Genomic DNA, 230,686 nt, shown 5'->3' on the forward strand with positions numbered 1-230,686 from the left:
ATACCGGGGCAGTGATCACCGACGATAGCGGCAACGTCATCAGCGACGGCGACACCATCACCGACAATACCCCGACCCTGAGCGGCAGCGGCCAGACGCCGGGCTCGACCGTGGTGATCAGCGACGGCGATACCGTGCTGGGCGAAGTGACGGTGGATGAAGACGGCAACTGGAGCTTCACGCCGGAAGAGGCGCTGACGGACGGCGAGCACGATCTGACGGTGACCATCACCGATCCGGACGGCAACACCAGCAGCGACACCATCCATGTGATCGTCGACAGCACGGCCAGCGACGATACCGCCACGGACGACGAAGCCGGCGATACGTCTGAAGACGCGGGCACGGATAACAGCGGCAGCACCAGCGGCGCCAATACCGGAGCAGTGATCACCGACGATAGCGGCAACGTCATCAGCGACGGCGACACCATTAGCGACAATACCCCGACCCTGAGCGGCAGCGGCCAGACGCCGGGCTCGACCGTGGTGATCAGCGACGGGGATACCGTGCTGGGCGAAGTGACGGTGGACGAGGACGGCAACTGGAGCTTCACGCCGGAAGAGGCNCCAGCAGCGATACCATCAATGTAGTGGTTGACACCGTGGCGCCAGAAGGGGTAGACCCGGAAACCGTGTCGATCCTGGATGATAGTGGCGCAGCTATTGCTGCAGGCAGCACAACGGCGGACAACACGCCGACGTTCAGCGGCGAGGGGCTGGAAGCGGGCACCACGGTGGTGATTCGCGACAACGGCACCATTATCGCAGAAGTGACGGTGGGCGAAGACGGCACTTGGAGCTATACGCCGGATGAGGCGTTGGCTAACGGCGAGCACAGCTTTACCTTCGAGGTGGTCGATGCCGCTGGGAACAGCAGCGGCGAATCCGCGGCAATCGTCCTTGTGGTCGACAGCGGCAGCACGGGGCTGGTGATCACCGATGATAACGGAAACGTCATCAGTGACGGTGACATCATTACCGACAACATGTTGACCCTGAGCGGCAGTGGTCAAACACCGGGCGCGACCGTGGTGATCAGCGACGGGGATACCGTGCTGGGCGAAGTGACGGTGGACGAAGACGGCAACTGGAGCTTCACGCTGGAAGAGGCGCTGGCCGATGGCGAGCACGATCTGTCGGTAACCATCACTAATCCAGACGGTACTATCAGCCGCGATAGCATTTCACTAACCATAGATACGTTGGCGCCGGACGTTATTGATATCGCTTCCGTCACGATGACAGATAGCGATGGCAACGTCCTCGAAAGCCTGACCAACGTCAACCAGCTAACCATTAACGGCAGCAGCGCCGAAGCTGGCGCAACGGTTACGGTTTATGACAATGGTGAATTGATTGGCGAAGCCACTGTGGATGAGGACGGCAACTGGTCGCTGGCTCTGAATGAGGCACTGACAGACGGCGAACATGCGCTGACTTTCGTTATAACCGACGTGGCGGGTAACAGCAGTGAATCTTCTGCCGTGCTGGCACTGACGGTCGACACCATCGCACCTGAGGGTGTTAATACCTCGGATGTGGTTATCACGGACGAAGCAGGTCAAGTGGTAAGCAGTAGCGATACGCTGACCGACAGCAAGCTGACCTTCAGTGGTTCTGGTCTGGAGGTGGGTACAACGGTCACTATCATGGATGGCGATACAGTAGTCGGCCAGGCTACGGTGGCTGAAGATGGCACATGGACTTACACCGCAGAGGAGGGATTATCCGACGGCGAGCATAACCTTACCTTTACGGTAACCGATGCCGCGGGCAACAGCAGCACCTCAGCGGCGCTGAATATTACCGTTGCGGCCATTACCCTGACAGCGGCGGATAACGTGAACTCTAGCGCGACGGTTGACTTCACCTATCCGTCAACAGTGACGGAGTCGGAAGATATCATGGACGGCGGTAGTTTGCTTGTCATCGGCTCCGCCACGCTTGATAGTTCGGAGATCCTCGTTGCTGAAGGTACCGTGGTCGATCTGACCGTCACCGTGACAAGCAGTTCATTCTTGAGCATGTTTAGCGGCGCAACGCTGACCCTGTACAAGTACAACGCCTTTAGCGGTGAGTGGGAGGAGGTCTCTTCTGATTCTTCAGGTAGCCTGATTGGGCTATTCGGTCTGGGTGGCGATAGCGCGTCCGTTACGCTCACTGGGCTGGATGCTGGCACCTATAAAATTGTTTACACCAGTACCGGCCTTAGCCTGGGGTCAGGATTCACCCTTTCCGCATACCAGACGGTTTATACACTGGCAAGCGAAGGGACGCCGGGTGACGTCACCTCGGCTACCGGTAACGTGATTACTGACAGCGATTCCCTGAGTGGTACGGATAGCATTGCCCATGCCGACACCACTACGGTAACCGCAATAAGCTTTACCAGTAGTGGCGGCACTGTCACGACGGTGGTAGTTACCGCAAGCGGCACGACGGTTAGCGGGGATTACGGTACCCTGACTATCTACGCTAACGGCGACTATGAGTACACGCCGAATGCAGACATGGATGCAATTGGTAAGACGGAGACGTTCAGTTACACCTTGACGGATTCCGCCACCGGAGCGACGTCTACAGCGAATCTAAACATCCAGATCAACAGTGGCAATGATGCTCTGACGGTTACCTGGGATGAAAGCGATTCCACCGCTAATGGCATCATCGATGCGATAAGCTCTGATTCGGCGGTAGCTAACATCACGCTGGTCAATACGGTATTGTCGACCACAGAGGTTATTTCCGATGGGTCGCTGACCAGTAGTTCGACCATTACGACCAATTCAGTCTTGGTTTCTGAAGCGGGCAGTATTGTCTCCGGTGTTGTGTCGCTGACCACGGGGGGATGGCTTTTCAACGAGACGTACAGCTCGAACTTTACGGTCAGCGCTACGTTACAGATGTATACCTCAAGTGGTTGGGTGGATGTCAGCACCAGCACGTATACCATGCTTGCTGGTAGCTATAATCAGGACACTTTTGGCTTTACGGTATCGACAGATGGTGCGGGCACCTATCGTCTGGTGGTCAGTTCGACAGGGAGTTATACGCTAACCGTGAATGCCGAGGTTGTTGTCTCTGATGCTGCGGCCTATACCATCACGGACAGTACGAACGTGACGGGGAATATACTGGACAACGATACGATCAGTTCAGTGTACTCCACGCTGTACATTGCTTCTGGTAATACAACTACCGATACGGATACCGGCGATTATACTGCGGTGACGGCAGCGGGCATTTCCGTCGTCGGGAAATATGGGACGCTGTGGATTTACAGTACGGGTGACTATATCTATGTTCCTTCATCGGAAACGTTACCGACTGATGGTGATACGGATGTCTTTACCTATGCAATACAAAGCTCCAATGGTGATGTGCAAACGGCAACGCTGACCATCTATCTCGGTGTAAGCGTCGAAGATGCCGGCGGTAATACAGTTGAAAGCAGTACGCTTTCCGATACGGTTGAGGATGCAACTGATGCAACTGATGCGACCGATACCGATGATACGAGCGTGAGCACATACTCCTTGTCCATTGAGGACAGCGCCACTACCGACAGTGAAGACAGCTCAACCGCTGACACCACTACTTCTGAAGACAGTTCAACCAGCACTACGGGAGTCGAAGTGGACGGCAGCGCTGGCGGTGAAATCACCTTCACCGGTACGGCGGGCGATGATGTGTTTAATGTCTATGACACCAACTTCGTTTCCATTACGGGCGCAGATGGTAGTGATACCTTGGCATGGCACAGCAGCATAACGCTTGATCTGAGTGCTATCTCGTCCAAAGTGAGCGATATCGAGGTGATCGATTTGCTCGATGACGGTGAGAACGACAACGTCGTTATCAGCGCGCAGAGCCTGATGGATGTGACCGATGATAACAATACCTTGTATATCAAAGGTGCAGACGGCGATACGGTTACGCTGAATGGTACCTGGGAAGCTGCTGGTTCATCATCGGTTGATGGGGTGACGTATAACCATTACACCAGTTCCACGTCTGATGGCACTGTGGTTCAACTTTATGTTGAGGATGATGTCACTATTGGTTAACCACTGTTAATAGGCAGTAAGAAAAACAGGCTGGCATTTAATGCCAGCCTGTTGTTGTCATTTGTATATGTGGTTTATACCCTTCATACTTCAAGTTGCAGGTGTGTTGGCTTTCCTCGCTCACCCCAGTCACTTACTCAAGTAAGCTCCTGGGGACTCGCTGCGTTGCCGCCTTCCTGCAACTCGAATTATTTTGGATATATACATCCATTGGATAATTCAGGTTGTTTCAGAAACGTTATGATAAAAATATTAGTTACTGCGCTATGCTTTATTAGCATACCGTGTTCATTCGCCGGAGAAGGCCGTTTTCTCTCTTCTTCCCACGATGTGAATAACGAGGAGCCTGGTGGTTTTTGGGGGGCGTTTTCCAATATACCCACCCCAGACAGTATGCCGGCCGGTGGTAATGAATTGGCAGAGAAACTAAAAATCTCTCCTGCAGAAATTGAATTGCGGCCGTCAGAAAAAAAACAGCAAGGCCAACAGCCTAATCATATTATTAATTGGCAGGATGCTATTCACGTTGCTGTTAATCGCCATCCTTCTATTATTAGCAGCATCGCTTCCTTGGAATCGACTGGCTTTGGGGTTGAGGTGGCGAATGCCGGCTATCTTCCCGCTATTTCCGCGGGGGTGACTTCTGGGCGCCAGGAGGATGACGGTTCCGGCCAGATAGCGACCATTGGCCTATCGCAGATGCTGTATGACTTTGGCAAAACCGGCAGTATGGTGGATCTGGCCAGCGCAAAGTTTTTGCGCCAACAGGCCAGCGTGTTAGAACAGATTGATACTATTATTCAACAGACGGCCTTGGCGATGAATGAAGTATTGCGCTATACGCAATTAGTGGAAAACGCTGAGGATCAGGTTAACGCCTTACGCAATATTTTGAAATTAACGCAAATGCGCGTCCAGGCGGGAGCCAGTTCCCGTATCGATCCTGTGCAAGCACAGGCGCGGGTCGAAGCGGCACAGGCTCAGCAGCAAGAAATGGAGATCAAACTGCAACAGGAAAAATTACGGTTGCAATCGTTGCTTGGGCGGACGGTGGACGAAAAGCAGCTTTCTGTGCCGCAGGCGCTGTTGCCGTTAATTCAGAGCCAGGGGGAACGGATCGATCTGAATAAAAATCCCACTGTGCTGGTGGCGCAAGCAGATGCGGCGATTGCCAAGGCGGAATTACGTAATTATAAGTCACAGCAGTATCCCACTATTTCTCTTGAAGCCAGCTCAAATAAATATGTCGGTAATATCGCTGACTACCAGTCTCGCAGCCAATATAATAATCTCTATTTATCGCTAAAAAGCTCAATTTATCAGGGGGGGGCTTTGGTAGCACAGCAGAGCGCCAGCGCCAAAGCGTTGGAAGCCGCACAGGCAACTATCGACAGTAAGAAAATAGAAGTCACCGACCAGCAACGTAGTTATTACCATAATATTATTGGTTTGCAGCGTAATATCGAAATATTGCAACAACGCATGGAAACTATTACCGAAACTCGTGAGTTATATCGTGAGCAATATTTGTCATTGGGAAATAGAAATGCGTTGGATTTGCTTAATGCTGAGCAGGAAATTAGCAAGTCTCGGTTGGATCTTATTAACTCTGAGCGTGACCTATGGGCATCTGAATTAAATTACATTGTATTGGTCGGTATGGCCAGGGATGCTTTTCAACTCAACAATAAGACTATTCATGGTTTACGTATTGCTCCGTAGAATAATGGAAGTTTGCTGAAGGTTAATATAATGGAAAAAGAAAATAATAACGAGCGGGCTTCCGCCTCATCGGGCCAAAAAATGCATTATGCTCCCTGGCTTGATGCGTTATTGCTGGTAGCGAAGCATTATCGCCTGGATGGTTCGCCCGAACGCGTGCGGGGTGAAGCCGAATGGCATTTACGGCATCAGTCACAAGAGACGCTAATTGAAAATATGGCACGCCAACTCGGGTTGCTGGCGATTTTCGAGCGTTTTCATCCCGGTATGTTGGATCCCTGGCGCTTGCCGTTGATCGCCGATTTTGGTGAGCGAGGCGTGGGGGTCATCACCACCTGTGGTGAAGAAGGCATGGTCACCGTCGTTCTCAACGGTGAAAAGCAACTGCAAACGGTGCTGACTTTTGATGAAGTGGGCCAAAACGTCAAACGTGTACTGCTAGCCAAACCGGAAACCTCAATACCAGACGCCCGGGTGGATGACTATATCAAACCCTATCGCGCGGACTGGCTGTGGCAAACCATCCTGAAGGAGTGGCCGGGCTACGTTAACGTCATGTTTGCTTCGCTTATTGCCAACGTGCTGTCGCTGTCGGCCATGCTGTTCACCATGCAGGTTTACGATCGGATTATCCCTTCGCAATCCGAGCCGTCGCTGTGGGTACTGTTCGGCGGTGTAATGATCGCATTGACCTTTGTTTTTATCATGCGCATTACCCGCACCCATATTTCAGACACCATCGGCAAACGCGCCGATCTGCGCATTTCCGATCGGGTTTTCGGCCACGCGCTGCGTATTCGTAATGATTTGCGGCCAAAATCGACCGGCTCGTTCATTGCACAAATTCGTGAACTGGAGCAGGTGCGTGAACTGATCACCTCTACCACCGTTTCGGCCATCGCCGATCTGCCTTTTTTATTGATTTTCCTGTTTATTCTCTGGATGTTAGGGGGCTGGCTGGTGTTGGTGCCGCTGGCGGCCATTCCGCTGATTGTGATCCCCGGCCTGTTGGCCCAGCGAGCATTAGCACGGCTATCGAGGGATACCATGCGCGAGTCTGCTGTTCGTAACGCCATGCTGGTGGAGTCGGTTCAGGGCATGGATGACATCAAACTGCTGCGTGCCGAACCCTACTTCCAAAATCAATGGAACCACCTGAACGAGGTCATCAGTAAGTCATCCAAGAAACAACGGTTTATCAGCGGATTACTCATGAGCTGGACCAGTGAAGTGCAAACCCTCACCTATGTTTGTGTGGTGCTGGTCGGCGCCTTTCTGGCAATGGCGGGGGATATCTCAACCGGGGTACTGATTGCCTGTTCAATGCTCTCCTCGCGCATGATGGCGCCGCTTGGCCAACTGGCGATGATCCTGTCGCGTTGGCAGCAGGCGAAAGTGGCGCGTGAAGGGCTGGAAAGTCTGTTGCAGTGCGAGGTCGATCAGCCTGAACGCAGCGTACAGATTCACCGGCCGAAAATTTTTGGCGACTACAGTCTTTCGGCAATCAGTTACCGTTATGATCCAGAGGCGTCGAAACCGGTGATCGCCGTGCCGCAATTGACGATTAAGCAGGGTGAGAAGATTGCGTTGCTGGGCCGTAATGGCTCGGGTAAATCAACCCTGTTGCAAATGCTGGCTGGTCTGCTGCAGCCCAACGACGGGGTGATTCTCTTGGACGGTATCCGCTTGTCCGCCCTCGATCCCCTGGATGTCCGGCGCGACGTGGGCCTGGTGGGGCAACAGTCTTCGCTATTTTTCGGCACCCTGCGTGAAAACCTGTTGATGGGCATGCCGTTGGCGACAGAAGAAGAGTTGGCGCAGGCGCTGGAGATCAGCAGCGCGATCGACTTTATCCGTAAGCTGCCGGAAGGGCTGGATTATGTGCTGCAAGAAGGGGGGAAAGGTTTGTCCGGCGGGCAAAAACAGCAATTGCTATTGGCGCGAGCGCTATTACGCCAGCCCAGTGTGCTGCTCTTGGATGAGCCGACGGCCTGGCTGGATGACGCTGTTGAAAAGCACCTGATCGAAAAACTGAGCGCCTGGATGGGCAACCGTACGCTGATTATCGCCACTCACCGCCCGGCGGTGATGCAATTGGTGGATAGGATCATTCTGCTTGATAACGGGAGGATTGTGCGTGACGGTACGAAAGCGGAAATGTTGGTGCCGCCGCCGGTGAAACCGTCAGACAGTTCGAAAACCAATCCCGCTGCGCAGGGGGCATCATCATGAGCCGTTTTACTCTCAACCGATTTTCATCATTATTGCCACGTATCAAAGCCGCCTTGCCGCGGATTAAAACTTTCCTAAATGGCGTGTCGTCATCGGGCGCGTTAATTATCTGGTCGGTGCTGCTGCTGCTGCTGATATTATTCTTATGGGCTTCAAACTTCGAATTGGATGAAGTCACTGTTGGTATCGGCAAAGTCGTGCCCAGCTCACATGAACAGGTTGTGCAATCGCTGGAGGGGGGGATCCTGAAAGAGTTGATGGTGCATGAAGGGGATGTGGTTGAAGCGGGGCAGGTACTGGCGTTGCTGGATCCCACACAGATCGAATCCGGCGTACAGGAAAGCACCTCACGCCTGCGAGCCGCACTGGCGACGGTGGCTCGCCTACAGGCGGAAACGGAGAACCGTGAACTGCAGTTTCCGCCTGAAGTTTCCGAGGATGAGCATCTGGTGCTGGCGGAAACCGCGCTTTATCACTCGCGTAAAGAAAACCTGGCAAAAAGCCTTACCGGGCTGCGTGAAGCGCTTGATCTGGTTAACCGTGAGCTACGGTTAACCTCTTCTCTGGTGGCGAAAGGGGCGGCAAGCGACGTGGAAGTGTTGCGCTTGAAGCGCCAGGCGAATGAATTAGAGACGAAAATCCACGATACGCAGAACCAATATATGGTGCGCGCTCGCGAGGAATTGGCGAAGGCGAATGCTGAAGTGGCGGCCCAGCGTTCAATTATCTTCGGCCGCGCCGATTCCCTGAAGCGAACCACTATTATCGCGCCAGTGCGTGGGATTGTGAAAAATGTCGAAATCAATACGGTCGGCGGTGTGATTCCGCCGCGCGGTAACCTGATGGAAATTGTTCCGTTGGATGAGCAATTGATGATTGAAGTAGAGATTGCTCCGCGCGATGTCGCATTTATCACGCCCGGCCAGCGTGCGGTGGTTAAACTCACCGCCTACGATTACCACATTTACGGTGGGCTGGAAGGCAAGGTCGCTTTTATTTCCCCGGATACCATTCAGGATGAAGTGCACAGAGACAAATATTTTTATCGTGTCTATGTACGTACCGAAATGGATTATTTAGTGAATGCCGCAGGGAAAAAATTCCCGGTTTACCCTGGGATGATTGCAGTGGCGGAGATTCACACCGGCAGTAAGACCATCATTGATTATCTTCTGAAACCGCTGAACCGCGCAAAAGAGGCGTTACGCGAAAGATAATGCGTTCAGGCAAGGGGGAAATGTGCGTTTCCCCCGGCGCCGAGATGTTGGCTTCACTCTTTGGGATGTGTGGCGCCGCCGGAGCATCGGGGCTTATCATATTGCCCCTGATGAATCAGGTGAGAGGCCGATAAATCACCGTCTTGCAGGCTTGGCCTTCCGGGCAGCCCCGGCAACTGCCAGCCAGGCAGCTATCGGGGGATTGCGTAATGCGTTCTGCTTTGCCCAGCAAGGTGAGTTGATCCAGCATTGCTTGCACCAGCGGCAACGGCGCCGCCAGCTTTTCACTCAACTGGCGGGCTTCTACGCTGCCATACAGCGCCAGCGCATCGCGCACTTGCAGCAACCCTGCCATCAGTGGCATGCCCGCTGGCGGTTATCGCAACAGCTGGCAGCCGCCGCCGGTGCCGCCAGGTGCACCGTCACCCGGTTACGCGCCCGGCGCAGGCCGAACCATATCAGCAGGTTCACGATAACCACCGCGGCTATGGCCGTCAGGCTGTAGGTGGGGTGCTGGTGGAAGGTCGCCGTCTGGTAGAACAGGGTCGCCAGCGAATAGGCGATGTTCAGCCCCCACAAAATGGAGAACATCATCCAGCCGCGGTTTGCCTCGCGGGCGATCGCCCCCATTACCGACACGCAGGGAACGTACAGCAGCACAAAAATCAGATAGCTATAGGCGGCTAGCGGGCTGCCGAATTTGCTGCTCATGGTGCCCATTGAGCTGGCTTCCATTTCACCGTCACCTTTGCTGGCTTCTATCGGGTTGGCCAGCACGCTCAGGCTAAAGGTGTTCTTTAGCCCCTGCCAGGTTTCATCTACTGCGCCGCCCAAGGCTTCCAGCAGGTTAAAGCTGGCGGGATCGAACGGCTCATTCGTCAGATGCTCGGCGGTGTACAGGGTATTCAGGGTTCCGACCACCACTTCTTTCGCCATCGCGCCGGTAATCAGACCAACGGTTGCCTGCCAGTTGTCGCGCTGCACGCCCATCGGTTGCAGCAGCGGGGTCAACACCCGCGAGACGGAGGCCAGCGCCGAATCATTAATGTTATCCGCAGGTTTGCCGCTAAAGGTGAAGCTGTTCAGCCCGCCGATAAATACGCAGGCGATAACGATCACCTTGCCCGCGCGCAGCACAAAGCCTTTCAGGCGTTGCCAGGTTTGCAACAGCAGGCTTTTTATCAACGGCACGTGATACACCGGCAATTCCATCACGAACGGGGTTGCTTCCCCGCGCATAACGGTATGTTTCAGCACCAGGCCGGTGAGAATAGCGGCCATAATCCCTAGCAGGTAAAGCGAGAACACCACGCCGGCGCCGTGTTGGCCGAAAAAGGCGGCGGCGAATACGGCGAAAATAGCTAACCTGGCGCCGCAGGACATAAACGGCGCCATCATGATAGTGAGCATGCGTTCACGCGGTGCATCCAGGGTACGGGTGCCCATGATCGCCGGCACGTTGCAGCCGAAACCGACGATCAATGGCACAAAGGATTTGCCGGGCAGGCCGAGCGCCTGCATCAGCCGATCCATGACGAACGCGGCGCGCGCCATGTAGCCGGAATCCTCCAGAAACGACAGAAACAGATACATCATGCCAATCTGTGGCACCAGGGGCAGAACGGTATTGATGCCGCCGCCGATGCCCTGGGCAAGGAACAGGGTCAGCCAATCGGGGAAATGCAGGGTGAAACCCAGCCACTGGGTGCCCTGGATAAACAGGGCGGCCGAGCCAGTATCAAATATCGGCTGTAGCGCGCCGCCGATGTTGATGGCCAACAAGAACATCAGGTACATCACCAGCAGGAAGATGGGGATCCCCAGCCAGCGGTTGAGGATCACCTTATCCAGGGCTTCGGTCAGGCGATTGGGCGTTGCTTCGCGTGGGTTGCTGACCTCTTCACAGATGGCGGCAATCGACCGGTAACGGGCATCGGCGATCATCAAACCCGGATCTTCATGCTGTTGCAGTTGCAGCCCCTTGCGGATGGCGGGCAACTGCTCCGTGGCCTGGCCGGCCAGCGCGTGGCTGTAGATATCGCCTTCCAGCATTTGCAGCGCCAGCCAACGGCGGCGGCCGGGGGACAATGCCGGCGGCATGGCCTGGCTCAGCTCATCGATGGCGTTCAGCAGCGGTGCCGGGTAGCGTACTAACGCTTTAAGCTGGTTGATGCGGTGGGTGTCAATCATCTGTTTGAGCACCCCGATACCGTCGGCGCGGGTAGAAACCATGGGCACTACCGGGCAGCCCAGGCGTTCAGACAGCGCCGCAACGTCAATTTCAATGTGCTGGCTATGGGCGATATCCAGCATATTGAGCGCGATAATGCAGGGGATGCCGAGCTCCAGCAACTGCAGCGTCAGGTAGAGGTTGCGCTCCAGATTAGCGGCGTCAACCACGTTAATCAGCAGATCGGCATTGCCGCTAAGGATGTAGTGGCAGGCGATCTGTTCATCAAGCGAGGTTTGTTCGGAAATGGTTGTCAGGGAATAGGTGCCGGGGAGATCGACAAGCGTCACGTCGGCCATTGGGGTGGTGAAATGGCCTTCTTTGCGTTCTACCGTGACGCCAGCCCAGTTGCCGACACGTTGGCGAGCACCGGTGAGCTGATTAAACAGGGTGGTTTTGCCTGAGTTGGGGTTGCCGATAAGGCCGATTGTCAGTGCTTTCATCAGATAAATTCTTTCATTATTCAGTCAGTCGTTCAGCCATGAGATCGGCTGTATACGAGCACAAAGCGTTATGGCGGCGTAAGGCGTTAAGAACGTTCGTCCAGTTGCAACAGCGCCAAATCTTTTTTGCGTAATACCAGGTTGACCGAGCGTGCTTTTATTTCTACCGGATCTCCCAGTGGGGCAATGCGCACAATCTCAATGGATGAACCCGGCAATATACCGAGGGATAATAATTTTTGCCGATAGGCCGGGCTTATCTCGCTGGTGAACCCAATAACTTTATAGGGTTTGTTAATTGCAATAATCATGTTCTTCCTTAACTGATTAATACGTCATATGGCATATTTTATTCAAGCCTGGCGGAAATAAATGATGCGTGTGAAAGGAAATAGCCCAGGCAGCCACAGAGAACATTTTTTATTCTCGTTAGGTTAAATGGTATTGAGCATCATTATCAACGGCAACAGAAAAAACGCTGTATTAGTAACTGTATGTAAGTATTGTCATATCCGGTAGTGCGGCTCATTTGTTGTGAACCCATTGTTATATGCAGGAAAATATATAGTGTGATTTGTTACTGTGTAAAAAATTATTCATAAGCTTGCGGAGCGAACTAGAATATTTATTGAAGGATATTGTCAAGCTTTGCTGCTATAGGATTATTCATTAGCAATAAAATAAATGATTCTGGTTTAGTTCTTGTTGATATTATTATGGGGCTATACGTATTTCGCTCTTTTTTTGATTGTGCGCCTATTGTTCCTAAATATGCCTGAGCAGTTACGACCCTATCCCCTTCGGGCTCTCTGCGGTAATTGGCCAAGCGGAAAGTATAGGGTGGGCAGTGCCCTGGTGCGGGTGCCTGGTTGAACTTTGAGCGCTTGGCGTGATTTATCGCATAAAGATCTTGCCATCAGGCAGCGGCCAGTACATAATTGCGCTCGCTCCAGACGATGGGGCTAGGGAAGTTGTTTGTTATCAGTGTGTTATATGTGGCAGCAACAATCCTTACTACGCTTTCAACGTAGTGCTGTTATAGCATTAACGGTTTTTCGGGTTTTACACCCAATGCGACGCGGGAATAGCTCAGTTGGTAGAGCGCAACCTTGCCAAGGTTGAGGTCGCGAGTTCGAGCCTCGTTTCCCGCTCCAATTTCTCTCCAAAGAAAATCCATTTGGCCCATAGCGCCAAGATGGCCTTTTCGCCTTTTTATTCGTCCCTCAAAAATGTTGTGAACAGAGTTATCCACAGCTTGTGCGAATGCCATGGCCTGCCTGAAAACATGCACCAAATAAAGAAAAATATGTAATTCATTGATAATTATGTATATTTTTTTATTGGAAAACGTTATGCCGATCCCTTGCTCTTTTTGTTGCAGTTGAAAGACAAGGCATTTTTATTTTTATGCACAAGTCCACAGGCTGAGTAAGTGGGGGGAATATCGGGGGATAAAACCCGCTTCAGGCATCTCTCGGCAATCCCTTTTCAACGGCACGGATAAGGCGTTTTTTCTGCGTGGTCAATACGGCAATTCCCTGTTCGGCGCGCCGTGCCAACTGTTGTTCCAACGCCCAGGTGATATGCTCATCCAACATGGCGCTTTCCCCTTGCCGTGCGCGCAGTGCCAGAACGGCTCTGTCCAAATAGGGCGCATTGCCGAGCGCTACCGCAATGTTGCGCAGCCAACGCTGGTGGCCGATGCGCCGGATGGCAGAGCCTTCCGTGATGCGCAGGAACTTCTCTTCGCTCCAACCGAACAGCTCAACCAATTCGGGGGCATGCAGCGCGGCGCGCGGGCTGAAGTCATCCTCATCCGTGAGCTGGGAAAAGCGGTTCCACGGGCAAATCAACTGGCAGTCATCACAGCCATAGATCCGGTTGCCCAGCAACGGGCGGAACTCAACCGGGATAACGCCTTCTAACTCAATGGTCAGGTAAGAGATGCAGCGCCGGGCATCGACGGTGTAGGGGGCAACGATGGCGCCGGTTGGGCAGGTGGTGATGCAAGCGACGCAGCGCCCGCACTGTTCTTGCTGCGGCTGATCGACAGGCAACGGCAGATCGATCAACAGCTCGCCGAGAAAGAACCAGGAGCCAGCTTCACGGTTTAATATAAGTGAGTGCTTGCCAACCCAGCCAATGCCGGATTTGGCGGCTAAAGCCCGCTCCATGATCGGTGCGGAATCCACAAAGGGGCGGAAATTCAGTTCGCCGCAGTAGGCTTTGATCTGCTCGCCCAGCTTCTTCAACCGCTGCCGCAATAGCTTGTGATAGTCGCGGCCAAGCGCGTAGCGGCTGACATACCCCAGCTCGGGGTTGCGCAGGGTGCTGGCGAAAGCCGCCTTGGCCGGCAGGTAGTTCATCCGCACGCTGATCACCCGCAGCGTGCCGGGCAGCAGCTCATGTGGGCGGGCGCGCAGCATTCCATGGCGCGCCATCCATTCCATCTCGCCGTGATACTGTTTGTCCAGCCACGCCTGCAATTTGGGTTCTTCGGCGCTGAGATCGGTATCGCAGATTCCAACCTGCTGGAATCCTAGCGATTGCCCCCATTGCTTGATATGTTGGGCGAGTTGATTGAGATCGAGGGGATTGGTCATGACGAATCACAATGAGAAACCATACGATAACAGTCTACCACACTCTGTCTGGCCAGCAGACTGGTTGCGGCGCGCGGAACCCAAGGCGGCTGCCTGGCTGGGCATTACCCTTTATGATCTGATGCAGCGTGCCGGCCAGGCCGCCTATGCTCTGGCGCGCGATGCCTATCCGGCCTCCCAGCATTGGCTTATCCTGTGCGGCCACGGCAACAACGGCGGCGACGGCTATGTAGTGGCGCGCCTTGCCGCCGCGGCCGGCATCAAGGTGACGCTGATCGCCTGCGACGGCAGCCGCCCTTTACCGTCGGAAGCCACCTCGGCGCGCCAGGCCTGGCAGGCCGGCGGCGGCGAGATCCACCCTGCCGGCAGCCCGTGGCCTGCCGATATCGATCTGATTATTGATGGCTTGCTGGGCACCGGCCTGGCGGCCGCGCCGCGCGCACCTTATGACGCCCTTATTGAGGCCGCCAACCGGGCTTCGGCGCCGGTGGTGGCGCTGGATATTCCCTCTGGTCTGCTGGCGGAAAGCGGTTCGGCGCCGGGGGCGGTGATCCGCGCGGCCCATACCATCACCTTTATTGCCCTCAAGCCAGGGTTGCTGACCGGGCAGGCCCGCGATTGGGTTGGGCAACTTCATTATGGCTCGCTGGGGTTAACGGCCTGGCTGGCGCAACAACCGGCGGCAATCCAGCGCATCACCGCTCGGGATTTAACCCGCTGGCTTCATCCACGCCGCCCCTGTTCCCACAAGGGTGAACATGGCCGCCTGTTGCTTGTCGGCGGCGATCTGGGCTTTGGCGGGGCGATACGTATGGCGGCAGAAGCCGCGTTGCGTAGCGGTGCTGGATTGGTGCGAGTGCTTACTCACATTGAGCATGTGGCGCCGCTGTTGACGGCGCGCCCGGAGCTGATGGTGCAGCGGTTAACGGATGATTCGCTGCAGCAGGCGGTAGAATGGGCTGATGTTGTGGCGATTGGGCCCGGTCTGGGCCAGGGCGCATGGGGTAAGAATGCACTGAAAATCGTGCAATCCAGCGATAAACCTGCGTTGTGGGATGCGGATGCACTGAACTTACTGGCATTAAATCCTGAGAAGCGGCAGAATCGCGTGATAACACCGCACCCTGGCGAAGCGGCAAGGCTTTTGGGCTGCAGCATCGCCGATATTGAGAGTAATCGCTTACTTTCGGTGCAACGCCTGGTGGAACACTATGGCGGCGTGGCGCTGCTGAAAGGCGCCGGCACGCTGATCGCCGATGAGTACGGCGCCATGTCCATCGCTGACGTCGGCAACGCCGGCATGGCGTCTGGCGGCATGGGCGATGTGTTGTCCGGTATTATCAGCGGTTTGCTGGCGCAGAAGATTCCGCTGTATGATGCCGCTCGCGCAGGTTGTGTTGTGCACGGCGCTGCCGCCGATTGCGTGGCTGGCAGACAAGGAACGAGGGGGCTATTGGCAACCGATTTGCTGCTGCAGATCCCTCACTACGTTAATCCCGAGTTGATAACAGATATTATCGAATGAAAGAACTCGTTCTACCTTTGCCGGATGAGGCAGCGACTGTCGCACTTGGGGCCGCTTTGGCCAACGCATGCGATCGCGCCAGCGTAATTTATCTTTATGGTGATTTGGGCGCCGGTAAAACCACGTTCAGCCGTGGTTTCCTGCAGGCGTTAGGGCACCAGGGCAATGTGAAAAGCCCGACTTACACTTTGGTGGAGCCTTACGCGCTCACCCCTTTTGCGGTATATCACTTCGATTTGTACCGCCTGGCCGATCCAGAGGAGCTGGAGTTTATGGGGATCCGTGATTATTTCGCACAGGATGCGATTTGTCTGGTGGAATGGCCGCAGCAGGGCGCAGGCGTATTACCGGCGCCCGATCTTGCGTTGCACCTGCACTATGTCGACGCCGGTCGCCAGGCGCAGCTTGAGGCGCTTTCTGCCTATGGGCACCAACTGTTAGACCGAATTCACAATAAACAGGGATGATGCCGCAATGATGTATGGGTTAAGAAGATTATTCGCCATTGCCCTGCTTGTTGTGTTGGGGCCGTTGAGCGTTGTGGCTGCGCAGGCGGCGTCCTCGTTATCCGATATTCATGTCACTAACGCCAAGCGTGAGGCGACGGTCTCGGTCAGCTTTAACGGGCCGCCCGCCTATGCTTTTTTCCCGTTGCATGGCCCGGAAAGGGTAGTGTTGGACGTGAATCAGAGCAGCAAGGTCAGCGGCCTGCCGCTGAATTTTAGCGGCCAAAACCTGGTGAAAAGCATTCGCTCTAGCCAGCCGAAAGATGCACAAAGCGTCAGGCTGGTGTTTGATCTGACCGCGCGTGCCAAGACCCGTGCGGTCACGCGCCAGAATGGCGACGTTCATACCGTAGTGTTTACCATTGTGGCCGAAGGCAACGCGCCCGCAACCCGGGTGGTTCGCCAGGCGCCGGCGCCAGCTCCGGCTCCGGTGTTTACGCAGGCACCAACGCCGGCGCCTGCCCCGGTAGTGAATGAGCCGGTCAAGCCGGCGCAGAAAGCGCCTAGCGGCAGTAACCCCTTTAAGAATAAACCGGTGGTTGCCGGCGTTGCCACATCCAGTACGCCGCGCAGCAGCCGGGTTTCAGCCGGTTCCGGTAACCGCGTGGTGGTGGCGATCGATGCCGGCCACGGTGGGCAAGATCCCGGCGCCATCGGGCCCAACGGCCTGCAGGAAAAAAGCGTGACCATTGCCGTAGCCCGCCGCCTGCAAGCGCTGCTGGATGACGATCCGCGTTTTAAACCGGTTTTGACGCGCAACGGCGACTATTTTATTTCGGTTATGGGGCGTTCAGACGTTGCGCGTAAGCAGGGGGCCAACGTGCTGGTTTCCATCCATGCGGACTCGGCGCCCAACAAAAACGCCACCGGCGCCTCCGTATGGGTGCTGAACAATCGGCGCGCCAACAGCGAAATGGCCAACTGGCTGGAGCAACATGAAAAACAATCGGAACTGCTCGGCGGCGCGGGCGATCTGCTGGCGAACAGCCAGGCAGATCCGTACCTGAGCCAGGCGGTGCTGGATTTGCAGTTCGGCCACTCGCAGCGCGTTGGTTATGACGTGGCGGTTAAGGTGTTGCGCGAAATGCAGACCATTGGCCTGCTGCATAAGAGCCGCCCGCAGCCCGCCAGCTTGGGGGTATTGCGCTCGCCGGATATTCCTTCCCTGCTGGTGGAAACCGGCTTTATCAGCAATCCTTCGGAGGAGCGGCTGCTTGGCAGCAGCGCGTATCAGGAAAAAATAGCCCAGGCGATTTATCGCGGCCTGCGCAATTACTTCCTGACGCACCCGCTGCAAGCCGACCCAAAGGAGGAAAACCGCCCGCTGGAGGCTTCAGCGGCGGTTAGCAACCCAATCACCACGGTCAGCCAGCCCGAACCTGTTGCGGCCACGGCGGCCAGCGAACCACGCGAGGGTTACAGCGGCAAGACCCAGGTTCACGTGGTGCAGCGGGCTGAAACGCTGTCCGGCATCGCTGGGCGTTACGGCATCAGTATGGCGGCCCTGCGCGATCTGAACAAACTGAAAAAAGATGGCGTGTGGGTGGGCCAACGGCTGAAAGTGCCGGCCGGGCATGCCGAAGCAAGCGTGGCGAAAGCCGCGCCGGCAAAAGCTCGGGCGCAAAAAGTGACCAGGCATAAAGTTGTGAGCGGTGATACGCTATCGTCTATTGCCGCGCGTTATGGTGTCAGCGTTAGCGAACTGAAAAGTGCCAACCGGTTGAAATCCGATGTGGCGCCGCTCGATCGCACGTTGACCATCCCACAAGCCTAATGCTAACCGAAGGAGCCCGTATGCCGATCCAGGTGTTGCCACCGCAGCTTGCCAACCAGATTGCCGCCGGTGAAGTGGTTGAACGGCCGGCGTCGGTGGTCAAGGAACTGGTGGAAAACAGCCTGGATGCCGGCGCCACGCGTATCGATATTGATATTGAGCGCGGCGGCGCCAAGCTGATTCGCATCCGCGATAACGGCTGCGGCATCGGCAAGGCCGATCTGACGCTGGCGCTGGCGCGCCACGCAACCAGCAAGATCAGTTCGCTGGACGATCTGGAGGCGATCGTCAGCCTGGGGTTCCGCGGTGAGGCGCTGGCCAGTATCAGTTCTGTTGCCCGGCTAACGTTGACGTCGCGCACTGAAGAGCAGCAAGAGGCCTGGCAGGCCTATGCGGAAGGGCGCGATCAGGCCGTGACGGTGAAACCGGCGGCGCACCCGCAGGGCAGCACGGTTGAAGTACTGGATCTGTTCTACAACACCCCGGCGCGGCGCAAGTTTATGCGCACGGAGAAAACCGAGTTTGGCCACATTGATGAAGTGGTGCGGCGCATTGCGCTGGCGCGCTTCGATGTGGCAATCAACCTGAGCCACAACGGCAAATTGATGCGCCAATACCGTGCTGCCAAGGATGAAAGCCAGCATGAACGCCGATTGGGCAGCATTTGCGGCGCCGCGTTTTTACAGCATGCGCTGCGGATTTCCTGGCAGCACGGCGAGCTATCGATCCGCGGTTGGGTGGCCGATCCCAGCGGTGCCCGCCAGTTGGGCGAGCTGCAGTACAGCTACGTTAACGGCCGCATGATGCGCGATCGGCTGATCAACCACGCCATCCGCCAGGCTTATCAGGATCAACTGCAGGAAACACAGCAGCCCGCCTATGTGCTATATCTGGAGGTGGATCCGCATCAGGTGGACGTGAATGTGCATCCGGCCAAGCACGAAGTGCGTTTCCATCAGGCGCGCCTGGTGCATGATTTTATCTATCAGGCGGTCACTACCGTTTTGCAGCAGGCGGGTGATACGGCACAACTGCCGTTGGCGCAGCAAGACGGCGCCGCCCCTGTGCCGGCCTGGCAGCCGGAAAACCGCATCGCCGCCGGGAGCAATCATTTCTCGCAGCCGGCGCCGTACCGCGAGCCTTCGCCCGCAGCGAAACCGCCCGTCGCGCGTGAGCGTGCGCCACAGCCGGCTTATCCCAGCGGCGGCGGCTATCAAAAACGCGAAGGGGAGCTGTACGGCAAGCTGCTGCAGGCCGCTGCCGAACCGGCGCCACAGGCAAAGCAGCCATTGTTCCCACCCGTGGCGCCAGCCGCCGCGCTGGCCGGCAGCCCGCTCAGTTTCGGCCGCGTGCTGATGATTCACCCGCCGTGCTACGCCGTGTTGGAACAGCGCCAACGGCTGGCGTTGCTCAGCCTGCCGGTTGCCGAGCGCTGGCTGCGGCAGGCGCAGCTAAACCCGCCGGCCGAAGGGCTGAAGCCGCAGCCGCTGTTGATTCCACTCAAGCTGGCGCTGCATAAAGAGGAAGCGGCAGCCTGCGCGCGCCATCAGCAACTGCTGGTGACCATGGGGCTGGATCTGCAATTTGAACATGGGCGTGTGACGCTGCGCGCGGTACCTTTACCGTTACGCCAACAAAATTTACAAAAACTGATACCGGAACTGTTAGGCTATCTGGCCAAATCTGAAGAGATATCGCCCGCCGCGCTTTCTGGCTGGCTTGCCCGTCACCTGGGCAGCGAGCATGAGCAGTGGAATACGTCCCAAGCGATACAATTATTGGCCGACGTTGAACGACTTTGCCCGCAGTTGGTCAAATCACCACCGAGCGGCCTTTTACAACCTGTTGATTTACAGGCTGCGTTGGCAGCCCTTGAGCATGACTGAAACTGACATAACACACCGTCCCCCGGCGATTTTTATCATGGGGCCGACAGCGTCGGGCAAAACGGCCCTGGCGATGGCGTTGCGTGAGCATCTGCCTGTTGAACTGATCAGCGTGGATTCCGCGTTGATTTACCGCGGTATGGATATCGGCACCGCTAAACCGAGCAAAGAAGAGCTGGCGCGAGCGCCGCACCGCCTGATTGATATTCGCGATCCGGCAGAGGCATACTCCGCCGCTGATTTTCGCGCCGATGCCTTGCAAGAGATGGCCGCGATCACCGCATCTGGGCGTATCCCGCTGCTGGTCGGCGGCACCATGCTGTACTTCAAAGCATTATTGGACGGTTTATCGCCGCTGCCGCCGGCCGATCCGCAAGTGCGCGAGCGGATTGAGCAGCAGGCGCAGGCGCTTGGGTGGGATGCTTTGCATCGTCAGTTGCAGGCCATTGATCCGGTTGCAGCACTGCGAATTCATCCGAATGATCCGCAGAGACTGTCAAGAGCACTGGAAGTTTTTTTTATTTCAGGTAAAACTCTAACGGAAATGACTAAAATTTCGGGTGAATCGTTGCCGTATCATGTTCACCAGTTTGCGATAGCACCGGCCAGCCGGGCGCTGCTTCATGAGCGCATCGCGCTGCGGTTCCATCAAATGTTGGCGGCAGGGTTTGAAACGGAAGCGCGTGCGCTTTTCGCACGGGGAGATTTGCATACGGATTTGCCTTCCATTCGCTGTGTCGGTTACCGCCAGATATGGGCATATTTGTCTGGCGAGATTGGTTACGATGAGATGGTTTATCGTGGTATTTGCGCAACACGTCAGTTGGCCAAGCGCCAAATGACCTGGTTACGGGGTTGGGAGTCTGTCCACTGGTTGGATAGCGAAGCGCCGCAGGCGGCTCTGGACTCGGTCATACAGGTTGTTAGTGCATAGGTTGGGTGAATGTGTACAATTGATGAGTATTCAGCGCGCAAATTTTTTTAGGTCGTTTATTTTAGAGCCGACAGGTTCTTAGTTACAAACAACAAGCAAATAAGGAAAAGATAGAATGGCTAAGGGGCAATCTTTGCAAGATCCGTTCCTGAACGCATTGCGTCGTGAACGTGTTCCGGTTTCTATTTATTTGGTGAATGGCATTAAGCTGCAAGGCCAGATTGAGTCTTTTGACCAGTTTGTCATCCTGTTGAAAAACACGGTAAGCCAGATGGTTTATAAGCACGCTATCTCTACCGTTGTTCCGTCTCGTCCGGTTTCGCACCACAGCAACAACCCAAGTGGCGGCACCAGTAATTATCACCATGGCAACAACCCGTCTGCGCAGCAACAGCCGCAGCAGGAAAGCGATGACGCTGAGTAAAGCGCGTCGCGGTTTGTTGACGATGTCGGGGAGCATAAGCAGCAGGGTTCTGTTTATGTACCCCGCAACAACGGTTTATATCCGTTTGAGAGGTTGCACGCTTGTTTGACCGTTATGAAGCCGGTGAGCAGGCCGTACTGGTTCATATCTATTTCTCGCAAGACAGAGATACAGAAGATCTCAGTGAGTTCGAATCGCTGGTTTCCTCTGCGGGTGTTGAAGCTTTGCAAGTGGTTACAGGCAGCCGCAAAGCGCCACACCCTAAATACTTTGTAGGTGAAGGAAAGGCCGAAGAAATTGCGGATGCGGTAAAGGCCAGTGGCGCATCTGTTGTCCTGTTTGATCACTCCCTTTCTCCGGCGCAGGAGAGGAACCTCGAACGCCTGTGCGAATGCCGGGTTATTGATCGCACCGGATTGATTTTAGACATCTTTGCCCAGCGGGCCCGTACCCATGAAGGTAAGCTGCAGGTCGAGCTGGCGCAGCTGCGCCATATCGCTACGCGCCTGGTTCGCGGCTGGACGCACCTCGAACGCCAAAAGGGCGGGATAGGGTTGCGTGGGCCTGGTGAAACCCAGTTGGAAACGGACCGCCGTTTGCTGCGCGATCGTATCAGCTTGATCCTCAAGCGCCTAGAGCGCGTCGAGAAACAGCGGGAACAAGGCCGCCGTTCGCGTACCCGGGCTGATGTGCCGACCGTATCGCTGGTGGGCTACACCAACGCCGGTAAATCCACCCTGTTTAACCGAATTACGTCCGCCGAGGTTTATGCGGCGGATCAGCTATTTGCCACGCTGGATCCTACCCTGCGCCGTATTTCCGTCGCAGACGTCGGTGATACCGTCCTGGCGGATACCGTAGGCTTTATCCGGCATTTGCCACACGATCTGGTCGCCGCCTTCAAGGCGACGCTGCAGGAAACGCGGCAGGCATCTTTGCTGTTACATGTGATCGACGCCGCAGATCCTCGCGTTGACGAGAATATTGACGCGGTAAATACCGTGTTGGCAGAGATCGAAGCGGATGAAATCCCTACACTGTTAGTGATGAACAAAATAGATATGCTGGATGACTTTGTGCCGCGTATCGACCGCAACGATGAAAATGTCCCGGTCCGAGTGTGGCTGTCCGCCGCCAGTGGAGAAGGAATTCCGTTGCTGTTTCAGGCGTTGACGGAGCGCTTATCGGGGGAGATTGCGCATTACAAGCTGCGTTTACCTCCAGAGGCAGGCCGTCTTCGTAGCCGTTTCTATCAGCTTCAGGCCATTGAAGACGAATGGAACGAAGAGGATGGCTGCATTGGCATGATGGTGCGTATGCCCATTGTCGAGTGGCGCCGCCTCTGTAAGCAGGAACAGGCTCTGATTAACTTTATCGTATGATCATATCCTGTTACATTTAGCCTGAAGTACCCAATCATAGAATAATGGAGCTAAAACATGGCGTGGAATCAGCCCGGTAATAACGGACAGGACCGCGACCCGTGGGGGAGCAGCAATAATAACGGCGGCAACTCTGGCGGTAACAATAAAGGCGGGCGCGATCAGGGCCCACCGGATCTGGATGACATTTTCCGCAAGCTCAGCAAAAAACTGAGCAGCCTGGGGGGCGGGAAAGGCGCTGGCAGCAATAACAGCGGCGGCACGGGGTCTAGCGGTTCGAATTTCAGCGGCCGTATCTTCGGTATTGCCGCGGTTGTGGTCGTGGTGATTTGGGCCGCCAGCGGTTTCTACACCATCAAGGAAGCTGAACGTGGGGTTGTTACTCGCTTCGGTAAATTCAGCCACCTGGTGCAGCCAGGCCTGAACTGGAAGCCGACGTTCATTGATGAAGTTCGCCCGGTCAACGTTGAATCTGTGCGCGAACTGGCGGCATCCGGGGTGATGCTCACCTCCGATGAGAACGTGGTGCGTGTGGAAATGAACGTGCAATATCGCGTGACCAACCCGGAAGCGTACTTGTTCAGCGTCGTCAATGCCGACGACAGCCTGAGCCAGGCCACCGACAGCGCCCTGCGTGGCGTGATCGGTAAATACTCCATGGATCGTATTTTGACGGAAGGCCGTACCGTGGTGCGTAACGATACCCAACGCATGCTGGAAGAGACGGTTCGTCCTTACAACATGGGCATCACGCTGCTGGACGTCAACTTCCAGGCTGCGCGGCCGCCGGAAGAGGTTAAAGCGTCCTTCGACGATGCGATCGCCGCGCGTGAAAACGAGCAGCAATACATCCGTGAGGCGGAAGCCTATGCCAACGAAGTCCAGCCGCGCGCCAACGGCCAGGCCCAGCGTCTGCTGGAAGATTCCAAGGCGTATAAGGATCGTACCATCCTGGAAGCCCAGGGTGAGGTAGCGCGCTTTGCCAAGCTGCTGCCGGAGTATAAGTCTGCGCCTGAAATTACCCGTGAGCGCTTGTACATCGAAACCATGGAAAAAGTCCTGAGCCAGACCCGCAAGGTGTTGGTCAATGACAAAGGCAACAATCTGATGGTATTACCGCTGGATCAAATGCTGCGCGGCCAGGCCGGTGCGCCGGCAGACGGCGCAAACAAAGACACCAGCATGATTCGTCTCAACCCGGCGGCGCCGTCCAGCAGCAACACCAACGCGGGCAGCCAACGTAGCAGCACCAGCAGCGGCTCGATCATGGATCAGCGCCGCGCGAATGCGCAACGTGACGACACCATTCGCGTAGGGAGAGAATAATCAATGCGTAAGTCTTTTATCGTAATCCTGATCGTGGTGCTGGTGGCGCTGTATGCCTCACTGTTTGTGGTGCAGGAAGGCCAACGCGGTATCGTGCTGCGCTTTGGCAAGGTGCTGCGCGATGGCGAAAACAAACCGCTGGTGTATGAGCCGGGTCTGCACTTCAAGATCCCATTCATTGAATCCGTGAAAAACCTGGATGCGCGCATTCAGACCATGGATAACCAGGCCGATCGCTTCGTCACCAGCGAGAAGAAAGATCTGATCGTCGACTCTTACCTGAAATGGCGTATCAGCGATTTCAGCCGTTACTACCTGGCCACCGGCGGCGGTGACGTTTCGCAGGCTGAAGTGCTGCTCAAACGTAAGTTCAGTGACCGTCTGCGTTCTGAAATCGGCCGCCTGGACGTGCGCGATATCGTGACTGATTCCCGCGGCAAGCTGATGTCCGACGTGCGCGAAGCGCTGAATACTGGCACCGTGGGTGAAGGTGAAGAAGTGGCGACCACCGAAGCCGATGACGCTATCGCCTCCGCTGCGGCGCGCGTTGAGCGGGAAACCACCGGCAAACAGCCGCAGGTGAACCCGAACAGCATGGCGGCACTGGGTATTGAAGTGATCGATGTGCGTATCAAGCAGATCAACCTGCCGGTAGAAGTGTCTGATGCTATCTATCAACGTATGCGTGCAGAGCGTGAAGCCGTTGCTCGCCGCCTGCGTTCACAGGGCCAGGAAGAAGCCGAGAAGCTGCGCGCCAGCGCAGACTATGAAGTTTCCCGCACGCTGGCAGAAGCGGAACGCCAGGCGCGTATCACCCGTGGTGATGGCGATGCGGAAGCAGCCAGGCTGTTCGCCAATGCGTTCAGCCAGGATCCGGACTTCTACGCCTTTATCCGTAGCCTGCGTGCTTATGAAGCCAGCTTCAAAGGCAATCAGGACGTTATGGTGCTGAGCCCGGACAGCGATTTCTTCCGTTATATGAAATCGCCTGAATCCACACGGCGCTAACCGGCAACCAGGCAATCAAGGGCCCGTTTGATGCGGGCCTTTTCTTTTTTTGGGGGATGCATGAATCCAACGATTTGGCTGGCGCTGGGCTTAGTGCTGATACTGGAAGGGCTGGGGCCGATGTTGTTCCCACGCGCCTGGCGCAAAATGATTTCGGCGCTGACCCAGTTGCCGGACGCCACCTTGCGGCGTTTTGGCGGTGGAATAGTGGTTGCGGGCTGCGTGATCTACTATATGTTGAGCGTGCGCCTCGGGGGGTGAAGTCTAGCCCAAAAAATACGCAATCGTATGCTAAAAGTGCTGAAACTCAAAAATTACGATGTTAGAATCCTTTTTTAAGCAACCGGTGATTTCGAAAAATGGGTAAGAACGTCGTCGTACTGGGCACCCAATGGGGTGACGAAGGTAAGGGTAAGGTCGTAGACCTGCTGACCGAACGGGCTAAATACGTTGTGCGCTACCAAGGTGGCCATAACGCTGGCCACACTCTGGTTATTAACGGTGAAAAAACCGTTCTTCATTTAATTCCATCAGGTATTCTGCGTGAAAACGTGACCAGCATCATCGGCAACGGTGTTGTTCTGGCGCCAGATGCACTGATGAAAGAAATGAAAGAGCTTGAAGCACGCGGCATCCCGGTACGTGAACGTTTGTTGCTGTCTGAAGCTTGCCCGTTAATCCTGCCTTATCACGTTGCGCTGGATAACGCGCGTGAAAAAGCGCGTGGCGAGAAAGCGATTGGCACCACCGGTCGTGGTATCGGCCCGGCTTATGAAGACAAAGTTGCCCGCCGCGGTTTGCGCGTTGGCGATCTGTTCGATAAAGCCACTTTCGCCACCAAGCTGAAAGACATCATCGACTACCACAACTTCCAACTGGTTAACTACTACAAAGTGGATGCGGTTGATTACCAGAAAACGCTGGATGAAGTGCTGGCTATCGCCGACATTCTGACGGCGATGGTGGTTGACGTTTCCGAACTGCTGGATAGCGCGCGCAAACGTGGCGATCTGATCATGTTCGAAGGCGCCCAGGGCACCCTGCTGGATATTGATCACGGCACCTATCCGTATGTGACCTCTTCCAACACCACCGCAGGCGGCGTTGCGACCGGTTCCGGCCTTGGCCCACGCTACGTGGACTATGTGCTGGGTATCGTGAAGGCCTACTCCACCCGCGTTGGCGCCGGCCCGTTCCCGACCGAGCTGTTTGATGAAACCGGCGAATACCTGTGCAAACAGGGTAACGAATATGGCGCCACTACCGGCCGCCGCCGCCGCACTGGCTGGTTGGACGCGGTTGCGGTGCGCCGCGCAGTGCAGATCAACTCACTGTCTGGCTTCTGCCTGACCAAGCTGGACGTGCTGGACGGCCTGAAAGAAGTGAAAATTTGCGTTGGCTACCGTATGCCGGATGGCCGCGAAATGGAGACCACGCCATTGGCGGCGGAAGGCTGGGAAGGTATCGAGCCGATTTACGAAAGCCTGCCAGGCTGGAGTGAAAGCACTTTTGGCGTGAAAGAGCACAGCAAGCTGCCGCAGGCGGCGCTGAACTATATTAAGCGCATTGAAGAAGTGACCGGCGTTCCGGTAGACATCATCTCTACCGGCCCGGATCGCAGCGAAACCATGATCCTGCGCGATCCGTTCGACGCGTAATCTGGCCGTTTACGGTTGGTGATCAGACAAACCGGGCATGGCCCGGTTTGTTTTTATCTGCTTTATACCCTTCATATTTCAGGTTGCAGGCTGGCGCCAACCTTATCGTTGAGGCCGGGTTTGCTAGATTATGGCGACATAACCCCGCTCTGAGTCTTTCTGTGCGCTAATATAAATGGCGGCGAACTCTCCGCCTGGTTTATTATCCAATAGGCAGGCCGCGCTCCATAATGATACATCAATGCTGCTGTGGATTATTTGGGTTTGCAGCAAGGCGCATGTCGCAAGATGGGGTGGGCCAAAAGCGCCGCCGTTTCTTTTCGGTATGCCGTAATGCGGTGTATCAAACGGGTAAAGTCATACCCAGAGGTAGGATGTGCAGTTAACAAGCTTTACTGATTATGGCCTGCGGGCATTGATCTACATGGCATCATTGCCGGCGGATAAAATGACCAGCATTTCGGAAGTGACCGATGTCTATGGCGTTTCCCGTAATCATATGGTGAAAATTATCAATCAATTAAGCCGGGTTGGGTTGGTGGCCGCGGTGCGGGGTAAAAATGGCGGTATCCGGTTGGGCAAGCCGGCAGAAACCATCCGTATCGGCGATGTCGTGCGGGCGCTGGAACCGCTTTCTCTGGTTAACTGCAGCAGTGAGTTTTGCCATATCACCCCTGCGTGCCGCCTGAAACAGGTGCTGCATCAGGGCGTACAAAATTTCCTTGAAGAGCTGGATAGATACACGCTGGCCGATATGATCGAGGACAACCCCCCGCTCTACAAGCTATTGCTTGTCGAATAAAATGTTGCTGAGCAGACAAGACTCGGCAGCACCCTGCTGATGACAACGGAGGAACCGCAATGTCACAAGATCCATTCTTGGAACGAGAAGCAGAAAAATACGAATCCCCAATCCCCAGTCGTGAATTTATTCTTTCCCATCTGGCGAAAAGAGAAACCCCGGCCAGCCGTGACGAGCTGGCGAAAGAACTGGATCTGACCACGGAAGAAAAGCAGGAGGCGCTGCGACGCCGTCTGCGCGCCATGGAGCGCGATGGCCAACTGGTGTTTACCCGCCGGCAGTGCTATGCCCTGCCTGAGCGCCTGGATCTGCTGCGCGGTACGGTCATTGGCCACCGTGACGGTTATGGTTTTCTGCGCGTAGAAGGGCGCAAGGACGATCTGTATCTTTCTGCCGAACAGATGAAAATGGCGATCCACGGCGATGTGGTGCTGGCCCAACCGCTGGGCGCCGATCGCAAGGGCCGCCGCGAAGCGCGTATTGTGCGCGTACTGGTGCCGAAAACCAGCCAGATCGTCGGCCGTTACTTTACCGATGCCGGCGCCAGCTTCGTTGTTCCTGATGATAGCCGCCTGAGCTTTGATATCCTGATCCCGGCCGATGCCGTCAGCGGCGCCCGTATGGGTTACATGGTGGTGGTGGAACTGACCCAGCGCCCGACGCGCCGCACCAAGGCGGTGGGCAAAATCGTCGAGACCCTCGGCGATAAAATGGGCACCAGCATGGCGGTGGATATTGCGCTGCGCACCCATGAGATCCCGCATACCTGGCCGCCGCAGGTGGAAAAGCAGGTTGCCGACCTTAGCGAACAGGTGCCGGAAGAGGCGAAAAAAGGGCGTGTCGATCTGCGCCAACTGCCGCTGGTGACCATCGACGGCGAAGACGCGCGCGATTTCGATGACGCCGTCTACTGTGAGAAAAAACGCGGCGGCGGCTGGCGCCTGTGGGTGGCCATTGCCGACGTCAGCTACTACGTGCGCCCGCGCACCGCGCTGGACGACGAAGCCTGCAGCCGCGGCAACTCGGTATACTTCCCTTCCCAAGTGGTGCCGATGCTGCCGGAGGTGCTGTCTAACGGCCTGTGCTCCCTGAACCCGCAGGTGGATCGCCTGTGTATGGTGTGCGAGATGACCATCTCTGCCCAGGGGCGGCTGTCGTCTTACAAATTCTATGAAGCGGTGATGAATTCGCACGCCCGCCTGACCTACACCAAGGTTTGGCACATTTTGCAGGGCGATCAGGAACTGTGTGAACAATATCGCCCGCTGGTCAAGAACCTGCAGGAACTGCACACCATGTACCTGATACTCGATCAGGCGCGTGCGGCGCGCGGCGGCATTGCGTTTGAAACCGAAGAAGCCAAGTTTATCTTCAACGCCGAACGCCGCATTGAGCGGGTAGAGCCGACGGTGCGTAACGATGCGCACAAGCTGATTGAAGAGTGCATGATCATGGCCAATATCGCGGCGGCGCGCTTTGTTGAGAAAAGCAAAGAGCCTGCGTTGTTCCGCGTGCATGATCGTCCAAGCGATGATCATATCTCCGCGCTGCGTAGCAACCTGAGCGAGCTGGGCCTGACGCTGGGCGGCGGCCTTAAGCCACAGCCGGAAGATTACGCGGATCTGATGGATGAGATTGAAGATCGCCCGGATCGTGAAATGCTGCAAACCATGCTGCTGCGCTCGATGAAACAGGCGATTTATGATCCGGAAAACCGCGGGCACTTTGGCCTGGCGCTGTCTTCGTATGCCCACTTTACCTCGCCGATCCGGCGTTATCCGGACCTGTCCTTGCACCGTGCGATCAAATACTTGCTGGCGAAAGAGCACGGCGAGCCGGCGCACCGTTGGACGCCGACCGGCGGCTGGCACTACGACTTTGAAGACATGCTGCAACTGGGCGCGCATTGCTCGATGACCGAGCGCCGGGCCGATGAAGCCACGCGCAACGTTGCCGACTGGTTGAAATGCGACTTTATGCAGGATCACGTTGGTTCGGAGTTCAGCGGCGTTATCTCCAGCGTGACGGGCTTCGGCTTCTTTGTGCGCTTGAACGATCTGTTCATCGATGGCCTGGTGCACGTATCAACACTGGATAATGACTATTATCGCTACGATAATATTGGCCAACGCTTGATTGGTGAGTCTTCCGGTACGGTTTACCGGCTGGGGGATACGGTGGAAATCCGTGTGGAAGCGGTGCATCTGGACGAACGTAAAATCGATTTCGCGTTGGTTTCCAGCAGCCGCAAACCGCGCGGTGCCGGCAAAACCGAGCGCGACCGTGCGAAGAAGGGCGGGAAACCGCAGATGCGCGACGGCGGCAACGGCCGTAAACGCCGCGGCGGTAAGCCACCAGCCAATTTCGAACCGGACAGCGCGTTTCGCAAAGAGGGCGCTAAGCCCGGCGCAGCGGTGAATAAAGACAAAAAGGCGAAGCCTAAAAAAACGTCTGAAAAAACCAAAAAAATTGCGGCAGCGACGAAGGCCAAGCGCGCCGGTAAGAAAAAAAACGCTGAGCAGGGCTAACCTGCCGCAGATCATTATCACCGGCCGGCACTTGCCGGCTGCACAGTCAAAAGAGTCTCATGAGCGAAATTATTTACGGCATTCATGCCGTTAAAGCCCTGTTAGAACGCGATCCCCAGCGCTTTCTGGAAGTCTTTATCCTGAAAGGGCGCGACGATCGCCGCCTACAACCGTTGATCGCCGAACTGGAAGCCACCGGTATCGTGATCCAGGTGGCTAACCGCCAATGGCTGGATGAAAAGGTGGAGGGCGCAGTGCATCAGGGCATTGTCGCCCGAGTGCGTGAAGGGCGGCAGTACCAGGAGAACGATCTGCCGGCGCTGCTGGAGAGTACGGCGACCCCTTTCCTGTTGGTGCTGGACGGCGTTACGGATCCGCACAACTTGGGAGCCTGCCTACGCAGCGCTGATGCGGCCGGTGTTCATGCGGTTATCGTGCCGCGCGATCGTTCCGCCCAGTTGAACTCCACGGCGAAAAAAGTGGCCTGCGGCGCGGCGGAAAGCGTGCCGTTAATCCGCGTCACCAACCTGGCCCGCACCTTACGTTTGCTGAAAGAAATGAACGTTTGGGTGGTGGGGACCGCCGGAGAGGCTGACCATACCCTGTATCAAAGTAAAATGACCGGCCCAATGGCGCTGGTGATGGGCGCCGAGGGCGAAGGCATGCGCCGCCTGACGCGCGAACACTGCGACGAACTGATCAGCATCCCGATGGCCGGCAGTGTGTCTTCGTTGAATGTCTCCGTGGCGACGGGCATTTGCCTGTTTGAAGCGGTGCGCCAGCGCAGCTGATCGCCACGCGGCGGCGTCCTCTCCCGCCCGTGGGGGAGGGTAGCCATCGGCCCAAGCCACTGGCTGCGAATGAAGAAACAGTGGCTCTTAATGCGAAAACCTTTTAGATTCACTATCCGGCCTGTAAAGGGCGTTACTGACGATAACAGGAGCAGGGCATGGATATTATTGGCGCATTAGGTGCGTTTGCTGCTTATTTCTTTAGCGGCTTTGCTATGGTGCTGGTCTTCCTGTTCGTCTACACCCGTATCACCCCGCATGATGAATGGACGCTGATCAAACAAGACAATCAGGCCGCCGCTTTTGCGTTTATCGGCGCTTGCCTGGGCTATGTGATCCCATTGGCCAGTGCGGCGGTGAATTCAATCGGCATTCTGGATTATCTGCTGTGGGGCGTGGTTGCGCTGGTGGTGCAATTGCTGTTGTTTGCCGCCGTGAAGCTCTACATGCCGCGCGTGAGCACCAAAATAGAGGCTAACCATGTGGCGGCCGGGATTTTCCTGGGCGGCGTCTCCATCAGCGGCGGCGTGCTGAATGCCGCTTGTATGAGCTATTGAGCCTAACGGTACAAGATGGCCTGTGAATACCACTGGCCAGGCGTTAGCTTGCTTTCCGTATACATCACGATCAAATAATAACTCGCCCCGCGGGCATTCGCCTGGCGGGCGATCTCTGCTTGGATATCCATCGGGCTGCCATATACCCAGGCGCTGACGTTGGCGATCTTTTCCAATCCATAAGTTTGCGCGCGGGTCACTTCCTGCGCCTGGCCGGCAATGGCGGCCGGCGGCTGCTTCGGCGTGGTCTGGAAGACGCTGCAAGCGCAGAGTAGGCTGATCGTGCATAACAGCGTAACGATGCGGGAAAATTTCATCTATGGCCTCGGCGGCTCTGGCGAATATAGCTCCAGTCTAACGTAATACCGGGTGTTTAAGCATATATTGGAACCGATTGAACTAATGATTTTTTCCCGGTTTTGCCATGATAAAGAGATGTGGATAGACAGGAGTAGCGAGATGATCGAGATTTATGACGAACACGCGGGGGATATCGCGTTAATTCACGCCGTGCCGGCCGGGCAGTACGCACAGCCGCTGCCAACGGTATTTTTCTATCATGGTTATAGCTCGTCGAAAGCGGTGTATTCCTATTTCGGTTATGCGCTGGCCAAAGCGGGGTTTCGCGTGGTGTTGCCGGATGCCGATTTGCACGGCGAGCGTTTTAACGGCGACGAACCGCAACGCTTGGCGCACTTCTGGGAAATACTGAAAAGCAATATTGACGAACTGTCGGCGCTGAAGGCGCATTTTGAGCAGCGTGGGCTGATTGCCGATGGCCGCATTGGCGTTGTCGGGGCCTCCATGGGTGGGATGACCACCCTGGGGGCGCTGGTACGCTACCCGTGGATCCGGGCGGCGGCCAGTCTGATGGGCTCGGGGGATTTTTTCCAACTGCCGAAAACCCTGTTCCCGCCGCTTGGTACGGATGGCCAGCCGTTGCCGGCAGCGCAATGGGCGGCGCGTCTGGCCCCGCTGGCCGACTATAGCCCGGAGCAGCAGGTGGAAAAACTGGCCGGGCGGCCACTGCTGCTTTGGCATGGGGAAGCCGACGATCTGGTGCCGACAGCGGAAAGCCTGCGGTTGGCGCAAGCGCTACGGGCGCGGGGCCTGGCGCAACAGCTCACGCTACTGACCGAGCCGAATGTAACGCACCGCATCACCCCGTTGGCGCTGGACGCCACGGCGGCGTTTTTCCAACGCGAGCTGTAACCTCTTCTTGCCCCCCGGCGGCGTTCAGACGCCGCTTTTCGCGCGCACGCGGAAATAAACAAAGAAAATGCACTTGTTCCTTGAGTTTCCCGCGCAGCGTCAGTATGATTACGCGTCATTTTTCAGCCGCACACAAACACGTTCCTTGCTTCCATGGGCCGCGGTTGACCCTGACAGGAGGCTGAATAATCCGTAAGGAGCAATTCGATGCGTCATTACGAAATCGTTTTTATGGTCCATCCTGACCAAAGCGAACAGGTTCCGGGCATGATCGAGCGTTACAGTGCGACTATCACTAACGCGCAAGGTCAGATTCACCGTCTGGAAGACTGGGGCCGCCGTCAGCTGGCTTATCCGATCAACAAACTGCACAAAGCTCACTACGTTCTGCTGAACGTTGAAGCACCGCAGGAAGCGATCGATGAGCTGGAAACTAACTTCCGCTTCAACGACGCCGTTATCCGTAGCATGATTATGCGCGTTAAGCACGCGGTAACCGAAGCATCCCCTATGGTTAAAGCGAAAGACGAACGTCGTGGCGATCGCCGCGAAGATTTCGCTAACGAAACCACAGATGATGCAGATGCTGGGGATTCTGAAGAGTAATTGCCACCGTGACGGCTAATCGTCTGGTCTTGTCGGGCACTATATGCAAGACGCCGGTTCGAAAAGTGAGTCCGTCCGGTATACCCCACTGCCAGTTTGTGCTTGAGCACAGATCCCAGCAGCAGGAAGCCGGATTCAGCAGACAATCATGGTGCAGAATGCCCGTCGTTGTCAGCGGACAAACGTCACAAGCATTAACTCAAAGATTAACGGTCGGCAGTCAGATCACCGTTACCGGCTTCGTCAGTTGCCATCAAGGGCGCAACGGGCTGAATAAACTGGTGCTGCATGCCGAGCAGATTGAATTGATAGATTCTGGAGACTAGCCAAATGGCACGTTATTTCCGTCGTCGCAAGTTCTGCCGTTTCACCGCGGAAGGCGTTCAAGAGATTGACTATAAAGACATCGCTACGCTGAAAAACTACATCACTGAAAGTGGTAAAATTGTCCCGAGCCGTATTACCGGTACTCGCGCCAAATATCAGCGCCAGCTCGCCCGTGCTATCAAGCGCGCGCGCTACCTGTCTTTGTTGCCGTACACTGATCGTCATCAGTAATCGGCCACTGTCCATTAACGACTTTGAGAGGATAAGGTAATGCAAGTTATTCTGCTTGATAAAGTAGCAAACCTGGGCAGCCTGGGTGATCAGGTTAACGTTAAAGCGGGCTATGCTCGTAACTTCCTGGTACCACAGGGCAAAGCTGTTCCTGCTACCAAGAAAAACGTTGAGTTCTTCGAAGCACGCCGTGCAGAGCTGGAAGCCAAACTGGCTGAAACTCTGGCTGCTGCCGAAGCTCGCGCAACCAAGATCAACGAACTGGGTTCAGTTACCCTCGTGTCTAAAGCAGGCGACGAAGGCAAACTGTTCGGCTCTATCGGCACCCGCGACATCGCTGACGCAGTAACTGCTGCTGGCGTTGAAGTTGCCAAGAGCGAAGTTCGTCTGCCGAACGGCGTTCTGCGTACCACCGGTGAGCACGAAGTGCACTTCCAGGTACACAGCGACGTATTCGCGCAGTTGAATGTAGTTGTGGTTGCTGAAGCTTAATCGCTTTTTGCATCGCCACGGTTAAAACGCCAGCCTTGTGCTGGCGTTTTGCTTTTCTGTTCCCGGCAAAACGCGCTACCCTGATGGCAACAGGGAGGAACGGTTATGGCACAGATTGTGTTACAGCGTGTCTATGCGTTTAGCGGCCCGGCGCCGCAACATACTTTTCTTATCGATCGGCTTTGGCCGCGCGGCGTCAGTAAACAACGGCTGGCCGGCGTGCAATGGCTAAAGCAGATCGCTCCAGACACGGCGTTGCGCCAGTGGTTCCACCATCACCCAGATCAATGGGATTCCTTTGTTGAGCAATACCGTCGTCAACTGGCGGAAAATGGCGCCTGGCAGCCGCTGGTGGCGCTGCTACGGCGTGGGGAAACCTTGACCCTGCTCTACGGCAGTAAAGACACGCAGCACAACCATGCGGTTGTACTGCGGGATTTTCTGCTGCAACAGCTGCAGCATTGAGGGGGCATGACGTTAATACGGTAGGGCGTTAACCGTCAGGGCGCGCGGCGATAGCTGCCATCGGGTTGGCGCTGGAAGGTGATCTGGCGATTATCGACGGTGGTGATCGACAGCGCCGTGACGACCCCGGCGGCATCGCGTGCGATACGGACTTCCTGCCCGGCCTTCAGGTTGCTTAGCGGCTTGTCGTCGCCTTCCACCTGCGCCATGGCGAAGACGTCATTCACCGGCAGGCTGTTGTCACGAAACAGCTGCGCCAGCGTCTGTCCCGGTTGGATCTGGTAGTTTAGCCAATTGCCCTGTTCTGGCTGTGCCGCTGCGCTGCCGCCCTGCGGCGGCTCCTGTTGCGGCGTGTGCTGCTGATTGCCGGCCAGGGTATCCCGGCTGCCGGTTTCTGGCGAGTATGGCCACAACAACGCCAGCAACAGCAGCGCGCCGATGATGATGACCCAGCGGCGGTGGAAATTTGGCAGCGGCTCCATCCAGTGGAAGGCGTCCGGGGCATGCCAGATTTTAAGCAGCAACGCTTTTATTGCCTGCCCTTTACCCTGTTCAACGGCGGGTTGCTGTGTTTCCGCCTCTTCCGGCGTAGCCGCAGCCTCCCGTTCCGTATCTGGCTTCAGGCGTGCGCTGACATTAAGCCAGGTGCGCAGCATCGGCATATATATGCGGGTGGTTTTCCTTTTCCTGGGCGTGATTCTGCCCATGGTGACCTCTCTTTAAGCAGCGTAAAATACCGCAGTATCCATGGTGTAGCGCCAACCCGAGAGCCCGTTTCCGCATAATCCGCTAACTGATTGAATTAAGCTGTGTCCGCGATAGGCAGGGCAAGACGGCCAACGGCCAATTGCGACAGCCTAAAGGGCACTAAGGGGTAACGGCGCCTGATGTTAGCATGCGGGGTATTGTTTCTTTTTCTAGCATAAAAGTCACCATTATCCACACAAGATTTTACCCGGCTTTGCCGCGCTGTTATGCTGCTCCTTGTCTTTTCACCGATTAAAGGAAACCCCCCAATGACAACCCCTTCTTTTGACAGCGTTGAAGCGCAGGCAAGCTACGGGATTGGTTTACAGGTCGGCCAGCAGTTGCAAGAGTCCGGTCTGGAAGGTTTACAACCGGAAGCCCTGCTGGCCGGTCTGCGTGATGCGCTGGAAGGGAATGCCCCGGCGGTTCCAGTAGACGTAGTGCATCGTGCGCTGCGTGAAGTGCACGAGCGTGCGGATGCCGTGCGCCGTGAGCGCCAGCAGGCGCTGGCGGTTGAAGGCCAGAAATTCCTGGAAGAAAACGCCAAGCGCGCCGAAGTCACGCAGACGGAATCCGGCCTGCAGTTTTCCGTGCTGGAGCAGGGCAACGGGCCAATCCCATCCCGCCAGGATCGTGTGCGTGTACACTATACTGGCCGCCTGACTAACGGCGACGTGTTTGACAGCTCCGTAGAGCGCGGCCAGCCGGCCGAATTCCCGGTCAGCGGCGTGATCCCAGGCTGGATCGAAGCGCTGACGCTGATGCCGGTTGGGTCTAAATGGCAACTGTATATCCCGCATAACCTGGCCTACGGCGAACGCGGCGCCGGCGCTTCAATCCCGCCGTTTAGCGCGCTGGTGTTTGACGTCGAGCTGCTGGAAATCCTCTGATTTCTTTCCCGCTATTCCCTGGGCGCCGGTTGGCGCCCTTATTTTTTGTGCATTGCCGCGTTTTGGCGTTGTGCGCTGATGCCCGCAGGTTGCGTTTGCTACACTATAGTATCGGCGGGGGATGGCTATTTGGCGTAAAGAAAACTAGTCTGGCAATAAAATAGGTGGTTTAGCATACCTGAGGTGGATGATGTTAGAGCAAATTTGCCAGTTGTCCCGTGAAGCGGGCAAGGCAATCATGGCGGTGTATCACGGCGAGCAACCGCTCGAAGCAGCCAAGAAAAAAGACGATTCGCCGGTGACGGCCGCCGATCTGGCGGCACATGACGTTATCAAGCGCGGCCTGGCGGCACTGACGCCGGATGTGCCGTTGCTGTCGGAGGAAGATCCCCCCGCCTGGGAGGTGCGCCGCCACTGGTCGCGTTATTGGCTGGTCGATCCGCTCGACGGCACCAAGGAGTTTCTGAACCGTAACGGCGAGTTTACCGTCAATATCGCCCTGATTGAAAACGGTGAAGCGGTCATGGGCGTGGTGTACGCCCCGGCGATCGACGTGCTGTATCTGGCTGAGCGCGGCAACGCCTGGAAAGAGGAAAACGGTGCACGGCGGCAAATCCACGTCAGCAACGGCCAACCTCCGCTGGTGGTGGTGAGCCGTTCGCATATGGATGCAGAATTAAAGGATTACCTGAAACAGTTGGGTGAGCACCAGACGGTTTCCGTCGGTTCGTCGCTGAAGTTCTGCCTGGTGGCAGAGGGCACAGCGCAGCTTTACCCTCGCTTTGGGCCAACCAATGTTTGGGATACGGCGGCGGGCCATGCTGTGGCCGTTGCCGCCGGCGCGCAGATCCGCGATTGGCAGGGCAAAGCGTTGCTCTACACGCCGCGCGAGTCGTTCCTCAACCCGGGGTTCCGGGTTTCTCTGTTTTAATTAATTCGCCAGTAACTGGTGCAGCATGTTCATCACTTGCTGCACTTCTTCCGGCGTAAGCGCGCCGTCTTTGGCAAACTGAATCTTCCCTTGTTTATCCAGCACGATAATTGCGGAGCCTTTCGGCTGCAACTGCCAGGCCTTCTGCACGCGGCCGTTGTCATCGACAATAAACTGCGACCACGGGAATTCCTTTTTGCTGTCCTCAATACTGCCGCGTACAAAAATCCCGCTACCGACAATGGCATCATCCATATTGATGATTGTCGTCGTTTGGTAACGATCGTGCGGTAGATTTGCCTCCTTGAGCGCTTCAATCAGCGGTGCGTTCATCGCTTTGGCGGAGCTGCGGCCCGCAATATGCTGAATGACGCGCACTTTGCCGCTGAGCTGCGCACTGTTCCAGTTGCCGTAGCTGAATGCACCATTGGTGTAGCGCAGTTCGCCTTCTTCGCTGACGCCAACCGGCGCGACGCGTTGTTGGGGCTGGAAATTATGTGCTGAAGATAAAAGCGGGGTAAGCAGCAATGATATGGCGAGCAGGCTGCTTGTTTTCATAGGTTCTCCTTGCTGGAAAAAATTACCGTCACAACCTAAATAGCAGAAAGCATAGGTGGTGATAGGCGGTCTGTCCTGTTAGCGGGATCGCAGTTTTTTCCTTTGCAGGATATCACCTGCTTTGTGAATGGATATACTGAAAATTAAGGTAATCACTATATGTAACTCTGTCAAAAAGTGTAAATCTAGTGAATAAGTTCACTGAATGGGAACCAAGTCACCGGAATCCGGTCTACACTAGTGCTATGAAATTGCGTTCAGTCTGAAATACCGCCACGTTGGCGGCCTATTGAACGCGTGGTCCAACGGGAGGAGAGTAATATAATGAGAATCTTCCATCGCTATAACCCATTGAAAGTGGCCAAGTACGTCAAAACCCTATTCCGCGGGCGCCTGTATATCAAAGACGTCGGCGCATTTGAGTTCGATAAGGGCAAGATTTTGCTGCCTAAAGTGCGCGATAAACGCCACTTCAGCGTGATGAGCGAGGTTAACCGCCACGTATTGCAGCTGCAGTCAGAAATGTGCTGATGCTCTTGGGGCGGGGAACCGCCCGGTACAGTTGGGCGGTTTGTTACCCGCCCCTCGCGATGGCGAGGGGCGGGCTGCAGGAATCAGGAAGGGATATGTTCATCCGCGGCTTTTGGCAAAACTGCCGCTGGTTTGTCGCTTAGCTTGGTCACCAACAGCTGGTCAATCTTGTAGCTGTCGATATCCACCACTTCAAATTTGTACCCGGCGTATTTCACAAAGTCTGTGCGCTTGGGAATCTTGCGCAGCATATACATCATAAAGCCGCCGATGGTTTCGTAGTTGCCCGCCTGCGGGAATTCATCGATATGCAGTACCCGCATCACGTCGTCAATCGGCGTGCCGCCTTCAATCAGCCACGAACTTTCATCACGGGCGACAATCTGCTCTTCCTGGCCCTGGCCGACCAGATCCCCCATCAGGGTGGTCATGACGTCGTTCAGGGTAATGATGCCAACCACCAGCGCGTATTCATTAAGGATAACGGCAAAGTCTTCGCCCGCGGTTTTAAAACTCTCCAGCGCTTCTGACAGCGTCAGCGTGTCCGGCACAATCAGCGCCGAACGAATCTGCACGCCGCTGCTTAACGCCAGGCTCTGGTTGCCGAGCACCCGGTTCAGCAGATCTTTGGAATCCACATAGCCCACCACTTGATCGATATGGCCATCGCACACCAGGAATTTGGAGTGCGGGTGAGTCAGCACCTTCTGTTTGATGTTCTCTTCGCTTTCGTGCAGATCGAAGAAAATCACGTTTTCCCGCGAGGTCATGGAGGAGGGCACGGTGCGCGATTCCAGCTCGAACACGTTTTCAATCAGCTCATGCTCCTGCTTACGCAGCACCCCGGCCAGGGCGCCCGCCTCCACCACGGCATAGATATCGTCGGAGGTGATGTCGTCTTTGCGCGCCATCGGCAGTTTGAACATGCGGAAGATCAGGTTCGCCAGGCCGTTGAATAACCATACCAGTGGGCGGAAGACCATGATCGAGAAACGCATCGGGTTGATGATCCGGACGGCAACCGTCTCTGGTGCAATCATACCGATGCGCTTCGGGGTTAAATCGGCGAACAGAATGAACAGGCTGGTCACCAGGACGAAAGAACAAATGAAGCTGATCTGCTCAGCCAGTTCCGGGGAAACAATGCGCTCAAACAAAGGCTTAAAGGTGGGAGAGAAAGCGGCGTCGCCGACGATACCGCCAAGGATGGCGACGGCATTCAGGCCGATTTGTACTACGGTAAAGAAGATACCCGGCGTCTCTTGCAGTTTGAGCACTCGAGCGGCGTTAATATTCCCTTCGTCGGCCATCAGTTTGAGCTTGATCTTGCGCGATGCGGCCAATGATATTTCCGACAGGGCGAAAAAGGCGCTCACGGCGATCAGAAAAAGAATCAGTAATATACTGTCTAACATAGTTTATCCATTCGTGCCGGCGGATGCCGGCGCTTTTGAGGAGGGTGGTAATTCATTAAAAAAACGTGTAATAACAACCAGAAAAGCGGCTACCAGGCCGTTTGCACGGCCCGCGCATAGTATAACAGCAGCTCACTGAAAGCCGCCAGCGATGAAAAATGACAGCATTAGCCCTGTGGTGGCAGGCACACCCCGATACCGCCCAGGCCGCAGTAACCTTCCGGGTTTTTGTGCAGATACTGCTGGTGATAGTCTTCCGCATAATAGAAAGGCTGAGCGGGGGTAATTTCGGTGGTGATGCGGCGCGCGTCGCCTGCGGCGTCCATCGCCTGCTGGAAACGTTGCTGGCTGCTTTCCGCTTCGGCCTGTTGTTGCGGGCTTAACGTATAAATGGCAGAGCGGTATTGCGTGCCGATATCGCCGCGCTGGCGCATGCCTTGCGCCGGGTCGTGGTTTTCCCAGAACAGCTGCAGCAACTGTTTATAGCTGACGGTCTTGGGATCAAACACCACGCGCACCACTTCCGCATGGCCGGTCTGCCCGGTGCAGACTTCTTCGTAGGTGGGGTTCGGAGTAAAACCACCACTGTAGCCGGAGGCCGTGCTGTAGACGCCCTCTTGTTCCCAGAACAAGCGCTCGACGCCCCAGAAACAACCCATGGCGAACATAGCCACTTCCATGCCTTCCGGCACCTGAGTCATCGAGTGGCCGGTGACCACATTAAGGGTTGCTACGGGCATTGGGGTGGTGCGGCCTGGTAATGCATTCGCTTTATCAATCGGTTGAGACTTATCAAAAGATGGCACCACGGTTGACTCCTGTTATCACGATAATTATTGGGCCAAGACGCCCTGGCGTTAGTTGTATCTGAACGCCTCTTTGCCCACAATAGGCAATATGTTGCGTTTCTGTGTAAGTTTAACGCAGTATATAGGGCGCAAAAAGCAGAGAATGTGTCTTGTTTGCGGCTGGGCATGCCGCTTAATGGTGCCTTGGTGGTTGATAAATCATCGTGTTATCCCGGTGTAATCCCCGGCACCAGTGCTAAGGTTGTATAGGAAAAGTAGAATAATCTAAGGAGAACGCGTGCCACGATACCGTGCCCTTTGCGTTTTATGCGTGTTATTTACTGCGCCGCCGGCATTGGCGGCCAACGTACGCTTGCAGGTGGAAGGTCTTAGCGGGGAGTTGGAACAAAATGTTCGGGTACGTTTGTCCGCGATTGGCAGCGATGAAGTCAGCGCCGACGGGCGCTTTCGTGCGCGCGTGGATCAAGCTATCCGCCAGGGGCTGCGGCCGCTGGGCTATTATCAGCCGACCATTGATTTCTCGCTGGATAACAACCCAAACCTGTCGCGGCCGGTGCTGCATGCGAAGGTCAACCCCGGTGAGCCGGTGCGTATCGCTGGCGCCGACATTGTGTTGCAAGGCGGCGCCAGAACCGATGAGGACTATCTCGCGGCGGTGAAGCGCGGGCGCCCGGAGATTGGCACTATTTTGAACCACGGCACCTACGACAGCTTTAAAAGTTCCCTGACCGGCCTGGCGCTACGCAAAGGGTATTTTGATGCCGAGATGGTCAAGAGCCAGCTTGGGGTGGCGGAAGATTTGCACCAGGCCTACTGGGATATCGATTTTAACAGCGGTGAGCGTTATCACTTCGGCGACGTTAAGTTTCAAGGCTCGCAAATCCGCGAAGATTATCTGCAAAATCTGGTGCCTTTCCATAAAGGGGATTATTACAGCTCGGGCGATCTGGCCGAGCTGAACCGCCGTTTGTCTGCCACCGGTTGGTTTAACTCGGTGGTGGTATCGCCGGACTTCAAGGATTCAAAAGCGAGCAAAGTGCTGCCGCTGGACGCGGTGGTTTCCCCGCGCAGCCGTAACACCATGGAAGCCGGCGTTGGCTATTCCACCGACGTCGGCCCGCGCGTAAAAGGGGTGTGGAAAAAACCGTGGTTGAACGATCGTGGTCACAGCCTGGAAACCAGCGCCTATGTTTCGGCGCCGGAGCAACAGCTCGATCTCTCGTATAAAATCCCGCTGCTCAAGAGCCCGCTGGAGCAGTATTACCTGCTGCAGGCCGGTTTCAAAAGCCAGGACCTGAACGATACCAAGGCGGACAGCACCAAGGTGGTGGCATCGCGCAACTGGGATCTTTCCAGCGGCTGGCAGCACGCTGTTAACTTTACCTGGCGGCTCGACCACTTTACCCAGGCGAACGTCACCGATACCACCATGCTGCTGTATCCTGGGGTGAGCGTGGCGCGTACCCGTTCACGCGGCGGGTTGATGCCAACCTGGGGCGACTCGCAGCGCTATTCCCTCGATGTTTCCGACACCACCTGGGGCTCTGGCGTTGATTTTGCCCTGTTGCAGGCGCAGAACGTGTGGATCCGCACCCTGGCGGAGAAACACCGCTTTGTGGCGCGCGCGCAGGCGGGTTGGATTGAAACCAATAACTTCGATAAGATCCCGCCGGATCTGCGCTTTTTTGCCGGGGGCGATCGCAGCATCCGTGGTTACAAATATAAAAACATTTCACCGCGTGACGATGACGGTAAGCTGACCGGTGCGTCGAAAATGTTCACCGGCTCGCTGGAGTACCAATATAACGTGACGGGCAAATGGTGGGGCGCAGTGTTTGTTGATTCCGGTGAAGCCGTGAACGACATCAGAAAAAGTGATTTCAAAACCGGGGCGGGCGTCGGCGTGCGCTGGCAGTCGCCGGTTGGGCCAGTGAAGCTGGATATTGCCGCCCCTGTGGGGGACCAGGAAACCCACGGGGTGCAGTTCTATATCGGTTTGGGGCCTGAACTATGAGCCTGATAAAAAAGATTTCTCTTGGATTTTTAATCGTACTGCTGCTGATCGTGGGCAGCGTGGCGTTTTTGCTGGGCACCACCACCGGTTTGCATATGGTGATCAACGGCGCCGCACGCTGGGTGCCCGGCCTGGATATCGCCAGCGTCACCGGCGGCTGGCGCGATCTGACGTTGAAAGGCGTCAAGTATCAGATGCCGGGCGTTACCGTCAACGCCGGCCAATTCCACCTCTCGCTCGATCTGTCCTGTTTCAGGCGCAGTTCACTGTGTGTTAACGCGCTGACCGCCGACGATGTCGACGTCGCGGTGGATACCGCGAAAATGGCGCCTTCGGCGCCAGCGGAGGAGAACAGCGAGCCCACCACCAACCTGAGTACGCCGTATCCAATCACGCTGCGCATGTTGGCGCTGAACAATGTCAACGTGCGAGTGGACGAAACTGCGATTTCGCTGGCGCAGTTCCATACCGGCGCACAGTGGCAAGAGCGCGCATTAACGCTGTTGCCGACCAAAATCAGTTCGCTGCTGATCGCCTTGCCGAAAACTCCGCAGAACCCGTTGCCGGAAGCGGTGCAACCGGCGGTGGATATCGCTAAGCAGGCCGCGGAGAAAGCCAGCGATACGCCAACACCAGCGCCGAAGTTGGAAGAGAAGCCGCTGGGCGACACGTTAAAAGAACTGTTTGCCAAACCGCTATTGCCGGATCTGCCGGAAATTCGCCTGCCGCTAGATATTACCGTGCAGGAAATCCGCGGTGAGCAGCTGCGCCTGACCGGCGATACCGATGTGTTGATTTCCAGCCTGCTGTTGCAGGCCAGCACCCAGGATCAGCACATCAAGCTGGATAATTTCACCGTCCAGTCGCCGCAGGGCTCGCTGTCGGCGCAGGGGCAGGCTTCACTGACCGGCATCTGGCCGGTGACGATGGCGGCGAATGCGGCGTTAAACGTTGATCCGCTGAAAGGCGAGAAGATCAAGCTCGATATCGGCGGCGGCCTGCGTGAAGCGCTGACGGTGGCGCTTAACCTTTCCGGCCCGGTCGGCGCTCAACTCGACGTGCAGACCCAGTTGGCGGAAGCCGGCCTGCCGTTGGCGCTGACGTTGCAGAGCAAACAGCTCAAGTGGCCGCTGGCCGGCGCCGCGCAGTATCAGGTAGATGATTTCCAACTGCGCTTTAGCGGCAAAGCGACGGATTATGCGTTGTCGACCCGCGCCAATATCAAAGGCCAGGATTTGCCGCCGGCGGTGCTGACGCTGGATGGCAAGGGCAACATTGAACAGTTCAAGCTCGATCGCTTGCGCCTGGCGGCGCTGCAGGGCAATACCGATCTCACGGCGCTGGTGGACTGGAGTAAAGCGATCAGTTGGAACTCGCAGCTTACGCTGAGCGGCATCAACACCGCCAAACAGTGGCCGGAATGGCCGGCGAAGCTGGAGGGGAAAATCACCACGCGCGGTAGCCTGTATGGCGGCAGTTGGCAGTTGCAGGTGCCGCAGTTGGATCTGCGCGGCAACGTGAAGCAAAACAGTGTGTCGGCGCACGGCTCGCTGAGCGGCAATGCGGCCGGCCAGTGGACGATCCCTGGCGTCAATCTGGCGCTGGGGCGCAATACGCTGAACGTGAAGGGCCAGTTGGATGAAAAGAGCTGGAACCTGGATGCGAATATTGATGCGCCGCGCCTTGATGGCGCGCTGCCGGGGCTGGGCGGCACCGCTAAAGGGGTGCTCAAACTGCGCGGCAACCTGCAGGCGCCACAGCTGTTGGCGGATCTGGTCGCTTCCGGCCTGCAATGGCAGGCGCTGCGCATTAACCGGGTGAAGATCGACGGCGATGTGCGCTCCAGCGATCAAATCCAAGGGCAACTGGCGGTGCGGGTGGAACAGCTCAAGCAGGATGCGCTGGAAGTTAACCTGCTGACGCTGGAAGCCAAGGGCAGCGAGAAACAGCATACGCTGCAACTGAAAATCGATGGCAAGCCGGTTTCCGGGCAACTGGCGCTGGCCGGCAGCTTTGATCGCCAGCAGCAGCGCTGGCGCGGCAATCTGAACAACACCCGTTTTGATACCCCAGTCGGCGAATGGCGCCTGACGCGCGCTATCGCCCTGGATTACCTCAATACCCAGCAGAAAATCAGCGTTGGGCCACACTGCTGGCAAAACCCGGATGCGGAACTGTGTGTGCCGAACACCATTGAAGCTGGCGCCAGCGGGCAGGCAAGCGTGGTGCTTAACCGCTTTGATCTGAACATGCTCAAACCGTTCCTCGGCGAGGAAACCGCGCTGAGCGGGGTGTTTAACGGCCGTGCCGACGTAAGCTGGAAAGCGGGCGAAGCACTGCCGCAGGCAAAAGTCTCACTGGTGGGCAACGGCGTGAAGGTGGTGCAGCAGGTGCAGGGCAAGCCACTGCCAATCGCCTTTGACCGGCTGAACCTCAACGCGGCGTTGAACAATGGCCGCGCCCAGGCGGACTGGCTGATTAAGCTCACCAACAACGGCCAACTGGAGGGCAACGTGCAGGTGGCCGATCCGCAAGGGCGGCGCAACATCGCCGGCAACGTCAACATCACCAATATTTCACTGGCGCTGCTCAACCCGGCGCTGACGCAGGGTGAGAAGGCGGCGGGGATGCTGAACGCCAACCTGCGCTTGGGCGGCAGTGTGCAAAAACCGCTGGTGTTTGGCCGCCTGGCGCTGGATCAGGTGGATATCGACGGCAACTGGATGCCGTTTGATATGACCAATGGCCGGCTGGTGATCAACTTCAACGGCATGAGCTCAACGCTGGAAGGGCTGATCGCGACGACCCACGGGCAGCTGAATTTGACCGGGGACGCGGACTGGCGCGAGCTTAACGCCTGGAACGCGCGCATCGCCGCCAAGGGAGATAGGCTGCGCGTTTCAGTGCCACCAATGGCCCGTGTCGATGTTTCGCCTGACATCGTGTTTGAAGCCACGCCGCAGCTATTCTCGCTTAACGGCAAGGTGGATATCCCGTGGGCGCGCATTACCGTCCAGGAACTACCGGCAAGCGCGGTGGGCGTCTCTTCCGATGAGGTGATGCTGGACGACAAGCTGCAGCCGATACACGAGCAAACCGCGTCCATCCCGATCAACAGCAACCTGATGATCCACGTGGGCGATGACGTGCGGCTTGATGCCTTTGGCCTGAAAGCCGGCCTGAAAGGCGATCTGAAGGTGGTGCAGGACAGAAACGGCCTTGGCCTGAATGGCCAGATTAATATCCTGAACGGGCGTTTCCACGCCTATGGTCAGGATCTGATCGTACGCAAAGGCCAACTGATGTTCTCTGGGCCGCCGGATCAACCCTACCTGAACATGGAGGCGATCCGTAATCCGGATTCCACCGAGGACGACGTGGTGGCCGGGGTGCGCGTGACCGGGCTGGCGGATGCGCCGAAGCTGGAAGTGTTCTCCGATCCGACCAAATCACAACAGGAAGCCCTGTCTTATCTGCTGCGTGGCCAGGGCCTGAGTAGCTCTGGCGCCGATGGCAACGCCATGACTTCAATGTTGATCGGTATGGGGGTTGCACAAAGTGGGCAACTTGTGGGTAAAATCGGCGAGGCGTTTGGCGTAAGTAATTTGGCCCTTGATACCCAGGGAGTTGGCGACAGTTCCCAGGTTGTAGTGAGCGGTTATGTCCTCCCTGGCTTACAAGTAAAATATGGGGTGGGTATTTTCGACTCGCTGGCCACGCTGACGTTGCGTTACCGCTTGATGCCCAAGTTGTATCTGGAAGCGGTGTCTGGTATCGACCAGGCATTAGATTTGCTCTATCAGTTTGAGTTTTAGCGATGCGAATAATTGTCTACGGCAGTTTAAGGCGCAAACAGGGGAACAGCCACTGGATGACCAATGCCCAGTGGCTGGGTGAACATGAGCTCGACGGCTACCAGATTTATAATCTGGGCCATTATCCGGCGGCCATCGTGGGGGAGGGGATGATACATTGCGAAGTGTACCGCATCACCTCTTCGATTCTGGCCGAACTGGATGAACTGAAAAGTAATACCAAAGACTACCGGCGCGAACTGATTCAAACGCCTTATGGGAGCGCGTGGATCTACCTGTATAAACACAGTGTGGAAGGGTATCCGCTGATCGAAAGCGGCGACTGGCTAAAGCGTGACGAAGAATAAGTAGCACGGCAATAAAAAAAAAACACCGCCCACTGGGCGGTGTTTTTTCATGGCGGGCGGCCTTATTTTTTGGCAGCGCGCTCAAAAGAGGCGATGATTTCGGCTTTGGCCGCGGCGGCGTCTGCCCAGCCTTCGACTTTAACCCATTTGCCTTTTTCCAGATCTTTATAGTGCTCGAAGAAGTGGGCGATTTGTGCCTTCAGCAGTTCAGGCAGATCGTTCACGTCTTTGATGTGATCGTATTCTTTGGTCAGTTTGCTGTGCGGAACGGCAACCAGTTTCGCATCTTCACCGGCTTCGTCGGTCATTTTCAGAACGCCGACCGGGCGGCAGCGGATCACGGAACCCGGCTGCAGTGGGTATGGCGTTGGCACCAGCACGTCAACCGGATCGCCATCCAAAGACAGGGTGTGGTTGATGTAGCCGTAGTTGCACGGGTAGAACATTGCGGTGGACATGAAACGGTCAACGAACAGCGCGCCGGTTTCTTTGTCGATTTCGTATTTGATCGGATCGGCGTTAGCCGGGATCTCAATAACTACGTAGATGTCTTCTGGCAGGTCTTTGCCCGCAGGGACCAGGTTCAAGCTCATGTCGGTTTCCTTTCATCAAACCAGAAATGGAGTGGCGGCTATTATAGCGGACTCTCTTACGATTTCCTGCCCTTTTCATCACCGGCACCGAGTGGCTTTGGCCTGGCGGCGTTTTCCGGATTAATCCGGCGCCGGCCTGGGCTAGCATGCATCGTTAGCCCCTGGCAGCGCCGGCTCGGCGGGGGGATTATTCGTCTGGGAATTCGGCGATAAAGCGTTCTGCGTCTTCGACCATCGATTTGGTGCCGACGAAGAACGGCGCCCGCTGGTGCAGCTTGGCGGGAATGATATCAAGAATACGGTTTTTGCCGTCGCTGGCCTTGCCGCCGGCCTGTTCGGCCAAGAATGCCATCGGGTTGCATTCATACAACAGGCGCAGCTTGCCTTTTGGGTGGCTGGCAGTGCTGGGGTATATATAAATACCGCCTTTTAGCAGGTTGCGGTGGAAGTCGGCAACCAGTGAGCCGATATAGCGTGAGGTATAAGGACGTAACGTCGCTTCATCCTGTTCCTGGCAGTATTTGATGTATTTCTTCACGCCGAGAGGGAACTTGATGTAGTTGCCTTCGTTGATGGAATACATATTGCCGGTGTCCGGGAATTGCACCCGTTCGTGTGAGAGGCAGAACACCCCCAACGACGGATCGTAGGTGAAAGCATGCACGCCGTGGCCAGTAGTGTAGACCAGCATGGTTGAAGAACCATAGACCACGTAACCGGCTGCGACCTGGCGGTTGCCGGGCTGCAGGAAATCTTCTTCGGTGACGGGGGTACCGACAGGCGTTACACGCCGGTAGATAGAGAAAATAGTACCGACAGAGACGTTAACATCAATATTTGATGAACCGTCCAAAGGATCCATCAGCACGACATATTTGCCGTTTTCTGCACGCTCGCCGTCGAAAATAACGATCTCGTCTTCTTCTTCAGAAGCGATGCCGGCCACTTCGCCGCGCGCTTTTAATGCTGCCTTCAGTTTTTCATTCGCGTACAGATCCAGCTTCATCTGGACTTCACCCTGTACGTTTGAAACGCCGCTGGTGCCGAGGATATCCACCAGGCCCGCTTTATTGATGTCGCGGTGGATAATCTTGGCGCCCAGCTTGATGGCGGAGAGTAACGCAGTCAGCTCACCGGTGGCGTGAGGAAAGTCGTGTTGTTTCTCGACGATAAATTCGCCTAACGTTTTCATGACACATTCCCTGAATCGACAGATGGACAGCGATTTGGTAACAAACCGCTTACGTTTTCTTCAGCAGTGTAGCCCAAAGCGAAACGCTATTCATAGGCAAATCCATTTCTTCTGGACTAATCTGAGGGTTAGAATAAGCGCTAATTCGACGTCACTAAATGAGAAACCTATGCGCATTCACATTCTTGGGATCTGTGGCACCTTTATGGGGGGGTTGGCGATGCTGGCCCGCTCGTTGGGGCATGAGGTCACCGGCTCAGACGCTAACGTCTACCCGCCAATGAGCACGCTACTGGAGAACCAGGGAATCGATCTCATTCAGGGTTACGATCCGGTCCAGTTGGATCCCGCTCCCGATCTGGTGATCATCGGTAATGCTATGACGCGCGGCAATCCTTGCGTGGAAGTGGTATTGGAACAGGGGATCCTGTATGTTTCCGGGCCGCAGTGGCTGCACGATTATGTGCTGCGCGATCGCTGGGTGCTGGCGGTGGCGGGCACCCATGGCAAGACCACCACGGCAGGCATGGCGACCTGGATCCTGGAAGCCTGCGGCTATCAGCCGGGGTTTGTCATTGGCGGTGTGCCGGGCAACTTTGAGGTCTCTGCACGCTTGGGCGACAGCCCGTTCTTTGTGATCGAAGCCGATGAGTATGACTGTGCGTTCTTCGACAAACGATCGAAATTCGTGCACTACTGCCCGCGGACCCTGATCATGAACAACCTGGAGTTTGATCACGCAGATATCTTTGACGATCTGAAAGTGATCCAGAAACAGTTCCACCACCTGGTGCGTCTGGTGCCGGGCAAAGGCCGGATCATTGTGCCGGAGAATGATGCGCACCTGAAGCAAGTGATGGCGATGGGGTGCTGGAGTGAACAAGAACTGGTTGGGGAAGACGGCACCTGGCACGCACGTAAGCTGACGCCGGACGCCAGCCATTATGAAGTGTTGCTCGACGGTGAAAAAGTGGGTGAAGTCAAATGGGCGCTGGTGGGTGAGCATAATATGCACAACGGCCTGATGGCGATCGCCGCCACCCGGCATGTAGGCGTGTTGCCTGCGGATGCCTGCCGTGCGCTGGGGGATTTCATCAACGCCCGCCGCCGCCTGGAACTGCGTGGTGAAGCCAATGGCGTGACCGTCTATGACGATTTTGCCCATCACCCAACCGCCATTCTTGCCACCCTGGCGGCTTTGCGTAGCAAGGTCGGCGGCACGGCGCGCATTTTGGCGGTGCTGGAGCCACGTTCCAACACCATGAAAATGGGCATCAGCAAGAATGAACTGGCGCCGTCATTGGGGCGCGCTGACGAAGTGTTCCTGTTCCAGCCGCACCATATTCCGTGGCAGGTTGCCGAAGTGGCGGAAGCCTGCGTGCAGCCAGCGCACTGGAGCGCCGATCTGGATACGCTGGTGGAGATGATCGTAAAAACTGCTCAGCCTGGCGACCATATACTGGTGATGAGCAACGGCGGTTTTGGCGGTATACACGATAAGCTGCTGGCGGCACTGGCGAAAAAAGCCGAGCTGAAAGCGCATTATTGATTGCTGCAGGCTCCAAACTGAAACCGCCATTCGGCGGTTTTTTTACGCGTTGCAGGCCCCATTTTGCCGCCTCTGTCCCTGTCCGAGTGGTTTACGTGCATAAAAAAGCCCCCGCGAGCGGGGGCAAAGGGGTTCGTCGGATAGGACGACGAGTTTTTTTAGGAAACTTGGTTTGGGTTGTTTTGTGCAATAGCCGGGAGGAGCCGGCGATTGCCACCATGGTGACTACTTGTAGATTTCGGCCGTAGCGTGCCAGTTGCCGTTTTCGTTAACTTCGATAATGCGATAGGCGGTTGCGCCTTGCTTATCGGCTTTTTCAGAAAGCGCCTGGCGTACATCGGAAGGTGCGCCGATGATGCCGCCTACGCTGATGGTGCCGATTGATTGCAGGGTTTCTGCCTGTTGGTTATTCACCAGGGTGGCGGCTGACGTACCGAAAGCCAACATGGATAAGGCGCTGAGCGCTAAAACGGTAGCTTTAATTTTCATTTTTAACCTCACTGTATTCTCGGATCTATTCACATAACTTGTGATCCACATCGTGGAAATGAGTATACATCTAGTAACCATGAAAATTAATAGCAAGCTAACAATTTGCAATAAGGCTTTTCTATTAGCGTTTGCATGGTAATAATCAGAAAGAATAAAAAACGAACACTAAATAATCATTCCATGTTAAAAACATGTAATTTCAATAGACTGGCAACTTTTGATTAATTGTGCGTAACAATCAGGCCGCTAAAGGGGAGGGGGTGGCTGTTATGAGAAACCGGGAAAGGGGGCTTGCGGTGAAGCTGACGAACGGGGAAGTGCAAGAACGCGGCTCACACCGCGTTTTTTGCTGCCCTCTGGCGCTATAATTCCTGTTCGAACAGTGCCAGGATAGCTTCGAATAGCTGATGGGCGGTAAAATTACTGGCAGGCGTCACGAAAATAGTGTCATCACCGGCGATGGTGCCAAGGATACCTTCCGATTTGCCGAGTGAATCAAGCAGGCGGGCGATCAGCTGCGCAGCGCCGGGGCTGGTGTGGATAACAACCAAAGCATCATTATGATCGACATCCAGCACCAAATTTTTAAGCGGGCTGGTGGTGGTCGGGACGCCAAGCTCAGCGGGAAGGCAGTACACCATTTCCATTTTGGCATTGCGCGTGCGTACAGCGCCGAACTTTGTCAGCATACGCGATACCTTGGACTGGTTGATATTTTCGAAACCTTCTTCTTGCAGCGCTAAAACGATCTCGCCCTGAGAGCTGAATTTTTCTTCTTTCAATAACGCTTTGAACGCTTTGATCAGATCTTCCTGTTTTGCGGGATTACGCATTTTGCACCGTGGAATGTTGGGAAACAGAAGTCATTATTATGCATTTATTTGCATTTTTATGCAATAAGGGTGCGCTGGAATGTGGGGTTACGTGGTATGGCGAGCGTAGAGCGCGCTATGCTAGCAGCATCGGCTGCGGATGAATATGCCTTTTGGCACCGATGCCATATCACTCAAAAAGTGAACAAAATGTTATAGAAGTGATATTATTGTGATGTGAAGGAAGGGTGTAATGTGACGTTCTGACCAGTCTACGCGTGCTTTAGCATGTATTATTTCTGGTTAATGCGCGCTATGCCCTTAATGCGTAAGTGATTTCATCTAGAATGGAAGCCATATTCTGCTTCCATCGTGCTTGAGCCTCGTAAACCCTACAGTTAAGAGATTGTTTTTACAAGCGTAATAAATTAAGGTTCGCACCCCATGAATTCACGGCGCTTTTATATTTAAGATAATAAAGGAGTATAGGATGAAAGTTGCAGTTCTCGGTGCTGCTGGCGGTATCGGCCAGGCCCTCGCCCTTCTACTCAAGACCCAACTTCCTTCAGGTTCTGAACTCTCTCTGTACGACATTGCTCCTGTCACCCCAGGCGTGGCCGTTGATCTCAGCCATATTCCTACGTCGGTCAGCATCAAAGGCTTCTGTGGTGAAGATGCCACTCCGGCGCTGCAGGGGGCGGACGTGGTGCTGATTTCCGCCGGTGTGGCGCGTAAGCCGGGGATGGATCGTTCCGATCTGTTTAATGTTAATGCCAGCATTGTGCGTAACCTGATCGCGCAGGCGGCAAAAACCTGCCCGCAAGCCTGTATCGGCGTTATTACCAACCCGGTGAATACCACGGTGCCGATTGCGGCCGAAGTGTTGAAGAAAGCCGGGGTGTATGACAAGCGTAAGCTGTTCGGCGTCACCACGCTGGACGTCATCCGTTCCAACACCTTCGTGGCGGAGCTGAAAGACAAGCAACCGGAAGCACTGGAAGTGCCCGTTATCGGCGGCCATTCCGGCGTGACCATTCTGCCTCTGCTTTCGCAAATCCCTGGTGTTAGCTTCAGCGAGCATGAGGTGGAAACCCTGACCAAACGTATCCAGGATGCGGGTACCGAAGTGGTGGAAGCCAAAGCCGGCAGCGGCTCGGCAACCTTGTCGATGGGCCTGGCCGCGGCATGCTTTGCGCTTTCCCTGGTGCGCGCCATGAATGGTGAAAAGGGTGTGGTGGAATGTGCTTACGTTGAGGGGGATGGCGAATATGCCCGCTTCTTCGCGCAACCGTTGCTGCTGGGGAAAGACGGTATCGAACAATATCAGGCTATCGGGCCATTGAGCGCTTATGAGCAAAACGCGCTGGACGATATGCTGGACGTGTTACGTAAAGATATTGAGCTGGGCGAGAAGTTTATCCATAACGCCTAAGCCCCCTGCCTTTAACCTCATAACATTGCCGCCGGCATGAAACCGGCGGTTTTTTTCTTTATTGCACTTACTGCTTAATACGGCTCTTGCGATCCAGCAAATGGTTGGTTTGTGGATCAAAATAGCGGCTTGGCCAGATCTCCGCCGGATGAATATCCAGCGCTTCAGCGATCAGCCATTCGCCTTTTGGCCACGGTCGGGAAAGGGCATTTGCCAGGGTGGAGGAACACAGGCCAGCCTTGCGCGACACCGCTGCCAGAGTGGTGCCCTTTTTACGTAATGCCGCAATAACATCCGCTGGGTGCCAGTCAGGTTTCCTTGAATTCATGTTTACATTCCTTTTTTGGTTAGCCAAAGTCATGTTAGTGGTATAAATAACCTGTATAACTTAAACGTTTTCATCAACTAAAACGTTTATACGGAAACCAGAATATCACTAAGTTTTCTGGAAAATATCTAAATAATTTCTGAAATTCTTTTCGCTACACTATCGTCAGAGAACATGGCTATGAAAAATGAGTGGTTTGCTGCCAAGGAGCTTATAGGCGTTGCGGGGTTACCTTCTTCACCACAAGGAATTAATTTGATGGCCCGTCGTGAAGGTTGGGTTAGCCGTCGCCGCAAAGGTGTTCAGGGAAAGGCGCTGGAGTATCACGTAGATAGCTTGCCGAAAGATGTCCGCCACCTCTTGTTACTGAAAGAAGAACCTGCGAGTTACGATCTGGATCGCAAAGATCCGCTGGTAGTTTGGGTTGAATACTATTGGCATATGTCGGAGGGTGAACGCGAAAAGGTGTTGGCATTCCTGATGCGCGAAGGGATAGGCAGCCTGTTAAAACGCATTAGCGGGGAAAATGGCGCTGAGGAAGAGACATAGGCCCGGGCTGCGGACCTATGAAAACTGACTGTCGTATTACGCTCTTAATGGTTTCTCTGTACCGCCATATGAGCCAGGCCTTCCAACGCTTGGCGGTATGGCGATGCCGGTAAAACCTGTAGGGCGGCGATAGCCTTGTCGGCTTCTTCCTCGGCGCGCTGGCGGGTGTATTCTAACGAACCGCATTGCTGCATGGCCGCCAAGACCGGCTCCAGTAAATGGCGGCCGTTGCCCTGTTCAATCGCCCCGCGGATGAGCGCCGCCTGTTCGCTGTTGCCATGGTGCATGGCATGCAGCAGCGGTAGCGTCGGTTTTCCTTCGTTAAGATCGTCGCCGGTGTTTTTGCCCAGCGTGACGCCGTCGGCGCTGTAATCGAGCAGATCGTCGATCAGTTGGAATGCGGTGCCCAGGTATCTGCCGTAATCGCGCAGGCTGCTTTCTTCGGCTTCGCTGGCGCCCGCCAAAATCGCGGAAGACTGGGCAGCGGCTTCAAACAGGCGCGCGGTTTTGCTGTAGATCACCCGCATATAGCTTTCTTCGGTAATGTCGGGATCGTGGACGTTCATTAATTGCAGCACTTCGCCCTCGGCGATTACGTTGACCGCTTCCGACATTAGCGCCAGCACGCGCAAGGATTCCAGGCTGGTCATCATTTGGAAAGCGCGGGTATAAATGAAATCGCCAACCAGCACGCTGGCGGCGTTGCCGAACGCGGCGTTGGCAGTCGCCTTGCCGCGGCGCATGTCGGATTCATCGACGACATCGTCATGCAACAGGGTGGCGGTGTGGATGAATTCAATCAGCGCAGCGACGGTAACGTGCTTGTTGCCTTCATACTGTAGCGCCCGTGCCGCCAACACGGCGATCATCGGGCGAATGCGCTTACCGCCGCCGCTGATGATGTAATAGCCAAGCTGATTGATGAGCGTGACTTCGGAATTTAACTGTTCGAGAATGATTGCGTTCACGTCCGCCATATCTTGCGCGGTTAAATCGGTAATTTGTTCTGGTTTCATTGTATTTTTTTCAGCTGTGTTTCTCTTCACAGCGATCAGATCGCTGTTCACATCGGTGCATGGCGGTAACTGTTTCCTGATTGTACTTGAAAAACGCCCCAGATAAATGCCACGAAAGAAACTGTGTTTTTTTTCTTCTTTTTTCTACTTCAGGCCTGATTCTGCTCTTGTCATGCGCGGGATTATTGCGTAGAATTCGCGCCCTATTGTGAATATTTATAGCGCGCTCTGTACTGAACAGTTAAGCACGCGGAAAGCGGAGTTTTATATGTACGCGGTTTTCCAAAGTGGTGGTAAACAACACCGAGTAAGCGAAGGTCAGACCGTTCGCTTGGAAAAGCTGGACATCGCAACTGGTGAAGCGGTTGAGTTTGACCAGATTCTGATGATCGCAAATGGCGATGATATCAAAATCGGCGTTCCTTTCGTCGATGGCGGCAAGATCAAAGCTGAAGTCGTTGCTCACGGTCGTGGCGAGAAAGTTAAAATCGTTAAGTTTCGTCGCCGTAAACACCACCGTAAGCAGCAGGGCCACCGTCAGTGGTTCACTGATGTAAAAATCACCGGCATCAGCGCTTAAGTTAGGAGAGCAGATTAATGGCACACAAAAAGGCTGGCGGCTCGACTCGTAACGGTCGTGATTCCGAATCCAAACGTCTGGGCGTAAAACGCTTCGGCGGTGAAGCAGTACTGGCTGGCAGCATCATCGTTCGTCAGCGCGGCACCAAATTCCACGCTGGTACCAACGTGGGTTGCGGCAAAGATCACACTCTGTTCGCTTTGAAAGACGGCAAAGTCAAATTCGAAGTGAAAGGCCCGAGCAACCGTAAATTCATCAGCATCGAAGCTGAGTAATTTTTCGAGCCGGTCCTACATAGATAAAAGCCCCGCAATTCGTTGCGGGGCTTTTTATATTTATGGACACCTCTCCCTCCTGGTGCTTATACGGGTATCATGGAAACAAAACAGCAGGCTGGCATAGGCATTTTTTTGGCGCTGACAACGGCTGTTTGTTGGGGCGCGCTGCCAATTGCAATGAAAGAAGTGCTGGAGACGATGGCGCCGTTTACCATCGTCTGGTACCGCTTTACCCTTGCCGCAATCGGGCTGTGCCTGATCTTGGCCGTGCGGGGTAGGCTGCCGCCGTTGCAGCTCTTTGCGCGGCCACGTTGGCTGCTGCTGCTGGCGATAGCTACAGCGGGTTTGTTGGGGAATTTCGTGTTTTTTAGCTCCTCGTTACAATACCTGAGCCCGACGGCTTCACAGGTGATCGGGCAGCTCTCGCCGGTGGGCATGATGTTCGCCAGCGTGTTGATCCTGAAAGAGCGCATGCGTATCACCCAGGTGATTGGCGCATTGATGCTGATTAGCGGGCTGATGCTGTTTTTTAACGTTAGCCTGGTTGAGATTTTTACTCGCTTGACGGATTACACCCTGGGGGTGCTGTTGGGCGTATGTGCGGCCATGGTGTGGGTCGCCTATGGCGTGGCGCAGAAAGTGTTGTTGCGCCGTCTGGCTTCACCACAAATTCTGGTATTGCTGTACACTTTATGTGCAGTGGTGTTATTCCCGTTGGCCGAGCCCGCGGTGATTTTCCAGCTTAGCGGCTGGCAATTGGCTTGCCTGCTGTTTTGCGGTGCGAATACGCTGATTGGTTATGGCGCGCTGGCTGAAGCCATGGCGCGCTGGCAGGCGGCACAGGTAAGCGCGCTGGTGACGCTCACTCCGTTGTTTACCCTGTTATTATCTGATTTATTGGCTTTGGCATGGCCACAGATGTTTGCTGCTCCGCCCCTGAACCTGGTTGGTTATATTGGTGCATTTGTGGTGGTGGCGGGCGCTATGTTTTCCGCAATCGGCCACCGTTGGTGGCCGCGTCGGACAGAAATAAATCGGGTTGCTCCTTTGAAGCCGCCCGGTGAATGAGTTACGGAGACGGTAAATGAAGTTTGTAGATGAAGCGACGATTCAGGTCTTTGCTGGTGACGGTGGTAATGGCTGCGTCAGCTTTCGCCGCGAGAAATATATTCCTAACGGTGGGCCGGACGGCGGCGATGGCGGCGACGGCGGCGACGTCTATCTGCTGGCCGACGAGAACCTGAACACCCTGATTGACTACCGCTTTGAGAAGTCGTTCCGTGCTGAACGTGGCCAGAACGGCCAAAGCCGCGATTGCACCGGCAAGCGTGGTAAAGATATCACTATCAAAGTGCCGGTCGGTACCCGCGTGAAAGATCTCGGCACCGGTGAAATCCTGGGTGACATGACGCGCCATCAGCAACGCCTGATGATCGCCAAAGGCGGCTGGCATGGCTTGGGCAACACTCGCTTCAAGTCATCGGTGAACCGTGCGCCGCGCCAGAAAACCAATGGCACGCCGGGGGAAGAACGCGACATTCTGCTGGAATTGTTGTTGCTGGCCGATGTCGGGATGCTTGGCCTGCCGAACGCCGGTAAATCCACCTTTATCCGTGCGGTATCCGCCGCCAAGCCGAAGGTTGCCGACTATCCGTTTACCACTCTGGTGCCAAGCCTGGGTGTGGTGCGTATGGACAGCGAGCAAAGCTTCGTGGTGGCCGATATTCCCGGGCTGATTGAAGGCGCGGCCGACGGAGCTGGGCTGGGTATCAGGTTCCTGAAGCACCTGGAGCGCTGCCGCGTGCTGTTGCACCTGGTGGATATTGCGCCGATCGATGAGTCCGATCCGGTGGAAAACGCGAAAATCATCATCAACGAACTGCAGCAATACAGCGAGAATTTGGCGCACAAGCCACGCTGGCTGGTGTTCAACAAAGTTGACCTGATGGGTGAGGAAGAGGCTGCCGAGCGCGCCAAGGCGATTGTAGAGGCTCTGGGCTGGGAAGATAAGTACTACATGATCTCTGCCGCCAATCGTGCCGGCGTCAACGCCCTGTGCTGGGATGTGATGAACTTCATCAATACCCAACCGAAGGAAATGGCGATCGAAGAAAGCGCGCCGGAGAAAGTCGAGTTCATGTGGGATGATTATCACCGTGAACAGCTTGCCGAAGCGGAAGCTGAAGCCACGGACGATGATTGGGATGACGACTGGGACGAAGATGACGAAGAAGGCGTTGAAATCATCTACCAGAAGTAAGAAGCTTCCCTACTGCGTGCCTGCTTATCGGCACGCTTAATGACAAGCCCCGCTTCCCATTGGGAAGCGGGGCTTGTTTGCATTGGCTGGGGGGCAACCGGTGGCTTGCCTTAGTTGTTTTGGTAGATATCCCGGTATAAGCGGCTTTCAAAGCGCACCAGCGGCACTCGGCGCTGTTTCTGATCTTCCGGCGGCACGGCGTAGCCTGACAGATACTGCACGAACGCATAGCGTTGGCCGCTCGCGGTGGTAATAAAGCCCGCCAGGTTGTAAACGCCCTGCAATGCACCGGTCTTGGCCGAGACTTTGCCGTCGACGCCGGCCTCGTGTAGGCCGCCGCGGTAGCGCAGCGTGCCGTCATACCCCGCCAGCGGCAGCATGGAGATAAAGTCCAGCTCGTTGTCATGCTGGGCGATGTACTGCAACGCCTGCATCATGGTGGCCGGCGTCAGCAGGTTGTGGCGCGAGAGGCCGGAGCCGTCGACCACGATGTTGTTGCCCAGATCCACGCCGGCTTTTTGGCGCAGCACCTGGCGCACCGCGTCCGAGCCTGCACGCCAGGTGCCTGGCACGCCGAAGCGCTCGTGGCCAATGGTGCGGAACACCGTGTCGGCAATCATGTTGTCCGATTTTTTCAGCATGATTTTCAGCAGATCGTGCAGCGGCGCCGACTGGGTCTGCGCGATAACTTCGCCCTTCATGCCCGGTTGGGTTTGGCGTTTCAGGTGGCCTTTGATCACGATACCGGCCTGCGTCAATTCATCTTTCAAAATCGCGCCGGCATAGCTGGCGCCATCCTGGACGGCAAATGCCAGCGGCAACGGTTCGCTACGCTGCGTCAGGCAGCCGGTCAGGGTGAAGCGGTTCAGTTCCCCCGGCGCCACGTCCAGCTCGCAGTACTGGGCATCCGGCGAGCCTTTTGCCAGGGTGCGCACCTGGCTGAACATGTTCACCGGGTAGTAGGAGGCTACGCGGATAAACGCCATTTCCCCTGGCGTCGGCGCGCTGTAAAGCGAGACCGAGAAACAGTTGCGATCGACGATCGCCGCCGCCGGCGGCGCGCTGAAGCACTGCGTCAGGTCGTTCCAGGGCCAGCCGGGCGCTTTGTCGTGGCTGGCGAACACGGATGTGTCGATAAGCACATCGCCGCTAATTTCCTGCACGCCCTGTTTTTTCAATGCCGCTACCATGTTGCGCAGATTTTGGCGTTTAAAAGTCGGATCGCCGCCAAAACGCGCAATCAGGTTGCCGCGCAGGGTGCCGCCGCTGATGCTGCCCTGGCTTTCCAGCGTGGTGGAAAACCGATAGTCAGGGCCAAGCTGCAGCAATGCCGCCAGCGCGGTCAGCACCTTTTGCGTACTGGCCGGCAGGGCCATCTGCTGCGAGTGATAATCGATGATGGGCGTGGTGGCCCCAATCTTCTGAACGACCAGGGCAAGGTTGGCCCCATCAGGCAAATATTGTGTGTAATCTTCAACCGGGGCCGCATTTGCATTAAGGGCAAACGCACAGGCCAATGCACTGACAATTCGTGGAAAACGCATAATCTCGGGCTAACTGCTGGATAACGTGCCGTCATACTACGGTGCATTAAGGGAAAAAGTAAACGATGACCCCTAAGGAACTCTACGGTAAAATACGTATCAAAATGCAAAACCGAACCTGACTCGGGCACTTGGCCCGAGTCAGGCTTCTTTTGTTTGTCGCCTGGAAACGGTGGTGTGTAACCCTCCGTTTTTTCATACGAATACGTCAGGATGACGGTTATTTGAACAGGAATGATTTAGAGGTATTGATACTATGAAACAGATTCCGATGACCTTGCTTGGCGCAGAAAAGCTGCGTGAAGAACTTGAACATTTGAAAACCGTGCGCCGGCCGAAAATCATTGCCGACATCGCGGAAGCCCGTGAACACGGCGATCTGAAAGAAAATGCGGAATACCATGCGGCCCGTGAACAACAAGGGTTCTGCGAAGGGCGCATTCAGGAAATTGAAGCCAAACTGTCAAACGCGCAGGTGATCGACGTCACCAAGATGCCCGCTAACGGCCGTGTGATTTTTGGCGCTACCGTATCGATATTGAACCTGGATACCGAGGACCAAGTGACATACCGCATCGTGGGTGACGATGAGGCCGACTTCAAGAAAAATCTGATTTCGGTAAACTCACCGATGGCGCGCGGTTTGATCGGCAAAGAGCAGGATGATGTGGTGGTGATTAACACCCCGGGCGGCGACGTTGAATATGAAATCCTGAAGGTCGAATATCTTTGATCGCGCCGGCTCTGGTTATAAGTTAGCCAGCTTTTTGTAAAGAAAGGAAAAAGGCCGCACGCGGCCTTTTATCTTGAACCGGTGCATGGCACCTTTTCGCTAAACTGGCGGCGTTTAACGCGGTAAACTGATTTTTCGCTCTTTGCTTGGGCGATAAAGCACGAGCGTACCACCGATAACCTGTACGTTGCAGGCGCCGGTTTCACGAACGATAGCGTCGGCGATCAGGGACTTGGTTTCGCGATCTTCAGCTGCGATCTTTACCTTGATCAGCTCATGGTGCTCCAGAGCCTGTTCTATTTCAGCCAGCACCCCTTCGGTCAGACCGTTATTACCCAGCATGACTACCGGTTTTAACGGGTGCGCCAAGCCTTTCAGGTGCTGTTTTTGTTTGTTATTCAGATTCATTGTCTTTTTTGCTTAAGTTGGGATTGAAAACGGTACATTCTACCGCCATCTCATGTATATCACCAAATCGGTCTGTGACCTGTGGGAGTCTACGTGAGTCGCGAACTTGGCATAAGGCTCTTTTTAGGATAGTTGGAAAACGAGATGGCGAATAAAAAGCGTTCGGCCAGTTCCAGTCGCTGGTTACAAGAACACTTTAGCGATAAATATGTGCAACAGGCGCAGAAAAAAGGGCTGCGATCTCGCGCCTGGTTTAAACTTGATGAAATACAGCAAAGTGACAAACTGTTTAAACCGGGAATGACCGTCGTGGATTTGGGCGCAGCGCCAGGTGGCTGGTCGCAGTACGTCGTCACCCAGATCGGCGGCAGCGGGCGCATTATTGCCTGCGATCTTTTGCCGATGGATCCTATCGTCGGCGTCGATTTCCTTCAGGGCGACTTTCGTGATGAACTGGTGCTAAAAGCCTTGATGGAACGTGTAGGTGAAAGTAAGGTTCAGGTGGTCATGTCCGACATGGCCCCGAATATGAGTGGCACCCCGGCAGTCGATATACCAAGATCGATGTATCTGGTTGAACTCGCGCTTGATATGTGTCGTGATGTTCTCGCACCAGGTGGAAGTTTTCTGGTGAAGGTGTTCCAGGGAGATGGCTTTGACGAGTATCTGCGGGAAATTCGCTCCCTGTTTACGAAGGTTAAGATTCGTAAGCCAGACGCTTCTCGCGCACGTTCGCGTGAAGTGTACATTGTAGCGACAGGGCGCAAACTGTAGTACCCTAACGCTGTTTGTTAACACAGTTGTAATATGAGGTTAATCCCTTGAGTGACATGGCGAAAAACCTAATTCTCTGGTTGGTCATCGCGGTCGTATTGATGTCCGTATTCCAGAGCTTTGGGCCCAGCGAGTCGAATGGCCGTAGGGTAGATTACTCTACCTTCATGTCCGAACTGACCCAAGATCAGATTCGTGAAGCACGAATTAACGGACGTGAGATCAACGTTACCAAGAAAGATAGTAACCGATACACGACTTTTATCCCTGTTAACGATCCAAAACTGTTGGATACGTTACTGACCAAGAATGTGAAAGTTGTCGGTGAACCGCCTGAAGAGCCGAGTTTGCTGGCTTCTATCTTTATTTCCTGGTTCCCGATGCTATTGCTGATCGGTGTCTGGATTTTCTTTATGCGGCAAATGCAGGGCGGCGGCGGCAAGGGCGCGATGTCCTTCGGCAAGAGCAAGGCCCGCATGCTGACGGAAGACCAGATCAAAACTACGTTTGCCGACGTTGCGGGCTGTGACGAAGCCAAAGAAGAAGTCAGCGAACTGGTGGAATACCTGCGCGAGCCGAGCCGTTTCCAGAAGTTGGGCGGCAAGATCCCGAAAGGTGTGCTGATGGTGGGGCCGCCGGGTACCGGTAAAACCCTGCTGGCGAAAGCCATCGCCGGTGAGGCTAAAGTGCCGTTCTTCACCATTTCCGGTTCCGACTTCGTTGAAATGTTCGTCGGTGTGGGTGCTTCCCGCGTACGCGACATGTTCGAGCAGGCCAAAAAGGCCGCGCCGTGCATCATCTTCATCGATGAAATCGATGCCGTCGGTCGCCAGCGTGGCGCCGGCTTGGGCGGTGGCCACGATGAACGTGAACAAACGCTGAACCAGATGCTGGTTGAGATGGACGGTTTCGAAGGCAATGAAGGCATTATCGTGATTGCCGCGACCAACCGCCCGGACGTGCTGGACCCTGCGTTGCTGCGTCCTGGCCGTTTTGACCGCCAGGTTGTGGTTGGGCTGCCGGATGTGCGTGGCCGTGAGCAGATTCTGAAGGTGCATATGCGCCGCGTGCCTTTGGCAGCGGATATCGACGCCTCGGTGATTGCGCGTGGTACCCCTGGTTTCTCCGGCGCCGATCTGGCGAACCTGGTGAATGAAGCCGCCTTGTTTGCCGCCCGCGGTAACAAGCGTGTCGTGTCGATGGTGGAGTTTGAGAAAGCCAAAGACAAGATCATGATGGGGGCCGAACGCCGCTCCATGGTGATGACCGAAGAGCAGAAAGAATCGACCGCGTATCATGAAGCAGGCCACGCCATCATCGGCCGCCTGGTTCCAGAACACGATCCGGTGCATAAGGTAACGATTATTCCACGTGGCCGTGCACTGGGTGTGACGTTCTTCCTGCCGGAAGGCGATGCGATCAGCGCCAGCCGCCAGAAGTTGGAGAGCCAGATTTCCACGCTGTACGGCGGCCGCCTGGCCGAAGAGATCATCTACGGGCCGGAAAAAGTGTCTACCGGTGCGTCGAATGACATTAAAGTCGCCACCTCCATCGCGCGCAACATGGTGACCCAATGGGGCTTCTCCGAGAAGCTGGGGCCGCTGTTGTATGCTGAAGAGGAAGGCGAAGTGTTCCTGGGCCGCTCGGTGGCCAAGGCGAAGCACATGTCTGATGAAACGGCGCGCATTATCGATCAGGAAGTGAAGTCGCTGATTGAACGCAACTACACCCGTGCGCGTACGCTGTTGATGGAAAACATGGATATCCTGCACTCAATGAAGGATGCCCTGATGAAATATGAAACCATCGACGCGCCGCAGATCGACGATCTGATGAACCGTAAAGACGTGCGCCCGCCGGCAGGTTGGGACGATGCGAGCAAAAACAACAGCTCTGACAACGGCGGCAGCCCAAAAGCGCCGACGCCGGTTGATGAGCCACGCACGCCAAACCCAGGTAACACCATGTCTGAACAGCTCGACAAGTAAGTTGGCTGTGCAATAACATCAAACCCCGGCCAGCCCGGGGTTTTTTATTGCCCAATGGGCGATGAATTCGGAACAGTAAGGTAGATTTATCATGCAGTTGACCGTGCGCGACATGACTCTTGACCTCACCCGTCCGCAAGTGATGGGCATTCTCAACGTCACACCTGACTCCTTCTCTGACGGCGGCCGCCATAATTCGCTGAATGCTGCGCTGCAGCATGTGCAAGCGATGATTGCCGCGGGCGCGACGATGATTGACGTTGGCGGCGAATCAACCCGCCCCGGAGCGGCCGATGTTAGCGCCGACGAAGAGTTGGCGCGCGTGGTGCCGGTGGTTGAAGCGCTGGCGCGGCGTTTTGAGGTCTTTATTTCGGTGGATACCTCGAAGGCGGCGGTGATCCGCGAATCCGCAAGCGCGGGCGCGCATTTGATCAACGATGTGCGATCGTTACAGGAACCGGGCGCATTGGCCGCGGCGGCACAAAGCGAACTGCCGGTGTGCCTGATGCACATGCAGGGCGAACCGCGCACGATGCAACAGGCGCCGCAGTATGACGATTTGATCGGTGATGTGAATACGTTTTTCCAGCACCATATTGCCCGCTGCAATGCGGCGGGGATAACAAATCAGAAATTGCTGCTCGACCCAGGCTTCGGTTTCGGTAAGAATCTGGCGCATAATTATCAGCTTCTGGCACGGTTATCCGAGTTTCATCATTTCGGTTTGCCGCTATTGGTGGGCATGTCACGTAAATCCATGATTGGCCAACTGCTTAATGTACCGCCTGAACAACGGCTTATCGGCAGCGTTGCCTGTGCGGTTATCGCTGCGATGCAGGGCGCGCAGATTGTCAGAGTGCATGACGTTAAAGAAACCGTCGAGGCGATGCGTGTCGTCGAGGCAACACTTTTAGCTAAGGGACAGTAGAGACTATGAGCGAGCGTAAATATTTTGGCACCGACGGCATCCGTGGCAAAGTCGGTGACAGCCCGATAACCCCGGACTTCGTCCTTAAGCTCGGTTGGGCGGCGGGGAAAGTGCTGGCGCGTCATGGCTCTCGCAAGATCATCATTGGTAAAGATACCCGTATTTCCGGCTATATGCTGGAGTCGGCGTTGGAAGCCGGCCTGGCGGCTGCGGGGCTGTCCGCTTCGTTCACCGGCCCGATGCCGACGCCTGCGGTGGCATACCTGACGCGGACTTTCCGCGCCGAAGCCGGCATTGTGATTTCGGCTTCGCACAACCCGTTTTACGATAACGGCATCAAGTTCTTTTCCATCGACGGCGCCAAGCTGCCTGATGAGGTTGAAGAGGCGATTGAAGCCGAGATGGAAAAACCATTGACCTGCGTTGAATCCGCCGAGTTGGGTAAGGCCAGCCGCATCATCGACGCCGCCGGCCGCTACATTGAATTTTGTAAGGGCACCTTCCCGAGCGAACTGAGCCTAAAAGGGCTGAAAGTGGTGGTTGACTGCGCGAACGGCGCCACCTACCACATCGCGCCGAGCGTGCTGCGCGAGCTGGGGGCGAAAGTGATCGCCATCGGCGTTGAGCCGGACGGCATGAACATCAACGAAAAATGCGGCGCGACCGACGTGCGCCAACTGCAGGAGCGCGTGCTGGCGGAAAAAGCTCACGTCGGGCTGGCATTTGACGGCGACGGCGATCGCGTCATGATGGTTGACCACCTGGGCAACAAGGTCGATGGCGACCAGATTCTGTATATCATCGCCCGTGAAGGGCTGCGCCAGGGCCAATTGCGCGGCGGCGCCGTGGGCACGTTAATGAGCAACATGGGCCTGGAACTGGCGCTGAAACAGCTGGGCATTCCTTTTGCCCGCGCGAAAGTGGGTGACCGCTACGTGTTGGAAAAAATGCAGGAATTGGGGTGGCGCATCGGTGCCGAAAACTCCGGCCACGTGATTTTGCTGGATAAAACCACCACCGGTGACGGTATTGTCGCCGGCCTGCAGGTGCTGACGGCGATGGTGCGCAACCATATGTCGCTGCACGATCTGTGCAGCGGGATGAAACTGCTGCCACAGGTGCTGGTCAACGTGCGCTTTGCCGGCGAGCACAACCCACTGGAATCTGCCGCGGTGCTGAAAGAAGCCGAAGCGGTCGAAGCGGAATTGGCCGGCCGTGGCCGCGTGCTGCTGCGTAAATCCGGCACCGAACCCCTGATCCGCGTGATGGTGGAAGGGGAAGACGAGCAGCAGGTTACCGCGCTGGCAAACCGTATTGCCGATGCGGTGAAATCCGCAGGTTAAAACAGGTGGTTACCCGGCGGCGTCGGGTCATGCCGCCGGTGAAAAGCTTTTTGGCGTTTTTTTCCGCAAACGCGCTGGTGGCAGCAAATTGCCCTTGCGCGCTTTGACGGCTTTGGTTAGTATTCACACCCGCTTCAGTGGGTAGTTGATAAAAACGCCTGCTTTTTTGGTGAGAAGCCTTTGGTTCGCGGTGAACCCGCAAGGATACAGGTACAACTATGTACGAAGCTCTTTTGGTAATTTTCCTGCTGATCTCAATCGGGCTTGTGGCTCTGATTATGCTGCAGCAAGGTAAAGGTGCTGATATGGGAGCCTCATTCGGCGCAGGTGCTTCCGGCACGCTGTTTGGTTCGAGTGGTTCCGGTAACTTCATGACCCGTATGACGGCGGTACTGGCGACGTTGTTTTTCGTCATTAGCCTGATTTTGGGCAACCTGAGCAGCAACCAAAGCAAAAAAGGCAGTGAGTGGGAAAATCTGGGCCAGCCAGTAAAAACTGAGCAGGCGCCTGCACCGGCCGCACCAGCCAAGCCAAGCAGCGATATCCCGCAGTAAGCCGGTTATACAGTGTTTGAAAGCGGTCGTTAGTCAACATTCGGCGGCCGCTGCAGTAGAAGTAAACAGTACCGAGGTGGTGGAATTGGTAGACACGCTACCTTGAGGTGGTAGTGCCCTAACGGGCTTGTGGGTTCGAGTCCCATCCTCGGTACCAATCCTAAGATAACTTGCAATTTTGCGATTATCAGCGTAGTATTTGCCACGTTTTCGGACGCGGGGTGGAGCAGCCTGGTAGCTCGTCGGGCTCATAACCCGAAGGTCGTCGGTTCAAATCCGGCCCCCGCAACCACTTTCCTTCAAGTGTTTATTTTCAAATACACTTTTCGATTGAAATCCGCTTTTCTCGAACAACATTTGAAAATGATACTTGTATCGGAAGTTGTACCGAAGCCGCTGTGCGGCAAACAGGGTCCAGTTGCATAAAGCCCCGAATTTTCGGGGTTTTTTGTTATTTGGCAACAGAATCACTGGGCTATTAGGCCCTTTTTTTATGTCTTGGGGGTGGGCTTGTCCACATTAGAGCAAAAATTAACAGAGATGCTTTCGGCACCGGTAGAGGCGTTGGGCTTTGAGCTTGTAGGCATCGAATTTATTCGTGCGCGCCAATCGACGCTCCGCATCTATATTGATAGTGAAGACGGTATCACTGTTGATGATTGTGCTGATGTCAGCCACCAGGTCAGCGCCGTGTTGGATGTTGAAGATCCCATCACTGTCGCTTACAACTTGGAAGTCTCCTCTCCTGGCCTTGATCGTCCAATGTTCACCGCAGAGCACTATACTCGCTTCCTCGGTGACGAAGTCAGCATGGTCTTGCGCATGGCGGTACAGAACCGCCGCAAATGGCAGGGCATTATCAAGTCTGTCGAAGGCGAAATGATCACGGTTACTGTGGATGGGAAAGATGAAGTGTTCGCGCTGAGCAATATTCAGAAAGCGAACCTGGTACCCCACTTTTAAAGAGTTTGGATGAGGCAACTAGGATGAATAAAGAGATTCTGGCTGTTGTTGAAGCTGTTTCCAATGAGAAAGCTCTGCCGCGTGAGAAGATCTTCGAGGCGTTGGAAACCGCATTAGCGACTGCAACCAAGAAAAAATACGAGCAGGAAATTGATGTTCGCGTCAGCATCGACCGTAAAACCGGCGATTTTGACACGTTCCGCCGCTGGCTCGTGGTTGATGAAGTGACCCAGCCAACGCGTGAAATCACCTTGGAAGCGGCTCAGTTTGAAGAACCGTCCATTGATCTGGGCGGCTATATTGAAGATCAGATTGAATCTGTGACCTTCGACCGCATCACCACCCAGACTGCTAAGCAGGTTATCGTACAGAAAGTGCGTGAAGCCGAGCGCGCGATGGTGGTTGACGCCTTTCGCGAGCACGAAGGTGAAATCGTTACCGGTGTGGTCAAGAAAGTTAACCGCGACAGCATTTCGCTGGATCTGGGCAGCAATGCCGAAGCCGTCATCGGCCGTGAAGACATGCTGCCGCGTGAAAACTTCCGCCCGGGCGACCGTATTCGCGGCGTGCTGTATGCCGTGCGCCCTGAAGCACGCGGCGCTCAACTGTTCGTCAGCCGTTCCCGCCCGGAAATGCTGATTGAACTGTTCCGCATCGAAGTGCCGGAAATCGGCGAAGAAGTGATCGAAATTAAAGCGGCAGCCCGCGATCCGGGTTCCCGTGCAAAAATTGCCGTGAAAACCAATGATAAGCGTATCGATCCGGTCGGCGCCTGCGTTGGTATGCGCGGTGCGCGCGTACAGGCCGTATCCAGCGAACTGGGCGGCGAGCGCATTGATATTGTGCTGTGGGATGACAATCCTGCGCAGTTCGTCATCAACGCCATGGCGCCGGCCGACGTGGCCTCGATCGTCGTTGATGAAGATAAGCACACCATGGATATTGCCGTTGAAGCCAGCAACCTGGCACAGGCGATTGGCCGTAATGGCCAAAACGTGCGTTTGGCCTCTCAGCTTAGCGGTTGGGAACTGAACGTGATGACGGCGGAAGATCTGCAGGCCAAACATCAGGCCGAGGCTCATGCCGCCATTGATACCTTCACCAAGTATCTTGATATCGACGAAGATTTCGCCACTGTGCTGATTGAGGAAGGCTTCTCCACGTTGGAAGAGTTGGCCTATGTGCCAATCAACGAGCTGCTGGAAATCGACGGTCTTGATGAAGATACGGTTGAAGCGTTGCGCGATCGCGCCAAAGCTGCATTGACCACATTGGCCCTGGCCCAGGAAGAAAGTCTGGGCGATCAAAAGCCTGCTGATGATTTGCTCAACCTGGCAGGGTTGGAGCGTAGCATGGCTTTCAAGCTGGCCGCACGTGGGGTTTGTACGCTGGAAGATCTTGCCGAGCAGGGTGTTGACGATCTGGCTGATATTGAAGGGCTTAGTGATGAGCAAGCCGGTGAGCTGATTATGGCTGCACGTAATATCTGTTGGTTTGGCGACAACGCGTAATAAACTGTAGCAGGAAGGAACAGCATGACGACAGATGTAACCGTAAAATCGCTGGCAGCAGAGATCCAGACCTCGGTTGATCGCCTGGTACAGCAGTTTGCTGATGCAGGGATCAACAAGTCTGAGGCAGACTCTGTGACCCAGCAAGAGAAAGAAACTTTATTGGCGCACCTAAACCGTGAACACGGTAGTGCGCCGGGTAAGCTGACGTTGCAGCGCAAAACGCGCAGCACCTTGAACATTCCGAGCACCGGCGGTAAAAGTAAATCGGTGCAAATTGAGGTCCGCAAGAAACGCACTTACGTAAATCGCGATGCACAAGAAGCCCAACAGGCTGAAGCGGCTGAGCAGGCACGGCGTGAAGCGGAAGAGCAGGCACGGCGCGAAGCGGAAGAGAAAGCGAAACGCGAAGCAGAAGCGAAGCGCGCAGCCGAAGAGCAAGCCAAACGTGAGGCCGCAGAGATCGCGAAGCGTGATGCAGCGGAAAAAGAAAAAGTGACCAATCAACATACCGACGAAATGACCAAGCCAGCTCAGGCAGAAAAAGCACGCCGCGAAGCCGAAGCCGCAGAACTGAAACGTAAAGCGGAAGAAGAAGTGCGCCGTAAGGTCGAAGAGGAAGCCAAACGCGTGGCTGAAGAAGCACGCCGTATGGCGGCAGAAAACGGTGAGAAATGGGCCCAGGCCGACGCAGCAAGCGAAGCGGTAGAAAGCGCAGATTATCACGTGACCACCTCACAGCACGCTCGCGCTGCCGAAGACGAGAACGACGCCAAAGTTGAAGGCGATCGTCGCAGCCGCAGCCGTGGCGGTAAATCAGCCAAGCAGAAGAAAGGCAACAAACTGTCTGAATCCAAGGCCGATCGTGAAGAAGCGCGCGCGGTCACCCGCGGCGGCAAAGGCCGTCGTAAGCCAAGCACGCTGCAGCAGGGTTTCAACAAACCGGCGCAGGTGGTTAACCGTGACGTGGTGATCGGCGAAACCGTCACCGTGGCTGAACTGGCCAACAAAATGGCGGTTAAAGGTTCCCAGGTTATCAAAACCATGATGAAACTGGGTGCGATGGCAACCATCAACCAGGTTATCGATCAGGAAACTGCACAACTGGTGGCTGAAGAAATGGGTCACAAAGTGATCCTGCGCCGTGAAAACGAGCTGGAAGAAGCGGTCATGAGCGACCGTGACACCGGTGCGGCGGCCGAATCGCGCGCGCCAGTGGTGACCATCATGGGCCACGTTGACCATGGTAAAACGTCACTTCTGGACTACATTCGCTCCACCAAGGTGGCGTCTGGCGAAGCCGGCGGCATTACCCAGCATATCGGTGCGTACCACGTTGAAACCGACAACGGTATGATCACCTTCCTGGATACCCCGGGCCACGCCGCGTTTACCGCCATGCGTGCACGTGGTGCGCAAGCGACCGACATCGTGGTGCTGGTTGTTGCCGCCGATGACGGCGTGATGCCGCAGACCATTGAAGCTATCCAGCACGCCAAAGCGGCGAAAGTGCCGGTAGTGGTTGCGGTGAACAAGATTGATAAGCCGGAAGCCGATCCGGATCGCGTGAAAAACGAACTGGCGCAGTATGGCATCATCCCGGAAGAGTGGGGCGGTGAAGCGCAGTTTGTTCACGTTTCAGCCAAGGCCGGTACCGGCATCGACGAGCTGCTGGACGCTATCCTGCTGCAAGCTGAAGTACTGGAGCTGAAAGCCGTGCGTAAAGGTATGGCCAGCGGCGTGGTGATCGAGTCCTTCCTAGATAAAGGCCGTGGCCCGGTTGCTACCGTTCTGGTGCGCGAAGGCACCCTGAACAAGGGCGACATCGTGCTGTGCGGTTTTGAATATGGCCGTGTGCGTGCGATGCGTGATGAAACCGGCCGTGAAGTTCAGGAAGCCGGCCCGTCTATTCCGGTTGAGATTCTGGGCCTGTCCGGCGTGCCGGCTGCTGGTGATGAAGCGACCGTAGTACGTGACGAGAAAAAAGCGCGTGAAGTGGCGCTGTATCGTCAGGGCAAATTCCGTGAAGTTAAACTGGCTCGTCAGCAGAAATCCAAGCTGGAAAACATGTTCGCCAACATGACCGAAGGCGAAGTGTCCGAAGTCAATATCGTGCTGAAAGCCGACGTACAGGGCTCGGTCGAAGCGATATGCGATTCGCTGCTGAAACTCTCCACCGATGAAGTGAAGGTGAAGATTGTGGGCTCCGGCGTTGGTGGTATCACCGAAACCGACGCGACCCTGGCTGCGGCATCCAATGCGATTCTGGTTGGCTTTAACGTGCGTGCCGATGCTTCCGCCCGCCGCGTGGTTGAGTCCGAAAGCCTGGATCTGCGTTACTACTCCGTGATCTACGATCTGATCGACGAAGTGAAACAGGCGATGAGCGGTATGTTGGCGCCTGAGTACAAGCAGCAGATTATCGGCTTGGCCGAAGTGCGCGACGTCTTTAAATCACCGAAGTTTGGTGCCATCGCTGGTTGTATGGTTACCGAAGGCGTGGTCAAACGCCACAACCCAATTCGCGTGCTGCGTGAAAACGTGGTTATCTATGAAGGCGAGCTGGAATCCCTGCGCCGCTTCAAGGATGACGTGAACGAAGTCCGCAACGGCATGGAATGTGGTATCGGTGTGAAAAACTACAATGATGTTCGCACTGGCGACATGATTGAAGTATTTGAAGTCATCGAGATCCAGCGTACCATCGCTTAAGCTTCGAATAACGCTTACATTTGCTTTGGGGGGCCTTGTGCCCCCCGATTTGTCTGGAGGATTTCCACATGGCAAAAGAATTCAGCCGCGGCCAACGTGTGGCGCAAGAGATGCAAAAAGAGATTGCGATCATTTTGCAGCGTGAAGTTAAAGATCCGCGCGTCGGTATGGCGACCGTATCCGGCGTGGAGGTTTCCCGCGATTTGGCCTATGCCAAAGTTTACGTCACCTTCCTAAATGTGTTGACCGATAACCACGATCCTGAGCTGGTTACCAAGGGGATCAAGGCATTGCAGGACGCTTCTGGCTACATTCGTACCCTATTGGGCAAAGCGATGCGCCTGCGCGTGGTGCCGGAACTGACCTTCGCCTACGACAACTCACTGGTTGAAGGCATGCGAATGTCCAACCTGGTGACCAACGTGGTGAAACACGATGCCGAACGCCGTTCGGCATCAGGCGATGACGAGGAGGCTTAATGAGCCGCCCTCGTCGCCGCGGCCGTGATATTCACGGCGTCCTGTTGTTGGATAAGCCGCAAGGCTTGTCATCCAACGATGCCTTACAGAAGGTCAAGCGCCTGTATAACGCCAATCGGGCCGGCCATACCGGCGCGCTCGATCCCTTGGCGACCGGCATGCTGCCTATCTGCCTGGGCGAAGCGACCAAGTTTTCCCAGTTTTTGCTCGACTCCGATAAGCGTTACCGCGTTATCGCCAAGCTGGGCCAGCGCACGGACACGTCTGATGCCGATGGTCAGATAGTGCAGGAACGCCCGGTAGCCTTTAGCCGTGAGCAACTGGATGCCGCATTGGCGCAGTTCCGCGGCCCGCTCCAACAGGTGCCGTCGATGTATTCGGCGCTGAAGTATCAGGGCAAAAAACTGTACGAGTATGCGCGTCAGGGCATTGAAGTGCCGCGTGAAGCGCGCGCCATCACGGTGTATGAACTGCTGTTCATCCGTTGGGAAGGCGACGAACTGGAATTGGAAGTTCACTGTTCCAAGGGCACCTATATTCGCACCATTGTTGACGATCTTGGCGAAGTGCTCGGCTGTGGCGCGCATGTGATTTATCTGCGCCGCCTGCAGGTCGCGAAGTACCCGATTGCGCGTATGGTGACGCTGGAACAGCTGGCTGCGCTGCAGCAACAGGCGCAGGAGCAGGATATGGCGCCGGGCGAGCTGCTGGATCCGCTGCTGATGCCGATGGATAGCCCGGTGGAAGATTTTCCTGAGGTGAACCTCCTGCCGGCGGTGGCGGGGTATGTCAAACAGGGGCAACCGGTTCGTTCCGCGGCCGCGCCTGCTGCGGGCATGGTGCGCATCACCGAAGGCGATGAACGCAAATTTATCGGCGTTGGTGAGATTGCCGATGACGGCCGTGTGGCGCCCAAACGCCTGGTTGTCGAGTACGCCGACTGAACGTGGCTTGGTCATTTTTCCCCCTTTTAGTAACGCGCCTACAGCTTGAAGGATCGCGGGGATAAGGGTAGAATGGCGCAGCCTATGCATGGGTTGCTGAATTAGAGATCGGCGCCCGTATTTTTTATCTATAATTTGGAGTGTTACAATGTCTCTAAGTGTTGAAGCTAAAGCTAAAATCGTAGCGGACTTCGGTCGTGATGCTAATGACAGCGGTTCTACCGAAGTTCAGGTTGCCCTGTTGACTGCACAGATCAACCACCTGCAAGGTCACTTTGCAGAACACAAAAAAGATCACCACAGCCGTCGTGGTCTGCTGCGTATGGTTTCTCAGCGTCGTAAGCTGCTGGACTACCTGAAGCGTAAAGATGTAGCGCGTTACACCAGCCTGATCGAGCGTCTGGGCCTGCGTCGCTAATCGAGCAAGTTTCAGTGGAAAGGGGCCTATTTAGGCCCCTTTCTTCTAGGAAGCATAAGCAAATCAGGTTAATGTATACCCGATTGATTTCAACTTTCAGGAAGGTGGCAAGCGAGTCAATCCGATGCGTTTACTTAGGTGAATGAAGCGGGTAAACGAGCGCAGCCAATCAGCCTGTAGCTTGAAAGACGAAGGGCATACCATCTGAAATGGTAAAAAATGGTCTTCTATTACAGAGGTTCGCGCGGCTAATGAGAGACTTTACTCCGGGCGTGAGTAAGGATTGTCATTAGTCGCGAGGATGTGATGAGAAGGCAAATCAAGTCACTGGCGTTGTTTGAGTCGTCATTACGATTGCGCGCCTAATTTAAGGATTGTATTTTGCTGACACCGACTATCCGCAAATTCCAGTATGGCCAGCATACCGTCACGATTGAGACCGGTATGATGGCGCGTCAGGCCACTGCCGCCGTTATGGTAAGCATGGATGACACCGCAGTATTCGTTACCGTTGTAGGCCAGAAGAAAGCGAAGCCTGGCCAGGGCTTCTTCCCGCTGACCGTGAACTACCAGGAGCGTACTTACGCTGCCGGCCGTATTCCGGGCAGCTTCTTCCGCCGTGAAGGCCGCCCGAGCGAAGGTGAAACCCTGACCTCGCGCCTGATCGACCGCCCAATCCGCCCACTGTTCCCGGAAGGCTTCCTGAATGAAGTTCAGGTTATCGCCACCGTAGTTTCCGTTAACCCGCAGGTGAACCCGGATATCGTTGCGATGATCGGGGCTTCTGCTGCGCTTTCGCTGTCCGGTATCCCGTTCAACGGCCCAATCGGTGCGGCACGCGTAGGTTACATCAATGACCAGTACGTGCTGAACCCAACCGTTGACGAGCTGAAAGAAAGCCGTCTGGATCTGGTTGTTGCCGGTACCGCTGGTGCGGTGCTGATGGTTGAATCCGAAGCGGACATCCTGAGCGAAGATCAGATGCTGGGCGCCGTGGTATTTGGCCATGAGCAACAGCAGGTGGTGATCGACAACATCAACGCGTTGGTGAGCGAAGTTGGCAAACCAAAATGGGATTGGCAGCCGGCGCCGGTTGATGAAGCGTTGCATGCTCGCGTGGCCGAGCTGGCAACCGCTCGCCTGGGCGACGCTTACCATATCACCGAGAAACAAGAGCGCTATGCGCAGATCGATGCAATCAAAGAAGATGTGGTTGCCGCGCTGCTGGCGCAGGATGAAACACTCGATGAAGCGGAAATCAACGATATTCTCGGCCAGGTAGAGAAAAACGTGGTGCGTAGCCGCGTGCTGCGCGGTGAGCCACGTATCGACGGTCGTGAAAAAGACATGATCCGCGGCCTGGACGTGCGTACCGGCGTGCTGCCACGCACCCACGGCTCCGCACTGTTCACCCGTGGTGAAACGCAGGCGCTGGTTACCGCCACGCTGGGCACTGCCCGCGATGCGCAAACGCTGGATGAGCTGTTGGGCGAGCGCACTGATAATTTCCTGCTACACTACAATTTCCCTCCGTATTCTGTTGGCGAAACCGGTATGGTGGGTTCACCGAAGCGTCGTGAGATCGGCCATGGCCGTCTGGCGAAGCGCGGTGTTATGGCTGTGATGCCTAAAGGCGATGATTTCCCGTATACGGTGCGTGTGGTTTCTGAAATCACCGAATCCAACGGTTCTTCATCCATGGCCTCTGTCTGCGGCGCGTCTCTGGCGCTGATGGATGCTGGCGTTCCGATCAAAGCCGCCGTTGCTGGTATCGCAATGGGCCTGGTGAAGGACGACGAAAACTTTGTGGTTCTGTCCGACATCCTCGGTGACGAAGATCACCTGGGCGACATGGACTTCAAAGTAGCCGGTAGCCGTGAAGGTATCACCGCGCTGCAGATGGACATTAAAATTGAAGGTATTACCCGCGAAATCATGCAGGTAGCACTGAACCAGGCCAAGGGTGCGCGTCTGCATATCCTGGGCGTGATGGAACAGGCTATCAGCACGCCACGCGGCGATATCTCTGAGTTCGCACCGCGTATTCATACCATCAAGATCAATCCGGACAAAATCAAGGATGTGATCGGTAAAGGCGGTTCTGTGATCCGTGCGCTGACCGAAGAAACCGGCACCACCATCGAAATCGAAGATGACGGTACAGTGAAGATCGCGGCGACCGACGGCGATAAGGCGAAACACGCAATTCGCCGCATCGAAGAGATCACCGCAGAGATCGAAGTTGGCCGTATTTACCAGGGTAAAGTCACCCGTATCGTTGATTTCGGTGCCTTTGTGGCCATCGGCGGCGGTAAGGAAGGCCTGGTGCATATTTCTCAGATCGCAGACAAGCGTGTTGAAAAAGTCACCGACTATCTGCAGATGGGCCAGGAAGTACCGGTTAAGGTGCTGGAAGTTGACCGTCAGGGCCGTGTGCGCCTGAGCATCAAGGAAGCAACAGCGCCAGAAACCGCTGCTGCGCCTGCGCCTGAAGTAGAATAAACTGTAATTACACAGTTTTGGCAGCTCCCTTCCATCGGTTGGGAGCTGTTCGTACCCCGTGGGCAGGATGCTCGCGTTTTAAGCAGGCGGAGAACAGGATGTTCATCCAATGTTTGTCTTCGGGAGTGGGAAATGAAGTCTTTCTTGCGCTGGTGTTATGTTGCGACAGCAATCATGCTGGCAGGATGCAGCAACTATGATTGGCGTAAAGACGAGGTTCTGGCTATTCCGTTGCAGCCCACGCTGCAGCAGGAAGTGATCCTGGCGCGCATGGAACAAATACTTGCCAGCCGGGCACTGACGGACGATGAGCGCGCGCAGCTTTTATATGAGCGCGGAGTGCTGTATGATAGCCTTGGGTTACGTGCGCTGGCGCGTAACGATTTTTCGCAAGCGCTGGCAATACGTCCTGATATGCCGGAAGTTTTCAACTACTTGGGCATATACTTAACGCAGGCAGGCAATTTTGATGCTGCCTATGAAGCGTTTGATTCGGTACTAGAGCTTGATCCAACTTACAATTACGCGCGTTTAAACCGGGGCATCGCACTGTATTACGGCGGTCGCTTTCCGTTAGCGCAGGATGATCTGCAGGCGTTTTATCAAGACGACCCAAACGATCCCTTCCGTTCGTTGTGGCTGTACCTTGTGGAGCGAGAAATCGATCCCAAGAAGGCCGACGTAGCGCTCGAACAGCGTTATGAAAAAGCGAACCGAGGGCAATGGGGATGGAATATTGTCGAATTCTACCTGGGCAAAATCAGCGAAAAAACGCTGATGGAACGCCTCAAGGCAGATGCAACGGATAACACTTCGCTCGCTGAGCATCTCAGTGAAACTGACTTCTATTTGGGTAAACACTACCTGAGTCTGGGGGACAAGGACATCGCTTCGGCGTTGTTCAAACTGACGGTGGCTAACAACGTTCATAACTTTGTTGAGCACCGCTATGCATTGTTGGAATTGGCGCTGTTGGGCCAAGAGCAAGACGACCTATCGGAATCGGACCAGCAATAGCTGACGAACACTTATCAGCCTGAACGACATTGGTTTAACCGCCAAAGTTATCGCCTTAACGGGCGAGGGCCTTTTGTTCGTTTTATAATCTAATTTGAGCCGGTTCACACTTTTCAATGAAAATGACTGAAAATTTTCGCGACGAGTTATGTAGACTGGCAGCCATTATTAATGAGGCACGTGTACATGACTACTGAGTTTGAAACCTCTTTTGTTGACCTGGGGCTGTCAGCTCCGATCATTTCTGCCCTGACCGATTTGGGCTACGAAAAACCATCACCGATCCAGGCTGAGTGTATTCCTCACCTGTTGAATGGCCGCGATGTGCTGGGTATGGCACAGACCGGTAGCGGTAAAACCGCAGCGTTTTCGCTGCCCCTGCTGCACAACCTGGATGCAGCCCTGAAAGCACCACAAATCCTGGTGCTGGCGCCGACCCGCGAACTGGCGGTTCAGGTTGCTGAAGCAATGACCGATTTCTCCAAGCACATGCATGGCGTTAACGTTGTGGCCCTGTACGGCGGCCAGCGTTATGACGTACAGCTGCGCGCCCTGCGCCAGGGCCCACAGATTGTTGTGGGCACGCCAGGCCGTCTGCTAGATCACCTCAAACGCGGCACGCTGAACCTCTCCAGCCTGAAAGGCCTGGTGCTGGACGAAGCCGACGAAATGCTGCGCATGGGCTTTATTGAAGACGTTGAAACCATCATGGCTGAGATCCCTGCGGATCATCAGACTGCACTGTTCTCAGCCACCATGCCGGAAGCGATCCGCCGCATCACCCGCCGCTTTATGAAAGAGCCGCAGGAAGTGCGTATTCAATCCAGCATCACTACGCGCCCGGACATCAGCCAGAGCTACTGGACTGTGCACGGCATGCGCAAAAACGAAGCGCTGGTACGTTTCCTGGAAGCGGAAGACTTTGATGCCGCCATCATCTTCGTGCGCACCAAAAACGCCACGCTGGAAGTGGCCGAAGCGCTGGAGCGCAGCGGTTACAGCAGTGCTGCGCTGAACGGCGACATGAACCAGGCGCTGCGCGAGCAAACCCTGGAGCGCCTGAAGGATGGCCGCCTGGATATTCTGATAGCCACCGACGTGGCCGCCCGCGGCCTGGACGTTGAACGTATCAGCCTGGTAGTGAACTACGATATCCCGATGGATTCTGAATCCTACGTTCACCGTATCGGCCGTACCGGCCGTGCTGGTCGTGCCGGCCGCGCGCTGTTGTTCGTGGAAAACCGCGAACGCCGCCTGCTGCGCAACATTGAACGCACCATGAAGCTGACCATCCCGGAAGTGGAACTGCCGAATGCAGAACTGCTGGGCCAACGCCGCCTGGCCAAGTTTGCCGCCAAAGTGCAGCAACAGCTGGAAAGCAGCGATCTGGACCAGTACCGTGCACTGCTGGCTAAACTGCAGCCGGAAGAAGAGCTGGATATGGAAACGTTGGCCGCCGCGCTGCTGAAAATGGCGCAGGGCGAACGTCCGCTGATCCTGCCGCCGGATCCGGTCTTCAAGCCGCGCCAACGCCGTGAGTTCAACGACCGTGATGATCGCCGCCGTGACAGCAGCGATCGTCCGCGCCGTGAACGCCGTGACGTGGGCGAAATGCAACTGTACCGCATTGAAGTTGGCCGTGATGATGGTGTGGAAGTTCGTCATATCGTTGGCGCTATTGCTAATGAAGGCGACATCAGCAGCCGTTATATCGGCAACATCAAGCTGTTCGCTTCCCACTCCACTATCGAGCTGCCAAAAGGCATGCCGGGCGAGATCCTGAATCACTTCACCCGCACGCGCATTCTGAACAAGCCGATGAACATGCAACTGCTGGGCGATGCTCAATCGCATGAGCGTCGCGATCGTGGCAACGGTGAACGCCGTGGCGGCCGCCCATTCAATGGCGAACGCCGTGAAGGCGGCCCGCGCCGTTCTTTCGGTGAGCGCCGTGAAGGCGGTAACGGCGAACGCCGTGGCGGTAACTTCAACCGTGACGGCAAACCTGCCGCACGCCGTGATGATGCCGAGCCAGCCGCACCGCGCCGTCGCTTCGGTGACGCATAACATCAGGCGCTAACGCGCTTTCCGCCGCCGTATGGCGGTGGGGAAACTAAAAAGGGCCCATGATTAATCACGGGCCCTTTTTTATTCGCTTTCAGCTGCGAGCGTTCCGCTGGTTAGCTGCCGCAGGCGGCGTTCGCTCTGTTCATCCGCCGGCATATACACCATCATCCGATCGCCATTTCTTGCTGCCGACCACCAGTTATTCTGGTGTAGGCTCATCACGCCAACCTGGGCGTTTTTAAACCGCTTGATATTATTATTGATCGCGCGCACTTCGTAGCGTTCCCAGGTAGAGCGGAAATCCGCCGATGTGGCCATGTAGCGCTCCAGCTGTTTTTCCCACAGCGGATCGCCAAGATGTTCGGCCATCTGCGCGCGGAACATTGCCACCATATTCGGCATTACCTCATCCCAGTCCAGCAGGCTGGCGCGCCAGGCTTTATTGGTGAAAGCCAGGTAGATGCAGTTACGATCCTCCGGGGGGATTTGCACCAGATCAACCCCCACCAGCAGGCAGTAAGCGCGGTTAAACCCCAGAATGTCGAAGCGTGCGTTATTAATAATCGCCGGCATCGGATCCAGTTGATCCAGCATTTGCTGCCCACAAATGGAAACCTGCTTGCACAACGGGCGTTGGTGCGCCGGGGGCAGGCTTTGCCCCGCCAGCATAAACAGGTGATGGGCTTCAGCTTCGTTGCACTGCAGTGCATTGGCGATGGCGGTCAGGGTTTTGATCGAGGCCTGAATCGGCCGGCCCTGTTCCAGCCAGGTGTACCAGGTAATGCCAACGTCGGCGAGCTGGGCTACTTCTTCACGGCGCAGGCCGGGAGTGCGCCGTTGGCGCATACGCGGCAACCCCAGGCGGTTTGGATCCAGGCTTTCGCGCCGTGCGCGCAGGAAAGCCCCCAGCAGTTTGCGGTTGTCGATGTTGGATTGCGGATGTGTTTGTTCTGATAGGTTTGAATCATCAATTAAAGACATACGCTGTTTCCTCCGCCGAGCGTGACCGGTAGTTTTTATACCATGATAATCAAGCACTGGTACCGGTTTAATTTAAGGGTGATGCTAGCCCCATTGTTGAATTAACTCAATGGTTGAGCACAATGAGCACACTGTCTTTTGGTACCCAATTAGGGCGTGGCGGCCTGATTATTTTACTGGCGGGCCAGCTACTGCCGATGATTGATTTTTCCATCGTCAATGTTGGTCTGGATTCCATCGCGCAATCGCTGCGGGCCAGCCCGGCACAGTTAGAACTGGTTGTAGCGGTGTATGGCGTAGCATTTGCCGTTTGCCTGTCGATGGGGGGGCGCATGGGCGATAACTTCGGGCGCCGCCGGGTGTTTTTATGGGGCGTGCGGTTGTTTACCGTATCTTCATTGATTTGCGGCCTGGCCAACAGCATCGGGTTGTTGCTGCTGGCCCGGGCGTTGCAGGGTGTTGGCGCGGCGCTGATCGTGCCGCAGATCCTGGCGACTATTCATGTTTGTTTGCGTGGTCGTGAGCATACTCGGGCGTTGGGCATGTATGGCGCCATCGGTGGGCTGGCATTTATTGTCGGCCAAGTACTGGGCGGCATGCTGATTGCTCTGAATGTTGCCGGTTCGGGCTGGCGCAGTGTGTTTTTGATTAATATTCCGGTGGGGCTGTTGGTGCTGTTTTGTACGCGCCGTTGGGTGCCAGATACCCGCACTGAACGGGCGGTCAGCCTTGATTTACCCGGCACATTGCTGTTGGGGCTGGTGATTGCCTGTCTGTTGTTCCCGCTGGCGCTAGGGCCGGTTTGGCACTGGCCATGGCAATGCTTAGCGCTGTTGGCCACGACCATTCCGTTGCTATTGGCGCTGTGGCGGGTGGAACGCCGGCAGGAACAACGCAACCTGCATCCATTGTTGCCGCTGGCGCTGATGCGCCTGCCGAGTGTGCGTTTTGGCCTGCTGGTCGCCATTTTGTTTTTCTCCTGCTGGAGCGGTTTTATGTTCGCCATGGCGCTGACGCTGCAGGCCGGCGCCGGCCTGAGCTCATTCCAGTCCGGTAATGCGTTTATTGCACTGGGTGCGGCCTATTTCGTGTCATCGTTGCTGAGCAGCACGGTGGTTGAACATGTCGGTATGGTTCGCACGCTGCTGTTCGGCTGCCTGATTCAGATGACGGGGTTATTGGCGCTGATGTTGAGCGTCAAGATGGTTTGGCCGCAGTTGGGCGTGCTGAATCTGATCCCGGCAACGGTGCTGATTGGCTTTGGGCAGGCGTTTATCGTCAGCAGTTTCTTTCGCATTGGGTTATCGGATGTGCCGGCCGCCCAGGCGGGTTCCGGCAGTGCTATGCTGGCTACCGTCCAGCAGACGGCCTTTGGGCTTGGCCCGATCCTACTGGGGATGGTGTTTGTCCAGGCGTTGCACCTGCACCACGGGAACTATCTGGATGCGCTGCAGGCAATGCTAACCGCCGAATTCTGCCTGATGCTGATCCTGCTCGGCCGCACCTTGTGGTATCTGCGCACCAGCCAGCAGCGGCGCACGCGGGCGACTGCTGAATAAAACGCGGGGAATATCCCGGCGGTATTCCCCGGCGCCTGAAATAGCCCTCATGAGAGGGGGGCTGGCTTCTCCTGCTGCAGATCGTTTTTCACCCCGGCGACGATCTCAAACGAATGCAGCCGCGCCTGATGATCAAAGATCTGGCCATTGACCATGATTTCATCGGCGGCGGTTTCGCGCAGCAGCGCCTGCATCCCTTCACGCACGGCGTCTTTACCGCCGACGATCGACATACGCAGCACCTGCTCAACGCCATATTGCTCCGCGGCGCTCCACAACGCATGGATATTTTGCACCGGTGGCGGCAGCGGGCCGGGCGCGCCCCGGCGCAGGTTGATGAACTGCTGCTGCATCGAGGTGAACAGGAAGCGTGCATCGCGCTCGCTGTCGGCGGCAATCACGTTTACGCACACCATGGCATAGGGCTGCGGCCAGCGCTCGGAAGGCTGGTAGCTTTCGCGATAAATCCGCAGCGCCTGGAATAGCATATCCGGCGCAAAGTGCGAGGCGAAGGCGAACGGCAAGCCCAACTGGGCGGCCAATTGCGCGCTGTACAGGCTGGAGCCCAACAGCCAGATGGGCACATGTAGCCCCTGGCCGGGCACCGCCTGTACCGCCTGATTGGGTTGGACATCGCCGAAGTAAAGCTGCAGTTCCTGCACGTCACGCGGGAAGTTATCCACATCGCCGGAAAGATGGCGGCGCAGCGCCAGCATGGTGCGTTGGTCGGTGCCGGGCGCGCGGCCCAGCCCCAGATCGATACGGCCGGGATAGAGCGATTCCAGCGTGCCGAACTGTTCAGCGATCACCAACGGTGAATGGTTGGGCAGCATCACACCGCCCGAACCCAGGCGGACCGTACTGGTGCCGGCGGCCAGATACCCCAGAAGCACCGAGGTGGCCGCGCTGCCGATGCCGGTCATATTGTGGTGTTCCGCCAGCCAGTAACGCTGGTAGCCCCATTGTTCGGCATGCTGCGCCAAATCTAACGAAGCGTGGAATGCATCGCGGGGTTTCGCCCCCTGTGGAATAGGGGAAAGATCAAGCACCGAAACCGGTACAGGTTTTTTTTCAGTCATCATATCGTCCATCAGGCCAGAAAGGGGATCGCTTAAAGGGCGAGTGCAGAGATCTGCAAGTTAGTGTTAAAAGCATAATGCAGTTTAACGGTATAAAAGAGGATATACGTGCTTGTGATATTGTTATAACGAACGGCCTTTGGTGAGCACCGCCAATATGGATGTGTGCACAGGTGCCTGCGCTTTATCCCAGGGAGTTGGATAGATGAAGAAAAAAACCTTGTTTACCCTGCTGTTGGTGGCCGTTGCCATCGCGATGGCGGTGTTGTTCCGTGCGCATAATCAGAATTTGTTATTGCAGGGTGAAGTTGACGCGCCGGAAGTGATCGTGGCGTCCAAAGCCAAAGGGCGGGTGATTGAACGCCGGGTAGAGCGCGGGGATGATGTGCGAGCTGGGCAGTTGCTGATCCAGCTCGATAGCCCGGAGCTGATGGCGCAGTTGCATGCCGCACAGGCCACCCGCGATGAGGCCAAAGCGCAGTTGGATCAATCATTGCACGGCACGCGGGAAGAAAGTATCCGCAACCAGCGCGCCACGCTGGCACAGGCGCAGGCGGAATATCGCAATGCGCAGCAGGAGTATGAACGCAACCAGGACGTGTTCCGCCGCGGTTATATTTCAAAATCGGAAATGGACAGCGTGCGCAGCACCCGCGACACCGCCTATCAGCGCGTACAGGCGGAGCAGGCCACGTTGGATGAGGCGATCAACGGCGATCGTGTCGAACTGCGGCAGAAATACGCCGCCGAACTGCGAGCGGCGGAAGAAGATCTGCTGGAAATCAAAGCGCAAACGGACGATCTGCAGGTGAAGGCGCCGGTGGATGGCGAAGTCGGGCCGATCCCGGCGGAAGTAGGGGAGTTGCTTAGCGCCTCCAGCCCATTGCTGACGCTGATCCGCATGCCTGATGCCTACTTTGTGTTTAACCTGCGTGAAGACATTCTGGCGCACGTGCGCAAAGGCGATAAGGTGCAGCTTCGGGTGCCGGCGCTGCAAAACAAAATCATTGAAGCGGAAGTGCGCTATATCGCACCGCTGGGTGACTACGCCACGAAACGCGCAACGCGTGCCACTGGCGATTTCGATCTGAAAACGTTTGAGGTTCGTCTGTACCCGGCCCAGCCGGTTGAAGGATTACGCCCAGGGATGAGCACGCTATGGCAATGGCAAGAAGACTGAAAGCGGGCTGGCGCTGTTTTAGCCATGCGTTCGACAACGAGTGCAGGGTTAGCTTACGCAAGCCGGTCATCCATTGGTTATGCTGGATATTCCCGCTACTGCTGTTCGCCCTGATCGGCAGTAACTTTTCTGCGGGCACGCTGATGGATCTGCCGGTCTCGGTGGTGGATAACGATCGCAGCCCGTTGTCCAAGTCGTTGATCCGCAAATTGGATGCCGGCCCACATGCGCACGTCGAAGCCTATGACGGCGGGTTGGACGAAGCGTTACACCGGCTGCGCAGCGCTCAGGATTACGCGCTGCTGTATGTGCCGCCCGATTTTGCCGCGGATGCGCTGGCGGGCAAGCAACCGACCATCGCGCTTTATTACAACGCCCTGTTTTACGGCGCTGGTCTGTATTCCACCCAGGATTTCAGCGCGCTGATCGCTGAAACCAACAGCAGTTATCGCTCGCTGCTTGCCCAAGAGATGGGGAACACGCTGCCCGCGCTGTCGGACGTAACCCTCAGCTACGGCAGCCTGTTCAATGCCAGCGGCAGCTACATTTACTATCAGCAATTTGCCGCCACGATTCATCTTCTGCAGGTGTTTGTCGTGACCTGCATGATCTATGTGCTGGCACGCAGCCAGGCGCTGCTGAAAGCCAAACCCTTCAGCCTGGCGCTGTTGGGCAAGCTGGCGCCGTATACGCTCTGTTTTACCGTGCTGCTGATGGTGGAGATCGCCGCGCTGGTCGGTATCTTTGATGCGCGCGTCACCGGCAACCCGTTGTTTATGCTGTTGATCGGCTTTTTCTATGTGATGGCCGCGCAGAGTATCGGTTTGCTGCTGTTTACTTTCACATCCAACGCCATTACCGCCTACAGCCTGATCGGTATTCTGGTCAGCATCGCGCTGACCTTTTCCGGTATGGCAGTGCCGGAACTGTCGATGCCGCTGCCGGCGCAGATCATCGCCAACATTGAGCCGCTGACCCACGCGCTGAACGCGATGTTTGACGTCTTCCTGCGCCAGGTGCCGGCCAGCACCATTCTGAGCATCTGTTCCTGGCTGCTGGTGTATCCCCTGATTGCGGCGTTTTTGGTGCGCAACCGGCTGGCGGCGCGCTTGGCGAAAGAGGCGGCGATAATATGAAAAGCTATTGGCAAACCTTTTGCCGGGTGCTGATTGGCATGCTGGAGCGGCCGATGTGGCTGATGCTGATCCTGTCGCTGTGCCTGATGAGTATGGTGTACGCTAACCGCAGCGTGTGGGATCTGCCGGTCGCGGTGGTGGATCAGGATCACAGCGCCGCCAGCCGGCAGATCATCCGCCAGTTGGACGCCACGGCCAAGATCGCCATTAAAACCTATGACAACCTGGAAGAGGCGAAAGACGATCTGGGCTGGCGCCGGCTGTTTGCGGTGATCATCATGCCGGTGGATCTGGAGAAACGGATCCTGCACGGCGACAGCGTCGTCATTCCCATGTATGGCGATGCGACCAACCGCCTGGCTAATGGCCAGATCCAGCAGGACGTCACCGCCGCCTATCAGCAGATCCTCAACCAGTACAACACAACGCTGCTGCTGCGCAACGGCTTTAGCGAACAGCAGGTGCAGGTGTTGCTGACGCCAATCCGCGGGCAAACGCTGGATGTATTTAACCCCGGCATCAGCTTTGCGGCGATTGTTTTCCCTGGGCTGTTGGTGATGCTGCTGCAGCACTCGCTATTGATTGCTTGCGTGCGCGTGAGCATTACCCTGAAAGGGGCGCCCGGCGGCAAGCCTGCGATTCCGGTGTACCTTGGCGGGTTGTCGGCGCTGCTGCCGATCTGGCTGTTTTTGTCTATTGTGCTGTTTGTGCTGTGGCCGTGGGTTTTGGGCTACCGGCAAACGGCGGCGATCCCGGAAATCCTGCTGCTGACCTTTCCGTTCCTGCTGGCGGTGCTCGGGTTGGGCAAGCTGGTGACCGAATGCCTGCGTAGCGTGGAGATGATCTACCTGACGCTGTCGTTTATCACCACCCCGGTATTCTACCTTTCCGGCACTCTGTGGCCGTTGCAGGCGATGCCGGGCTGGGTGCGCGCCATTTCATCCGCCTTGCCTTCCACCTGGGCGACTAAAGCGATTGCTGGCGTTAACCAGATGGGCCTACCGCTGCGGGATGTAGGTTGGGATGTGGTGATGCTGTTGCTGCTGGGGGCGGTGTATACCGTGATTGGTATCGGCATTGGGGCAATACGCAACCGGGTTGCCTTGCGCAGCCTGTTCCGCCGGCGCCGGGCTTGATGACAGTGCTGGTGGAACACCCATCCCATTGCAGAATGGTTCACCTATGTATTACATTTCAATGAGTTAATGTTATTTAAAAGCGTGGGATTGTTGGTGGTTTTTTTCTTGTTTAAAAATATTATGTAATTCGATCAGGTATATTTAGAGTGTTCCCCGCGCTAGCGGGGATAAACCGTCAGCGTTAGATACGGCGGCGCAGTGGGTGAAGTGTTCCCCGCGCCAGCGGGGATAAACCAGCGGGGGGACCACTCCTCGCCTTTTAACATCTGTGTTCCCCGCGTGAGCGGGGATAAACCGACTAAGGGAGCAACGGTGGGCACGGGAACACTCACGCTGCGAGTGCTTTTCATATCCGCTGTCGATATTGGGTATATGATGTCACCTCTATTTTGGTTCACATATTTGTTGGAATGTTAACGCCAGCCATAGTTTTTGCCAGTAGTTTTAAAAATAGTTTGGATGAATTTACAGTAAGTTGTTATAAATAATGTAATCAGATTCGCAAAATTCAGAGTCAAAGTGATGAAATTATTATTGTGAATAATTTCAATTTGTTAACCTGATTGTGGTCATTAAGTAATATGAATTGTTATTCGTATGTTACGCGTGTGCGAGCTTTCCACCATCGTGGAAATGAATTGTAGACGGACGTTCTGGAGTCTTTCTTTTGAATCGGCTCTCTTAGCGTATTGGGTACGACGGAAGCACCTCTGACAAGGAATATATATGCATGGAATAATGCCTCCTTGCTATATGCGCTACTGGGGCAAAGCGAATAGATCCCAAGATACCGGTGGTGACGATTATCATTTATTACCCTATCACTGTCTGGATGTCGCGGCCTGCGGCTATCAGTTGGTTATGCATAACCGCTTTCATGCTGCGGATATTTTTGCTGAATTGGGTTTTTCGCAATCCGATGGAGCTAATTGGTTCGCGTATTTTTTGGCTATGCATGATATTGGTAAATTTGCGCGTGGTTTTCAGCAACTTTATCAGCATGATGATGTTTTTTTGGTGCCAGATGCTGGTCGTGCTTACCATTCTCGGCATGACTCGCTGGGATATTGGGTTTGGTGTGAGCATCTGTTACCCCGTTGGCTTAATGATGACATTCCTCTATTCCCTGGGGATGAGAAAAAGAAACAATGGAAAGGCAGCCTAGATATCTGGTGGCAACTGGTTACCGGCCATCATGGTATCCCGCCGGAAATCACCAACGGGGCATTGGCCTTTACTCAGGATGATATAGCGGCTGCCGAATGTTATCTGGTTGCGTTGCGGCATATTTTCCCCCAGACGGCTTTCCCTCCCCAGTTTGCTGATAAAACATGGCGTGCGGAGTTAAAAAAACAAAGCTGGTTATTGGCTGGGTTAGCTGTGTTGGCTGACTGGTTGGGATCGAATCAGGATTATTTTCCTTTTGTCGCTAAGCCAATGTCGTTAGCGGATTATTGGGTTCAAGCTCGGTGGAAATCGGAAAAAACGATTGCCTCTCTACCGTCGCCTTCGGCGGTGAATACTTTTCATGGTTATTCTGGCCTTTTCCCTTTTATTCAGCAGCTTACTCCATTACAGCAATATGCTAACGATCTGGATATCAGCCTGTCTGGAGCTCAATTACACATTCTGGAAGATGTCACTGGCGCAGGGAAAACAGAAGCCGCATTGATTCTGGCTAATCGTTTGATGGCGCAGGGGAATGCCGATGGTTTATATGTTGGTTTACCCACCATGGCAACGGCAAATGCGATGTATCAGCGTTTAGCCAATGCTTATCGAGCCTTATTTCATCCATCTGCTCATCCCTCTTTGGTTTTAGCGCATGGTGCCAGCAAAATGTCTCAGGCATTCAGTCAATCTGTTTGGCAGGGAGATAATCATGGTCAGCGCAGTTACACTGCTACGGAGTCTGGTGCTAGCAGTGAATGTAATCGTTGGTTTGCAGATTCGCGTAAAAAGTCATTATTAGCTGAGGTTGGGGTAGGCACGCTGGATCAATTATTAATGGCGGCTATGCCATATCGGCATCAATCCTTGCGCCTGCTTGGCATCAATAACAAAGTGCTGATATTAGATGAAGTACATGCCTATGACGGCTATATGGTCCGTTTGTTGGAAGGGTTGTTGTTGTTTCATGCCGCACAGGGGGGAAGCACCATCATTTTGAGTGCGACATTACCCTTTTCATTACGCAGTAGATTATTAACCGCCTTTTCTCGTGGTGCAGGATGGGCTGCTCCTGCCCCGGAAAAAGATGCAGGCTACCCGTGGGCATCATATTTGCATTGCCATGGTTTGGTTGAACGGCAATTGGCTACCCGAGCGGCAGTCAAGCGACATGTCACAGTACATTGGCTAACGCAATTGGACGAAGCGATTGCCATGATTGAAAAAGCCGCGGCAGAACAACGCTGTATTTGCTGGATACGTAATAGCGTTGATGACGCGATGCTGGTTTATCACCAATTACGGCTGCGGGGCACTATTCCGGAAGAAAACCTGCTGTTGTTCCATAGCCGTTTTGCTTTTATCGATCGTATGCGTATTGAACAAACCGCATTGGATTGGTTTGGTAAGAACGCTGATCCACATGCCCGACGGGGCAAAGTTCTTATTGCTACACAAGTAGTAGAGCAAAGTCTGGATATCGATCTGGATATGATGATCAGCGATCTGGCCCCAATAGATTTGCTCATTCAGCGGGCTGGTCGGTTGCAGCGCCATATCCGTGATAAAAACGGCAAGGTTGCCACCGCATTAAACGATGCGCGCCCTGCGCCGGTATTATCGATATTGGCTCCCGTATGGCAGCCTGACGCTCAACTCAATTGGTTAGGTGAATCTTTACGGAATACCGGTTATGTGTATGCCGATCACGCCTGTTTGTGGCGTACCCAGGCGGTGTTACGCGATCTGGGGGCAATAACGATGCCGGAACAGGCCAGAACGCTGGTGGAAAGTGTGTATGAAGAGGTGATTGACGCCCCGCTAGCACTACGAGATGTGGCGGATCAAGTGTATGGCAAAATGCTAAGTGCGCGTGCGGCGGCAGGGCAGAACGTGCTATCCCGCGATAAGGGCTATGACCGACGCGCCAGCGATACGCTGTGGAGTGATGCAGTTGAGTTATCAACCCGTCTGAGTGAGCCTACCCTGGATATTTATCTTGCCTATCGTACACCCGTAGGCATTAGCCCCTATGCAGGAACGGAAGATTTCCCGTGGGAAAAAAGCCGTGTGCAGGTACGGGAGAGCTGGTGGCAAGCGCATTGCGCGACGTTGCCGCAGTTGCAGGAAGAGGAGCTGGAACTGTTCAGGCAACAGCAGCATCGGCCGCAAGGCAAGGTATTGCTGTTAGCTATCGACGAGGAGTGTGATTATTACCGCAAGGATTTAGGGCTGTTGGGGATAAATAATAACTAAGGAGAAAAAATGTCATCTTTTTCATTGCTCACAGAACCCTGGTTGCCGGTGATCACGCATGCTGGGTGGAATAAAAAAATCTCGCCGGTGCAGATCACCGATGATGATATTGCCGATCTGGCCTACCCCAGAGCAGATTTTCAGGGGGCGGCTTATCAGTTGTTAATCGGCCTGTTACAAACGGTTTATGCGCCGGAAGATGAAGAAGGATGGGAAGAGGTTTGGGACGACGGCATTGATGCCGCAGCATGGCGGCAGGCTCTGGCGACGATAACTGAAGCAATGCAATTTGGCCCGCAAAAACCGGCTTTCTTGCAAGATTTTTCCTCCTTGGAAAGTGAAAATACGTCCATTTCCGGCCTATTGATTGATGCGCCGGGCGGCAATACGCTGAAGTTAAACAAAGATCACTTTATTAAGCGCAATAGCTATCAGCGTTTTTGCCCGCATTGCGCAGCCATCGCATTGTTCACCGTGCAGACGAATTCCCCGGCGGCAGGGGCCGGTTTTCGCGTGGGCATGCGCGGCGGTGGGCCAATGACCACGCTGGTGATGCCGCAAAAGAATGAAAACCCGCTGTGGAAAAAATTATGGCTGAACGTTATTCCACAGGAACAAAAGCCGCGTCCCGATGAACTCCCGCTGATTTTCCCTTGGTTGGCGCCCACGCGCACCAGCGAGAAAGCCGGGAATAGCGTTACGCCGGAAAACGCCCATCCGTTGCAAGCCTATTGGGGTATGCCCCGCCGCATTGAAATCGATTTTTCCCTCACGGAGCCAGGTTGCTGCGATCTCTGTGGTGAAGAACATGAAACGCTGCTTACGCAAATACGCAACAAGAATTATGGCGTGCAATATGATGGCTGGTTGCACCCGCTATCCCCCTATCGCCAGGCGCTGAAAGAAGGATCTCCGTTGCTGGCATTGAAGGGGCAACCCGGTGGGCTGGCCTATAAAGATTGGTTAGGGTTGGCGTTAGGGGCGGAGGACAAGTTTAACCGCACCCTGCCGGCACGGGTAGTTCGGGAACGGAATGCCACCCGGGGGAGCATTGGGGAGCAAACTTACCTGTGGTGCTTTGGTTTTGATATGGATAATGCCAAGGCGCGTTGTTGGTATGAACACCGGGTGCCCCGTTTTTCTTTGGCGAAACTTGAGCGCCAGCAGTTGGCGGCTGTGCTGGAGCGAGTGGTGGTCCTGGCCGTTGGGTGTTTGCCGCTGCTGCGGCAGGCGCTGAAAGAAGCATGGTTTTCCACGCCGAAAGAGGCCAAAGGGGATTTCAGCACAGTAGATATTGCCTACTGGCAGGAAACCGAACCCTTCTTTCGCCTGCTGTTACCCCATGTAATACAGGATCCTGCCTGTGTGGCGGCGGCCCGCACGGCGCTAAAACACTGGGTATCGTCCCTGCATCAGCAATTATTTGTGATGTTTGATCGCCTGGCATTGGCTAACCCGGATGACAGTGAGGATCTGCTACGGATTCTGCGTGCCCGGCGCATGCTGGATAAAAACTACACCAAATTGAAAGTGCTAAAAGATTTACAACCGTTGATGGCGGAGCGTAAGGAGGTGCAAGGTGCTTGACAGCAATACACGCAAGGAATTGGTTTTTACCCAGAAAGTTGCACAGGATGTATTAACGAATTGGTTTTATGACCTACAGCAACGCGATCGTGACAAATCTTTCAATGGGCGTTTATGGCGGGCAGAACTACGGAGGGTGAGGGGATCATATGGCGCCCTTACCTGTGAAGGTTTTCATGTGTTGAACCAGCGGTTGAGCAAAGTAATGGCGCTACAGCCTGGCGATCTGCTAGCGCTGGCCGTATTTGCCAGTGTGGTTGTTCATGCGCGCAGAGCGAATGCGCAAGGGAGCTTTGCCGCCCAGTTGGGCGCCGAGTTAAAGGGGCGCCCTTGCTTGTCCCGATTGCGTTTTGAACGTCTGCAGCAGGTTCGGTCGCCAGAAGAGTTATGTGGCCAGCTTATCAAAGCAGTAAAGCTCCGGGCGGATGAAGGCGTAAATATCGTTTCGTTGGCCGACGGTATTTTCCTGTGGGTGCGTGAATGGCTGGCGCGTGAGGAACATTGTGCCGCAGAAGTGAACCCCTTCCGGCGAAATAACGTACGGTGGGCGAGTGAATATTTAATGGCATCAGAAAAATAATCAATAAACAAGGATTGAACAATGACAACGTTTATTCAGCTTCACTTATTGACCGCTTATGCACCGGCAAACCTGAACCGTGATGATACCGGGCGCCCGAAAACCGCCATCATGGGGGGCGTGGAGCGTTTACGGGTTTCGTCACAAAGTTTAAAACGTGCCTGGCGCACATCGGAAACCTTTCAACAGGCACTAAGTGGCCACATCGGTGAACGAACCCGCCGCTTGGGGCGTGAGGTTTACCAGCAGCTTATTTCCGGCGAAGTGAATGACAAACTGGCCTTGGCTATTGCCGGCAAAATCGCTGCTCAATTCGGCAAGATAAAAGCGGATAAGAATGCCTATGCGGTAGAAAACCTGGATATTGAACAACTGGTGCATATCAGCCCGGAAGAAAAAACGCTGATTACGCAATTGGTTGGGAAATTAATTGGTGAAAAACGCGAACCGCATGACGACGAGCTGAAATTATTAAGGGCGCAGGCTCAGGGGGTGGATATTGCGCTATTCGGTCGAATGTTGGCATCCAGCCCGGAGTTTAATGTTGAGGCTGCTTGCCAGGTTGCCCATGCGTTGGGGGTCAGCGCAGTCACGGTGGAAGAGGACTTTTTTACCGCTGTTGATGATTTAAACCGTAAGGAGGAAGATGCCGGTTCTGCACATATGGGGGAGCAGGGGTTCGCTTCGGCATTGCTGTATAGCTATATCTGCATCAGCCGCGATCTGTTGTTGCAAAATCTGAACGGTGACGAGGCGCTGCTGAAATGCACGTTGCGCGCGTTGACGGAAACGGCAATTACGGTTTCGCCTACTGGCAAGCAAAACAGTTTTGCTTCACGCGCTTATGCGTCTTACGTGCTGGCTGAACGGGGAGATAAACAACCGCGCTCGCTGTCAGTCGCATTTTTTAATCCGGTTCGGGGGGAAGATCAGCTTAACCAGGCCATTTCTTGCCTGAAGGCGCAATATCAGAAGTTTGATCGTGCTTATGGCGTAAGCGCGCAGCGTAATGAGCTGAATGTGGAAACCGGGAAAGGCACGTTGTCTGCATTGTTGGATTTTGTTGCGCAGTAAGGAGGCTGTATGTCCCGCTATTTATTATTCCAGCTCTATGCGCCGCTTGCCTCTTGGGGCGCCGCCGCTGTGGGTGAGGTTCGCCATACTGATGTGATACCAACGCGTTCTGCTTTACTGGGGTTGCTGGCCGCTGCGCTTGGGATCTCGCGGGAGCAGGAGGCGCGGTTGAACCAATTCAACCAGCATTATTGCTTTGCCGTGTTGCCGCTTTCTTCCCGTGAACAGTGGTTACGGGACTACCACACTACGCAAGTGCCTAAAGAAAATAGAAAGCGCAGTTATGTTACCCGGCGTGATGAGTTAACCATGGCGCCGGAAGAAGTGGGTACCCTGTTATCGGTAAGAGAATATCGCTGTGATGCCTATTATCTGATTGCGGTTGAAGCTACGGCAGGCGCGCCTGAAACGTTGGATGCCCTGGCCCTGGCACTGAATGCTCCGGACTTTCCTCTTTATCTTGGGCGTAAGGCATGCCCGTTGGCACTGCCTTTGGCGCCGAAAATTGTTGAAGGAAACCTGGCGGAAGCATTCCGGCAGGGGGAAAAATCACTGGAGCAGGATCTTGCCTTATTGTTTGCTCAACCGGCCCCTGAAGTGATGTGCTACTGGGAGGGTGAGCAGGAAGGTGTTGAATTATTAGGGGCGCAGCAGCGTAGCGATCGGCCGCTTAGCCGCCGGCGTTGGCAATTTGGCCTGCGGGTGCAGCACAGTGGGAAGTATCGGAGGGAGGCGTAATGTTTCTTTCTCGTGTTACGTTGGATGTAGCAAAACTGCCACCTACCATGTTGCATAAATGGTTCAGCGAGCAACAACCCTATGCAAGCCATCAATGGCTATGGCAGCTCTTTCCCGAGGAGCGAGAGCGGAGCTATTTATTTCGTCAGGAGAAATCGGTTTCTTCTAACGGGCTGTTTTACCTTTTGTCTGCGCGCAGACCCAACCAGGAACATAACCTGTTCCGGGTTGAAACTAAACCATTCTCCCCGCTGTTGTACCAAGGGATGCGGCTACATTTTTGTTTGCGAGCCAATCCGGTTGTTACTCGTAATAATAAGCGCAGCGATGTGATGATGGACGCCAAATTTCATGCCCGGCAACAGGGTATTGCTACTGATGTATGGTGGCAGTTACAAGAACAAGCAGCCCAACGATGGCTAATTGAGCAGGGGCAGCGTAACGGTTTCCGCTTGTTACCTATAGCTGATGGTTTAACTAATGTTGTGGCCTATAAATCTCAAAGGTTTGTACGGCGAACTGGGGAAAGGCCAATTACGTTTAGCACCGTTGATTATGCGGGGTATTTAACCGTGACGGAGCCAGCGCTTTTTTTAGATGTTTTGCACTCTGGGCTGGGAAAAAGCAAAGCGTTAGGTTGTGGGCTGTTAATGATAAAAAGAGGATAACTTATGGGTTTTATTCCTCTTAATCCTCTTCCGCTGAAAGATAGAACGTCGATGGTGTTCCTGCAATATGGGCAGATCGATGTTATTGATGGTGCGTTCGTTTTGGTGGATAAAACCGGCGTACGTACGCATATTCCATTAGGTAGCGTTGCCTGTATTATGCTGGAGCCGGGAACACGAGTTTCACACGCCGCAGTCAGGTTAGCAGCAACCGCAGGGACGCTCTTGGTTTGGGTGGGGGAAGCAGGTGTTAGAATGTATGCCAGTGGGCAACCTGGTGGTGCGCGTTCAGATCGTTTGTTATATCAGGCCAAGTTGGCCTTGGATGAGGATCTGCGTCTGAAAGTGGTGCGCAAGATGTTCGAATTACGATTTGGCGAACCTGCGCCGAGCCGTCGTTCAGTTGAGCAGTTGCGTGGCATAGAAGGTGCCAGGGTAAGGCAAACTTATTCCATATTGGCTCAGCGTTATGGCGTGAAGTGGCATGGGCGGCGTTATGATCCGAAGGATTGGGAAAAAGGTGATGTTGTTAATCAATGTATCAGTGCGGCAACGTCTTGCTTATATGGTATTACTGAAGCCGCCGTGCTAGCGGCGGGTTATGCTCCTGCCATTGGTTTTGTACATACCGGAAAGCCATTATCTTTTGTTTATGACATTGCAGATATAATTAAATTTGAAGGCGTTGTTCCAAAAGCCTTTGAAATTGCAGCTGCTTCTCCCCTATTACCAGATAAAGCAGTACGTTTGGCCTGCCGCGATATTTTTCGCAGCCAAAAAACATTAGCCCGTTTGATCCCGTTGATTGAAGAAGTATTAGCCGCCGGTGAAATTGAAATGCCTAAACCATTTGAAGATGCGCAACCACCGGCTATTCCTGAGCCGACATCATTGGGTGACGTCGGCCATCGGAGTCGTAACTGATGGGTATGTTGGTGGTTGTGACTGAAAATGTGCCTCCTCGTTTGCGGGGGCGTTTGGCTATTTGGTTGCTTGAAGTCCGAGCCGGGGTTTATATAGGAAATACGTCCCGCAAAGTTAGAGAGATGATCTGGCAACAAATCACTGCGCTAGCGGATGACGGCAATGTTGTTATGTCTTGGGCAACGAACAATGAGTCGGGTTTTGACTTTCAAACCTTGGGTGAGAACAGGCGCATGCCGGTAGATCTTGATGGATTAAGATTGGTATCCTTCTACCCTTTTGAAAATCAATAGGTTATGGTTCTTTAAAAACAGGGAAAAGTTGGTGAATTTTTAATGCTTGAAAAAGTTATTATATAACAGTTATATACGTTTAGAGTGTTCCCCGCGCCAGCGGGGATAAACCGTTGCTGCAGGCCATTGGTCATCTGTTTGACGAGTGTTCCCCGCGCCAGCGGGGATAAACCGCGTACTTTCCGCCATATCGCCGCCCTGGTTTGGTGTTCCCCGCGCCAGCGGGGATAAACCTGAGCGTATGCAGTACATCAAGAAAAACCCTTCGTGTTCCCCGCGCCAGCGGGGATAAACCGGGTGACACGTTCACAGCCGGTAAAGAGTATGTGTGTTCCCCGCGCCAGCGGGGATAAACCGCGAACCAAACTGTGGGACGAGTTTGGTTATCCGTGTTCCCCGCGCCAGCGGGGATAAACCGATGATGAGATGGCGGAGTTAGCCAAACGGCTGGTGTTCCCCGCGCCAGCGGGGATAAACCGCTCGATAACATGAGCAAGATGGCTGACATCGCGTGTTCCCCGCGCCAGCGGGGATAAACCGGAGAGACTGAATGTTTGTATTTTCCACCCGACGTGTTCCCCGCGCCAGCGGGGATAAACCGCCCGAATGGTCCATGAAGCTGCCGGGGATTTCGTGTTCCCCGCGCCAGCGGGGATAAACCATATGCGGGATAGGTTCATATCATCTTTAGGGAGTGTTCCCCGCGCCAGCGGGGATAAACCGCCGGCCGAGATGATGGAGCACATCATCACCAGGTGTTCCCCGCGCCAGCGGGGATAAACCGTTGGATTTGGTTGCCTCGCCGCAGCTGTTGGAGTGTTCCCCGCGCCAGCGGGGATAAACCGGTGGGTGAAAAATAATGGCTCGCTCAGTCAATGTGTTCCCCGCGCCAGCGGGGATAAACCGCCGTTCCTGGCTGAGCGCCTATCACTGGATGGGTGTTCCCCGCGCCAGCGGGGATAAACCGTTGTCCGCTTGCCACCATTTTGATAACGACCAGTGTTCCCCGCGCCAGCGGGGATAAACCGCAACTCGTTTGGTGACGGCACCGCGCAACACGGTGTTCCCCGCGCCAGCGGGGATAAACCGGAACGACTTTCCATCAACGTTGGCAAACGCCAGTGTTCCCCGCGCCAGCGGGGATAAACCGTCGAACGGGAATGGGATCGGCATATCGTGAAAGTGTTCCCCGCGCCAGCGGGGATAAACCGACAGCGCGCGGATCGCCTCTCCGCAGGAGTCTGTGTTCCCCGCGCCAGCGGGGATAAACCGATCCCAGCCGACGGCAATGGTCATCAGGAATTGTGTTCCCCGCGCCAGCGGGGATAAACCGACTTTCCCCCTGCAAATTTCTCAGAATTCACGGTGTTCCCCGCGCCAGCGGGGATAAACCGTGCGCCGGTTGCATTGACATAACTGTCAACGAGTGTTCCCCGCGCCAGCGGGGATAAACCGCGCGTGATTGAAGAAAATGAGGCGACCAATGGGTGTTCCCCGCGCCAGCGGGGATAAACCACCAAACCCCGCCGTCGTTATCCGGGGAATCACGTGTTCCCCGCGCCAGCGGGGATAAACCGTGCTCGTTTTATATCTACCCGGAGCGCAATGCGTGTTCCCCGCGCCAGCGGGGATAAACCGGCCACTGCTGCTTTTTGTCATTAACGAAATGAGTGTTCCCCGCGCCAGCGGGGATAAAACGGAAACCGAGGGCATTTGGTGGAACGCGTTCCGGTGTTCCCCGCGCCAGCGGGGATAAACCGACTATGGAATATGGTGTGGATTCCCTAACGCAGTGTTCCCCGCGCCAGCGGGGATAAACCGGATTCGCAGCTAATGGCGCTACTGCAAAAACTGTGTTCCCCGCGCCAGCGGGGATAAACCGTACATGCGGGTGCCGATGGGAGCGGGTAACTCGTGTTCCCCGCGCCAGCGGGGATAAACCGATACATCTGAACCTCATCAACCATACGCTCTCGTGTTCCCCGCGCCAGCGGGGATAATCCGTTTTACGCCAACTCCGAAAAGTCACAAGCACAGTGTTCCCCGCCGCGGCGGGGAACATACCTTATTGCTGCACCAGCTCCAGCCCGGCCAGGCGGCGCCAGTAGCCGTTACAGTCGGCGCGATCGGCCAGCGCCAGCGGCTGTTGGCCCTGTTGGTTGGCGCGGAAATGATCGACCATCGCCAGCGTGTCTGGCCCCTGCGGTGACAGGCGCACAATGTCCACCAGTTCCTGCATTGCCGCCAGTTCGTTGCCCAGGTTGTAACAATAACCGCTTAAGGTTTGGATACCGTTTAGCACGAACACCTGCTGGTTTTCCTGCGAGCGCATGGCGCGCCCCTGCGGGTATTTGATACAGCAGGTTTCACATTCGTCTTTGCCGCGGTTTTCCGAACGGGCGGTAAAACAGCGTGCCGAATAGGCCAGCGGTAGGTGGCCATAGCCCATCACTTCCACCTCAAACTGATGGCGGAACCCCAGTTCGTCGCACTGCGCCAGCAGGTTCGCCAGCCAGTCGCGCGAAAGCTCCACCGGCATGCACCAGCGCACCATGCCCTGTTTGTGCAGCAGGCGCAGCGTGTAGGCGTTGTAGCAGTTCAGCGCATGGCCGGCGACGAACGGCAGCCCGCGCTCCGCGGCCATATTAACCGTGCCCAGATCGTTGGCTTCAATCAGAAACTCGCCGTTTTCCACATAGCGTTTCAGCTCGTTCAGTTCAGAAGGCGCCTGCAACAGCGCCAGCGTGGTGATCACCACCTGCTTGCCGGACTTGGCCACTTCCTGCGCCAGTGCTAGCCAGTCGCCCACTTTCATCTCGCGCCGCTTGGGGCAGACGTGTTCGCCCAGGTAAATGATGTCGGCGCTGCTGTCTTTGGCCTGCTGGTAAAAGGCTTCAGTTTGCGTTTTCGGCCAGTAGTAGAGCACTGGCCCGAGTGCGTATTTCATGCGTCCTCCTACTGCCATTTGCGGTGATAGGCACCGAGCGTGGTTTGGGTGCCTTCGGCCATCGCGCCCAAGGCTTCCATCCAGCGAGGATCGGGCTGATAGGCGCCTGGGTTGGCTTTACAGCGATCGATGGCCTGGCGCCATACCCGTGCCACCTGGCTGACGTATGCCGGGCTGCGTTGGCGGCCTTCAATTTTCACCGAAGCAATGTTGGCGGCCAGCAGGTCCGGCAACAGTTCTAACGTATTGAGGCTGGTGGGCTCTTCCAGCGCATGGTAACGCACGTCGTCCACCAGGTAGCGGCCCTTACAGAGCGTCGGGTAGCCGGCGTTTTCCCCATCCTGATAGCGGTCGATCAGCACCTCGTTAAGGCGTGATTCCATGCCCTGCGGCGTTTGCTGCCAGCGCACAAACCGCGCCGGCGAACAGGCGCCAACGGTATTGGGGGATTCACCGGTCAGGTAAGAGGAGAGGTAACAGCGCCCTTCGGCCATGATGCACAGGCTACCGAAGGCGAACACTTCCAGCGGCACCGGGCTGGTGCGAGCCAGTTGCTTCACCTGGTGCATCGACAGCACGCGCGGCAGCACCACGCGGTGTACGTCGAAGTGGCGCTGGTAAAAGCGAATCGCTTCCTCGTTGGTGGCGGAAGCCTGCACCGAGACGTGGCGTTCTACCTGCGGATAACGCTCCGCGGCATATTCCAGCATGGCCAGATCCGCCAGGATCAGCGCATCCGCACCCAACTGCGCAGCCATATCCACCGCCCGTTGCCAGCGGGCATAGCCGTCCGGGTGCGCGAAGGTATTGATGGCGATATGCAGCTTGCGGTTATACCGATGCACGTAGTTCACCGCTTCCTGTAGCTTTTTCTCGGTGAAATTGAGCCCGGCGAAATGGCGCGCATTGGTGTCGTCCTTCAGGCCGATGTAAACGGCATCGGCACCATTATCCACCGCGGCTTTCAAAGCCGGCAGGTTGCCGGCGGGGCAAAGCAGCTCCATAGATTTATCCTGATCCAGCGGGCTTATTCGCTGTGATAATTGTTGCCGGGTATACTCTGATTTTTCGCGCTGCGGCTCTAAGCCGCATGGGGATAAGCATTTTTACCGGCAGTAATTGAAACAAGAGGCTAATTTTAGTGAAGCCGTGGCCAACAGGCTTTGATTTGGGGCAGTTTCTGGCGTATTGATAAACGGGGTGTCACGGTGTTGAAATGCCGATTTGTTGATATAAGCCGCGGTACCTGGGCACCGATGTGGCAAAATACTGGCAATCTGTATTGAAAGGAGTGAATGACTGTGTTGGAAAAACTACGAGCACGCCTTGTGCGTCAGGGGCCAGCGCTGTTGCGCGTACCGTTAAAACTCACGCCGTTTGCTCTGCAACGCCAGGTTTTACAGCAGGTGCTGAGTTGGCAGTTCCGCCAAGCGCTGGCCGATGGCGAACTGGCGTTTTTGGAATCGCGCTGGCTGAAGATCGAAATACGCGATCTGGCGCTGAGCTGGTTTATGAGCGTGGAGAACGATCGGTTGGTGGTGAGCCAGCATGCGCAGGCGGATGTCAGCTTCAGCGGCGATGCCAACGATCTGATCCTGGTCGCGGCGCGCAAGCAGGATCCCGATACGCTGTTTTTCCAACGCCGGCTTCAGATCGAAGGGGATACCGAGTTGGGCCTGTACGTCAAAAACCTAATGGACGCCATCGAGCTTGAATCCATGCCGGCGCCGCTGCGTATTGGCCTGCTGCAACTGGCCGATTTCGTTGAGGCTGGCTTGCAAGATTGCGTCGAACAACCTCCGCAACGGGTGGCGCCATGCTGATACGCGTGGAAATTCCTGTGGACGCCGCGGGCATTGATGCCCTGCTTCGCCGCGCCTTTGGCCGTGATGACGAGGCCGAACTGGTTCACCAACTGCGTGAAGATGGCCTGCTAACGCTGGGGATTGTTGCCACGGACGACGAAGGCGGGGTGGTGGGTTACGCCGCCTTTAGCCCGGTGGACGTTGCCGGCGAAGATCGCCAATGGGTGGCGCTTGCGCCGCTGGCGGTGGAGGAAAGCCTGCGCGGCCAGGGGCTGGGCGAGAGGCTGGTGTATGAAGGGCTGGATGCGCTCAATGAATTCAGCTATGCCGCCGTGGTGGTGCTGGGCGAGCCGGCCTATTACGCGCGCCTGGGCTTTAAAAATGCGGCGCAGTACGATTTGCACTGCCGTTGGCCCGGTGGCGAAAGCGCCCTGCAGGTTTACCCGCTGGCTGAAGACGCATTGGCTGGCCCCTGCGGGCTGGTGGCGTATTCAGCGCCGTTTAATCGTTTTTAGCGCCAGGCAACAGGTGCACCAGCGAAAGGGGCGGGTGGCTTACCAGCCGCTCTTTTTGCTGTTTGCTAAGCTGCTTTACCCGGTATTCCAGCCGCAATGCCAGCGAGCGGTCGCCAATCTGGCAGTGGTATGCCAACGCCAACGGCCCTTTGCCGCGCAGGGCCTTGGCTCCTTTGCCCGCCTGGTGCTGCGCCACGCGCCGTGCCACATCGGTAGTGATCCCCGTATAGAGCATGCCGTTAGGCAACCGCAGCATATAAAGGTGCCAGGAAGTGCTTTCTTTCACCCGCTATCCCTTTGTGATTTCCAATATTTTCGCTCAGGTTACTATAGGGAATGCCGCCGGGTTTCTGTACCCTTTTTTACGCCCCTGCTGGGGTGCCAACTGAAAATCACCGGCGTGACCTTAACCAAGTACAGGGAACCGGAGCCAGTATGAGCGAAGACCTATCACTGATCGCCCGTTTTTTGAATAAGCAACACGTACTGACGCTGTGCGCTGGCAACGGCGAAGACATGTGGTGCGCTAACTGCTTTTACGTGTTTGACGCCGAGCGCATGGCGCTGTGGCTGATGACGGAACCGCACACCCGCCACGGCGAGCTGATGCAGCAGCGGCCACGGGTCGTCGGCACCATCGCGCCACAGCCGAAAACGATCGCGCTGATCCGCGGGGTGCAGTACGGCGGTGATATCGCCCGGCTTTCCGGGGAAGAAGAGGCATTGGCGCGCGCCCGCTATTGCAAGCGCTTCCCGATCGCCAAAGTGATGAAGGCACCAATCTGGCAACTCACCCTGCAGGAGGTCAAAATGACCGACAATACGCTGGGCTTTGGCAAAAAACTGCACTGGTCCCGCAGCGAATAAGGAGACGCATGATGAAGGTTTTACTGGTTGGGGCTACCGGCCTGGTCGGCAGTGCGCTGTTGCGGCAGTTGCAGGCCGATGAGCGGGTTACGGCGATCGTCGCACCGACGCGCGTGCCCTTGCCGCCGCACGCCAAACTGGATAACTCGGTCGGCGGCGATTTGCATGCGCTGTTGGCCGGCCTGGAAGCGCCGGTCGACGCCGTGTTTTGCTGCCTGGGCACCACGCGCCGGCAGGCGGGCAGCGCCGAGAAGTTCCGTGATGTGGACTTTTCGCTGGTGGTGGCGAGCGCGCAGGCCGGGCGGCGGCTGGGTGCGCGGCACTGCCTGGTGGTCAGTGCGCTGGGGGCTAACCCACGCTCCGGTTTTTTCTATAACCGCACTAAGGGTGAGATGGAGCAAGCGCTGCGTGAACAGAACTGGCCGCGCCTGACGCTGGTACGGCCATCAATGCTGTTGGGGGAGCGCGCAACGCCGCGTGGGCTGGAGCGCCTGACGGCGCCGTTGTTCAAGCTGCTGCCGGGAAAATGGCGTGCGGTGGCGGCGCAGGACGTGGCGCACGCCCTGTTGGCGCAGGCGTTTAGCGCTGGGAGCGGGGTGAATATTCTGGAGTCCGACCAACTGCATCGGCGCTAAGGCCGGTTTAGAGGCGATGTGCGGGAAACGGCCTTAGCGCAGCCTGTGCACCACTTGGTTGCTGCTGCCGCGCCAGATCAACATCGGATCTTTCAGATCCTGCACGAATTTCCCATCGATCAAGACGTTAATCCGATCCACCACTCGCATTTGCGCAGCGTCTAATTCGGCAAGCTGATAGCCGGTCCACACCCAGATATCCTTGCCGGGGCATTCTGCGCGCACGCGTTTGACCAACTGCAAGATGAAAGGCACGTTCTGCGGGTGTAGCGGATCGCCACCTGAAAGCGACAGCCCCTGGCGAGGGATGCGGGGGTCGTTGAGATCGTTGATGATCTGATCTTCCATCGCCGCGGTAAACGGTAGGCCCGAGTTCAGCCGCCAGGTGCTTTTGTTGTAGCAGCCAGGGCATTGGTGCACACAGCCGGCAACGAACAGGGTGCAACGTGTTCCGGGGCCGTTGACGACGTCAATTGGGTAGTACTGGTGGTAGTTCATAATATTGGCTTCTGTTTGTATTTCCCTCACCCCAACCCTCTCCCAGTGGGAGAGGGGGCGGAGCGGTACCAGTGTTCTCACCCCAGCCCTTTTGCAAGGGGAGAGGGGGCAGGGCGGCGCAGTTCCCTCACCCCAGCCCTCTCCCAAGGGGAGAGGGAGCAGGGCGGTGCAAGTTTCCCCACATCAACCCTCTCCCTGGGGGAGAGGGCCAGGGTGAGGGCGGGGTTAACCTAACTGCCCATTGTTTAAATGCTTGACCCGGCGTTTCACCTCTTCTTGCTTGCCGGCGTTGAACGGCCGTGCGTCCGGGCTGCCCAGGTAGCCGCATACGCGGCGGATCACCGAAACCTTGGTGGAGTCATGGTTGCCGCATTTCGGGCAGGTGAACCCTTTGCTGGTGCACTCAAACTCACCGGTGAAGCCACATGCATAGCATTCGTCGATTGGCGTATTGGTGCCGTAGTACGGCACGCGGGTATAGCTGTAATCCCAAACGTCTTCGAGCGCTTTCAGGTTGTGCTGCAGGTTCGGGTATTCGCCGTAGCAGATGAAGCCGCCGCTGGCGAGCGGTGGGTAAGGCGCTTCAAAATCCAGTTTGTCGTACGGGTTAACCTTTTTCTCCACGTCCAGGTGGAAGCTATTGGTGTAGTAGCCTTTGTCGGTCACGCCGGGCACCACGCCAAATTCGGCGGTATCCAGCCGGCAGAAACGATCGCACAGGTTTTCGCTGGGGGTGCTGTACAGGCTGAAGCCGTAGCCGGTTTCTTTCTTCCAGCTTTCGGTCGCGGCGCTGAGCCGTTCCACGATGGCGATGCCTTTGGCGCGTAGCGCGTCGTCGTCATACAGGTGTTTTTCCGTGCCGAACAGCGCGTTAATGGTTTCATGAATACCGATATAGCCCAGCGAGATAGACGCGCGGCCATTGCGGAAGATTTCGGCAATGTCGTCGTCGGCCTTCAGCCGCACGCCGCAGGCGCCTTCCATATACAAGATGGGAGCGACGCGCGCTTTGATCCCTTCCAGCCGCGCGATACGCGTCATCAATGCCTTCTTGGCCAGGTTCAGGCGATCGTCCAGCAGCACCCAGAAGCGTGACTCATCGCCCTTGGCCTCCAGCGCGATGCGCGGTAGGTTCAGGCTGATCACGCCCAGGTTATTACGGCCATCGTGGATCAGTTCGCCGTTCTCTTCATAGGTGCCCAGGAAGCTGCGGCAGCCCATTGGGGTTTTGAAAGAACCGGTGACTTTAACCACCTGATCGTAGTTCAGAATATCCGGGTACATGCGCTTGCTGGCGCATTCCAGCGCCAGCTGCTTGATATCGTAGTTCGGATCGTCGAAGCGGTGGTTCAGGCCATCGCGAATGGCGAATACCAGCTTCGGGAATACCGCGGTTTTACGGTTTTTGCCAAGCCCGGCGATACGGTTTTTCAGGATCGACTGTTGGATCATACGCGACTGCCAACTGGTGCCCAGACCGAAGCCGAAGGTCACGAACGGCGTCTGGCCATTGGCGGTGTGCAGGGTATTCACCTCATATTCCAGCGACTGAAAGGCGTCGTAGCACTCTTTTTCGGTCCGCGCCATGGCGTAGCCTTCCGCATCCGGGATCTGCCATTGTTCGGCCACTTTCCGGTGTTTGTTGTGGCTTTCGCTAACAAACGGTGCCAGCACTTCGTCAATTCGATTGATGGTGGTGCCGCCGTAAATGTGGCTGGCAACCTGGGCGATAATCTGCGCCGTCACGGCGGTGGCGGTGGAGATCGATTTTGGCGGTTCGATCTCGGCATTGCCCATTTTAAAGCCGTTGGTCAGCATGCCTTTCAGATCGATCAGCATACAGTTGAACATTGGGAAGAACGGCGAATAGTCGAGATCGTGGTAGTGGATTTCGCCACGCTCATGCGCCAGCACCACGTCACGTGGCAGGATATGCTGCTTGGCGTAGTGCTTGGCGACGATACCGGCCAGCAGATCGCGCTGGGTTGGGATCACTTTGCTGTCTTTGTTGGCGTTTTCATTGAGCAGCGCCACGTTGCTTTGCTCCACCAGGCCGCGGATTTCCTGGTTGAGGCGGCCGCGTAACTCACGCGAGATATCGCGATCGTGGCGATATTCGATATAGGCGCGCGCCAGTTGTTTGTAAGGGCCGGCCATCAGCTGGTTTTCCACCGCCTGCTGAATTTCGTGAATATCGACGCGTTGGCGTTGTTCCATCTGTTGAGCGACCACCCGGGCAATGGTGGCGCAATAGTCGGCGTCGACAATCTCGGCGGCCAGCGCCGCTCGTTCCACCGCCTGGCCGATACGCGCCTCGTCAAAAGGTACCTGGCAACCATCCCGTTTGATCACTACTGGTTTCACGTTGTTTCTCCTTGCCCGGATGTGGAGCGTTATGCGAATTTTGGCTTATCCACAGGCCAAACCCGCGGCGCACAAGGGGTGCGGCGGTTGTGGATGATTTTGTGGATAAATACTATATATAGTTTAATTTAGATATGTCTGCACTATATATTGGGATTGGGCGGATTTTTTTGACCTGGGACAAAGAATTCAAATGACCGTCGGATTGCTGTACAGCACCCATTTTGTGATCGCTTGTGCCATGCGCTCTGGCAGCTCAACTTACAGGAAAGGGTAAAAAGTGAAAGCTGTGATGTTTGTCACATTATAGTCTGTTTGGGCTGTCAGGTTGTGCTCTTACGTGGGTGCCAGTGGGGGTAAACAGGGGCGCGGTTGCGCCCCTGGGGATTATTTGAAGGCGATGCGAATCACGTCATCTGGATCCGTCGCTTCTTTATCACGGGTTGAAGCCTGCTTCACGCTGACGTACAGCGTTTGGCCATCCGGCGACAGCGCCAGGCTGTTCGGATAAACCGGGGTTTTGATGGTGTGCAACACGTTGTAGGTTTTGGCGTCGATCACGCTGACTTCACCGGTTTTACGGTGGGTCACGTAAACTTCATTACGCGTTGGGTTAAACAGCACCGCCAGTGATTCCGGCACGTCGATGGCTTTGAGAATATTGCCGTTGCGGGTGTCGACCACCAGCAGTTGGGCCTGCTTCGAGTCGGTCAGGAACGCGCGGTGCGTTGCCGGATCCAGGCTGATATTCAGGAAGAAGTGTTCTTTGGCTTCGTCGATTTTCTTGCGGGTGAGGATTTTGTTGGTTTTGGTGTCGATGGTAATCAGTTCACCGTCGCCATTGGTGACGTACAAGCGGTTTGCCGCCGCATCCAACGCCAGGCCGGTACCCATTTTGCCGGTATCGGTAATGGTGGTGCGCAGTTTCAGGTCTTTGCCGTCAACCACCCACACTACGCTGGATTCCCCCAGGCCGGTGATATAAACGGTGTCGGTACTGGCATCGGCGACCAGTTCACGCGGCGCCAGCGGCCGAACTGTTTCAGAGCGTTTGCGCGCGTCCAGCACCAGGCGGCCTTTTACGTCACCGGTTTTGGCATCAATGGCGGTCAGTGAGTTGTTAACGGTATTGCCGAAATACAGCGTATCGGTTTGCTGATTAATCGCGGCACCAAACGGTTTGATGTCGTTGTGAATAGCTTGCGTGATATCCAGCGTTTTCGGATCCAGACGATAAACCACACCGCCTTTATCCAGACGGCGGCTTTGCGACGTTGCCAGATACAGTGCATCCTGGCCCTGGCTGTAAACCATTTCATAGGCGCCTTTGGCGACCGGTTTGCGCAGCACTTCCGGCTCGGCCTGTGCATAAAGCGCGGTGGAAAGCAGCATTGTGGTCAGCAGTACCAGAGGGGACACCGCGCGTTTTGCAAACCGCGAGCGGGCACTTGTGATCAAAGAAGTCATAGTATCTCCGTATAGTCCATATCAAATTGCCGCGGGGCAGATGCCGGACGGCGAAACAGGCTCAACATTGAATAACAAGTAAAATGTTTCCGGGCACGTTTTTGCGCGCCACTTCTCACTTAAGAATAATAATCATTATTTTTATCAAATGGGAGCTATTTTCTTTTCATCATCCGTATGCGACATGACGCGTTTTTTTCGTTAGGCGGCACGCTTTTTTCGGCGCCTAGGCCTGAACCCGCCTGAACTGCCGGTGCGGCGCCGGCTCTGGCGGCTTAACAAAAATACCGTAGTAAGCAGTACCGGGTTACAAAAAAGTGCGATATGAAACCGGGAATGTTTCACTCTTTGGGCCAAGTGAACATATAATGCGCATCCGGTCTTTATGGCCGCCCATAACCGATGTCTATTACCGCCAGTGCGGCCACCACTACACGAAGATGAAAATGAGCATTCGCGCGTTATTAACCCTGTTTACAGCGCTGGTTGCATTCAGCCAGGCTGCCTTTGCCGTTGTCTATCCGCTGCCTCCCAAGGGCAGCCGCCTGGTGGGGGAGAATATCCAGATCCAGGTGCCGGCAGACAGCAAGCTGCCGTTGGAAAGCTTTGCCGCCCAGTATCAAATGGGTCTGAGCAACATGTTGGAAGCCAACCCCGGTGTGGATCCGTTCCTGCCGCTGCCGGGCAGTACGCTGACTATCCCGCAGCAGTTGATTTTGCCAGATACCCCGCACCAGGGGATTGTGGTCAACAGCGCCGAGATGCGTTTGTACTACTACCCGAAAGGCTCTAACACCGTCGTGGTGCTGCCGATCGGTATCGGCCAGTTGGGCAAAGACACGCCGCAGAACTGGGTAACCAGCGTGCAGCGTAAGAAAGATGGCCCAACCTGGACGCCGACCGCCAAAATGCGCGAAGAATACGCCGCCCAGGGGGAAATCCTGCCAGCGGTGTACCCTGCCGGCCCGGATAACCCGATGGGGCTGTATGCGCTGTACGTAGGCCGCCTGTATGCCATCCACGGCACCAACGCCAACTTTGGCATTGGGCTGCGCGTCAGCCACGGCTGCGTGCGTTTGCGTGCCGATGATATCAAGTATCTGTTTGATAACGTGCCGGTAGGTACCCGCGTGCAGTTTATCAACGAGCCGGTAAAAGCGAGCGTTGAGCCGGACGGTTCCCGCTATCTGGAAGTGCACAACCCGCTGTCTGCCAGTGAGGAAGAGCTGCAGTCCAAAGAGCCGGTGCCTATCACCATTTCCGCGCCGGTCGGCAAAGTGCTGATGGATGCGGGGGTTAACCAGAATAACGTGGACGATGCCATTAAAATGCGTTCCGGTATGCCGGTGAAGGTGAATTGATTCGTTAGGGTACAGCCCGAAGGATTGTTATTAAATGGGGCGCTGATTGCGCCCCATGTCGATCTTATAAGCCTTCAGCGATCCTTTTTCTTGTCGAAAATCTTCATCAGCGCCCCGATAATCAGGCCCACGGCGATGCCGGTCAGGATCCAGTCGATAATGCTCATCTTCGCTCTCCTATGCGTTAACGGGGGAGAGTATACCCGCCATTCGCCGTGTTGTGCTGAAAGCCGACACGCTACTCAATACGAAATGCCGCCGCAATCATCGCCTGGCGCTGCGTGGCCGAATAGCCGATCAGCGAATTTTTGCTATTGGATTTTTCCAGGCTGATGGCCAGCTCCCGCTGGCTGAGTGGCAGATCGTCCTGCCAGAACGGGACGATCGCATCATGGGTGATGGTGGCGCTCAGGTAGCGAGCCGGATGGTCTTTGGCATGGGGGAATAGGCGCTGCGCCAGTTCCGCCAGCCGCGTTTGTTGCTGTGGCTCGGTACCTTGCTCCAGCAGCGTTAAAAACGGTAGCAGCAAGCGCCCGCATATGTGGCCGTGGTGATAGGCTCGCAGCGCGCCGACTTCGCCGGCGATACCGTGGATCATCCCCAGACCGGCCATACTGAGCGTCAGGCCGCCCAGATAAGCGGCCTGCATAATCTCTTCACGCGCTTCATCGCTGCGGTTTAATGCCGGCCAGGCATTGAGAAAGTGGCGGATGCCTGCCAGTGACATTTCGCGCGACATGCGGCTGGCGGTTTTTGACAGATAAGATTCGAACAGATGGGTAAAGGCGTCAATGGCGCAATAGGACAGCACCGTATCCGGCGCGCCTTGCAGCAGTTGCGGATCCAGGATCGCGATCTGCGGCACGAAATTGGGGTGGCGCAACGACGCTTTGACTTTGTGCTGTTGGGTATCAGTGACAACGGCGTTTTGCGTGACCTCGCTGCCGGTGCCCGCCGTGGTAGGGATGGCAATTAGCGGCAACGTTGCGCCACTGACGCTGCTGTCGCCGATTTTTTCCAGATAGCGCAGCGTGGGCAGCGGATGTTCAACCATGGCGGCAAACGCTTTGGCGGCATCCAGCACGCTGCCGCCGCCGATGGCTACCACGCGCTGCACCCGGCCACGCCATTGCGCCACCCATGCATCGATCTCCTGCGGCGCCGCTTCGTTGCTGACGATCTCGATCCCCGCCAGCAACGGCGCCAATGCCTGTTCCAGGCTGGCATACACCGCGCCGTTAAGGAACGAGCGGCAACTGAACAGCAGCGTGGGCTGAGGATTGGCCTTCAGTAGAGGAATCAACTGGTTAATGGTTTCGTTGCCGAACCAGGTTTGCCGGTTGGCGATCATCAGGCTGGTGAGCATAGCGGTCGGCTCCTTGTCGCACGGTAAACTTTCAGCATAGTGCAGCACGGTAGGGGAAACCACGGTTTTTGGCCGGGAGTGTGAGCGCTCCGCGGTTGTTCCTCCGGGAATATGGCCCGGAGGAACACGCAGGGAGAGGAATGGTTACCCGTGGTTTGCCACCAGATCGCCGACCAGCCGGTTGACTGGATCGCTCATGTTGGTGAATTTGCTCAGTTCAGAGCGCGTGACGACGACAAACACGCCAATGTTTTGCTGAGGCACCATCGCCATATAGGTAATGAAGCCGCCTCCGCCGCCGGTTTTCTGGATGATGCCCGGCAGGCCATCCTTCGGCGCCATGTAAACCCAACCCAGCCCCAGGGCATCGGCCTGGCCCGGCACATCCATGCCTTTCAGCGAAACCAGATCGTTGCGCTGGAAATACATGGTTTGCTCACTGGCGGCGGTGGTTTTGCGTGGCCCGCTATTGTTGGACGCCAGAAATTGTTGCATCCAACGCTGCATATCGCGCGGCGTTGAGTAAATGCCGCCGCTGCCGGCCGCGGCGGTCGTATCGCGGCAGGCGCTCGGGCCGGCTGCCGGCACCATCAGGCGCGAACATTGCTCGGCGCTGGGGCTGAGCGTGGTGTCCACCATGCCCAGCGGCGCGGTGACTTTTTCCCGCAGCAGCGCGTTATAGGGTTTTGCCGCGGCGCGCGACAGCGCATCGGCCAGTAAATCATACGCCAGGTTGGAATAGGCTGCTCGTACACCCGGCGGGACAGTAATGGAGGCCTGCGCCAGCCACTGCCAACGTTGGGTCTTGGTTGGCCAGGTGAATACCGGCGTTTTCGGCGGCTTCTGGCCCGGCTGTTCACGCGGCAGCCCGCTGGTGTGGGTCGCCAGGTTGAGCAAGGTGATCGGCTGCCTGCTGTTATAGCCGGGTACGCGGGTGCCGCGCGGTGCGTATTTGCTTAATGGATCTGTCAGTTTGACCTTGCCTTCCGCCGCCATTTTTACCATCACCTCACTGGTCATCAGCTTGGTGATTGATGCGATGCGGATTAACGAATCTGGGCGCGGGCGCAGGTTATTCCCCGGCCTGGTGTCGCCAAAGCTGCGGTTGACAATCTGGTTACCGTCGATCACCACCAGCGCCATACCGACAGCACCGCTATTATAGAAAATATGCTCGGCATACTGATCGACGATTTGTGAAGCCAACTGGGGGGGAGCGGCCTGGCTGGCCAGCGGCATGGCGCAAAGGCCCAGCGCCAGCAAAGATGCGGAGAATAGGTTCTTCAACGGTAGTTATCCATATTAAAAATAGCAGTCGGGTAGGCTTACTGGCTTGTTAGTGTAATGTGCCCGGGCCGCTGTGGCATGTGGAAAAAGAGCGGCGAGGTAAAGTTTTTTCGCTGTGTTGATGGCCGCCCCTAGGAAGCCATAGTGCGGATGTTTTTCGCCAGTTCAATGGTGTTGCGGCCGTTATTTTTCGCCAGATAAAGCGCCGTGTCCGCCGCGCGGATTGCCGCATCCATATCTTGCCCATCCAGTTCTGCTACCCCCACGCTGAGTGTGACGGTGGTGGTTTCCAACTGGTTGAAATAATGTGGTATTTCTAACTCTACTACCCGTCGGCGCACGCGTTCAGCCAGCTGTGAGGCATACTCCTCGTTGACGTTGGTTAACAATACCAGGAACTCTTCCCCGCCATAGCGCACAACAATATCACGGGAACGCACGGCGTCACGGATCGCGGCGGCCACGCGCACCAGGGCCTGATCGCCCATGGTATGGCCATAGTTGTCGTTATAGGCTTTGAAGCGATCGATATCGAGCAATAGCACGTAATGCTGGCCTGGGTTTGGCGCCGGCAGCGCCTCTAGTTTGCTTTTTAGCCCGCGGCGGTTATACAGGCCGGTCAAAGGATCGAGCATGCTTAAATCACTGTACCTGTCACGTTCGTCGAACAGGTTGGCGACCAGATCCTGCGTAAAGTTTTCGCTGCGTTTGAGCAGGATATGGTGCATCGAGACGGCAATAATCGGCAGCACCAGAGTGAACAATACGCGCAACGTGTTGTGCATGCCGTCAAGCCATAAGATGGTAATGGCCGAAGGCATGGCATGCAGGCAAAAGGCCAATAGGTTGCTGGTCAGTGTGATGGCGCTAAGCAAAAACAGGCTGATGAGACTAATCATTAGGAAATTTTCAGCATCATCAGTGATATATCGGCTTTTAATATAGACATGGGCTGCCCACAGCAGGCCCAGCACCAGCGCGAACATATGGATTTTATTGGCGTACTCCACCGGCGAAAGCAGTGAATACAACAATGCCGCCAGGCAAAACAACAGAATGCCCAGCAGTGCCAGCGTGATGGAAGGCGTACCTTTAAAGGGGGCGAATAACGCAAAGACTGCAGAGGCTGCATTCATTAACAAGAACAGCAGTAATAACAAACGGTGTTTACTGTTCAATAATTCCTGATAAGAACGCGCGTTCATACGGGGGCACTCTTTACAAAAACAGCATGTCGGAAAATAAAGTGTCGGTCATTCCCGGCGCGTGAATCAGTTGCCGAATTTGGCACTCTTTTGTGTGGCTGTACAACACGCAACCAGATTTGGGAATTTTCTTAGGGCAAGCTAGCATTTTTTCGCCAGTCTGTCATCCGCGTTTGGCCGGCATTGCGAAAATGATGCGCACTGAAAAAAAGTGATATATGATATTGGTAATCATTATCACTTGGAGCCTGTCATGATTGCAGCCATGATTGCCGCGTGTGGGCTATGGGGCGTCAGCTGGTGCCTGGGCCGCAGGATGGCCAGCGCCTGGGGCGTGTTGTTACCCTGCGCATTAATGCCGCTGTTGGCGTTGGTTGATCTGAATATGATGCAACTGCGTACGCTGATCGTGATCGCGATGCTGGTAACGCTGGTGATGTTGTTTAACAGCCGTTGGCGCCACTATCTGCTGTTGCCTTCCTGTATGGCGCTGGCCGGTGGGCTGGCGGCAATCAGTCTTAACTTCAGCTTTGGTTGATACGCGCCGCATTAATTGGGTCGTTGTATTTAAGCTGGGGGAATAAAGGCTGTAACGGGAGAGGGGATAAAACAGGCCATCAATTGGTGCGAAGAGAGGGACTTGAACCCTCACGTCCGTAAGGACACTAACACCTGAAGCTAGCGCGTCTACCAATTCCGCCACCTTCGCACAGTCGATGTTGTTGCTTTGATTTATATCACCAGCGTGGTGCGAAGAGAGGGACTTGAACCCTCACGTCCGTAAGAACACTAACACCTGAAGCTAGCGCGTCTACCAATTCCGCCACCTTCGCACAGATGCTGTGCAATATAAATCGCGTGGTTTTTGGTGCGAAGAGAGGGACTTGAACCCTCACGTCCGTAAGGACACTAACACCTGAAGCTAGCGCGTCTACCAATTCCGCCACCTTCGCTTGCCAGAAACATTACCGTAGTAATACAACCACGGAGGCGAATTCTAGAGATTTTGGCGAGCACGTCAACAGTTATTTCCCTGATTCTGGGCGTTTGCTGGAAAAAACGGCATCTCCCTACATTTGCTGTTCCGCGAACAGCGCCACCAGCCAATCAATCAATACTCTGACGCGCGGCGCAAGGAAACGGCCGGGCGGGTACATAATATAAACCGGCATCGGCGGCGGCGGGGTATCCGCCAGCACTTCGACCAATTCCCCTGTTTGCAGGCTGGCCGCCAGTGAGCTGCGTTTCGCCTGTATCAGGCCCATCCCGGCCAACGCGCCGCTGACGTAGGCATCCGCGCCGCTGACGCTGAGCACCGCGGGCAGTTCGCGCAGTTCCACCTTGCCGCCACGGCAGAACTCCAGCGGGTAGTTGCGGTTGCTGATCAGGGAAAAATACCCCACCGCTTGATGGTGCTGCAGATCATCAAGCGATGCCGGCACGCCATGTTTGCGCAGATAGGCCGGAGAGGCGCAGGTGATCTGCGGGAACTGTGCGATACGCCGGCCAACCAGGTTTTCGTCTTCGGTATGCCAGGCGCGCAGCACACAGTCCACGCCTTCGCGCAGCAGATCGACGTGGGTATCGTTGGCACCGATGGCCAGTGTAATGGCCGGGTAACGCTGATAAAAATCCTCCAACGCAGGGATCACGATCTCGCGCGCCATCGAATGGGGCATATCGATGCGCACTTTGCCGGCGGGTTGCTGCTTATGGCTGTGGAACAGAGTGTTGGCTTCTTCCAGCGCATCAAGCAGTTGCAGGCAGCATTGGTAATAGCGCGTGCCTTCGGCGGTTACCTGCACATGGCGTGTGGTACGGATCAGCAAACGCACGCCGAGCTGTTGCTCCAGGCGTTTTAGCGTATTGCTGGCCGTGGCTCGGGGGATCTGCAACTGTTCCGCGGCGCGGCTGAAGCTCTCCAACTCCACGATGCGGATAAAGATGCGCATCGCCTGTATCTGATCCATACCTTTGCCCTGATTGTTGGTTTTTTATAAACAGTGATGTCAGATTTCCATTATTTATCTTTTTTCTGATAACAACCAGACTCTTTGTCATCACACAGGGGTTCATCGCCCCAAAGGCAAACCCAAAAAGATGAGGTAAGGCAAATGCAACAGCGCAAATTAGGTATCCACGGCCCGTCGGTTTCTGCCATTGGCCTTGGCTGCATGGGGATGAGCGATTTTTACTTTACCAATGCGGATGAGAAAGAGGCGATCGCTACGCTGCATCGCGCACTGGAGCTGGGCGTCACCTTGCTGGACACCGCGGATATGTATGGGCCGCACACCAATGAGCAACTGGTGGGCAAGGCGATCAAGGGTAAACGCGATCGGGTTTTCCTGGCAACCAAGTTTGGCATCGTGCGCGATCCGGCCGATCCTACCGCGCGCGGCGTTAATAGCCGCCCGGAATATATCCGCCGGGCAGTTGAAGGCAGCCTGCAGCGCCTGGGGGTTGAAACCATCGATCTCTACTATCAGCACCGGGTTGATCCCACCGTGCCGATCGAAGAGGTGATCGGCACCATGGCGGATCTGATCAAAGAGGGCAAGATCCGTTATATCGGTATGAGCGAAGCGTCCGTCGCCACGCTAGAGCGCGCCCACCACGTGCACCCGATTACCGCATTGCAAACGGAATATTCGCTATGGACGCGCGACGCGGAACAGGGCGTGTTGGCCGCTTGCCAGCGGCTGGGCATTGGTTTTGTGCCATACAGCCCATTGGGGCGCGGGTTCCTTACTGGCGCCATCCAGCGCCCGGAAGACCTGGCCGATGATGATTTCCGCCGCGCCAATCCACGCTTCCAGGGCGAGAATTTTGCCCGCAATCTGGAACTGGTGAAAACCGTACAGGGGCTGGCGCAGCAGAAAGGCGTAACGCCGGCGCAGTTGGCGCTGGCGTGGGTGTTGGCGCAGGGCGAGCATATTGTGCCGATCCCTGGCACCAAACGCCGCCGCTATCTGGAAGAGAACGTCGCCGCCGCCGATATTACGCTGACGGCGGCCGAGCTGCAGGCGATTGACCGCGTGTTTTCGTCCGGGGCCGTGGCCGGCGAGCGCTATACGCCGGATTCAATGACATATCTCAACGGCTAACGGCCCGCGGCACAGTATGCAAAGCCTCCCTGATGCGGAGGCTTTTTTTGGCGTTATTTCTTTTTGCCGCTGCGCGGCGGGCGGCCCACCACGGCTTTGTACACTTTGAAGCGGCCATTTTGCGCCAGCACCTCATGGCTGCCGAAGGTGGCATCGAGAATATCCGGGTAGGGCAGGAAGGCGTTGGCGACGATGCGCAATTCCCCGCCGATCGGCAGGTGCTTCACCGCCCCGCGGATTAGCGTTTCTGCGGCGGTCAGGCTGGTTTGCAGGCCATCGTGGAACGGCGGGTTGGAGATAATCAGATCAAAACGGCCACTGATGTCGGAATAGACATTGCTGACGATGACTTCCCCTTCGATACCGTTAGCGGCTAACGTAGCGCGGCTGGATTCCACCGCAGCCGCGTTCACGTCGCTGAGAGTCAGCTTCACTTTGGGCGACAGCCGGGACAGCACGGAAGCCATCACGCCGGCGCCGCAGCCGATATCCAGCACTTTGCCCTTCATGTGTTTTTCCAGCGTCGACAGCAGCAGTGAACTGCCTACGTCCAGGCCGTCGCGGCTGAAGACCCCCGGCAGGGTTTTGACGTCCAGATCGTACAACTGATAGCTTTCCCACCAGTCTTCCAGTGCGAACGTGGTCTGGCTATCCAGGCGCCCATGGTACAGGCCACAGCGGCGGGCGCTGTCGATTTTTGCCAGTTGGGCGTAGCCTTCGAGGGTTTGCTCCGCGCTGCGCACGCCGCTGCGGTTTTCGCCGACCACAAAGATATCCGCGCCGATCGGCAACAGTGAAAGCAGGTAACACAGCTGGAACTGCGCTTCCTGTTTGCTTTTCGGCCAGTAATAGATCAGCGTGTCGCATTCCGCGATGAATGCCGGACTTACCGTCAGGCCGAACTGGGCATGGTCGCCCATCGTCCGGTTCAGCAACTGCCAGTGATGATATTGTTGGGTATGGGCACGCACGTCAGCCGCGTCGAACTGCGCCGGCAGCGTATCCTGCAGATCGCCGGCAAACAGTACGCGGCGCGCGGTAAATTCATCACTGTGGCGCAGCATGACTTCACTGGCGGGGGTTAATGCAGACATCAGGTTTTGGCTCCTCGAAAATAGATCGGGGATTATAGAGGTTTGTGGCGCTATGTTCGACGGGTTTGTTGGCGTGGTTGGCGTGGGTTTGTTAGCATAGCGCGGCGCATGGCGCGCAATGACGGGTAGCTCTTCACAGGAATCGGCATGGCATCGAAACGCGACTGGCTGTTACAGCAACTGGGCATTACGCAGTGGATCTTGCGCCGCCCGGCCGTGTTGCAGGGCGAAGTGGCCGTGAGCCTGCCGGCGGAAACGCGGTTGTTGGTGGTGGCGCAAAGCCTGCCGGCGCCGAACGATCCGCTGTTTTGCGACGTATTGCGCAGCCTGCATTTAACGCCGGCGCAAACTTACGCGCTGACGCCGGAACAGGTGTTGATGCTGCCGGAAGGCACCGCGTGCAACAGTTGGCGGCTGGGTATCGCGGAGCCGCTTGCGGTGCCCGGTGCACAGCTATACAGCCCGGCGCTGGCCGAGCTTTCTCATGACGTGAGTGCGAAACGCGCACTCTGGCAGCAGATTTGTCACCATGAACAAGATTTCTTCCCTGACAGCGGCCGATCTGGCCACAGCCTTCACCATTGAACAAGCCAGTCATGCCTTTCCCTGGTCGCAGGCGACCTTTGCCAGCAACCAGGGCGATCGTTACCTTAACCTGAAGCTGGAGGCGGATGGGCAGTTGGCCGGGTTCGCCATTACCCAGATCGTGCTGGATGAAGCCACGCTGTTCAATATTGCCATTCACCCGCAGTGGCAGCGCCGGGGTTTTGGCCGCGCGCTGTTGGACGCGCTGATAGCCGAGCTGGAAACGCGTGGCGTGGTCACCCTGTGGCTGGAAGTGCGCGCCTCTAACCGTGCTGCGCTTGCGCTGTATGAAGAGATGGGGTTCAACGAAGTCACCCTACGCCGTAATTACTACCCGAGCGCCAACGGGCGCGAAGATGCGATCGTGATGGCATTGCCGCTGGCTTAGCGGTTTATCTATATTCTTCGCTGGGAAAAGCATTGATTGTCACCGGTTGACAAATCAGCGAAAATACCCGGCTATTATCTTTTATTCGCCGCTTTGCCTGGCGCCGGTTCGGCGCATTCGCTGATGCGCAGGGCGGATTAACCGTAGAAACCAAAAAACATGTCTCCTAGTGAATTCGCCCGCGAAGTCGCAAAACGCAGAACTTTCGCTATCATCTCGCACCCCGATGCCGGTAAAACCACCATTACTGAAAAGGTGCTGCTGTTCGGGCAGGCGATCCAGACCGCCGGTACGGTAAAAGGGCGCGGCTCCAGCCAGCACGCCAAGTCCGACTGGATGGAAATGGAAAAACAGCGTGGGATTTCAATCACCACCTCGGTGATGCAGTTCCCGTATCACGATTGCCTGGTCAACCTGCTGGATACCCCAGGGCACGAAGACTTCTCCGAAGATACCTACCGCACCTTGACCGCCGTCGACTGCTGTTTGATGGTGATCGACGCTGCGAAAGGGGTTGAGGATCGTACCCGTAAGCTGATGGAAGTTACCCGCCTGCGCGATACGCCGATCCTGACCTTCATGAACAAACTGGACCGCGACATCCGCGATCCGATGGAAGTGATGGATGAAGTTGAACGTGAGCTGAAGATCGCCTGCTCGCCGATCACCTGGCCGATTGGCTGCGGCAAGCTGTTCAAAGGGGTTTATCACCTCTATAAGGATGAAACCTACCTGTATCAGAGCGGCAAGGGCCATACCATCCAGGAAGTCCGTGTGGTCAAGGGGCTGGATAACCCCGAGTTGGACGCGGCCGTGGGTGACGATCTGGCGGCTCAACTGCGTGAGGAGCTGGAGCTGGTGCAGGGCGCTTCGCATGAGTTCGAGCAGGAAGCCTTCCTGGCGGGTGAACTGACCCCGGTGTTCTTTGGTACGGCGCTTGGCAACTTCGGCGTTGACCATATGCTGGATGGGCTGGTGGCATGGGCGCCGGCCCCGATGCCGCGCAAAACCGACACGCGTGAAGTGGTCGCGGCGGAAGAGAAGTTCAGCGGCTTCGTGTTCAAGATCCAGGCCAATATGGATCCGAAACACCGTGACCGTGTAGCCTTTATGCGCGTGGTGTCTGGCCGTTACGAAAAAGGCATGAAACTGCGTCAGGTGCGTACCGGCAAAGACGTGGTGATTTCCGACGCGCTGACGTTTATGGCCGGCGACCGTTCTCACGTTGAGGAAGCCTACCCGGGCGACATCATCGGTTTGCATAACCACGGCACTATCCAGATCGGCGATACCTTTACCCAAGGTGAAGATATGAAGTTCACCGGCATCCCGAACTTTGCGCCAGAGCTGTTCCGCCGTATTCGCCTGCGCGATCCGCTCAAGCAGAAGCAACTGCTGAAGGGGCTGGTGCAACTGTCTGAAGAAGGTGCGGTGCAGGTATTCCGCCCCATTTCGAACAACGATCTGATTGTGGGCGCCGTCGGTGTGCTGCAGTTTGATGTGGTCGTGGCGCGGCTGAAAACCGAATACAACGTGGAAGCGCTGTATGAATCCGTCAACGTATCCACCGCCCGTTGGGTAGAGTGCGGCGACGTGAAGAAGTTCGAAGAGTTCAAGCGCAAGAACGAACAGCACCTGGCGCTGGATGGCGGCGACAACCTGGCCTACATTGCGCCGACGATGGTTAATCTCAACCTGACCAAAGAGCGCTTCCCTGACGTTGCGTTCCGCCAAACGCGCGAACACTGATCCCGCCGGCCTGGCTGGGGGGCGCCGAATAGGCGCCTCCCAGCCAGGCCCAATCCTCTACGCCGCACGGCTTTTCCCCCTGGGGCTTTTCCCCAGATTCATCAATTGCCCTCATCGACATAACAGCACGTATTGCGTCTATTTTGTCCTGCAAGTTTTGCCTGATGGTCTATCTTTATCAGGACGTATGGTTTCATATAAGTAAAAAAAGCTGATTTTTTTCTCATATGTAGAGAGTTATATTGAGGTGTTGCCGATTGGCGACGGTATGGTTCTTTACACATCAATAACATAGCGTAAATTTCACTATCCGGGCCTTGGGTTGTAGCCAATTAGCGACACTTTTATGCTCAAGTGTTATCGCTATGTTTAATGTTGGTTGATTTTAAACGGTTTTTTATGTTGGCATGGGTGTTGCAATACTTTCTACGTCAACGTTTGATTGTATAGATGTCGTTAAGTCTCCTATCGTGGAACGGCGATGTCTCGACGACAAGAATCCGAGGTTTCAATACAGGATTCATAACAAAAGGAAGAGAACGATGAAAAAGACCAAGTTCGCACATTCACTGATGGCCGTTGTTCTGGGCTCCGTTCTGGTAAGTGGGAGCGTACTGGCTGAGGGATCGCTGCTCAATAAAGCCTCTAGCGCGACCGACAGCGCTGGCGCGAAAATCGATAGCTCGATGAAAAAAGTCGACAATTACATGGATGACAGCGCAATAACGGCTAAAGTTAAAAGTGCGCTGCTGAATGATGACAGTATCAAAAGCACCGACATTTCCGTGAAAACGGAAAAAGGCGTGGTGACGCTGAGCGGGTTTGTCACCAGCCAGGCGCAGGCTGAGCAAGCCGTTAGCGCTGCCGGTAAGGTTGAAGGCGTAGCGTCAGTGAGTGACAAACTGCACGTGAAAGATGCGTCGAGCCAATCGGTGAAAGCTTATGCCGGTGATGCGGCGACGACCAGCACGCTGAAAGCCAAACTGCTGACCGACGACATCGTCCCTTCACGTAACGTTAAAGTAGAAACCACAGACGGTGTGGTTCAGCTTTCCGGCGAAGTTAAAACACAGGCGCAGGCTGAACGTGCCGAAAGCATCGCCAAGTCAATCGATGGCGTGAAAAGCGTGAAAAACGATCTGACCGTGAAGCCGTAACGCGCATTCATCTCTGCCCGCATCAATAAGCATGACGCCCAGGGGTAACCCTGGGCTGCACCATCCAGAAATAAAAATAATCTGCCGCCTTTTTAACGTACTCCCGGTAGTGCTGGGGCAGGTGTAATGTGTTTTTCACTATGGTAAGGAGAAGCTTATGTTTCGTTGGGGCATTATCTTTTTAGTTATCGCATTGATCGCGGCGGCATTGGGTTTTGGTGCGCTGGCGGGTACCGCTGCCTGGGCCGCTAAAGTGGTGTTTGTCGTCGGTATTATCCTGTTCCTGGTGAGCCTGTTTACCGGCCGTAAGCGCCTTTAGCTGGTATCTCTGACTGTAACAAAGCTTAATTCTTTATTTTCTTGATGGGAGGTGCGTGATGAATAGCGACATTATCCTCGGGCGATGGAAACAGCTGAAAGGCCAGCTCTGGCAGGCCTGGGGGCAGGTTTCCGGCAACGATTGCGCATGGTTGGGCGGCAGTAATGATGTCCTTTCCGGCGTGCTTCAAGAAGATTACGGAAAAGAGCAAGAAGGAGTATCTTCAGAAAAGGCACCTACCACACCATACTGAGGATACGCCGTTGGGACAGCGGATACCCATCACGCTCGGCAATATAGAACCGCTGGCGTTTAAACCATACCGGCCCGGTAAAACGGTGTTGGTCTGTGAAGGGGGCGGGCAGCGCGGCATTTTTACTGCCGGCGTGCTGGATGAATTCCAGCGCGCCCGCTTTAACCCTTTTGAGCTGTTGATTGGCACCTCTGCCGGTGCGCAAAACCTGTCCGCCTTCGTTTGCGGCCAGATGGGCTATGCGCGGCGTGTCATTACCCGTTACACCACCTCGGCTGAATTCTTTAACCCGTTGCGCTTTGTGCGTGGTGGGCACCTTATCGATCTCGACTGGCTGGTGGATATCACTTCCCGGCAGTTGCCGCTGGCGATGGACGTGGCTGAACAGCAACTGATCGATGGCCGTGAATTCCTGATGTGTGCCTGCCGCAGCGACAATTTTGCGCCCACCTATCTGCCGGCACGGCGTGACAGCTGGCTGCAGGCGATTAAGGCCTCCAGCGCGATCCCAGGCTTCTACCGGATGGGGGTAGAACTGGAAGGCGTGAGTTACCAGGACGGCGGCATCAGCGATGCTATTCCGGTGGAAGAAGCCTACCGGCGCGGCGCCGACACCATCGTGGTGATCCGCACCGTGCCTTCGCAAATGTTCTATACGCCCCAGTGGATGAAGCGCATGGAGCATTGGTTGACCGACAGTAGCCTGCAGCAAATGGTGCGCATCATGCAGCAGCATGAGCAAAGCTACCACCGTATTCAGCAGTTCATTGAAAAGCCCCCGGGCGATTTGCGCATCTTTGAAATCTTTCCACCCAAGCCGCTGGCAAGCCATGCGCTCGGCAGCCGCATTTCCGCGTTGAACCTTGATTATCATCTTGGGCGGCGCTGCGGGCGCTATTTCCTGGCGACAGTCGGGCATTGGCTGCAGGTGCAGGCAAACAATGATGGCATCCGGGTGCAAAAACCGTTCTCGCGCCGCCTGTTGCAGCCTGAGAACCGGCGTCGCGTGCCTACGCCGCCTGCCGCCATGCCGGCAGTCAACGTGCCGGTTGGCGACGCGCTGATCGCCAACGACAGCATCGGGCCTGATGCCGCGACGGGCGGCGAGGGCAAGGCGGTATGAGCTATCGCTTTACGGATACTCATTGCCACTTCGATTTTCCGCCGTTTTACGGCCAGGAGGCGCAAAGCCTGGCGTTGGCGCAGCAGGCCGGCGTCCGGCAAATTATCGTCCCCACCGTTACTGCCGATCGTTTCGCGCGCGTGCTGCGCCTGACGCGTGAATACCCGCCGCTGTATGCCGCCCTTGGCCTACACCCGTTGTATATCGCTCAGCACGGCGACGAACAGCTGGCGCAGCTGGCGGATGTTCTCGCCAGCAAACCGGCCAAGCTGGTCGCAGTGGGGGAGATAGGCCTTGATCTGTACATGGCCGAACCGCAGCTGGCGCGGCAGCAAAGGCTGCTGGCGGCCCAGCTTAAACTTGCCGGCCGGCATGATTTGCCGGTGATTTTGCATTCGCGGCGTAGCCATGATCAACTGGCGGCCATGCTGCGCCGGGCCGATGTGCCGCGCCGCGGCGTGGTGCACGGTTTTGCCGGTAGCCTGGCGCAGGCGCAGGCGTTTGTTCGCCTGGGCTACTTTATCGGCGTTGGCGGCACCATCACCTACCCACGGGCGCAGAAAACCCGTGGCGTCATGGCGCAGTTGCCGTTGGCGGCGTTGCTGCTGGAAACCGATGCCCCGGATATGCCGTTGGCCGGCTATCAGGGCCAGCCTAACCGCCCCGAGCGCGCCGCAGACGTTTTTCAGACGCTTTGCCAGCTGCGGCCGGAACCCGCCGAAACGATCGCCACACAACTGCAACAAAATACCCGCACCCTGTTTGCTATCTGAAGCGGGCCGCCCATCTTTGCCCCAGCGCTAAACTGGTGGCATACCGTGGACTGACGCCTGCGCAGCAACCATAATTGCAGTATCCGGCCTGGCTCTTTTGTGAACAAAAGAGCCTTTAAATGTGATGAAAATCACATATAATTCGGACTTGTTACACGGATATTTCATATAATGTGAATCAGAACACAAACCCTCCGTGGTCCTTGTGTTCCAATTGCCTTGATGGTTATTACAATTGAATAGCCATACGCGGTGAGAAGGATCTCAGTTGCCGCCGGGGGGAAACCCTTTCCCAGCGCTATCTTCAAGGAACCAAGTCCGCTCGCCAACATAATGAGCGAAGCAAACAGGCTGGCTCATGATGACCTACTCAACCCGGGCGCGATTGCCCTGGGTTGTACTCGTTGGAGAGTTCTATGACCGAATTTACCGCAGCAGCGCAACGTGCGCTGAGTTTGATGGATTTAACCACACTGAATGATGATGACACCGATGAGAAAGTGATTGCGCTGTGTCGTCAGGCCAATAGCCCGGCAGGGCATACGGCTGCCATCTGTATCTATCCACGTTTTATCCCGATTGCGCGTAAAACCCTGCGACAACAGGGTACGCCGGATATTCGAATTGCCACCGTGACCAATTTCCCGCACGGCAATGATGATATCGACATCGCCGTGGCGGAAACCCGCGCGGCGATCGCCTACGGTGCCGATGAGGTGGACGTGGTGTTTCCTTACCGTGCGCTGATGGCCGGCAATCCGCAGGTGGGCTTTGAACTGGTGAAACAGTGCAAGCAAGCCTGTGCCGCCGCGGGCGTTCTGCTGAAAGTGATTATCGAAACCGGTGAGCTTAAACAGGCGGATTTGATTCGCCAGGCGGCGGAAATTGCCATTAACGCCGGTGCCGATTTTATTAAAACCTCGACCGGTAAGGTCCCGGTTAACGCCACGCTGGCCAGTGCTGAGCTGATGCTTGGTGTGATCCGCGATATGGGCGTTGGCGAGCGGGTCGGTTTTAAACCGGCGGGCGGCGTGCGCACGGCGCAAGAGGCGCAGCATTATCTGCAACTTGCCGACCGTATCATGGGCGCCGGCTGGGCCGATGCGCGCCACTTCCGCTTTGGCGCTTCAAGCCTGCTGGCCAGTTTGCTGGCGGCGCTGGGGCATGGCGCTCAGGCCGGCGGCGGCGATTATTGATTTCGTCTGCGGCCGCCTGCCGCAGCAATTGTATGGCCCGACACTCGGTCAAACAGGGGGATGCCTTGTTCCTGGCACAAGAAATTATTCGTAAGAAGCGTGACGGCGAGCCATTAAGCGAGGCAGAAATTCGCTTTTTTATCAATGGGGTCCGCGATAACTCGGTGTCCGAAGGGCAGATCGCCGCGCTGGCGATGACCATCTATTTCCACGATATGACCATGACTGAGCGCGTGGCGCTGACCATGGCGATGCGCGATTCCGGTACCGTGTTGAATTGGCAAGGGCTGGGGCTGAACGGCCCGGTGGTGGATAAACACTCCACTGGCGGCGTGGGTGATGTGACGTCGCTGATGCTTGGGCCGATGGTGGCCGCCTGCGGCGGCTATGTGCCGATGATTTCCGGCCGCGGGCTGGGGCACACCGGCGGCACGCTGGATAAGCTGGAAGCGATTCCGGGCTTTGATATTTTCCCGGACGATAGCCGCTTTCGCCAGATTATTAAAGAAGTCGGCGTTGCTATCATCGGCCAAACCAGCTCGCTGGCGCCGGCCGATAAGCGCTTCTACGCCACGCGCGACATCACGGCCACGGTGGATTCGATCCCCTTGATCACCGCCTCTATCCTGGCGAAAAAGCTGGCCGAGGGGCTGGACGCGCTGGTGATGGACGTGAAGGTCGGCTCGGGCGCCTTTATGCCAACCTACGCGCAGTCGGAAGATCTGGCCCGCGCCATTGTCGGCGTAGCGAACGGTGCCAACTGTAAGACAACGGCACTGCTGACCGACATGAATCAGGTGCTGGCTTCCAGCGCCGGCAATGCGGTGGAAGTCCGCGAGGCGGTGCGCTTCCTGACCGGCGAGTACCGCAATCCGCGCCTGCTGGAAGTGACAATGGCCTTGTGTGTGGAAATGCTGCTGTCCAGCGGCCTGGCGCAAAGCGCTGCCGAAGCGCGCGCCAAACTGCAGCAGGTGCTGGATAACGGCAGCGCGGCGGAAACCTTCGGCCGCATGGTGGCGGCGCAACAGGGGCCTGCGGACTTTATTGAGCGCTATGACAGCTACCTGCCGGCGGCGACGCTCAGCAAGCCGGTCTATGCCGAGATGCCGGGGATCGTCAACGCCATGGATACCCGTGCGCTGGGTATGGCGGTGGTGGCGCTGGGCGGGGGCCGTCGCCGTGCGAACGACAGCATTGATTACAGCGTCGGCCTGACGGAGATGGCGCAGGTCGGCGATGCCGTCGACGGGCAGCGCCCGCTGGCGGTGATTCACGCCAACGATGAAGCCAGCTGGCAACAGGCGGCCGATACGCTGCGCGCGGCGATGAAGATCGGTGAGCGGCCGCCGGCGGCAACGCCGGTGGTTTACCAGCGGATAACGGAATAAGCGGCGCCGGTGATGGCACCTGGCGTTGACAGAAGCATTAACAGCGGCGGCGAGCATTGCCACCGTTAACGCGTGAAATCACGCAGGAGAACATAATGAAACGTACTTTTATCATGGTCCTTGACTCATTCGGCATTGGCGCCAGCGAAGACGCCGAACGTTTTGGTGACAAAGGCGCCGATACCCTCGGCCATATTGCCGCCGCCTGCGCGCGTGGTGAAGCCAACGTGGGCCGCAGCGGCCCGCTGACGCTGCCCAACCTCAGCCGTCTGGGCCTGGGCAAAGCAGCCGAAGAGTCTACCGGGCGCTTCCCGGAGGGGCTGGATAAACATGCCGATATCATCGGCGCCTACGCCTATGCCAGCGAGCTGTCTTCCGGCAAGGATACGCCGTCAGGCCACTGGGAAATCGCAGGCGTGCCGGTGTTGTTTGACTGGGGTTACTTTAAGGATCAGCAGAATAGCTTCCCGCAGGCGCTGCTCGACACACTGGTTGAACGTGCCGAACTGCCTGGCTACCTGGGCAACTGCCACTCTTCTGGCACCGTGATCCTCGATCAATTGGGCGAAGAGCACATGAAAACCGGCAAGCCGATTTTCTATACCTCGGCCGACTCAGTGTTCCAGATCGCCTGCCACGAAGAAACCTTTGGGCTGGAGCGCCTGTACCAACTGTGCGAGATCGCCCGTGAAGAGCTGACCGAAGGCGGCTATAACATCGGCCGTGTGATTGCGCGCCCGTTCATTGGCGACAAACCGGGCAACTTCCAACGCACCGGCAACCGCCACGATCTGGCCGTAGAGCCGCCGGCGCCGACCATCTTGAAAAAACTGGTGGAAGAAAAAGGCGGCAATGTGGTTTCGATCGGTAAAATCGCCGATATCTATGCGAACGTCGGCATCACCAAAAAAGTGAAGGCGACCGGTATTGATGCGCTGTTCGACGCCACCGTGGCCGAGATGGAAAAAGCCGGCGATAACACCATTGTGTTCACCAACTTCGTTGACTTTGACTCCGCCTATGGCCACCGCCGCGATGTGCCGGGCTACGCCGCGGCGTTGGAGCTGTTCGATCGCCGGCTGCCGGAATTGCTGAAGTGGGTGAAAGATGACGATATGATTATCTTCACCGCCGACCATGGCTGCGATCCCACCTGGAGCGGCACCGATCATACCCGTGAGCACATCCCGGTGTTGATCTATGGGCCGAAGGTGAAACCGGGTTCGTTGGGCCACCGTAAAACCTTTGCCGATATCGGCCAGACGGTAGCCAGCTACTTTGGCCTGTCGCCGATGGAGTATGGCAAATCCATGCTGTAAGCTGCCGTGAGCCTGTGACTTGAAGCTTATGGGTTTAGACGTTTTTTTATTTAATACGATTTGAAGGAAGACAACTATGGCTACGCCGCACATTAATGCTGAAATGGGTGATTTTGCTGACGTGGTACTGATGCCGGGCGATCCGCTGCGTGCAAAATACATCGCGGAAACCTTCCTTGAAGGGGCCGTAGAAGTGAACAATGTGCGTGGGATGCTGGGTTTCACCGGCACCTACAAAGGCCGCCGTATTTCTGTGATGGGGCACGGGATGGGGATCCCTTCCTGCTCGATCTACGCCCGTGAATTGATCGCCGAATTCGGCGTGAAGAAAATCATCCGCGTTGGCTCCTGCGGCGCCGTGCGTGATGACATCAAACTGCGGGATGTGGTGATTGGTCTGGGCGCCTGCACCGATTCCAACGTTAACCGTATGCGTTTTAAAGGCCACGACTTTGCAGCGATTGCGGATTTCGACATGGTGCGCAATGCGGTGGACGCCGCGGCGGCGCAGGGTATTCCGGCGCGCGTGGGCAACATCTTCTCGGCCGATCTGTTCTATACGCCGGATGTGGATATGTTCCAGGTGATGAAGAAATACGGCATCCTGGGGGTGGAAATGGAAGCGGCCGGCATCTACGGTGTGGCGGCAGAGCTGTATGAAGAGTTTGGTTGTAAAGCGCTGACGATTTGTACCGTTTCCGACCATATTCTGCGCCAGGAAGAGACGACGGCCGCCGAACGCCAGACGACGTTCAACGACATGATCGTGATTGCGCTGGAATCGGTGCTGCTGGGCGATAACGCCTGATTTGCCTACCGTTGGGCGCCATGCGCGCCCAACGGTATTGTCCCGCCTCAATTCCCCCCGCCAAACGGCCGGCCGATTTGTTATGATGGCCGTTCGGGCGCGTTTTTCTCGTTTTCCCGATCGTCATCTTCTACCGTGTTGCCTTCGGCCAGCGGTGTGTTGGCGGTTAGCAAGTACGGTGACTGCTGCCAGCGGCTGCGGCGCCCTTGCAGCAGGGTGCGTGCCAGAATAATGCCGATTGCCAGCGCCAGCAGGATCATCAGGCGCAGCAGGTTGGTGGTGTTGTCCACCTGCTTGGATTCGGTGGCCAGCACGTGGGTATCCAGCGTGACCCGGATGAAGCCTAGCGGGCCGTCTTTGCCCTGAATAGATTCCACTATCTGGTGGTTAAAGTAGCTGCCGGCGCGTTTGCCATCCAGCGCCAGACGATCGCGGATACTGATCTGCTCGCCGGCGTGGGCAACCAGCGTGCCGTCCAACTGGTAGACACTGGCGTCCAGAATGCGGCTGTGGTCGGTGAGTTGCTTAAGGATCGCGTCGATGCGTTGATGATCGATATCGTTATCGTCATCCAGCAACGGTGCCAGGCTGAAGGCCACCTGGCGGGTCAGGGTCTGCGCCAACTCTTCCACCTGTTCTGAGCGTGCGATCTGGTGGCTCAGGCTAAAATAAGAAGCGCCCTGCATTAATAAAACTAATAATGCCAAGCAAATCAAAATAATAGCCGTGCGGTGCAGGCGGAATTTCAGTTTGGCGCGTGCCATGCGGCTTCCTTAGGTTGTCGGATACTTTATGTTGCCAGAAGCAATAGCGATAGGATAGCTTGATGCGTCGTTTTATTATGCGCTGGCTGATGTGTATCCCTTTCAGGAGTTAATGATGTCAAATAGTCTGACCTATTGCGATCTTCCGGCGGAGATCTCCCAATGGCCGGGTCTTCCTCTTTCACTAAGCGGCGATGAAGTGATGCCGCTGGATTATCGGGCAGGCCATACGGGCTGGCTATTGTATGGCAAGGCGCTGGATAAGGCGCGCATAACCCAGTTCCAGCGCCAACTGGGCGCGGCAATGGTGATTGTGGCCGCCTGGTGGGTCGAGGATTACCAGGTTGTGCGCCTGGCAGGCTCTCTGAGCCCACGCATCATAACGCTGGCGGCGGAAAACGGCCTGGACGTCGCGCCGCTAGGCAAGATCCCGCATTTACGCACGCCGGGCCTGTTGGTGATGGATATGGACTCCACGGCGATCCAGATTGAATGCATCGATGAGATCGCCAAGCTGGCCGGCGTCGGCGAGCAGGTGGCGGAAGTGACCGAGCGCGCGATGCGCGGCGAGTTGGACTTCACCGCCAGCCTGCGCCAACGTGTGGGCACGCTGAAGGGCGCTGATGCCAATATTCTGCTGCAGGTGCGCGATAGCCTGCCGCTGATGCCGGGGCTGACCAGCCTGGTGCGCAAGCTGCAGGCGCTGGACTGGCATGTCGCCATCGCTTCCGGCGGGTTCACCTTTTTTGCCGAACACCTGCGCGATAAGCTGAAGCTGGTGGCGGTGGCGGCCAATGAGCTGGGGATCCGCGATGGCAAACTGACCGGCGAGGTGCTGGGGCCGGTGGTGGATGCGCAGTTCAAAGCCGATACGCTGGTGGCGCTGGCGCAAAAGCTGGGTATCCCGCCGGAGCAAACGGTCGCGATTGGTGATGGCGCCAACGATTTAAAAATGATGCAGGCCGCCGGGCTGGGCATCGCTTATCACGCCAAACCCAAAGTGTATGAAAAGGCGCAGGTGGCGATCCGCCATGCCGATTTGCGCGGCGTGCTGTGCGTGCTGACCGGCAGCCTGAAACACGAAGTGCGTTAACGCACGCCAGGTGTGTGCAATGGCGTAAAGCCGTAAGCGGCTATCCTGTCTGTATAGAGCGTAATTTTTTAAGAGGTTATTCGTGGCAAAAGCAGTAAAACGGGCGTTTGTATGTAATGAGTGTGGTGCGGACTACCCGCGTTGGCAGGGGCAGTGCAGCGCGTGCCATGCCTGGAATACCATTACTGAAGTCCGCTTGGCTGCCGCCGCGTCTTCTTCTTCCCGCACCGAGCGTTTTAGCGGTTACGCCGGGGATGCCGGCGTCAGCAAAGTGCAGAAGCTATCTGATATCAGCCTGGAAGAGCTGCCGCGTTTTTCCACCGGTTTCAAAGAGTTTGACCGCGTGCTGGGCGGCGGTGTGGTGCCGGGCAGCGCTATCTTGATTGGTGGTAATCCCGGCGCCGGCAAAAGTACGTTGCTGCTGCAAACCCTGTGTAAACTCGCCGAACAGATGAAGACCCTGTACGTCACCGGCGAGGAGTCGCTGCAGCAGGTGGCGATGCGTGCCCACCGTCTGGGGTTGCCCACCGCTAATCTGAACATGCTGTCGGAAACCAGCATCGAACAGATCTGCCTGATCGCCGAGCAGGAGCAGCCTAAGCTGATGGTGATCGACTCGATCCAGGTTATGCATATGGCGGACATTCAGTCTTCACCGGGCAGCGTGGCGCAGGTGCGTGAAACCGCCGCTTACCTGACGCGCTTTGCCAAAACCCGGGGCGTGGCGATCGTGATGGTCGGCCACGTGACCAAAGACGGTTCGCTGGCCGGGCCGAAAGTGCTGGAGCACTGCATTGACTGCTCGGTGCTGCTGGACGGCGACGCCGATTCCCGCTTCCGCACCCTGCGCAGCCACAAAAACCGCTTTGGCGCGGTGAATGAGCTGGGGGTGTTCGCCATGACCGAACAGGGGTTGCGCGAGGTGAGCAACCCGTCGGCGATTTTCCTCAGCCGCGGCGATGAGATCACCTCCGGCAGTTCGGTGATGGTGGTTTGGGAAGGCACTCGCCCGCTGTTGGTGGAGATCCAGGCGCTGGTGGATCACTCGATGATGTCCAATCCCCGGCGCGTGGCGGTAGGGTTGGAACAGAACCGGTTGGCGATCCTGTTGGCGGTGCTGCATCGCCACGGCGGTTTGCAAATGTCGGATCAGGATGTATTTGTCAACGTGGTGGGCGGGGTGAAAGTCACGGAAACCAGCGCCGATCTGGCTTTGCTGCTATCGCTGGTGTCCAGCCTGCGCGATCGTCCGTTGCCGCAGGATCTGGTAGTGTTTGGCGAAGTGGGGCTGGCCGGTGAAATTCGCCCGGTGCCGAGCGGCCAGGAACGTATTTCCGAAGCGGCCAAACACGGCTTTAAGCGCGCCATTGTGCCGCACGCCAACGTGCCGAAGCGCCCGCCGGCCAATATGCAGGTGTTCGGCGTGAAGAAGCTGGCGGATGCATTGAGTGTGTTGGACGAATTTTAAGTGATCGCCCAGCGCGGAGAATATGTTATCTTGTTTAGCATACTAAACAGGAGGTGCTATGCGGCAATTCGATTACCTGAAGGCGGCAATTAAGCAAAAAGGCTGTACGCTGCAGCAAGTGGCCGATGCCAGCGGTATGACCAAGGGCTATCTTAGCCAGTTGCTGAACGATAAAATCAAAAGCCCAAGTGCGCAAAAGCTGGAAGCGCTGCACCGTTTTCTTGGCTTGGAATTTCCGCGCCGGGAGAAAAAAGTGGGTGTTGTGTTTGGTAAATTTTACCCGTTGCACACCGGCCATATTTATTTGATTCAGCGCGCCTGCAGCCAGGTGGATGAGCTGCACGTGATCATGTGCCACGATGAACCGCGCGATCGTCAGCTGTTCGAGAATAGCTCCATGTCGCAGCAACCGACGGTCAGCGATCGTCTGCGCTGGCTGCTGCAAACCTTCAAATACCAGAAAAACATTCATATTCACTCCTTTGATGAACACGGTATGGAGCCTTATCCCTATGGCTGGGGGGCATGGAGCGGCGGCATGAAAAACTTCATGGAGCAGAAGGGCATCGTGCCGAGCGTGATTTATTCCAGCGAAGAGAAAGACGCGCCGCGCTACCGTGAATATCTGGGCATCGAAACGATGCTGATCGATCCCGAACGCTCCTTCATGAACATCAGCGGCAGCCAGATCCGCCAGGATCCTTTCCGCTACTGGGATTACATTCCCACCGAAGTGAAACCGTTCTTTGTGCGCACCGTGGCGATCCTCGGCGGCGAATCCAGCGGGAAATCAACGCTGGTCAACAAGCTGGCGAATATCTTCAACACCACCAGCGCTTGGGAATACGGCCGCGATTACGTGTTCTCACACCTGGGCGGCGATGAAATGGCGCTGCAATACTCCGATTACGACAAGATTGCCCTCGGGCAGGCGCAGTATGTGGATTTTGCCGTGAAGTACGCCAACAAGGTGGCGTTTATCGATACCGATTTTGTCACTACCCAGGCGTTTTGCAAAAAATACGAAGGGCGCGAACATCCGTTCGTTCAGGCGCTGATCGATGAGTACCGTTTTGATCTGGTGATCCTGCTGGAAAACAATACCCCGTGGGTGGCTGATGGCCTGCGCAGCCTGGGCAGCCCGATCGATCGCAAGGCGTTCCAACAACTGTTGGAAGAGATGCTGCGAGCCAACAATATTGAGTATGCGTACGTGGAATCCAGCGATTACGATGAGCGCTTTCTGCGTTGTGTGGAGCTGGTCAAGCAACTGCTGGCTGCCGATCCCAACCGTTTGGCGCCTGCGCCGGAGCAGCAATTACTCACCCGGTGATTTGCATAACCACGGGCCAGAACCGTGCCTGCCCGTGGTTCACGCAAGTATTATGCGGAGCCGTGTATTAACGTCAAGGACGTAGATGCTGGTTAGGATTTGGCATTAATATTGGGTATTTGGTCTGCTACAATTATTTGGTTGTTTATGGATTTAACGAAAAAGGAATTAACCTAATGTCTTTACAAGGAAAGTTTGTCGTTAATGACGCAGACTTCAGCCCTCTATTGATGTATGGCGTCGGCACATTCATGGCTTATTCGGGGAAAGACCAATACCGAAATCGTGCAGGCTGTATCGGTGTGCCTAGCCTCGGCCCAATTCCTGATGGGCGCTATCATATCGTCAATCGGCCAACTGGCGGCTGGAAAGGCGTAATTCGCACTGACCTTCATAATCTTTATTCTTGGGTAACTCCAACGCCAGTTATCAAATATGAGTGGTTTGCTCTTTATCGTGACGACGGTAAAATTGATGACCATACTTGGGTTAATGGTGTAGAGAGAGGAAACTTTCGGCTTCACCCGCCAGGCCCAATGGGGGTTTCTTTGGGCTGTATAACCCTTCAGCATCGCACCGATTTTTTGGCGATACGCCAAGCATTACTCTCTACTCCACGGGTTAAATTGTTCAATGGTCTGATGTCATACGGCATGATAGAGGTAATATTAAATGGAAGCTCGACGTGTTCCAGCGGGATTTAAAATTCTCCTTGGTGTTGGGATCTATGTTTTGACGTTTCTTCTGGCTAGGCCATCAGACCCCGTTACAAAAGGTGAATACGCGTTCTGGAACAAAGCAGCTCGCTTATTTGGTGAGAATGATATTGATGGTTTTGTTGGCATTTCACTTCTCATCGGCTGCAGCATAGTTACTCTAGTGGGCTACCAGATTGCGGTTCGTCTGATAGAGAGAACGCTAAACAAAACCCAATGAGGAAACCGGGCTTTGCCCGGTTCTTTTATGCTCTATCTCACATCAAATCAACGCCGTGGCGCATCGCCGTTTACTGGCCTAGTAGGCGATCACCAGCTTGCCTTGCATATGGCCTGCCAGCACTTTTTTATGTGCGGCGAGCAGGTTCTCTACCGTCAGCCCATGCAGCGTTTCGCTCAGCGTAGTGCCCAGTTTGCCGTTATCTACCATTTCAGCCACCTGCTGCAGGATTTCGCCCTGGCGGGCAATGTCCGGTGTGGTATACATGCTGCGGGTGAACATGAATTCCCAATGCAGGGCGGCGCTTTTTTGTTTGAGTATGTCCTGATCAAGCGGCTGGGCGTTTTCAACAATGGTGCAGACGTGGCCCAGCGGAGCGATCAGATCGCTGATGGCGGCCCAATGCCCGTCGGTATCGTTCAGGCACAAAATATAATCCACCTGTTTGATGCCTTCCTTCGCCAGGTTGCCCTTCAGATCGTGATAGTCCACCACCAGTTTGGCGCCACGCTCACGGCACCAGTCGGCCGAAGCCGGGCGTGAAGCGGTGGCGATCACGGTGGCCGGGCTAAGCTGGGCCGCGAAGGGGATCGCCAATGAGCCCACGCCGCCGGCGCCGCCAATGATCAGTAGGGTTTTTTCTGCGCTGGCTTCCTGGATCTTCAGGTGTTCGAACAGCGCTTCCCAGGCGGTCAGCGCGGTGAGCGGCATGGCCGCCGCCTGCGCCCAGTCCAGGCTTTTGGGCTTGTGCGCGGCAATGCGCGCATCCACCAATTGGTGAGTGCTGTTGCTGCCGGGGCGGGTGATGTCGCCGGCATACCACACTTCATCGCCCACCTTGAACCCGCTGACGTTGCTGCCCACTTCTTGGACGATCCCGGTCGCGTCCCAGCCCAGAATACGCGGATGCTGCAGGCCGTTCTTTTGCAGGCCGGCGTGGACTTTCGTATCCACCGGGTTGATGGATACCGCTTTGACCGCCACCAGCAGGTCATCTTTGCCCGGCGTCGGTTGCTCCGGGGTGATTTCGATGAAAGTGGCTGGGTGCTTTGGATCTACGGCAATAGCTTTGATCGACATACGTGTACTCCTTTCGAATAGAGACTTTTAGTCTAGTCCCCGCTGGGGTAGGTGATAAGATGGACAATAGGTAACTGAGTGTTCATCTAAGGCGAACAATAATGTTTAAACAGTTGCAGGATATGGCGCTATTCGCGCTGGTAGCCGAATGCGGCAGCTTTACCGCCGCCGCCCAGCGGGCGGGGCTGCCAAAATCCAGCGTTAGCCAGCGTGTCAGCCAGTTAGAGCAGAAGCTGGGGCTGCGCCTGCTCAACCGAACTACCCGCCAGCTTAACCTGACCTTTGCCGGCGAGCGCTATCTGGAACACTGCCAGGCGATGCTTTCCGCTGCGGAGCGTGCCGATATGGCGCTGCAACGCCTGCGCGACAACCCCAGCGGCAGGCTGAGGATCACCGCGCCTGCCGGGCTGGGGGCGACGTTGCTGCCCCGGCTGGCGGCGGATTTTCAGCGGCAGTATCCGGATGTCTCACTGGAGATATCGGTTTCTGACGCGATGGTGGATCTGGTGCAAGAGGGGGTTGATGCCGCGCTGCGCACCGGTAAACCGCAGGACTCCACCCTGATTGGCCGCCGACTGGGGTATGCGCCGCGCTATCTGTTGGCCGCGCCGGACTATTTGGCACAGTACCCAAGCATTGAACACCCGCAGCAGCTTCAACAGCACCGTTGCATTGCGCATCGCGCCTGGTCAGCGCTGATCCTGCGGAGCGGGGCGGAGTATTTCCGTTGGCAACTGCCATTGGCACACACCACCGACAACCTGTTCTATGCCCGTGAGTGTGCGATCGCCGGCGCGGGCATCACACTGCTGCCGGCGTTTCTCAGCCGCGAAGTGGTGGCGCAGAAAAAACTGGTGCCGGTATTGCCGGCGTGGCAGGCGCAAGGCAATGCGCTTTATCTGGTTTATCCAAGCCGCAAGCTCAACTCACCGGCCCTGGCGTGTTTTATCGACGTTGTGGTGCAACACCCGATATTTGCCGACTACGATCGGGCGTTGCCGCTGCCATAAAAAAGCCCGCGGCTGCGGGCTTTTTCTAAAGCAACAGGCTTATTTGGCGATCTTTTTGTACTTGATGCGTTTAGGTTCCAGCGCATCGGCGCCCAGCGTACGCTTCTTGTATTCTTCGTATTCGGTAAAGTTACCTTCGAAGAACTCAATCTTGCCTTCATCCTGATAATCCAGAATGTGCGTGGCGATACGGTCGAGGAACCAGCGGTCATGCGAGATCACCATGGCGCAGCCCGGGAACTCCAGCAGGGCGTTTTCCAAGGCGCGCAGAGTTTCAATATCCAGATCGTTGGTCGGTTCATCCAGCAACAGCATGTTGCCGCCAACCTGCAGCAGCTTGGCCAGGTGTAAACGGCCACGCTCACCGCCGGACAGTTCGCCAACCCGTTTACCCTGATCGACGCCTTTAAAGTTAAAGCGGCCGACGTAGGCGCGGCTTGGCATTTCGGTATTGCCGATGCGCATGATGTCCTGGCCGCCGGAAACTTCTTCCCACACGGTTTTGCTATTGTCCATGTTGTCGCGGAACTGATCGACGGACGCCAGCTTGACGGTATCCCCCAGCACGATGCTGCCGGAATCTGGCTGTTCTTTGCCGGACATCATGCGGAACAGCGTTGATTTACCGGCGCCGTTCGGGCCGATGATGCCGACAATCGCGCCCTTCGGTACCGAGAAGGAGAGATCGTCAATCAGCACGCGGTCACCGTAGGACTTACGCAGGTTACTGACTTCCAACACTTTATCGCCCAGGCGCGCGCCAGGTGGAATAAACAGTTCGTTGGTTTCGTTACGCTTTTGGTACTCGGTGCTGTTCAGCTCTTCAAAGCGGGCCAAACGGGCCTTGCCTTTGGACTGGCGGCCTTTAGCGCCTTGGCGTACCCACTCCAGCTCTTTTTCAATCGATTTACGGCGGGCGGCTTCGGCAGAAGCTTCCTGCGCCAGGCGCTGGTCTTTTTGCTCAAGCCATGAGGAGTAGTTGCCTTCCCATGGGATCCCTTCGCCACGGTCAAGCTCCAGGATCCAACCGGCCACGTTGTCGAGGAAGTAGCGGTCATGGGTAATCGCCACCACGGTGCCTTCAAAGTCGTGCAGGAAGCGTTCCAGCCAGGCCACGGATTCCGCATCCAGGTGGTTGGTCGGTTCATCCAGCAGCAGCATGTCCGGTTTTTCCAGCAGCAGGCGGCAGAGTGCGACGCGGCGGCGTTCGCCCCCAGAGAGGTTGGCGATTTTGGCATCCCAGTCCGGCAGGCGCAGTGCATCGGCTGCACGTTCCAATTGGGTATTCAGGTTGTGGCCGTCGTGTGCCTGGATGATCTCTTCCAGCTTGCCCTGTTCAGCCGCCAGCTTGTCGAAATCCGCGTCTTCTTCCGCATACAGCGCGTACACTTCGTCCAGGCGTTTCAACGCACCTACGACTTCAGATAGCGCCTCTTCCACCGATTCGCGCACGGTGTGTTCCAGGTTCAACTGCGGCTCCTGCGGCAGGTAGCCGATTTTGATCCCTGGTTGCGGGCGCGCCTCGCCTTCAATTTCTTTATCAATGCCGGCCATGATGCGCAGCAGCGTAGACTTACCGGCGCCATTCAGGCCCAGCACGCCGATCTTGGCGCCAGGGAAGAAACTCAGGGAGATGTTTTTCAGTATATGCCGTTTCGGCGGAACCACTTTGCCGACGCGGTGCATGGTATAGACGTATTGAGCCACGTTGCTCTGAGCCTCTCTATATCAGTTTGACAAAAATGTCTGGAGCTGAAGTGTAGCCCGTTTCAGTAACGGGGCACAGCCTAACATCTCGCGATCATGACGATATCCCGGCCAGACTTCAAGTTGCCGCCTGCCGGGAGCGCGAATTATTTTCGCCATCACGCCGCATGCGCCGGTTCATGGCTAGGGCGTGATGATGATAGCCACGCGCCGGTTTTCCGCCCGGCCGCTGGCGGTGCGGTTATCCGCGACCGGCTGGCGTTTGCCCATGCCGCGGGTGGCGATGTCGGCGCGGGGAATGCCGACGCTGGCGAGCAGATCGGCCACTTTATCGGCACGGCGTAGTGAGAGCCGATCGTTATAGCTGTCTTCGCCGTAGTTATCCGTGTGGCCATCCAGGCGGAACTGGGTAATGTTGACGCTGAGCAGCGCGCGCCCCATTTTTTCCACGATCGCCGCGCTTGCCGGCGTCAGTTCATCAACGTTATTGCCGAACAGCACTTTATTGGAAAAACCAAACTCCCAACCATTATCCGTCAGTTTGAACCCCTGGGATTGCAACAGGGCGATCTGCTCCGGCGTTAATCCCTGGTGTTTGCTTTGGCAAGCGCTCAGAAGCAACAGGGCGCTAAATAAGAGTGCCAACAATGAAAATGGCCGTATGCGTGTGTCTCTTAACATAATCAATCCCCAGGTTTTTATTTTATGGTTGTTTTATTTGCGCGTTGCGGCCTGCCAGCCCCCGTTATCAAGGCTTTTAGCCTGGTACATCATGCTATCGGCGCGCTCTAACAATGCCTGTGGCGTGGCGGCATGGTCGGGATACAGTGCAATGCCGATACTCAACGAGGTGGTGATCTTCACCCCGTTGGGCAACAAAATCGGCTGTTCCATGCTGCTGATAATGTTGTCGGCAATGCGTGTGACGTCGGCCAGTTTGTCGATCGGCGCCAACAGAACGGCAAATTCGTCGCCGCCCAGCCGTGCAACCAGGTCGCTCTCACGCAGCTGGGCGCGGATCCGCCCGGCGACCGAAACCAACACTTCATCACCGGCGGCGTGGCCGTAGGTGTCGTTCACCTCTTTGAAACGGTCGCCATCGATGAACAGCAGTGCGACTTTTTGCGGCGCTTGGTTATTGCGCAGCGTACGGCTAAGGCGCCCTTCGAAGAAGGCACGGTTTGCCAGCCCAGTCAGGCTGTCGTGGGTTGCGCGGTGGGTCAACGAGTCGTTTTCCTGTTTCAGCTTGGCTTCCCAGGCTTCCAGTTCGTCCAACAGGCCGTTGAAATCACAGCTCAGCTCATGCAGTTCGGCGATGGGCGCCGAAGGTACGCGCAGCCCGAAGGTACGGTTACTGCGCACCGCGTGGGCGACGTTGGCGATGTCGTCAAGCGAACGGACAATGCCCCGCAGCATACGGCGTGACAACACCAGCGCGCACAGGGTACTGAGCACCATACACGCGATCATTCCGCTTATCCCCCGCAGCAGAAAACGCAGCAGGCTGCTTCCGTTGCCGCTTAGGCAAACTTTACCGACCAGTTTGCCCTCATGGACGATCGGCAATGTCACCGGTTCCGGCAGCACCCAGTGGGCGACTACTTCCTCCAGGCCGTGCAGCGGGCCGTTTTGCGGGTGCAGCCAGGAAGCCAGTACCCTGTCGTTGCTATCCAGGATGTGGGCATCCAGCACCTCTTCATTCGAGGCGATCAATGCCAGCGCTTCGCGTGCGGCGTTACGGTCTTCAAACACCACGGCGGCTTCCACGGTATAGCTGATGGAGCGCGCGATCAGATGCAGGTTATGGTTGGCGTAAGCCCGCAGCGCGAACAAGGCTACTAGCGTCAGGAATACGCCCGCGGTGCATACGGCGATCAGCGCCAGCCCCAGGTTCATCCGCTGTAACACGTTGCCCAGCGTGGGGCGTGGGGCGGGCGATTGTTTTTGGCGTAATGGGCTCATAGCGGCAGCTCCGGACCCTTTGCCAGCTGTAGCACATTCGGGTGCACATGCACCCCGCTGCGCGCTAGGGCGTCCAGGTTGACTTTGAAGCTGGCGTAATCGCCGTCTATCTGCAGGCAGAAAGCGTTGCCCACGGAACATTCGCTATCATTTTCACTGATGCTGAGAATCGCGTGGCCGCTTATGCGATGGAGCAACGCCTGTTGCTGGCTGGCGCTGATCTTCCCCAGGTAAATCACATCGCATTGGCCAGGCAGAAACTGGCTGTTTAACGGCATGAGTACCGTTTTGATAGGCCGGGGGGCCGTGAGCAGTACGGGATCGAACAGCCGCTCGGCGTATTGTGGGTTGGCGGTGATGCACAGGCGAATCGGGTTAGGCTCAACGGGCCAGCGGGTATAGCTGATGATGCCGATCACCACCGTGGCGACGGAATGCGTGCGTTTTTGATAAAGCTCGTTGGTGCCAGGGCGCGCCTGGCCAGACAATGACAACAGCGCAATCAGCACGACGATGAGTTGGCGAAAAAACCGGAAGCGTGCGGCGCCCTGCCTTGCGGTGGAAACCCGTAGTGGGGAAGTGGTTACTCTTTTCATCAGCCATCCTGGTCAACTGGCCCCAACGCGTTGCAGCCGTATAACAATAAAAAATTCGGCTCAGTTGACGTGATCAAGCACAATGTCGTTTGCGCGCAACCGCATAACGGTATCAATACTCTCTGAACCAAACAGGCGCGGATTGTATTATAAGCGGTATCTGATGTGCGCTTTTTGTGCTGCTTTCTAGGATTAATCTTAGCTATTTTTCATCTTTTCACGCTGTCTCAAGAAGATACTTTCGCCAGTGGCCGGCAAAAGGGGGCGCCAGCGTAAACTTCGGCTACATTAATGAATGGATAAGCGATTGTGTTGTCTATGTTAGGCTGTGCTTCGGCTACGCAGGCACGGCGGTGTGTGGCTTTCACAGGGCTGGGCCGCGGGGAAGAAAACCAATGAGGATAAAGTAGGTATGGTCAAGGTGGACAAGTGGCGGCGTTGGGCGGTTGGGCTGTGCCTGGCGGCGCTTTCAAGCGCCGTATGGGCTGATTCGCTGGATGCCCAGCGCCAGCGTTATCTGCAGATCAAGCAGGCATGGGATAGCAATCAGATGGATGTTGTGCAGCAACTGATGCCGACGCTGCAAGATTATCCGCTTTATCCGTATCTGGAATATCGCCAACTGACGCAGAATCTGAGCACCGTTGGCGTTTCCGAGGTCAGCGCCTTTATCAAGCAGCACCCAACGCTGCCGCCGGCGCGTTCGCTGGCGCCCCGCTTTGTCAACGAACTGGCCCGGCGCGGCGATTGGGCCGCGCTGCTGGCGTTCAGCCCGCAGGAGCCGAAACCTATTGCCGCCCGTTGTAACTACTATTATGCAAAATGGGCCACCGGTGACCAGCAGGCCGCCTGGGCGGGGGCCGATAATATCTGGCTCACCGGCAAGCCATTGCCGGGGGCTTGCGACAGGCTGTTTGGCGTGTGGCAGGCGGCGGGTAAACAGACCCCGCTAACCACCTTGGCGCGGATGAAGCTGGCGCTGGAAGATGGCGATGCCAAACTGGTCAACACGCTGGCCCGGCAACTGCCTGATGACTACCGCACGATGGGGGATGCGCTGGTCACCCTGCAAAACGATCCCACCTCGGTGGAGGGCTTTGCCCGCCGCGTCGGCCCGACCGATTTTACCCGCTCGGCTACCCGTATCGTGTTTACCCGCCTGGCGCGGCAGGATGTGGAAAATGCCCGTGCCATGCTGCCCACGTTGGTTCGGTTGCAGAAAATGAGCGACAGCGAAAAGCTGGCGCTGGAGGAAGTCGTCGCATGGCGCCTGATGGGCAATGACGCCACCGGCGAGCAGGCGCAATGGCGCGATCGGGTTATTCTGCGCAGCCAGTCGCCGCAGTTGCTGGAGCGGCGCGTGCGCATGGCGCTGGGCGCTGGCGACCGGCAGGGGTTACGAACCTGGCTGGCGCGCTTGCCGGAAGAATCACGTAATAAAGATGAATGGCGCTACTGGCGTGCAAGCGTGATGCTGGAAGACGGCGATCGCACTCAGGGTGAAGAGATGCTGCGGCGTTTGGTTAACGATCGTGGTTTCTACCCGATGGTGGCCGCACAAAAGCTTGGCGTTCAGTATCCGGTGATGGTGGCTATCGCCGCCAAGCCGCGTACGGCGTTGGTCAGCGGCCCCGAGGTTGCCCGGGTGCGTGAACTGATGTACTGGAATATGGATAACCTGGCGCGCAGCGAGTGGGGCGGTTTTGTCGCCAGCCGCAGTCGGCCGGAGCAAGAGGCGCTGGCGCGTTATGCCTTTGAGCAGCACTGGGCCGATCTCAGCGTGCAGGCGACGATTGTGGGTAAATTATGGGATAACCTTGAAGAGCGCTTCCCGATGGCCTGGGCGCGTGAGTTCCGCCAGGCGACCGACGATAAGGGGATTACGCAGAGCTATGCGATGGCGATCGCCCGCCAGGAAAGCGCCTGGAACCCAAAAGCGCAATCGCCGGTGGGGGCCGCCGGCCTGATGCAGGTGATGCCGCGCACGGCGCAGCATACGGTGCAGATGAGTAACATCCCAGGGTATTCCAGCCCGAGTCAACTGTTTGATCCGCAAACTAATATTGCCATTGGCACCAGCTATCTGGAGTATGTGTACCAGCAGTTCGGCCGCAACCGTATCCTGTCTTCGGCGGCATACAACGCCGGCCCGTCGCGGGTAAATACCTGGTTGGGCAACAGCGCGGGGCGGATTGACGCGGTAGCGTTCATTGAGAGTATTCCGTTTTCGGAAACCCGCTCTTATGTCAAAAATGTCCTGGCGTATGATGCTTTCTACCGCTATTTCATGCATCAACCGGTAAAAGTGCTGACCGATGCCGAATGGCAGCGGCGTTATTGATTTTGACAGCGCTATGGTATGCTGCTGTACTCGTTAAATAGTATGGTGGCTGCCATGACGCAAGTATCGCGTAACGATCCCGCTCTTTCAGAACACGGCAACGAAGACTGGCAGCACTTTATTGCGCTGCTGCAGGGGGCGTTTGAACGGGATTTGCATCAACCGCTGCTGCAGTTGTTGTTGACGCCGGATGAGCGTACCGCACTGGGTACGCGCTTGCGGATTATTCAGGAACTGATGCGCGGCAAGATGAGCCAGCGCGAGCTGAAGAATGAACTTGGCACCGGGATCGCCACCATCACGCGCGGCTCCAATAGCCTGAAGGCGGCTTCCCCGGCGCTGAAACAGTGGCTGGAGCAGCAGTTGCTCGGTGATGCGCCCGAGTAACCCTATTGGGTAAGGCGCCCGGTGTGATGCTGTTGGTAAATCGGGTTGTGGAATGGCACCAGTGCCAACAGCAGGGCCTGATAATAAACGCTGGAGCGGCTTAAACGCCCGTTGGTAAACACGCCGATGGCGCCGCCCTGCCGTTTTACGTCGCTGTTTCCGGTCAGCGCCGCCATTTCATTTCCCAGTTCGCTCCCTGCCCGGATCCCTTGTAAAATAGTTTCCGGCAGCATCAGGCTGGCAGAGCGTGATTCGCCGCGGGTATGCGGGTTTTCTACCACCATCCAGGCAAAGGTCATGTTCTCTTCGATCCCGGCTTCCACGCCCACCCAGAAGTCGGCTTCCGGCCGGACCTGGCGCGCTTCCATCACGCGCTGGCGTGCGCCGGTGCGGGTTTCTACGTTGCCGATAGGCTGCAGCGATACGCCGCTGGCGACGTCGACGGATTCAATGCGGCACTGTTCTGCGCCAAAAGTGTCGGCAAAGGCCTGCTGGATGGCCTTGATCTTTGCCGGGTTGGTAGTTGCAGCGACAACATGGTACATAGCGGGTCTGGCATCCTTAAAGTGAGGCCGCAGCGTTTCTGCGGATGAGCGCGGTAGGCGCCCATGAATGCAGATACAAGCTACGGGCCGGGAAGTTTGGCTCAGCCAAACGGGTTGCAGCCTGAAGCGTTCTCCGATGCGCCGGGGTTACCGCGGGCGCCGGCAAAAACAAACACAAATTTCACGCAGTATAACGGAAAACAACAATGTTACAGGTATACCTTGTTCGCCACGGCGAAACGGAATGGAACGTTGCCCGCCGTATCCAGGGCCAGTCCGATAGCCCGCTGACCGCGGCGGGTGAACATCAGGCCCACCTGGTTGCCAGGCGCGTCAGTAAAGAAGGCATTACGCACGTTATCACCAGCGATCTGGGCCGCACCCGCCGCACCGCGCAGATTATTGCCGATGCCTGCGGTTGTGAGGTGATTGACGATGCGCGCCTGCGCGAGCTGCATATGGGCGTTCTGGAAGAGCGCCTGATCGACGGCCTGTCGCCGGAAGAAGAAGGCTGGCGTAAACAGATGGTTGATGGTACTGCTGATGGCCGCATCCCTCAAGGTGAATCGATGGTGGAGCTGGGCGCACGCATGCGTGCTGCGCTGGACAGTTGCCTGTCGCTGCCGGCAAACAGCAGGCCGGTGCTGGTCAGCCACGGCATCGCCCTGGGCTGCCTGATCAGCACTGTGCTCGGGCTGCCGCCCTACGCCGAGCGGCGCCTGCGGCTGCGCAACTGTTCGCTGTCGCGCATCGATCACCAGCAAAGCGCGTGGCTGGCGGCCGGGTGGATCGTCGAAACCGCGGGCGATGTCTCGCATTTGGATATGCCCGCGTTGGACGAACTACAGCGCTAGCGGCGGATCGGGATCAGGTATTCGCACTCCACTTCTTTGTGCGGTGAATTGCGCTCGCCTTTTGGGTAAAAACGTTCAATATCGTGGCCCTTGCGGCGCGTTAGCTTCAGCGCCGGCAAGCAGGTGCCGTAGAGCGTTAGGATAAAATCCTGCAGGCCGTCGGTGGGCCCTTTGTAACGGAACAGCACGTATTCGCCGCCCTGCAGGATCAGCGGCTGGCCTTCCTGCACGTGATCCGACAGATAGCGTGGCTCCATTGCCGTGGTGTAGAGCACTTCCTGCTCGTCGTCTTTTTCCTGGCTGGGATGGGCGTGATGCAGCCCGTAAAGCACCGGCGGCAGCGTCTTGGCCTCGCCAAGATATTGGCGCCAGAACTGCATGCGCAGTTCGCTGCGGAAGCTGGATATTTGCTCCAACGTGCAGGAATAGCTCTGCGTCAGGCCGATCAGGTGCTGTTCCGGCAGCGTGATGTACTCCGGCTGCGGCAGGGTAAACGCGCCCAGGCGGATCGGCGGGCAAATACCGAACGCGCTCCAGTCCTCGGCCCGGCGGTACAGGGCCGGCGTCTGCGCAAACTGCTTCTTGAAGGCGCGGGTAAAGGTTTGTTGCGAATCAAAGCGATATTGCAAGGCAATATCCAAAATCGGCCGGCTGGTTAAACGCAGTGCCACGGCCGCTTTGGAGAGTCTCCTGGCCCGGATATAAGCGCCGATGGCGTTACCGGTAATATCTTTGAACATCCGTTGAAGATGCCATTTCGAATAACCCGCTTTTGCCGCCACGTTATCCAGCGATAAAGGTTGGTCCAAATGGCTTTCCAGCCAGCTTAGTAAATCACGAATGATACCGGCTTGATCCATAGATCTTCCTCGTAAAACTTTTTTAGGGTAAAAACCCAAACTGTTTATTCATTACGCGGGTGCCTGTGCTCGTTGGGCATGTCCATAGCCGTCGGAGTGGTGCACGCTTTGCCGTGGGTACGTACGTTGCGCAATGCACTGAGTTGGAGTGCGCCCAACCGCAGGCGCAAAAATAACGATGCCGCATAATAGCAATTTTTTCCATCCGCGACTGCCAAAGATTTTTTCCGTGGGCTGTGATAAAAAGGGGCCGACTGAGCCAGAGCATTCCCCGCTTTGCGCCTGCCGGTTCTCTTCGTGCGGCGCCGGGCCAACGGTTTGCCCGTGTGAATATTATGGGAGTTAAGTAAATGAATAAGGGATGGTTATTGCTATTAGGCCTTGCCTGCGCAGCGGTAAATAGCGCTCAGGCAGAGCAGATAGGATCGGTGGATACGGTATTTAAACTGTTTGGCCCAGACCACAAAATCGTGGTGGAAGCCTTCGACGATCCGGATGTCAAAAATGTAACTTGTTATATCAGCAGGGCAAAAACCGGCGGGATCAAGGGAGGCCTGGGGCTGGCTGAAGATACTGCCGACGCGGCGATTTCCTGTTCACAGGTTGGGCCGATTGCGCTGAACGATAAGATTAAAAACGGTAAGGATCAGGGCAGCGTGGTGTTCCAAAAACGCACGTCGCTGGTGTTTAAAAAGCTGCAGGTTGTGCGTTTTTACGACGAACAACGCAATGCGCTGGTGTACCTGACCTATTCAGACAAGGTTGTGGATGGATCGCCGAAGAATGCGATCAGTGCCGTGCCCATTATCCCCTGGGGTGAAAACCGCTAAAGCAATACCGCCGGGAGCGGCGTAAGCGGCTCCCGGGGTGGCGAAACAGGCGGTTTACTCTTCCAGATCGCCGCAGAAGCGGTAACCTTCGCCGTGGATCGTGGCGATGATTTCCGGGGTATCCGGCGTTGATTCAAAATGCTTGCGGATACGGCGGATGGTCACATCAACGGTGCGGTCGTGCGGTTTCAGTTCGCGGCCGGTCATTTTCTTCAGCAGTTCGCCACGGGTTTGGATCTTGCCCGGGTTCTCACAGAAGTGCAGCATGGCGCGGAATTCACTGCGCGGCAGCTTGTACTGCTCGCCTGCAGGGCTGACCAGCGAACGACTGTTGATGTCCAGTTCCCAACCGTTGAATTTGTAGCTTTCAACCAGTTTGCGCTCTTCGCCAGTGCTGTTCAGGTTCATGGTGCGCGACAGCAGGTTGCGGGCGCGAATGGTCAGTTCGCGTGGGTTGAACGGCTTGGTGATATAGTCATCGGCGCCGATCTCCAGGCCGAGGATTTTATCCACCTCGTTGTCACGGCCGGTCAGGAACATCAGTGCGACGCTGGCTTGTTCACGAAGTTCGCGCGCCAACAACAGGCCGTTTTTGCCTGGCAGGTTGATGTCCATAATGACCAGATTGATATCATTTTCAGACAGAATGTTGTGCATTTCTGCACCATCATTGGCTTCATGAACGATGTAGCCTTCCGCCTCAAAAATGCTCTTCAGGGTGTTACGAGTAACTACCTCGTCTTCGACAATCAGAATGTGCGGGGTCTGCATATTTGCTACCTAAAATTGCCAACAAAATAGAAAATAGGAAGTACAGAAGTCTTTGTTTTTTTAACCAAGGGCAGAGATAGCGCTCGGATCCCTCTTACCAAATGACTAAAGTACGTAAACTCGTTCTTGATGCACTTTCCATCAATGTCAACAAGATCGCTAGCTAGGTGGGGATGTTATTCCCTATAACCCCAAAGGTGCCAAAACGGCGCATATCCTAACCCTATTAACAGCAATATAACAGTGTGTGACGAAATCATCACCCAACAAAACTACGGTTTGTTGACATATATCAAATTCAATTGTAGCACGTTAACAGATTTGTGAAAAACACTTACAGGAATGCCACCTTATGCCACAGAATAACAAATTCTCTGAACGATTCAGCAATATTATCGTTAATAATGCTCAGTTAGGGCATAATGCGAAATCTAAATTTATATGCTATTGATTTTAATTGATAAAAATAATAAATGATTTATTTTTGCCGATTATTGGTTATTCCTGGCTCAACCACGTTATTTGATGCCGAACATTAGCGCTGCTTTATGTGATGTTGTTTTTTTGTAAAATTAATAAGCGATTTTGTATAGCCTGGATATTATCCTACCTGATTTTCTGGAGTGTTGATGCAGTTTCATATTGTTCTGGTGGAGCCGGCACGGCCGGAAAACGTCGGCGCGGCAGCGCGGGCGATGAAAACCATGGGGTTTAGCTCGCTGCGGATTGTTAACAGCGAAGCCCACTTGCAACCGGCGGCGGGCTGGGTGGCGCATGGTTCGGGCGATATCCTTGATAAAGCACAGTGTTACCCAAGCCTGGAGGCCGCACTGGCCGGCGTGGATTTCACCGTCGCCACCACCGCGCGCAGCCGGGCGCGCTTTCACTATTACTGTACGCCGCAGGAATTGTCGCAGGTGATGGCGGAGCGGCAAGGCTGGGTCCAGCAGGCTGCGCTGGTGTTCGGCCGTGAAGACTCTGGCCTAAGCAACGAAGAGCTGGCGTTGGCGGATCTGCTGACCGGTGTGCCGATGCAGGCAGATTATCCCTCGCTTAACCTTGGTCAGGCCGTGATGGTGTATTGCTACCAACTTGCACAACTGATGAATGTGGCCGCGCCATCAGAGCCGAGCGCCGACGTGGGGCAACTTTCGGCGTTGCGCCAGCGCGCCGAGCGACTATTGCAGTGCCTGGAAGTGGCCGATGACCAAAAATTGCGCGATTGGCTGCATCAACGGCTGGGGAGCCTCCAGCAGCGGGATACGGTGATGTTGCACCGATTATTGCACGACATAGAAAAAAAACTGGCGAAGTGATTCTCGTGTGGAATCGCATTTTGCTGGTGATATAGTCCATGAAACCCTATGAGCATCTGATTTTTATCCTGCTTTTTTTGCATTTTTGTTGTTATCTCCACTGAATCGGCCTGTGCGTGCCGAATAAACAAAAACGCGAAATAATTTGACTTGGCGGGCCGATTGCTTTAACCAATAGAGGGGACAGAGTTTCTAATGAGACAGACAGAACAGATGCGCTATATCAGCCTGAACACCACAATTATTACCACCACCGGTACCATTGGTAACGGGGCGGGCTGACGCGTACAGGAAACACTAGAAAAAAGCCCGCGCCTAACCAGTGCGGGCTTTTTTTTCGGCTTAAATTCGGGAGATAAACGAAAAATGCGAGTGCTGAAATTTGGCGGAACCTCGGTGGCGAATGCGGAACGTTTTTTGCGCGTTGCCGATATTATGGAAAATAATGCCCGTCAGGGCCAGGTGGCCACGGTCTTGTCCGCGCCCGCTAAAATCACCAATCACCTGGTGGCAATGATTGATAAAACAGTAGCCGGGCAAGATATTCAGCCGCACATGAGCGACGCAGAGCGCATCTTCGCCGAACTGTTGAGCGGGTTGGCGCAGGCGCTTCCCGGTTTTGAGTACGATCGTTTGAAAGCATTGGTGGATCAGGAATTTGCTCAGCTAAAACACGTGCTGCATGGCGTGGCGCTGCTCGGGCAGTGCCCGGACGGCGTGAATGCCGGCATCATCTGCCGCGGTGAAAAGCTGTCTATTGCCATCATGGAAGGGGTTTTCAAAGCCAAGGGCTACCCGGTGACGGTGATCAACCCGGTAGAAAAACTGCTGGCGCAGGGCAGTTATATGGAGTCTACCGTCGACATCGCCGAATCCACCCGGCGGATCGCCGCGGCCGCTATCCCCGCCGACCACATCGTACTGATGGCCGGCTTTACCGCGGGCAATGACAAAGGCGAGCTGGTGGTGCTGGGGCGCAACGGCTCTGACTACTCGGCGGCTGTGCTGGCAGCCTGTCTGCGTGCCGACTGTTGCGAGATCTGGACCGACGTCGACGGCGTTTATACCTGCGATCCGCGCACGGTGCCGGATGCCAGGTTACTGAAGTCGATGTCGTATCAGGAGGCCATGGAGCTTTCCTATTTCGGCGCCAAAGTTCTTCACCCCCGCACCATCACCCCGATTGCCCAGTTCCAAATTCCTTGCCTGATTAAAAACACCTCCAACCCACAAGCCCCCGGCACGCTCATCGGCGCGGAATGTCAGGATCCGGATATGCCGGTAAAAGGCATCACCAATCTGAACAATATGGCGATGATCAATGTCTCCGGGCCGGGTATGAAAGGAATGGTGGGCATGGCCGCCCGCGTGTTCGCCGTGATGTCGCGCGCCGGGATCTCGGTGGTGCTGATCACCCAATCCTCTTCGGAATACAGCATCAGTTTCTGTGTGCCGCAAAACGAGCTGCAGCGGGCGCGCCGCGCGCTGGAAGACGAATTCTTCCTGGAGTTGAAAGATGGGCTGCTGGAGCCGCTGGACGTGATGGAAGGCCTGGCGATCATCTCGGTGGTGGGCGACGGCATGCGCACCCTGCGCGGCATCTCGGCCCGCTTCTTCTCCGCGTTGGCGCGCGCCAACATCAATATCGTCGCTATCGCCCAGGGCTCTTCCGAGCGCTCCATTTCGGTGGTGGTCAGCAACGATGCCGTGACCACCGGCGTGCGCGTTAGCCACCAAATGCTATTCAATACCGATCAGGTGATTGAAGTGTTTGTGATCGGCGTTGGCGGCGTGGGTGGCGCGTTGATTGAGCAAATCTATCGTCAGCAGCCGTGGTTGAAGCAAAAACATATCGATCTGCGCGTCTGCGGTATCGCCAACTCGCGCGCAATGTTGACCAATGTGCACGGGATTTCCCTGGATGGCTGGCGCGATGGGCTGGCGCAGGCGAAAGAGCCGTTCAACCTGGGCCACCTGATTCGCCTGGTGAAAGAGTATCATCTGCTCAACCCGGTGATTGTCGACTGTACCTCAAGCCAGGCGGTGGCGGATCAGTATGCCGATTTCCTGGCCGACGGTTTCCACGTGGTGACGCCAAACAAAAAGGCCAACACCTCGTCGATGAATTATTATCAGCAACTGCGCAGCGCCGCGGCGGGTTCACGCCGCAAATTCCTGTACGACACCAACGTCGGCGCCGGTTTGCCGGTTATCGAGAACATGCAGAACCTGTTGAACGCCGGTGATGAGCTGGTGCGTTTTTCTGGTATTCTGTCCGGTTCTCTGTCGTTTATTTTCGGTAAGCTGGACGAAGGCATGTCGCTGTCTGCCGCCACGCTGCAGGCGAAAGCCAATGGTTATACCGAGCCGGATCCGCGTGACGATCTGTCCGGGATGGACGTGGCGCGCAAACTGCTGATCCTGGCGCGCGAAGCCGGCTACAAGCTGGAGCTGGACGATATCGACGTAGAGTCCGTATTACCGCCTTCCTTTGACTCGACCGGGGATGTCGACACCTTCCTGGCGCGCTTGCCGGAACTGGACGGCGAATATGCGCGCCGCGTGGCCGCCGCCAGCGCCGAAGGCAAAGTACTGCGCTATGTCGGGGTGATCGAAGAGGGGCGCTGCCAGGTGCGAATTGATGCGGTCGACGGTAACGATCCATTGTATAAAGTGAAAAACGGCGAAAATGCCTTGGCTTTCTATAGCCGCTACTATCAGCCGTTGCCGCTGGTATTGCGTGGCTATGGCGCCGGTAATGATGTGACCGCGGCAGGGGTATTTGCCGATCTGTTGCGCACATTGTCATGGAAGTTAGGAGTTTAATATGGTTAAGGTGTATGCCCCGGCCTCAATTGGCAACGTTAGCGTCGGTTTTGATGTGCTGGGTGCGGCGGTTTCACCGATTGATGGCACGTTGCTGGGGGATTGCGTCAGCGTTGAAGCGGCAGACGCGTTCAGCCTGGAAAACGCCGGGCGTTTCGTCAGCAAACTGCCGGACGATCCGAAAGAAAACATTGTGTACCAATGCTGGGAGCGTTTCTGCCAGGCTATCGGCCGCGACGTGCCGGTAGCCATGCGGCTGGAAAAAAACATGCCGATCGGCTCTGGCCTTGGCTCCAGCGCCTGCTCGGTGGTCGCCGGCCTGATGGCCATGAACGAATTCTGCGATCGCCCGTTGGATAAAATGGCCCTGCTTGGGCTGATGGGTGAGTTGGAAGGGCGCATTTCCGGCAGCGTGCACTATGACAACGTGGCGCCATGCTATCTGGGCGGTTTGCAGCTGATGCTGGAAGAAGACGGCTTTATCAGCCAGCAAGTGCCCTGTTTTAATGATTGGCTGTGGGTGATGGCCTATCCGGGCATTAAGGTGTCGACGGCCGAAGCGCGCGCGATCCTGCCCGCACAGTATCGCCGCCAGGATTGCATCAGCCACGGGCGCTACCTGGCGGGCTTTATCCACGCTTGCCATACCCAGCAGCCGCGTTTGGCGGCCAAGCTGATGCAGGATGTGATTGCCGAGCCGTACCGTACCCGCTTGTTGCCGGGCTTTGCCGAAGCGCGCAAGGCCGCTCAGGGCATCGGCGCACTGGCGTGCGGCATTTCCGGCTCCGGTCCGACGCTGTTCGCGGTCTGCGACGGTGGCGCTACGGCGCAGCGGATGGCCGACTGGCTGAAAAATAATTATCTGCAAAACGACGAAGGTTTTGTTCATATTTGCCGTCTGGATACCGCAGGCGCACGACAACTGGGATAACGCATGAAACTCTATAACCTTAAGGATCATAACGAACAGGTCAGCTTTGCACAGGCGATCAAACAAGGCTTGGGTAAACAGCAGGGGCTGTTCTTTCCGCTGGAACTGCCGGAATTTGAACTGACCGAGATCGATCGCCTGCTCGAACAGGATTTTGTTACCCGCAGTGCGCGTATCCTGTCGGCGTTTATCGGCGATGAAATCAGCGAAGACGCGCTGTACAAACGTGTTAAGGCGGCGTTTGAATTCCCGGCACCGGTCGCGCCGGTAGAAGCAGACGTTGCCTGCCTGGAGCTGTTCCACGGGCCGACGCTGGCGTTCAAAGACTTCGGCGGCCGTTTTATGGCGCAGATGCTGGCGGAAGTGGCCGGCGATCAGCCCGTCACCATTCTGACCGCCACGTCCGGCGACACCGGTGCGGCGGTGGCGCATGCGTTTTACGGCCTGAAAAACGTGCGCGTCGTGATCCTGTACCCACAGGGCAAAATTAGCCCGCTGCAAGAAAAACTGTTCTGTACACTGGGTGGCAATATTCAGACCGTGGCGATCGACGGCGATTTTGATGCCTGCCAGGCGCTGGTGAAACAAGCGTTTGACGATCAGGAACTGAAAGATGCCCTGCACCTCAACTCGGCCAACTCCATCAACATCAGCCGCCTGCTGGCGCAGATCTGCTACTACTTTGAAGCGGTAGCGCAACTGCCGCAGGAAGCCCGTAATCAGTTGGTGGTGTCGGTGCCAAGCGGCAACTTCGGCGATCTGACTGCTGGCCTGCTGGCGAAGTCTCTGGGCCTGCCGGTGAAACGCTTTATCGCCGCCACCAACGCCAATGATACCGTTCCGCGCTTCCTGGCCAACGGCCAGTGGCAGCCGCATGCCACGGTGGCTACGCTGTCGAACGCCATGGACGTTAGCCAGCCGAACAACTGGCCGCGGGTGGAAGAACTGTTCCGCCGCAAAGACTGGCAGCTGAAAGATCTGGCCTATGCCGCGGTTAGCGATGACACCACCAAAGAAACGATGAATGCGTTGGCGGCGCTGGGCTACATTTCCGAGCCGCACGCGGCGATCGCTTATCGCGCGCTGCGTGATCAACTGCAGGACGGGGAGTTTGGTCTATTCCTGGGCACCGCGCACCCGGCGAAGTTCAAGGAGAGCGTAGAAGCGATTCTCGGCCAGGAACTGCCGTTGCCAAATGCATTGGCGGTGCGGGCGAATCTGCCGTTGTTGTCGCATACGCTGCCGGCTGATTTTGCCGGGCTGCGTAAGTTCCTGCTGGCGCTGCCGGCCTGATGGGCAACTGGGCGGCGCATTGGCCGCCCGGATACGTTCTGGCAAACAGGCTGGGCCCGATGGCTTACTGCTCCGGGCGTTTGAACACCAGCTCATTGCCTTGCGAGCTGGCTTCATCAAAGGCATATCCTTCAAGGTTAAAGTCGGCCAGTTGTTCGGCTTTGGTCAGGCGGTTTTTGATGATGAAACGGCTCATCAGCCCGCGGGCCTTCTTGGCATAGAAGCTGATCACTTTATATTTGCCGTTTTTCTCATCCAGGAAGACCGGTTTAATCAGGCTGCCGTGCAGGCCGGCCGTTTTGACTGACTTGAAGTATTCATCCGAAGCCAGATTCACCACCACGTCATCCCCTTGCTGTTCCAGCGTCTGGTTCAGTTTTTCGGTAATGGTATTCCCCCAGAAGCTGTAGAGATCCTTACCCTGTGGGTTTGCCAGCTTGATCCCCATTTCCAGCCGGTAGGGCATCATCAGATCCAGCGGGCGCAGCACGCCATACAGGCCGGAAAGCATCCGCAGGTGCTGCTGGGCAAAGTCAAAATCCTCTTCGCTGAAATCCTGCGCCTGCAGGCCGGTGTAGACATCGCCTTTAAACGCCAGCAGTGCCTGGCGCGCATTCTGCTGGGTGAATTTAGGCTGCCAATCGTGGAAACGTGCGGCGTTTAACCCGGCCAGTTTGTCACTGATCCCCATCAGGCTGGAGATTTGCGCCGGGGTCAGTTCGCGGCAGATGGCGATCAGCGCCTGCGATTTATCCAACAGTTCGGGTTGGGTAAAGCGTTCGGTTGCCAGCGGGCTGTCGTAGTCGAGCGTTTTAGCAGGGGAAATAATAATCAGCATGGCCAGATCCTGTTAATCAATGTGAGGTTACTGTAGCAAAAAGTGTGGAAAAAAGGGGCAATAGGTTTGATAGGGGGCATGATGGGAATACCGGCGACGGAACGGGAAAATCGGGCGGTTTTCATGGCATTGCGTTTTCCTTGCCTGTTGGGCGGCGTTTCCGGCGCCGGGAACCGGGGTTTTATTCCTGCGGCGCGGCGGATTTTTTTATGCTTAATTGGTGCCAGTTCGTGGCGTAAACGGTTGCCATCGCAGGGATAAATTCCTTCCAACCGGGCCCGGGCTTTCCGGCCTTGCGCCGGGCTTTGCGCATGTTATTATCAGGTGAAGGCAAGGTTGTATAGTGCCCCCAGTTCATGCACAAACGATGAGATAATACTAACATGACCGATAAATTAACTTCCCTACGCCAGCTCACTACGGTGGTTGCGGATACGGGTGATATCGCCGCGATGAAGCTGTATCAACCGCAAGACGCTACCACCAACCCTTCGCTGATCCTCAACGCAGCCCAAATTCCTGAATACCGCAAACTGATCGATGAAGCCATTGCCTGGGCGCGCGAGCAAAGCAGCGATCGCGAGCAGCAGATCGCCGACGCCGCCGATAAGCTGGCGGTCAACATTGGCCTGGAAATTCTGAAACTGGTGCCCGGCCGTATTTCCACCGAAGTGGACGCGCGCCTGTCTTATGACACCGAAGCTAGCGTGGCCAAGGCCAACCGCCTGATTAAACTGTATAACGAAGCCGGTATCAGCAACGATCGTATTTTGATCAAGCTGGCCTCTACCTGGCAGGGGATCCGCGCGGCAGAGCAACTGGAAAAAGCCGGCATCAACTGTAACCTGACGCTGCTGTTCTCCTTCGCGCAGGCGCGCGCGTGCGCAGAAGCCGGCGTTTACCTGATTTCGCCGTTTGTTGGCCGTATCCTCGATTGGTACAAAGCCAATGGCGATCAGAAAGAGTTCGCACCGCAGGAAGATCCGGGTGTGGTTTCCGTCACTCAGATTTATCAGTACTACAAGCAGCATGGCTACCAAACCGTAGTGATGGGCGCCAGTTTCCGCAACCTGGGCGAAATTATCGAACTGGCCGGCTGCGATCGCCTGACCATTGCGCCTGCGCTGTTAAAAGAACTGGCGGAAAGCGAAGGCCCGCTGGAGCGCAAACTGTCTTACACCGGTGAAGTGAAGGCGCGCCCTGCGCCGCTGACCGAATCCGAGTTCTATTGGCAGCACAACCTGGATCCGATGGCGGTGGAAAAACTGACCGACGGCATCCGCAAGTTTGCCGTCGACCAGGGAAAACTGGAAAAAATGATCGCCGATCTGCTGTAATGGGCGGGGGGCAGCCGCTGTGCGGCTGCCCTTGCTTGGCCCGATGCCTTTCCTTCCTTTTCTCACCACCAACCACGCTCGCCTTTATTTCCGAAGGCGCCGGCCGTTTTTTATTTTGCCGTACCGCGCAAGAGAAAGACCAGACGCCGTATACTTTCTGGATAATTGGCTGGGCGAAAACCCCCTTAACCTTTTATGGAGGTATGCATGGACACATTACGTATTGGCCTGGTTTCGGTTTCCGATCGCGCATCCGGCGGCGTTTACCAGGATAAGGGGATCCCGGCGCTGCAGGCGTGGCTGGGCAGTGCGCTGGCCACGCCGTTTAAACTGGAAAGCCGCCTCATCCCTGATGAGCAAACGCTGATTGAGCACACGCTGTGCGAGCTGGTGGACGAAATGGGTTGCCATTTGGTGCTGACTACCGGCGGCACCGGGCCGGCGCGGCGCGATGTCACCCCAGATGCCACGTTGGCGATTGCCGATCGCATCATGCCCGGCTTCGGCGAACAGATGCGCCAAATCAGCTTGCACTATGTGCCCACGGCGATCCTGTCGCGCCAGGTGGGGGTTATCCGCAAACAGGCGTTGATTATCAACCTGCCGGGGCAGCCAAAGTCGATCAGGGAAACCCTGGAAGGGATAAAAGACGATCAGGGCAAAGTGTTGGTGCCCGGTATTTTCGCCAGCGTACCATATTGTGTACAGCTGTTGGAGGGCCCGTATGTAGAAACGCATGCGGCCGTGGTAGCAGCTTTTCGCCCGAAAAACGCCCGGCGCGAAATAAACCTCTGAAATTAGGCTAACCGAAGAATAACGCTCAACTGTGCTGGTGTGAAAATAATTTGCCGCTATAGTAATGATTCGTTTACAGTGGCGCGGTGCCCAACATCCGCCCGTAGCGGGAAGGCGGCGCGGTGGTTCCGGCGGTTCAAGCTGCCGGGCGGGGCGCGTTTTGATTCCCTACAGTTTGCTCTGACGGTAGCCTATGCATCACGATAATCATCGCCGGTTGAACCGGCAGGACTATAAAACTCTGTCGCTGGCCGCGCTCGGCGGCGCCCTGGAGTTTTATGACTTCATTATTTTCGTTTTTTTTGCCGCGGTGATGGGCGAACTGTTTTTCCCGCCGGATATGCCGGAATGGTTGCGCCTGGTGCAAACCTTCGGGATTTTTGCCGCGGGTTATCTGGCCCGCCCGCTCGGCGGCATCGTGATGGCGCACTTTGGCGATCGGGTAGGCCGTAAGAAGATGTTCAGCCTGAGCATTCTGCTGATGGCGCTGCCGACGCTGGCGATGGGGCTGTTGCCCACCTACGCCAGCATTGGCATTGCCGCGCCGCTGCTGCTGTTGCTGATGCGTGTGCTGCAAGGAGCGGCCATTGGGGGTGAAGTGCCTGGCGCCTGGGTGTTCGTGGCCGAACACGTGCCGCGTGAGCGCATTGGCCTGGCCTGCGGCATCCTGACCGCCGGTTTGACCATCGGCATTCTGTTTGGCTCTGTTGTGGCCACCATCATTAATACCGTGTTCAGCCCGCAAAGCATCCTGAGCGGCGGCTGGCGTATTCCTTTTATCCTGGGCGGGGCTTTCGGCTTAATCGCCATGTACCTGCGCCGCTGGCTGCAGGAAACCCCGGTTTTTGTCGCCATGCAGGCGCGCAAGTTACTGGCGGCGGAGCTGCCGCTGAAGGCCGTGCTGCGGCATAACAAGAAGGAAGTGGTGGTGTCGATGCTGCTGACCTGGATGCTGTCGGCCGGCATCGTGGTGGTGATCCTGATGACGCCCACCTACCTGCAAAAGCAATTTGGCATTGACGCCGCGCAGTCGCTGCAGGCCAACAGTATCGCCACGATTATGCTGATCGTGGGCTGTATGCTGGCGGGGGTGTCATCGGATCGTTTCGGCGCCGGCAAAACGCTGATGTTCGGTAGCGTTTTCCTGGCCGTCTGCAGTTGGCTGTTCTACCACACGGTGGGCGTGCACCCGGAAATGCTGTTCGCCTGCTATGCGCTGGTGGGGTTGAGCGTCGGCGTGGTGGGTGCGGTGCCGTATGTGATGGTGCGGGCGTTCCCGGCCGAAGTCCGGTTCTCCGGGATTTCGTTCTCTTACAACGTCGCCTATGCCGTGTTTGGCGGGCTAACGCCGATATTCGTCACGCTGATCCTGAAACTCACGCCGTTGGCCCCGGCTTATTATGTGCTGGCGCTGTCCGGCATCGGCCTGCTGCTGGGCATCTATCTGCAGCGCGCGCTGAACGGCGAAGGCGATCCGCGCGAGGCCGGCTCCTTCAGTTAACCGGGTTCTGCCGCGCCTATTCGCCGCGATCATGCGTTTTCCCGGCCGGCTATTCGGCGGCCGGGGCACGCCGCCGGCGGAAAAAACGAAATTTTTTTCCACGCCCCCCTTGATGCTGAATCGAATGGCCCCATCTTATTTACAACCCCAGTTGCTGGCCGCGGGCAATACCGTGATGTTGGGCGGTTGAAAACATAAAAATCACCCGCATATACGTTAGCAACCTGACAGAAATGAATTTATTAGTGGAGACGTTTAGATGGGCAAAATTATTGGTATCGACCTGGGTACTACCAACTCTTGCGTAGCAATTATGGATGGCACCAAGGCTCGTGTTCTTGAGAACGCCGAGGGCGATCGCACCACGCCTTCTATCATCGCATATACCCAGGATGGTGAAACTCTGGTTGGCCAGCCGGCTAAGCGTCAGGCTGTTACTAACCCACAAAATACGCTGTTCGCAATCAAGCGTTTGATCGGTCGTCGCTTCCAGGATGAAGAAGCGCAGCGCGATAAAGACATCATGCCGTACAAAATCGTTGAAGCCGATAACGGCGATGCATGGCTGGAAGTGAAAGGCCAGAAAATGGCGCCGCCGCAGATCTCTGCCGAAGTGCTGAAGAAAATGAAGAAAACGGCGGAAGATTACCTGGGCGAACCGGTTACCGAAGCGGTTATCACCGTGCCTGCGTACTTCAACGACGCACAGCGCCAGGCGACCAAAGACGCCGGCCGTATCGCGGGCCTGGAAGTCAAACGTATCATCAATGAACCGACCGCAGCCGCACTGGCTTACGGCCTGGATAAAGAGATGGGCAACCGCACCATCGCGGTATACGACCTGGGTGGTGGTACCTTCGATATTTCCATCATCGAAATTGACGAAGTCGACGGCGAAAAAACCTTTGAAGTGTTGGCAACCAACGGTGATACCCACCTGGGTGGTGAAGACTTCGACAGCCGTTTGATCAACTACCTGGTCGAAGAGTTCAACAAAGAACAGGGTATCGATCTGCGTAAAGATCCGCTGGCAATGCAGCGCCTGAAAGAAGCCGCTGAAAAAGCCAAGATCGAGCTGTCTTCTGCACAGCAGACCGACGTGAACCTGCCGTACATCACGGCAGACGCTACCGGCCCGAAACACATGAACATCAAAGTGACCCGTGCGAAACTCGAGTCGTTGGTTGAAGATCTGGTTAACCGTTCCATCGAGCCGCTGAAAGTGGCGCTGAAGGATGCCGGCCTGTCGGTTTCCGACATCAACGACGTAATCCTGGTCGGCGGCCAGACCCGTATGCCGATGGTGCAGAAAAAAGTGGCTGACTTCTTTGGTAAAGAGCCGCGTAAAGACGTGAACCCGGACGAAGCGGTTGCTATCGGTGCTGCGGTTCAGGGCGGTGTGTTGGCCGGTGACGTGAAGGACGTGCTGCTGCTGGACGTTACCCCGCTATCGCTGGGTATCGAAACCATGGGCGGTGTGATGACTCCGCTGATCACCAAAAACACCACCATCCCGACCAAGCACAGCCAGGTGTTCTCTACGGCAGAAGATAACCAGTCTGCGGTAACCATCCACGTGCTGCAGGGTGAGCGTAAACGTGCCAGCGATAACAAATCGCTCGGCCAGTTCAACCTGGACGGCATCCAGCCGGCACCGCGTGGTATGGCACAGATCGAAGTTACCTTCGATATCGATGCCGACGGTATCCTGCACGTGTCTGCGAAAGACAAGAACACCGGCCGCGAACAGAAAATCACCATTAAGGCATCTTCTGGCTTGAACGAAGATGAAATCCAGAAAATGGTGCGTGACGCTGAAGCCAACGCTGAAGCTGACCGTAAGTTCGAAGAAGTGGTACAGGCACGTAACCAGGCTGACCACCTGATTCACGGTACGCGTAAGCAACTGGAAGAAGCCGGCGACAAACTGCCAGCGGATGATAAAACGGCGATTGAAAGCGCGCTGAAAGATCTGGAAGCGGCGGTGAAAGGCGAAGATAAAGCTGAGATCGAAGCGAAGACCCAGGCGCTGGTGCAGGTTTCCGGCAAACTGTTGGAAATGGCACAGGCTCAGGCCGCGCAGCAAGGCGCTGATGCTGGCGCTACTGATGAAGCGGCGAAGAAAGACGACGACGTGGTCGACGCTGAGTTCGAAGAAGTTAAAGATAAAAAATAATCGCCCTAAGCGGGCATGGTAATGCCCGGTTGGGCATTACTGGGAAACCAGCACGGGCGTTGAGGCAACTCTACGCCCGTGCATGTATCTTAGGGGTTAACACAACGAATGGCGAAGAAAGATTATTACGAGGTTCTCGGCGTAGCTAAAACGGCGGATGAGCGTGAAATCAAAAAGGCGTATAAGCGCCTGGCGATGAAGTATCACCCTGACCGCAATCAGGAAAAAAACGCTGAAACCAGATTCAAAGAAATCAAAGAGGCCTACGAGATCCTAAGCGACGACCAGAAACGCGCCGCTTACGATCAGTATGGTCATGCCGCCTTTGAACAAGGCGGCATGGGCGGTGGCGGCGGCTTCGGTGGCGGCGGTGCCGATTTCAGCGATATCTTTGGCGACGTGTTTGGCGATATCTTCGGCGGCGGCCGCCGCCAGCGCGCCAGCCGTGGTTCCGATCTGCGCTATAACATGGAGTTAACCCTGGAGGAAGCGGTTCGCGGCGTCAATAAAGAGATCCGTATTCCAACATTGGAAGAGTGCGACGCGTGCCACGGCAGCGGCGCTAAGCCGGGCAGTTCGCCGGTGACCTGCCCAACCTGTCACGGCCAGGGCCAGGTGCAGATGCGCCAGGGCTTCTTCACCGTGCAGCAGGCTTGTCCGCATTGTCATGGCCGCGGGCAGATCATTAAAGATCCTTGCACCAAGTGCCACGGCCATGGCCGGGTAGAGAAAGCGAAAACGCTGTCGGTGAAAATTCCTGCGGGTGTGGATACCGGCGATCGCATCCGCCTGGCAGGCGAAGGGGAAGCCGGTGAACACGGCGCTCCGGCCGGCGATCTGTACGTTCAGGTGCAGGTTAAGGCGCACCCAATCTTTGAGCGTGAGGGCAATAATCTGTACTGCGAAGTGCCCATCAACTTCGCGATGGCGGCACTGGGCGGTGAAATTGAAGTGCCGACGCTCGATGGGCGGGTGAAGCTGAAAGTACCTGCAGAAACCCAAACCGGCAAACTGTTCCGTATGCGCGGCAAAGGGGTTAAATCGGTACGTGGCGGTGCGCAGGGCGATTTACTGTGCCGCGTTGTGGTGGAAACCCCGGTTAACCTTAGCGATAAGCAGAAACAGCTGCTGCAGGAGTTGGAAGAGAGCCTGGGGGGCCCGTCGGGGCACCAGAACAGCCCGCGTTCGAAGAGCTTCTTTGATGGGGTGAAAAAGTTCTTTGACGACCTGACCCGTTAATGCGCTTGGCGTTCTGATTCCTCTCTGGTCATGACGCGTGATAATGCCGGCCGGCTCAACTCGGCCGGCATTTTCTTTTGCTTTCCTGTCCATGGCCGCTAATGTGGAAAAGCTCGGTTTTACTGATCGTTTTAGCATTTATAAACTTATATTTTCGATATTAACCAACGTTTATACTCACCACTTTGCAGAATAGCTGCGCACTGTTGTTACAGGGAGAAGGGAGCGCCGTGACCCATATTATTCGTCAATTCTTACGTCTGGAAGCCGCGGGCGGCATCATCCTGATCGCCGTAGCCATCGTGGCGATGTTCATGGCCAATACCCCGTTACATACGCTTTATCATGCGTTTCTCAATGTGCCTATTAGCGCGGGTGTATTGGGGCATGTGATAGATAAACCCCTGGAATGGTGGATTAACGATGCGCTGATGGCGCTGTTTTTCCTCACGGTAGGGCTGGAGGTGAAGAGGGAACTGATCCAGGGATCGTTGGCGGGATATGACAAAGCGGTATTCCCGGCGATTGCTGCGTGTGGCGGAATGCTGGCGCCGGCGCTGATTTACCTGCTGTTCAACGGTGCCGATGCCGTGGCCCGCCATGGCTGGGCGATCCCGACGGCAACCGATATCGCCTTTGCGTTGGGCGTGATGGCGTTGCTCGGCAAGCGAGTCCCGCTGGGCCTGAAGGTGTTTCTGCTGGCGTTGGCCATTATTGACGATTTGGGCGCCATCGTGATTATCGCCCTGTTTTATACTGATGCTTTGTCGGTGCCTGCACTAGGCGCGGTGGCGGCGCTGGTCGCCGTGCTGGCGTTGATGAACCGTAGCCGGGTCGCCAAGACATCGTTGTACATGATCGTGGGTGTGGGGCTGTGGGCCGCTATTTTGGCCTCTGGCATCCATGCCACCCTGGCGGGGGTGATTCTCGGTTTTATGATCCCGCTGAAAGCCCGCCAGGGGGATCCTCTGTCTGAAAGACTGGAGCATGGGCTGCACCCGTGGGTTGCCTATTTCATCTTGCCGCTGTTTGCCTTTGCCAACGCCGGGGTTTCATTACAGGGGGTTTCGCTGGGTGGCCTGACCTCGATGTTGCCGCTGGGCATTGCGACCGGCCTGTTGATTGGCAAACCGTTGGGGATTTTCACGTTCAGTTTCTTGGCGGTGAAGTTAGGCATTGCCCGCTTGCCGGAAGGCGTGGGCTTCCGGCAGGTATTCGCCGTTTCCGTGCTGTGTGGTATTGGCTTTACCATGTCGATGTTTATCGCCACCTTGGCATTCGGCAGCACAGACGCGGCTTTTGGGGTGTATTCTCGCCTGGGCATCCTGTTGGGCTCAACGCTGGCGGCGTTGTTGGGTTATAGCCTGTTGCGCCTGTATTTGCCAAAACGCGCTTAGGCGCCGCGTACGGCGGCGCAGGGCATTTGTATGGGACGAATGGGGTAATACGTTGTCTGAAACAACGAAAAGGAATTTGTCGCTTATTTCGGCGGGTTATTTGCCGGTGCGAAACGTAAGGAGAACATTTCGTGAGAACGTCACATATTAATTTCAATCACCTCTATTATTTTTGGCAAGTTTGCAAAGCAGGCTCCGTGGTGGGCGCGGCTGAAGCGCTGTTTCTGACGCCGCAAACCATTACCGGCCAGATCAAAGCGCTGGAAGAGCGGTTAAACGGCAAACTGTTTAAACGCCAGGGGCGCGGGCTGGTGCCTTCCGAATTAGGGCAGTTGGTTTTTCGTTACGCGGACAAGATGTTCATGCTCAGCCAGGAAATGTTGGATATTGTTCATTACACCAAAGAATCCAACCTGCTGTTCGACGTCGGCGTGGCGGATGCCCTCTCCAAGCGCCTGGTGAGCCAGGTGTTGGAAACGGTCGTAGCGGATGATGAGCGCATCCATCTGCGCTGCTTTGAATCCACCCATGAAATGCTGCTGGAACAGCTAAGCCAGCATAAGCTAGATATGATCCTGTCGGACTGCCCGGTGGATTCCAGCCAGCAGGAAGGGCTGTTTTCGATCAAGCTGGGGGAGTGCGGCATCAGTTTTTTCTGCCGCCAGCCGGTGCCGGAGGCGCCGTTCCCGGCCTGCCTGGAGCAGCGGCGGCTGCTGCTGCCGGGGCGCCGTTCAATGCTCGGGCGGCAACTGCTCAACTGGCTCAATATTCAGGGGCTGCAGGCCGAGATCCTCGGTGAGTTCGATGATGCGGCGCTGATGAAGGCCTTTGCCATGTACCATAATGCGATCTTTGTGGCGCCGACGCGGTATGCACAGGATATCTATAGCGATGACAGCGTGGTGGAGATTGGGCGGATTGACAGTGTGCTCGAGGAGTATTACGTCATTTTTGCCGAGCGCATGATCCAGCACCCGGCGGTGCAGCGGATTTGCCACAAAGACTTCTCATCGTTGTTTGCCCTCTAGCGGTGGAGCAAAGGCGCCCGAATTGCGGGCATAAAAAAACCGGCGAGAGCCGGTTTTTTTACCAAGCAGACAACGTAATACTTACTGCATTGCGCTGATTTGCGCGGCCAGGTTTGACTTATGACGCGCTGCTTTGTTTTTGTGGATCAGGCCTTTAGCAGCCTGGCGATCCACAAGGGGTTGCATTACGGTGAATGCTTTTTGTGCTGCTTCTTTGTCGCCAGCTTCGATAGCGGCATAGACCTTCTTAATGAAGGTACGCACCATTGAGCGACGGCTAGCGTTGTGCTTGCGGCGTTTCTCAGACTGTACGGCGCGTTTCTTAGCTGATTTGATATTAGCCAAGGTCCAACTCCCAAATATATTCTATTGAGGACAATTCAAAGGCCGAGGAATATGCCCTTTTAGCCTTCGTTTGTCAATGGATTTGTGCAAATAAGCGCCGTTTGTACGGGCGGCACTTGCTACGTTGTGATGGCGCAGGATTTTACCAGCTTCCCATCTGGGAATACAGCATTTCGCAAGAAAATTAACCGGGTGTTGCTTTGGGGCGCACAGCGGCCGATGAAGGCCGCATGATAACCCTTTTTTTATGGTGGATAAACCGCTGCTTAGGTGTTTCGCCCGCCCGTTATCTCCGGTATGGTGGGAGGATATTTCGTTGTGGCGGCAAGGCGCCCGTTATCGCCTTGCCGCAGGCATTTTGCCGTCTGAGCCTGCATCGCTTCTGGTGGGATGCGGCCTATATTGCTATTCACGTGTTAACCTTAACCGCTGTACAAGGTATAATCCGCCGATTTCCACTGTTTTGAGCCAGCTATGGAGCTAATTCGCGGCATTCACAATATCCGGGCACGCCACCATGGTTGCGTGCTCACTATCGGCAACTTTGACGGCGTACACCGCGGCCATCAGGCGTTGCTGAAGCAGCTAAAGCAGGAAGGGCAACGCCTTGGGCTGCCGGTGATAGTCATGATCTTTGAGCCGCAGCCGCTGGAGCTGTTCGCAGCGGACAAAGTGCCGGCTCGTCTTACGCGTCTGCGTGACAAAGCCAAATATTTGGCGCAGGCCGGGGTTGATTACCTGCTGTGCGTCAACTTTGATCCGCGTTTCGCCGCCAATACCGCACAGGCGTTTGTCGCCGAGCTGCTGGTGCAGAAACTGGGCGTAAAATTCCTGATGGTGGGGGATGATTTTCGCTTCGGCGCCAACCGCACCGGGGATTTCCCGTTGCTGCAAAAGGCCGGGGCTGAATACGGCTTTACCGTGGTCAGCACGCCCACCTTCTGTGAAGGGGGCCAACGTATCAGCAGCACCGCCATCCGTAATGCGCTGCGTGACGATGAACTGGCGCTGACGGAAAAGTTGCTTGGCCACCCGTACAGCATTTCAGGGCGTGTGGTTCATGGCGATGAGCTGGGCCGCACCATCGGCTTCCCGACCGCAAACCTGCCGCTCAAGCGGCTGGTGGCGCCGGTGAACGGCGTATATGCGGTCGACGTTTACGGCCTGGGGCCGCAGCCATTGCCGGGCGTTGCCAATATCGGCACGCGGCCGACGGTTGCCGGCGTGCGCCAGCAGTTGGAAGTGCATCTTCTGGATGTCACAATGAATCTATATGGGCGCCATATTGACGTGGTGCTCCGCGCGAAATTGCGCAACGAACAGCGTTTTGCTTCGCTCGATGCGCTGAAGCAGCAAATCGCCAATGATGTGGTGGCTGCCCGGACATTTTTCGGGCTAAAGACACCGGTTTAATCTGAAAAACCGAAACGAGATCGAGAATCTAATGAGTGACTACAAGAATACCCTGAACTTGCCGGAAACAGGGTTCCCGATGCGTGGCGATCTCGCCAAGCGTGAACCTGGCATGCTCGCACGTTGGTATGAACAGGATCTGTACGGGATGATTCGTGCCGCTAAAAAGGGCAAAAAATCCTTCATTCTGCATGACGGCCCTCCGTATGCGAATGGCAGCATTCACATTGGTCACTCGGTTAATAAAATTCTCAAAGATATTATTATCAAGTCCAAAGGGCTGGCCGGCTTTGATTCGCCTTATGTTCCGGGCTGGGACTGCCATGGTTTGCCGATCGAACTGAAAGTGGAACAACTGTACGGCAAACCGGGAGAGAAGCTGACCCCTGCCGAATTCCGCCAGAAGTGCCGTGAATACGCCGCTGAACAAGTGGCGGGCCAGAAGAAAGACTTCATTCGCCTGGGCGTGTTGGGTGACTGGGATCATCCTTATCTGACCATGGATTTCAACACCGAAGCCAACATCATTCGCGCCCTGGGTAAGATCATCAGCAACGGCCACCTGCTGAAAGGCGCCAAGCCGGTGCACTGGTGCACCGACTGCGGTTCTGCGCTGGCTGAAGCGGAGGTGGAGTATTACGACAAAACCTCCCCGTCAATCGACGTGGCGTTCCCGGCCACCGATGCCGCCGCCGTTGCCGCCAAATTCGGCGTGTCAAGCTTCGAAGGGCCGATTTCGCTGGTGATCTGGACCACCACCCCGTGGACGTTGCCGGCTAACCGCGCCATCTCTCTGCACCCGGAATTCGATTATCAACTGGTGCAGGTGGAAGGGCAGTGCCTGATCCTGGCGGGCGAACTGGTTGAAAGCGTGATGAAACGCGTCGGCATCACCCATTGGCAGGTGCTGGGCAGCTGCAAGGGCGCTGCTCTGGAACTGCTGCGCTTCCAGCATCCGTTCATGGGTTTTGACGTGCCGGCGATCCTGGGCGAACACGTGACGCTGGATGCCGGTACCGGTGCGGTGCACACCGCGCCAGGCCACGGCCCGGACGACTTTGTCATCGGCCAGAAATACGGCCTGGAAGTGGCCAACCCGGTCGGCCCGAATGGCTGTTACCTGCCGGGCACCTATCCTTCGCTGGACGGTAAGTTCGTCTTCAAAGCCAACGATCTGGTGGTGGAATTGCTGCGTGAGAAAGGCGCGCTGCTGCACGTGGAAAAACTGCTGCACAGCTACCCTTGCTGCTGGCGCCACAAGACGCCGGTTATCTTCCGCGCGACCCCGCAATGGTTCATCAGCATGGACCAGAAAGGGCTGCGTAAGCAGTCGCTGGAAGAGATCAAAGGCGTGCAGTGGATCCCGGACTGGGGCCAGGCGCGTATCGAAACGATGGTGGCAAATCGCCCGGACTGGTGTATTTCCCGCCAGCGTACCTGGGGCGTGCCAATGTCGCTGTTCGTGCATAAAGAAACCGAGCAACTGCACCCGCGCACCGTTGAGCTGATTGAAGAAGTGGCGAAGCGCGTAGAGCAGGAAGGCATTCAGGCATGGTGGGATTTGGATCCGGCCGAGCTGCTTGGTGAACAAGCCGCCGACTACGTCAAAGTGCCGGACACGCTGGACGTGTGGTTTGACTCCGGTTCGACCCACGCTTCGGTGGTTGACGTGCGTCCGGAATTCCACGGCCATAGCGCAGATATGTATCTGGAAGGCTCCGACCAACACCGCGGCTGGTTCATGTCATCGCTGATGATCTCCACGGCGATGAAAGGCAAAGCGCCTTATAAAGAAGTGCTGACTCACGGCTTCACCGTCGACGGTCAGGGGCGCAAAATGTCCAAGTCGATCGGCAATACCGTCAGCCCGCAGGATGTGATGAACAAACTGGGCGGCGATATCCTGCGTTTGTGGGTGGCATCGACCGACTATACCGGCGAGATCGCCGTTTCCGATGAGATCCTCAAACGTGCGGCAGATTCTTACCGCCGTATCCGTAACACCGCCCGCTTCCTGTTGGCGAACCTGAACGGTTTCGATCCCCGCACCGACAGCGTGGCGCCGGAAGATATGGTGGTGCTGGATCGCTGGGCGGTCGGCCGTGCGCTGGCGGCGCAGCAGGATATTGAACAGGCCTATGCCAACTACGATTTCCACGAAGTGGTGCAGCGCCTGATGCAGTTCTGCTCGGTTGAGATGGGCTCTTTCTACCTGGATATCATCAAAGACCGCCAGTACACCGCCAAAGCGGACAGCGTTGCGCGCCGTAGCTGCCAGACGGCGCTGTTCCACATCGCCGAAGCGCTGGTGCGTTGGATGGCGCCGATCATGTCCTTTACCGCGGACGAGATTTGGGGCTTCCTGCCGGGCAAACGCGCGCCGTACGTCTTCACTGAAGAGTGGTATGACGGCCTGTTCAGCCTGGCCGAAGGCGAAAGCATGAACGACGCCTTCTGGGATGAGCTGCTGAAAGTGCGTGGCGAAGTGAACAAGGTGCTGGAGCAGGCGCGTGCCGATAAACGTATCGGTGGTTCGCTGGAGGCTTCCGTCACCCTGTTCGCCGATGAGACGCTGGCGGCACGCCTGAACAGCCTGCAGGATGAACTGCGCTTTGTGTTGCTGACCTCTGGCGCCAAAGTGGCGCCGTTGGCGCAGGCGCCGGCGGATGCGCAGCAAAGCGAACTGCTGAAAGGGCTGAAGATTGTCTTTAGCAGTGCAGAAGGGAGCAAATGCCCACGTTGCTGGCATTACACCACGGATATTGGCCAGGTGGCGGAACACGCAGATATCTGCGGCCGCTGTGTCACCAACGTTGCCGGCGACGGCGAGAAGCGTAAATTTGCCTGATGAGTAAACCGATCTGTTCGACCGGCCTGCGGTGGCTGTGGGTAGTTCTGGTGGTACTGGTGCTGGATTTCGCCAGCAAACAGTGGATCCTGAATCATTTTGTGCTGGGCCAGTCCCAGCCGTTGATTCCCTACTTCAACCTGTACTATGCGCGCAACTACGGCGCTGCGTTTAGCTTCCTGGCCGATCACGGCGGCTGGCAACGCTGGTTCTTTGCCGGCATTGCGGTGGCGATTATTGTGGCGCTGCTGGTGCTGCTGTACAAAAACAACGCGCAGCAGAAGCTGAGCAACATCGCGTATGCGTTTATCATCGGCGGCGCGTTGGGCAATTTGTTAGATCGTCTGTGGCATGGCTTCGTGGTCGATTTCATCGATTTTTACGTGGGCAACTGGCACTACCCGACCTTTAATCTGGCAGACAGCTTTATCTGTGTCGGGGCGGCGATGATCGTGCTGGAAGGGTTTTTGCCTTCCAGCAAGCGCGCAGCGGCTAAGGGTGAGTGATATGACGGCTCAGGTTAACAGCGGCAGCGCGGTGCTGGTGCACTTTACGTTGACGCTGGAAGATGGCTCGACGGCGGAATCAACCCGCCGCAGCGGCAAACCGGCGCTGTTTCGCCTTGGCGACGGCAGCCTGTCGAACGCGCTTGAGCAACAACTGATCGGGCTGCACGCCGGTGATAAAAATACCTTCACCCTGCAGCCGGAAGATGCTTTTGGCGTGAACAACCCGGATCTGATCCAATTCTTCCTGCGGCGCGATTTTGCCGACACCGGTGTGCCGGATGTCGGCACTATCATGCTGTTCACGGCAATCGACGGCAGTGAAATGCCGGGCGTAGTGCGTGAAGTGGCGGAAGAGTCTGTCACCGTTGATTTCAATCATCCACTTGCGGGCCACCCAGTGACCTTCGAGCTTGAGGTGCTGGAGATTGATCCGCAGCAGGAGGCGACGCATGCAAATCTTGTTGGCTAACCCCCGTGGTTTCTGTGCCGGGGTCGATCGCGCGATCAGTATCGTGGAACGCGCGCTGGAAATTTACGGCGCGCCGATCTACGTGCGCCATGAAGTGGTGCACAACCGCTATGTGGTGGACAGCCTGCGCGCGCGCGGCGCGGTGTTTATTGAAGAGATCGCCGAAGTACCGGATGGCTCAATCCTCATCTTCTCGGCGCATGGGGTTTCCCAGGCGGTGCGCGCCGAAGCGAAGGCGCGTAGCCTGACGATGCTGTTCGACGCTACCTGCCCGTTGGTGACTAAAGTGCATATGGAAGTGGCTCGTGCCAGCCGCAAGGGTACAGAGGCCATTCTGATCGGCCACGCCGGCCATCCGGAGGTGGAAGGCACCATGGGCCAGTACAACAACCCGGAAGGGGGGATGTACCTGGTGGAATCGCCGGAAGACGTCTGGAAGCTGCAGGTTAAGCATGAAGACAATCTGTGCTTTATGACACAGACCACGCTATCGGTTGATGATACCTCCGATGTGATCGACGCCCTGCGCCAACGCTTCCCCAAGATTATTGGGCCGCGCAAGGATGATATCTGTTATGCCACCACCAACCGCCAGGAAGCGGTGCGCAGCCTGGCCGGGGATGCGGATGTGGTATTGGTGGTGGGGTCGAAAAACTCGTCCAACTCCAACCGCCTGGCGGAACTGGCGCAGCGGGTGGGGAAACCGGCGTATCTGATCGATTCGGCGGAAGACATTCAGGAAGCCTGGCTGAAAAACACCACCCACATCGGCGTCACCGCCGGCGCATCCGCGCCGGACGTGCTAGTGCAGGAGGTGATCAACCGCCTGAAGGCGATGGGCGGGAAATCGGTGCTGGAAATCAGCGGCCGGGAAGAGAACATCGTGTTTGAAGTGCCAAAAGAGCTGCGGGTGGATATCCGGCAGATCGATTGACGCGACGGCAATCAACAACGGGGAGCTTAGGCTCCCCGTTTTGCTATCTGACGATGGCGTTTTTATCATCGGCAGCGGGAAAACTGCATGATTATGTAAAACTGTCCGCTGTCTATGCAGTATTGTTTGGCAGGCGCAGCGGCGAAAATTTATAGCATCGCTGATAAAAATGGCGGGATATCATAATTTTCTAATTATGATTTAAATCCTCTGGCGGTGCCGGGGTGGGGCAGTTAACCTAATGTGACGAATTTTACTATTGGGTTTAGCCCTTTGTAGCCGGATAACGGCTTTTGACGGAAAAAGAGAGAGAAGTATGACAGATTCACAGATCCGCATTGCGATTGCTGGCGCCGGCGGCCGTATGGGCCGTCAACTGATCCTGGCGGTGCAACAGGCGCAGGGCGTGGTGCTGGGCGCGGCGCTTGAACGCCCCGGCTCAAGCCTGATTGGCTCGGACGCCGGCGAACTGGCCGGTGCAGGGGCGCTCGGCGTGCCGGTGAGCGCCAGCCTGGAGAGCGTGGCGGATGATTTTGACATTCTGATCGACTTTACCCGGCCGGAAGGCACGCTGGAGCATCTGGCGTTTTGTGTGGCGCACCACAAAGCGATGGTGATCGGCACCACCGGTTTTGACGACGCCGGCAAAGCCGCCATCAAAGAGGCGGCCCAACAGATTGGCATCGTCTTCGCAGCCAACTTCAGCGTTGGCGTTAACGTGGTGCTGAAGCTGTTGGAAAAGGCGGCCAAGGTGATGGGCGATTATACCGATATCGAAATCATTGAAGCGCACCACCGCCATAAAGTGGATGCGCCATCGGGCACCGCGCTGGCGATGGGCGAGGCGATCGCCGATGCGCTGGGGCGCGATCTCAAGCAGTGTGCGGTTTACGCGCGCGAAGGGCATACCGGCGAACGCGATCCGCAAAGCATCGGCTTTGCCACCATTCGCGCCGGGGACATCGTGGGCGAGCATACCGCGATGTTCGCTGACATTGGTGAACGTGTGGAAATCACCCATAAAGCCTCCAGCCGGATGACTTTTGCCAACGGCGCGGTGCGTGCGGCATCCTGGGTGTCGAAGCAGGAAAAAGGACTGTTTGACATGCGTGATGTGCTCGGTCTGGACCAGATTTAATGTTTTAGTAGGCCATTGTGATGTGGCTGTGTTTGTCATAACGCTATGATAAAAGGGCAATATTTTTATTGCCCGTTTTTTTATTTAATAAAACACCAATTTATTGTTAATTATTTTATAAAGTTGCTGTTTTTTTCAGTAAACTGCTTTTTTTGGGTATGTTTTCCCTGAGATACTGCTTTCCCACCCCACTTTAACCCCCCTCACAGCACGATTGCACTCGATTATCCCTCGCAACCGTTTAACCACCCGGGTTTCCCTCTACTTTTATGGCTAAAGCCATCATTATTCGCTGAGGGGAGTGAAAATAAGATAAAAAATGGCGTATTAGGTGGACAAGTGAGGCACTCATCTTTAAAATGCGCCCAATTTGCCAAAAATTAGCCTCTCAGGCAGTTTTAGCATTGATTTAGATCGCGATATCTGAATTAATATGCAAATATTGTGATTTATTATTCCTTGGAGGGTGTTTTGATTAAGTCAGCGCTATTGGTTCTGGAGGACGGAACCCAATTCCACGGTCGGGCCATTGGGGCAGAGGGTACGGCAGTGGGGGAAGTGGTCTTCAATACGTCGATGACCGGCTATCAAGAAATCCTCACTGATCCTTCCTACTCCCGCCAGATCGTCACTCTTACTTATCCTCATATTGGCAATGTCGGCACCAACGCCGCCGATGAAGAATCCTCAATGGTTCACGCTCAAGGGCTGGTCATCCGCGATCTGCCTCTGATTGCCAGCAACTACCGCAGTGAAGAAGGGCTGTCCGACTATCTCAAGCGCAACAACATTGTCGCCATTGCCGATATCGATACCCGCAAGCTGACCCGGCTGCTGCGTGAGAAAGGCGCGCAGAACGGTTGCATCATCGCGGGCGAAAATCTGGATGCCGCCCAGGCGCTGGCGCAGGCTAAAGCCTTCCCTGGGCTGAAAGGGATGGATCTGGCAAAGGAAGTGACGACCAACGAAACCTATACCTGGCAGCAAGGGAGCTGGCGGTTGGAAGGCGAACTGCCGGAAGATACCGCCGCAAGCGCGTTGCCTTATCACGTGGTGGCTTATGATTACGGCGTCAAACGCAACATCCTGCGTATGCTGGTGGATCGCGGCTGCCGCTTGACGGTAGTGCCGGCGCAAACACCGGCGGATGAGGTGTTGAAAATGAATCCGGACGGTATTTTCCTGTCCAACGGCCCGGGCGATCCGGAACCGTGTGATTACGCCATCGCCGCCATCAAACAGTTCCTGGAAACCGACATTCCGGTATTTGGTATCTGCCTGGGGCACCAGTTGCTGGCGCTGGCAAGCGGCGCGAATACCGTGAAGATGAAGCTGGGCCACCACGGCGGCAACCATCCGGTGAAGGATCTGGACGCCAACCGCGTGATGATTACCGCGCAAAACCACGGGTTTGCAGTTGATGAAAACAACCTGCCGGCAAACCTGCGCGTCACCCACAAATCGTTGTTCGACCATACGGTTCAGGGCATTCACCGCACGGATAAACCGGCGTTCAGCTTCCAGGGCCACCCAGAGGCAAGCCCTGGGCCGCACGATGCTGCGCCGCTGTTCGATCACTTCATCGAACTGATTGAGACTTACCGTTCCAACGCCAACTAATCAGGAGCAAAAGAGAAATGCCAAAACGTACAGATATAAAAAGCATCCTGATCCTGGGCGCCGGTCCGATTGTTATCGGCCAGGCGTGTGAGTTTGACTACTCCGGCGCGCAGGCGTGTAAAGCGCTGCGTGAAGAAGGCTACCGCGTCATTTTGGTTAACTCCAACCCGGCGACCATCATGACCGATCCGGAAATGGCGGATGCAACCTATATTGAGCCGATTCAGTGGGAAGTGGTGCGCAAAATCATCGAAAAAGAGCGCCCGGACGCCGTGCTGCCGACCATGGGCGGGCAAACTGCGCTGAACTGTGCGCTGGAGCTGGAGCGCCAGGGCGTGTTGGCCGAGTTCGGCGTTACCATGATCGGCGCCACCGCCGATGCGATCGATAAAGCGGAAGATCGCCAACGTTTCGACAAGGCGATGAAGAAAATCGGCCTGGAAACCGCGCGTTCCGGCATCGCGCACACCATGGAAGAAGCGCTGGCGGTTGCCGCCGATGTCGGTTTCCCGTGCATCATTCGCCCGTCGTTCACCATGGGCGGCACCGGCGGCGGTATTGCCTACAACCGTGAAGAGTTCGAAGAGATCTGCGAGCGCGGCCTGGATTTGTCGCCGACCAAAGAGTTGCTGATCGACGAATCGCTGATTGGCTGGAAAGAGTATGAGATGGAAGTGGTGCGTGATAAGAACGATAACTGCATCATCGTCTGCTCCATTGAAAACTTCGATGCCATGGGCATCCATACCGGCGATTCCATCACCGTAGCGCCTGCCCAGACGCTGACCGACAAAGAATATCAAATCATGCGTAACGCCTCGATGGCGGTGCTGCGTGAGATCGGCGTGGAAACCGGCGGCTCCAACGTGCAGTTCTCAGTCAACCCGAAAACCGGCCGCCTGATTGTGATTGAGATGAACCCGCGCGTGTCACGCTCCTCGGCGCTGGCATCGAAAGCGACCGGCTTCCCGATTGCCAAAATCGCCGCCAAACTGGCTGTGGGTTATACCCTTGATGAGTTGATGAACGACATCACCGGCGGCCGTACCCCGGCATCCTTTGAGCCGTCTATCGACTATGTGGTGACCAAGATCCCACGCTTTAACTTCGAGAAGTTCGCCGGCGCCAACGATCGCCTGACCACGCAGATGAAGTCGGTCGGGGAAGTGATGGCAATTGGCCGTACCCAACAGGAATCACTGCAAAAAGCGCTGCGTGGTCTGGAAGTGGGCGCCACCGGCTTTGATCCGAAGGTGAGCCTGGACGATCCGGAAGCGCTGACCAAAATCCGCCGTGAACTGAAAGACGCCGGCGCCGAGCGTATCTGGTACATTGCCGACGCTTTCCGCGCCGGCCTGTCGGTTGACGGCGTGTTCAACCTGACCAACATCGACCGCTGGTTCCTGGTACAGATTGAAGAACTGGTGCGCCTGGAAGAACAAGTGGCGGCGGAAGGCATCAACGGCCTGACACCGGACTTCTTGTATACCCTGAAACGCAAAGGCTTTGCCGATGCGCGTCTGGCCAAGCTGGCCGGCGTTGCCGAAGGCGCGATCCGTAAACTGCGCCATGGTTACGGCCTGCACCCGGTCTACAAGCGCGTGGATACCTGTGCGGCGGAGTTCGCCACCGATACCGCCTATATGTACTCCACCTATGAAGAAGAGTGCGAATCCAACCCGACCAACGATCGTCCGAAAGTGATGGTGCTGGGCGGCGGCCCGAACCGTATCGGCCAGGGTATTGAGTTTGACTACTGCTGCGTCCATGCTTCGCTGGCGCTGCGGGAAGACGGTTATGAAACCATCATGGTCAACTGTAACCCGGAAACCGTCTCTACCGACTACGACACCTCCGATCGCCTGTACTTCGAGCCGGTGACGCTGGAAGACGTGCTGGAAATCGTGCGCATTGAGCAGCCGAAAGGGGTGATCGTGCAGTACGGCGGCCAAACCCCGCTGAAGCTGGCCCGTGAGCTGGAGGCCGCCGGCGTGCCGGTTATCGGCACCAGCCCGGATGCCATCGACCGCGCCGAAGACCGCGAGCGCTTTCAGCAGGCGGTGAACCGCCTGGGGCTGAAACAGCCAGCGAACGCCACCGTGGCGACCATCGAGCAGGCCGTGGAGAAGGCAGCGGGCATCGGCTATCCGCTTGTGGTGCGCCCATCATACGTGCTGGGCGGTCGCGCGATGGAAATCGTCTACGACGAAATCGACCTGCGCCGTTATTTCCAGACGGCGGTCAGCGTGTCCAACGATGCGCCGGTACTGCTGGACCGCTTCCTGGATGACGCCGTGGAGGTGGACGTTGACGCTATTTGTGACGGCGAACGCGTGCTGATCGGTGGCATCATGGAGCATATCGAACAGGCGGGCGTGCACTCCGGCGACTCCGCCTGCTCACTGCCGGCTTATACCCTCAGCCAGGAAATTCAGGACGTGATGCGCCAGCAGGTGGAAAAACTGGCGTTCGAACTGCAGGTGCGCGGCTTGATGAACGTGCAGTTTGCGGTGAAAGACAACGAAGTGTACCTGATCGAAGTAAACCCGCGCGCCGCGCGTACCGTTCCGTTCGTCTCCAAAGCGACCGGCGTGCCGCTGGCGAAAGTGGCCGCGCGCGTGATGGTGGGCAAATCCCTGGCCGAACAGGGCGTGACCCATGAAATCATCCCGCCGTACTACTCGGTGAAAGAAGTGGTGCTGCCATTCAACAAATTCCCCGGCGTCGATCCGATTCTGGGGCCGGAAATGCGTTCCACCGGCGAAGTGATGGGCGTGGGCCGCACCTTTGCCGAAGCGTTTTCCAAGGCGATGTTGGGCAGCAACTCCAGAATGCAGAAACAGGGCCGCGCGCTGCTGTCGGTGCGTGAAGGCGACAAAGCCCGGGTGGTGGATCTGGCGGCAAGCTTGTTAAAACATGGCTTTGAACTGGATGCGACCCACGGCACCGCGGTGGTGCTGGGTGAAGCCGGCATTAACCCGCGCCTGGTGAATAAAGTGCATGAAGGCCGCCCGCACATTCAGGATCGGATCAAAAACGGGGAATATACCTATATCGTCAACACCACGGCAGGCCGCCAGGCGATTGAGGATTCCAAACTGATCCGCCGCAGTGCGCTGCAGTACAAGGTGCATTACGACACCACGCTGAACGGCGGTTTCGCCACGGCGATGGCGTTGAAAGCCGATCCCACCGAACGGGTGATTTCCGTGCAGGAAATGCACGCCTGTATCACTAAGTAACGACCATTTCCCGCCCCACACTGCCGGGGCGGGCTTTTCTTTCGGCTGCCTGATGACGCGCAGCACCCGCCGCTTAACTCAATGCGACTTTGATCCCAAGCGCGATCAACATGCCGCCAAGCAGTTTATCGATAAACTTCTGCCCCTTTTCCAGCGCGCGGCGCACCGGCTTGCTCTGGATAAGCAGCACCAACAGCGGCCACCAGACGGCCGACAGCATAAAAATAATCCCGGCATACCACAGCTTTTCGCCAACACCGGAGTTAATTTGCAATACCTGGGTGAAGACCGCCAGGAAGAACAGCGTGGCTTTCGGGTTAAGCAGGTTGCACAAATAGCCCTGCATAAAGGCGCTTTTCCGGCTGGTCTGTTGAAGCGGCAGATCGCTGATGTGCATTTTGCCGCCGCCGCGGGATAACAGCGCCTGTATGCCGATCCAAATCAGGTAAAGCGCCCCGGCGTACTTCAACAGGTTGAACAGCCATGGGGTGGTGGTGATCACCACTGCCAAACCGGCGACGCAATAGGCCATATGGGTGGCGACGCCACAGATAACGCCGAAGGCAGTTATCAATGCCAGCCGGCGCTGATAGCGGGCGGCGTTCTTCACGATGAGAAAAAAATCCGGCCCGGGAGAGAGCATCCCCAGCGTGGCGATGCCGGCAACAAATAACGATGTTTCAAACATAATTTGCATCTCTGCACAAAAGACTAAATTGCTCAAATAATAACGTTGCTTACACTGATATGCACCCTGCAAATGAGGTAATGTTAGGTAGTATCAGCCAAGAGATCGTGGCGCCGCCGCCAGTGCAACACCTGCGTCAGGCAAAGAGCGCAGGATATCGATAAACGGTGTTCCCGGCCTGTCATTCATCGGCCGTTTATTCAGGGGAGTTTGCAGGATCGTATGAAGCATGAATTGACTGTCTCCTTGCCGGAGCCCAGCCGGCAGCAGCGTGAAATAACCCGGTTATGTATTCAGTGTGCGTTGCTGCTGTTGCAACACGGGGCGGAAAGCATGGTGGTTGAACAGTTGGCGACGCGCCTGGGGCTGGCGCTCGGCATGGACAGCGTGGAAAGCTCCATTTCCGCCAATGCGGTGGTGTTGACGACTATCAGCAACGGCGCGTGCCTGACCACCACCCGCAAGAATGCCGATCGCGGCATTAACATGCATATGGTGACGGAGGTGCAGCACGTGGTGATCCTAGCGGAACACCGCCTGGCGGATGCGCACGACGTGGCGCACCGGTTTGAGCGGCTGCGGCCGCTGCGTTATCCGCGCTGGCTGGTGGTGCTGATGGTGGGGCTTTCCTGCGGTTGTTTCAGCATACTTAACGGCGGCGCTAATGACGCCTTTGTCGTCACCTTCATCGCCAGCGGGCTGGCGATGTTTGTCCGGCAGGTGCTCACTGCGCACCATATGAACCCGTTGATCAACTTTTGCCTAACGGCGTTTGTCGCGACGTCGATTTCCGGCTTGTTATTGCGCCTGCCGGTGTTTAGCCAGACCTCTAGCGTTGCGATGGCAGCCAGCGTACTGCTGCTGGTGCCGGGCTTCCCGTTGATCAACGCTGTGGCCGATATGTTCAAGGGCCATGTGAACACCGGCCTGGCGCGCTGGGCGATGGCCAGCCTGCTGACGCTGGCGACCTGCATCGGCGTGGTGATGGCGATGGCTTTATGGGATCTGCGGGGGTGGTCATGAGCCTGCTATGGGCGTTGTTGCTGGATATGCTGCTGGCGGCGGTGCCGGCGCTGGGGTTTGCCATGGTGTTCAACGTGCCGATACGCGCGCTGCGCTACTGCGCTTTACTGGGGGCGATGGGGCATGGTTCGCGGATGCTGATGATGCACGCCGGGATGAATATCGAATGGGCGTCGCTGCTGGCGGCAACCCTGATTGGCATTATCGGCATCAAGTGGTCGCGCTGGCTGCTGGCGCACCCGAAGGTGTTCACCGTGGCGGCGGTGATCCCTATGTTCCCCGGTATTTCGGCCTATACCGCGATGATAAGCGTGGTGGAGATTTCGCACCTGGGCTATAGCGAGGCGTTGATGTCGGTGATGGTGACCAACTTTCTCAAGGCCAGTTTTATCGTCGGGGCGTTATCGATTGGGCTTTCCCTGCCGGGCCTGTGGCTGTATCGCAAACGTCCGGGCGTGTAATGACCAAGATTTTTCAGAGGGTTAGCGCAGGTAAATAATTCGTAGTATTAGGATAGCTAATCGGAGCTGTCTTATATATTCATATTGCTTGATTCGCCTATCGACGGCCGATTGGGCTTTACGTATAGTGTGAGCAATTTTGCTGCCTATACAGGGTTAAACAATGATTATCAGCCTGATCGCTGCCTTGGCGGCGGATCGCGTAATTGGTATGGAAAACGCAATGCCGTGGCATCTCCCGGCGGATCTTGCGTGGTTTAAACGCAACACGTTGAATAAGCCGGTCATCATGGGTCGCAAGACCTTTGAGTCGATAGGCCGCCCGCTGCCAGGCCGGCATAATATTGTGCTAAGCAGCCAACCGGGCACGGATACGGGCGTCACTTGGGTGGCTTCGCTGGATGAAGCCCTGGCGGCAGCCGATGGCGCCGAAGAAGTGATGGTGATGGGCGGTGGGAGCATATATACCCAGTTCCTGGCGCGGGCCAACCGCATGTACCTGACGCATATTGATGCCGAGATTGGCGGTGATACCCACTTCCCCGACTATGAGCCAGACGAATGGGAAACCTCGTTCAGCGAGTTCCACGATGCGGATGAACTAAACTCACACAGCTACTGTTTTGAGATTTTAGAACGCCGTTAATGGGCAAGATTAAGCTCTTTTCAACGTGCTAACAGGGAGCGAGAGTCAGTCTCTTGATATACATCCGGCGTCGGGCTGCTCCCTCTCCCTATGGGAGAGGGTTGGGGTGAGGGACCTCATCCAACATGTCGCGGCGGTTGGACGGCTGAACGAAATAGCGCCGATCGCTCCAGCGCAGCATCGTCAGTTTACCGCCCCAGCAACAGCCGGTATCCAGCGCATAGATATCCGGCGGCGTGCCTTTACCTTCCAGCGAAGCCCAGTGGCCGAAGATAATGCTGTAATCAGCATCGACCCGCCGCGGCAGTTCAAACCAAGGCTTCAGCGGCGCCGGCGCGCTGCCTGGCGCATCTTTACAGATCATATCCAACTGGCCGTTCGGGAAGCAGTAGCGCATGCGCGTCAGCGCGTTGGCGCTAAAACGCAGGCGAGCCAAGCCGCTTAATTCCGGGCTCCAGTTATTTGGCATATCGCCGTACATCGCATCCAGAAACAGCGGATAGCTGTCGCTGCTGAGCACCGCTTCCAATTCGCGAGCGCATATTTGGGCGGTTTCAATATCCCACTGCGGCGTGATGCCGGCATGGGCCATCACCAGCTTCTGCTCGGTATCAACCTGCAGCAGCGGCTGGCGGCGTAGCCAGTTAATCAGCTCATCAGCATCCGGCGCTTCCAGCAGCGGGTTTAGCCGGTCTTTGGGTTTGTTGCGGCTGATGCCGGCGTAAACCGCCAGCAGGTGCAAATCGTGGTTGCCCAGCACCATTCGCACCGCCGGGCCAAGCGAACGCACATAGCGCAGCACTTCCAGCGAGCCGGGGCCGCGCGCCACCAGATCGCCCGTGAGCCACAGCGTGTCGTATTGCGGATCAAACGCAACCTGGTCTAATAGCGACCGCAGTTCATCAAAACAGCCATGAACGTCACCAATAAGATATGTCGACATATTAATGAATCAGCGTTGGGATAGCTAAGCGGAAGACGGGAATAGCGATGCGGAATGATTTTCCCTGATGGTCAATCATTTCGTAATGCCCTTCCATGGTGCCCAGCGGGGTTTCAAGGATAGCGCCGCTGGTGTATTGGAACTCGCCGCCTGGTTCAATAACCGGCTGCTCACCTACTACGCCTTCACCTTGCACTTCGGTTTGGCGGCCGTTGGCGTTGGTGATCAACCAATAGCGGCCCAGGAGTTGAACAGTTGAGCGCCCCAGGTTACGCACCGTGATGGTGTAGGCGAAAACGTAACGCTCTTCATCCGGCTGTGACTGTGATTCCACATAAACACTCTGAACCTGCACACATACACGGGGCGACTCAATCATGACCACAACTCCTTATTGCTGCGGCGGCAGATTGGCTGAAAGCCAGTTGGCCAGCTTACAGTACTGCGCCACAGAAATATTTTCTGCTCTGAGCGTAGGATCGACGCCGAGATCCGTTAATTGCTCTGGGGTGAATAGATCGCCCAGGCTATTGCGGACGGTTTTACGGCGTTGGTTGAATGCCTGGGTGGTGATCCGGCTTAGCATCCGCACATCGCCGACCGGGTGAGGCAGCTCGCGGTAAGGCGCCAGGCGCACAACGGCGGAATCCACTTTCGGCGGCGGCGCAAAGGCCGTTGGCGGCACTTCCAGCACCGGGATGACGTTGCAATAGTATTGCGCCATCACGCTCAGACGCCCATAGGCTTTACTGTTCGGGCCAGCCACCAGGCGGTTCACAACTTCTTTCTGCAACATGAAATGCATGTCGTGAATAGCCTGAGTATAGCTGAAAAGGTGGAACATGAGCGGGGTGGAAATATTGTACGGCAGGTTGCCAAATACGCGCAGCGGTTGCCCGGCCTGTTCGGCCAGTTCAGCGAAGTTCATCGCCATGGCATCTTGCTGGTAGATCGTCAGTTTGTCTTTCAACTGCGGATGATTGGCCAGACGCGCAGCCAGATCGCGATCCAGCTCGATCACCGTCATGCGATCCATCCGCGCGCCGACCGGCTCGGTTAAGGCGCCCAGGCCAGGGCCGATCTCCACCACGGCCTCACCCGGTTGGGGATGAATGGCGGAAACGATGCTATCGATGACAAACTGATCGGTTAAAAAGTTTTGCCCAAAGCGTTTGCGGGCAAAGTGCCCTTGGTGGACTCTATTATTCATTACAATTAATTATCATTTTAATGGCGAGATTCAGGGCCGTTTTGAAACTGCCGACGTCGGCATTGCCGGAGCCCGCCAGTTCCAGAGCGGTACCATGGTCGACCGAGGTACGGATAAAAGGCAAACCGAGGGTGATGTTAACCGCACGGCCAAACCCCTGGTATTTTAGCACCGGCAAGCCCTGATCGTGATACATCGCCAGCACGGCATCGGCATGTTGCAAATATTTGGGCTGGAACAACGTATCGGCCGGCAGAGGGCCGATCAGATTGATGCCACGGCGGCGCAAGGTATCCAGGGCCGGAATAATCACATCCAGTTCTTCACGCCCCATATGGCCGCCTTCGCCCGCGTGCGGGTTAAGCCCACAGACGTAAATCTGCGGGGAAGGGATGCCGAACTTGGTTTGCAGATCGTGGTTGAGAATGCCGATCACTTCATGTAGGCATTGTTCGGTAACCGCGCCCGGCACGGCCAGCAGCGGCAGGTGGGTCGTCGCCAGCGCCACGCGCAGTTCTTCCGTCGCCAGCATCATCACAACGCGTTCACAGCCGCTGCGGTCGGCAAAAAATTCGGTGTGGCCGGTAAAAGGCACGCCGGCATCGTTGATGATGCCTTTATGCACCGGTCCGGTGATCAGTGCAGCGAATTCGCCGTTCAGGCAGCCGTCACAGGCTTTGGCCAGGGTATCCACGACATAGGCGCTGTTAGCGACGTTCAGTTCGCCCGGCGTAACCGGGGCGGGGGCCGCAACCGGCAGCACCGTCAGGGTACCGGCGCGCTGCGGCACGGCCGGCTGTTGCGGCTGGTAATCACGCAGCGCCAGCGGCAGGTTCAGCCGTTGGGCGCGTGTTTGCAGCAGGGCCGGATCGGCACAGACCACCAGCTCAACAGGCCAATCCTGCTGCGCCAGGGCAACCACCAAATCCGGCCCCACCCCGGCTGGCTCTCCGGGGGTTATAACAACGCGTTGATTATTGTGCATTACTGCCATCAAGTATTTTTACGTAGGCGGCGGCACGCTGTTCCTGCATCCAGGTTTGTGCTTCTTCAGCAAACTTGCGGTTGAACAGCATGCGGTAAGCGCGGTCCTTCTGGGCTGCATCGGTCTTATCAACCTGGCGGGTATCAATCAGTTGGATTAAGTGCCAGCCGAAGGCGGAATGAACCGGTTTGCTGATTTCGCCCTTATGCAGTTTTAACAGCGCATCGCGGAACGCTGGATCGTACATGTCCGGGGATGCCCAACCCAGATCGCCGCCCTGCAGTGCAGAGCCTGGATCCTGCGAAAGCTGTTTGGCTTCGTCGGCAAACTTCGCGGTACCGCTCTTGATCGCCGCGGCGACTTCTTCCAGCTTCGCGCGTGCCTGATCGTCGGTCAACACGACGGAAGGTTTCAGCAGGATGTGGCGGGCGTGTACCTCGGTAACGGAAACCGACTGGTTATTGCCGCGGATGTCATTGACCTTCAGGATATGGAAGCCAACGCCGGAGCGGATTGGGCCGACCACGTCGCCTTTTTTGGCGTTGACCAGCCTTTCCGCGAACAGGGTTGGGATCTCTTGCAGTTTGCCCCAGCCCATGTTGCCGCCTTTCAGCGCCTGCGGATCGGCTGAATAGGTGATGGCCAGTTTACCGAAGTCCGCACCGTTGTGCAGTTCGGTCATCAGGCGTTTAGCCAGCTCTTCTGCTTCGTCAACCTGTTGCTGCGATGGGTTTTCCGGCAGCGGCAGCAGGATGTGGCTGATGTTCATTTCGGTATCGCTGCTGTTCTGGGTGCCAACCTGTTTGGCCAGCGAATCAACTTCCTGCGGCAGGATAGTGACGCGGCGGCGAACTTCGTTGTTGCGCACCTCGGCGATCAGCATTTCTTTGCGGATCTGCGAACGGTAGGTGTTGTAGTTCAAGCCGTCATAGGCCAGACGGCTGCGCAGCTGATCGACGGTCATTCTGTTTTGTGCGGCGATATTGGCGATCGCCTGATCCAGTTCGGCATCGGAAATGGAGATGCCCATTTTTTGCCCCATCTGCAACTGGATGTTATCCATAATCAAGCGCTCAAGGATCTGATGGCGCAGCGTAGCATCGTCCGGCAATTGTTGCCCTGCCTGCTGGGCGTTCAGCTTGACCGACTGCATCAGGCCGTTCACGTCGCTTTCGAGCACAACGCCGTTATCCACCACGGCGGCGACCTTATCAACTTCTTGGGGGGCAGCGAACGCGGTATTGGTGCAAATGACCAATCCGAGAATAAGCGTTCTCCAGTTCTTCATACATTTCCCATTATTTAATCCGCAAATGCGGGTGAAAGTTCTGTTATTCAAACGATGAAATATCATCAGAACGCGCGCTGATACGGCAGGATGCCGGAACGCAGCATTTCTGCCGTGCCCAGGCTATGATCGCTGCTCAAGCCGCGCAGTTCGACGTTGAATGAAACCCTGTTGTCGTAAACGCTGTTTTGGCTGCTGCTGTTCCAGTCGGTGACCCTGCGCTCGTAGCCAAGGCTGACGGCCCAACAGCAGGTGTTGTAACGCACGCCCAGCAGTTGATCGGCAGACTGTTTGGCGCGGGTGTCGTAGTAATAGGCACCGACGATCGCCCAACGGTCCGCGATTGGCCAGCTAGCCGTTACGCCCACCTGCGAAATACCATCCTGATAGGCCGGTATCTGGGTGGTGCTTAACGCCGTTTGAATATATTCCGGCGTGGCATAACGGTAGTTCAACTGAACCATACGTTCAGCATCCTGGCGATACTCCAGCACGGCGTTGCCCAATGAGACGCTAGCCAAACGCGTATCATATTGCAGCCCGCCGCGCAGCCCCCAGCGATCGTCAATCTTCCAATAGGTGTCGCCGGCCCATGCCAGGCTGCCGGTGTCATCATTGTTATCGTAACCAGTGACTTGGTCGCCGGTACGCGAACGGCTGAAGTAGTAGATTTGACCCACGGAAACGTTAAAACGTTCCACCAGCGCGTCATCATAAATGCGTGAGGTCAGGCCGGTGGTCACCCGGTTCTGGGACGCAATGCGATCCAGGCCGCTGTAAGTACGATCGCGGAACAGGCCGGAGTAGTCGGTTTGCAGCAGCGTGGTGTCATAGGTATAGATGCTGCTTTGATCGCGGTACGGCACGTAAAGGTACTGCATCCGCGGTTCCAGCGTCTGGGTATAGCCTTCAGCCCAGTTCATCTGGCGATCGAACACCATCTTGCCATCAACCTTAAATTGCGGCAGCACGCGGTTAACCGAATCTTTCAGGATCGGCGCTGTGCTGCCTGTGCGGCTCTCATAGTTGCTGGCGAAGCCGTTGGGGATGTCCTGCTGATAGTGGGTGGCCATCAGTTTGGCTTCGGTGTTCAGGCTGCCCCAGCCGTTGGTTAACGGCAGGTTGATGGTCGGTTCCGCATGCAGGCGGACGGCGTCCGGGCTGTATGGGTTAACGCTGGTAAAATTGGCGGCCTGGCCGTAGAGGTGCAGATCAAACGGGCCGAGATCGTTTTTGTAGTAGTTCAGATCTAACTGCGGCCGGACGCGATAGGATTCGGAGCTGTCGCGATCGGTGTCGTCGTAAATCTGGAACTGCTTGGAGCTGATGGTGGCATCCCAGTTTTCCGTGGCGTAGGCCAGGCTGAATTTCTGCGTCGCGTAGCCGTCAGTGGTGGAACCGTATTTGGAGTCCAAATCGGTAAAGTACCGGGAATCGCTGACCTTGGTATAGTCGACGTTGAAACGCCATACCTGATCCATCACCCCGTTGTGGTTCCAGTACAGCAACCAGCGGGTATCGTCCGAGTTGCCCTTGCCGTATTCGTGATCGCTTGGTAACCAGTCCAACGCAACGGTGCCGAGGCCCGGCTGCGTCAGATAGCGGAACTCAGTCTGCCACTGCAAGCCACGCTTAGACATATAGTTAGGCGTGATGGTGGCATCAAAGTTTGGCGCAATGTTCCAGTAGTAGGGCAATACGAACTGGAAGCCGTTATTGCTGCCGTATTTCGCATTCGGGATCAGGAAGCCGGAACGGCGCTTATCGCCGACCGGCAACTGCAGATACGGGCTGTAAAACACCGGGACGCCGGCGATTTTAAAACGGGCGTTCCAGATTTCGGCGACCTGTTCTTCACGATCGTGGATCACCTCGGAGCCGACCACGGTCCAGCTGTCATCCCCTGGCAAACAGGAGGTGAAGCTGCCGTTTTCCAGGATGGTGTAGCGGTTTTCACCCCGCATTTTCATCTTGTCGGCGTCACCGCGCCCCTGGCGGCCGACCATTTGGTAATCCCCCTGGTAGACGTCGGTATCCTTGGTGTTCAGGTTAGACCACGCCTTAGGGCCCTGCAGTTTGATCTGGTTATCGCCATAGTGCACATCGCCGGTGGCGGTTACGGTGCGCACTGGGGCTTGGCCAGCCTCCTCTGTCTGATTCAGCTCAACCTGTTTGGCGGTGAGGGTGCTGTTGCCCTGATGAATATTCACGTTGCCGTTGAACAGCGCAGTGTGCGGGTAGTCAGCGCTTGAATCGTCAGAGTGAATAGTGACGGGCAGCGTGTTGGGATCGCCGCTGACCACTGGTTGGTCGAAAGTCGGGACGCCAAGCATGCACTGCTCGGCCAGATCGGCCAGCGCGTGCTGACTGTAAAGTGCCGTCCAAATCATCGTGGCCAGCAGTGTGGGTAAGCTTTTTTTCATACGCGGTTGTGGTGTCCGTCCTCAGAAGCGTCATGGCCGGCAAACGGTCAGAGACTATATCACTCATCTGCGTTGCGCTAGTGTTAAATCCGGTCGTTTGACTGCGTCGTTGTTAGGCGCAGCGATAAATGACAGGTATGATAATCGAAATCTTGGGAAAAATCGCCTTAACCCTGTGACTAACAATGCAGGGCGATATGCGGCTTACAGTATGTAATTTGGGGAGTGTATGCAGTATTGGGGAAAACTGCTCGGGGTCATTGTCGCTATCTGGTCTGGCGCGGGCTTCTGGGGCGTAGTTCTTGGGCTGATTGTTGGCCATATGATTGATACCGCGCGCAACAATAAGCGCAGCCGGGGCTTTTTCGCCGATCAGCAAACGCGGCAATCGCTGTTTTTCCGCACCACCTTCCAGGTGATGGGCCATCTGACCAAATCAAAAGGGCGGGTTACCGAAGCGGATATTCAAATGGCCAATCTGTCGATGGATCGCATGCAACTGCATGGCGAAGCCCGCGCAGCGGCGCAGCAGGCCTTCCGCGAGGGCAAGCAAAGCGACTTCCCGCTGCGTGAACGGTTGCAGCAACTGCGCAGCATCTGTTTTGGCCGCTTTGATCTGATTAGGATGTTTCTGGAAATACAGATCCAGGCAGCCTTTGCGGACGGTTCGCTGCACCCAAACGAGCGCCAGGTACTGTATGTGATCGCCGAAGAGCTGGGGATCTCGCGCGCGCAGTTCGAACAGTTTCTGCGCATGATGGAAGGCGGCCAACAGTTCGGCGGCGGTTACCAGCAGCAGGGCGGTTACTCGCAGGGCGGCTATCAACAGGCCAGCCGTGGGCCAACGCTGGAAGACGCCTGCAAAGTGTTGGGGGTGAACAGCACCGACGATGCGCCGACCATCAAGCGCGCTTACCGTAAGCTGATGAGTGAACACCACCCGGATAAGCTGGTGGCGAAGGGGTTGCCGCCGGAAATGATGGAAATGGCCAAACAGAAAGCGCAGGAAATCCAATCGGCCTACGATCTGATCAAACGCGAAAAAGGCTTTAAGTAACGCTAAACAGGGATGTTCGCCAAGGCTGTTGCCCGTTGGTCAAGGCGCCACCGCGTGGTAATGCGTTGGCGCCCAGGGCATTTTTTACCCGGTGATGATGGTAAAGCTCTTGGTCTAGGTTCCTGTTGCTTTTGGCTTCATTACGCGTTTTGGGGAGCGCTGAGTGGTGCCGTATAAAAGCGGCCGTGATATGGTTTTTATCTTATAAATCAGATTAATAGTGTAATAACCCTTGGTCTAAAAAATATCAATTCACGCCTTAGCCAATTCAAATGCTGGCACATTAAGAAGCGTTTTCCTTTTTACAAACAGTCGCATAACCCTATTTTAGGTTATTTACTCGCCATTGCTTGATAATTACACTTTTTGTATGGAATTTATAACTACATGAGGATAAAGAGAAATGGCGATTCCGGGGAATATGTGGATCTATGATGACGGTGGCGCCCTGATTAAAAAGGGGGTGTGACGTAGCGGGGAGAGAATTCAGCATTGAGTTTAAAGGGTTTCACCATAATCTTTCTATCCCCACTGATAACGCCACCGGCAAACCCACAGGCACCCGCCAACACTCACCCATGCTTATTGTAAAAGAGTTCGACTACGCCAGCCCTAACTTATACAAAGCAGTAGCCACGGGTCAGAACCTCAAATCTGCTGAAATCAAATGGTACAAAATCAATGATGCCGGTCAGGAAGTTGAATACTTCAACATGCTGCTTGAAGGTGTTCGGATAGTCTCTGTATCGCCAACAATGGCAGCGCCGGATGATAGCAACAATAATCATATTGAAACCATAGAGTTACGCTATGAGCGAATTACGTGGAAGCATTGCGACGGAAACATAATCTACAGTGACGCATGGAGCGACCGCCAGAGCGCATAACAGGTGATTGAATGGATACGACGGAAGAACTGAATGGAACTTACTTCTATCACGGGCACAGCAATTTATCGCCAGGCGAACTGCTTGACGTGATTTTTCTTGAGCAGTTCTGCGATGAATTGGGGATTGGCATTGAATCAGGTGCTGCCATTTTATCTGGGCAACCGTGGCTTAAGACTCGTCAGAAACCGGGTGACGCGCTTAAAGGCACAAGTGTTGTTTCCAAATACGGAAGAATGCTTTTGAGAGATGCACGAACACCATTTGGTGTCAGAGTTCCTACTCCTGTAAGCTTCAAAATTCAGAAGACCAACAAACTTGCTGCAGTCATCGCACGTTATGTTCCTTGGTTGGGTTGGATTGGCCTTGTAAACTCACTTTATCAGGTTTCAAGAAAGACCCAGACAAAATACAACCTGATAGCTCGCCCGAAAGATCGTATACAGTGGACATCCTTCTGATGGGTACGATTCAAGACGAAGTGCTGGCTCTCTTCAGGGAGGAGATACCGGGGTATTTAGACAGCCATTGGAAAGAAATACCTTTGGAACTTGATTCAGACCTGTTTGATTCACCCGGTGATGACCTTGAAGATGCGATTCGGAAATTTGAAAAAATCTTTAAAGTGGACTTATCTGTTGTCGATTGGTCTTGTTATTTTCCGTGGGAAAACACGCCACTATTAACGCGATGGTTCAAGGCAAAACGAGAAGAGGTAGAGCGAACACGGCTACCTTTAACCGTGAGAATGTTTGCTGAATCGGCAAAGGTTGGGAAATGGCTTTATGACTGAATAACGTGGTATTGCAGCAACCACATCATAAGCGCCTCTATTTCCTCTTTGAAAACCGAATATGTGGGGCTGAACGCCTAAAGTGCCGTTCAGCCCCAGTTGTCTTAACGCGGGGTTAGAAATCCTGTTCGGCGCGGAAATGCATCGGCGTCTGGAATACGGGGTGGGTGATGCGCAGCTCTTGCGCATGCAGTTGTAAACGCTCGGCCATCGCCCTGGCCTGCGGGTGCGCGTAAAACTTATCGCCGAGGATCGGGTGCCCCAGCGCCAGCATATGCACCCGCAACTGGTGTGAACGCCCGGTGATGGGCAACAGCTTAACCCGCGTGCTGCCGTCGGTGTCGCGTGCAAGCACCTGATAGGCCGTCTGCGCCGCCTTGCCGGTAGCAAAACAAACCTTTTGCAGCGGCCGGTTCGGCCAGTCGCAAATCAACGGTAAATCCACCATCCCTTCATCGTGTTCAAGATGGCCCCAGACGCGGGCGATGTAGACTTTCTTTGGCTCGCGCTCACGGAACTGGCGCTTGAGTTCACGCTCCGCCGCTTTGGTCAGCGCCACTACGATCACGCCGCTGGTGGCCATATCCAGCCGGTGCACCGACTCGGCGGCCGGGTAGTCTGCCTGAATGCGCAGCATCAGACTGTCTTTATGCTCCGGCGCGCGGCCGGGCACGGAAAGCAGCCCGCTGGGCTTGTTGACCACGATAATATGGGCGTCCTGATACAGAATATGTAAAGGCTGCTGTGGGGGATCGTAGCGTTCCATTGTCGGGCTCCGCCGCTGTGGGGTAGGCGGGGGAGCGGGCTCCCCCGTGCACGGTTACTGGTGGGTGACCACCACCAGGCGGATAGCGTCCAGGCGCCAGCCCGCTTCGTTCAGGTTAGCCAGCACCTGGCGGCGGTTGAACTCCAGCGCTTCTACTTCGTCGTCGCGGATGTTCGGGTTGACCGCCTTAAGGGCTTCCAGCCGCGCCAGCTCGCTGCTGAGTTTATCGTCAGCCTCCTGCCTGGCCTGCTCGATTAGCGCTCTGGCCTCGGTTTCCACCTGGCTTTCCGCCAGTTGCAGGATGGCGTGCACGTCCGGCTGCACGGCGTTAACCAGCTTGCTGGACGTGTGGCGATTCACCGCGTTCAACTGGCGGTTGAAGCTTTCGAACTCAACCTGGGCCGCCAGGTTGGTGCCCTTGCGATCCATCAGCATGCGGATCGGCGTGGCCGGCAGGAAACGGGTCAGTTGCAGGTGCTTCGGCGCCTGGGCCTCCACCACGTAAATCAGCTCCACCAACAGGGTGCCGACCGGCAACGCTTTGTTTTTCAACAGCGAAACCGCACAGCTGCCGGTGTCGCCGGAAACGATCAGATCCAGCCCGTTACGGATAATCGGGTGTTCCCAACTGACGAACTGCGCATCTTCGCGCGCCAGCGCCTGTTCGCGATCGAAGGTCACGGTGCAGCCGTCCTGCGGCAGCCCCGGGAAGTCCGGCACCAGCATGTGGTCTGACGGGGTCAGGATGATCAGGTTATCGCTGCGGTCTTCCTGATTGATACCGACGATATCAAACAGGTTGAGCGCAAAGCTGACCAGGTTGACGTCGTTGTCCTGTTCGGCAATGGCGTCGGCTAACCGTTGCGCCTTCTCCCCACCGTTGGAATGCATTTCCAACAGGCGATCCCGCCCCTGTTCCAACTGGGCTTTCAGCCGATCGTGCTGCTGGCGGCAGGCGTGAATAAAGTCGTCGAACCCTTCCTGTTCCGTCGGCGCGGCCAGGAAGGTGATGAGTTGTTCATAGCTGCTGTCATAGATGGTGCGGCCGGTTGGGCAGGTGTGCTCAAAGGCATCCAACCCTTCGTGATACCAGCGGCCCAGCACCGCCTGGGCGGTATTTTCCAGATAGGGCACCATAATCTGGATGTCGTGCTGTTGCCCGATACGATCCAGGCGGCCGATGCGCTGCTCCAGCAGATCCGGGTTGAACGGCAGATCGAACATTACCAGATGGCTGGCGAACTGGAAGTTGCGGCCTTCGGAGCCAATCTCCGAACACAGCAGCACCTGGGCCCCTTCTTCTTCAGAGGCGAAGTAGGCGGCGGCGCGGTCGCGCTCAATGATCGACAGCCCTTCGTGGAACACGGCGGCGCGGATGGCTTCGCGCTCGCGCAGTACCTGTTCCAGCTGCAGCGCGGTTTCCGCCTTGGCGCAAATCACCAGCACTTTTTCATGACGGTTGGCGGTCAGGTAGTTCAGCAACCACTCAACGCGCGGATCGAAGTTCCACCAGGTGGCGTTTTCGCCTTCAAATTCCTGATAAATCTGCTCCGGATAGAGCATATCGCGCGCCCGCGCTTCCACGCTTTTTTTGGCGCCCATAATGCCGGAGACTTTAATCGCCGTTTGGTACTGGGTCGGCAGCGGCAGCTTGATCTGGTGCAGGGTGCGGTGCGGGAAGCCTTTCACACCGTTGCGTGTGTTGCGGAACAGTACCCGGCTGGTGCCGTGGCGGTCCATCAGCATGGTCACCAATTCCTGGCGCGCTTGTTCCGCATTGGCGCCGTCGCTGTTGGCGGCCTTCAGCAGCGGCTCGATATCCTGCTCGTCGATCAGTTCGCCCAGCAGGTTGAGTTTCTCGTCCGACAGGCGTTCGCCGCTCAGCAGCAGGGCGACGGCGTCGGCCACCGGGCGGTATTTCTGCTGCTCGGTAACAAACTCCTGGTAGTCATGGAAACGGTTTGGATCCAACAGGCGCAGGCGGGCAAAGTGGCTTTGCTGGCCGAGCTGTTCCGGCGTCGCGGTCAGCAGCAGCACGCCGGGGATGTGCTCGGCCAACTGCTCGATAACCTGGTATTCACGGCTTGGGGCTTCTTCGCTCCACGCCAGGTGGTGTGCTTCATCCACCACCAGCAGATCCCACTCGGTATCGGCCAGCTGTTCCAGCCGTTTCTTGTTGCGGCGCACAAAGTCCAGCGAACAGATCACCAGTTGCTCGGTTTCAAACGGGTTGCTGCTGTCGAGCATCGCTTCGGCGTAGCGGCTGTCGTCAAACAGCGAGAAATAGAGGTTGAAGCGGCGCATCATTTCAACCAACCACTGGTGCTGCAGCGTTTCCGGCACCACAATCAGAACGCGTTCGGCGCGCCCGGCCAACAGCTGCTGGTGGATAATCATGCCGGCTTCGATGGTTTTACCCAGGCCCACTTCATCGGCCAACAGTACGCGCGGCGCATGGCGCTTGCCGACTTCATAGGCGATATGCAACTGGTGAGGGATCAGGCTGGCGCGCATACCGCGCAGGCCGGCGAACGGCAGGCGGTATTGCTCGCTTTGGTATTTGCGCGCGCGAAAACGCAGCGCGAAGCGATCCATACGATCGATTTGCCCGGCAAACAGGCGGTCTTGCGGCTTGCTGAAGGTGAGTTTGCTGTCCAGCAGCACTTCGCGCATCGCCACGCCGCTTTCCTGTGTGTCCAGGCGGGTGCCGATATAAGTCAGAAGGCCGTTGTCCTGTTTGACTTCTTCAACCTGTAACTGCCACCCTTCATGGTTGCTGATGGTGTCGCCTGGGTTGAACATCACCCGGGTAATGGGGGAGTCATTTCGGGCATACAGACGGTTTTCACCGGTGGCGGGGAAAAGCAGGGTAACCATGCGTGTGTCTAGCGCCACAACGGTTCCCAGACCCAGTTCGCTTTCCGTATCGCTGATCCAGCGTTGACCAAGTGTAAAAGGCATATATTGTCGGCTCGATTCTTTTTTAGTTAGTCTGCTGCTGCGATGCAGCAGCCGGTGTTCAAAGCGGCTTCCCTTCACCTTGTCCCCCAGTCCCTATTGCCGGGGAAAGTCCGTGCGGTCTGTGAGCATGATCACTATTAGCACATCATACTCGTTCTTCCCTGGCAGAGGGCCGTTTGTTCGGCTCAGGGCACAATTGTGCCACAACATCGCAATCGCTCTCGTGGGGTGATGGCCGTGGGGCAGTAGCAATTCACGCCGCGCATCAACGCAAAAGCGGCACGGTTTAACCACGATGTTGTGAGTTATTCAGAATTTGGGAAGGGCGCTATGGTAATGGAAGGCGGCGCGTTCGTCACCTGCAAAACCCAATGAATTTACCGACGCCCCGGCCGGGCAGGGTGTCAGAACAGCCCCATCTGCCCCGTGACCAGCGTTGAAAAATCATCGTGCAGGAAAGGCAGGATGGCATCGGCCACCGGTTGCAACTGGCGCTCCAGGTAATGGTTATAATCAATCGGCGAGTGCCGGATCTCCAGCGGTTCAGGGCCAGCGGTGGTCATCACATAGCTTATCCAGCCGCCGTTCTGGTATTGCAACGGCCGCCCCTGCTGGCGATTGTATTCATCGGCGATGCGCGCCGCCCGGGCGTGCGGCGGCACGTTGCGCTGGTAATCATCCAACTGCCGGCGCAGGCGTTTGCGGTAGACCAGCCGGTCATCGAACTCGCCGTCTTGCAGTTTCGCCACGTAGTCACGCACGTAATCCTGGTAGGGCTGCCGCTTGAAAATGCGCTGATAGAGTTGCTGCTGGAACACCTGCGCCAGCGGTGTCCAGTCGGTGCGAACGGTTTCCAGCCCTTTGTACACCATGCTTTCGTTGCCGTCCGCCTGAACGATCAGCCCCGCGTAACGTTTCTTGCTGCCCTGCTCGGCGCCGCGGATGGTGGGCATCAGAAAGCGTGAATAATGGGTTTCAAACTCCAGCTCCAGTGCGCTTTCCAGTTGGTATTGCTGCTGCAGATGCTGCCGCCACCACTGGTTGACGTACGTTACCAGCGCGCGGCCAATCTCGGCGGCCTGCTGTTCGCCGTGGGCCTTCTTCAGCCAGACAAAGGTGGAGTCTGTATCGCCGTAGATCACTTGGTAGCCCCGGTTTTCAATCAGTTCGCGGGTCTGGCGCATGATCTCGTGGCCGCGCAGGGTGATCGATGAAGCCAGCCGAGGATCGAAAAAGCGGCAACCGCTGGCGCCCAGCACGCCGTAAAAGGCGTTCATGATGATCTTGAGCGCCTGCGACAGCGGTTTGTTTTGCTGGCGCTTGGCGGCTTCGCGCCCTTGCCAGATCTGGCCGACGATTGCCGGCAGGCAGTGCTGGCTGCGTGAAAAGCGAGCGTTACGGAACCCGGGAATGGTGTCGGCGTCGCTCTCGCTTTGGGTGCCGGCGACCAGGCCGACGGGATCGATCAGGAAGGTGCGAATGATCGAGGGGTACAGGCTTTTGTAATCCAGCACCAGCACGGAATCATACAGCCCGGGCTGTGAATCCATCACAAAACCGCCGGGGCTGTGCTCTTCCGGCAGCTCGCCCTGGTTGGGCGCCACGTAGCCCAGGCGGTGCATGCGCGGCATATACAGGTGGCTGAACGCCGCCACGGAACCGCCGCTGCGATCCACCGCCAGCCCGGTGACGGTGGCGCGCTCGAGCAGAAACGGCAACAGTTCCGCCTTGGCGAAAATACGCGTTACCAGCTCACAGTCTTTCAAGTTGTAGCGCGCCAGCGCGGGTTTATCTTCGGCGAAGCGCCGGTCGATCTCCGCCATGCGTTGGTAAGGGTTATCAATGGCTTTGCCTTCGCCCAGCAGCGCCTGCGCCACATATTCCAGGCTGAACGAGGGGAAGTTCCAGGTGGCGGATTTCAGGGCTTCAATGCCGTCGATAAACAGCCGCCCGGCCGCGCTGGCGAAAAAGTGGTTTTGCTTAAAACCGTGCTCGCGCCACTCCAACAGGCCGCCGCCGCGGCCGAAACGCAGCGGGATACGGTAGCGTTCGGCGTGTTTTTGCAGCACGCGCAGATCAAATTGCACCAGATTCCAGCCGATGATCGCGTCCGGATCGTGTTGCGCCAGCCATTGATTCAGCCGCTCCAGCATTTGCGGGCGGCTGGCACAGTATTCCAGGGTGAAATCGAGTGGCTCCGGTTCGCCGTTGGCCGGGCCGAGCATGTATACCTGGCGCTGGCCGCAGCCTTCCAGCGCGATGGAATAAAGCTCGCCGTGGGCCGAGGTCTCGATATCCAACGACACCAGCCGCAGCGGCGGCCGATAGTCTGGCGCCGGCTTCATCTGCGCATTGATCAGCCTATCGCTGCCGGCGGATTGGCCGCTGAACCACACCGGGGCGGTGATAAAGCGCTCCATCAGGTAGCGCTCCGGCGGGCGGATATCCGCTTCGTAAACGTTGACGCCGCCTTCCCTGAGCCGTTTTTCCAGCGTGATCAACTGCCGGTGCTGGCGGCAATACAGGCCGAGCACCGGGCGGGAATGGAAGTCTTTCAGCGGCAGCGGTTTTAGCGTGGCGTGGCGCTCATCACGCAGCAGCGCTTCGGCCCGCGAGCGCTGTTCTTGCGGGATAAACGCCACCGAACTCTGCGGCGCCAGGCACAGTTGCTTTGGGCCGTGCTCGGTTGCCAGCCAGAATTCAATCTCGGTGCCGGCGGCGGTATCGCGCCAGTGCCGGGTGAGCAGAAAGCCTTGCTGAAGTGGTGCCACGCGGTTCCTGATACCTATGTTGATCCCCTGGGCCTTGCCGTCATGCCGGGGTGGATAGAAAGCAATATGCCTAAATGTAGCAACGCCAATGCGCCTGCAACATGCAGTATAATGGCTTGTAGTATGGTTATTTATACAGTCATTGTCTACCGTCTGGTGGCGCCGCCAAAATCGAATACAATTCAGCAGTTGACGCGGTGACAACCGGGCCGGACAATCCCCCGCCCACTAGCTTGAGTTAACCTGAGGTTGAATGGAAGCCTACTTGCAGCACCTGATTACCCAGTCTCTGGCATTCACCCTGATGGTGATCGTGCTGGTGGCGTTTCTGGAATCGTTGGCACTGGTTGGGCTGCTGCTGCCCGGCACGGTGATGATGGCCAGCATTGGCGCCCTGATCGGCAGCGGACAGGTGGATTTTTACCCGGCCTGGGCCGCAGGCATAGTGGGGTGCTTGCTGGGTGACTGGAGCTCTTATTTCATCGGCCGCGCTTTTAAAGCGCCGCTGCACCGTTGGTCGTTCCTGAAAAAGCACAAAGCGATGCTGGATCGCACGGAACATGCTTTGCACCAGCACAGTATCGTCACCGTATTGATTGGCCGCTTTGTCGGCCCCACGCGCCCACTGGTGCCGATGGTGGCCGGGATGCTGGATTTACCGCCGTACAAGTTTGCCCTGCCAAACATCATTGGCTGTCTGGCCTGGCCGCCGGTCTACTTCTTCCCTGGCATTTTGGCCGGCGTGGCGCTGGATATCCCGGCCGGCGCCAACAGCGCGCTGTTCAAATGGCTGCTGTTGGCGATGGCGCTATTGCTGTGGCTGGCGGCATGGCTAAGCTGGCGCTGGTGGCGCGAGGGGAAACGCAGCGCCGATCGCCTCAGCCGCTGGCTGCCGCCGCCGCGCTTGCGCCTGGCCTGTATCCTTGGCTGGGCCGCCGCGGCCGTGTGTTTCTATTTCCTGCACCAGCAGCCGCTGATGCCGATATACCGCCACCTGCTTTGGCAGGTGGTGGCCACCGGTTAAGCCGATGGAGGGCGATTATTGGAAAAATGCCGCCAACTGCTCGAACACCCGCACGTCTTCGCTGTGGCGCTTCACCTGTAGCACGTCCTCCAGCTTTTCCACCTGGCTTATCATTTGCAGTAGCCGCTGATCGTCTGCCACCAGCAGCCAGATGCGGCTTTGCTGGCCATCCTTGAGCGGCAGGCACAGAATGCCCTCCACGTTAAACGCCCGGCGCGCAAACAGACCGCATACGTGGGTCATTACGCCAGGGTGGTTGCGCACCGCCAGTTCCAGGATCACCTGTGGGTTTTGTTGTAGTGATTGCATGGCTTATTCTCCAATCATCTCAATATTGGCGGCGCCCGGCGGCACCATCGGGAATACTTTCTCATTGATATCGATCAGCGCGTGGATCAGACACGGGCCGGGGCGCTGGATCGCCGCTGCCAGTGCGGCCTGCGGATCGCGCTCGGCGTTCAGATCGCAGGTGTCCAGGCCAAAACCGGCGGCGATCTTGATGAAATCGGTGCGTTTTGGATAGGTGGCGGCAAAAATGTGCTGCTGATAGAACAGCGATTGCTGTTGGTGCACCAGCCCCAGCGCTTGGTTGTTGATCAGAATGATTTTGACGTCCAGATTGTGCTCAACCGCGGTGGCCATTTCCTGGATGTTCATCATCATGCTGCCGTCGCCGGAGAAGCACAACACCTTGCGCTGCGGCTCGGCCAGCGCGGCGCCGATGGCGGCCGGCAGCCCGAACCCCATGGTGCCCAGCCCACCGGAGGTGAGCCATTGGCGCGGGCGGCTCAGCGGGTAGGCTTGCGCCACCCACATTTGGTGCTGGCCCACATCGGTGGTGATGATGGCGCTTTCGTCCACGCAGCGCGCCGCCGCCCGGATCAGCCCATAGTGGCAGAGCGGATCTTCGGCGTTGGGCATGTTAAACGGAAATTCGCGTTTCAGATCCTCCACCATCTGCAGCCATGCGCTGCGGGGCGCAGCTTCGATCTGTGGCAGCAGTTGCGCCAGCACCTGGCCGACGTCGGCGTGCAGCGCCAGATGCGGCTGCTTGATCTTGCCAAGCTCGGCACGATCGATATCCACATGAATGATTTTAGCGTTGGGGCAAAACTGCTCCGTTTTGCCAATTGCGCGATCGTCAAAGCGGGCGCCCAATACGATCAGCAGATCCGCTTCCTGCAAGATGAAGTTGGTGCTACGTGCGGCGTGCATCCCCAGCATGCCAAGGGAAAGCGGGTGCTCCACCGGTAAAGCGCCCAGGGCCATCAGGGTCATGGTAGTGGGCAGGTTGGCGCGTTCCGCCAGCTCACGCGCATTGCGGTGGGCTGCTGCGCTGATGATGCCGCCGCCCAGATAGAGCACCGGCCGTTTGGCCTGGTTGATCATCATGGCGGCTTGCTGTACGGCGGCGGCGTCGAATGCCGGCGGCGTATCCGGTTGCGCAATCGGCGGCAATTGATCCAGTTCGATCTCGGCGGTTTGCACATCTTTGGGGATATCGATCCATACCGGCCCCGGCCGGCCGGATTCGGCGATGCGGAAGGCATCGCAAATTACCTGCGGCAGTTCGCTGATGCTGCGCACCAGATAGTTGTGTTTGGTGATGGGGATCGAAATACCGTAGGTATCAACTTCCTGGAAGGCGTCGGAGCCGATCATGGAAGAGGGCACTTGCCCGGTAATGCAGACGAGAGGGATGGAATCGAGCTTGGCGTCGGCGATGGCGGTGACCAGGTTGGTGGCGCCGGGGCCGCTGGAGGCGATGCACACCGCGGCTTTGCCATTGGCCCTGGCCATGCCCTGGGCCATAAAGCCGGCGCCCTGTTCATGGCGCGCCAATACGTGGCGGATGGTGTTGCTCTGGCTGAGCGCATCATACAGCGGCAGCGCCGCGCCGCCGGGAATGCCGGCGACGGTGGTGATGCCCTGGCGCTCCAGCAGATGCACGATCAACTGGGCGCCGGTAAAGCGCTGCCGTTGGTGAGGTTTGCCCGTGGTTTCCATTGTCTCGTCCTTCTTCTTGGCCGGTTGGCTTTGAGCGGGATACAGAGACAAGAAACCCCGCTCGGTTGGCGCCGGCGGGGTTTTGGGAATCGTGTGTTGATTCGGACCCTACGGCGCGTTGCCGACGACCACCACCACACGAACGACCACAGCCGCGGCAGGTTGCGCGGTGTTTAGTAGGGCCGAAGTCAGTGCAGATGCGATCACAGGGAACCTTAAGTATCAACAATAATAGTCAGGCAACATAAAAGCACAGGCGCCCAACGGGAACAACCGATTTATTGGCGGACACCTAAGAAATGCGCGCTGGATCACGGCTGTGCCGGTATGCCCAGGATCTGCGCTTCAGGCGCACGGCCCTCGACCAGCGCCTGAGTCGGGCCGTCGTAATAAATCCGGCCGTCAACCACCAACAGCGTTCGCTTGGCGATGCGGGCGGCATCGTCCAGATTATGCGAAACCATTAGCAGCGTGAGCTGGCGCTGGTGACAGACGTTCTGCAACAGTTGCAGCATCTCGCTGCGCAGCGCCGGATCGAGCGCCGAAAAAGGCTCGTCCAGCAGCAGGATCGGCCGTTGCCGCACCAGGCAGCGCGCCAGCGCCGCACGTTGGCGCTGGCCGCCGGAAAGCTGCGACGGCAAGCGTTGCAAGTGCTCCTCCAACCCAACCTGGGCGGCAATCTGCGCCAATTGCCGTTTTTGTTCGCCGTTCAGGCGCAGGCCGGGGTTAAGCCCCAGCCCAATATTTTGGGCCACGGTCAGGTGAGCGAACAGGTTGTTTTCCTGGAACAGCATGGAGACCGGGCGTTTGGCGGGCGGAGTGGCGGTGTGATCCTCGCCCGCCAGCAACAACCGGCCGCTGGCCGCCGGCAGAAAGCCGGCGATCAGGCTGAGCAGGGTGCTTTTGCCCGCGCCGCTTGGCCCAAGCACCGCGACGCGCTCGCCCGGCTGGATGTGCAGATCAAAGCGCATCGGCAGGTGTTCATACAGATAGGTCAATTTTTCAAGCGTCAGCATGGCGGCCCGGTAAGCGTTCAATCAGGGTAAACAGCAGGAAGCACAGCAGCAGCAACAGCAGCGCGGTTACGGCGCCGTCATGGCTGCGATAGGCACCAATTTGTTGGTACAGATAGAAAGGCAGGGTACGGAATTGCTCGTTGCCAAACAAGGCCACCACGCCAAAATCGCCGATCGACAGCACGCAGGCAAACGCCAGCGCCTGCGCCAGCGGCCGGCGCAACGCTTTCAGTTCGATCCAGCGCAGCCGCTGCCAGCCGTGCATATCCAGCGACAGGCACAGGGGGTTGTAGCGTTCCGCCAGATCGCGCATGGGGTTGTCGAGCACTTTCAGCGCGTAGGGGATCGCCATCAGCGCGTTGGTCAGGATCACCAGCCCATAGGGCGACTGCGGCAGGCCGAGGGTATCGTTCAACAGCAGGAAAAAGCCGGTGGCCAGGACAATGCCCGGCATCGCCAGGATCACCATGCCGCTCAACTCCAGCGCCTGCCCCCAGCGCAAACGGTGCCGAAGTTTCAGTTCACGGCTGCTCCACAGCAACAGTATCGTCAGCGTGACGCACAGCACACCGGCGCCGATCGCGATGCGCAACGAGGTAAACAGCGCCTGCCAGAGGATCTGCTGTTGCAACACGCTCACCAGTGCCTGATTGGCGCCGTCGGCAATCACCGCCAGCAGCGGCGGCAGCAACAGCAGCAGAGCTGCGGTTATCAGCAGGCCGTCGTTGATGCGCCGTGGCAGGCTGTCTTCCGGGTTGCGCCAAAGCGCTGCCTGGGTCGCTCCCACCGGCAGCGCCTGGCTCAGGCGCTGGCTAAGCAGCACCAGCCCCAGGCAACAGGCCATCTGGATCAACGCCAGTAGGGCGGCGCGGCTAAGATCGTAGTCGTAGCTCAGCGCCTGATAAATCGCCAGTTCAATGGTGGTGGCCTGCGGGCCGCCGCCCAGCGCCAGCACGGTGGCAAAGCTGGCGAAGCAAAGCATGAAGATCAGCGCGCCGCTCGGCAGCAACTGGCGCCGCAGCGCGGGCCATTCGACGATGCGAAACTGCTGCCAGCCGTTCATGCCCAACTGGGCGGCCAGTTGGCGCTGTTCCACCGGGATATTTTCCAGCGCTTGCAGCAGCAGGCGGGTGGCGAGTGGAAGGTTGAAGAATAAATGGGCCAGCAGGATGCCCTGCAGGCCGTAAGGCGAGAAGTGATATTCTACGCCCAGCCAGCCGCACAGGGTGGCCAGCCAGCCCTGGCGGCCATAGACGCTGAGCAAGCCGAACACCGCCACCAGCACCGGCAGCACAAGCGTCATGGCGCACAGGCGCAACAACATCGCGCGGCCGGGAAAGCGGCGCCGATAGAGCGCGCGCGCCAGCCAGATGGCAGGCAGCACCGAGATCAACGCGGAAAGCAGCGCCTGCCAGAAGGTGAAGCGCACCACATGCCACAGGTAGGCATCGTGCCAGATTGCCGTGGCGTTGCTTGCCGGCGCGTGGCGCCACAGCGCGCCTAGCGCCAGTGCGGCGATCAGCACGATCAGGCCGGCGGCCAGCAGGCCTGGCAGCAGCCAGCCGGGGATTAGCGGCTTACCGCGTTTTGCCATGCCCGGATCCACTCCCCACGGTGTTGCGCCACGTCTTCAGCACTGTATTGCAGCGCCACTTTCGGCACCGGCATTTGGTCAAACCCGGCCGGCAGCGTGGTGGTGATCACCGGGTACATCCAGTTGCCGGTCGGAATAGTGTTTTGGAACGCCGGGGTCACCATGAATTGTAAAAAGCGCTCTGCCAATTGCGGATGCTTGCTGGCCTTTAGCTTAGCGGCCACTTCCACCTGCAGATAATGCCCTTCACTAAAGCTGGCTGCGGCATAGCTGTCTTTCTTTTCTTCAATCAGGTGGTAGGCCGGCGAGGTGGTATAGCTGAGAACCAGATCGCCTTCCCCTTTCAGGAACAGACCATAGGCTTCGCTCCAGCCTTTGGTGACGGTGACGGTTTTTTTCGCCAACTGTTGCCAGGCCTGCGGCGCGCTGTCGCCGTACACTTTTTGCACCCACAGCAACAGGCCAAGCCCCGGGGTGCTGGTGCGCGGATCCTGATAGATGATTTTCCAGGGCTTATCGCTGCTCACCAGTTCTTTCAGGCTCTGCGGCGGGTTTTTCAGTTTGTCTTTGTTGTAAACGAAGGCGAAGTAGCCATAGTCGAACGGCACGAAGGTTTTATCCTGCCAACCGCCGGGCAGGGTCAGCTTGCTGGTATCCACCGCACTTGGGGCAAACAGGCCGATTTGGCCGGCGGCCTGCAGCAAGTTGTTGTCCAGCCCCAGCACCACGTCGGCCGTGCTGTTTTTGCCCTCCAGGCGCAGGCGGTTAAGCAGCGAAACGCCATCCTCCAGCGCAACGAATTTCAGTTCGCAGCCGCAGTCTGCTTCAAAGGCTTTTTTCACCGCCGGGCCGGGGCCCCAATCGGCGGCGAAGGAATCATAGGTGTAAACCGTCAGCGTTTCTTTAGCCAATGCCGGCGCGCTGGCCAGCAGCAATAGGCAGGGAAGTAATTTTTTGACCACTTTGCACTCCTGGGCGATAAGGGGCAAAGGTATCTGAGGGTGGGGTGAATGGTTAGTCAACGCGCCATGCTCAAATCCCTCCGCCGGTATGGACCGGATCAGGTTCGACGGGTTTGTTCTCAGCGGAAGAGATTGCCGCACGCCGGATAAACGCGCGCCGGGCACCTTCCGCACCCCGTTGAGACGGCGTTATTGTAAAGATTAACGCGCGCCGGCGAAAGCGGCTTCTTTCTTTGTCAGGCCTCAGGTGGGGCGAACCAGGCGGATTTAAAGTCAAACCAGCCCAGCGTATTCATCCGCACCCCGCGCATGCTGCGCTGGCCGTGCAACTGCAGCCAATGGTGAAACAACGGGTGTAGCTGATGGTGATGGACCAGACGCTGGCAGAATTCCGCCAACGGCAGCATATTGTCGTGCCACAAGGCGGCGTCTTGGCGCAGTTCGTCATTCATGCAGTGCTTCAGCAACGGCAGTTCATACAGCGTAGCAAAAAGCGAGAATTCCAGCGGCAGATAGAAATTTGCACTGCCCAGCCACAAATCGCTGACCGCGTTGCCCTGGTGCCAGGCGGCGTAGTCCACCACCTGAATATTCAACTGGATGTCGTGCTGCGCCAGCAATGGCACGATCGTCTGTTGGATGGCCTGGAATTCCGGGTGCTCGTTGTAAAAGGTCAGCGTTAGCTCGCGCAGGCCGGCGGGTTTCGGCTGCCGGGAAGGCGCACGGCAATGATGCCAGCGCGGCAATATGCCGTAGGCCGGCGACCAGTAGCGTTGATACTCCGGCCCGGCATTGTTCAACAGGGTAATCGGGTTAATCAGTTCACACAGCCAACGGCGGGTGGCTTCATCCGCAGCCAGCGGCGAGCGCTGATCGAATAACAGGAAGTAGCAACCCTCCTCCAGCCGGCTTTCCAGCTCATTTTTGCCGGTATCGTCCGCCTGCAGTTGAACGCCTGCATATACCAATTCCTCGGTGATTTCCGGCAGAACCCAGATATTGACCTCGTCGATCAGGGCGCGGTAGCCGAAATAGTCATCGAAAGCGTGAATCTTCATTTGGCTCTGGTGATTGCGCACCACCCGGTAGGGCCCGGTGCCGACCGGGTGGCGGGCAAAATCCGGCAGGCTCTGCCATTCATGCGGCAGGATCATGGCGTGCACGCTGCCCAGCAGCCAGGGCAGCCAATAGTCCGGGTGGTGCAAGTGCACGTCGATCACATAAGGGGTGGGTGATACGACCTTGGCCAGATGGGCGAACAAAGGTTGCGGGATCAGCCGTGTCAGCGAAGCGATCACGTCTTGCATTTCCAGTTCTCGGCCGTGATGGAAATGGATCGCCGGGCGCAGGTAAAAACGCCAATGCAAGGGGGTGATGGCTTGCCAGTGATGGGACAGGTCGGGTTCCAGTTCCCCATTTTCCTCATTTATTCGCGTCAGGCCATTAAAGATTTGCCGGGCCAGATGGGTTTCCGAGCGGCGCAACGGCGAGCCGGGCTGCAGGTTATACAACTGGCGATAATAGAGCACGCGCAGGATGTGCTTGCCCTGGCGGAAGCTGCGCCCCAGTTGGGAGAGCAGCATTTGGCGCACCACGTTTTTATCGCCGACCAGTTGCACCAGTTGATCGATCTTATCCTGTTCCAGCAGTTCTTCGGCCCGCTGCTGCTGCAGCGCCAGCCCGGTGTAATGAAAGGTGAGCTGCGAACGTTTGCCGCGCCCGGCTTCCGCCTGCCAGGTCAGCCAGCCTTGCTGCTGCATGGCGCTGAGCAGTGAGCGCACGTGGCGGCGCGAGCAATTCAGCACTTCTGCCAGTTCTTGCAGCGTGGTTTCTATGGGGTGGCCGTGGCAACACTGCCACAAGCGGATGAACTGTTGTTGCAGACGTGGGCTGGGCATAAAAGAGGAACTCTCCGCGATCGATTCGTCAATTTATCTTTCCCTATATTACGCCGATAATTTTCCTCAATGAAGGCGTGGGGAGGTGGCTTATGACTGTTTTCTTGTCTAAAGGGTTTTATCAACGTTATTTCGATGCGGTTCGCCGCCAGAAGGCCGATTGGCTGAGCGTTGTGCCGGAACAGGCTAGGCTGGATACGCTGGCGCATTTAACCCAGTGGGATATGAGCAAACTGAGCGATGACGAATACCGGAAGCACCTGTAACCGACCATCTTGAATGTTTCTGAGTAATGGTGCATTTCACCAGCCAGTGGGGCCATCCCACTGGTTTTTTTATTGCTTTATTCTGTGGGTGGCCTTCTGTAGCATGGGGGCTTCGCTTCAGCTCAGGGATGAATAAATGAAAGTTTCCCGCTGGTCGCCACGTCGTTTTAACCCCGTATTTGCCGCATTCCTGATTCTGGCTTTTCTGGCCGGTATCGCCGGTGCGTTGCAGGCGCCAACGCTGAGTCTGTTTCTCACCACTGAAGTGAAGGTCAGGCCGCTGTGGGTGGGGTTGTTCTATACCATTAACGCCGTTGCCGGCATTATCGTCAGTTTTCTGCTGGCGAAACGTTCCGATACCCGTGGCGATCGGCGCAAGCTGATTCTGGTTTGCTGCCTGATGGCGGTGGGCAACTGCATACTGTTCGCCTTCAACCGCGACTACCTGACGTTGATTACTCTGGGCGTGTTTCTGGCCGCGGTGGCCAATACCGCGATGCCGCAGATTTTTGCGCTGGCGCGCGAGTATGCGGACAGCTCGGCGCGCGAGGTGGTGATGTTCAGCTCGGTAATGCGCGCCCAATTGTCACTGGCCTGGGTGATTGGCCCGCCGTTGTCGTTTGCCCTGGCGCTGAACTACGGTTTCACCGTGATGTTCCTGATTGCCGCGGGCATTTTTGTGCTCTGCGCGGTTTTGGTGTGGTTTGGCCTGCCCACGGTGCCGCGCGAAGCGCAAACCGGTAGCCTGAATGCTTCACCGATTGCGCCGCCCAGCGCCTGGCGCAACCGTGATGTGCGGCTGTTGTTTTTGGCCTCGATGCTGATGTGGACCTGCAACACCATGTACATCATTGATATGCCGCTGTATATCACCCGCGATCTGGGGCTGCCGGAAAGGCTGGCGGGGCTATTGATGGGCACGGCCGCCGGGCTGGAGATCCCGGCGATGCTGGTCGCCGGTTATCTGGTTAAACGCTTCGGCAAACGCAACATGATGCTGTTTGCCGTTGCGGCAGGCGTGCTGTTTTATGGCGGGCTGGTGCTGTTCAAATTCAAGACGGCGTTAATGGTATTGCAACTGTTTAACGCCGTTTTCATCGGTATTATCGCCGGTATCGGCATGCTCTATTTTCAGGATTTGATGCCAGGCCGGCCAGGGGCTGCCACCACTATGTTCACCAACAGTATTTCCACCGGGGTGATCTTGGCCGGGGTGCTGCAAGGTATGCTGGCGGAATCCCTTGGGCACTACGCGGTGTACTGGTTAGCGCTGATTCTGGTGACGGTTTCACTGTGGCTTTGCGCCCGCGTGCGGGAAGTGTAAAACCCGATGTCTGAATAACGATCTTGTCTTGCCGTATTTATCCCCATTGGCATCCGCCAACCTTTTCATACTGTGCTAATTAATGAGTCGATAATGGATAAATTAACGCCGCTTAAACCCATACCCTCGTTGGTCGCAATCGCTATTACTCTGGTTATCTGGTTTGTTATCCCCGTTCCTGAAGGGGTTGCCCCAAACGCCTGGCATCTGTTGGCGCTGTTTATCGGTACCATTATTGCCATTATCGGCAAGGCGATGCCGATCGGCGCGGTTTCTATCGTGGCGATCGCGCTGGTGGCCCTGACCGGCGTTACCCATCCCGGCAACCCGGAGGCGGCGCTTAGCGACGCGCTAAGTGGGTTTTCCAACCCGCTTATCTGGCTGATTGGCTTTGCGGTGATGATTTCCCTTAGTTTGAATAAAACCGGGTTGGGCGCGCGTATCGGCTATTACTTTATCTCCCTGTTTGGCAAAAAGACGCTGGGCATCGCCTATGCGCTGACGTTGGCGGAAATTACGCTGGCGCCGGTGACGCCGAGCAATACCGCGCGCGGCGGCGGTATTATTCACCCGATCATGCGCTCGATTGCCGATAGCTTCGGCTCCAGCCCGGAACTGAAAACCTCCGGCAAGATTGGCCGCTATCTGGCGCTGGCTACCTACAACATGAACCTGATCACTTCGGCGATGTTTGTTACCGCCACGGCTCCTAACCCGCTGGTGGTCAGCCTGATTGCCAAAGGCACCCATGACAGCGTGCAACTGTCATGGGCGATGTGGGCGATAGCGGCGTTGGTGCCGGGGATTGTTTCACTGATCGTCATGCCGCTGGTGGTGTATTTGATGTATCCGCCGGAAATCAAGAGTACTCCGGATGCACCGCGTTTTGCGCGGGAGAAGCTGCATGCCCTGGGGCCGGTGACGTTGCCGGAAAAAATCACCCTGGGGGTTTTTGCCCTGCTGCTGTTGCTGTGGGCTGGCATCCCGGCGATGATTTTTGGCCCGCAGTTTGCCATTAACCCCACCACCACGGCGTTGATCGGCTTGGCTATCTTGCTGATGACCGGGGTGTTGAACTGGCAGGACATTTTAAAGCACAAAGGGGCATGGGATACCGTGGTGTGGTTCTCTGCGTTGGTGATGATGGCCACCTACCTGGGCAAGCTGGGGTTGATCGCCTGGCTGTCGCATACCGTCGGCAACGGTATTGATCATATGGGGATGAGCTGGGTCGGCGGTATGCTGCTGCTGACCTGTGTCTATCTGTATTCCCACTACTTTTTTGCCAGCACCACCGCGCACGTGACCGCGATGTTCGCCGCCTTCTTTGCCGCCGGTATGGCTCTTGGGGCGCCGCCGGCCTTGCTGGGGTTGCTGCTGGCTTTTTCATCTTCACTGATGATGTCGCTAACCCACTATGCCACCGGCACGGCGCCGATTGTATTTGGTTCGGGCTATGTCACGCTGGCGGAATGGTGGAAAACCGGCTTTGTGATGAGCGTGGTCAACTTGCTGATCTGGATGGTGGTCGGCGGGCTGTGGTGGAAATGGCTGGGATATTGGTAATAAAAAACTCACCCGCCTGGGGGCGGGTGAGGGGATAAGCCTGCTTAGTTCAAAAACGCCGGCTGTTGCGCTTCGTAGCGGGAGATATCCGCTTCGTGCTGCAGCGTCAGGCCAATGCTGTCCAGGCCGTTAATCATGCAGTGGCGGCGGAAGCTGTCGATTTCAAATGGGTAGCTGTGGCCATCGGCTTTGACCACCTGGTTTTCCAGATCGACAGTGAACTCGGTGCCTTCGTTATCGGCCACCAGCTTGAATAGTGTATCCACGTCCTGCTCGCTCAGTGTTACCGGCAGCAGCTGGTTATTGAACGAGTTGCCGTAGAAGATATCGGCAAAGCTTGGCGCGATCACCACTTTAAAGCCGTAATCGGTCAGCGCCCAGGGCGCGTGCTCACGGGATGAGCCGCAGCCGAAGTTTTCGCGCGCCAACAGGATGCTTGCCCCTTTGTAACGCGGTTTATTCAGCACGAACTCCGGGTTGGGCTGCTGGCCGGCGTCATCCAGATAACGCCAGTCGTTGAACAGGTGCACGCCGAAGCCGGTGCGGGTTACTTTCTGCAGAAACTGCTTCGGGATAATGGCGTCGGTATCGACGTTGGCCGCATCCAAAGGCACCACTAAGCCGGTATGTTGAGTAAATTTAGCCACGGTAGCTCCTTAGTGCAATTCACGGATATCGGCGAAACGGCCGGTGACGGCGGCGGCGGCAGCCATGGCCGGGCTGACCAAGTGCGTGCGCCCACCGCGCCCCTGGCGGCCTTCGAAGTTACGGTTGCTGGTTGATGCGCAGCGCTCGCCCGGGTTCAGGCGGTCGTTATTCATCGCCAGGCACATGGAGCAGCCCGGCAGGCGCCATTCAAAACCGGCTTCGATAAAGATCTTGTCCAGGCCTTCCGCTTCCGCCTGGGCTTTCACCGGGCCGGAACCCGGCACGACGATCGCCTGTACACCGCTGGCCACTTTACGCCCTTTGGCGATGGCGGCGGCGGCGCGCAGATCTTCAATGCGCGAGTTGGTGCAAGAGCCGATGAACACTTTGTCGATGGGCACTTCGGTCAGCTTGATGCCCGGTTTCAGGTCCATATACGCCAACGCTTTTTCCGCCGAGGCGCGCTCAACCGGATCGCTGAAGGATTCTGGCAGTGGAATTTCCTGGTTGACCGCGATCACCTGGCCTGGGTTGGTGCCCCAGGTCACCTGCGGCGCGATGTCTTCGGCGCGCAGGGTCACCACGGTGTCGAACTGGGCGTCATCGTCAGATTTCAGCGTGCGCCAGTAAGCGACGGCCTGTTCCCAGTTTTCGCCGGTTGGGGCGAACTGGCGGCCTTTCAGGTAGGTGAAGGTGGTGTCGTCCGGTGCTACCAGGCCCGCTTTGGCACCCATTTCAATCGCCATGTTGCACAGCGTCATGCGGCCTTCCATGCTCAGCGCTTCGATCGCCTTGCCGCAGAATTCCACCACGTGGCCGGTGCCGCCGGCGCTGCCGGTTTTCCCGATCACCGCCAGCACAATGTCTTTGGCCGTGATGCCGTCGGCGGCTTCACCGGTGACTTCGATCTTCATCGTTTTGGCGCGCCCCTGCTTCAGGGTTTGCGTCGCCAGCACGTGTTCCACTTCAGAGGTGCCGATACCAAACGCCAGCGAACCAAATGCGCCATGGGTGGCGGTGTGGGAATCGCCGCAAACGATGGTCATGCCCGGCAGCGTAATGCCCTGTTCCGGCCCCATCACGTGCACGATGCCCTGGTACGGGTGGTTCAGATCATACAGTGAAACGCCAAACTCCGCGCAGTTCTTGATCAGTTCCTGCATCTGAATGCGCGCCATCTCGCCGCTGGCGTTGATGTCTTTGGTTTGCGTGGAGACGTTGTGATCCATGGTGGCAAACGTTTTGCTAGGCTGCCGCACCGGGCGCCCCATGGCGCGCAGACCGTCGAATGCCTGTGGGGAAGTGACTTCGTGCACCAGATGGCGATCGATGTACAGCAACGGCGTTTCATTCGGCGCTGCATACACCACGTGTGCGTCGTACAATTTTTGGTATAACGTCTTGCCCATGTTATGCCCCCTGCGCAACAAAGCGAGCGATGATGTCGCCCATTTCGCTGGTGCCAATGGCTTTGCCGTTGCCAGCCAGATCGGCGGTGCGGTAACCCTGCTCCAGCGCCTGATTGATCGCGCGCTCGATGGCATCGGCGGCGTCTTCTGCCCCCAGGCTATAGCGCAGCAGCAGGGCGGCGGACAGGATCTGGGCTACCGGGTTGGCGATGTCTTTGCCTGCGATGTCCGGTGCGGAACCGCCGGCGGGTTCGTACAGGCCAAAGCCTTGTTCATTCAGGCTGGCGGAAGGCAGCATGCCCATAGAGCCGGTGATCATGGCGCATTCGTCAGACAGAATATCGCCAAACAGGTTGGAGCACAGCAGCACGTCGAACTGCGACGGGTCTTTAACCAACTGCATGGTGGCATTGTCGATGTACATGTGCGACAGCTTGACGTCCGGGTACTCTTTGGCGATTTCGCTGACCACTTCGCGCCACAGGATGGAGCTTTGCAGCACGTTGGCTTTATCAATGGAGGTGACGATGCCGCGGCGTTTGCGTGCGGACTCGAAGCCAATGCGGGCAATACGTTCGATCTCGAAACGGTGATAGATCTCGGTGTCAAAGGCGCGTTCGTGCATGCCTTGGCCTTCACGGCCCTTCGGCTGGCCGAAGTAAATGCCGCCGGTCAGTTCACGCACGCACAGAATATCGAAGCCGCGCGCGGCGATATCGGCACGCAGCGGGCAAAAGCTTTCCAGGCCTTGATACAGACGGGCCGGGCGCAGGTTGCTGAACAGTTTGAAATGCTTACGCAGCGGCAACAATGCACCACGTTCCGGCTGTTCTGCCGGCGGCAGGTGTTCCCATTTCGGGCCGCCTACGGAGCCGAACAGGATTGCATCCGCCTGCTCACAGCCGGCGATGGTTTCCTGCGGCAGCGGGGTGCCGTGGCGATCGATGGCGATACCGCCAATATCATATTCGGCATGGGTGATGCGCAGGCCGAAACGTTCACGCACTGCGTCCAACACTTTGTATGCCTGCGCCATCACTTCCGCGCCGATTCCGTCTCCGGGCAAGACGGCAATGTGGTAAGTCTTTTTCATGTTCACACCGTTTCCTGATTATTTTGATGTTTGTTTTGCTGCAGGCGTTGTTTTTCTTTTTCTACCTGCTGGGAACGCCAAATGTTGTTCAATACGTTAATCATCGCTTGAGCGGAGGATTCAACGATGTCGGTCGTCAGGCCTACGCCGTGGAAACGGCGGCCGTGGTAAGACACCACGATATCAACCTGCCCCAGTGCATCGCGGCCCTGGCCTTTGGCGGAGAGCTGGTATTTTACCAGTTCGATCGGGTATTCGGTAATGCGGTTGATGGCTTGATACACGGCGTCGACCGGGCCGTTGCCGGTTGCGGCTTCGGCCTTTTCTTCGCCGCCGCACATCAGTTTCACTGATGCCGTAGCCATAACGCTGGTGCCCGATTGTACGCTGAAGTAGCCCAGTTTGAAGTGTTCTTCTTCATCCTGCTGGTTATTGATAAAGGCTAAAGCTTCCAGATCGTAATCGAACACCTGGCCTTTTTTGTCGGCCAGCTTCAGGAATGCGGTGTACAGATTGTCCAGGTTGTAATCTTGTTCTTTGTAGCCCATTTCTTCCATGCGGTGTTTCACGGCTGCACGGCCTGAACGGGAGGTCAGGTTCAACTGCACGTCTTTCAGGCCGATGGACTGCGGGGTCATGATTTCGTAGTTTTCGCGGTTTTTCAGCACGCCGTCCTGGTGGATACCGGAAGAGTGGGCAAAGGCGTTGGAACCGACGATGGCCTTGTTGGCCGGGATTGGCATATTGCACAGTTGGCTGACGATTTGGCTGGTGCGGTAGATTTCCTGATGGTTGATGTTGGTGTGCACCTTCATGATGTCGGCGCGCACTTTGATCGCCATGATCACTTCTTCCAGCGAACAGTTGCCGGCGCGTTCGCCGATGCCGTTCAATGTCCCTTCCACCTGGCGGGCGCCGGCCTGCACGGCGGCGATGGAGTTGCCGACTGCCATACCCAGATCGTCATGGCAGTGCACGGAGATAATCGCCTTATCAATGTTGGGAACGCGATCGTACAGCGTGCTGATGATGCCGCCGAATTGATTTGGTGTGGTGTAGCCAACGGTATCAGGAATATTGATGGTGGTGGCGCCCGCGTTGATCGCGGCTTCTACTACCCGGCACAGATTATCGATTGGCGTGCGGCCGGCATCTTCGCAGGAGAATTCCACATCATCGGTATAGTTGCGCGCTCGTTTGACTGAATGCACCGCCATTTCCAGCACGTCGTCGAAAGAGCGTTTTAATTTTGATTCGATGTGCAGGGTAGAGGTTGCCAGGAACACGTGGATGCGGAACGCTTCGGCAACGCGCAGCGCTTCGGCAGCGACATCAATATCTTTGTCTACGCAGCGCGCCAGGCCGCAGACGCGGCTGTTTTTGATCTGGCGTGCAATGGTCTGTACGGACTCAAAGTCGCCCGGTGAAGAAACCGGGAAGCCGACTTCCATCACGTCAACACCCATTCTTTCCAGCGCCATCGCGATCTGCAGCTTTTCCTTAACGCTCAGGCTGGCTTGCAATGCCTGTTCACCATCACGCAGCGTGGTATCAAAAATAATGACTTGTTCGCTCATCGGTTGTTCCTTCATCGTGTTTGTTTCACGCTAAGCGGGCAAAAAAAAACCCGCGCAGTAGCGCGGGTTTGTTATGAGGTGAGGGGCTGACTTAGATCCAGGCTTCGCCCACCGGCATACCGCGCAAAGAAGATGCGTTTAGTAGTAGGCCTAGTAGACGGGTGGTACGGATCATGGGGTTCAACTTCTCTGAAATATTTGCGTTACCTAAAGTGATACGTTATTCGCCGATAAATGTCAACACTTGGTTGCCCGCCAGGTGCTGGTTGAGTGCGAATGGTAATAGGTAAATCGATTTGGTGGTTTATTCTGTAAAATAAGTTATTTTTAGCAAAAAATAATAATACTTTTTGCGAGATAGTTAGCATAAATAGAACTTAGCAGGCAATGGAATATTGATTATTGATGGCGCTACGATAAAATCTGCAACAGAAGTGAGCGGTGAGAAATCGTTAACTTGAAGTATGCAAGGTATAAAATTGAGAGCAGTTTATCTTTTATTCATGGTGTTATCTTTCATTTTACGTCTATCGGTAAATGAGTAGGGTGAGCGAAAATCTTCTGGAAACAGATTTGAGCGCTATTGACATGTTCCCCGCAATGGCAAGGTGCAGGGATAGGCCGAGTGACAAAACCAACACATCTGCACGTTGCGGAATGTAATTAGCCTGTATTTATGTGAATGTTGTACCTCTTTTGTATTTGTTATTGTCGTGATTTTAGGTGGCTTTGTTTTTTACCATGGGGATTAACCTTAAAGGGTTAGAGTAAAGTTATTGATTCATGTTTTTATGATGTTGATGCACTAATTGAATCTGTTATTGAAAAACTTAACTTAATTGATAATGACGGTTTTTTTAGGTGTTAATGGGATTATTTCAATAGGATTGAGTGGAGTATACTATGTCTGAATCTGATTTAGACGCTGCCTCAGGGAAAGAAACGCTCAGTAGTTACCTGCGTAACATCGATTTAAATTTACTCACGGTGTTTGACGCCGTTATGCAAGAGCAAAGTATTACCCGGGCCGCCAGTTTGCTGGGGATATCTCAACCGGCGGTCAGCAATGCGGTTGTGCGTTTGAAAGCTATGTTTAATGATGAACTTTTTATTCGCTTTGGTCGGGGCATTCAGCCGACGGCCAGGGCCAAACAGCTTTTTTCCCCGGTGCGCCAGGCGTTGTTGTTGGTAAGAAACGAGTTGCCCGGCACGGAATTTGACGCGCAAACCAGCGAACGCACGTTTTCTATTTCTATTTGCAGCCCGCTGGATTTACGCCTGGCAGTTAACATTATCAATACCGTCAAGGGGTTAGCGCCGCATATTCGCCTCCAGATCCGCTCTTTTATGAACAGCGATATTGAACAGCAACTACGCTACCGGGAAACGGATTTCGTCATTAGCTATAAGCGTTTTGACGGTGCAGAATTTTGCAGCGAAGTTTTATTTGAAGATGAGCTCGTATTGGTTGCATCACAAACGCACCCGCGTATTTCGAAGGTTATCATGCATGCACACCTTTTAGCGGAGGAACATGCCGTAGTATCGCTGGAGAATTTTTGTTCCTTTAGTAAACCCTACTATATTGATAATGAAATGCGTAATCGCGTTGCCCAGCAATGTACCGATCTGCTCAGTGTATTAGATATCGTGGCAAAAACGCAGCTTATTGCTATTGTGCCAAAATGGTTGGCGCAACAGCGGCAAGAATTATTATCGCTGAAGATCATTTCTTTGCCTGGGAGTAAACAAAAAAACTATGGTTACCTTTCCTGGCATGAATCCGCGTCTTCGGATAAATCTTACCTCTGGATGAAAACATTACTAAATCATATGGAGGTGTTGTAAGAATAGGTGGGTTTATTAATCTGGGGAAGCGGATTCCCAGATTAATACGGTGTTTGACTCACGTGAAATAATAGGATTTTTCTTGGTTTTAGTGGGTTTTGACTGTAAAAAAATGACATGTTGTTCCGCTGGGTTTCATTATTTTTAATAAAAAATATTATTCTGTTTTATGTATTTTTTTTGGTTTTTTAGCTTACCCAGTTTGCTTGGCCTCTCGGGCGTTGTTACCGAGCTGCCTATCTACCATTTCTTTTGCGCCGCCGCATGGGTTTAGGCGCATCTTTTTTTGAGCTTACACCTCTACGCTGAAATTCCTTCCCCATCGGTAGATGAGCCGGTAAACTGCAGAAAAAAAGCAAACATATGTAAGCCGAGATGCTGGGCTGCCGCTCTGCTCCGGGTTAGTCAATTGATTAAATTCAGGCTCAGAGCACTATGATTGATAACATGCTGCAATACCATATTGTCCAACGCATCCAGCATCAGGTTGCCAACCGGGCCGAATGCACGGCTTTTCGCCAGTGGGCGCCAGGCGGGGAGACCCAACTTTCCTGGCAAGAAGTGGGTTCGCATGTTGAACGCCTTGCGTGTGCGCTGTTGGCCTTTGGGATCGCGGTTCAGGAGCGTGTCGCCATTTTCGCCAATAACAGCATGTCCTGGTCGCTGGCCGATCTGGCCATTTTGCATCTGCGCGCGGTCAGCGTGCCGCTTTATGCCACCAATACGCCGGCCCAGGCGGCCTTTATTATTCATGATGCTGACGTTCGCACCCTGTTTGTCGGCGGGCGGGCGCAACTGGATGCCGCGATTGCGCTACGCGAAAGCTGCCCGCAACTGGCCCATATCATCGTGTTTGATGGCGCCGTCGATCTGCGTGGCTGCGAGATTGCCTGTTACCTGGATGATCTGCTGCGCGATGCCGATGTGGCGGCTTTTGGCCCCGATTTGCAGGCGCGTATTGCCGCGAGGTGCTTAGCCGATCTGTTTACCCTCATCTATACCTCGGGCACCACCGGCGAGCCGAAAGGCGTGATGCTGGATTACCGCAACCTGGCGGCGCAGCTCTGCCTGCATGATGAGCGCCTGAAGGTCAACGGCGATGACGTTTCGCTGTGTTTTCTGCCGTTATCACACGTATTTGAGCGGGCCTGGAGCTTCTTTATCATGCATTCCGGGGCGCAGAACGTTTATCTGCCGAACACCGATTGGGTTCGGCAGGCGATGGCTGCGGTGCGGCCAACTTTGATGTGTGCGGTGCCGCGGTTTTACGAAAAAATCTTTAGCGCCGTGCATGAGAAAGTGGCGCGGGCCCCGTGGCTGCGCCGGGCGTTGTTCTATTGGGCGATGGTGTGTGGTGAGCGCAAGTTCCTGCAGGAGCGTGCCGGCAAGCCGCTGGGCAAACTGTTCATGCTTTCACACTGCTGGGCAGACAAACTGGTGCTCAGCAAGCTGCGCGATATTTTAGGTGGGCGCGTGCGCTTCCTGCCGGCGGCGGGTGCCAAGCTGGATGATAATGTGATCCTGTTTTTCCAGGCGATGGGGATCAACATCAAATACGGCTATGGGATGACGGAAACCTGCGCCACCGTTTCCTGCTGGGAAGAAGGTAATTTCCGCTTTGGCTCCATTGGCAAGCCCTTGCCGGGGATCGGCGTGCGCATTGGTGAAGAAAACGAAATCCAGGTGCATGGCCCGATAGTCATGCGTGGCTACTTCAACAAGCCGCAGGAAACGGCAGCGGCGTTTACCGCCGATGGCTGGCTGAAAACCGGCGATGCCGGGGGGCTTGATGAGGATGGTAATCTGTTTATTACCGAACGGCTGAAAGATCTGATGAAGACCTCCGGTGGGAAATACATTGCGCCGCAAATGATTGAAGGCGTGCTTGCACAGGATCGTTTTATCGATCAGGTCGCGATTGTGGCCGATGCGCGTAAATTTGTTTCCGCACTAATTGTGCCAAGCTTTGAATCGTTGGAAGAGTATGCGAAGTCGATCAACCTTAAGTATCACGATCGGCTGGAGCTTCTGCGCAACAGCCATATTGTCGAGATGTTCGAACATCGCCTGCGCGAAATGCAAAAAGAACTGGCGCGCTTCGAGCAGGTGAAAAAGTTTACCCTACTGCCGGCGGCATTCTCGATGGAACAGGGGGAGTTAACGCCAACCCTGAAGCTACGGCGTAAAGTGATCCTGCAGCGCTACCAACACCAAATTGATTCTATGTACCAATAAACGTGGATTTAGCGGGCCAAAAGCCGGTGCTTTTGGCTAAAAAAACGCCATTGAACGTGCCTGATATAGTTCTGTTATTCATTCCTTGTTCAAAACAATAGATGGATAAAATCCGTGGATGCCAGTGCATTATCTTTATTAACCTGAATTATTCAGTTTGGTAACAATCCCCCTTGGCTTGCTGTGCCATTTTGCCGTTTGCCTGCCCCCATATTCTGACGTTATGTTAGTGCGTTATACCCTTCATACTTCACGTTGCAGGTGTGTTGGCTGTGCTTGGTCACCCGAATCACTTACCAAAGTAAGCGCATTGGGATTGAATGAGAGACATCCTGTCTCTCACCGGAGGCCAGCCGTTGGCCGGTTAAATTCGTTCCCGACGAATTTGTCGCAGCAAAGCCGCATGATTCGGCCATACGGCTTTCACCCCTTCGGGGCCAGCGCCGGCGCTGTTCAAAAACGCTTTTGCGTTTTTGTTCTGCAACTCGAATTATCTTGGGTACGTAGTCAATTCATAATAATTTTGGGGCATTGTCCCTGTATTGGCGCGCTATCCGCGCCAACAAAGCATTATCAGCCTGGAGGCAAACCCATGGAAATGTTGTCAGGAGCCGAGATGGTCGTTCGATCGTTGATCGATCAGGGCGTTAAGCACGTATTCGGCTATCCGGGCGGGGCAGTATTGGATATCTATGACGCCCTGCATACGGTCGGTGGGATCGACCATATTTTAGTCCGCCATGAGCAGGGCGCGGTGCATATGGCTGATGGCTATGCGCGTGCAACGGGCGAAGTGGGGGTTGTGCTGGTGACTTCCGGCCCGGGCGCTACCAATGCCATTACCGGCATTGCCACGGCCTATACCGACTCTATTCCGCTCGTGGTGCTTTCCGGCCAGGTACCTAGCTCGCTGATTGGCTACGATGCTTTTCAGGAGTGCGACATGGTGGGGATATCCCGCCCGGTGGTGAAGCACAGCTTCCTGGTGAAGCGCACGGAAGATATTCCCGGCGTGTTGAAAAAGGCTTTCTATTTGGCTGCCAGCGGCCGGCCAGGTCCCGTGGTCATTGACCTGCCGAAAGATATCGTCGGCCCGGCGGTGAGAATGCCGTATGCCTATCCGCAGGAAGTGAGCATGCGCTCCTACAACCCAACGGTTCAGGGCCACCGCGGGCAGATCAAACGGGCGCTGCAAACCGTTCTGGCGGCGAAAAAACCGGTTATGTACGTGGGCGGCGGGGCAATCAATGCCGGCTGCCATGAGGAATTGCTGCAGTTGGCTGAACAGCTTAATCTGCCGGTGGCCAGTTCACTGATGGGGCTGGGGGCGTTCCCCGGCACGCACCGCCAGAGCGTTGGCATGCTCGGTATGCACGGCACCTATGAAGCGAATAAAACCATGCACAACGCGGATGTGATTTTCGCTGTCGGCGTGCGTTTTGACGATCGTACTACCAACAACCTGGTGAAGTACTGCCCGGATGCCACCGTGCTGCACATTGATATTGATCCCGCCTCGATTTCCAAAACCGTCAACGCGGATATCCCGATCGTCGGCGATGCCCGCCAGGTGCTGAACCAAATGCTGGAACTGCTGGCGCAGGGGGAGCAGGCGCAGGACGGCGACGCGCTGCGCGACTGGTGGCAAGCGATTGAACTGTGGCGCGCGCGCAACTGCCTGTGTTATGACAAAAGCGGAACCACCATTAAACCCCAGTCGGTGATCGAAGCCGTTTATCGCCTGACCAAGGGGGATGCTTATGTGACTTCGGACGTGGGCCAGCACCAGATGTTTGCCGCGTTGTATTACCCGTTTGATAAACCCCGCCGTTGGATTAATTCCGGCGGCCTGGGCACAATGGGCTTTGGCCTGCCCGCGGCGCTGGGCGTGAAGCTGGCGCTGCCGGAAGAAACCGTGGTGTGTATCACCGGCGACGGCAGTATCCAGATGAATATCCAGGAGTTGTCGACCGCGCTGCAGTACAATCTGCCGGTGGTGGTGGTGAATCTCAACAACCGCTATCTGGGCATGGTGAAGCAGTGGCAGGACATGATTTATTCCGGCCGCCATTCACAGTCGTATATGGATTCCCTGCCGGACTTCGTCAAGCTGGCGGAGGCCTACGGCCACGTGGGGATCGCCATCCGTTCGCCGGATGAGCTGGAAAGCAAACTGGCGCAGGCGCTGGCTGAGAAGAATCGGCTGGTGTTTGTCGACGTGAGCGTCGATGAAACCGAACATGTTTACCCGATGCAGATTCGCGGTGGGAGCATGGACGAAATGTGGTTAAGCAAAACGGAGAGGACCTGATCATGCGCCGTATTTTATCGGTATTACTGGAAAACGAATCCGGCGCCTTGTCGCGTGTGATCGGGCTGTTTTCCCAGCGGGGCTATAACATCGAGAGCCTGACCGTGGCGCCGACTGACGATCCAACCCTGTCGCGCATGACCATTCAGACCGTCGGCGACGAAAAAGTGCTGGAGCAGATTGAAAAGCAACTGCATAAGCTGGTGGATGTGTTGCGCGTCAATGAGCTGGTGCAGGGCGCGCACGTTGAGCGTGAAATTATGCTGGTCAAGCTGCAGGCCAGCGGCTACGGGCGTGAGGAAGTCAAACGCTGTACGGATATTTTCCGCGGCCAGATCGTCGATGTCACCGCGGCCTTGTACACCGTGCAACTGGCGGGCACCAGCGACAAACTGGATGCTTTTCTCAATGCGGTGCGCGAAGTGGCCGAGATCGTTGAAGTGGCGCGCTCCGGCATTGTTGGCGTGGCGCGGGGCGATAAAATCATGCGCTAGCGGCCGGCGCCGTTGCGTGGTGGACCTTAGGGCGTAGCGTTGGCTACGCCCTTTTTTACGTTTTTTGTCTGTTTGCTGGCACCTTTCGGCAAAAGCGGTTGCTTGCCATAGTTTTCTGCTGTTAGATCGCTGGAACGAGGGTGAATAACGGCATGGGTGCCAGGGTTAATTTGGGTACGGCCTTCACTGTGTTTTCAGCATCATAAAGGGGTTAATGTGAAACTGGATGAAATCGCGCGTCTCGCGGGCGTTTCGCGTACCACGGCCAGTTATGTTATCAACGGCAAAGCAAAGCAGTATCGTGTCAGCGATAAAACCGTCGAAAAGGTGATGGCCGTCGTCAGGGAGCATAACTATCACCCCAATGCCGTGGCCGCCGGGCTGCGTGCCGGGCGAACCCGCTCCATTGGGCTGGTGATCCCGGATCTGGAGAACACCAGCTATACGCGCATCGCCAATTATCTGGAGCGCCAGGCCCGCAAGCGCGGCTATCAGTTGCTGATCGCCTGCTCGGAAGATCAGCCCGATAACGAAATGCGCTGTATCGAACATCTGCTGCAGCGCCAGGTTGATGCGATCATCGTTTCAACGGCGTTGCCGCCGGAACACCCCTTTTACCAACGCTGGGTTAAAGACCCGTTGCCGATCATTGCGCTGGACCGTGCGCTCGATCGCGAGCATTTCATCAGCGTGGTGGGGGCCGATCAGGTCGACGCCTTTGCGCTGGCACAGGAGCTGCGCACTTTTCCTGCGCAATCGGTGCTGTATCTGGGGGCGTTGCCAGAGCTTTCCGTCAGCTTCCTGCGCGAGCAGGGGTTCCGTGAGGCGTGGCAGGATGATGAGCGGCACGTGGATTACCTGTATGCCAATAGCTATGAGCGTGCAGCGGCCGGCGCGCTGTTTGCGGAATGGCTGAAAACCCATCCGATGCCGCAGGCGTTGTTCACCACGTCCTTTTCGCTGCTGCAAGGGGTGATGGACGTAACGCTCAAGCAGTATGGCCGCTTGCCGATCGATTTAGCGATTGCCACCTTCGGCGATAATGAACTATTGGATTTCCTCGAATGCCCGGTGCTGGCGGTGGCGCAGCGCCATCGGGAAGTGGCTGAGAGGGTGTTGGAATTGGTATTGGCCAGCCTGGATGAACCACATAAGCCGAAGCCGGGGCTGACCAGTATCCGCCGTAATTTATTCCGCCGCGGCAGCCTGAGCCGCAAATAAGCGCCAGTTGCGGCCGGCACAACGCACTGGCCGCACCCCCATTCTCATGGCGTTACACGTAGCCTTCTACCCGGAACAGCCGGCGGCAGTATTCCAGAAAATAGCCGTAGATTACGCCCATGACCATCGAGATGATCGCGTTGCTGGCCACTGCGGCCATGATTTGCGGGCCATCCGCGCCCACGCTCCACAGAATGGCGGCATACACCGGTGACTGAAAGCTGACGTAAGCCAGCAGATCGGCCAGGTTGCGCAACAGTAACTGCCCATGCGGGCAGCGGTGCGCGGCGCGGACAAACAGATCGCGGTAGCGCCCATAGGGCCAGGCGATCAAAATATTCACTGGAATGGAAAGCAGGCGTGAGGCAAGGGATTGCTGAAAACTCATGCCTGAGATCAGCATTTCAATCGCCATCCCCGCAATGAAGCAGTACACCACGAGTGCAAAAGTATCTGCGGCGGCACTACGCCAGCGTGAAGCAAAGGGCAGCATAAGGCTAACTCAACTTAATGAAGGTTAACACACCGTTAAATTTACTTTATTTGGTATAAAAAGCTGGTTTATTGCTTTTTATGCAGTTTACTTAACTGTATCAAGATTGTTAACTAGGGTAATATTTTTATTTTAAATGCTAATCTTATTTTTATCCTGAGAATTGCGGGGAAAAGGGGGGTTGGGGGCATTAAAGGCGGGCGTCTGCAATAATAATATTATAAACAAAAGGTTAGCTTTTTGGGGCTGGCAAGTGAGCGGTGAGGGATATAAATAGAGTGAGTGAGCGCGCTAAAAATAGAGAAGATTAATTGTAAAAAGGTATTTTAAGACTAATCTTACGCCGCTGATTTGATTTGAATTTTATGAGGTGTGCATTTCGTGGCGCATTATTTTTTTATTCGCGTTCATCTTTGCCGGATTTATTGCAGTAAAATGGCGCCGCAATTAGGCAGTAATTATTGACGAACATTATTAACTCAAGGGGTTATAATACCCGGATTGAACTGTTTCCGTTGTGCTGCCGGCCGCGGCAGGCGCAGGCGGCAAGGGTTTTGCCGTATGTATATCCCCTTGTGAGAAATGAGACTTTGCTTGCAGAAGGGCGGAATAAGTTAATTAATCGCCAATTTGGCCGGATTTTAATCTGGCGCATGCCTTTAAGGAAATTCTTCTAGTTTATCATGATGTTAATTTTTATTTGTTGAGTGATTAGCATCCCTTTCGTGCGACAGCTCCCAAAATGACCCGACAAATATTGCCAAAGCGCGGGCGCTCTGGCTTGACAAGGTTTTCATACCCTCCGTAAACTCCTTTACGTGGGAATTTGTGGGGTAAAGTGGTGAAAAAGGTCATGAAGGGGTAGCTCAGGAATGTTCCGTGGGGCGACGATGGTCAACCTCGACAGCAAAGGGCGGCTTGCCGTACCTACCCGTTATCGGGATGCGTTGAACGAGGAATCGCAAGGCCAAATGGTTTGTACCATTGACCTCCATCAGCCCTGCCTGCTGCTTTATCCGTTACCCGAATGGGAAATCATTGAACAAAAATTATCCCGTCTGTCGAGTATGAATCCCGCCGAGCGTCGCGTTCAGCGCTTACTCTTGGGGCATGCCAGTGAGTGTCAGATGGACAGTGCCGGTCGGTTGTTGATTGCCAGTACGCTGCGTCAACATGCCGGGCTTTCTAAAGAAGTGATGCTGGTCGGTCAGTTCAACAAGTTTGAACTGTGGGATGAACAGACCTGGTATCAACAAGTTAAGGACGATATTGACGCTGAACAGTCTTCTCAGGAACCGTTGTCTGAGCGGCTACAGGACTTGTCACTATAAGCATGTTGGAAAACTATAAACACACAACCGTATTGCTGGATGAGGCGGTTAATGGCCTCAACATCCGCGGTAACGGCACATATATCGACGGTACTTTTGGTCGTGGTGGCCATTCTCGTCTGATTCTGTCCCAGTTGGGGCCGGAAGGGCATTTACTGGCCATTGACCGCGATCCGCAGGCGATTGCAGCCGCTGAATCTATTGATGATCCCCGTTTTACTATCGTACATGGCCCGTTTTCCGAACTGGCGCACTATGTGCGCGAACGTGGCCTGGAAGGCAAGATTGACGGCGTTTTACTGGATTTAGGCGTTTCTTCGCCTCAGCTTGACGACCCTGAGCGTGGTTTTTCCTTTATGCGCGATGGGCCGCTGGATATGCGTATGGATCCGTCCCGCGGCCAGTCGGCCGCCGAGTGGCTGATGAAGGCCGAAGCAGAAGATATCGCCTGGGTGCTGAAAACCTTTGGCGAAGAGCGCTTCGCCAAGCGCATTGCGCGCGCGATTGTGGAGCGCAACCAATTGGAGCCGATGACGCGCACCAAGGAGCTGGCGGATCTGATCGCCAATGCCAGCCCGGTGCGTGAAAAGCACAAGCACCCGGCGACGCGCAGTTTCCAGGCGATTCGTATCTACATCAACAGCGAGCTGGAAGAAATCGAGCGCGCGCTGGCCGGCGCGTTGGAAATATTGGCGCCGCAGGGGCGCCTGTCGGTGATCAGCTTCCACTCGCTGGAAGATCGCATCGTTAAACGCTTTATGCGCCACCATAGCCGCGGCGCTCAGGTGCCGGCCGGGCTGCCGCTGACCGAAGCGCAACTGCGCGAACTGGGCGGCCGTACGCTGAAAGCCCTGGGCAAGATGATGCCGTCGGAAGCGGAAGTGGCGGAAAATCCACGGGCGCGCAGCTCGGTGCTGCGTATTGCAGAGAGGATGCCGCTGTGATTGGTAATGAGCGTCATGGTTTGGTCGGGGTAATTGGCGGGGATCTGCTGCGTAATGCCAAGATCCCGTTGATTTTACTGATTGCCGTGCTGGTTTCCGCCATTTTGGTGGTGACCACGGCGCACCGCACCCGTTTGCTGACCGCAGAGCGTGAGCAACTGGTGCTGGAACGTGACGCATTGGATATTGAGTGGCGCAACCTGATTCTGGAAGAAAACGCCTTGGGTGACCACAGCCGCGTAGAGCGCATTGCAACTGAGAAGCTGCAAATGCGCCATGTGGATCCATCGCAGGAAAATATCATCGTCAAACAATGAATGACGTCAGCAGAATTATGAGTCGGAGCAAAAAGGGAACGCATGAAAGCAGCACGCCCCGGTAAGTTGAAACGCCAGGAAGATCAAGCCAGCTTTGTCAGCTGGCGTTTTGCGTTGCTGTGCGGCTGTATTTTGCTGGCGCTGGTCGGGTTGATGCTACGCGTGGCCTACCTGCAGGTGATTAACCCCGATCGGCTGGTGAAAGAAGGCGACATGCGCTCGCTGCGCGTGCAGGAAGTACCGACCTCGCGCGGGATGATAAGCGATCGCGCCGGCAGGCCGTTGGCGGTGAGCGTGCCGGTGAATGCCGTTTGGGCCGATCCGAAAGAACTCAATGAACGGGGCGGCATTACGCTGGACTCGCGCTGGAAAGCGCTGTCAGATGCATTGCAAATTCCGCTTGATCAACTCTCCCGGCGGATCAACGCCAACCCGAAAGGGCGCTTTGTCTATCTGGCGCGCCAGGTGAACCCGGCGATCGGCGATTACATCCATAAACTGAAGCTGCCGGGCATCTATCTGCGCCAGGAATCGCGCCGTTACTATCCTGCGGGGCAAGTGACTGCTCACATCATCGGCGTGACCAACATCGACGGCTCCGGCATCGAAGGCATTGAAAAAAGCTTTGACCGTTGGCTGACCGGCCAGCCCGGTGAACGCACCGTACGTAAAGATCGCTACGGCCGGGTGATTGAGGATATTTCCTCGGTGGATAGCCAGGCGGCGCATAACCTGATGCTGAGCGTAGATGAGCGCCTGCAGGCGTTGGTCTATCGCGAGCTTAACAACGCCGTCGCCTTTAACAAAGCCGAGTCCGGCACGGCGGTGCTGGTGGATGTGAATACCGGTGAAGTGTTGGCGATGGCCAACAGCCCGTCCTACAACCCGAACAACCTGTCCGATACGCCGAAAGACACCATGCGTAACCGGGCGATAACCGATATTTTTGAACCTGGTTCAACCGTAAAACCGATGGTGGTGATGACGGCATTGCAGCGCGGCGTCGTGAAGGAAAACAGCGTGCTCAATACCGTGCCCTACCGTGTCAACGGCCATGAGATCAAGGACGTGGCCCGCTATTCGGAACTCTCGGTGACCGGGATCTTGCAGAAGTCGAGTAACGTCGGTGTTTCAAAGCTGGCGTTAGCGATGCCGTCCTCAGCGTTAGTAGATACTTACTCGCGCTTTGGGCTGGGAAAAGCGACCAATTTGGGGTTGGTCGGAGAAAGCAGTGGCTTATATCCTCAAAAACAACGGTGGTCTGACATAGAGAGGGCCACCTTCTCTTTCGGCTACGGGCTAATGGTAACGCCGTTACAGTTAGCGCGAGTCTATGCCACGATCGGCAGTCTGGGGATTTATCGCCCGCTGTCGATTACCAAAGTTGATCCGCCGGTTGCCGGTGAGCGCGTATTCCCGGAGCCACTGGTGCGTACCGTGGTGCATATGATGGAAAGCGTGGCTCTGCCGGGCGGTGGCGGCGTTAAGGCCGCCATCAAAGGCTATCGTATCGCCATCAAAACCGGTACCGCGAAAAAGGTCGGGCCAGATGGCAAATACGTCAATAAATATATCGCCTATACCGCCGGCGTGGCACCCGCCAGCCGGCCTCGCTTTGCCCTGGTGGTGGTGATTAACGATCCGCAGGCAGGGAAATATTACGGTGGTGCGGTTTCCGCACCGGTGTTCGGCGCCATCATGGGCGGGGTTCTGCGCACGATGAACGTTGAGCCGGATGCGTTGCCCACCGGTGAAAAGAACGAGTTTGTGATTAATCAACAAGAGGCTTCAGGTGGCAGATCGTAATTTGCGCGACTTGCTCGCTCCATGGGTGCCAGCAGCCCCCGAGCGCGCGCTACGGGAAATGACATTAGACAGTCGCGTTGCGGCTGCCGGGGATCTGTTTGTTGCCGTTGCCGGCCATCAGACCGACGGGCGCAGTTATATCCCACAAGCCATCGCCCAAGGGGTTGCTGCCGTTATCGCCGAGGCAGAAGGCCAGGCGCAAGACGGTAAAATCATTGAAAAACACGGCGTACCGGTAATTTATCTGAGCCAGCTCAACGCGCGGTTGTCCGCACTGGCCGGCCGTTTTTATCACCAGCCGGCTGAGCGCCTGCAACTGGTTGGCGTTACCGGCACCAATGGCAAGACCACCACCACCCAACTGTTGGCGCAGTGGGCCCAACTGTTGGGTAAAACCAGCGCCGTTATGGGCACCGTCGGTAATGGTCTGCTGGGGCAGGTGGCGCCTTCTGAAAATACCACCGGTTCTGCCGTCGATGTTCAACATACGTTAAACGATCTGGCAGAACGCGGCGCAACCTTCGCCGCCATGGAAGTTTCTTCGCATGGGTTGGTGCAAAAACGCGTGGCGGCGCTGCCGTTTGCCGCCGCAGTATTCACCAACCTGAGCCGCGATCATCTGGATTACCACGGTGATATGGCCAGCTATGAAGCGGCTAAATGGGCGCTGTTCTCCGGGCATGAGGTCGGCCAGTCGATTATCAACGCTGACGATGAAGTTGGCCGGCGTTGGCTGGATAAGCTGCCGGACGCCGTCGCGGTGAGCATGGCGAGCAACATCCCAGCGGATTGGCACGGCCGCTGGCTGACGGCCGGCACCGTGGATTACCACGATAACGGCGCCACCATTCACTTCAGTTCCAGTTGGGGCCATGGGGTGATCGAAAGCCGTTTGATGGGGGCATTTAACGTCAGCAATGTGTTGTTGGCACTGGCGACGTTACTGTCGCTGGGCTATCCGCTGCAGGCACTGGTGGAAACCGGCAGCCAACTGCAGCCGGTGTGTGGCCGTATGGAAGTGTTTGCGGCGCCTGGTAAACCCACGGTCGTCGTTGACTACGCCCATACGCCGGACGCGCTGGAGAAAGCGCTGGCCGCCGCCCGGCTGCATTGCCAAGGGCAACTGTGGTGCGTATTCGGCTGCGGCGGCGATCGCGATAAGGGCAAGCGTCCGCTGATGGGCGGCATTGCCGAACAGTTTGCCGATCGCGTGGTGATCACGGATGACAATCCGCGCACCGAAGAGCCGCAAAGTATTATCGCCGATATTCTGACCGGCCTGTTGGATGCCGGCCGGGCGCAGGTGATCCATGGCCGTGCGCAGGCGGTGTCCAATACCATCATGCAGGCAAAGGCACAGGATGTGGTGCTGGTGGCCGGTAAAGGCCATGAGGATTATCAGATCGTGGGTCATCGCCGTCTGGATTACTCCGATCGCACCACGGTCGCGCGTTTGCTGGGGGGGCTGGCATGATTCCTGTTTCCTTCCAGACGCTGGCAAGCGTTTTGCGCGCGGCGCCGCTGGGCGACGCCGGGCAAATTGTCGAGGTGGTGACGGATACCCGTAAGGTGACGCCGGGCTGCTTGTTCGTCGCCCTGAAGGGCGAGCGTTTCGACGCTCACGATTTTGCCGCCGACGCGGTTGCCGCCGGCGCCGGGGCGTTGCTGGTCAGCAAACGGCTGGCGTTGGATGTTCCGCAGTTGGTGGTTGAAGATACGCGCCTGGCGCTGGGGCAACTCGCTGCCTGGGTGCGCCAGCAGGTTCCTGCGCGCGTAGTGGCATTGACTGGTTCATCGGGCAAAACCTCGGTGAAGGAAATGACCGCCGCAATCCTGCGTGAATGCGGCGAGGTGCTGTATACCGCAGGGAATTTCAATAATGACATTGGCGTTCCGCTGACGTTGTTGCGTTTACAGCCAGAGCACGACTTTGCGGTGATTGAGCTGGGCGCCAATCATATTGGCGAGATTGCCTATACCACCGCCTTGGTGCGGCCACAAAGCGCTCTGGTGAATAACCTGGCGGCGGCGCACCTGGAAGGTTTTGGCTCGCTGGCCGGCGTGGCGCAGGCAAAAGGCGAAATTTTTGCCGGTTTGCCGGCGGGCGGCGTCGGCATCCTTAATGCGGACAGCAACGACTGGCCGCACTGGCAGGCGGCGCTGGCGGGTAAAACGGTCTGGCGGTTCTCACCGCAGGCGGCGGAGAGCGTGGACTTCTCTGCCAGCCAGGTGCAGGTGAACGGCGACGGTACGCAGTTTACGCTGCATAGCCCGTTTGGCGCCGTGGATGTCGCCTTGCCACTGCCGGGGCGCCATAACGTCGCCAATGCGTTGGCGGCGGCGGCGTTGGCCACCTCCGTCGGGGCGCCGCTGCAGGCGGTGCATGCCGGGCTGGCTGGGCTGAAAGCGGTTCCGGGGCGTTTATTCCCGGTCAAACTGGCTGAAGGCAAGCTGATCCTGGACGACAGCTACAACGCCAACGTCGGCTCGATGACCGCAGCGGTGCAGGTGTTGGCCGAGATGCCGGGGTATCGTGTGCTGGTGGTTGGCGATATGGCGGAGCTGGGCGAAGAAGCAGAAGAATGTCACCGCCAGGTGGGTGAAGCCGCCCGTCAGGCCCAGATCGATAAGGTTATCAGCGTGGGGGCGTTAAGCCAGGTGCTGAGCGCCGCCTCCGGTAACGGCGAGCATTTACAGGATAAGGCAGCAGTGATCGCGCGCGTGGCGGAATTACTGTCGGAACATGCGGTAATTACCGTGTTAATCAAAGGGTCACGTAGTGCCGCAATGGAGCAGGTAGTACGCGCGTTACAGGAGAAAGCACCATGTTAGTTTGGCTGGCCGAACATTTGGTCAAGTATTATTCCGGCTTTAACGTCTTTTCCTATCTGACGTTCCGAGCCATCGTCAGCCTGCTGACCGCATTGGTGATCTCTTTATGGATGGGGCCGCGCCTGATTGCGCGCCTGCAGGAAATGTCGTTTGGCCAGGTGGTGCGTAACGATGGCCCGGAATCGCACTTCAGCAAGCGCGGCACGCCGACCATGGGCGGCATTATGATCCTGACCTCCATCACCATTTCGGTGCTGATGTGGGCTTACCCGTCCAATCCGTATGTTTGGTGCGTGCTGTTCGTGCTGGTGGGGTATGGCATCGTCGGTTTTGTCGATGATTACCGCAAAGTGGTGCGCAAAGATACCAAGGGCCTGATTGCCCGCTGGAAGTATTTTTGGCAGTCGGTGATTGCGCTGGCGGTGGCTTTTGTCATGTATGCCGTCGGTAAGGATACGCCGGCCACTGAGCTGGTGGTGCCGTTCTTTAAAGATGTGATGCCGCAGCTTGGCCTGCTGTACGTTCTGCTGGCGTATTTTGTGATTGTGGGCACCAGCAACGCCGTCAACCTGACCGACGGCCTGGACGGGCTGGCGATCATGCCGACGGTGTTCGTGGCCGCCGGTTTTGCGCTGGTGGCCTGGGCCACCGGTAACATGAACTTCGCCAATTACCTGCACATCCCCTATTTGCGCCATGCGGGGGAACTGGTGATTGTGTGCACCGCCATTGTGGGCGCTGGGCTGGGCTTCTTGTGGTTTAACACCTATCCGGCGCAGGTGTTTATGGGCGATGTGGGCTCGCTGGCGCTGGGCGGCGCGTTGGGCACTATCGCTGTGCTGCTGCGCCAGGAGTTTTTGCTGGTGATTATGGGCGGGGTGTTCGTGGTGGAAACGCTGTCGGTCATCCTGCAGGTGGGGTCGTTCAAGCTGCGCGGGCAACGTATTTTCCGCATGGCGCCGATTCACCACCACTATGAATTGAAAGGCTGGCCGGAACCGCGCGTGATTGTGCGCTTTTGGATTATTTCGCTGATGCTGGTGTTGATTGGCCTGGCAACGCTGAAGGTACGTTAATTATGGTGGATTATCAGGGTAAAAAAGTCGTCATCATCGGGTTGGGCCTGACCGGTCTGTCCTGCGTTGATTTCTTTATGGCACGCGGTGTGACGCCGCGCGTTATGGATACCCGTGTTTCTCCGCCAGGCCTGGATAAACTGCCCGAGAGCATTGAGCGCCATCTGGGTTCGCTGCATGAAGACTGGCTGCTGGCCGCCGATCTGATCGTCGCCAGCCCTGGTATCGCGTTGGCGACGCCGGCGCTGAGCGCCGCCGCCGATGCCGGCGTGGAAATTGTCGGCGACGTGGAGCTGTTTTGCCGCGAAGCAGTAGCGCCGATCGTGGCGATCACCGGCTCCAACGGCAAAAGCACCGTCACCACCCTGGTGGGGGAAATGGCGAAGGCCGCCGGTTGGGCGGTTGGCGTGGGCGGCAACATTGGCCTGCCTGCGTTGCGCCTGCTGGAACAGGAGTGCCAACTGTATGTGCTGGAGCTGTCCAGCTTCCAGTTGGAAACCACTAGCAGCCTGCATGCGGCAGCTGCCACCATCCTGAACGTCACCGAAGACCATATGGATCGCTACCCGTTTGGCCTGCAGCAATATCGCGCCGCCAAGCTGAAGGTTTATGAAAACGCCGCGGTGTGCGTGGTGAATGCCGATGATGCCCTGACGATGCCGATTCGCGGCGCCGATGAGCGTTGCATCAGCTTTGGTATCGACGTGGGCGATTACCACCTGAATAACCAGCAGGGTGAAACCTGGCTGCGGGTGCGCGGCGAAAAAGTGCTGAACACCAGTGAGATGAATCTGGTGGGGCGCCACAACTATACCAATGCGCTGGCGGCGCTGGCGTTGGCCGATGCGGTGCATCTGCCGCGCGCCTCCAGCCTGAAGGCGCTGACTCTCTTTACCGGTTTGCCGCACCGTTTCCAACTGGTGTGGCAAAACAACGGGGTGCGTTGGATTAACGATTCAAAAGCCACCAACGTGGGCAGCACCGAAGCGGCGCTCAATGGCCTGCAGGTGGCCGGCACGCTGCACCTGCTGCTGGGTGGTGATGGCAAGTCCGCTGATTTTTCGCCGCTGACGCGCTATCTGCAGGGCGACAATATTCGCCTGTACTGCTTCGGGCGCGATGGCGCCCAACTGGCCGAGCTGCGCCCGGAAGTAGCGGTGCAAACCGATACCATGGAACAGGCGATGCAGGTGATTGCCGGCCGCCTTCAGCCGGGCGATATGGTGTTGCTGTCGCCGGCCTGCGCCAGTCTGGATCAGTTCCGTAATTTTGAAGAGCGCGGCAACGAGTTTGCCCGTCTGGCACAGGAGCTTGGCGGATGAGACTACGGGTGCCGACGTTCGGCCTGGCGGACAAACTAAAAGAGTGGGTGATGGGGGCACGCGACCACGATGCCGCCACCATGGTGCTGTACGACCGCACTCTGCTGTGGCTCACCTTCGGCCTGGCAATTATCGGTTTCGTGATGGTGACGTCGGCCTCGATGCCGATCGGTCAGCGCCTGGCGGACGATCCTTTCTTGTTCGCCAAACGTGACGCGCTGTACCTGGGGCTGGCCTTTGGCCTGTCGCTGGTTACGCTGCGCATCCCGATGGACGTGTGGCAGCGTTATAGCAATGTGATGCTGCTGCTGTCGATCGTGATGCTGCTGATTGTGTTGGTGGTGGGCAGTTCGGTTAACGGGGCATCGCGCTGGATCGCGCTGGGCCCGCTGCGAATTCAGCCGGCTGAGCTGTCGAAGCTGTCGTTGTTTTGCTATTTGGCCAGCTATCTGGTGCGCAAGGTGGATGAAGTCCGCAGTAACTTCTGGGGCTTCTGTAAGCCGATGGGCGTGATGGTGGTGCTGGCGGTGCTGCTGCTGGCGCAGCCGGACCTCGGCACCGTGGTGGTGCTGTTTGTCACCACGCTGGCGATGCTGTTCCTGGCCGGCGCCAAGCTGTGGCAATTCCTGGCGATTATCGGCTCCGGCCTGATTGCCGTCGTGCTGCTGATTATCGCCGAGCCTTACCGTATGCGCCGCGTAACCTCTTTCTGGAACCCGTGGGACGATCCGTTCGGCAGCGGTTACCAGTTAACCCAGTCGCTGATGGCGTTTGGCCGTGGTGAGTTCTGGGGCCAAGGCCTGGGGAACTCGGTGCAGAAACTGGAATATCTGCCTGAAGCGCACACTGACTTTATCTTTTCGATCTTAGGTGAAGAGTTGGGCTATATCGGTGTGGTTCTTGCGCTGTTAATGGTATTCTTCGTCGCTTTTCGCGCGATGTCGATCGGCCGCCGGGCGTTGGAAATCGATCAGCGCTTCTCCGGCTTCCTGGCCTGCTCGATCGGCATCTGGTTCAGCTTCCAGGCGCTGGTGAACGTTGGTGCGGCGGCGGGGATGTTGCCGACCAAAGGCCTGACCCTGCCGCTGATCAGTTACGGTGGTTCGAGCCTGTTAATTATGTCAACGGCGATTGTGCTGTTGCTGCGGATTGATTTTGAAACACGCCTGAGCAAAGCGCAGGCGTTTGTTAAGAGGTAAGGCATGAGCGGGAAACCCAAGCGTTTAATGGTGATGGCAGGCGGCACGGGCGGGCATGTGTTCCCGGGGCTGGCGGTTGCGCATCACCTGATGGCGCAAGGCTGGCAGGTGCGCTGGCTCGGTACCGCGGACCGTATGGAAGCCGATTTAGTGCCAAAACACGGAATCGCAATTGATTTCATCCGTATTTCAGGCCTGCGCGGTAAAGGGCTGATGGCCCAGTTGGCGGCGCCGGTGCGCATTTGGCGCGCGGTGCGCCAGGCTATCCTGATCATGCGCAGCTACCAGCCGGACGTGGTGCTGGGGATGGGCGGCTACGTTTCCGGCCCGGGCGGCCTGGCGGCCTGGTTGTGCGGCATCCCGGTGGTGCTGCACGAACAAAACGGGATTGCCGGGCTGACCAACCGCTGGTTGGCGCGTATCGCCAAAACCGTATTGCAGGCGTTTCCCGGCGCGTTCCCGCACGCTGATGTGGTCGGCAACCCGGTGCGCACCGATGTGCTGGCGCTGCCGTTGCCGAACCAACGCCTTAAAGGGCGTGAAGGGCCAATCCGTGTGCTGGTCATCGGCGGCAGCCAGGGCGCACGCGTGCTGAATCAGACAGTTCCTGAAGTCGCCGCGCGTTTGGGCGATAGAATTACGCTCTGGCATCAAGTGGGCAAGGGCGCTTTGGAAAGTGTGCTGGCTGCCTATGAGAAAACCGGGCAGACGCAGCACAAGGTCACCGAGTTCATCGATGACATGGCCGGCGCCTATGCCTGGGCGGATGTGGTTGTTTGCCGTTCCGGCGCGCTGACCGTCAGCGAGGTGGCGGCGGCCGGGTTGCCGGCGATTTTCGTGCCGTTCCAGCACAAGGATCGCCAGCAGTACTGGAATGCCCGCCCGCTGGAAGAGGCCGGTGCGGCGAAAATTATCGAACAGCCGCAGTTTAATGCCGACGTGGTTGCGGAACTGCTGGCAAGCTGGGATCGCCCGACGTTGCTGGCGATGGCTGAAAAAGCGCGCGCCGTGGCGATCCCGGATGCGACCGATCGCGTGGCGGCCGAACTGATCGACGCGGCCAGATAATAATGCATGGGCTCGGTTTGCCGGGCGCATAGTGAAGAACAGGTAATGGGGGGCGGTTCGCTGCTCCTGGATAGAGAAAGTGATGAATACACAACAACTGGCGAAACTACGTACTATCGTGCCCGAGATGCATCGCGTCCGGCACATTCACTTTGTCGGCATCGGTGGTGCCGGTATGGGTGGTATCGCCGAAGTGTTGGCAAATGAAGGCTATCAGATTAGCGGCTCCGATCTGGCGCCCAATCCGGTAACCCAGCA

The 230,686-nt window shown here is 56.4% G+C and carries 205 protein-coding genes, 6 tRNA genes, 2 pseudogenes, 1 CRISPR repeat array, 1 riboswitch and 1 other annotated feature (1 of these 216 cut by a window edge); of the genes and pseudogenes, 147 read left to right on the forward strand and 66 right to left on the reverse strand.

Annotated elements, in window-relative coordinates; genetic code table 11:
• The first annotated feature begins 11 nt into the window (after window positions 1-11).
• The 5 genes from AC559G_RS06570 (at window position 12) to AC559G_RS06590 (ending at window position 9,240) form a co-directional block, all read left to right on the forward strand.
• Window positions 12-593, forward strand: coding sequence for an Ig-like domain-containing protein (locus AC559G_RS06570; protein ID WP_498912182.1), 582 nt, complete (start codon window positions 12-14; stop codon window positions 591-593).
• An 11-nt stretch (window positions 594-604) separates the two neighbouring features.
• Window positions 605-4,069 (forward strand): BapA/Bap/LapF family large adhesin, encoded by a 3,465-nt coding sequence (locus AC559G_RS06575; protein WP_498911963.1) that lies wholly within the window; start codon window positions 605-607, stop codon window positions 4,067-4,069.
• 240 nt (window positions 4,070-4,309) lie between these two features.
• The gene (locus AC559G_RS06580; protein WP_498911964.1) at window positions 4,310-5,791 is read left to right on the forward strand and encodes a TolC family protein; all 1,482 of its coding nucleotides are present in this window, start codon (window positions 4,310-4,312) and stop codon (window positions 5,789-5,791) included.
• Window positions 5,792-5,821: 30 nt separating this feature from the next.
• Window positions 5,822-8,023, forward strand: coding sequence for a type I secretion system permease/ATPase (locus AC559G_RS06585; protein WP_498911965.1), 2,202 nt, complete (start codon window positions 5,822-5,824; stop codon window positions 8,021-8,023).
• Complete coding sequence (locus AC559G_RS06590) at window positions 8,020-9,240, forward strand: HlyD family secretion protein (protein ID WP_498911966.1); 1,221 nt, start codon at window positions 8,020-8,022, stop codon at window positions 9,238-9,240. Before AC559G_RS06585 ends, AC559G_RS06590 begins: the two co-directional genes overlap by 4 nt.
• 115 nt (window positions 9,241-9,355) lie before the next feature.
• Here AC559G_RS06590 and AC559G_RS06595 read toward each other — a convergent pair whose 3' ends face one another.
• The 3 genes from AC559G_RS06595 to feoA all read right to left on the reverse strand — a co-directional run bounded on the left by AC559G_RS06595 (window position 9,356) and on the right by feoA (window position 12,224).
• Window positions 9,356-9,595 (reverse strand): FeoC-like transcriptional regulator, encoded by a 240-nt coding sequence (locus AC559G_RS06595; protein WP_498911967.1) that lies wholly within the window; start codon window positions 9,593-9,595, stop codon window positions 9,356-9,358.
• Entirely contained in the window at window positions 9,595-11,913 is a 2,319-nt protein-coding gene (gene feoB, locus AC559G_RS06600) for a ferrous iron transporter B (RefSeq protein WP_498911968.1), read from the reverse strand. The genes AC559G_RS06595 and feoB overlap by 1 nt, the downstream gene beginning before the upstream one ends.
• Window positions 11,914-11,999: 86 nt before the next feature.
• Window positions 12,000-12,224, reverse strand: a complete 225-nt coding sequence (gene feoA / locus AC559G_RS06605) for a ferrous iron transporter A (protein ID WP_279025975.1) — start codon at window positions 12,222-12,224, stop codon at window positions 12,000-12,002.
• 767 nt (window positions 12,225-12,991) lie between these two features.
• Between feoA and AC559G_RS06610 the strand changes: the two genes are divergently transcribed.
• A tRNA-Gly gene (locus AC559G_RS06610) sits at window positions 12,992-13,067 on the forward strand.
• 309 nt (window positions 13,068-13,376) lie between these two features.
• Here AC559G_RS06610 and queG read toward each other — a convergent pair.
• Window positions 13,377-14,516, reverse strand: a complete 1,140-nt coding sequence (gene queG, locus AC559G_RS06615) for an epoxyqueuosine reductase (RefSeq protein ID WP_498911969.1) — start codon at window positions 14,514-14,516, stop codon at window positions 13,377-13,379.
• Here queG and nnr point away from each other — a divergent pair.
• The 15 genes from nnr (at window position 14,515) to AC559G_RS06690 (ending at window position 31,617) form a co-directional block, all read left to right on the forward strand.
• Complete coding sequence (nnr, locus tag AC559G_RS06620; RefSeq protein WP_498911970.1) at window positions 14,515-16,041, forward strand: bifunctional ADP-dependent NAD(P)H-hydrate dehydratase/NAD(P)H-hydrate epimerase; 1,527 nt, start codon at window positions 14,515-14,517, stop codon at window positions 16,039-16,041. The two genes, queG and nnr, sit on opposite strands and share 2 nt — an antisense overlap.
• Window positions 16,038-16,508, forward strand: a complete 471-nt coding sequence (gene tsaE, locus AC559G_RS06625; RefSeq protein WP_095846153.1) for a tRNA (adenosine(37)-N6)-threonylcarbamoyltransferase complex ATPase subunit type 1 TsaE — start codon at window positions 16,038-16,040, stop codon at window positions 16,506-16,508. The genes nnr and tsaE overlap by 4 nt, the downstream gene beginning before the upstream one ends.
• A 7-nt stretch (window positions 16,509-16,515) precedes the next feature.
• Entirely contained in the window at window positions 16,516-18,321 is a 1,806-nt protein-coding gene (gene amiB, locus AC559G_RS06630) for an N-acetylmuramoyl-L-alanine amidase AmiB (protein WP_498911971.1), read from the forward strand.
• Window positions 18,322-18,341: 20 nt separating this feature from the next.
• Window positions 18,342-20,207, forward strand: coding sequence for a DNA mismatch repair endonuclease MutL (gene mutL / locus AC559G_RS06635; protein WP_498911972.1), 1,866 nt, complete (start codon window positions 18,342-18,344; stop codon window positions 20,205-20,207).
• The gene (gene miaA / locus AC559G_RS06640) at window positions 20,200-21,141 is read left to right on the forward strand and encodes a tRNA (adenosine(37)-N6)-dimethylallyltransferase MiaA (RefSeq protein ID WP_279027174.1); all 942 of its coding nucleotides are present in this window, start codon (window positions 20,200-20,202) and stop codon (window positions 21,139-21,141) included. The genes mutL and miaA overlap by 8 nt, the downstream gene beginning before the upstream one ends.
• A gap of 115 nt (window positions 21,142-21,256) precedes the next feature.
• A complete protein-coding gene (gene hfq / locus AC559G_RS06645) occupies window positions 21,257-21,565 on the forward strand; it encodes an RNA chaperone Hfq (protein WP_279027173.1) in 309 nt (102 codons plus the stop codon).
• Between the two features lie 101 nt (window positions 21,566-21,666).
• Window positions 21,667-22,947, forward strand: a complete 1,281-nt coding sequence (hflX, locus tag AC559G_RS06650) for a GTPase HflX (RefSeq protein ID WP_498911973.1) — start codon at window positions 21,667-21,669, stop codon at window positions 22,945-22,947.
• Between the two features lie 57 nt (window positions 22,948-23,004).
• On the forward strand, window positions 23,005-24,273 hold the full coding sequence (gene hflK, locus AC559G_RS06655) for a protease modulator HflK (RefSeq protein WP_498911974.1): 1,269 nt from the start codon (window positions 23,005-23,007) through the stop codon (window positions 24,271-24,273).
• Window positions 24,274-24,276: 3 nt separating this feature from the next.
• Complete coding sequence (gene hflC / locus AC559G_RS06660; RefSeq protein WP_498911975.1) at window positions 24,277-25,281, forward strand: protease modulator HflC; 1,005 nt, start codon at window positions 24,277-24,279, stop codon at window positions 25,279-25,281.
• 60 nt (window positions 25,282-25,341) lie between these two features.
• A complete protein-coding gene (locus AC559G_RS06665) occupies window positions 25,342-25,542 on the forward strand; it encodes a DUF2065 domain-containing protein (protein WP_095846146.1) in 201 nt (66 codons plus the stop codon).
• A 98-nt stretch (window positions 25,543-25,640) separates the two neighbouring features.
• The gene (locus AC559G_RS06670; protein WP_498911976.1) at window positions 25,641-26,939 is read left to right on the forward strand and encodes an adenylosuccinate synthetase; all 1,299 of its coding nucleotides are present in this window, start codon (window positions 25,641-25,643) and stop codon (window positions 26,937-26,939) included.
• A gap of 376 nt (window positions 26,940-27,315) precedes the next feature.
• Entirely contained in the window at window positions 27,316-27,741 is a 426-nt protein-coding gene (gene nsrR / locus AC559G_RS06675) for a nitric oxide-sensing transcriptional repressor NsrR (protein WP_438599850.1), read from the forward strand.
• A gap of 59 nt (window positions 27,742-27,800) precedes the next feature.
• Window positions 27,801-30,269, forward strand: a complete 2,469-nt coding sequence (gene rnr, locus AC559G_RS06680; protein WP_498911977.1) for a ribonuclease R — start codon at window positions 27,801-27,803, stop codon at window positions 30,267-30,269.
• A 59-nt stretch (window positions 30,270-30,328) separates the two neighbouring features.
• Entirely contained in the window at window positions 30,329-31,060 is a 732-nt protein-coding gene (gene rlmB, locus AC559G_RS06685; protein WP_498911978.1) for a 23S rRNA (guanosine(2251)-2'-O)-methyltransferase RlmB, read from the forward strand.
• 158 nt (window positions 31,061-31,218) lie between these two features.
• A complete protein-coding gene (locus tag AC559G_RS06690; protein WP_438599847.1) occupies window positions 31,219-31,617 on the forward strand; it encodes a DUF350 domain-containing protein in 399 nt (132 codons plus the stop codon).
• 2 nt (window positions 31,618-31,619) lie between these two features.
• Here AC559G_RS06690 and bsmA read toward each other — a convergent pair whose 3' ends face one another.
• Window positions 31,620-31,934, reverse strand: a complete 315-nt coding sequence (gene bsmA, locus AC559G_RS06695; RefSeq protein WP_498911979.1) for a bioflm peroxide resistance protein BsmA — start codon at window positions 31,932-31,934, stop codon at window positions 31,620-31,622.
• A 142-nt stretch (window positions 31,935-32,076) separates the two neighbouring features.
• Here bsmA and yjfP point away from each other — a divergent pair, with 142 nt between their 5' ends.
• The 6 genes from yjfP (at window position 32,077) to AC559G_RS06725 (ending at window position 34,950) form a co-directional block, all read left to right on the forward strand.
• Window positions 32,077-32,829, forward strand: a complete 753-nt coding sequence (gene yjfP, locus AC559G_RS06700) for an alpha/beta hydrolase family protein (RefSeq protein WP_498911980.1) — start codon at window positions 32,077-32,079, stop codon at window positions 32,827-32,829.
• 207 nt (window positions 32,830-33,036) lie between these two features.
• A complete protein-coding gene (rpsF, locus tag AC559G_RS06705) occupies window positions 33,037-33,435 on the forward strand; it encodes a 30S ribosomal protein S6 (protein WP_095846138.1) in 399 nt (132 codons plus the stop codon).
• Window positions 33,436-33,443: 8 nt separating this feature from the next.
• A complete protein-coding gene (gene priB / locus AC559G_RS06710; protein WP_095846137.1) occupies window positions 33,444-33,761 on the forward strand; it encodes a primosomal replication protein N in 318 nt (105 codons plus the stop codon).
• A gap of 4 nt (window positions 33,762-33,765) precedes the next feature.
• Window positions 33,766-33,993, forward strand: coding sequence for a 30S ribosomal protein S18 (gene rpsR, locus AC559G_RS06715; RefSeq protein ID WP_000135199.1), 228 nt, complete (start codon window positions 33,766-33,768; stop codon window positions 33,991-33,993).
• 39 nt (window positions 33,994-34,032) lie between these two features.
• Window positions 34,033-34,485 carry a 50S ribosomal protein L9 gene (gene rplI, locus AC559G_RS06720; RefSeq protein WP_438599844.1) on the forward strand — a complete coding sequence of 151 codons (453 nt, stop codon included), beginning with the start codon at window positions 34,033-34,035 and terminating at the stop codon, window positions 34,483-34,485.
• Between the two features lie 105 nt (window positions 34,486-34,590).
• Window positions 34,591-34,950 (forward strand): DUF488 domain-containing protein, encoded by a 360-nt coding sequence (locus AC559G_RS06725; RefSeq protein WP_498911981.1) that lies wholly within the window; start codon window positions 34,591-34,593, stop codon window positions 34,948-34,950.
• Between the two features lie 35 nt (window positions 34,951-34,985).
• Here the strand turns inward: AC559G_RS06725 and AC559G_RS06730 are convergent, their stop codons facing one another.
• The gene (locus tag AC559G_RS06730; protein WP_498911982.1) at window positions 34,986-35,657 is read right to left on the reverse strand and encodes an OapA family protein; all 672 of its coding nucleotides are present in this window, start codon (window positions 35,655-35,657) and stop codon (window positions 34,986-34,988) included.
• A gap of 309 nt (window positions 35,658-35,966) precedes the next feature.
• On the opposite strand from AC559G_RS06730, the gene bamJ reads away from it, so the two are divergent.
• Entirely contained in the window at window positions 35,967-36,587 is a 621-nt protein-coding gene (gene bamJ / locus AC559G_RS06735) for a BamJ family beta-barrel-assembly machinery protein (RefSeq protein ID WP_095846133.1), read from the forward strand.
• Window positions 36,588-36,777: 190 nt separating this feature from the next.
• Complete coding sequence (gene cysQ / locus AC559G_RS06740; protein ID WP_498912183.1) at window positions 36,778-37,518, forward strand: 3'(2'),5'-bisphosphate nucleotidase CysQ; 741 nt, start codon at window positions 36,778-36,780, stop codon at window positions 37,516-37,518.
• Here cysQ and AC559G_RS06745 read toward each other — a convergent pair whose 3' ends face one another.
• Window positions 37,519-38,076 (reverse strand): YtfJ family protein, encoded by a 558-nt coding sequence (locus tag AC559G_RS06745; RefSeq protein ID WP_498911983.1) that lies wholly within the window; start codon window positions 38,074-38,076, stop codon window positions 37,519-37,521. It lies immediately after the preceding gene.
• Window positions 38,077-38,400: 324 nt separating this feature from the next.
• On the opposite strand from AC559G_RS06745, the gene AC559G_RS06750 reads away from it, so the two are divergent.
• Window positions 38,401-38,607 (forward strand): DUF1107 domain-containing protein, encoded by a 207-nt coding sequence (locus AC559G_RS06750; RefSeq protein ID WP_121525315.1) that lies wholly within the window; start codon window positions 38,401-38,403, stop codon window positions 38,605-38,607.
• An 83-nt stretch (window positions 38,608-38,690) separates the two neighbouring features.
• Here the strand turns inward: AC559G_RS06750 and paeA are convergent, their stop codons facing one another.
• Window positions 38,691-40,022, reverse strand: a complete 1,332-nt coding sequence (gene paeA / locus AC559G_RS06755; protein WP_438599839.1) for a polyamine export protein PaeA — start codon at window positions 40,020-40,022, stop codon at window positions 38,691-38,693.
• 167 nt (window positions 40,023-40,189) lie between these two features.
• Entirely contained in the window at window positions 40,190-40,831 is a 642-nt protein-coding gene (msrA, locus tag AC559G_RS06760) for a peptide-methionine (S)-S-oxide reductase (protein WP_498911984.1), read from the reverse strand.
• Between the two features lie 277 nt (window positions 40,832-41,108).
• Between msrA and tamA the strand changes: the two genes are divergently transcribed.
• From tamA to AC559G_RS06775, 3 genes are read left to right on the forward strand one after another with little or no spacing between them, the layout of a single operon-like run.
• Window positions 41,109-42,845: an autotransporter assembly complex protein TamA gene (tamA, locus tag AC559G_RS06765; protein WP_498911985.1), complete on the forward strand. Its 1,737-nt coding sequence runs from the start codon at window positions 41,109-41,111 to the stop codon at window positions 42,843-42,845.
• The gene (gene tamB / locus AC559G_RS06770) at window positions 42,842-46,660 is read left to right on the forward strand and encodes a translocation/assembly module TamB domain-containing protein (protein ID WP_498911986.1); all 3,819 of its coding nucleotides are present in this window, start codon (window positions 42,842-42,844) and stop codon (window positions 46,658-46,660) included. The genes tamA and tamB overlap by 4 nt, the downstream gene beginning before the upstream one ends.
• 2 nt (window positions 46,661-46,662) lie before the next feature.
• Window positions 46,663-47,007 carry a gamma-glutamylcyclotransferase family protein gene (locus tag AC559G_RS06775; protein ID WP_498911987.1) on the forward strand — a complete coding sequence of 115 codons (345 nt, stop codon included), beginning with the start codon at window positions 46,663-46,665 and terminating at the stop codon, window positions 47,005-47,007.
• Between the two features lie 62 nt (window positions 47,008-47,069).
• On the opposite strand, the gene ppa is transcribed toward AC559G_RS06775, so the two are convergent.
• Together ppa and fbp are read right to left on the reverse strand one after the other, a co-directional pair.
• Window positions 47,070-47,600 carry an inorganic diphosphatase gene (gene ppa / locus AC559G_RS06780; protein ID WP_279026516.1) on the reverse strand — a complete coding sequence of 177 codons (531 nt, stop codon included), beginning with the start codon at window positions 47,598-47,600 and terminating at the stop codon, window positions 47,070-47,072.
• A 187-nt stretch (window positions 47,601-47,787) separates the two neighbouring features.
• Window positions 47,788-48,792: a class 1 fructose-bisphosphatase gene (gene fbp, locus AC559G_RS06785; RefSeq protein ID WP_279026514.1), complete on the reverse strand. Its 1,005-nt coding sequence runs from the start codon at window positions 48,790-48,792 to the stop codon at window positions 47,788-47,790.
• 169 nt (window positions 48,793-48,961) lie between these two features.
• On the opposite strand from fbp, the gene mpl reads away from it, so the two are divergent.
• Window positions 48,962-50,341, forward strand: coding sequence for a UDP-N-acetylmuramate:L-alanyl-gamma-D-glutamyl-meso-diaminopimelate ligase (gene mpl, locus AC559G_RS06790; RefSeq protein WP_498911988.1), 1,380 nt, complete (start codon window positions 48,962-48,964; stop codon window positions 50,339-50,341).
• Window positions 50,342-50,566: 225 nt separating this feature from the next.
• Here the strand turns inward: mpl and yhcN are convergent, their stop codons facing one another.
• Window positions 50,567-50,830, reverse strand: a complete 264-nt coding sequence (gene yhcN / locus AC559G_RS06795; RefSeq protein WP_498911989.1) for a YdgH/BhsA/McbA family protein — start codon at window positions 50,828-50,830, stop codon at window positions 50,567-50,569.
• A 365-nt stretch (window positions 50,831-51,195) separates the two neighbouring features.
• Complete coding sequence (argR, locus tag AC559G_RS06800) at window positions 51,196-51,666, reverse strand: transcriptional regulator ArgR (protein WP_095846121.1); 471 nt, start codon at window positions 51,664-51,666, stop codon at window positions 51,196-51,198.
• 469 nt (window positions 51,667-52,135) lie between these two features.
• Here argR and mdh point away from each other — a divergent pair, with 469 nt between their 5' ends.
• Window positions 52,136-53,077 (forward strand): malate dehydrogenase, encoded by a 942-nt coding sequence (gene mdh / locus AC559G_RS06805; protein ID WP_498911990.1) that lies wholly within the window; start codon window positions 52,136-52,138, stop codon window positions 53,075-53,077.
• Between the two features lie 67 nt (window positions 53,078-53,144).
• Here mdh and AC559G_RS06810 read toward each other — a convergent pair whose 3' ends face one another.
• Window positions 53,145-53,405 carry a helix-turn-helix domain-containing protein gene (locus AC559G_RS06810; protein ID WP_498911991.1) on the reverse strand — a complete coding sequence of 87 codons (261 nt, stop codon included), beginning with the start codon at window positions 53,403-53,405 and terminating at the stop codon, window positions 53,145-53,147.
• Between the two features lie 180 nt (window positions 53,406-53,585).
• Between AC559G_RS06810 and AC559G_RS06815 the strand changes: the two genes are divergently transcribed.
• Entirely contained in the window at window positions 53,586-53,954 is a 369-nt protein-coding gene (locus tag AC559G_RS06815) for a DNA-binding protein (protein ID WP_498911992.1), read from the forward strand.
• A gap of 44 nt (window positions 53,955-53,998) precedes the next feature.
• Here the strand turns inward: AC559G_RS06815 and ispB are convergent, their stop codons facing one another.
• Window positions 53,999-54,970 (reverse strand): octaprenyl-diphosphate synthase, encoded by a 972-nt coding sequence (gene ispB / locus AC559G_RS06820; protein ID WP_498911993.1) that lies wholly within the window; start codon window positions 54,968-54,970, stop codon window positions 53,999-54,001.
• 268 nt (window positions 54,971-55,238) lie between these two features.
• Between ispB and rplU the strand changes: the two genes are divergently transcribed.
• The 4 genes from rplU (at window position 55,239) to cgtA (ending at window position 58,088) form a co-directional block, all read left to right on the forward strand.
• The gene (gene rplU / locus AC559G_RS06825) at window positions 55,239-55,550 is read left to right on the forward strand and encodes a 50S ribosomal protein L21 (protein WP_279026504.1); all 312 of its coding nucleotides are present in this window, start codon (window positions 55,239-55,241) and stop codon (window positions 55,548-55,550) included.
• A gap of 17 nt (window positions 55,551-55,567) precedes the next feature.
• Entirely contained in the window at window positions 55,568-55,825 is a 258-nt protein-coding gene (gene rpmA / locus AC559G_RS06830) for a 50S ribosomal protein L27 (protein WP_279026502.1), read from the forward strand.
• Between the two features lie 99 nt (window positions 55,826-55,924).
• Window positions 55,925-56,896 carry a DMT family transporter gene (locus AC559G_RS06835; RefSeq protein ID WP_498911994.1) on the forward strand — a complete coding sequence of 324 codons (972 nt, stop codon included), beginning with the start codon at window positions 55,925-55,927 and terminating at the stop codon, window positions 56,894-56,896.
• A gap of 16 nt (window positions 56,897-56,912) precedes the next feature.
• Window positions 56,913-58,088 (forward strand): GTPase Obg, encoded by a 1,176-nt coding sequence (gene cgtA, locus AC559G_RS06840; RefSeq protein ID WP_498911995.1) that lies wholly within the window; start codon window positions 56,913-56,915, stop codon window positions 58,086-58,088.
• A gap of 110 nt (window positions 58,089-58,198) precedes the next feature.
• Here the strand turns inward: cgtA and dacB are convergent, their stop codons facing one another.
• The gene (gene dacB, locus AC559G_RS06845; RefSeq protein ID WP_498911996.1) at window positions 58,199-59,632 is read right to left on the reverse strand and encodes a D-alanyl-D-alanine carboxypeptidase; all 1,434 of its coding nucleotides are present in this window, start codon (window positions 59,630-59,632) and stop codon (window positions 58,199-58,201) included.
• A gap of 256 nt (window positions 59,633-59,888) precedes the next feature.
• Between dacB and greA the strand changes: the two genes are divergently transcribed.
• Window positions 59,889-60,365, forward strand: a complete 477-nt coding sequence (greA, locus tag AC559G_RS06850) for a transcription elongation factor GreA (protein WP_498911997.1) — start codon at window positions 59,889-59,891, stop codon at window positions 60,363-60,365.
• 114 nt (window positions 60,366-60,479) lie between these two features.
• On the opposite strand, the gene yhbY is transcribed toward greA, so the two are convergent.
• Window positions 60,480-60,773 (reverse strand): ribosome assembly RNA-binding protein YhbY, encoded by a 294-nt coding sequence (gene yhbY, locus AC559G_RS06855; RefSeq protein ID WP_095846111.1) that lies wholly within the window; start codon window positions 60,771-60,773, stop codon window positions 60,480-60,482.
• A gap of 144 nt (window positions 60,774-60,917) precedes the next feature.
• Between yhbY and rlmE the strand changes: the two genes are divergently transcribed.
• From rlmE to AC559G_RS06940, 17 genes are all read left to right on the forward strand, one after another.
• Window positions 60,918-61,547, forward strand: a complete 630-nt coding sequence (gene rlmE, locus AC559G_RS06860; protein WP_095846110.1) for a 23S rRNA (uridine(2552)-2'-O)-methyltransferase RlmE — start codon at window positions 60,918-60,920, stop codon at window positions 61,545-61,547.
• Between the two features lie 56 nt (window positions 61,548-61,603).
• Complete coding sequence (gene ftsH / locus AC559G_RS06865) at window positions 61,604-63,535, forward strand: ATP-dependent zinc metalloprotease FtsH (RefSeq protein WP_438599823.1); 1,932 nt, start codon at window positions 61,604-61,606, stop codon at window positions 63,533-63,535.
• A 91-nt stretch (window positions 63,536-63,626) separates the two neighbouring features.
• Window positions 63,627-64,463 carry a dihydropteroate synthase gene (gene folP, locus AC559G_RS06870; protein WP_498911998.1) on the forward strand — a complete coding sequence of 279 codons (837 nt, stop codon included), beginning with the start codon at window positions 63,627-63,629 and terminating at the stop codon, window positions 64,461-64,463.
• Window positions 64,464-64,468: 5 nt separating this feature from the next.
• On the forward strand, window positions 64,469-65,806 hold the full coding sequence (gene glmM / locus AC559G_RS06875) for a phosphoglucosamine mutase (RefSeq protein WP_121553656.1): 1,338 nt from the start codon (window positions 64,469-64,471) through the stop codon (window positions 65,804-65,806).
• 218 nt (window positions 65,807-66,024) lie between these two features.
• Window positions 66,025-66,360, forward strand: coding sequence for a preprotein translocase subunit SecG (secG, locus tag AC559G_RS06880; RefSeq protein WP_095846106.1), 336 nt, complete (start codon window positions 66,025-66,027; stop codon window positions 66,358-66,360).
• 70 nt (window positions 66,361-66,430) lie between these two features.
• Window positions 66,431-66,517, forward strand: a tRNA-Leu gene (locus AC559G_RS06885).
• A 58-nt stretch (window positions 66,518-66,575) separates the two neighbouring features.
• Window positions 66,576-66,652 (forward strand) — tRNA-Met (locus AC559G_RS06890).
• A gap of 218 nt (window positions 66,653-66,870) precedes the next feature.
• Window positions 66,871-67,323, forward strand: coding sequence for a ribosome maturation factor RimP (rimP, locus tag AC559G_RS06895; protein ID WP_145957816.1), 453 nt, complete (start codon window positions 66,871-66,873; stop codon window positions 67,321-67,323).
• Between the two features lie 23 nt (window positions 67,324-67,346).
• Window positions 67,347-68,834, forward strand: a complete 1,488-nt coding sequence (gene nusA / locus AC559G_RS06900; protein ID WP_438599821.1) for a transcription termination factor NusA — start codon at window positions 67,347-67,349, stop codon at window positions 68,832-68,834.
• A 24-nt stretch (window positions 68,835-68,858) separates the two neighbouring features.
• On the forward strand, window positions 68,859-71,546 hold the full coding sequence (infB, locus tag AC559G_RS06905) for a translation initiation factor IF-2 (RefSeq protein ID WP_498911999.1): 2,688 nt from the start codon (window positions 68,859-68,861) through the stop codon (window positions 71,544-71,546).
• 68 nt (window positions 71,547-71,614) lie between these two features.
• On the forward strand, window positions 71,615-72,025 hold the full coding sequence (rbfA, locus tag AC559G_RS06910) for a 30S ribosome-binding factor RbfA (protein WP_438599819.1): 411 nt from the start codon (window positions 71,615-71,617) through the stop codon (window positions 72,023-72,025).
• Window positions 72,025-72,969: a tRNA pseudouridine synthase B gene (gene truB, locus AC559G_RS06915; RefSeq protein WP_498912000.1), complete on the forward strand. Its 945-nt coding sequence runs from the start codon at window positions 72,025-72,027 to the stop codon at window positions 72,967-72,969. Before rbfA ends, truB begins: the two co-directional genes overlap by 1 nt.
• A 148-nt stretch (window positions 72,970-73,117) precedes the next feature.
• A complete protein-coding gene (gene rpsO, locus AC559G_RS06920) occupies window positions 73,118-73,387 on the forward strand; it encodes a 30S ribosomal protein S15 (protein ID WP_095846101.1) in 270 nt (89 codons plus the stop codon).
• A 381-nt stretch (window positions 73,388-73,768) separates the two neighbouring features.
• The gene (gene pnp, locus AC559G_RS06925) at window positions 73,769-75,889 is read left to right on the forward strand and encodes a polyribonucleotide nucleotidyltransferase (RefSeq protein WP_462615080.1); all 2,121 of its coding nucleotides are present in this window, start codon (window positions 73,769-73,771) and stop codon (window positions 75,887-75,889) included.
• Between the two features lie 132 nt (window positions 75,890-76,021).
• Entirely contained in the window at window positions 76,022-76,906 is an 885-nt protein-coding gene (nlpI, locus tag AC559G_RS06930) for a lipoprotein NlpI (protein ID WP_121525321.1), read from the forward strand.
• 122 nt (window positions 76,907-77,028) lie between these two features.
• Window positions 77,029-77,103, forward strand: coding sequence for a protein YrbN (gene yrbN, locus AC559G_RS06935; protein ID WP_370446995.1), 75 nt, complete (start codon window positions 77,029-77,031; stop codon window positions 77,101-77,103).
• The gene (locus tag AC559G_RS06940; protein WP_498912001.1) at window positions 77,093-78,973 is read left to right on the forward strand and encodes an ATP-dependent RNA helicase DeaD; all 1,881 of its coding nucleotides are present in this window, start codon (window positions 77,093-77,095) and stop codon (window positions 78,971-78,973) included. The genes yrbN and AC559G_RS06940 overlap by 11 nt, the downstream gene beginning before the upstream one ends.
• A gap of 81 nt (window positions 78,974-79,054) precedes the next feature.
• On the opposite strand, the gene AC559G_RS06945 is transcribed toward AC559G_RS06940, so the two are convergent.
• Complete coding sequence (locus AC559G_RS06945; protein WP_498912002.1) at window positions 79,055-79,954, reverse strand: helix-turn-helix transcriptional regulator; 900 nt, start codon at window positions 79,952-79,954, stop codon at window positions 79,055-79,057.
• A gap of 122 nt (window positions 79,955-80,076) precedes the next feature.
• Here AC559G_RS06945 and AC559G_RS06950 point away from each other — a divergent pair, with 122 nt between their 5' ends.
• Window positions 80,077-81,513: an MFS transporter gene (locus tag AC559G_RS06950; RefSeq protein ID WP_498912003.1), complete on the forward strand. Its 1,437-nt coding sequence runs from the start codon at window positions 80,077-80,079 to the stop codon at window positions 81,511-81,513.
• A 47-nt stretch (window positions 81,514-81,560) separates the two neighbouring features.
• Here the strand turns inward: AC559G_RS06950 and AC559G_RS06955 are convergent, their stop codons facing one another.
• A complete protein-coding gene (locus AC559G_RS06955; RefSeq protein ID WP_498912004.1) occupies window positions 81,561-82,604 on the reverse strand; it encodes an LLM class flavin-dependent oxidoreductase in 1,044 nt (347 codons plus the stop codon).
• A 193-nt stretch (window positions 82,605-82,797) separates the two neighbouring features.
• Between AC559G_RS06955 and AC559G_RS06960 the strand changes: the two genes are divergently transcribed.
• The 11 genes from AC559G_RS06960 (at window position 82,798) to cas2e (ending at window position 95,337) form a co-directional block, all read left to right on the forward strand.
• Window positions 82,798-83,772 (forward strand): HlyD family secretion protein, encoded by a 975-nt coding sequence (locus AC559G_RS06960; RefSeq protein ID WP_498912005.1) that lies wholly within the window; start codon window positions 82,798-82,800, stop codon window positions 83,770-83,772.
• A complete protein-coding gene (locus AC559G_RS06965) occupies window positions 83,751-84,908 on the forward strand; it encodes an ABC transporter permease (RefSeq protein ID WP_498912006.1) in 1,158 nt (385 codons plus the stop codon). The genes AC559G_RS06960 and AC559G_RS06965 overlap by 22 nt, the downstream gene beginning before the upstream one ends.
• A complete protein-coding gene (locus AC559G_RS06970) occupies window positions 84,905-86,044 on the forward strand; it encodes an ABC transporter permease (RefSeq protein ID WP_438597689.1) in 1,140 nt (379 codons plus the stop codon). Before AC559G_RS06965 ends, AC559G_RS06970 begins: the two co-directional genes overlap by 4 nt.
• Window positions 86,045-86,773: 729 nt before the next feature.
• A complete protein-coding gene (cas3, locus tag AC559G_RS06975; protein WP_498912007.1) occupies window positions 86,774-89,473 on the forward strand; it encodes a CRISPR-associated helicase Cas3' in 2,700 nt (899 codons plus the stop codon).
• A gap of 9 nt (window positions 89,474-89,482) precedes the next feature.
• Complete coding sequence (casA, locus tag AC559G_RS06980; RefSeq protein WP_498912008.1) at window positions 89,483-91,060, forward strand: type I-E CRISPR-associated protein Cse1/CasA; 1,578 nt, start codon at window positions 89,483-89,485, stop codon at window positions 91,058-91,060.
• The gene (casB, locus tag AC559G_RS06985; RefSeq protein WP_498912009.1) at window positions 91,053-91,640 is read left to right on the forward strand and encodes a type I-E CRISPR-associated protein Cse2/CasB; all 588 of its coding nucleotides are present in this window, start codon (window positions 91,053-91,055) and stop codon (window positions 91,638-91,640) included. The genes casA and casB overlap by 8 nt, the downstream gene beginning before the upstream one ends.
• Before the next feature lie 21 nt (window positions 91,641-91,661).
• The gene (gene cas7e, locus AC559G_RS06990; RefSeq protein WP_498912010.1) at window positions 91,662-92,714 is read left to right on the forward strand and encodes a type I-E CRISPR-associated protein Cas7/Cse4/CasC; all 1,053 of its coding nucleotides are present in this window, start codon (window positions 91,662-91,664) and stop codon (window positions 92,712-92,714) included.
• Window positions 92,715-92,723: 9 nt separating this feature from the next.
• Window positions 92,724-93,452 carry a Cas5 family CRISPR-associated protein gene (gene cas5e, locus AC559G_RS06995; protein WP_498912011.1) on the forward strand — a complete coding sequence of 243 codons (729 nt, stop codon included), beginning with the start codon at window positions 92,724-92,726 and terminating at the stop codon, window positions 93,450-93,452.
• Window positions 93,452-94,120 carry a type I-E CRISPR-associated protein Cas6/Cse3/CasE gene (gene cas6e, locus AC559G_RS07000; protein WP_498912012.1) on the forward strand — a complete coding sequence of 223 codons (669 nt, stop codon included), beginning with the start codon at window positions 93,452-93,454 and terminating at the stop codon, window positions 94,118-94,120. The genes cas5e and cas6e overlap by 1 nt, the downstream gene beginning before the upstream one ends.
• 3 nt (window positions 94,121-94,123) lie before the next feature.
• The gene (gene cas1e, locus AC559G_RS07005; protein ID WP_498912013.1) at window positions 94,124-95,044 is read left to right on the forward strand and encodes a type I-E CRISPR-associated endonuclease Cas1; all 921 of its coding nucleotides are present in this window, start codon (window positions 94,124-94,126) and stop codon (window positions 95,042-95,044) included.
• The gene (gene cas2e / locus AC559G_RS07010) at window positions 95,044-95,337 is read left to right on the forward strand and encodes a type I-E CRISPR-associated endoribonuclease Cas2 (protein ID WP_498912014.1); all 294 of its coding nucleotides are present in this window, start codon (window positions 95,044-95,046) and stop codon (window positions 95,335-95,337) included. The genes cas1e and cas2e overlap by 1 nt, the downstream gene beginning before the upstream one ends.
• 84 nt (window positions 95,338-95,421) lie before the next feature.
• Window positions 95,422-97,341: direct repeats of the CRISPR family, unit length 29 nt; unit sequence GTGTTCCCCGCGCCAGCGGGGATAAACCG.
• A gap of 61 nt (window positions 97,342-97,402) precedes the next feature.
• On the opposite strand, the gene AC559G_RS07015 is transcribed toward cas2e, so the two are convergent.
• On the reverse strand, window positions 97,403-98,284 hold the full coding sequence (locus tag AC559G_RS07015) for a U32 family peptidase (protein WP_498912015.1): 882 nt from the start codon (window positions 98,282-98,284) through the stop codon (window positions 97,403-97,405).
• A gap of 8 nt (window positions 98,285-98,292) precedes the next feature.
• On the reverse strand, window positions 98,293-99,288 hold the full coding sequence (gene ubiU / locus AC559G_RS07020) for a peptidase U32 family protein (protein WP_498912016.1): 996 nt from the start codon (window positions 99,286-99,288) through the stop codon (window positions 98,293-98,295).
• A gap of 297 nt (window positions 99,289-99,585) precedes the next feature.
• Here ubiU and ubiT point away from each other — a divergent pair, with 297 nt between their 5' ends.
• Together ubiT and AC559G_RS07030 are read left to right on the forward strand one after the other, a co-directional pair.
• Window positions 99,586-100,107 carry a ubiquinone anaerobic biosynthesis accessory factor UbiT gene (ubiT, locus tag AC559G_RS07025; RefSeq protein WP_121553719.1) on the forward strand — a complete coding sequence of 174 codons (522 nt, stop codon included), beginning with the start codon at window positions 99,586-99,588 and terminating at the stop codon, window positions 100,105-100,107.
• Window positions 100,101-100,604 (forward strand): GNAT family N-acetyltransferase, encoded by a 504-nt coding sequence (locus tag AC559G_RS07030; protein WP_498912017.1) that lies wholly within the window; start codon window positions 100,101-100,103, stop codon window positions 100,602-100,604. The genes ubiT and AC559G_RS07030 overlap by 7 nt, the downstream gene beginning before the upstream one ends.
• Here AC559G_RS07030 and AC559G_RS07035 read toward each other — a convergent pair.
• Window positions 100,591-100,860: a GIY-YIG nuclease family protein gene (locus tag AC559G_RS07035; RefSeq protein ID WP_498912184.1), complete on the reverse strand. Its 270-nt coding sequence runs from the start codon at window positions 100,858-100,860 to the stop codon at window positions 100,591-100,593. The genes AC559G_RS07030 and AC559G_RS07035 overlap by 14 nt on opposite strands.
• A 179-nt stretch (window positions 100,861-101,039) precedes the next feature.
• On the opposite strand from AC559G_RS07035, the gene AC559G_RS07040 reads away from it, so the two are divergent.
• Entirely contained in the window at window positions 101,040-101,471 is a 432-nt protein-coding gene (locus AC559G_RS07040) for a YhbP family protein (RefSeq protein ID WP_498912018.1), read from the forward strand.
• 8 nt (window positions 101,472-101,479) lie between these two features.
• The gene (locus AC559G_RS07045) at window positions 101,480-102,106 is read left to right on the forward strand and encodes an NAD(P)H-binding protein (protein WP_498912019.1); all 627 of its coding nucleotides are present in this window, start codon (window positions 101,480-101,482) and stop codon (window positions 102,104-102,106) included.
• A gap of 33 nt (window positions 102,107-102,139) precedes the next feature.
• On the opposite strand, the gene nrdG is transcribed toward AC559G_RS07045, so the two are convergent.
• From nrdG to yncE, 3 genes are all read right to left on the reverse strand, one after another.
• A complete protein-coding gene (nrdG, locus tag AC559G_RS07050; protein ID WP_498912020.1) occupies window positions 102,140-102,604 on the reverse strand; it encodes an anaerobic ribonucleoside-triphosphate reductase-activating protein in 465 nt (154 codons plus the stop codon).
• Window positions 102,605-102,829: 225 nt separating this feature from the next.
• Window positions 102,830-104,968 carry an anaerobic ribonucleoside-triphosphate reductase gene (gene nrdD / locus AC559G_RS07055; protein WP_498912021.1) on the reverse strand — a complete coding sequence of 713 codons (2,139 nt, stop codon included), beginning with the start codon at window positions 104,966-104,968 and terminating at the stop codon, window positions 102,830-102,832.
• Between the two features lie 387 nt (window positions 104,969-105,355).
• Window positions 105,356-106,435: a 7-bladed beta-propeller protein YncE gene (gene yncE, locus AC559G_RS07060; protein ID WP_438598448.1), complete on the reverse strand. Its 1,080-nt coding sequence runs from the start codon at window positions 106,433-106,435 to the stop codon at window positions 105,356-105,358.
• A gap of 440 nt (window positions 106,436-106,875) precedes the next feature.
• On the opposite strand from yncE, the gene AC559G_RS07065 reads away from it, so the two are divergent.
• Window positions 106,876-107,796: a L,D-transpeptidase family protein gene (locus AC559G_RS07065; protein WP_498912185.1), complete on the forward strand. Its 921-nt coding sequence runs from the start codon at window positions 106,876-106,878 to the stop codon at window positions 107,794-107,796.
• A gap of 238 nt (window positions 107,797-108,034) precedes the next feature.
• On the opposite strand, the gene AC559G_RS07070 is transcribed toward AC559G_RS07065, so the two are convergent.
• From AC559G_RS07070 to AC559G_RS07080, 3 genes are all read right to left on the reverse strand, one after another.
• Window positions 108,035-109,162, reverse strand: a complete 1,128-nt coding sequence (locus AC559G_RS07070; protein WP_498912022.1) for a dehydroquinate synthase/iron-containing alcohol dehydrogenase family protein — start codon at window positions 109,160-109,162, stop codon at window positions 108,035-108,037.
• A gap of 144 nt (window positions 109,163-109,306) precedes the next feature.
• Window positions 109,307-110,449, reverse strand: a complete 1,143-nt coding sequence (gene ampH, locus AC559G_RS07075; RefSeq protein WP_498912023.1) for a D-alanyl-D-alanine-carboxypeptidase/endopeptidase AmpH — start codon at window positions 110,447-110,449, stop codon at window positions 109,307-109,309.
• A gap of 131 nt (window positions 110,450-110,580) precedes the next feature.
• Window positions 110,581-111,654, reverse strand: coding sequence for a diguanylate cyclase (locus tag AC559G_RS07080; protein ID WP_498912024.1), 1,074 nt, complete (start codon window positions 111,652-111,654; stop codon window positions 110,581-110,583).
• 253 nt (window positions 111,655-111,907) lie between these two features.
• Between AC559G_RS07080 and AC559G_RS07085 the strand changes: the two genes are divergently transcribed.
• Window positions 111,908-112,192: a DUF1435 domain-containing protein gene (locus tag AC559G_RS07085; RefSeq protein WP_095846080.1), complete on the forward strand. Its 285-nt coding sequence runs from the start codon at window positions 111,908-111,910 to the stop codon at window positions 112,190-112,192.
• Window positions 112,193-112,276: 84 nt separating this feature from the next.
• Here the strand turns inward: AC559G_RS07085 and AC559G_RS07090 are convergent.
• The 4 genes from AC559G_RS07090 to AC559G_RS07105 all read right to left on the reverse strand — a co-directional run bounded on the left by AC559G_RS07090 (window position 112,277) and on the right by AC559G_RS07105 (window position 113,624).
• Window positions 112,277-112,363, reverse strand: a tRNA-Leu gene (locus AC559G_RS07090).
• 37 nt (window positions 112,364-112,400) lie between these two features.
• Window positions 112,401-112,487: transfer RNA gene (locus AC559G_RS07095), tRNA-Leu, on the reverse strand.
• Window positions 112,488-112,520: 33 nt separating this feature from the next.
• Window positions 112,521-112,607 (reverse strand) — tRNA-Leu (locus AC559G_RS07100).
• A 117-nt stretch (window positions 112,608-112,724) separates the two neighbouring features.
• A complete protein-coding gene (locus tag AC559G_RS07105) occupies window positions 112,725-113,624 on the reverse strand; it encodes a LysR family transcriptional regulator (RefSeq protein WP_498912025.1) in 900 nt (299 codons plus the stop codon).
• A gap of 144 nt (window positions 113,625-113,768) precedes the next feature.
• Here AC559G_RS07105 and AC559G_RS07110 point away from each other — a divergent pair, with 144 nt between their 5' ends.
• Window positions 113,769-114,761, forward strand: coding sequence for an aldo/keto reductase (locus AC559G_RS07110; protein ID WP_498912026.1), 993 nt, complete (start codon window positions 113,769-113,771; stop codon window positions 114,759-114,761).
• A gap of 53 nt (window positions 114,762-114,814) precedes the next feature.
• On the opposite strand, the gene rsmC is transcribed toward AC559G_RS07110, so the two are convergent.
• The gene (rsmC, locus tag AC559G_RS07115) at window positions 114,815-115,855 is read right to left on the reverse strand and encodes a 16S rRNA methyltransferase (protein ID WP_498912027.1); all 1,041 of its coding nucleotides are present in this window, start codon (window positions 115,853-115,855) and stop codon (window positions 114,815-114,817) included.
• Between the two features lie 147 nt (window positions 115,856-116,002).
• Here rsmC and AC559G_RS07120 point away from each other — a divergent pair, with 147 nt between their 5' ends.
• From AC559G_RS07120 to deoD, 12 genes are all read left to right on the forward strand, one after another.
• Entirely contained in the window at window positions 116,003-116,440 is a 438-nt protein-coding gene (locus AC559G_RS07120; RefSeq protein ID WP_498912028.1) for a DNA polymerase III subunit psi, read from the forward strand.
• Window positions 116,385-116,828 carry a ribosomal protein S18-alanine N-acetyltransferase gene (gene rimI / locus AC559G_RS07125; protein ID WP_438598438.1) on the forward strand — a complete coding sequence of 148 codons (444 nt, stop codon included), beginning with the start codon at window positions 116,385-116,387 and terminating at the stop codon, window positions 116,826-116,828. Before AC559G_RS07120 ends, rimI begins: the two co-directional genes overlap by 56 nt.
• A 159-nt stretch (window positions 116,829-116,987) precedes the next feature.
• Window positions 116,988-118,577: a peptide chain release factor 3 gene (gene prfC, locus AC559G_RS07130; RefSeq protein WP_498912029.1), complete on the forward strand. Its 1,590-nt coding sequence runs from the start codon at window positions 116,988-116,990 to the stop codon at window positions 118,575-118,577.
• 542 nt (window positions 118,578-119,119) lie between these two features.
• Window positions 119,120-119,734 carry a molecular chaperone OsmY gene (gene osmY / locus AC559G_RS07135; RefSeq protein WP_438598608.1) on the forward strand — a complete coding sequence of 205 codons (615 nt, stop codon included), beginning with the start codon at window positions 119,120-119,122 and terminating at the stop codon, window positions 119,732-119,734.
• A gap of 157 nt (window positions 119,735-119,891) precedes the next feature.
• Window positions 119,892-120,053, forward strand: a complete 162-nt coding sequence (locus AC559G_RS07140; protein ID WP_095846072.1) for a DUF1328 family protein — start codon at window positions 119,892-119,894, stop codon at window positions 120,051-120,053.
• Window positions 120,054-120,111: 58 nt separating this feature from the next.
• Entirely contained in the window at window positions 120,112-120,306 is a 195-nt protein-coding gene (locus AC559G_RS07145) for a CsbD family protein (RefSeq protein WP_438598609.1), read from the forward strand.
• Window positions 120,307-120,316: 10 nt separating this feature from the next.
• Window positions 120,317-121,429: a patatin-like phospholipase family protein gene (locus tag AC559G_RS07150; protein WP_498912030.1), complete on the forward strand. Its 1,113-nt coding sequence runs from the start codon at window positions 120,317-120,319 to the stop codon at window positions 121,427-121,429.
• Entirely contained in the window at window positions 121,426-122,202 is a 777-nt protein-coding gene (locus AC559G_RS07155; RefSeq protein WP_498912031.1) for an amidohydrolase family protein, read from the forward strand. Before AC559G_RS07150 ends, AC559G_RS07155 begins: the two co-directional genes overlap by 4 nt.
• Window positions 122,203-122,618: 416 nt before the next feature.
• Window positions 122,619-123,398, forward strand: a complete 780-nt coding sequence (gene deoC, locus AC559G_RS07160) for a 2-deoxyribose-5-phosphate aldolase (protein WP_498912032.1) — start codon at window positions 122,619-122,621, stop codon at window positions 123,396-123,398.
• Between the two features lie 65 nt (window positions 123,399-123,463).
• On the forward strand, window positions 123,464-124,786 hold the full coding sequence (gene deoA, locus AC559G_RS07165) for a thymidine phosphorylase (RefSeq protein ID WP_498912186.1): 1,323 nt from the start codon (window positions 123,464-123,466) through the stop codon (window positions 124,784-124,786).
• Between the two features lie 95 nt (window positions 124,787-124,881).
• Window positions 124,882-126,105, forward strand: coding sequence for a phosphopentomutase (gene deoB / locus AC559G_RS07170; protein ID WP_438596870.1), 1,224 nt, complete (start codon window positions 124,882-124,884; stop codon window positions 126,103-126,105).
• A gap of 76 nt (window positions 126,106-126,181) precedes the next feature.
• Window positions 126,182-126,913 (forward strand): purine-nucleoside phosphorylase, encoded by a 732-nt coding sequence (gene deoD / locus AC559G_RS07175; protein ID WP_095846065.1) that lies wholly within the window; start codon window positions 126,182-126,184, stop codon window positions 126,911-126,913.
• Window positions 126,914-126,993: 80 nt separating this feature from the next.
• On the opposite strand, the gene AC559G_RS07180 is transcribed toward deoD, so the two are convergent.
• Window positions 126,994-127,677: a YtjB family periplasmic protein gene (locus AC559G_RS07180; RefSeq protein ID WP_498912033.1), complete on the reverse strand. Its 684-nt coding sequence runs from the start codon at window positions 127,675-127,677 to the stop codon at window positions 126,994-126,996.
• Between the two features lie 115 nt (window positions 127,678-127,792).
• Here AC559G_RS07180 and serB point away from each other — a divergent pair, with 115 nt between their 5' ends.
• The 5 genes from serB to AC559G_RS07205 all read left to right on the forward strand — a co-directional run bounded on the left by serB (window position 127,793) and on the right by AC559G_RS07205 (window position 132,507).
• Window positions 127,793-128,770: a phosphoserine phosphatase gene (gene serB, locus AC559G_RS07185; protein ID WP_438596873.1), complete on the forward strand. Its 978-nt coding sequence runs from the start codon at window positions 127,793-127,795 to the stop codon at window positions 128,768-128,770.
• A gap of 82 nt (window positions 128,771-128,852) precedes the next feature.
• Entirely contained in the window at window positions 128,853-130,238 is a 1,386-nt protein-coding gene (gene radA, locus AC559G_RS07190) for a DNA repair protein RadA (RefSeq protein WP_279026872.1), read from the forward strand.
• Window positions 130,239-130,296: 58 nt separating this feature from the next.
• Window positions 130,297-131,571 carry a multifunctional transcriptional regulator/nicotinamide-nucleotide adenylyltransferase/ribosylnicotinamide kinase NadR gene (gene nadR / locus AC559G_RS07195; RefSeq protein ID WP_498912034.1) on the forward strand — a complete coding sequence of 425 codons (1,275 nt, stop codon included), beginning with the start codon at window positions 130,297-130,299 and terminating at the stop codon, window positions 131,569-131,571.
• Between the two features lie 176 nt (window positions 131,572-131,747).
• Window positions 131,748-132,275, forward strand: coding sequence for a DUF2778 domain-containing protein (locus tag AC559G_RS07200; RefSeq protein ID WP_498912035.1), 528 nt, complete (start codon window positions 131,748-131,750; stop codon window positions 132,273-132,275).
• Complete coding sequence (locus tag AC559G_RS07205) at window positions 132,244-132,507, forward strand: hypothetical protein (protein ID WP_498912036.1); 264 nt, start codon at window positions 132,244-132,246, stop codon at window positions 132,505-132,507. Before AC559G_RS07200 ends, AC559G_RS07205 begins: the two co-directional genes overlap by 32 nt.
• A 78-nt stretch (window positions 132,508-132,585) precedes the next feature.
• On the opposite strand, the gene AC559G_RS07210 is transcribed toward AC559G_RS07205, so the two are convergent.
• Window positions 132,586-133,587: a zinc-binding alcohol dehydrogenase family protein gene (locus tag AC559G_RS07210; RefSeq protein WP_498912037.1), complete on the reverse strand. Its 1,002-nt coding sequence runs from the start codon at window positions 133,585-133,587 to the stop codon at window positions 132,586-132,588.
• A 101-nt stretch (window positions 133,588-133,688) separates the two neighbouring features.
• On the opposite strand from AC559G_RS07210, the gene AC559G_RS07215 reads away from it, so the two are divergent.
• Window positions 133,689-134,597, forward strand: a complete 909-nt coding sequence (locus AC559G_RS07215) for a LysR family transcriptional regulator (protein WP_498912038.1) — start codon at window positions 133,689-133,691, stop codon at window positions 134,595-134,597.
• A 39-nt stretch (window positions 134,598-134,636) separates the two neighbouring features.
• Here AC559G_RS07215 and ettA read toward each other — a convergent pair whose 3' ends face one another.
• The 4 genes from ettA to yfiR form a co-directional block, all read right to left on the reverse strand.
• Window positions 134,637-136,304 (reverse strand): ABC transporter ATP-binding protein, encoded by a 1,668-nt coding sequence (gene ettA / locus AC559G_RS07220; RefSeq protein WP_498912039.1) that lies wholly within the window; start codon window positions 136,302-136,304, stop codon window positions 134,637-134,639.
• 183 nt (window positions 136,305-136,487) lie between these two features.
• Window positions 136,488-136,985: an outer membrane lipoprotein YfiB gene (gene yfiB / locus AC559G_RS07225; RefSeq protein WP_498912040.1), complete on the reverse strand. Its 498-nt coding sequence runs from the start codon at window positions 136,983-136,985 to the stop codon at window positions 136,488-136,490.
• 33 nt (window positions 136,986-137,018) lie between these two features.
• The gene (gene dgcN, locus AC559G_RS07230; RefSeq protein WP_498912041.1) at window positions 137,019-138,266 is read right to left on the reverse strand and encodes a diguanylate cyclase; all 1,248 of its coding nucleotides are present in this window, start codon (window positions 138,264-138,266) and stop codon (window positions 137,019-137,021) included.
• The gene (yfiR, locus tag AC559G_RS07235) at window positions 138,263-138,862 is read right to left on the reverse strand and encodes a YfiR family protein (RefSeq protein ID WP_498912042.1); all 600 of its coding nucleotides are present in this window, start codon (window positions 138,860-138,862) and stop codon (window positions 138,263-138,265) included. Before yfiR ends, dgcN begins: the two co-directional genes overlap by 4 nt.
• A gap of 421 nt (window positions 138,863-139,283) precedes the next feature.
• On the opposite strand from yfiR, the gene sltY reads away from it, so the two are divergent.
• Together sltY and trpR are read left to right on the forward strand one after the other, a co-directional pair.
• Complete coding sequence (sltY, locus tag AC559G_RS07240) at window positions 139,284-141,203, forward strand: murein transglycosylase (RefSeq protein ID WP_498912187.1); 1,920 nt, start codon at window positions 139,284-139,286, stop codon at window positions 141,201-141,203.
• 54 nt (window positions 141,204-141,257) lie between these two features.
• Window positions 141,258-141,590 carry a trp operon repressor gene (trpR, locus tag AC559G_RS07245; RefSeq protein WP_438599444.1) on the forward strand — a complete coding sequence of 111 codons (333 nt, stop codon included), beginning with the start codon at window positions 141,258-141,260 and terminating at the stop codon, window positions 141,588-141,590.
• Between the two features lie 2 nt (window positions 141,591-141,592).
• On the opposite strand, the gene yjjX is transcribed toward trpR, so the two are convergent.
• Window positions 141,593-142,135 carry a non-canonical purine NTP phosphatase gene (gene yjjX / locus AC559G_RS07250; protein WP_498912043.1) on the reverse strand — a complete coding sequence of 181 codons (543 nt, stop codon included), beginning with the start codon at window positions 142,133-142,135 and terminating at the stop codon, window positions 141,593-141,595.
• Window positions 142,136-142,341: 206 nt separating this feature from the next.
• Here yjjX and gpmB point away from each other — a divergent pair, with 206 nt between their 5' ends.
• Window positions 142,342-142,989: a 2,3-diphosphoglycerate-dependent phosphoglycerate mutase GpmB gene (gene gpmB / locus AC559G_RS07255; protein ID WP_498912044.1), complete on the forward strand. Its 648-nt coding sequence runs from the start codon at window positions 142,342-142,344 to the stop codon at window positions 142,987-142,989.
• Here the strand turns inward: gpmB and robA are convergent.
• Window positions 142,986-143,849 (reverse strand): MDR efflux pump AcrAB transcriptional activator RobA, encoded by an 864-nt coding sequence (gene robA, locus AC559G_RS07260; RefSeq protein WP_498912045.1) that lies wholly within the window; start codon window positions 143,847-143,849, stop codon window positions 142,986-142,988. The genes gpmB and robA overlap by 4 nt on opposite strands.
• 350 nt (window positions 143,850-144,199) lie before the next feature.
• Between robA and creA the strand changes: the two genes are divergently transcribed.
• On the forward strand, window positions 144,200-144,679 hold the full coding sequence (creA, locus tag AC559G_RS07265) for a protein CreA (RefSeq protein ID WP_416261552.1): 480 nt from the start codon (window positions 144,200-144,202) through the stop codon (window positions 144,677-144,679).
• A gap of 54 nt (window positions 144,680-144,733) precedes the next feature.
• Here creA and arcA read toward each other — a convergent pair whose 3' ends face one another.
• Window positions 144,734-145,450: a two-component system response regulator ArcA gene (gene arcA / locus AC559G_RS07270; protein ID WP_095846050.1), complete on the reverse strand. Its 717-nt coding sequence runs from the start codon at window positions 145,448-145,450 to the stop codon at window positions 144,734-144,736.
• 101 nt (window positions 145,451-145,551) lie between these two features.
• Between arcA and yjjY the strand changes: the two are divergent.
• The 6 genes and pseudogenes from yjjY (at window position 145,552) to thrC (ending at window position 151,816) form a co-directional block, all read left to right on the forward strand.
• Window positions 145,552-145,691: pseudogene (gene yjjY / locus AC559G_RS07275) on the forward strand (YjjY family protein).
• 388 nt (window positions 145,692-146,079) lie between these two features.
• Window positions 146,080-146,766 (forward strand): RNA methyltransferase, encoded by a 687-nt coding sequence (locus AC559G_RS07280; protein ID WP_498912046.1) that lies wholly within the window; start codon window positions 146,080-146,082, stop codon window positions 146,764-146,766.
• Between the two features lie 213 nt (window positions 146,767-146,979).
• Window positions 146,980-147,048 carry a thr operon leader peptide gene (gene thrL, locus AC559G_RS07285; protein ID WP_121525353.1) on the forward strand — a complete coding sequence of 23 codons (69 nt, stop codon included), beginning with the start codon at window positions 146,980-146,982 and terminating at the stop codon, window positions 147,046-147,048.
• Window positions 146,987-147,105 (forward strand) — a sequence feature (Thr leader region). Its footprint overlaps the gene before it by 62 nt.
• Before the next feature lie 27 nt (window positions 147,106-147,132).
• The gene (thrA, locus tag AC559G_RS07290) at window positions 147,133-149,592 is read left to right on the forward strand and encodes a bifunctional aspartate kinase/homoserine dehydrogenase I (protein WP_498912047.1); all 2,460 of its coding nucleotides are present in this window, start codon (window positions 147,133-147,135) and stop codon (window positions 149,590-149,592) included.
• A 1-nt stretch (window position 149,593) separates the two neighbouring features.
• On the forward strand, window positions 149,594-150,523 hold the full coding sequence (thrB, locus tag AC559G_RS07295; RefSeq protein ID WP_498912048.1) for a homoserine kinase: 930 nt from the start codon (window positions 149,594-149,596) through the stop codon (window positions 150,521-150,523).
• A gap of 3 nt (window positions 150,524-150,526) precedes the next feature.
• On the forward strand, window positions 150,527-151,816 hold the full coding sequence (gene thrC, locus AC559G_RS07300) for a PALP domain-containing protein (RefSeq protein WP_498912049.1): 1,290 nt from the start codon (window positions 150,527-150,529) through the stop codon (window positions 151,814-151,816).
• 64 nt (window positions 151,817-151,880) lie between these two features.
• Here thrC and yaaA read toward each other — a convergent pair whose 3' ends face one another.
• Complete coding sequence (yaaA, locus tag AC559G_RS07305; protein WP_498912050.1) at window positions 151,881-152,654, reverse strand: YaaA family protein; 774 nt, start codon at window positions 152,652-152,654, stop codon at window positions 151,881-151,883.
• 383 nt (window positions 152,655-153,037) lie between these two features.
• Here yaaA and tal point away from each other — a divergent pair, with 383 nt between their 5' ends.
• The 7 genes from tal (at window position 153,038) to nhaR (ending at window position 162,127) form a co-directional block, all read left to right on the forward strand.
• Window positions 153,038-153,991 (forward strand): transaldolase, encoded by a 954-nt coding sequence (gene tal, locus AC559G_RS07310; protein ID WP_498912051.1) that lies wholly within the window; start codon window positions 153,038-153,040, stop codon window positions 153,989-153,991.
• Between the two features lie 207 nt (window positions 153,992-154,198).
• Window positions 154,199-154,786 (forward strand): molybdopterin adenylyltransferase, encoded by a 588-nt coding sequence (gene mog / locus AC559G_RS07315; protein WP_498912052.1) that lies wholly within the window; start codon window positions 154,199-154,201, stop codon window positions 154,784-154,786.
• A 193-nt stretch (window positions 154,787-154,979) separates the two neighbouring features.
• Window positions 154,980-156,287 carry an MFS transporter gene (locus AC559G_RS07320; protein WP_498912053.1) on the forward strand — a complete coding sequence of 436 codons (1,308 nt, stop codon included), beginning with the start codon at window positions 154,980-154,982 and terminating at the stop codon, window positions 156,285-156,287.
• Between the two features lie 259 nt (window positions 156,288-156,546).
• Window positions 156,547-158,463 (forward strand): molecular chaperone DnaK, encoded by a 1,917-nt coding sequence (gene dnaK, locus AC559G_RS07325; protein WP_438599433.1) that lies wholly within the window; start codon window positions 156,547-156,549, stop codon window positions 158,461-158,463.
• A gap of 108 nt (window positions 158,464-158,571) precedes the next feature.
• On the forward strand, window positions 158,572-159,702 hold the full coding sequence (gene dnaJ / locus AC559G_RS07330) for a molecular chaperone DnaJ (RefSeq protein WP_438599432.1): 1,131 nt from the start codon (window positions 158,572-158,574) through the stop codon (window positions 159,700-159,702).
• Between the two features lie 230 nt (window positions 159,703-159,932).
• On the forward strand, window positions 159,933-161,099 hold the full coding sequence (gene nhaA / locus AC559G_RS07335) for a Na+/H+ antiporter NhaA (protein WP_498912054.1): 1,167 nt from the start codon (window positions 159,933-159,935) through the stop codon (window positions 161,097-161,099).
• 131 nt (window positions 161,100-161,230) lie between these two features.
• The gene (gene nhaR / locus AC559G_RS07340) at window positions 161,231-162,127 is read left to right on the forward strand and encodes a transcriptional activator NhaR (protein ID WP_438599430.1); all 897 of its coding nucleotides are present in this window, start codon (window positions 161,231-161,233) and stop codon (window positions 162,125-162,127) included.
• Between the two features lie 81 nt (window positions 162,128-162,208).
• Here nhaR and rpsT read toward each other — a convergent pair whose 3' ends face one another.
• A complete protein-coding gene (gene rpsT, locus AC559G_RS07345) occupies window positions 162,209-162,472 on the reverse strand; it encodes a 30S ribosomal protein S20 (RefSeq protein ID WP_095846036.1) in 264 nt (87 codons plus the stop codon).
• A gap of 474 nt (window positions 162,473-162,946) precedes the next feature.
• Between rpsT and ribF the strand changes: the two genes are divergently transcribed.
• The 8 genes from ribF to carB all read left to right on the forward strand — a co-directional run bounded on the left by ribF (window position 162,947) and on the right by carB (window position 174,645).
• Complete coding sequence (gene ribF, locus AC559G_RS07350; RefSeq protein WP_498912055.1) at window positions 162,947-163,885, forward strand: bifunctional riboflavin kinase/FMN adenylyltransferase; 939 nt, start codon at window positions 162,947-162,949, stop codon at window positions 163,883-163,885.
• Window positions 163,886-163,916: 31 nt separating this feature from the next.
• Complete coding sequence (gene ileS, locus AC559G_RS07355) at window positions 163,917-166,733, forward strand: isoleucine--tRNA ligase (protein WP_498912056.1); 2,817 nt, start codon at window positions 163,917-163,919, stop codon at window positions 166,731-166,733.
• Window positions 166,733-167,239, forward strand: coding sequence for a signal peptidase II (lspA, locus tag AC559G_RS07360; protein ID WP_438596977.1), 507 nt, complete (start codon window positions 166,733-166,735; stop codon window positions 167,237-167,239). Before ileS ends, lspA begins: the two co-directional genes overlap by 1 nt.
• Window position 167,240: 1 nt before the next feature.
• Complete coding sequence (fkpB, locus tag AC559G_RS07365) at window positions 167,241-167,711, forward strand: FKBP-type peptidyl-prolyl cis-trans isomerase (protein ID WP_498912057.1); 471 nt, start codon at window positions 167,241-167,243, stop codon at window positions 167,709-167,711.
• Window positions 167,692-168,645 (forward strand): 4-hydroxy-3-methylbut-2-enyl diphosphate reductase, encoded by a 954-nt coding sequence (gene ispH / locus AC559G_RS07370; RefSeq protein WP_498912058.1) that lies wholly within the window; start codon window positions 167,692-167,694, stop codon window positions 168,643-168,645. Before fkpB ends, ispH begins: the two co-directional genes overlap by 20 nt.
• A gap of 316 nt (window positions 168,646-168,961) precedes the next feature.
• On the forward strand, window positions 168,962-169,783 hold the full coding sequence (dapB, locus tag AC559G_RS07375; RefSeq protein ID WP_498912059.1) for a 4-hydroxy-tetrahydrodipicolinate reductase: 822 nt from the start codon (window positions 168,962-168,964) through the stop codon (window positions 169,781-169,783).
• A 471-nt stretch (window positions 169,784-170,254) separates the two neighbouring features.
• Window positions 170,255-171,403, forward strand: coding sequence for a glutamine-hydrolyzing carbamoyl-phosphate synthase small subunit (carA, locus tag AC559G_RS07380; RefSeq protein ID WP_438597400.1), 1,149 nt, complete (start codon window positions 170,255-170,257; stop codon window positions 171,401-171,403).
• 17 nt (window positions 171,404-171,420) lie between these two features.
• Window positions 171,421-174,645 (forward strand): carbamoyl phosphate synthase large subunit, encoded by a 3,225-nt coding sequence (gene carB, locus AC559G_RS07385; protein WP_498912060.1) that lies wholly within the window; start codon window positions 171,421-171,423, stop codon window positions 174,643-174,645.
• A 73-nt stretch (window positions 174,646-174,718) separates the two neighbouring features.
• Here carB and AC559G_RS07390 read toward each other — a convergent pair whose 3' ends face one another.
• Entirely contained in the window at window positions 174,719-175,333 is a 615-nt protein-coding gene (locus AC559G_RS07390; RefSeq protein WP_498912061.1) for a LysE family translocator, read from the reverse strand.
• A gap of 222 nt (window positions 175,334-175,555) precedes the next feature.
• Between AC559G_RS07390 and AC559G_RS07395 the strand changes: the two genes are divergently transcribed.
• From AC559G_RS07395 to folA, 3 genes are all read left to right on the forward strand, one after another.
• Complete coding sequence (locus AC559G_RS07395) at window positions 175,556-176,356, forward strand: threonine/serine exporter family protein (protein ID WP_438597402.1); 801 nt, start codon at window positions 175,556-175,558, stop codon at window positions 176,354-176,356.
• Window positions 176,353-176,817 (forward strand): threonine/serine exporter family protein, encoded by a 465-nt coding sequence (locus AC559G_RS07400; RefSeq protein ID WP_498912062.1) that lies wholly within the window; start codon window positions 176,353-176,355, stop codon window positions 176,815-176,817. The genes AC559G_RS07395 and AC559G_RS07400 overlap by 4 nt, the downstream gene beginning before the upstream one ends.
• Window positions 176,818-176,980: 163 nt before the next feature.
• Window positions 176,981-177,463, forward strand: a complete 483-nt coding sequence (gene folA, locus AC559G_RS07405; protein ID WP_279024270.1) for a type 3 dihydrofolate reductase — start codon at window positions 176,981-176,983, stop codon at window positions 177,461-177,463.
• Between the two features lie 88 nt (window positions 177,464-177,551).
• Here folA and apaH read toward each other — a convergent pair whose 3' ends face one another.
• The 6 genes from apaH to lptD form a co-directional block, all read right to left on the reverse strand.
• A complete protein-coding gene (gene apaH, locus AC559G_RS07410; protein WP_498912063.1) occupies window positions 177,552-178,406 on the reverse strand; it encodes a diadenosine tetraphosphatase in 855 nt (284 codons plus the stop codon).
• A gap of 1 nt (window position 178,407) precedes the next feature.
• Window positions 178,408-178,785 (reverse strand): Co2+/Mg2+ efflux facilitator ApaG/CorD, encoded by a 378-nt coding sequence (gene apaG / locus AC559G_RS07415; RefSeq protein WP_279025030.1) that lies wholly within the window; start codon window positions 178,783-178,785, stop codon window positions 178,408-178,410.
• A 12-nt stretch (window positions 178,786-178,797) separates the two neighbouring features.
• Window positions 178,798-179,616 (reverse strand): 16S rRNA (adenine(1518)-N(6)/adenine(1519)-N(6))-dimethyltransferase RsmA, encoded by an 819-nt coding sequence (gene rsmA, locus AC559G_RS07420; protein WP_279025028.1) that lies wholly within the window; start codon window positions 179,614-179,616, stop codon window positions 178,798-178,800.
• On the reverse strand, window positions 179,609-180,601 hold the full coding sequence (pdxA, locus tag AC559G_RS07425) for a 4-hydroxythreonine-4-phosphate dehydrogenase PdxA (RefSeq protein WP_498912064.1): 993 nt from the start codon (window positions 180,599-180,601) through the stop codon (window positions 179,609-179,611). Before pdxA ends, rsmA begins: the two co-directional genes overlap by 8 nt.
• Complete coding sequence (gene surA, locus AC559G_RS07430) at window positions 180,591-181,889, reverse strand: peptidylprolyl isomerase SurA (RefSeq protein ID WP_498912065.1); 1,299 nt, start codon at window positions 181,887-181,889, stop codon at window positions 180,591-180,593. Before surA ends, pdxA begins: the two co-directional genes overlap by 11 nt.
• A 65-nt stretch (window positions 181,890-181,954) precedes the next feature.
• Entirely contained in the window at window positions 181,955-184,312 is a 2,358-nt protein-coding gene (lptD, locus tag AC559G_RS07435) for an LPS-assembly protein LptD (protein WP_498912066.1), read from the reverse strand.
• Between the two features lie 229 nt (window positions 184,313-184,541).
• Between lptD and djlA the strand changes: the two genes are divergently transcribed.
• The 4 genes and pseudogenes from djlA (at window position 184,542) to AC559G_RS07455 (ending at window position 187,049) form a co-directional block, all read left to right on the forward strand.
• Window positions 184,542-185,369, forward strand: a complete 828-nt coding sequence (gene djlA / locus AC559G_RS07440) for a co-chaperone DjlA (protein ID WP_498912067.1) — start codon at window positions 184,542-184,544, stop codon at window positions 185,367-185,369.
• Window positions 185,370-185,772: 403 nt separating this feature from the next.
• Window positions 185,773-186,256: pseudogene (locus AC559G_RS07445) on the forward strand (Hcp family type VI secretion system effector).
• A gap of 11 nt (window positions 186,257-186,267) precedes the next feature.
• Window positions 186,268-186,717, forward strand: a complete 450-nt coding sequence (locus AC559G_RS07450; RefSeq protein ID WP_498912068.1) for an STM2901 family protein — start codon at window positions 186,268-186,270, stop codon at window positions 186,715-186,717.
• Window positions 186,702-187,049: a DUF1493 family protein gene (locus AC559G_RS07455; protein WP_498912069.1), complete on the forward strand. Its 348-nt coding sequence runs from the start codon at window positions 186,702-186,704 to the stop codon at window positions 187,047-187,049. Before AC559G_RS07450 ends, AC559G_RS07455 begins: the two co-directional genes overlap by 16 nt.
• A gap of 115 nt (window positions 187,050-187,164) precedes the next feature.
• On the opposite strand, the gene rluA is transcribed toward AC559G_RS07455, so the two are convergent.
• From rluA to AC559G_RS07470, 3 genes are all read right to left on the reverse strand, one after another.
• A complete protein-coding gene (gene rluA / locus AC559G_RS07460; protein WP_498912070.1) occupies window positions 187,165-187,815 on the reverse strand; it encodes a pseudouridine synthase family protein in 651 nt (216 codons plus the stop codon).
• A gap of 54 nt (window positions 187,816-187,869) precedes the next feature.
• Window positions 187,870-190,776, reverse strand: a complete 2,907-nt coding sequence (gene rapA / locus AC559G_RS07465) for an RNA polymerase-associated protein RapA (RefSeq protein WP_498912071.1) — start codon at window positions 190,774-190,776, stop codon at window positions 187,870-187,872.
• Between the two features lie 404 nt (window positions 190,777-191,180).
• A complete protein-coding gene (locus AC559G_RS07470) occupies window positions 191,181-193,547 on the reverse strand; it encodes a DNA polymerase II (RefSeq protein WP_498912072.1) in 2,367 nt (788 codons plus the stop codon).
• Window positions 193,548-193,800: 253 nt separating this feature from the next.
• On the opposite strand from AC559G_RS07470, the gene AC559G_RS07475 reads away from it, so the two are divergent.
• Complete coding sequence (locus tag AC559G_RS07475; RefSeq protein WP_498912073.1) at window positions 193,801-194,571, forward strand: DedA family protein; 771 nt, start codon at window positions 193,801-193,803, stop codon at window positions 194,569-194,571.
• Window positions 194,572-194,586: 15 nt separating this feature from the next.
• Here the strand turns inward: AC559G_RS07475 and ilvN (AC559G_RS07480) are convergent, their stop codons facing one another.
• The 7 genes from ilvN (AC559G_RS07480) to sgrR all read right to left on the reverse strand — a co-directional run bounded on the left by ilvN (AC559G_RS07480) (window position 194,587) and on the right by sgrR (window position 202,048).
• Entirely contained in the window at window positions 194,587-194,880 is a 294-nt protein-coding gene (gene ilvN / locus AC559G_RS07480) for an acetolactate synthase small subunit (RefSeq protein ID WP_095846013.1), read from the reverse strand.
• 3 nt (window positions 194,881-194,883) lie between these two features.
• Entirely contained in the window at window positions 194,884-196,578 is a 1,695-nt protein-coding gene (gene ilvB / locus AC559G_RS07485) for an acetolactate synthase large subunit (protein WP_498912074.1), read from the reverse strand.
• 108 nt (window positions 196,579-196,686) lie between these two features.
• Window positions 196,687-196,785, reverse strand: coding sequence for an ilvB operon leader peptide IvbL (gene ivbL / locus AC559G_RS07490; RefSeq protein ID WP_121525327.1), 99 nt, complete (start codon window positions 196,783-196,785; stop codon window positions 196,687-196,689).
• A 104-nt stretch (window positions 196,786-196,889) separates the two neighbouring features.
• Window positions 196,890-197,594: a thiamine ABC transporter ATP-binding protein ThiQ gene (gene thiQ / locus AC559G_RS07495; protein ID WP_498912075.1), complete on the reverse strand. Its 705-nt coding sequence runs from the start codon at window positions 197,592-197,594 to the stop codon at window positions 196,890-196,892.
• The gene (gene thiP / locus AC559G_RS07500; RefSeq protein WP_498912076.1) at window positions 197,581-199,188 is read right to left on the reverse strand and encodes a thiamine/thiamine pyrophosphate ABC transporter permease ThiP; all 1,608 of its coding nucleotides are present in this window, start codon (window positions 199,186-199,188) and stop codon (window positions 197,581-197,583) included. The genes thiQ and thiP overlap by 14 nt, the downstream gene beginning before the upstream one ends.
• Window positions 199,164-200,150 (reverse strand): type 2 periplasmic-binding domain-containing protein, encoded by a 987-nt coding sequence (gene thiB, locus AC559G_RS07505; protein ID WP_498912077.1) that lies wholly within the window; start codon window positions 200,148-200,150, stop codon window positions 199,164-199,166. The genes thiP and thiB overlap by 25 nt, the downstream gene beginning before the upstream one ends.
• A gap of 57 nt (window positions 200,151-200,207) precedes the next feature.
• A riboswitch (TPP riboswitch) is annotated at window positions 200,208-200,338 on the reverse strand.
• A 48-nt stretch (window positions 200,339-200,386) separates the two neighbouring features.
• Window positions 200,387-202,048, reverse strand: coding sequence for an HTH-type transcriptional regulator SgrR (sgrR, locus tag AC559G_RS07510; protein WP_498912078.1), 1,662 nt, complete (start codon window positions 202,046-202,048; stop codon window positions 200,387-200,389).
• Window positions 202,049-202,140: 92 nt separating this feature from the next.
• On the opposite strand from sgrR, the gene sgrT reads away from it, so the two are divergent.
• From sgrT to AC559G_RS07525, 3 genes are all read left to right on the forward strand, one after another.
• Complete coding sequence (gene sgrT, locus AC559G_RS07515) at window positions 202,141-202,314, forward strand: glucose uptake inhibitor SgrT (RefSeq protein ID WP_438598339.1); 174 nt, start codon at window positions 202,141-202,143, stop codon at window positions 202,312-202,314.
• Between the two features lie 136 nt (window positions 202,315-202,450).
• Complete coding sequence (locus AC559G_RS07520) at window positions 202,451-203,638, forward strand: MFS transporter (protein ID WP_498912079.1); 1,188 nt, start codon at window positions 202,451-202,453, stop codon at window positions 203,636-203,638.
• Between the two features lie 93 nt (window positions 203,639-203,731).
• Window positions 203,732-205,204 (forward strand): transporter permease, encoded by a 1,473-nt coding sequence (locus AC559G_RS07525; RefSeq protein WP_498912080.1) that lies wholly within the window; start codon window positions 203,732-203,734, stop codon window positions 205,202-205,204.
• 44 nt (window positions 205,205-205,248) lie between these two features.
• Here AC559G_RS07525 and leuD read toward each other — a convergent pair whose 3' ends face one another.
• From leuD to leuA, 4 genes are read right to left on the reverse strand one after another with little or no spacing between them, the layout of a single operon-like run.
• Window positions 205,249-205,851 (reverse strand): 3-isopropylmalate dehydratase small subunit, encoded by a 603-nt coding sequence (leuD, locus tag AC559G_RS07530; RefSeq protein WP_498912081.1) that lies wholly within the window; start codon window positions 205,849-205,851, stop codon window positions 205,249-205,251.
• A 9-nt stretch (window positions 205,852-205,860) separates the two neighbouring features.
• The gene (gene leuC / locus AC559G_RS07535; RefSeq protein ID WP_438598343.1) at window positions 205,861-207,261 is read right to left on the reverse strand and encodes a 3-isopropylmalate dehydratase large subunit; all 1,401 of its coding nucleotides are present in this window, start codon (window positions 207,259-207,261) and stop codon (window positions 205,861-205,863) included.
• Window position 207,262: 1 nt separating this feature from the next.
• Window positions 207,263-208,354: a 3-isopropylmalate dehydrogenase gene (leuB, locus tag AC559G_RS07540; protein WP_438598344.1), complete on the reverse strand. Its 1,092-nt coding sequence runs from the start codon at window positions 208,352-208,354 to the stop codon at window positions 207,263-207,265.
• A gap of 2 nt (window positions 208,355-208,356) precedes the next feature.
• Window positions 208,357-209,931 carry a 2-isopropylmalate synthase gene (gene leuA / locus AC559G_RS07545; protein WP_438598345.1) on the reverse strand — a complete coding sequence of 525 codons (1,575 nt, stop codon included), beginning with the start codon at window positions 209,929-209,931 and terminating at the stop codon, window positions 208,357-208,359.
• 903 nt (window positions 209,932-210,834) lie between these two features.
• Between leuA and leuO the strand changes: the two genes are divergently transcribed.
• The 5 genes from leuO (at window position 210,835) to cra (ending at window position 218,040) form a co-directional block, all read left to right on the forward strand.
• Entirely contained in the window at window positions 210,835-211,779 is a 945-nt protein-coding gene (leuO, locus tag AC559G_RS07550) for a transcriptional regulator LeuO (RefSeq protein ID WP_498912082.1), read from the forward strand.
• Window positions 211,780-212,214: 435 nt separating this feature from the next.
• On the forward strand, window positions 212,215-214,014 hold the full coding sequence (locus AC559G_RS07555) for an AMP-dependent synthetase/ligase (RefSeq protein WP_498912083.1): 1,800 nt from the start codon (window positions 212,215-212,217) through the stop codon (window positions 214,012-214,014).
• Window positions 214,015-214,606: 592 nt separating this feature from the next.
• Window positions 214,607-216,325, forward strand: coding sequence for an acetolactate synthase 3 large subunit (gene ilvI / locus AC559G_RS07560; protein WP_498912084.1), 1,719 nt, complete (start codon window positions 214,607-214,609; stop codon window positions 216,323-216,325).
• A 2-nt stretch (window positions 216,326-216,327) separates the two neighbouring features.
• Window positions 216,328-216,819, forward strand: a complete 492-nt coding sequence (ilvN, locus tag AC559G_RS07565; RefSeq protein ID WP_165907028.1) for an acetolactate synthase small subunit — start codon at window positions 216,328-216,330, stop codon at window positions 216,817-216,819.
• A gap of 216 nt (window positions 216,820-217,035) precedes the next feature.
• Entirely contained in the window at window positions 217,036-218,040 is a 1,005-nt protein-coding gene (cra, locus tag AC559G_RS07570) for a catabolite repressor/activator (protein WP_438596716.1), read from the forward strand.
• Between the two features lie 52 nt (window positions 218,041-218,092).
• Here cra and AC559G_RS07575 read toward each other — a convergent pair whose 3' ends face one another.
• Complete coding sequence (locus tag AC559G_RS07575; RefSeq protein ID WP_438596717.1) at window positions 218,093-218,533, reverse strand: L-alanine exporter AlaE; 441 nt, start codon at window positions 218,531-218,533, stop codon at window positions 218,093-218,095.
• Between the two features lie 872 nt (window positions 218,534-219,405).
• Between AC559G_RS07575 and mraZ the strand changes: the two genes are divergently transcribed.
• The 11 genes from mraZ to murC form a co-directional block, all read left to right on the forward strand.
• Complete coding sequence (gene mraZ / locus AC559G_RS07580; RefSeq protein WP_279028525.1) at window positions 219,406-219,864, forward strand: division/cell wall cluster transcriptional repressor MraZ; 459 nt, start codon at window positions 219,406-219,408, stop codon at window positions 219,862-219,864.
• Window positions 219,865-219,866: 2 nt separating this feature from the next.
• Window positions 219,867-220,808 carry a 16S rRNA (cytosine(1402)-N(4))-methyltransferase RsmH gene (gene rsmH / locus AC559G_RS07585; protein WP_462615137.1) on the forward strand — a complete coding sequence of 314 codons (942 nt, stop codon included), beginning with the start codon at window positions 219,867-219,869 and terminating at the stop codon, window positions 220,806-220,808.
• Window positions 220,805-221,125 (forward strand): cell division protein FtsL, encoded by a 321-nt coding sequence (gene ftsL, locus AC559G_RS07590; protein ID WP_438596719.1) that lies wholly within the window; start codon window positions 220,805-220,807, stop codon window positions 221,123-221,125. Before rsmH ends, ftsL begins: the two co-directional genes overlap by 4 nt.
• Before the next feature lie 42 nt (window positions 221,126-221,167).
• The gene (locus AC559G_RS07595) at window positions 221,168-222,931 is read left to right on the forward strand and encodes a peptidoglycan glycosyltransferase FtsI (protein ID WP_438596720.1); all 1,764 of its coding nucleotides are present in this window, start codon (window positions 221,168-221,170) and stop codon (window positions 222,929-222,931) included.
• Window positions 222,918-224,405, forward strand: a complete 1,488-nt coding sequence (murE, locus tag AC559G_RS07600; RefSeq protein WP_498912085.1) for a UDP-N-acetylmuramoyl-L-alanyl-D-glutamate--2,6-diaminopimelate ligase — start codon at window positions 222,918-222,920, stop codon at window positions 224,403-224,405. Before AC559G_RS07595 ends, murE begins: the two co-directional genes overlap by 14 nt.
• Window positions 224,402-225,763: a UDP-N-acetylmuramoyl-tripeptide--D-alanyl-D-alanine ligase gene (gene murF, locus AC559G_RS07605; protein ID WP_498912086.1), complete on the forward strand. Its 1,362-nt coding sequence runs from the start codon at window positions 224,402-224,404 to the stop codon at window positions 225,761-225,763. Before murE ends, murF begins: the two co-directional genes overlap by 4 nt.
• The gene (gene mraY / locus AC559G_RS07610; protein WP_095845989.1) at window positions 225,757-226,839 is read left to right on the forward strand and encodes a phospho-N-acetylmuramoyl-pentapeptide-transferase; all 1,083 of its coding nucleotides are present in this window, start codon (window positions 225,757-225,759) and stop codon (window positions 226,837-226,839) included. The genes murF and mraY overlap by 7 nt, the downstream gene beginning before the upstream one ends.
• 2 nt (window positions 226,840-226,841) lie before the next feature.
• Window positions 226,842-228,161: a Mur ligase family protein gene (gene murD, locus AC559G_RS07615; RefSeq protein WP_498912087.1), complete on the forward strand. Its 1,320-nt coding sequence runs from the start codon at window positions 226,842-226,844 to the stop codon at window positions 228,159-228,161.
• On the forward strand, window positions 228,158-229,360 hold the full coding sequence (ftsW, locus tag AC559G_RS07620; RefSeq protein WP_498912088.1) for a cell division protein FtsW: 1,203 nt from the start codon (window positions 228,158-228,160) through the stop codon (window positions 229,358-229,360). The genes murD and ftsW overlap by 4 nt, the downstream gene beginning before the upstream one ends.
• 3 nt (window positions 229,361-229,363) lie before the next feature.
• Window positions 229,364-230,428, forward strand: coding sequence for an undecaprenyldiphospho-muramoylpentapeptide beta-N-acetylglucosaminyltransferase (murG, locus tag AC559G_RS07625; protein WP_462615139.1), 1,065 nt, complete (start codon window positions 229,364-229,366; stop codon window positions 230,426-230,428).
• A gap of 82 nt (window positions 230,429-230,510) precedes the next feature.
• Window positions 230,511-230,686, forward strand: the start of a protein-coding gene (gene murC / locus AC559G_RS07630) for a UDP-N-acetylmuramate--L-alanine ligase (RefSeq protein WP_438596726.1). The gene runs 1,300 nt beyond the window's last position; the window shows 176 of its 1,476 coding nt (coding positions 1-176); it begins with the start codon at window positions 230,511-230,513; its stop codon lies off the right edge, out of view.

This window comes from Gibbsiella greigii, from assembly GCF_039540155.1.
In the GTDB taxonomy this organism is placed as follows: domain Bacteria; phylum Pseudomonadota; class Gammaproteobacteria; order Enterobacterales; family Enterobacteriaceae; genus Gibbsiella; species Gibbsiella quercinecans.

Bases quoted from the DNA above. Each gene is read 5' to 3' on its own strand.
- AC559G_RS06580 (WP_498911964.1), top strand. From the start codon at position 4,310: ATGATAAAAATATTAGTTACTGCGCTATGCTTTATTAGCATACCGTGT.
- AC559G_RS06585 (WP_498911965.1), top strand. From the start codon at position 5,822: ATGGAAAAAGAAAATAATAACGAGCGGGCTTCCGCCTCATCGGGCCAA.
- AC559G_RS06590 (WP_498911966.1), top strand. From the start codon at position 8,020: ATGAGCCGTTTTACTCTCAACCGATTTTCATCATTATTGCCACGTATC.
- AC559G_RS06595 (WP_498911967.1), bottom strand. From the start codon at position 9,595: ATGGCAGGGTTGCTGCAAGTGCGCGATGCGCTGGCGCTGTATGGCAGC.
- feoB (WP_498911968.1), bottom strand. From the start codon at position 11,913: ATGAAAGCACTGACAATCGGCCTTATCGGCAACCCCAACTCAGGCAAA.
- feoA (WP_279025975.1), bottom strand. From the start codon at position 12,224: ATGATTATTGCAATTAACAAACCCTATAAAGTTATTGGGTTCACCAGC.
- nnr (WP_498911970.1), top strand. From the start codon at position 14,515: ATGACGAATCACAATGAGAAACCATACGATAACAGTCTACCACACTCT.
- queG (WP_498911969.1), bottom strand. From the start codon at position 14,516: ATGACCAATCCCCTCGATCTCAATCAACTCGCCCAACATATCAAGCAA.
- tsaE (WP_095846153.1), top strand. From the start codon at position 16,038: ATGAAAGAACTCGTTCTACCTTTGCCGGATGAGGCAGCGACTGTCGCA.
- amiB (WP_498911971.1), top strand. From the start codon at position 16,516: ATGATGTATGGGTTAAGAAGATTATTCGCCATTGCCCTGCTTGTTGTG.
- mutL (WP_498911972.1), top strand. From the start codon at position 18,342: ATGCCGATCCAGGTGTTGCCACCGCAGCTTGCCAACCAGATTGCCGCC.
- miaA (WP_279027174.1), top strand. From the start codon at position 20,200: ATGACTGAAACTGACATAACACACCGTCCCCCGGCGATTTTTATCATG.
- hfq (WP_279027173.1), top strand. From the start codon at position 21,257: ATGGCTAAGGGGCAATCTTTGCAAGATCCGTTCCTGAACGCATTGCGT.
- hflK (WP_498911974.1), top strand. From the start codon at position 23,005: ATGGCGTGGAATCAGCCCGGTAATAACGGACAGGACCGCGACCCGTGG.
- hflC (WP_498911975.1), top strand. From the start codon at position 24,277: ATGCGTAAGTCTTTTATCGTAATCCTGATCGTGGTGCTGGTGGCGCTG.
- AC559G_RS06665 (WP_095846146.1), top strand. From the start codon at position 25,342: ATGAATCCAACGATTTGGCTGGCGCTGGGCTTAGTGCTGATACTGGAA.
- AC559G_RS06670 (WP_498911976.1), top strand. From the start codon at position 25,641: ATGGGTAAGAACGTCGTCGTACTGGGCACCCAATGGGGTGACGAAGGT.
- rnr (WP_498911977.1), top strand. From the start codon at position 27,801: ATGTCACAAGATCCATTCTTGGAACGAGAAGCAGAAAAATACGAATCC.
- rlmB (WP_498911978.1), top strand. From the start codon at position 30,329: ATGAGCGAAATTATTTACGGCATTCATGCCGTTAAAGCCCTGTTAGAA.
- AC559G_RS06690 (WP_438599847.1), top strand. From the start codon at position 31,219: ATGGATATTATTGGCGCATTAGGTGCGTTTGCTGCTTATTTCTTTAGC.
- bsmA (WP_498911979.1), bottom strand. From the start codon at position 31,934: ATGAAATTTTCCCGCATCGTTACGCTGTTATGCACGATCAGCCTACTC.
- yjfP (WP_498911980.1), top strand. From the start codon at position 32,077: ATGATCGAGATTTATGACGAACACGCGGGGGATATCGCGTTAATTCAC.
- rpsF (WP_095846138.1), top strand. From the start codon at position 33,037: ATGCGTCATTACGAAATCGTTTTTATGGTCCATCCTGACCAAAGCGAA.
- rpsR (WP_000135199.1), top strand. From the start codon at position 33,766: ATGGCACGTTATTTCCGTCGTCGCAAGTTCTGCCGTTTCACCGCGGAA.
- rplI (WP_438599844.1), top strand. From the start codon at position 34,033: ATGCAAGTTATTCTGCTTGATAAAGTAGCAAACCTGGGCAGCCTGGGT.
- AC559G_RS06725 (WP_498911981.1), top strand. From the start codon at position 34,591: ATGGCACAGATTGTGTTACAGCGTGTCTATGCGTTTAGCGGCCCGGCG.
- AC559G_RS06730 (WP_498911982.1), bottom strand. From the start codon at position 35,657: ATGGGCAGAATCACGCCCAGGAAAAGGAAAACCACCCGCATATATATG.
- bamJ (WP_095846133.1), top strand. From the start codon at position 35,967: ATGACAACCCCTTCTTTTGACAGCGTTGAAGCGCAGGCAAGCTACGGG.
- cysQ (WP_498912183.1), top strand. From the start codon at position 36,778: ATGTTAGAGCAAATTTGCCAGTTGTCCCGTGAAGCGGGCAAGGCAATC.
- AC559G_RS06745 (WP_498911983.1), bottom strand. From the start codon at position 38,076: ATGAAAACAAGCAGCCTGCTCGCCATATCATTGCTGCTTACCCCGCTT.
- AC559G_RS06750 (WP_121525315.1), top strand. From the start codon at position 38,401: ATGAGAATCTTCCATCGCTATAACCCATTGAAAGTGGCCAAGTACGTC.
- paeA (WP_438599839.1), bottom strand. From the start codon at position 40,022: ATGTTAGACAGTATATTACTGATTCTTTTTCTGATCGCCGTGAGCGCC.
- tamB (WP_498911986.1), top strand. From the start codon at position 42,842: ATGAGCCTGATAAAAAAGATTTCTCTTGGATTTTTAATCGTACTGCTG.
- AC559G_RS06775 (WP_498911987.1), top strand. From the start codon at position 46,663: ATGCGAATAATTGTCTACGGCAGTTTAAGGCGCAAACAGGGGAACAGC.
- ppa (WP_279026516.1), bottom strand. From the start codon at position 47,600: ATGAGCTTGAACCTGGTCCCTGCGGGCAAAGACCTGCCAGAAGACATC.
- fbp (WP_279026514.1), bottom strand. From the start codon at position 48,792: ATGAAAACGTTAGGCGAATTTATCGTCGAGAAACAACACGACTTTCCT.
- mpl (WP_498911988.1), top strand. From the start codon at position 48,962: ATGCGCATTCACATTCTTGGGATCTGTGGCACCTTTATGGGGGGGTTG.
- yhcN (WP_498911989.1), bottom strand. From the start codon at position 50,830: ATGAAAATTAAAGCTACCGTTTTAGCGCTCAGCGCCTTATCCATGTTG.
- argR (WP_095846121.1), bottom strand. From the start codon at position 51,666: ATGCGTAATCCCGCAAAACAGGAAGATCTGATCAAAGCGTTCAAAGCG.
- mdh (WP_498911990.1), top strand. From the start codon at position 52,136: ATGAAAGTTGCAGTTCTCGGTGCTGCTGGCGGTATCGGCCAGGCCCTC.
- AC559G_RS06810 (WP_498911991.1), bottom strand. From the start codon at position 53,405: ATGAATTCAAGGAAACCTGACTGGCACCCAGCGGATGTTATTGCGGCA.
- AC559G_RS06815 (WP_498911992.1), top strand. From the start codon at position 53,586: ATGAAAAATGAGTGGTTTGCTGCCAAGGAGCTTATAGGCGTTGCGGGG.
- ispB (WP_498911993.1), bottom strand. From the start codon at position 54,970: ATGAAACCAGAACAAATTACCGATTTAACCGCGCAAGATATGGCGGAC.
- rplU (WP_279026504.1), top strand. From the start codon at position 55,239: ATGTACGCGGTTTTCCAAAGTGGTGGTAAACAACACCGAGTAAGCGAA.
- rpmA (WP_279026502.1), top strand. From the start codon at position 55,568: ATGGCACACAAAAAGGCTGGCGGCTCGACTCGTAACGGTCGTGATTCC.
- AC559G_RS06835 (WP_498911994.1), top strand. From the start codon at position 55,925: ATGGAAACAAAACAGCAGGCTGGCATAGGCATTTTTTTGGCGCTGACA.
- cgtA (WP_498911995.1), top strand. From the start codon at position 56,913: ATGAAGTTTGTAGATGAAGCGACGATTCAGGTCTTTGCTGGTGACGGT.
- dacB (WP_498911996.1), bottom strand. From the start codon at position 59,632: ATGCGTTTTCCACGAATTGTCAGTGCATTGGCCTGTGCGTTTGCCCTT.
- greA (WP_498911997.1), top strand. From the start codon at position 59,889: ATGAAACAGATTCCGATGACCTTGCTTGGCGCAGAAAAGCTGCGTGAA.
- yhbY (WP_095846111.1), bottom strand. From the start codon at position 60,773: ATGAATCTGAATAACAAACAAAAACAGCACCTGAAAGGCTTGGCGCAC.
- rlmE (WP_095846110.1), top strand. From the start codon at position 60,918: ATGGCGAATAAAAAGCGTTCGGCCAGTTCCAGTCGCTGGTTACAAGAA.
- ftsH (WP_438599823.1), top strand. From the start codon at position 61,604: ATGGCGAAAAACCTAATTCTCTGGTTGGTCATCGCGGTCGTATTGATG.
- folP (WP_498911998.1), top strand. From the start codon at position 63,627: ATGCAGTTGACCGTGCGCGACATGACTCTTGACCTCACCCGTCCGCAA.
- glmM (WP_121553656.1), top strand. From the start codon at position 64,469: ATGAGCGAGCGTAAATATTTTGGCACCGACGGCATCCGTGGCAAAGTC.
- secG (WP_095846106.1), top strand. From the start codon at position 66,025: ATGTACGAAGCTCTTTTGGTAATTTTCCTGCTGATCTCAATCGGGCTT.
- nusA (WP_438599821.1), top strand. From the start codon at position 67,347: ATGAATAAAGAGATTCTGGCTGTTGTTGAAGCTGTTTCCAATGAGAAA.
- infB (WP_498911999.1), top strand. From the start codon at position 68,859: ATGACGACAGATGTAACCGTAAAATCGCTGGCAGCAGAGATCCAGACC.
- rbfA (WP_438599819.1), top strand. From the start codon at position 71,615: ATGGCAAAAGAATTCAGCCGCGGCCAACGTGTGGCGCAAGAGATGCAA.
- truB (WP_498912000.1), top strand. From the start codon at position 72,025: ATGAGCCGCCCTCGTCGCCGCGGCCGTGATATTCACGGCGTCCTGTTG.
- rpsO (WP_095846101.1), top strand. From the start codon at position 73,118: ATGTCTCTAAGTGTTGAAGCTAAAGCTAAAATCGTAGCGGACTTCGGT.
- nlpI (WP_121525321.1), top strand. From the start codon at position 76,022: ATGAAGTCTTTCTTGCGCTGGTGTTATGTTGCGACAGCAATCATGCTG.
- AC559G_RS06940 (WP_498912001.1), top strand. From the start codon at position 77,093: ATGACTACTGAGTTTGAAACCTCTTTTGTTGACCTGGGGCTGTCAGCT.
- AC559G_RS06945 (WP_498912002.1), bottom strand. From the start codon at position 79,954: ATGTCTTTAATTGATGATTCAAACCTATCAGAACAAACACATCCGCAA.
- AC559G_RS06950 (WP_498912003.1), top strand. From the start codon at position 80,077: ATGAGCACACTGTCTTTTGGTACCCAATTAGGGCGTGGCGGCCTGATT.
- AC559G_RS06955 (WP_498912004.1), bottom strand. From the start codon at position 82,604: ATGGACGATATGATGACTGAAAAAAAACCTGTACCGGTTTCGGTGCTT.
- AC559G_RS06960 (WP_498912005.1), top strand. From the start codon at position 82,798: ATGAAGAAAAAAACCTTGTTTACCCTGCTGTTGGTGGCCGTTGCCATC.
- AC559G_RS06965 (WP_498912006.1), top strand. From the start codon at position 83,751: ATGGCAATGGCAAGAAGACTGAAAGCGGGCTGGCGCTGTTTTAGCCAT.
- AC559G_RS06970 (WP_438597689.1), top strand. From the start codon at position 84,905: ATGAAAAGCTATTGGCAAACCTTTTGCCGGGTGCTGATTGGCATGCTG.
- cas3 (WP_498912007.1), top strand. From the start codon at position 86,774: ATGCATGGAATAATGCCTCCTTGCTATATGCGCTACTGGGGCAAAGCG.
- casA (WP_498912008.1), top strand. From the start codon at position 89,483: ATGTCATCTTTTTCATTGCTCACAGAACCCTGGTTGCCGGTGATCACG.
- cas7e (WP_498912010.1), top strand. From the start codon at position 91,662: ATGACAACGTTTATTCAGCTTCACTTATTGACCGCTTATGCACCGGCA.
- cas5e (WP_498912011.1), top strand. From the start codon at position 92,724: ATGTCCCGCTATTTATTATTCCAGCTCTATGCGCCGCTTGCCTCTTGG.
- cas6e (WP_498912012.1), top strand. From the start codon at position 93,452: ATGTTTCTTTCTCGTGTTACGTTGGATGTAGCAAAACTGCCACCTACC.
- cas1e (WP_498912013.1), top strand. From the start codon at position 94,124: ATGGGTTTTATTCCTCTTAATCCTCTTCCGCTGAAAGATAGAACGTCG.
- cas2e (WP_498912014.1), top strand. From the start codon at position 95,044: ATGGGTATGTTGGTGGTTGTGACTGAAAATGTGCCTCCTCGTTTGCGG.
- AC559G_RS07015 (WP_498912015.1), bottom strand. From the start codon at position 98,284: ATGAAATACGCACTCGGGCCAGTGCTCTACTACTGGCCGAAAACGCAA.
- ubiU (WP_498912016.1), bottom strand. From the start codon at position 99,288: ATGGAGCTGCTTTGCCCCGCCGGCAACCTGCCGGCTTTGAAAGCCGCG.
- AC559G_RS07030 (WP_498912017.1), top strand. From the start codon at position 100,101: ATGCTGATACGCGTGGAAATTCCTGTGGACGCCGCGGGCATTGATGCC.
- AC559G_RS07035 (WP_498912184.1), bottom strand. From the start codon at position 100,860: ATGCTGCGGTTGCCTAACGGCATGCTCTATACGGGGATCACTACCGAT.
- AC559G_RS07040 (WP_498912018.1), top strand. From the start codon at position 101,040: ATGAGCGAAGACCTATCACTGATCGCCCGTTTTTTGAATAAGCAACAC.
- AC559G_RS07045 (WP_498912019.1), top strand. From the start codon at position 101,480: ATGATGAAGGTTTTACTGGTTGGGGCTACCGGCCTGGTCGGCAGTGCG.
- nrdG (WP_498912020.1), bottom strand. From the start codon at position 102,604: ATGAACTACCACCAGTACTACCCAATTGACGTCGTCAACGGCCCCGGA.
- yncE (WP_438598448.1), bottom strand. From the start codon at position 106,435: ATGACTTCTTTGATCACAAGTGCCCGCTCGCGGTTTGCAAAACGCGCG.
- AC559G_RS07065 (WP_498912185.1), top strand. From the start codon at position 106,876: ATGAAAATGAGCATTCGCGCGTTATTAACCCTGTTTACAGCGCTGGTT.
- AC559G_RS07070 (WP_498912022.1), bottom strand. From the start codon at position 109,162: ATGCTCACCAGCCTGATGATCGCCAACCGGCAAACCTGGTTCGGCAAC.
- AC559G_RS07080 (WP_498912024.1), bottom strand. From the start codon at position 111,654: ATGAACGCGCGTTCTTATCAGGAATTATTGAACAGTAAACACCGTTTG.
- AC559G_RS07085 (WP_095846080.1), top strand. From the start codon at position 111,908: ATGATTGCAGCCATGATTGCCGCGTGTGGGCTATGGGGCGTCAGCTGG.
- AC559G_RS07105 (WP_498912025.1), bottom strand. From the start codon at position 113,624: ATGGATCAGATACAGGCGATGCGCATCTTTATCCGCATCGTGGAGTTG.
- AC559G_RS07110 (WP_498912026.1), top strand. From the start codon at position 113,769: ATGCAACAGCGCAAATTAGGTATCCACGGCCCGTCGGTTTCTGCCATT.
- rsmC (WP_498912027.1), bottom strand. From the start codon at position 115,855: ATGTCTGCATTAACCCCCGCCAGTGAAGTCATGCTGCGCCACAGTGAT.
- AC559G_RS07120 (WP_498912028.1), top strand. From the start codon at position 116,003: ATGGCATCGAAACGCGACTGGCTGTTACAGCAACTGGGCATTACGCAG.
- rimI (WP_438598438.1), top strand. From the start codon at position 116,385: ATGAACAAGATTTCTTCCCTGACAGCGGCCGATCTGGCCACAGCCTTC.
- prfC (WP_498912029.1), top strand. From the start codon at position 116,988: ATGTCTCCTAGTGAATTCGCCCGCGAAGTCGCAAAACGCAGAACTTTC.
- osmY (WP_438598608.1), top strand. From the start codon at position 119,120: ATGAAAAAGACCAAGTTCGCACATTCACTGATGGCCGTTGTTCTGGGC.
- AC559G_RS07140 (WP_095846072.1), top strand. From the start codon at position 119,892: ATGTTTCGTTGGGGCATTATCTTTTTAGTTATCGCATTGATCGCGGCG.
- AC559G_RS07145 (WP_438598609.1), top strand. From the start codon at position 120,112: ATGAATAGCGACATTATCCTCGGGCGATGGAAACAGCTGAAAGGCCAG.
- AC559G_RS07155 (WP_498912031.1), top strand. From the start codon at position 121,426: ATGAGCTATCGCTTTACGGATACTCATTGCCACTTCGATTTTCCGCCG.
- deoC (WP_498912032.1), top strand. From the start codon at position 122,619: ATGACCGAATTTACCGCAGCAGCGCAACGTGCGCTGAGTTTGATGGAT.
- deoB (WP_438596870.1), top strand. From the start codon at position 124,882: ATGAAACGTACTTTTATCATGGTCCTTGACTCATTCGGCATTGGCGCC.
- deoD (WP_095846065.1), top strand. From the start codon at position 126,182: ATGGCTACGCCGCACATTAATGCTGAAATGGGTGATTTTGCTGACGTG.
- AC559G_RS07180 (WP_498912033.1), bottom strand. From the start codon at position 127,677: ATGGCACGCGCCAAACTGAAATTCCGCCTGCACCGCACGGCTATTATT.
- serB (WP_438596873.1), top strand. From the start codon at position 127,793: ATGTCAAATAGTCTGACCTATTGCGATCTTCCGGCGGAGATCTCCCAA.
- nadR (WP_498912034.1), top strand. From the start codon at position 130,297: ATGCGGCAATTCGATTACCTGAAGGCGGCAATTAAGCAAAAAGGCTGT.
- AC559G_RS07200 (WP_498912035.1), top strand. From the start codon at position 131,748: ATGTCTTTACAAGGAAAGTTTGTCGTTAATGACGCAGACTTCAGCCCT.
- AC559G_RS07205 (WP_498912036.1), top strand. From the start codon at position 132,244: ATGGAAGCTCGACGTGTTCCAGCGGGATTTAAAATTCTCCTTGGTGTT.
- AC559G_RS07210 (WP_498912037.1), bottom strand. From the start codon at position 133,587: ATGTCGATCAAAGCTATTGCCGTAGATCCAAAGCACCCAGCCACTTTC.
- AC559G_RS07215 (WP_498912038.1), top strand. From the start codon at position 133,689: ATGTTTAAACAGTTGCAGGATATGGCGCTATTCGCGCTGGTAGCCGAA.
- yfiB (WP_498912040.1), bottom strand. From the start codon at position 136,985: ATGTTAAGAGACACACGCATACGGCCATTTTCATTGTTGGCACTCTTA.
- dgcN (WP_498912041.1), bottom strand. From the start codon at position 138,266: ATGAGCCCATTACGCCAAAAACAATCGCCCGCCCCACGCCCCACGCTG.
- yfiR (WP_498912042.1), bottom strand. From the start codon at position 138,862: ATGAAAAGAGTAACCACTTCCCCACTACGGGTTTCCACCGCAAGGCAG.
- trpR (WP_438599444.1), top strand. From the start codon at position 141,258: ATGACGCAAGTATCGCGTAACGATCCCGCTCTTTCAGAACACGGCAAC.
- yjjX (WP_498912043.1), bottom strand. From the start codon at position 142,135: ATGTACCATGTTGTCGCTGCAACTACCAACCCGGCAAAGATCAAGGCC.
- gpmB (WP_498912044.1), top strand. From the start codon at position 142,342: ATGTTACAGGTATACCTTGTTCGCCACGGCGAAACGGAATGGAACGTT.
- robA (WP_498912045.1), bottom strand. From the start codon at position 143,849: ATGGATCAAGCCGGTATCATTCGTGATTTACTAAGCTGGCTGGAAAGC.
- creA (WP_416261552.1), top strand. From the start codon at position 144,200: ATGAATAAGGGATGGTTATTGCTATTAGGCCTTGCCTGCGCAGCGGTA.
- arcA (WP_095846050.1), bottom strand. From the start codon at position 145,450: ATGCAGACCCCGCACATTCTGATTGTCGAAGACGAGGTAGTTACTCGT.
- AC559G_RS07280 (WP_498912046.1), top strand. From the start codon at position 146,080: ATGCAGTTTCATATTGTTCTGGTGGAGCCGGCACGGCCGGAAAACGTC.
- thrA (WP_498912047.1), top strand. From the start codon at position 147,133: ATGCGAGTGCTGAAATTTGGCGGAACCTCGGTGGCGAATGCGGAACGT.
- thrB (WP_498912048.1), top strand. From the start codon at position 149,594: ATGGTTAAGGTGTATGCCCCGGCCTCAATTGGCAACGTTAGCGTCGGT.
- thrC (WP_498912049.1), top strand. From the start codon at position 150,527: ATGAAACTCTATAACCTTAAGGATCATAACGAACAGGTCAGCTTTGCA.
- yaaA (WP_498912050.1), bottom strand. From the start codon at position 152,654: ATGCTGATTATTATTTCCCCTGCTAAAACGCTCGACTACGACAGCCCG.
- tal (WP_498912051.1), top strand. From the start codon at position 153,038: ATGACCGATAAATTAACTTCCCTACGCCAGCTCACTACGGTGGTTGCG.
- mog (WP_498912052.1), top strand. From the start codon at position 154,199: ATGGACACATTACGTATTGGCCTGGTTTCGGTTTCCGATCGCGCATCC.
- AC559G_RS07320 (WP_498912053.1), top strand. From the start codon at position 154,980: ATGCATCACGATAATCATCGCCGGTTGAACCGGCAGGACTATAAAACT.
- dnaK (WP_438599433.1), top strand. From the start codon at position 156,547: ATGGGCAAAATTATTGGTATCGACCTGGGTACTACCAACTCTTGCGTA.
- dnaJ (WP_438599432.1), top strand. From the start codon at position 158,572: ATGGCGAAGAAAGATTATTACGAGGTTCTCGGCGTAGCTAAAACGGCG.
- ribF (WP_498912055.1), top strand. From the start codon at position 162,947: ATGGAGCTAATTCGCGGCATTCACAATATCCGGGCACGCCACCATGGT.
- ileS (WP_498912056.1), top strand. From the start codon at position 163,917: ATGAGTGACTACAAGAATACCCTGAACTTGCCGGAAACAGGGTTCCCG.
- lspA (WP_438596977.1), top strand. From the start codon at position 166,733: ATGAGTAAACCGATCTGTTCGACCGGCCTGCGGTGGCTGTGGGTAGTT.
- fkpB (WP_498912057.1), top strand. From the start codon at position 167,241: ATGACGGCTCAGGTTAACAGCGGCAGCGCGGTGCTGGTGCACTTTACG.
- ispH (WP_498912058.1), top strand. From the start codon at position 167,692: ATGCAAATCTTGTTGGCTAACCCCCGTGGTTTCTGTGCCGGGGTCGAT.
- dapB (WP_498912059.1), top strand. From the start codon at position 168,962: ATGACAGATTCACAGATCCGCATTGCGATTGCTGGCGCCGGCGGCCGT.
- carB (WP_498912060.1), top strand. From the start codon at position 171,421: ATGCCAAAACGTACAGATATAAAAAGCATCCTGATCCTGGGCGCCGGT.
- AC559G_RS07390 (WP_498912061.1), bottom strand. From the start codon at position 175,333: ATGTTTGAAACATCGTTATTTGTTGCCGGCATCGCCACGCTGGGGATG.
- AC559G_RS07395 (WP_438597402.1), top strand. From the start codon at position 175,556: ATGAAGCATGAATTGACTGTCTCCTTGCCGGAGCCCAGCCGGCAGCAG.
- AC559G_RS07400 (WP_498912062.1), top strand. From the start codon at position 176,353: ATGAGCCTGCTATGGGCGTTGTTGCTGGATATGCTGCTGGCGGCGGTG.
- folA (WP_279024270.1), top strand. From the start codon at position 176,981: ATGATTATCAGCCTGATCGCTGCCTTGGCGGCGGATCGCGTAATTGGT.
- apaH (WP_498912063.1), bottom strand. From the start codon at position 178,406: ATGTCGACATATCTTATTGGTGACGTTCATGGCTGTTTTGATGAACTG.
- apaG (WP_279025030.1), bottom strand. From the start codon at position 178,785: ATGATTGAGTCGCCCCGTGTATGTGTGCAGGTTCAGAGTGTTTATGTG.
- rsmA (WP_279025028.1), bottom strand. From the start codon at position 179,616: ATGAATAATAGAGTCCACCAAGGGCACTTTGCCCGCAAACGCTTTGGG.
- pdxA (WP_498912064.1), bottom strand. From the start codon at position 180,601: ATGCACAATAATCAACGCGTTGTTATAACCCCCGGAGAGCCAGCCGGG.
- surA (WP_498912065.1), bottom strand. From the start codon at position 181,889: ATGAAGAACTGGAGAACGCTTATTCTCGGATTGGTCATTTGCACCAAT.
- lptD (WP_498912066.1), bottom strand. From the start codon at position 184,312: ATGAAAAAAAGCTTACCCACACTGCTGGCCACGATGATTTGGACGGCA.
- djlA (WP_498912067.1), top strand. From the start codon at position 184,542: ATGCAGTATTGGGGAAAACTGCTCGGGGTCATTGTCGCTATCTGGTCT.
- AC559G_RS07450 (WP_498912068.1), top strand. From the start codon at position 186,268: ATGGATACGACGGAAGAACTGAATGGAACTTACTTCTATCACGGGCAC.
- rluA (WP_498912070.1), bottom strand. From the start codon at position 187,815: ATGGAACGCTACGATCCCCCACAGCAGCCTTTACATATTCTGTATCAG.
- rapA (WP_498912071.1), bottom strand. From the start codon at position 190,776: ATGCCTTTTACACTTGGTCAACGCTGGATCAGCGATACGGAAAGCGAA.
- AC559G_RS07475 (WP_498912073.1), top strand. From the start codon at position 193,801: ATGGAAGCCTACTTGCAGCACCTGATTACCCAGTCTCTGGCATTCACC.
- ilvN (WP_095846013.1), bottom strand. From the start codon at position 194,880: ATGCAATCACTACAACAAAACCCACAGGTGATCCTGGAACTGGCGGTG.
- ilvB (WP_498912074.1), bottom strand. From the start codon at position 196,578: ATGGAAACCACGGGCAAACCTCACCAACGGCAGCGCTTTACCGGCGCC.
- thiQ (WP_498912075.1), bottom strand. From the start codon at position 197,594: ATGCTGACGCTTGAAAAATTGACCTATCTGTATGAACACCTGCCGATG.
- thiP (WP_498912076.1), bottom strand. From the start codon at position 199,188: ATGGCAAAACGCGGTAAGCCGCTAATCCCCGGCTGGCTGCTGCCAGGC.
- sgrR (WP_498912078.1), bottom strand. From the start codon at position 202,048: ATGCCCAGCCCACGTCTGCAACAACAGTTCATCCGCTTGTGGCAGTGT.
- sgrT (WP_438598339.1), top strand. From the start codon at position 202,141: ATGACTGTTTTCTTGTCTAAAGGGTTTTATCAACGTTATTTCGATGCG.
- AC559G_RS07520 (WP_498912079.1), top strand. From the start codon at position 202,451: ATGAAAGTTTCCCGCTGGTCGCCACGTCGTTTTAACCCCGTATTTGCC.
- AC559G_RS07525 (WP_498912080.1), top strand. From the start codon at position 203,732: ATGGATAAATTAACGCCGCTTAAACCCATACCCTCGTTGGTCGCAATC.
- leuC (WP_438598343.1), bottom strand. From the start codon at position 207,261: ATGGGCAAGACGTTATACCAAAAATTGTACGACGCACACGTGGTGTAT.
- leuB (WP_438598344.1), bottom strand. From the start codon at position 208,354: ATGAAAAAGACTTACCACATTGCCGTCTTGCCCGGAGACGGAATCGGC.
- leuA (WP_438598345.1), bottom strand. From the start codon at position 209,931: ATGAGCGAACAAGTCATTATTTTTGATACCACGCTGCGTGATGGTGAA.
- leuO (WP_498912082.1), top strand. From the start codon at position 210,835: ATGTCTGAATCTGATTTAGACGCTGCCTCAGGGAAAGAAACGCTCAGT.
- AC559G_RS07555 (WP_498912083.1), top strand. From the start codon at position 212,215: ATGATTGATAACATGCTGCAATACCATATTGTCCAACGCATCCAGCAT.
- ilvI (WP_498912084.1), top strand. From the start codon at position 214,607: ATGGAAATGTTGTCAGGAGCCGAGATGGTCGTTCGATCGTTGATCGAT.
- ilvN (WP_165907028.1), top strand. From the start codon at position 216,328: ATGCGCCGTATTTTATCGGTATTACTGGAAAACGAATCCGGCGCCTTG.
- AC559G_RS07575 (WP_438596717.1), bottom strand. From the start codon at position 218,533: ATGCTGCCCTTTGCTTCACGCTGGCGTAGTGCCGCCGCAGATACTTTT.
- mraZ (WP_279028525.1), top strand. From the start codon at position 219,406: ATGTTCCGTGGGGCGACGATGGTCAACCTCGACAGCAAAGGGCGGCTT.
- rsmH (WP_462615137.1), top strand. From the start codon at position 219,867: ATGTTGGAAAACTATAAACACACAACCGTATTGCTGGATGAGGCGGTT.
- AC559G_RS07595 (WP_438596720.1), top strand. From the start codon at position 221,168: ATGAAAGCAGCACGCCCCGGTAAGTTGAAACGCCAGGAAGATCAAGCC.
- murF (WP_498912086.1), top strand. From the start codon at position 224,402: ATGATTCCTGTTTCCTTCCAGACGCTGGCAAGCGTTTTGCGCGCGGCG.
- mraY (WP_095845989.1), top strand. From the start codon at position 225,757: ATGTTAGTTTGGCTGGCCGAACATTTGGTCAAGTATTATTCCGGCTTT.
- murD (WP_498912087.1), top strand. From the start codon at position 226,842: ATGGTGGATTATCAGGGTAAAAAAGTCGTCATCATCGGGTTGGGCCTG.
- ftsW (WP_498912088.1), top strand. From the start codon at position 228,158: ATGAGACTACGGGTGCCGACGTTCGGCCTGGCGGACAAACTAAAAGAG.
- murG (WP_462615139.1), top strand. From the start codon at position 229,364: ATGAGCGGGAAACCCAAGCGTTTAATGGTGATGGCAGGCGGCACGGGC.